The organism is Pseudomonas sp. 5Ae-yellow (assembly GCF_014077575.1).
Classification (GTDB): domain Bacteria; phylum Pseudomonadota; class Gammaproteobacteria; order Pseudomonadales; family Pseudomonadaceae; genus Halopseudomonas; species Halopseudomonas neustonica.
The window spans coordinates 1-190,385 of the sequence record NZ_JACGWE010000003.1 but is presented as its reverse complement, the minus strand read 5'-3'; the positions used below and the strand labels follow the sequence as shown (position 1 = coordinate 190,385).

Annotated in this window: 176 protein-coding genes, 1 tRNA gene and 1 pseudogene; 110 read left to right on the top strand and 68 right to left on the bottom strand. The window is 55.8% G+C overall.

Annotated features, from left to right (window positions below; all coding sequences use genetic code 11):
* The 3 genes from H4J77_RS03860 to H4J77_RS03850 form a co-directional block, all read left to right on the top strand.
* A partial coding sequence (locus H4J77_RS03860) for a transposase (protein WP_182247079.1) occupies positions 1–120 on the top strand: 120 nt, incomplete at its 5' end.
* A gap of 430 nt (positions 121–550) precedes the next feature.
* The gene (locus H4J77_RS03855) at positions 551–2,470 is read left to right on the top strand and encodes a DUF1302 domain-containing protein (RefSeq protein WP_182247077.1); all 1,920 of its coding nucleotides are present in this window, start codon (positions 551–553) and stop codon (positions 2,468–2,470) included.
* A 31-nt stretch (positions 2,471–2,501) separates the two neighbouring features.
* The gene (locus tag H4J77_RS03850; protein WP_123890254.1) at positions 2,502–3,866 is read left to right on the top strand and encodes a DUF1329 domain-containing protein; all 1,365 of its coding nucleotides are present in this window, start codon (positions 2,502–2,504) and stop codon (positions 3,864–3,866) included.
* A 197-nt stretch (positions 3,867–4,063) separates the two neighbouring features.
* Here H4J77_RS03850 and H4J77_RS03845 read toward each other — a convergent pair whose 3' ends face one another.
* Positions 4,064–5,107, bottom strand: a complete 1,044-nt coding sequence (locus tag H4J77_RS03845; protein WP_158611281.1) for an AraC family transcriptional regulator — start codon at positions 5,105–5,107, stop codon at positions 4,064–4,066.
* A 268-nt stretch (positions 5,108–5,375) separates the two neighbouring features.
* Between H4J77_RS03845 and H4J77_RS03840 the strand changes: the two genes are divergently transcribed.
* The 5 genes from H4J77_RS03840 to H4J77_RS03825 all read left to right on the top strand — a co-directional run bounded on the left by H4J77_RS03840 (position 5,376) and on the right by H4J77_RS03825 (position 11,618).
* Complete coding sequence (locus tag H4J77_RS03840) at positions 5,376–7,136, top strand: DUF1302 domain-containing protein (RefSeq protein ID WP_123890225.1); 1,761 nt, start codon at positions 5,376–5,378, stop codon at positions 7,134–7,136.
* Between the two features lie 33 nt (positions 7,137–7,169).
* The gene (locus H4J77_RS03835) at positions 7,170–8,534 is read left to right on the top strand and encodes a DUF1329 domain-containing protein (RefSeq protein WP_182247088.1); all 1,365 of its coding nucleotides are present in this window, start codon (positions 7,170–7,172) and stop codon (positions 8,532–8,534) included.
* 156 nt (positions 8,535–8,690) lie between these two features.
* Positions 8,691–10,022: a DEAD/DEAH box helicase gene (locus H4J77_RS03830; protein WP_182247075.1), complete on the top strand. Its 1,332-nt coding sequence runs from the start codon at positions 8,691–8,693 to the stop codon at positions 10,020–10,022.
* Between the two features lie 148 nt (positions 10,023–10,170).
* The gene (locus H4J77_RS19895; protein WP_256671180.1) at positions 10,171–10,302 is read left to right on the top strand and encodes a hypothetical protein; all 132 of its coding nucleotides are present in this window, start codon (positions 10,171–10,173) and stop codon (positions 10,300–10,302) included.
* Positions 10,303–10,559: 257 nt separating this feature from the next.
* Positions 10,560–11,618 (top strand): 3-deoxy-7-phosphoheptulonate synthase, encoded by a 1,059-nt coding sequence (locus tag H4J77_RS03825; protein WP_182247073.1) that lies wholly within the window; start codon positions 10,560–10,562, stop codon positions 11,616–11,618.
* Between the two features lie 62 nt (positions 11,619–11,680).
* Here the strand turns inward: H4J77_RS03825 and H4J77_RS03820 are convergent, their stop codons facing one another.
* A complete protein-coding gene (locus tag H4J77_RS03820; protein ID WP_182247071.1) occupies positions 11,681–12,913 on the bottom strand; it encodes a multidrug effflux MFS transporter in 1,233 nt (410 codons plus the stop codon).
* A complete protein-coding gene (locus H4J77_RS03815; RefSeq protein WP_182247070.1) occupies positions 12,910–13,743 on the bottom strand; it encodes an alpha/beta hydrolase in 834 nt (277 codons plus the stop codon). Before H4J77_RS03815 ends, H4J77_RS03820 begins: the two co-directional genes overlap by 4 nt.
* Before the next feature lie 788 nt (positions 13,744–14,531).
* Between H4J77_RS03815 and H4J77_RS03810 the strand changes: the two genes are divergently transcribed.
* The 5 genes from H4J77_RS03810 (at position 14,532) to H4J77_RS03790 (ending at position 19,950) form a co-directional block, all read left to right on the top strand.
* Positions 14,532–15,560, top strand: coding sequence for an amino acid ABC transporter substrate-binding protein (locus tag H4J77_RS03810; RefSeq protein ID WP_123890220.1), 1,029 nt, complete (start codon positions 14,532–14,534; stop codon positions 15,558–15,560).
* A gap of 101 nt (positions 15,561–15,661) precedes the next feature.
* Positions 15,662–16,846, top strand: a complete 1,185-nt coding sequence (locus tag H4J77_RS03805; protein WP_182247069.1) for an amino acid ABC transporter permease — start codon at positions 15,662–15,664, stop codon at positions 16,844–16,846.
* Positions 16,847–16,855: 9 nt separating this feature from the next.
* The gene (locus tag H4J77_RS03800) at positions 16,856–17,953 is read left to right on the top strand and encodes an amino acid ABC transporter permease (protein WP_123890219.1); all 1,098 of its coding nucleotides are present in this window, start codon (positions 16,856–16,858) and stop codon (positions 17,951–17,953) included.
* Positions 17,954–17,962: 9 nt separating this feature from the next.
* Positions 17,963–18,727 carry an amino acid ABC transporter ATP-binding protein gene (locus H4J77_RS03795; protein WP_123890218.1) on the top strand — a complete coding sequence of 255 codons (765 nt, stop codon included), beginning with the start codon at positions 17,963–17,965 and terminating at the stop codon, positions 18,725–18,727.
* A 236-nt stretch (positions 18,728–18,963) separates the two neighbouring features.
* Positions 18,964–19,950, top strand: coding sequence for a GGDEF domain-containing protein (locus tag H4J77_RS03790; protein WP_218565681.1), 987 nt, complete (start codon positions 18,964–18,966; stop codon positions 19,948–19,950).
* Between the two features lie 51 nt (positions 19,951–20,001).
* On the opposite strand, the gene H4J77_RS03785 is transcribed toward H4J77_RS03790, so the two are convergent.
* Positions 20,002–20,823 (bottom strand): inositol monophosphatase, encoded by an 822-nt coding sequence (locus H4J77_RS03785; protein WP_182247068.1) that lies wholly within the window; start codon positions 20,821–20,823, stop codon positions 20,002–20,004.
* Positions 20,824–20,965: 142 nt separating this feature from the next.
* A complete protein-coding gene (locus tag H4J77_RS03780; RefSeq protein WP_182247067.1) occupies positions 20,966–21,190 on the bottom strand; it encodes a DUF1127 domain-containing protein in 225 nt (74 codons plus the stop codon).
* Between the two features lie 162 nt (positions 21,191–21,352).
* Here H4J77_RS03780 and H4J77_RS03775 point away from each other — a divergent pair, with 162 nt between their 5' ends.
* Positions 21,353–22,780: a PLP-dependent aminotransferase family protein gene (locus tag H4J77_RS03775; protein ID WP_123890214.1), complete on the top strand. Its 1,428-nt coding sequence runs from the start codon at positions 21,353–21,355 to the stop codon at positions 22,778–22,780.
* Positions 22,781–22,805: 25 nt separating this feature from the next.
* On the opposite strand, the gene H4J77_RS03770 is transcribed toward H4J77_RS03775, so the two are convergent.
* From H4J77_RS03770 to moaB, 4 genes are all read right to left on the bottom strand, one after another.
* Positions 22,806–23,330: an ATP-dependent zinc protease gene (locus H4J77_RS03770; RefSeq protein ID WP_182247066.1), complete on the bottom strand. Its 525-nt coding sequence runs from the start codon at positions 23,328–23,330 to the stop codon at positions 22,806–22,808.
* A 151-nt stretch (positions 23,331–23,481) separates the two neighbouring features.
* Positions 23,482–25,098 carry a DUF6923 family protein gene (locus H4J77_RS03765; RefSeq protein WP_182247064.1) on the bottom strand — a complete coding sequence of 539 codons (1,617 nt, stop codon included), beginning with the start codon at positions 25,096–25,098 and terminating at the stop codon, positions 23,482–23,484.
* A gap of 129 nt (positions 25,099–25,227) precedes the next feature.
* Positions 25,228–26,436 (bottom strand): gephyrin-like molybdotransferase Glp, encoded by a 1,209-nt coding sequence (gene glp / locus H4J77_RS03760; RefSeq protein WP_259364707.1) that lies wholly within the window; start codon positions 26,434–26,436, stop codon positions 25,228–25,230.
* Complete coding sequence (moaB, locus tag H4J77_RS03755) at positions 26,433–26,969, bottom strand: molybdenum cofactor biosynthesis protein B (RefSeq protein ID WP_123890210.1); 537 nt, start codon at positions 26,967–26,969, stop codon at positions 26,433–26,435. The genes glp and moaB overlap by 4 nt, the downstream gene beginning before the upstream one ends.
* Before the next feature lie 121 nt (positions 26,970–27,090).
* Between moaB and mobA the strand changes: the two genes are divergently transcribed.
* Complete coding sequence (gene mobA / locus H4J77_RS03750) at positions 27,091–27,663, top strand: molybdenum cofactor guanylyltransferase MobA (RefSeq protein WP_182247060.1); 573 nt, start codon at positions 27,091–27,093, stop codon at positions 27,661–27,663.
* A gap of 82 nt (positions 27,664–27,745) precedes the next feature.
* Positions 27,746–27,822, top strand: a tRNA-Pro gene (locus H4J77_RS03745).
* An 84-nt stretch (positions 27,823–27,906) separates the two neighbouring features.
* Here the strand turns inward: H4J77_RS03745 and H4J77_RS03740 are convergent.
* The 4 genes from H4J77_RS03740 to H4J77_RS03725 form a co-directional block, all read right to left on the bottom strand.
* Positions 27,907–29,760 carry an ABC transporter ATP-binding protein gene (locus H4J77_RS03740; RefSeq protein WP_123890208.1) on the bottom strand — a complete coding sequence of 618 codons (1,854 nt, stop codon included), beginning with the start codon at positions 29,758–29,760 and terminating at the stop codon, positions 27,907–27,909.
* 128 nt (positions 29,761–29,888) lie between these two features.
* Positions 29,889–30,563, bottom strand: a complete 675-nt coding sequence (locus H4J77_RS03735) for an SGNH/GDSL hydrolase family protein (RefSeq protein WP_182247058.1) — start codon at positions 30,561–30,563, stop codon at positions 29,889–29,891.
* A gap of 241 nt (positions 30,564–30,804) precedes the next feature.
* Positions 30,805–32,028, bottom strand: a complete 1,224-nt coding sequence (locus H4J77_RS03730; protein ID WP_182247056.1) for an MFS transporter — start codon at positions 32,026–32,028, stop codon at positions 30,805–30,807.
* Entirely contained in the window at positions 32,025–32,468 is a 444-nt protein-coding gene (locus H4J77_RS03725; RefSeq protein ID WP_182247054.1) for a RidA family protein, read from the bottom strand. Before H4J77_RS03725 ends, H4J77_RS03730 begins: the two co-directional genes overlap by 4 nt.
* Before the next feature lie 102 nt (positions 32,469–32,570).
* On the opposite strand from H4J77_RS03725, the gene soxR reads away from it, so the two are divergent.
* The 4 genes and pseudogenes from soxR (at position 32,571) to H4J77_RS03710 (ending at position 34,846) form a co-directional block, all read left to right on the top strand.
* Positions 32,571–33,023: a redox-sensitive transcriptional activator SoxR gene (gene soxR, locus H4J77_RS03720; protein WP_182247086.1), complete on the top strand. Its 453-nt coding sequence runs from the start codon at positions 32,571–32,573 to the stop codon at positions 33,021–33,023.
* Positions 33,024–33,184: 161 nt separating this feature from the next.
* Positions 33,185–33,268, top strand: a pseudogene (locus H4J77_RS20290) (DUF6351 family protein); the annotation flags it as partial.
* 150 nt (positions 33,269–33,418) lie between these two features.
* Positions 33,419–34,018: a LysE family translocator gene (locus tag H4J77_RS03715; RefSeq protein ID WP_182247052.1), complete on the top strand. Its 600-nt coding sequence runs from the start codon at positions 33,419–33,421 to the stop codon at positions 34,016–34,018.
* Between the two features lie 15 nt (positions 34,019–34,033).
* Entirely contained in the window at positions 34,034–34,846 is an 813-nt protein-coding gene (locus tag H4J77_RS03710; protein WP_182247050.1) for an AraC family transcriptional regulator, read from the top strand.
* Positions 34,847–34,849: 3 nt separating this feature from the next.
* On the opposite strand, the gene H4J77_RS03705 is transcribed toward H4J77_RS03710, so the two are convergent.
* The 3 genes from H4J77_RS03705 to H4J77_RS03695 form a co-directional block, all read right to left on the bottom strand.
* Positions 34,850–35,686, bottom strand: a complete 837-nt coding sequence (locus tag H4J77_RS03705; protein WP_123890202.1) for a S1 RNA-binding domain-containing protein — start codon at positions 35,684–35,686, stop codon at positions 34,850–34,852.
* 65 nt (positions 35,687–35,751) lie between these two features.
* Positions 35,752–37,584 (bottom strand): monovalent cation:proton antiporter-2 (CPA2) family protein, encoded by a 1,833-nt coding sequence (locus H4J77_RS03700; RefSeq protein ID WP_123890201.1) that lies wholly within the window; start codon positions 37,582–37,584, stop codon positions 35,752–35,754.
* 121 nt (positions 37,585–37,705) lie between these two features.
* A complete protein-coding gene (locus H4J77_RS03695; protein WP_182247048.1) occupies positions 37,706–39,058 on the bottom strand; it encodes a class II 3-deoxy-7-phosphoheptulonate synthase in 1,353 nt (450 codons plus the stop codon).
* A gap of 40 nt (positions 39,059–39,098) precedes the next feature.
* Here H4J77_RS03695 and H4J77_RS03690 point away from each other — a divergent pair, with 40 nt between their 5' ends.
* Positions 39,099–39,956, top strand: a complete 858-nt coding sequence (locus H4J77_RS03690; RefSeq protein ID WP_182247046.1) for a spermidine synthase — start codon at positions 39,099–39,101, stop codon at positions 39,954–39,956.
* 51 nt (positions 39,957–40,007) lie between these two features.
* Here the strand turns inward: H4J77_RS03690 and H4J77_RS03685 are convergent, their stop codons facing one another.
* The 3 genes from H4J77_RS03685 to H4J77_RS03675 all read right to left on the bottom strand — a co-directional run bounded on the left by H4J77_RS03685 (position 40,008) and on the right by H4J77_RS03675 (position 41,344).
* Complete coding sequence (locus H4J77_RS03685; RefSeq protein ID WP_182247044.1) at positions 40,008–40,502, bottom strand: SprT family zinc-dependent metalloprotease; 495 nt, start codon at positions 40,500–40,502, stop codon at positions 40,008–40,010.
* Positions 40,503–40,565: 63 nt separating this feature from the next.
* Positions 40,566–41,033, bottom strand: a complete 468-nt coding sequence (locus H4J77_RS03680; protein ID WP_182247042.1) for a flavodoxin family protein — start codon at positions 41,031–41,033, stop codon at positions 40,566–40,568.
* Between the two features lie 17 nt (positions 41,034–41,050).
* Entirely contained in the window at positions 41,051–41,344 is a 294-nt protein-coding gene (locus H4J77_RS03675; RefSeq protein ID WP_123890196.1) for a hypothetical protein, read from the bottom strand.
* 240 nt (positions 41,345–41,584) lie between these two features.
* Between H4J77_RS03675 and H4J77_RS03670 the strand changes: the two genes are divergently transcribed.
* Positions 41,585–42,979, top strand: a complete 1,395-nt coding sequence (locus H4J77_RS03670; protein ID WP_123890195.1) for an MFS transporter — start codon at positions 41,585–41,587, stop codon at positions 42,977–42,979.
* 48 nt (positions 42,980–43,027) lie between these two features.
* Positions 43,028–45,295, top strand: coding sequence for a glucosylglycerol-phosphate synthase (gene ggpS / locus H4J77_RS03665; protein ID WP_182247040.1), 2,268 nt, complete (start codon positions 43,028–43,030; stop codon positions 45,293–45,295).
* Between the two features lie 55 nt (positions 45,296–45,350).
* Here ggpS and H4J77_RS03660 read toward each other — a convergent pair whose 3' ends face one another.
* Positions 45,351–47,210 carry a choice-of-anchor I family protein gene (locus tag H4J77_RS03660; protein ID WP_182247038.1) on the bottom strand — a complete coding sequence of 620 codons (1,860 nt, stop codon included), beginning with the start codon at positions 47,208–47,210 and terminating at the stop codon, positions 45,351–45,353.
* 143 nt (positions 47,211–47,353) lie between these two features.
* On the opposite strand from H4J77_RS03660, the gene H4J77_RS03655 reads away from it, so the two are divergent.
* From H4J77_RS03655 to H4J77_RS03625, 7 genes are all read left to right on the top strand, one after another.
* Complete coding sequence (locus H4J77_RS03655; RefSeq protein ID WP_182247036.1) at positions 47,354–47,968, top strand: DNA-J related domain-containing protein; 615 nt, start codon at positions 47,354–47,356, stop codon at positions 47,966–47,968.
* 134 nt (positions 47,969–48,102) lie between these two features.
* Positions 48,103–48,702, top strand: a complete 600-nt coding sequence (locus H4J77_RS03650; protein ID WP_182247034.1) for a Yip1 family protein — start codon at positions 48,103–48,105, stop codon at positions 48,700–48,702.
* Positions 48,703–48,815: 113 nt separating this feature from the next.
* Complete coding sequence (gene ttcA, locus H4J77_RS03645) at positions 48,816–49,640, top strand: tRNA 2-thiocytidine(32) synthetase TtcA (protein WP_123890190.1); 825 nt, start codon at positions 48,816–48,818, stop codon at positions 49,638–49,640.
* A gap of 25 nt (positions 49,641–49,665) precedes the next feature.
* Positions 49,666–50,337: a DNA-3-methyladenine glycosylase I gene (locus H4J77_RS03640; RefSeq protein ID WP_182247032.1), complete on the top strand. Its 672-nt coding sequence runs from the start codon at positions 49,666–49,668 to the stop codon at positions 50,335–50,337.
* Positions 50,338–50,428: 91 nt separating this feature from the next.
* The gene (locus H4J77_RS03635) at positions 50,429–50,965 is read left to right on the top strand and encodes a C40 family peptidase (RefSeq protein ID WP_123890188.1); all 537 of its coding nucleotides are present in this window, start codon (positions 50,429–50,431) and stop codon (positions 50,963–50,965) included.
* Positions 50,966–51,078: 113 nt separating this feature from the next.
* On the top strand, positions 51,079–51,324 hold the full coding sequence (locus H4J77_RS03630) for a hypothetical protein (protein WP_182247030.1): 246 nt from the start codon (positions 51,079–51,081) through the stop codon (positions 51,322–51,324).
* 49 nt (positions 51,325–51,373) lie between these two features.
* Positions 51,374–51,811: a hypothetical protein gene (locus H4J77_RS03625; protein WP_182247028.1), complete on the top strand. Its 438-nt coding sequence runs from the start codon at positions 51,374–51,376 to the stop codon at positions 51,809–51,811.
* Between the two features lie 144 nt (positions 51,812–51,955).
* Here H4J77_RS03625 and H4J77_RS03620 read toward each other — a convergent pair whose 3' ends face one another.
* On the bottom strand, positions 51,956–52,522 hold the full coding sequence (locus tag H4J77_RS03620; protein WP_182247026.1) for a class I SAM-dependent methyltransferase: 567 nt from the start codon (positions 52,520–52,522) through the stop codon (positions 51,956–51,958).
* Between the two features lie 101 nt (positions 52,523–52,623).
* Complete coding sequence (locus tag H4J77_RS03615) at positions 52,624–53,703, bottom strand: patatin-like phospholipase family protein (RefSeq protein WP_123890184.1); 1,080 nt, start codon at positions 53,701–53,703, stop codon at positions 52,624–52,626.
* Between the two features lie 111 nt (positions 53,704–53,814).
* Between H4J77_RS03615 and H4J77_RS03610 the strand changes: the two genes are divergently transcribed.
* The 4 genes from H4J77_RS03610 to H4J77_RS20155 are packed head-to-tail and all read left to right on the top strand — an operon-like array spanning position 53,815 to position 56,405.
* Positions 53,815–54,123, top strand: coding sequence for a PepSY domain-containing protein (locus tag H4J77_RS03610; protein ID WP_123890183.1), 309 nt, complete (start codon positions 53,815–53,817; stop codon positions 54,121–54,123).
* A gap of 28 nt (positions 54,124–54,151) precedes the next feature.
* Entirely contained in the window at positions 54,152–54,430 is a 279-nt protein-coding gene (locus tag H4J77_RS03605; protein WP_372237822.1) for a PepSY domain-containing protein, read from the top strand.
* Positions 54,430–55,095 carry a response regulator transcription factor gene (locus H4J77_RS03600; protein WP_182247022.1) on the top strand — a complete coding sequence of 222 codons (666 nt, stop codon included), beginning with the start codon at positions 54,430–54,432 and terminating at the stop codon, positions 55,093–55,095. The genes H4J77_RS03605 and H4J77_RS03600 overlap by 1 nt, the downstream gene beginning before the upstream one ends.
* Complete coding sequence (locus tag H4J77_RS20155; protein WP_182247020.1) at positions 55,092–56,405, top strand: sensor histidine kinase; 1,314 nt, start codon at positions 55,092–55,094, stop codon at positions 56,403–56,405. Before H4J77_RS03600 ends, H4J77_RS20155 begins: the two co-directional genes overlap by 4 nt.
* Positions 56,406–56,423: 18 nt before the next feature.
* On the opposite strand, the gene H4J77_RS03590 is transcribed toward H4J77_RS20155, so the two are convergent.
* The gene (locus H4J77_RS03590; protein WP_182247018.1) at positions 56,424–57,587 is read right to left on the bottom strand and encodes an EAL domain-containing protein; all 1,164 of its coding nucleotides are present in this window, start codon (positions 57,585–57,587) and stop codon (positions 56,424–56,426) included.
* A gap of 395 nt (positions 57,588–57,982) precedes the next feature.
* On the opposite strand from H4J77_RS03590, the gene H4J77_RS03585 reads away from it, so the two are divergent.
* Positions 57,983–59,191, top strand: coding sequence for an ammonium transporter (locus H4J77_RS03585; protein WP_123890178.1), 1,209 nt, complete (start codon positions 57,983–57,985; stop codon positions 59,189–59,191).
* A gap of 114 nt (positions 59,192–59,305) precedes the next feature.
* Positions 59,306–60,649, top strand: a complete 1,344-nt coding sequence (locus H4J77_RS03580) for an IS1182 family transposase (protein WP_182247016.1) — start codon at positions 59,306–59,308, stop codon at positions 60,647–60,649.
* Positions 60,650–60,853: 204 nt separating this feature from the next.
* Here H4J77_RS03580 and fabI read toward each other — a convergent pair whose 3' ends face one another.
* The 8 genes from fabI to gloB form a co-directional block, all read right to left on the bottom strand.
* Positions 60,854–61,648, bottom strand: coding sequence for an enoyl-ACP reductase FabI (gene fabI / locus H4J77_RS03575; protein ID WP_123890177.1), 795 nt, complete (start codon positions 61,646–61,648; stop codon positions 60,854–60,856).
* Between the two features lie 17 nt (positions 61,649–61,665).
* A complete protein-coding gene (locus H4J77_RS03570; protein ID WP_182247014.1) occupies positions 61,666–63,297 on the bottom strand; it encodes an ABC transporter ATP-binding protein in 1,632 nt (543 codons plus the stop codon).
* A gap of 1 nt (position 63,298) precedes the next feature.
* On the bottom strand, positions 63,299–64,321 hold the full coding sequence (locus H4J77_RS03565; protein ID WP_123890246.1) for an ABC transporter permease: 1,023 nt from the start codon (positions 64,319–64,321) through the stop codon (positions 63,299–63,301).
* An 11-nt stretch (positions 64,322–64,332) separates the two neighbouring features.
* Positions 64,333–65,406 (bottom strand): microcin C ABC transporter permease YejB, encoded by a 1,074-nt coding sequence (locus H4J77_RS03560; RefSeq protein ID WP_182247012.1) that lies wholly within the window; start codon positions 65,404–65,406, stop codon positions 64,333–64,335.
* Between the two features lie 2 nt (positions 65,407–65,408).
* Entirely contained in the window at positions 65,409–67,268 is a 1,860-nt protein-coding gene (locus H4J77_RS03555; RefSeq protein WP_182247010.1) for an extracellular solute-binding protein, read from the bottom strand.
* A gap of 17 nt (positions 67,269–67,285) precedes the next feature.
* Positions 67,286–69,127, bottom strand: a complete 1,842-nt coding sequence (locus H4J77_RS03550) for an extracellular solute-binding protein (RefSeq protein WP_182247008.1) — start codon at positions 69,125–69,127, stop codon at positions 67,286–67,288.
* A gap of 143 nt (positions 69,128–69,270) precedes the next feature.
* Positions 69,271–70,818: a LysM peptidoglycan-binding domain-containing protein gene (locus tag H4J77_RS03545; RefSeq protein WP_235869737.1), complete on the bottom strand. Its 1,548-nt coding sequence runs from the start codon at positions 70,816–70,818 to the stop codon at positions 69,271–69,273.
* Positions 70,819–70,883: 65 nt separating this feature from the next.
* Entirely contained in the window at positions 70,884–71,663 is a 780-nt protein-coding gene (gloB, locus tag H4J77_RS03540) for a hydroxyacylglutathione hydrolase (RefSeq protein WP_182247006.1), read from the bottom strand.
* A gap of 75 nt (positions 71,664–71,738) precedes the next feature.
* Here gloB and H4J77_RS03535 point away from each other — a divergent pair, with 75 nt between their 5' ends.
* Genes H4J77_RS03535 through dnaQ form a run of 3 tightly spaced genes read left to right on the top strand, consistent with a single transcriptional unit; the run spans position 71,739 to position 73,696 of the window.
* Positions 71,739–72,512 (top strand): class I SAM-dependent methyltransferase, encoded by a 774-nt coding sequence (locus tag H4J77_RS03535; protein WP_123890171.1) that lies wholly within the window; start codon positions 71,739–71,741, stop codon positions 72,510–72,512.
* Positions 72,509–72,961, top strand: coding sequence for a ribonuclease HI (gene rnhA / locus H4J77_RS03530; RefSeq protein WP_123890170.1), 453 nt, complete (start codon positions 72,509–72,511; stop codon positions 72,959–72,961). Before H4J77_RS03535 ends, rnhA begins: the two co-directional genes overlap by 4 nt.
* Positions 72,962–72,964: 3 nt before the next feature.
* Positions 72,965–73,696: a DNA polymerase III subunit epsilon gene (gene dnaQ, locus H4J77_RS03525; RefSeq protein WP_182247004.1), complete on the top strand. Its 732-nt coding sequence runs from the start codon at positions 72,965–72,967 to the stop codon at positions 73,694–73,696.
* 65 nt (positions 73,697–73,761) lie between these two features.
* On the opposite strand, the gene nhaB is transcribed toward dnaQ, so the two are convergent.
* A complete protein-coding gene (gene nhaB, locus H4J77_RS03520; protein ID WP_182247001.1) occupies positions 73,762–75,258 on the bottom strand; it encodes a sodium/proton antiporter NhaB in 1,497 nt (498 codons plus the stop codon).
* Positions 75,259–75,578: 320 nt separating this feature from the next.
* On the opposite strand from nhaB, the gene H4J77_RS03515 reads away from it, so the two are divergent.
* Genes H4J77_RS03515 through H4J77_RS03500 form a run of 4 tightly spaced genes read left to right on the top strand, consistent with a single transcriptional unit; the run spans position 75,579 to position 79,630 of the window.
* Complete coding sequence (locus H4J77_RS03515; RefSeq protein ID WP_123889894.1) at positions 75,579–76,391, top strand: crotonase/enoyl-CoA hydratase family protein; 813 nt, start codon at positions 75,579–75,581, stop codon at positions 76,389–76,391.
* 42 nt (positions 76,392–76,433) lie between these two features.
* The gene (locus H4J77_RS03510) at positions 76,434–78,110 is read left to right on the top strand and encodes a ferrous iron transporter B (RefSeq protein ID WP_124014360.1); all 1,677 of its coding nucleotides are present in this window, start codon (positions 76,434–76,436) and stop codon (positions 78,108–78,110) included.
* A complete protein-coding gene (nudC, locus tag H4J77_RS03505) occupies positions 78,107–78,946 on the top strand; it encodes an NAD(+) diphosphatase (protein ID WP_182247000.1) in 840 nt (279 codons plus the stop codon). The genes H4J77_RS03510 and nudC overlap by 4 nt, the downstream gene beginning before the upstream one ends.
* A gap of 18 nt (positions 78,947–78,964) precedes the next feature.
* Positions 78,965–79,630 carry a hypothetical protein gene (locus H4J77_RS03500; RefSeq protein WP_182246999.1) on the top strand — a complete coding sequence of 222 codons (666 nt, stop codon included), beginning with the start codon at positions 78,965–78,967 and terminating at the stop codon, positions 79,628–79,630.
* Positions 79,631–79,681: 51 nt separating this feature from the next.
* Here the strand turns inward: H4J77_RS03500 and H4J77_RS03495 are convergent, their stop codons facing one another.
* The 3 genes from H4J77_RS03495 to H4J77_RS03485 form a co-directional block, all read right to left on the bottom strand.
* Complete coding sequence (locus H4J77_RS03495) at positions 79,682–80,449, bottom strand: SDR family oxidoreductase (RefSeq protein ID WP_123889890.1); 768 nt, start codon at positions 80,447–80,449, stop codon at positions 79,682–79,684.
* A 237-nt stretch (positions 80,450–80,686) separates the two neighbouring features.
* Positions 80,687–81,001 carry an SCP2 sterol-binding domain-containing protein gene (locus H4J77_RS03490; RefSeq protein ID WP_123889889.1) on the bottom strand — a complete coding sequence of 105 codons (315 nt, stop codon included), beginning with the start codon at positions 80,999–81,001 and terminating at the stop codon, positions 80,687–80,689.
* Positions 81,002–81,062: 61 nt separating this feature from the next.
* Positions 81,063–81,767 (bottom strand): histidine phosphatase family protein, encoded by a 705-nt coding sequence (locus H4J77_RS03485; protein ID WP_182246998.1) that lies wholly within the window; start codon positions 81,765–81,767, stop codon positions 81,063–81,065.
* 172 nt (positions 81,768–81,939) lie between these two features.
* Between H4J77_RS03485 and sohB the strand changes: the two genes are divergently transcribed.
* Positions 81,940–82,965: a protease SohB gene (sohB, locus tag H4J77_RS03480; protein ID WP_123889887.1), complete on the top strand. Its 1,026-nt coding sequence runs from the start codon at positions 81,940–81,942 to the stop codon at positions 82,963–82,965.
* Between the two features lie 9 nt (positions 82,966–82,974).
* Positions 82,975–83,961 carry a YhdH/YhfP family quinone oxidoreductase gene (locus H4J77_RS03475; protein WP_123889886.1) on the top strand — a complete coding sequence of 329 codons (987 nt, stop codon included), beginning with the start codon at positions 82,975–82,977 and terminating at the stop codon, positions 83,959–83,961.
* Between the two features lie 127 nt (positions 83,962–84,088).
* On the opposite strand, the gene H4J77_RS03470 is transcribed toward H4J77_RS03475, so the two are convergent.
* From H4J77_RS03470 to metH, 8 genes are all read right to left on the bottom strand, one after another.
* The gene (locus H4J77_RS03470; protein WP_182246997.1) at positions 84,089–86,806 is read right to left on the bottom strand and encodes a protein kinase domain-containing protein; all 2,718 of its coding nucleotides are present in this window, start codon (positions 86,804–86,806) and stop codon (positions 84,089–84,091) included.
* Positions 86,796–87,527, bottom strand: a complete 732-nt coding sequence (locus H4J77_RS03465; RefSeq protein WP_123889883.1) for a PP2C family serine/threonine-protein phosphatase — start codon at positions 87,525–87,527, stop codon at positions 86,796–86,798. Before H4J77_RS03465 ends, H4J77_RS03470 begins: the two co-directional genes overlap by 11 nt.
* 2 nt (positions 87,528–87,529) lie before the next feature.
* Positions 87,530–88,204 (bottom strand): VWA domain-containing protein, encoded by a 675-nt coding sequence (locus tag H4J77_RS03460; RefSeq protein ID WP_123889882.1) that lies wholly within the window; start codon positions 88,202–88,204, stop codon positions 87,530–87,532.
* Between the two features lie 288 nt (positions 88,205–88,492).
* Positions 88,493–88,990, bottom strand: coding sequence for a DUF934 domain-containing protein (locus H4J77_RS03455; protein ID WP_123889881.1), 498 nt, complete (start codon positions 88,988–88,990; stop codon positions 88,493–88,495).
* Complete coding sequence (locus H4J77_RS03450) at positions 88,974–90,632, bottom strand: nitrite/sulfite reductase (protein ID WP_123889880.1); 1,659 nt, start codon at positions 90,630–90,632, stop codon at positions 88,974–88,976. Before H4J77_RS03450 ends, H4J77_RS03455 begins: the two co-directional genes overlap by 17 nt.
* A 366-nt stretch (positions 90,633–90,998) precedes the next feature.
* The gene (locus H4J77_RS03445) at positions 90,999–91,229 is read right to left on the bottom strand and encodes a DUF2970 domain-containing protein (protein ID WP_123889879.1); all 231 of its coding nucleotides are present in this window, start codon (positions 91,227–91,229) and stop codon (positions 90,999–91,001) included.
* Between the two features lie 87 nt (positions 91,230–91,316).
* Entirely contained in the window at positions 91,317–92,651 is a 1,335-nt protein-coding gene (locus tag H4J77_RS03440; RefSeq protein ID WP_182246996.1) for an MATE family efflux transporter, read from the bottom strand.
* A gap of 3 nt (positions 92,652–92,654) precedes the next feature.
* Positions 92,655–96,347 carry a methionine synthase gene (gene metH, locus H4J77_RS03435; RefSeq protein WP_182246995.1) on the bottom strand — a complete coding sequence of 1,231 codons (3,693 nt, stop codon included), beginning with the start codon at positions 96,345–96,347 and terminating at the stop codon, positions 92,655–92,657.
* 194 nt (positions 96,348–96,541) lie between these two features.
* Here metH and nfuA point away from each other — a divergent pair, with 194 nt between their 5' ends.
* Positions 96,542–97,126: a Fe-S biogenesis protein NfuA gene (nfuA, locus tag H4J77_RS03430; RefSeq protein WP_123889876.1), complete on the top strand. Its 585-nt coding sequence runs from the start codon at positions 96,542–96,544 to the stop codon at positions 97,124–97,126.
* Positions 97,127–97,222: 96 nt separating this feature from the next.
* A complete protein-coding gene (locus H4J77_RS03425) occupies positions 97,223–98,155 on the top strand; it encodes a chemotaxis protein CheV (RefSeq protein ID WP_123889875.1) in 933 nt (310 codons plus the stop codon).
* 4 nt (positions 98,156–98,159) lie between these two features.
* On the opposite strand, the gene H4J77_RS03420 is transcribed toward H4J77_RS03425, so the two are convergent.
* Positions 98,160–100,109, bottom strand: coding sequence for a transglycosylase SLT domain-containing protein (locus H4J77_RS03420; RefSeq protein WP_182246994.1), 1,950 nt, complete (start codon positions 100,107–100,109; stop codon positions 98,160–98,162).
* Positions 100,110–100,308: 199 nt separating this feature from the next.
* On the opposite strand from H4J77_RS03420, the gene H4J77_RS03415 reads away from it, so the two are divergent.
* The gene (locus tag H4J77_RS03415; RefSeq protein WP_123889873.1) at positions 100,309–102,234 is read left to right on the top strand and encodes an ATP-binding cassette domain-containing protein; all 1,926 of its coding nucleotides are present in this window, start codon (positions 100,309–100,311) and stop codon (positions 102,232–102,234) included.
* Positions 102,235–102,391: 157 nt separating this feature from the next.
* Here the strand turns inward: H4J77_RS03415 and H4J77_RS03410 are convergent, their stop codons facing one another.
* The gene (locus H4J77_RS03410; RefSeq protein WP_123889872.1) at positions 102,392–102,829 is read right to left on the bottom strand and encodes a universal stress protein; all 438 of its coding nucleotides are present in this window, start codon (positions 102,827–102,829) and stop codon (positions 102,392–102,394) included.
* Positions 102,830–103,342: 513 nt separating this feature from the next.
* Between H4J77_RS03410 and fadB the strand changes: the two genes are divergently transcribed.
* From fadB to H4J77_RS03380, 6 genes are all read left to right on the top strand, one after another.
* Complete coding sequence (fadB, locus tag H4J77_RS03405) at positions 103,343–105,490, top strand: fatty acid oxidation complex subunit alpha FadB (protein ID WP_123889871.1); 2,148 nt, start codon at positions 103,343–103,345, stop codon at positions 105,488–105,490.
* A 30-nt stretch (positions 105,491–105,520) separates the two neighbouring features.
* Positions 105,521–106,696: an acetyl-CoA C-acyltransferase FadA gene (gene fadA / locus H4J77_RS03400; protein ID WP_123889870.1), complete on the top strand. Its 1,176-nt coding sequence runs from the start codon at positions 105,521–105,523 to the stop codon at positions 106,694–106,696.
* Positions 106,697–106,795: 99 nt separating this feature from the next.
* Positions 106,796–107,008, top strand: a complete 213-nt coding sequence (locus tag H4J77_RS03395; RefSeq protein WP_182246992.1) for a DUF1653 domain-containing protein — start codon at positions 106,796–106,798, stop codon at positions 107,006–107,008.
* Positions 107,009–107,106: 98 nt separating this feature from the next.
* Positions 107,107–109,728 carry a type I DNA topoisomerase gene (gene topA / locus H4J77_RS03390; protein ID WP_182246990.1) on the top strand — a complete coding sequence of 874 codons (2,622 nt, stop codon included), beginning with the start codon at positions 107,107–107,109 and terminating at the stop codon, positions 109,726–109,728.
* Positions 109,729–109,739: 11 nt separating this feature from the next.
* Entirely contained in the window at positions 109,740–110,243 is a 504-nt protein-coding gene (locus H4J77_RS03385) for a DUF6586 family protein (protein WP_123889867.1), read from the top strand.
* 64 nt (positions 110,244–110,307) lie between these two features.
* A complete protein-coding gene (locus H4J77_RS03380) occupies positions 110,308–110,547 on the top strand; it encodes a hypothetical protein (protein WP_123889866.1) in 240 nt (79 codons plus the stop codon).
* A 148-nt stretch (positions 110,548–110,695) separates the two neighbouring features.
* Here H4J77_RS03380 and sulA read toward each other — a convergent pair whose 3' ends face one another.
* On the bottom strand, positions 110,696–111,196 hold the full coding sequence (sulA, locus tag H4J77_RS03375) for an SOS-induced cell division inhibitor SulA (RefSeq protein WP_123889865.1): 501 nt from the start codon (positions 111,194–111,196) through the stop codon (positions 110,696–110,698).
* A 10-nt stretch (positions 111,197–111,206) separates the two neighbouring features.
* The gene (gene lexA, locus H4J77_RS03370) at positions 111,207–111,815 is read right to left on the bottom strand and encodes a transcriptional repressor LexA (protein ID WP_123889864.1); all 609 of its coding nucleotides are present in this window, start codon (positions 111,813–111,815) and stop codon (positions 111,207–111,209) included.
* 199 nt (positions 111,816–112,014) lie between these two features.
* On the opposite strand from lexA, the gene H4J77_RS03365 reads away from it, so the two are divergent.
* From H4J77_RS03365 to H4J77_RS03345, 5 genes are all read left to right on the top strand, one after another.
* Entirely contained in the window at positions 112,015–112,689 is a 675-nt protein-coding gene (locus tag H4J77_RS03365) for a TetR/AcrR family transcriptional regulator (protein ID WP_123889863.1), read from the top strand.
* Between the two features lie 63 nt (positions 112,690–112,752).
* On the top strand, positions 112,753–113,241 hold the full coding sequence (locus H4J77_RS03360) for a L,D-transpeptidase (protein WP_220469243.1): 489 nt from the start codon (positions 112,753–112,755) through the stop codon (positions 113,239–113,241).
* A gap of 55 nt (positions 113,242–113,296) precedes the next feature.
* On the top strand, positions 113,297–114,283 hold the full coding sequence (nagZ, locus tag H4J77_RS03355) for a beta-N-acetylhexosaminidase (RefSeq protein WP_182247081.1): 987 nt from the start codon (positions 113,297–113,299) through the stop codon (positions 114,281–114,283).
* On the top strand, positions 114,283–115,446 hold the full coding sequence (locus tag H4J77_RS03350) for a mechanosensitive ion channel family protein (RefSeq protein WP_218565767.1): 1,164 nt from the start codon (positions 114,283–114,285) through the stop codon (positions 115,444–115,446). The genes nagZ and H4J77_RS03350 overlap by 1 nt, the downstream gene beginning before the upstream one ends.
* Positions 115,443–116,180 (top strand): S-methyl-5'-thioinosine phosphorylase, encoded by a 738-nt coding sequence (locus H4J77_RS03345; RefSeq protein ID WP_182246988.1) that lies wholly within the window; start codon positions 115,443–115,445, stop codon positions 116,178–116,180. The genes H4J77_RS03350 and H4J77_RS03345 overlap by 4 nt, the downstream gene beginning before the upstream one ends.
* Positions 116,181–116,222: 42 nt before the next feature.
* Here H4J77_RS03345 and H4J77_RS03340 read toward each other — a convergent pair whose 3' ends face one another.
* Positions 116,223–116,789 (bottom strand): CsiV family protein, encoded by a 567-nt coding sequence (locus tag H4J77_RS03340; RefSeq protein ID WP_182246986.1) that lies wholly within the window; start codon positions 116,787–116,789, stop codon positions 116,223–116,225.
* Complete coding sequence (gene mfd, locus H4J77_RS03335; protein ID WP_182246984.1) at positions 116,786–120,277, bottom strand: transcription-repair coupling factor; 3,492 nt, start codon at positions 120,275–120,277, stop codon at positions 116,786–116,788. Before mfd ends, H4J77_RS03340 begins: the two co-directional genes overlap by 4 nt.
* Positions 120,278–120,474: 197 nt before the next feature.
* Here mfd and H4J77_RS03330 point away from each other — a divergent pair, with 197 nt between their 5' ends.
* A complete protein-coding gene (locus H4J77_RS03330; RefSeq protein WP_123889859.1) occupies positions 120,475–121,914 on the top strand; it encodes a glyceraldehyde-3-phosphate dehydrogenase in 1,440 nt (479 codons plus the stop codon).
* Positions 121,915–121,976: 62 nt separating this feature from the next.
* On the opposite strand, the gene H4J77_RS03325 is transcribed toward H4J77_RS03330, so the two are convergent.
* The gene (locus tag H4J77_RS03325) at positions 121,977–122,537 is read right to left on the bottom strand and encodes a chalcone isomerase family protein (protein WP_158611274.1); all 561 of its coding nucleotides are present in this window, start codon (positions 122,535–122,537) and stop codon (positions 121,977–121,979) included.
* Positions 122,538–122,830: 293 nt separating this feature from the next.
* On the opposite strand from H4J77_RS03325, the gene H4J77_RS03320 reads away from it, so the two are divergent.
* From H4J77_RS03320 to sthA, 9 genes are all read left to right on the top strand, one after another.
* Positions 122,831–124,168, top strand: coding sequence for a Na(+)-translocating NADH-quinone reductase subunit A (locus H4J77_RS03320; RefSeq protein ID WP_123889857.1), 1,338 nt, complete (start codon positions 122,831–122,833; stop codon positions 124,166–124,168).
* Between the two features lie 3 nt (positions 124,169–124,171).
* Positions 124,172–125,386, top strand: coding sequence for an NADH:ubiquinone reductase (Na(+)-transporting) subunit B (locus H4J77_RS03315; protein WP_123889856.1), 1,215 nt, complete (start codon positions 124,172–124,174; stop codon positions 125,384–125,386).
* Positions 125,376–126,155, top strand: a complete 780-nt coding sequence (locus tag H4J77_RS03310) for a Na(+)-translocating NADH-quinone reductase subunit C (protein ID WP_123889855.1) — start codon at positions 125,376–125,378, stop codon at positions 126,153–126,155. The genes H4J77_RS03315 and H4J77_RS03310 overlap by 11 nt, the downstream gene beginning before the upstream one ends.
* A 2-nt stretch (positions 126,156–126,157) precedes the next feature.
* Positions 126,158–126,829 carry an NADH:ubiquinone reductase (Na(+)-transporting) subunit D gene (locus H4J77_RS03305; protein WP_092284471.1) on the top strand — a complete coding sequence of 224 codons (672 nt, stop codon included), beginning with the start codon at positions 126,158–126,160 and terminating at the stop codon, positions 126,827–126,829.
* Between the two features lie 6 nt (positions 126,830–126,835).
* Entirely contained in the window at positions 126,836–127,444 is a 609-nt protein-coding gene (gene nqrE, locus H4J77_RS03300) for an NADH:ubiquinone reductase (Na(+)-transporting) subunit E (RefSeq protein ID WP_123889904.1), read from the top strand.
* Between the two features lie 13 nt (positions 127,445–127,457).
* A complete protein-coding gene (nqrF, locus tag H4J77_RS03295; RefSeq protein ID WP_177412339.1) occupies positions 127,458–128,684 on the top strand; it encodes an NADH:ubiquinone reductase (Na(+)-transporting) subunit F in 1,227 nt (408 codons plus the stop codon).
* A 106-nt stretch (positions 128,685–128,790) separates the two neighbouring features.
* The gene (locus H4J77_RS03290) at positions 128,791–129,708 is read left to right on the top strand and encodes an FAD:protein FMN transferase (RefSeq protein WP_235869729.1); all 918 of its coding nucleotides are present in this window, start codon (positions 128,791–128,793) and stop codon (positions 129,706–129,708) included.
* A 3-nt stretch (positions 129,709–129,711) separates the two neighbouring features.
* A complete protein-coding gene (gene nqrM / locus H4J77_RS03285) occupies positions 129,712–129,954 on the top strand; it encodes a (Na+)-NQR maturation NqrM (RefSeq protein WP_123889852.1) in 243 nt (80 codons plus the stop codon).
* A gap of 55 nt (positions 129,955–130,009) precedes the next feature.
* On the top strand, positions 130,010–131,407 hold the full coding sequence (gene sthA / locus H4J77_RS03280) for a Si-specific NAD(P)(+) transhydrogenase (protein ID WP_123889851.1): 1,398 nt from the start codon (positions 130,010–130,012) through the stop codon (positions 131,405–131,407).
* A gap of 14 nt (positions 131,408–131,421) precedes the next feature.
* Here the strand turns inward: sthA and H4J77_RS03275 are convergent, their stop codons facing one another.
* Genes H4J77_RS03275 through H4J77_RS03265 form a run of 3 tightly spaced genes read right to left on the bottom strand, consistent with a single transcriptional unit; the run spans position 131,422 to position 133,023 of the window.
* Positions 131,422–132,153: a glycerophosphodiester phosphodiesterase gene (locus tag H4J77_RS03275; protein WP_235869728.1), complete on the bottom strand. Its 732-nt coding sequence runs from the start codon at positions 132,151–132,153 to the stop codon at positions 131,422–131,424.
* Position 132,154: 1 nt separating this feature from the next.
* Complete coding sequence (locus tag H4J77_RS03270) at positions 132,155–132,451, bottom strand: phosphodiesterase (protein ID WP_123889850.1); 297 nt, start codon at positions 132,449–132,451, stop codon at positions 132,155–132,157.
* Positions 132,448–133,023 (bottom strand): PilZ domain-containing protein, encoded by a 576-nt coding sequence (locus H4J77_RS03265; RefSeq protein ID WP_123889849.1) that lies wholly within the window; start codon positions 133,021–133,023, stop codon positions 132,448–132,450. Before H4J77_RS03265 ends, H4J77_RS03270 begins: the two co-directional genes overlap by 4 nt.
* Positions 133,024–133,133: 110 nt before the next feature.
* Between H4J77_RS03265 and H4J77_RS03260 the strand changes: the two genes are divergently transcribed.
* Positions 133,134–134,378, top strand: a complete 1,245-nt coding sequence (locus H4J77_RS03260) for a lipoprotein-releasing ABC transporter permease subunit (RefSeq protein WP_123889848.1) — start codon at positions 133,134–133,136, stop codon at positions 134,376–134,378.
* The gene (gene lolD / locus H4J77_RS03255; protein ID WP_123889847.1) at positions 134,371–135,054 is read left to right on the top strand and encodes a lipoprotein-releasing ABC transporter ATP-binding protein LolD; all 684 of its coding nucleotides are present in this window, start codon (positions 134,371–134,373) and stop codon (positions 135,052–135,054) included. The genes H4J77_RS03260 and lolD overlap by 8 nt, the downstream gene beginning before the upstream one ends.
* Here lolD and H4J77_RS03250 read toward each other — a convergent pair whose 3' ends face one another.
* Positions 135,055–135,579, bottom strand: a complete 525-nt coding sequence (locus H4J77_RS03250) for a DUF2062 domain-containing protein (RefSeq protein ID WP_123889846.1) — start codon at positions 135,577–135,579, stop codon at positions 135,055–135,057.
* 95 nt (positions 135,580–135,674) lie between these two features.
* Here H4J77_RS03250 and H4J77_RS03245 point away from each other — a divergent pair, with 95 nt between their 5' ends.
* The 8 genes from H4J77_RS03245 (at position 135,675) to murB (ending at position 142,728) form a co-directional block, all read left to right on the top strand.
* Positions 135,675–137,924: a DNA internalization-related competence protein ComEC/Rec2 gene (locus H4J77_RS03245; protein WP_158611273.1), complete on the top strand. Its 2,250-nt coding sequence runs from the start codon at positions 135,675–135,677 to the stop codon at positions 137,922–137,924.
* A gap of 81 nt (positions 137,925–138,005) precedes the next feature.
* Entirely contained in the window at positions 138,006–138,689 is a 684-nt protein-coding gene (locus H4J77_RS03240) for a MotA/TolQ/ExbB proton channel family protein (protein WP_123889844.1), read from the top strand.
* 2 nt (positions 138,690–138,691) lie between these two features.
* Positions 138,692–139,126 carry a biopolymer transporter ExbD gene (locus H4J77_RS03235; RefSeq protein ID WP_123889843.1) on the top strand — a complete coding sequence of 145 codons (435 nt, stop codon included), beginning with the start codon at positions 138,692–138,694 and terminating at the stop codon, positions 139,124–139,126.
* 124 nt (positions 139,127–139,250) lie between these two features.
* On the top strand, positions 139,251–140,282 hold the full coding sequence (gene lpxK, locus H4J77_RS03230; protein ID WP_123889842.1) for a tetraacyldisaccharide 4'-kinase: 1,032 nt from the start codon (positions 139,251–139,253) through the stop codon (positions 140,280–140,282).
* Positions 140,283–140,285: 3 nt separating this feature from the next.
* Positions 140,286–140,471, top strand: a complete 186-nt coding sequence (locus H4J77_RS03225) for a Trm112 family protein (protein ID WP_123889841.1) — start codon at positions 140,286–140,288, stop codon at positions 140,469–140,471.
* 3 nt (positions 140,472–140,474) lie between these two features.
* The gene (gene kdsB / locus H4J77_RS03220) at positions 140,475–141,233 is read left to right on the top strand and encodes a 3-deoxy-manno-octulosonate cytidylyltransferase (RefSeq protein WP_123889840.1); all 759 of its coding nucleotides are present in this window, start codon (positions 140,475–140,477) and stop codon (positions 141,231–141,233) included.
* 8 nt (positions 141,234–141,241) lie between these two features.
* The gene (locus tag H4J77_RS03215; RefSeq protein WP_123889839.1) at positions 141,242–141,706 is read left to right on the top strand and encodes a low molecular weight protein-tyrosine-phosphatase; all 465 of its coding nucleotides are present in this window, start codon (positions 141,242–141,244) and stop codon (positions 141,704–141,706) included.
* On the top strand, positions 141,703–142,728 hold the full coding sequence (gene murB, locus H4J77_RS03210) for a UDP-N-acetylmuramate dehydrogenase (RefSeq protein WP_123889838.1): 1,026 nt from the start codon (positions 141,703–141,705) through the stop codon (positions 142,726–142,728). The genes H4J77_RS03215 and murB overlap by 4 nt, the downstream gene beginning before the upstream one ends.
* An 89-nt stretch (positions 142,729–142,817) precedes the next feature.
* Here murB and rne read toward each other — a convergent pair whose 3' ends face one another.
* Positions 142,818–146,072: a ribonuclease E gene (rne, locus tag H4J77_RS03205; protein ID WP_182246982.1), complete on the bottom strand. Its 3,255-nt coding sequence runs from the start codon at positions 146,070–146,072 to the stop codon at positions 142,818–142,820.
* Positions 146,073–146,781: 709 nt separating this feature from the next.
* On the opposite strand from rne, the gene rluC reads away from it, so the two are divergent.
* The 3 genes from rluC to sppA are packed head-to-tail and all read left to right on the top strand — an operon-like array spanning position 146,782 to position 149,427.
* Positions 146,782–147,744, top strand: coding sequence for a 23S rRNA pseudouridine(955/2504/2580) synthase RluC (gene rluC, locus H4J77_RS03200; RefSeq protein WP_123889836.1), 963 nt, complete (start codon positions 146,782–146,784; stop codon positions 147,742–147,744).
* The gene (locus H4J77_RS03195; RefSeq protein WP_182246980.1) at positions 147,737–148,429 is read left to right on the top strand and encodes an HAD-IA family hydrolase; all 693 of its coding nucleotides are present in this window, start codon (positions 147,737–147,739) and stop codon (positions 148,427–148,429) included. The genes rluC and H4J77_RS03195 overlap by 8 nt, the downstream gene beginning before the upstream one ends.
* Before the next feature lie 29 nt (positions 148,430–148,458).
* Positions 148,459–149,427, top strand: coding sequence for a signal peptide peptidase SppA (sppA, locus tag H4J77_RS03190; protein WP_123889902.1), 969 nt, complete (start codon positions 148,459–148,461; stop codon positions 149,425–149,427).
* 13 nt (positions 149,428–149,440) lie between these two features.
* On the opposite strand, the gene H4J77_RS03185 is transcribed toward sppA, so the two are convergent.
* On the bottom strand, positions 149,441–150,019 hold the full coding sequence (locus tag H4J77_RS03185) for a nucleoside triphosphate pyrophosphatase (RefSeq protein WP_123889834.1): 579 nt from the start codon (positions 150,017–150,019) through the stop codon (positions 149,441–149,443).
* Between the two features lie 133 nt (positions 150,020–150,152).
* Between H4J77_RS03185 and H4J77_RS03180 the strand changes: the two genes are divergently transcribed.
* The 13 genes from H4J77_RS03180 (at position 150,153) to H4J77_RS03120 (ending at position 160,252) form a co-directional block, all read left to right on the top strand.
* Positions 150,153–150,674: a YceD family protein gene (locus H4J77_RS03180; RefSeq protein WP_123889833.1), complete on the top strand. Its 522-nt coding sequence runs from the start codon at positions 150,153–150,155 to the stop codon at positions 150,672–150,674.
* Positions 150,675–150,693: 19 nt separating this feature from the next.
* Positions 150,694–150,876, top strand: coding sequence for a 50S ribosomal protein L32 (gene rpmF, locus H4J77_RS03175; protein ID WP_065335934.1), 183 nt, complete (start codon positions 150,694–150,696; stop codon positions 150,874–150,876).
* Between the two features lie 3 nt (positions 150,877–150,879).
* Positions 150,880–151,890: a phosphate acyltransferase PlsX gene (plsX, locus tag H4J77_RS03170; RefSeq protein WP_123889832.1), complete on the top strand. Its 1,011-nt coding sequence runs from the start codon at positions 150,880–150,882 to the stop codon at positions 151,888–151,890.
* A gap of 96 nt (positions 151,891–151,986) precedes the next feature.
* Complete coding sequence (fabD, locus tag H4J77_RS03165; protein WP_123889831.1) at positions 151,987–152,925, top strand: ACP S-malonyltransferase; 939 nt, start codon at positions 151,987–151,989, stop codon at positions 152,923–152,925.
* A gap of 10 nt (positions 152,926–152,935) precedes the next feature.
* A complete protein-coding gene (gene fabG, locus H4J77_RS03160) occupies positions 152,936–153,679 on the top strand; it encodes a 3-oxoacyl-ACP reductase FabG (protein WP_123889830.1) in 744 nt (247 codons plus the stop codon).
* Positions 153,680–153,857: 178 nt separating this feature from the next.
* On the top strand, positions 153,858–154,094 hold the full coding sequence (acpP, locus tag H4J77_RS03155; RefSeq protein WP_092284417.1) for an acyl carrier protein: 237 nt from the start codon (positions 153,858–153,860) through the stop codon (positions 154,092–154,094).
* Positions 154,095–154,294: 200 nt separating this feature from the next.
* Positions 154,295–155,536, top strand: a complete 1,242-nt coding sequence (gene fabF, locus H4J77_RS03150; protein WP_123889829.1) for a beta-ketoacyl-ACP synthase II — start codon at positions 154,295–154,297, stop codon at positions 155,534–155,536.
* Positions 155,533–156,378: an aminodeoxychorismate lyase gene (pabC, locus tag H4J77_RS03145; RefSeq protein ID WP_235869727.1), complete on the top strand. Its 846-nt coding sequence runs from the start codon at positions 155,533–155,535 to the stop codon at positions 156,376–156,378. The genes fabF and pabC overlap by 4 nt, the downstream gene beginning before the upstream one ends.
* A 2-nt stretch (positions 156,379–156,380) precedes the next feature.
* Positions 156,381–157,457, top strand: a complete 1,077-nt coding sequence (gene mltG / locus H4J77_RS03140; protein ID WP_123889900.1) for an endolytic transglycosylase MltG — start codon at positions 156,381–156,383, stop codon at positions 157,455–157,457.
* Complete coding sequence (gene tmk / locus H4J77_RS03135; RefSeq protein WP_123889828.1) at positions 157,454–158,086, top strand: dTMP kinase; 633 nt, start codon at positions 157,454–157,456, stop codon at positions 158,084–158,086. The genes mltG and tmk overlap by 4 nt, the downstream gene beginning before the upstream one ends.
* Complete coding sequence (locus H4J77_RS03130) at positions 158,079–159,074, top strand: DNA polymerase III subunit delta' (protein WP_123889827.1); 996 nt, start codon at positions 158,079–158,081, stop codon at positions 159,072–159,074. Before tmk ends, H4J77_RS03130 begins: the two co-directional genes overlap by 8 nt.
* 38 nt (positions 159,075–159,112) lie before the next feature.
* A complete protein-coding gene (locus tag H4J77_RS03125) occupies positions 159,113–159,469 on the top strand; it encodes a PilZ domain-containing protein (RefSeq protein WP_123889826.1) in 357 nt (118 codons plus the stop codon).
* Between the two features lie 3 nt (positions 159,470–159,472).
* On the top strand, positions 159,473–160,252 hold the full coding sequence (locus tag H4J77_RS03120; protein ID WP_123889825.1) for a TatD family hydrolase: 780 nt from the start codon (positions 159,473–159,475) through the stop codon (positions 160,250–160,252).
* A 234-nt stretch (positions 160,253–160,486) separates the two neighbouring features.
* On the opposite strand, the gene H4J77_RS03115 is transcribed toward H4J77_RS03120, so the two are convergent.
* Positions 160,487–161,653, bottom strand: a complete 1,167-nt coding sequence (locus H4J77_RS03115; RefSeq protein WP_123889824.1) for an aminotransferase class V-fold PLP-dependent enzyme — start codon at positions 161,651–161,653, stop codon at positions 160,487–160,489.
* A 256-nt stretch (positions 161,654–161,909) separates the two neighbouring features.
* On the opposite strand from H4J77_RS03115, the gene H4J77_RS03110 reads away from it, so the two are divergent.
* Positions 161,910–162,572, top strand: a complete 663-nt coding sequence (locus H4J77_RS03110) for a TetR/AcrR family transcriptional regulator (protein WP_123889823.1) — start codon at positions 161,910–161,912, stop codon at positions 162,570–162,572.
* A gap of 118 nt (positions 162,573–162,690) precedes the next feature.
* Complete coding sequence (locus H4J77_RS03105) at positions 162,691–163,671, top strand: amidohydrolase family protein (protein WP_123889899.1); 981 nt, start codon at positions 162,691–162,693, stop codon at positions 163,669–163,671.
* Between the two features lie 31 nt (positions 163,672–163,702).
* Here H4J77_RS03105 and H4J77_RS03100 read toward each other — a convergent pair whose 3' ends face one another.
* On the bottom strand, positions 163,703–165,358 hold the full coding sequence (locus tag H4J77_RS03100) for a carboxylesterase/lipase family protein (protein WP_158611272.1): 1,656 nt from the start codon (positions 165,356–165,358) through the stop codon (positions 163,703–163,705).
* Positions 165,359–165,634: 276 nt separating this feature from the next.
* On the opposite strand from H4J77_RS03100, the gene H4J77_RS03095 reads away from it, so the two are divergent.
* From H4J77_RS03095 to H4J77_RS03075, 5 genes are all read left to right on the top strand, one after another.
* The gene (locus H4J77_RS03095; protein WP_182246978.1) at positions 165,635–166,534 is read left to right on the top strand and encodes a radical SAM protein; all 900 of its coding nucleotides are present in this window, start codon (positions 165,635–165,637) and stop codon (positions 166,532–166,534) included.
* Positions 166,535–166,566: 32 nt separating this feature from the next.
* Complete coding sequence (locus H4J77_RS03090; RefSeq protein WP_372237884.1) at positions 166,567–167,166, top strand: DUF4823 domain-containing protein; 600 nt, start codon at positions 166,567–166,569, stop codon at positions 167,164–167,166.
* A 74-nt stretch (positions 167,167–167,240) separates the two neighbouring features.
* Positions 167,241–167,822, top strand: coding sequence for a DUF1285 domain-containing protein (locus H4J77_RS03085; protein ID WP_123889523.1), 582 nt, complete (start codon positions 167,241–167,243; stop codon positions 167,820–167,822).
* A gap of 254 nt (positions 167,823–168,076) precedes the next feature.
* Entirely contained in the window at positions 168,077–170,230 is a 2,154-nt protein-coding gene (locus tag H4J77_RS03080; protein WP_123889522.1) for an adenosylcobalamin-dependent ribonucleoside-diphosphate reductase, read from the top strand.
* Between the two features lie 69 nt (positions 170,231–170,299).
* The gene (locus H4J77_RS03075) at positions 170,300–171,001 is read left to right on the top strand and encodes an NrdJb (RefSeq protein WP_123889521.1); all 702 of its coding nucleotides are present in this window, start codon (positions 170,300–170,302) and stop codon (positions 170,999–171,001) included.
* 678 nt (positions 171,002–171,679) lie between these two features.
* On the opposite strand, the gene H4J77_RS03070 is transcribed toward H4J77_RS03075, so the two are convergent.
* The 4 genes from H4J77_RS03070 to H4J77_RS03055 all read right to left on the bottom strand — a co-directional run bounded on the left by H4J77_RS03070 (position 171,680) and on the right by H4J77_RS03055 (position 175,416).
* A complete protein-coding gene (locus H4J77_RS03070) occupies positions 171,680–172,603 on the bottom strand; it encodes a LysR family transcriptional regulator (protein WP_123889520.1) in 924 nt (307 codons plus the stop codon).
* 132 nt (positions 172,604–172,735) lie between these two features.
* Complete coding sequence (locus H4J77_RS03065; RefSeq protein ID WP_123889519.1) at positions 172,736–173,245, bottom strand: flavin reductase family protein; 510 nt, start codon at positions 173,243–173,245, stop codon at positions 172,736–172,738.
* Positions 173,246–173,372: 127 nt separating this feature from the next.
* Complete coding sequence (locus tag H4J77_RS03060; protein ID WP_123889518.1) at positions 173,373–174,410, bottom strand: methionine synthase; 1,038 nt, start codon at positions 174,408–174,410, stop codon at positions 173,373–173,375.
* Between the two features lie 22 nt (positions 174,411–174,432).
* Positions 174,433–175,416, bottom strand: a complete 984-nt coding sequence (locus H4J77_RS03055) for a DUF1852 domain-containing protein (RefSeq protein ID WP_123889517.1) — start codon at positions 175,414–175,416, stop codon at positions 174,433–174,435.
* A 288-nt stretch (positions 175,417–175,704) separates the two neighbouring features.
* Here H4J77_RS03055 and rlmM point away from each other — a divergent pair, with 288 nt between their 5' ends.
* Complete coding sequence (rlmM, locus tag H4J77_RS03050; protein ID WP_123889516.1) at positions 175,705–176,769, top strand: 23S rRNA (cytidine(2498)-2'-O)-methyltransferase RlmM; 1,065 nt, start codon at positions 175,705–175,707, stop codon at positions 176,767–176,769.
* Between the two features lie 23 nt (positions 176,770–176,792).
* On the opposite strand, the gene H4J77_RS03045 is transcribed toward rlmM, so the two are convergent.
* Positions 176,793–177,077: an antibiotic biosynthesis monooxygenase gene (locus H4J77_RS03045; RefSeq protein ID WP_123889515.1), complete on the bottom strand. Its 285-nt coding sequence runs from the start codon at positions 177,075–177,077 to the stop codon at positions 176,793–176,795.
* A 120-nt stretch (positions 177,078–177,197) separates the two neighbouring features.
* Here H4J77_RS03045 and tusA point away from each other — a divergent pair, with 120 nt between their 5' ends.
* The 4 genes from tusA to H4J77_RS03025 all read left to right on the top strand — a co-directional run bounded on the left by tusA (position 177,198) and on the right by H4J77_RS03025 (position 181,918).
* Positions 177,198–177,437 (top strand): sulfurtransferase TusA, encoded by a 240-nt coding sequence (gene tusA, locus H4J77_RS03040; protein WP_123889514.1) that lies wholly within the window; start codon positions 177,198–177,200, stop codon positions 177,435–177,437.
* A 491-nt stretch (positions 177,438–177,928) separates the two neighbouring features.
* Positions 177,929–179,206 (top strand): exo-alpha-sialidase, encoded by a 1,278-nt coding sequence (locus tag H4J77_RS03035; protein WP_372237888.1) that lies wholly within the window; start codon positions 177,929–177,931, stop codon positions 179,204–179,206.
* Positions 179,203–179,823, top strand: a complete 621-nt coding sequence (locus H4J77_RS03030) for a hypothetical protein (RefSeq protein WP_220469239.1) — start codon at positions 179,203–179,205, stop codon at positions 179,821–179,823. The genes H4J77_RS03035 and H4J77_RS03030 overlap by 4 nt, the downstream gene beginning before the upstream one ends.
* Before the next feature lie 55 nt (positions 179,824–179,878).
* Positions 179,879–181,918 (top strand): LTA synthase family protein, encoded by a 2,040-nt coding sequence (locus tag H4J77_RS03025; RefSeq protein WP_123889512.1) that lies wholly within the window; start codon positions 179,879–179,881, stop codon positions 181,916–181,918.
* Between the two features lie 29 nt (positions 181,919–181,947).
* On the opposite strand, the gene H4J77_RS03020 is transcribed toward H4J77_RS03025, so the two are convergent.
* The gene (locus H4J77_RS03020) at positions 181,948–183,042 is read right to left on the bottom strand and encodes a DUF3080 family protein (protein WP_123889511.1); all 1,095 of its coding nucleotides are present in this window, start codon (positions 183,040–183,042) and stop codon (positions 181,948–181,950) included.
* Positions 183,043–183,074: 32 nt separating this feature from the next.
* The gene (locus H4J77_RS03015) at positions 183,075–184,490 is read right to left on the bottom strand and encodes an MATE family efflux transporter (protein ID WP_123889510.1); all 1,416 of its coding nucleotides are present in this window, start codon (positions 184,488–184,490) and stop codon (positions 183,075–183,077) included.
* 65 nt (positions 184,491–184,555) lie between these two features.
* Here H4J77_RS03015 and H4J77_RS03010 point away from each other — a divergent pair, with 65 nt between their 5' ends.
* Positions 184,556–185,086 (top strand): elongation factor P hydroxylase, encoded by a 531-nt coding sequence (locus H4J77_RS03010; protein WP_123889509.1) that lies wholly within the window; start codon positions 184,556–184,558, stop codon positions 185,084–185,086.
* A gap of 34 nt (positions 185,087–185,120) precedes the next feature.
* Here the strand turns inward: H4J77_RS03010 and H4J77_RS03005 are convergent, their stop codons facing one another.
* Positions 185,121–186,032, bottom strand: a complete 912-nt coding sequence (locus H4J77_RS03005; protein WP_123889508.1) for an alpha/beta fold hydrolase — start codon at positions 186,030–186,032, stop codon at positions 185,121–185,123.
* A 421-nt stretch (positions 186,033–186,453) separates the two neighbouring features.
* On the opposite strand from H4J77_RS03005, the gene pdxB reads away from it, so the two are divergent.
* Positions 186,454–187,593 carry a 4-phosphoerythronate dehydrogenase PdxB gene (gene pdxB / locus H4J77_RS03000; protein ID WP_123889507.1) on the top strand — a complete coding sequence of 380 codons (1,140 nt, stop codon included), beginning with the start codon at positions 186,454–186,456 and terminating at the stop codon, positions 187,591–187,593.
* Here the strand turns inward: pdxB and H4J77_RS02995 are convergent.
* Positions 187,583–187,771 (bottom strand): PA1571 family protein, encoded by a 189-nt coding sequence (locus H4J77_RS02995; RefSeq protein ID WP_123889506.1) that lies wholly within the window; start codon positions 187,769–187,771, stop codon positions 187,583–187,585. The two genes, pdxB and H4J77_RS02995, sit on opposite strands and share 11 nt — an antisense overlap.
* A 180-nt stretch (positions 187,772–187,951) precedes the next feature.
* On the opposite strand from H4J77_RS02995, the gene H4J77_RS02990 reads away from it, so the two are divergent.
* The gene (locus H4J77_RS02990; RefSeq protein ID WP_123889505.1) at positions 187,952–189,085 is read left to right on the top strand and encodes an ATP-NAD kinase family protein; all 1,134 of its coding nucleotides are present in this window, start codon (positions 187,952–187,954) and stop codon (positions 189,083–189,085) included.
* Positions 189,086–189,215: 130 nt separating this feature from the next.
* Here H4J77_RS02990 and H4J77_RS02985 read toward each other — a convergent pair whose 3' ends face one another.
* Positions 189,216–189,653, bottom strand: coding sequence for a DUF3010 family protein (locus H4J77_RS02985; RefSeq protein WP_123889504.1), 438 nt, complete (start codon positions 189,651–189,653; stop codon positions 189,216–189,218).
* Between the last annotated feature and the right edge of the window lie 732 nt (positions 189,654–190,385).

Sequence of the window (190,385 nt, the reverse complement as noted above, 5' to 3'; positions counted from 1 at the left end):
ACCGGCCAGCTTGAGGGGATCAACAATAAGATCAAAGTGATCAAGCGCATGGCCTATGGGTACCGCGACACCGATTACTTCTTCCTGAAGATCAAGGCCGCGTTCCCCGGACATACGTGATGAACCAAAAAAAATGGGTAAAAGCCTGAAATTTTGTTTCGCACAGCAGAATCTTGTTACAAGTAATGTGAGAAGCCCTCCTAGCCCTTGATGGCCGTCACCTGAGCTTGTATCAGCTGGGGCGGAAATCTTGATGATAATTATTTAATTTTTTGTAAACTCTGCATTATTTATCCGGGTCATGCTTTCCAGAGCCTCTGCAAGGCTAGCTGTCGTTGTTGATGAGCTTCTTCTTTTTCTGGCGATTGGAGGCTGATTCAGGTCTTTTTATTGCTAGCTATAGTGCTGATTCATTTCATGAATGTCCTGCTAGGACAAATATATTGGCCGGTATGGGCAGGTTATTTGTGTCGGCCTCGTGACAGACTGCGTTTGTCCTGAACGTGTCCTTTTCAAACACGGTTTCATGTCACCCAAACGGAGCAGCACAATGACAAAAAAAATGCATTGCTGGTCGTTGGCCTCATTGCCCTTGGCAATCGGCCTAGCCAGTTTTTCGGGTTCTGCTAACGCAGCTAATTTCTATCTCGGTGAAGTAGAGGGTCAATTCGACTCGCAGATCTCTATCGGGGCCAGCATGTCCACCCAAGGGGCCGACAAACGGTTTGTTTCCCTTTCCAATGGCGGTGAAGCCGCTGCTCGTACGTCGGACGATGGCCGTCTTAACTACGACGCTGGAGACGTTTTCTCCAAGATCTTCCGTGGTGTACATGACCTGGAATTGCGCTATGGCGATTCGGGCGCATTCTTCCGTGGCAAGTACTGGTACGATTTCGAAACTAAAGATGGTAGCCAACGCTTTTACAATATCGACGATTCCGGACGCTCACCTCTAGTGAAGGGCGCTGGCACCGCACTGTTGGATGCTTTTGTTTACCACAACTACTTTATCGGCAACAACCCGGGCAACATCCGTCTGGGCCGTCAGGTTGTGAGTTGGGGTGAGTCCACCTTTATTCAGAATTCGATCAACTCTATTAACCCGATTGACGTGGCTGCACTGCGTCGCCCGGGTGCCGAGATCAAAGAAGGTCTGTTGCCTGTTGAGATGCTTTATCTATCTCAGGGTTTAACGGAAAACCTCAGTATGGAAGCCTTCTACCAACTGAAATGGGCTCCCTACGCAGTTGATAACTGCGGAACCTTCTTTGGCTCTGATACCGTAGCTACAGGGTGTAATGATCGATTGGTTGCCGTCGGTGTGGACTATCCGCAGGGTGATCCACGTCTTACCACTACTGGGTTGTCTGCGCTTGGAGCTTCTAACTATATTACTCGCGCCTACAAGGACAAAGAAGCAAGGGATGATGGGCAGTTTGGCGTGGCATTCCGTTATTTTGCTCCGGAGCTCAACGATTCAGAGTTCGGCTTCTATGCGATGAACTATCACAGTCGTTCACCTTATTATTCCAGCGTAGCGGGGAGAGTAGCCGGGGTAAAAGCTTTGGTTGATTTGGGTGAATTAGACCCGTCTATCTACGGCTCTGCGCTCCAAACAGTACCGGGCCTGGATGGTGCGAACGGCCCAGCAGGCTACTTCTTTGAATACCCAGAAGATATCCGTTTGTACGGCGTCAGCTTCCAGACGATGGCTGGCAGCGCCTCAGTAGCTGGTGAGATTAGCTACCGTCCGAATATGCCGATGCAGATTAATACTGGAGACATGAGCCGTACCGCATTGGTTGCGGCGGGCGTTCCCGTTTCCGGTGTGGGTAACGTTACAGTACCTGGCAGTGACAACACGCACCGTGATCTTGCTGGCAATGTGCAGCCGGGTGACTACATCCAAGGCTATCAGCGTAAAGAGTTCTACCAAGCACAAGTCACCGTCATCAACTTTTTTGACCGTGTGATGGGCGCAAGCCGTCTGGCATTGGTTGGTGAGGCGGGTGTCAACTACATCGGTGGACTTGGCGATGTTAAATTTGGTCGCGACTCCTTGTTTGGTCAGAGCCCTTATTTAGACGGTGATGGTGCGACCACTGGTGCTGGAAGTTGCGCTTCCAATGAAGGCACAAAGGTGGATGAGCGCTCTCCAAATGCGGCGAGCTGGTGCGAAAACGACGGTTTCTACACTGACTGGTCCTATGGCTACCGTATGCGAGCCTCGCTGGATTACGACAACGTCATCGCGGGCATCAACCTGAGCCCGAACCTGGCGTGGACCCACGATGTTGAGGGTTACGGCCCTAACTTCACCGAAGATGCCAAGTCCATCAGTGTAGGCATCAATGCTGACTACGGTAACAAATACGCTGCCAGCTTGAGCTACACCGACTTCTTTGACGGTAAATACAACACCAACGTTGATCGCGACTTCTTGGCCGCCAGCTTCAGCGTAAGTTTCTAAGACCGATCACAGGAGAAATAATAAGATGCGTATGCAAAAAACTCTATTGGGTGCAGGCGGTTTGGCTTTGAGCCTTCTGGCCTCTGGTGTCATGGCACAAAGCCTGACCCAATCCGAAATCGACTCACTGGGCACTACACTGACGCCAATCGGCGCAGAGAAAGCCGGTAATGCTGCGGGTACTATTCCTGAGTGGACTGGTGGTCTGGGTACTGACGCTGGCAAACAGCTGGAAAACAACTTTCTGGAAAACCCGTTCAGGAACGAGCAGCCCGAGTTCGTGATTACGGCGCAGAATTATCAGCAATACAAGGACAACCTGACCCCGGGTCAGATTGCCTTGTTTGAGCGCTATCCAGAAACCTACAAGATGCCGGTTTACCAGACCCAGCGTACTGTGGGCTACCCACAGTCTGTGTATGACCAGGTCAAGCAGACTGCCGGTCAGGCCAGGCTGGTTAACGGTGGCGACGGTATTTCCAACTTCGCGCACGGCACCTTTGCCTTCCCGGTTCCCAAGTCGGGTGCAGAAGTGGTGTGGAACCACAACACGCGCTACCGCGTGAACATCAAGCGATGGTACATGCAGGCTATGCCGCAAACCAACGGTTCTTACACGCTGATCAAGATGGAAGAAGAGGCAGGTTATCCGCAGCTGATGGACGATATTGACGAGTCCACCATGCCCAATACCCTGCTGTTCTTCAAACAGCGCGTGAACGCGCCAGCTCGTTTGGCCGGTAACGTACTCTTGGTTCACGACACCCTGGATCAGTTGAAAGAGCCGCGCATGGCGTGGGTTTATAATGCTGGTCAGCGTCGCGTTCGTCGCGCTCCCCAGGTTGCCTACGACGGTCCAGGTACCGCGTCTGACGGTATGCGTACGTCTGACAACTTCGCCATGTACAACGGTGCTCCTGACCGTTACGACTGGGAGTTGGTTGGCAAGAAGGAAATCTACATTCCTTACAACAGCGGCAAGCTGAGCGAGCCGGGTGTCAAATACGAAGACGTTTTGCAGGCGGGCCACATCAACCCCGACTACACGCGTTTCGAGTTGCACCGCGTTTGGGAAGTACAGGGCAACGTGAAGGCAGGCCAGCGCCATATCTACGCGCAGCGTAACTTCTTTGTTGATGAAGACTCCTGGTTGATCACATTGGCCGATCACTACGATGGTCGCGGCACACTGTGGCGCGTAGGTGAAGGCCACGTCGGCTTTAACTACCAGCAGAAGATTCCAGGCTATGCGATCGAGACCCTGTATGACCTGTTGGCGGGTCGTTATATCGCGCTGGGTATGTACACCGAGGAGCAATCTGCGCCTCAGTATGATTTCCAGCCGAACTACAACTCCTTTACCCCGGCGGCCCTGCGCTCTTCAGGCATCCGTTAAGGTTTAGCTGAGTAGTAGTAAAGAAAAGGGAGCCGCAAGGCTCCCTTTTTTGTTGCTCTGCTAGCTCGGCTTTTTGGTGGTTTTGTAGCGGCTCAGGCTGTGGTCAAGTATGCAGGCCATGCTTTCAGGTAACTAAAGAGACAAAAACAAAGGGCGCATGTGCGCCCTTTGTTTTTGTCTTGAGTCTTATATAGATGTCAGGAAGGTAAGGCTGCCTGATTGAATTGGCTGCGGAAGGTAGTGGGGCTCATGCCGGTCCAGCGGCGAAAGGCACGTGTAAAGCTGCTCGGGTCAAGAAAGCCCAGTTCAAAGGCTATGCGTCCCAGGTTCAGTTTGCCTTCCTTTATCAGGCGCACGGCGAGTTCCATACGAACCTCGTCCAGCAGTTTTTCATAGGTAGTTTGGGTTTCACTGAGTTTGCGGCGCAAGTGCCGTGGACTCATGTTGAAGGGAGTCGAGACCAGCTCCTCTGATACGGTGCGTTCTGACACCAGCACGCGGATGCGCTGCTTTACCTGTTCAGCAAAATCCACGTTCGGCAGATCGCTCAACATGTCTTCCAGTGAGCTATCCAATCGCTTGCGCAGAAAAGCATCCGCATTAGGCAGGCGTGAACTCAGTAGTCGACGATGGATGCGCACCGACTGGCGCTTTGAACCTAAACGAACCGTGCCACCCAAAATAGCTTCGCAGAGCGAGCGGCTCTTGTCGTGCTCGCTGGTAAGACGGGTTTCCAGCATCAGTGATGCTTTGCCAATGCCCAAAGCTTCCCAAATACGATTGCACTGGCTCATAAGTGCTTCCATATGCATGGGGTGGGGCGCGCCCTTGGGCTGAAAGTAGAGTGTTAGATACTGATCGTCCTCGACCGAGTAGAGCTGAACCTGGGAGCTGAAGACCGGCATAAAGCGAATGATTCGCTGAATGGCGTCGCCCAGCGTCTCACTGGAGGCGGCGGCCAGGCACAATAAAGAAAGTGTATTGCAGTTGTGCTGTTGTCCCATACGCAAGCCGAAACAGTCGTCCTTGGATAGGCGCGCTGCGGCCGTCCAAAGACGGTTGATATCGGTCTGGCTGATGTGGGTAAGGCTTAAGTCTGCCTGCTTGCAATGCACGCGCAGGTCTGCGGGTAGATCTTTGATGCTCTTGTCGTAGTGCTCAAGGCTCTGAGCAATACCCTGAGCCCAAAGGGCGCGTTCGTGAACGCGCTCCGACGGTAGCGGATGGAGTTCCGGATTCATAAGCAGGAGACGTCTCAATTTTATTATTGTGATTAGGCACATCTAAATCCTGCTTTAAAGATAGAGGAACGAGGGGCATTATGCAAAATTATGCAACGGATAATTCCACGGCAAAACCAGTAGGTATTCATTGCATGAATGTCCCCACCGGCCAATAAACTCGTCCTAATCGGCCAATTCGGTTTTTTATCTCGTGACAGACTTGTCCTCGATGCTAGAGGCCTCCGGGTCGTCTGGTATCCATGATTCATTCTAACGGAGCAGCACAATGACAAAAAAAATGCATGCTTGGTCGCTCGCCGCGTTGCCACTGGCAATCGGGCTGGCCAGTTTCTCTGGGTCTGCTAGCGCAGTTACATTCTCGCTGGGTGAGGTTGAGGGGCAGTTGGACTCGCAGATTTCTGTGGGTGCGAGCTGGTCTACTCAGGACGCTGATAAGCGCTTTATATCACCGAAGAATGGGGGGGAAGCAGCCGCACGTACGTCTGATGATGGTCGCTTGAACTATAAGTCGGGCGACGCTTTTTCCAAGATTTTCCGCGGTGTGCATGATTTAGAGCTGCGTTATGGCGACTCTGGTGCTTTTATCCGTGGTAAGTATTGGTACGATTTTGAAACCAAAGACGGTAGCCAACGCTTTTATGATATTAGCGACTCTGGCCGTAATCCGCTGGTCCAGTCTTCAGGCGTAGCCTTGCTCGATGCGTTCGTGTACCACAATTATTTTATTGGCAATAATCCGGGCAATATTCGCCTTGGCCGCCAGGTTGTTAGTTGGGGTGAGTCTACCTTTATTCAGAACTCGATCAATTCCATTAACCCAATCGACGTCGCCGCGCTGCGCCGTCCAGGTGCTGAGTTAAAAGAAGGCCTGTTGCCAGTAGAGATGCTGTATCTCTCGCAAGGTCTGACTGAAAACCTGAGTATGGAAGCCTTCTATCAGCTCAAGTGGGCTCCTTATGCACTTGATAACTGCGGTACTTTCTTCGGTGCTGATACATTGGCTGAAGGTTGTGTAGACCGGCTGAATTTTGCCGGCCCTGCTGATGCTCCTCAGGGCGAGCAGATTCCTGGAACGTATATTGTTCGATCACAGCATAACAAAGAAGCGAAAGATGATGGCCAGTTTGGTATCGCATTCCGTTACTTCGCTCCCGAGCTGAATGACTCTGAATTCGGCTTTTATGCAATGAATTATCACAGTCGAGCGCCTATCTACTCCAACAGGGCCGGTACGTCGGTCGGCTTGGATGGCGCTACTGGCCCAGCAGGCTACTTTTTTGAGTACCCAGAAGACATTCGTTTGTATGGTGTTAGCTTCCAAACCAGTATCTCTGGTGTATCTCTAGGTGGTGAAGTCAGCTATAGACCAAATATGCCAATGCAGCTGAATACTGGTGATATGAGTCGTACTGCTTTGACTTTGGCGGGTGACAATATTCACCGTGGCGAAACTTACGGCGTTGGCGATTATATCCAAGGTTACGACCGTAAAGAGTTTTACCAAGCTCAGGTCACTGCAATTAAGTTTATTGATCGCGTCATGGGAGCCAGCCGTTTGGCTCTGGTTGGTGAGGCGGGCGTGAACTACATCGGCGGTATTGGTTCCAGTGCTGGGGATACAATGTACGGACGGGATTCTTTATTCGGTCAAAGCCCTTACGCCGACGGAACCTGTTCCTCTCAGGCTGCGCCTGATCCAGCCGACCAATCGCCTAACGCCAACAGCTGGTGTGAAAACGATGGCTTCTACACCGACTGGTCTTATGGTTACCGTGTACGTGCATCGCTGGACTACAGCAACGTCTTTGCCGGTGTGAACTTGAAGCCAACATTAGCTTGGTCGCATGATGTCGAGGGTTATGGCCCTAACTTCAACGAAGATGCTAAATCAATCAGCATTGGTCTGGACGCTGATTATGCGAACAAGTATAGCGCTGGTATCAGCTATACCAACTTCTTTGACGGCAAGTACAACACCAACGTTGACCGTGACTTCGCGTCGCTTAACTTCAGCGTCAGCTTCTAAGATTGGGCTTTAAGGAGAAACAATAATATGCGTATGCAAAAAACTCTGTTGGGTGCTGGCGGTTTGGCTCTGAGCCTATTGGCTTCAGGTGTCATGGCGCAGAGCCTGACCCAAGCCCAGATTGATCAGTTGGGCACTTCTCTGACGCCAGTTGGCGCAGAGAAGGCTGGCAATGCTGCCGGCACCATTCCTGAGTGGACTGGTGGTTTGCCAACTAATGCTGGTAAGCCTCTGGGCGATAACTTTTATGAAAATCCACTGGCCGGCCAGCAGGCCGAGTTCGTCATCAATGCTCAGAACTATCAGCAGTACAAAGACAACCTGACCCCCGGTCAAGTTGCGATGTTTGAGCGTTACCCGGAAACCTTCCGTATGCCCGTCTTCAAGACCGAGCGTACGGTAGGTTACCCGCAGGAGGTATATGACCAGGTCAAGCAAACGGCTGGTCAAGCCAAGCTGGTGAACGGTGGTGATGGTATCTCGAACTTCTCGCACGGCACCTTTGCCTTCCCGATTCCGCAATCGGGCGTAGAAGTGATCTGGAACCACAACACCCGCTATCGTCTGAACGTGCAGCGCCTTTACATGCAGGCAATTCCGCAGACCAACGGTTCTTACACGCTGATCAAGCTGGAAGAGGAAGTCGGTTATCCGAACCGCATGTCGGATGTCGATGCTTCGACCATGCCGAACACTCTGCTGTTCTTCAAGCAGCGCGTGAACGCGCCAGCCCGTCTGGCCGGTAACGTTCTGCTGGTGCACGATACCCTGGATCAGCTGAAAGAGCCGCGCATGGCGTGGGTTTACAACGCAGGTCAGCGTCGTGTTCGTCGTGCTCCCCAGGTTGCTTATGACGGCCCAGGTACCGCCTCTGACGGGATGCGTACTTCCGATAACTTCGCCATGTATAACGGTGCACCTGACCGTTACAACTGGAAGCTGGTCGGGAAAAAGGAAATCTACGTTCCTTACAACAGCGGCAAGCTGACCGAACGCGGCGTGCAGTATAGCGACGTTCTGCAGGCTGGCCATATCAATCCTGATTTCACGCGTTTCGAGCTGCACCGCGTGTGGGAAGTACAAGGCAACGTGAAGGAAGGCCAGCGTCATATTTATGCGCAGCGTAACTTCTTCGTTGACGAAGACTCCTGGATGATCAACCTGGCTGATCATTACGATGGCCGCGGCACTCTGTGGCGTGTAGGTGAAGGTCACATCGGCTTCAATTATGCCAACCAGATTCCGGGTTATTCGATCGAAACCCTGTATGACCTGTTGGCGGGTCGTTACATCGCACTGGGCATGTTCACCGAAGAGTCGTACGCGCCTAACTTTGATTACGAGCCTAATTACAATCAGTTCACACCGGCTGCCCTGCGTGCGTCGGGTATTCGTTAAGCTCTGATGCTGCTTAGATAGAAGTTTGGGTTTTAAGGGGTATCTTCGGATACCCCTTTTTTTGTGCGCTTTTTACCTTCCTTCCTGCTTTCGTCCGGCGTTCGACTGCACATCTGTTAGACTATCGGAATTGTTGATACCGACCTTTTCAGAGTGATGCCCTTGTCCAGCCAAACCGCGTTTAACCAACTCAACCTTCACGAACGTCTGCTTAAAGGGCTTGAAGAGCTGTCCTTTGATCAGCCTACTGAGGTGCAGAGCGCTGCCATCCCTGCATCCATCGCGGGCAGTGATCTTTATGTCATTGCGCAGACAGGCAGTGGCAAAACCGCTGCGTTCGTTTTGCCGTTGCTGCAGCGATTACTGCACGATGAGTCCAAACCTTTGGCGCCACGAGGCTTTATTCTGGTGCCGACTCGCGAGTTGGCTCGGCAGGTAGTCAAGGATATTGATATTCTGGGTAAATACACTTTCCTTAAGGCCGAGCTGGTGACTGGGGGCGAGGACTTCAAGGTTCAGGCGGCCCGCTTGCGCAAGAATCCGGATATCGTGGTAGCAACACCTGGCCGCGCACTCGAGCAGTTTTCTGCAGGTAACCTCGATCTTGGCAGTGTGCAAACCCTGGTTCTGGATGAAGCAGACCGCATGCTGGACATGGGCTTTAGTGAAGACGTAACCACACTAGCCAATGCCTGTCCGGAGGGGCGACAGACAGCTCTTTACTCTGCGACAAAAGGCAACCGTGGCCTGCAGCGCATGATCGACTCGGTGTTGCGTGAGCCCGAGATTCTTGAGCTAACCAGCGTGCGAGATGACACGCCATCGATTGCGCAGCAGGTGATGCCAGCGGACGACAGTGCCCACAAGGAGGCGATGCTCAAGTGGCTCCTGGTTAACGAAGGCGAGGGCAAGACCATCGTTTTCACCAACACCCGTGTGGCGGCGGATCGCTTGAATGGCGTGCTACGCGCTATGGACTTGCGAGTCTATGTGCTGCATGGCGAAAAGGATCAGAAAGATCGCAATATGGCGGTAGAGCGTTTCAAGCAGGGGCAAAGTGGTGTGCTGGTTGCCACTGATGTGGCCGCACGTGGCTTGGACATTACCGAGCTGGATCGCGTCATTAACTTTGATATGCCCCGCAGTGGCGATGATTATCTGCACCGTGTTGGGCGCACCGGGCGCGCTGGTGCTAGCGGTCTGGCTATCTCGTTGATCAGTCCACACGAGTGGAACCTGATGTCCAGTATCGAGCGTTATTTGCGTCGTCAGTTTGAGCGCCGAATTCTTAAAGAGGTGCCGGGTAGCTTTAAGGGGCCCAAGAAGGTTAAGTCTTCAGGCAAGCCGGTAGGGGCCAAGAAGAAAAAGGATGACAAGAAGAAGTCGTCCAGGCCGAAAAAGCCAAAGGCCGGTAAGCGTCCTTCCAGGCCTCCAGAGGGACAGGTTGTCACCAGCTCCGATGGTCTGGCGCCGCCAAAACGCAAGTGATACCGGGCGAGCAATGAAGTGGTCTGGCGGGGTAGTAGGCTAAGTAGCTGAGCGATAAAAACTGCCCCTGTCATTGGTTTTTTTGAGTGTCAGGTTGCCAAGGCCGTACTCAATCGACTACATTTATGCTCATCAAACGGAGATTTCTATGTCATCCCTGTCTTCCATCTGCATTGCTTCGATCGTCAGCGCTACTCGCGTTGCGGCGTCGCGTGCGTTGTTGGCGATGGCGATGGAAAACTTTTATTTTGGGTATTGGTTTAGCCATAGGCGCGCCTGATACCCCACAGGCGCCCTTTATAAACGGGTCGCCACCAGAGAAACAGTAAAACCCCGGTCGGCTTCCCGATCGGGGTTTTTTATTGGCTTTTTTCAGTTTTCAAGAGGATTTATAGATGAATAGCTACCGTACTTTTAATGGATTTTTCTGCAGTTACTGGTCACTCAGCTATGCAGCTGCGACGCAGCGAACATCAGATCATCGAACACTCAGATAGAATCGCAGCGGCCTGGCCGCGCGAATAAGGAATCCAGTATATGAATGCCATTGTTACCGCTCTTACCCCTGTTGCGCCCAACTCTGCCCCGCGCTCTGCTCAACCTCTGCCAACGCCCGCCCAATTACGTGCCCGTATGCCGGCCAGTGCCCAGTCCTCAGCGACGGTAAAATATGGCCGTGAAGCCATACGCGCCATCATGCGGGGCGATGACCCCAGGCTGCTGGTGATTGCCGGCCCGTGCTCGCTACACGATCCGGATGCCGCGCTCGAGTATGCTGAGCGTCTGGCCAATTTGGCATCCCGAGTTGGCGATCAGATGCTGCTGGTAATGCGGGCCTATGTTGAGAAGCCGCGTACCACCGTAGGGTGGAAGGGGCTGATGTACGACCCGCAACTCGATGGCAGTGGCGATATGGCTTCAGGTTTGGCGCTGTCACGCCGCTTGATGCTTGGCATTACCGAGCTGGGCTTGCCAGTAGCGACCGAGTTGTTGCAGCCATTAGCTGCCGGGTATCTGGATGACCTGCTGAGCTGGGCGGCAATTGGCGCGCGTACCAGTGAGTCCCAGGTTCACCGCGAACTGGTTAGCGGGCTTGATTTGCCGGTGGGTTTCAAGAACGGCACTGATGGTGGTTTCACTATTGCGTGTGATGCGATGCGCTCTGCCGCGCATGCACATCAGTACTTTGGTGTGGATGATCATGGGCATCCAGCGCTTATACAGGCTAACGGGAATCCGGATACGCACCTGGTGTTGCGTGGTGGACACGGTGGGCCGAATTATCAGCCGGAGTCGGTGCAGGCGGCCGTGACGACGCTGCGCAGCCAGGGTATTCAGTCAGGCTTGATTGTGGATTGCAGCCATGCAAACAGTGGCAAGAACCCGCTGCAACAGCCTGCGGTATTGGAGGCGGTCATTGGTCAGCGCCTGGCCGGGCAGGATAGTCTGCGAGGCATCATGTTGGAGAGCCATTTGTTTGATGGTTGCCAGCCGCTTTCGCCGGAACTGCGCTATGGCGTTTCCATTACCGATGGCTGCCTTGGCTGGAGTGCTACAGAAGATGCGCTGCTTAGTGCCGCGCAGCGGCTGCGCTGACATTGTGCACTGTTCATGCAGCCGGGACCTGAGGTCTCAGCTGCATGAGCGGCCATGATGGTTCAGCCGGTGCCGGTCTTTTTGCGGACAACAGCGAATATAAACAGCGCCAGCAGTGAAAAAACCGTCAATACCAGGCCCATCGCCGCTGCAGCGGTGAAGGGAAGCGCGCTGGCTGCCCAGGTGCCAAGCGCTGCGCAGCTCATCTGTAGAAAACCCAGTAGGGCCGATGCTGCGCCCGCCTGCTGGCCAAAGGGCTGCAGGGTAAGGGCTGTACTCAGTGGATTGACTACGCCCATGCCGGCGAGAAAAATCGTGAGTGCCAGAGTGAAGGTCACCAGGTTGTGTTGATCTTGCACCAGATAAATAGCTGTACCACCCAACAGTGCCAGCGCAATGCCACTGACTGCTACGCGCTCTGCTCCCCACCGGTGCGCCAGCCTGGGTGCCATCAGACCGGAAGCGAAGACCACGACAACAGTGCCCGCGAATAACAAGCCAAGCTCAACGGAACTCAGCCCCATATCGACCATGAGTACGGCAGGTGCCGCGCCAAAAAAGGCATAGAGCCCGCCAACAATAAGGCTTACCGCCAGTGCTGGTCGCGCAAAGCGGGGGTCAGCCATTAGCCGCAGGTACTGGCTGGTGATGGCTGCTGCGGTAACTAACTGGCGTCGCTCTGGCGCATGGGTTTCACCAAGGGTACGGGCGTAGCCGATAGCCACCAGTATTCCGACTAAACCAACGATGCCAAAGGTTGCTCGCCAACCTAGATAGCTGTCGGAGGCGCTGCCCAGCAGCGGTGAAAAACCGGGCGCGGCAGCCATTGCTACCATGATCAGGGCCAGGCTACGCGCCAGAGTTTCGCCCTCGAACAGATCGCGCGCTATGGCGCGAGACAGTACTGACGCCGCGCAGACTCCCAGCGCCTGAACCACGCGCCCCGCAAGTAAGGTCTCAAGGTTGCTCGCATAGGCGCAGAGCAAACTGCCGAGTGAAAAAATCAGTAAGCCACCAATGACCAGCCACTTGCGGCCGTAACGATCTGATAGCGGGCCAACCAGTAGTTGCCCGACGGCAAAGGCGACAAAGAAATAGGAAAGTGTCAGTCCCATCTCGCGTGAAGATATACCGAGCTCAGCGCCCATGGATGGGAAGGATGGCAGGATAATATTGGTTGAGAGTGTACCCAATGCAGCCAGGCTAGCGAGTAGCACTAAAACCGACAGGCCTGGCTGGTCTGCAGCCTGGCTACTCAACACATTAATCGGTTGACGCTGTGTAGGTGCGCTCATGCTGGTTGGTCCGTTGCAACGTTATGCGCAAGATGAGCGACTGTGCCGATGATCACATCATCGTCAGTGAGTATTCGGCGATGCCCCAAGGCGTGTGTCTCTATCAGCTGTGACCCTGACCAGGCCTGATTGAGAGCCATTGAAGCCGCGAAGGGGACTACTTTATCCTCAGGATCATGCATGATCAGCGCGGGGTGGCGCAGGCCATCAAGCAGGCTTTCAAGGTCTACTGACTGAGTAGACTGGCCGATGAATTGCTCTACCCATGCGTGAAAGGCCTGGGTTTGCTGGGGATTCAGGCCATAGCCACGAGCCTGCAGTTTCACCATGGTGGACAGTGAGCTCGGGCCGCAAAGGTGCACGCTGGCTTGTACCTGCAGTCCCTGGCAGAAGGCAATCAGGGCTGCCGCCGAGCCCATTGAGTGCGCAATTACCGCTTGTACGTCGGCTAGGGCAGTGGCTAGTGAGAGCAGGGCTCGGCTTGAATGCACTACGCTGCCATGCTCGCCAGCGGAATCACCGTGTGCTGGCATATCAAACAGGGTAACGGAGAAGCCGGCTTGCAATAGTGGCTGAATGAAGCCCGCCAGGTGCGAGCCACGGCTGTCCCACCCGTGTACCAAAAGAACGCGAGGGCCTTCGCCCCAAGTCCAGACGGCGATATCTTCACCTTCATGCGCGTGAGTTGTGCGTGTTGCTGTTGCCAGTGCCGCTGTCTCTGCCTCACTGGCGGCAATGCGACGTGGCCTGCTGAAAGCAATACAGGCTTGCGTAAAAGCATTTTCCGCTGAGTTTTGGCGCTGCGAGATGGGTGAGGTTTGTGGATTCATTTTGCAGGCTTCCTGATATTGGTTTTGATGTGATGGCGGGTCGGTAAGAGGCCACCTGTTAACTCGCTGTTGACTTGTATGATGCTTGTAATATTAAAATGTCGCCTATCATATAAACAAAGTCAAGTTGCTAAAGGCTTACGAATAAAGTTCTTCAGGCGGAGGGTGAGGGTGGTGGCGGGCGGGGTGCTTTCAGCCAGCGCGATTGTTAGGCAAGCGCTTTTGCAGTGCGGCGGCTGGCTGGTCGTCACTTTGAATCGTTCAGCTCAGTCTGCATTTGCTTTGCGCTATCAGTTTCTTCCGCCTGCTCTGATGAGCCACTCCACCTTTCACAATACCTAGGCAGGTTATTTGCTGTGCTTTTTTGTTCCTCTTGGTAGCACCCGTGCGCTTATTTGATGCGCTTAGCGGAACACTCTGTGTCGAATTTAGGAAGAAAATGTCGCACTAAGACAAATCAAGGATGAGCGGTTTTTGGCAAGCGCTCTAGAACGGGCTCTGGTACGACGCTTGCATTCTCCATCGGCACTGAGCGCGCCTCGCTTGATTCAGCTATGTGAATTTAGCTGCTGGTGCGCTTTGGAGAGACTCGTCTGATGGGCGAGGCAAAAGGGAACGTCGAACGCACTATGTTCGATCATAGGCAAATTGCTATCAGTCTCGTGTCCACTATAGTTAATGGGCAGGCTGGCTCCACTGAACGGCCGCAGGCTCTCACCCAGTGCTTCACAAGAGCATGAAGGGAAGCGCTCGAGACTCCAACAAAACAATAGCAACTGGAGATTCAAATGAAGATGGTGAAATCTACTCTGGCAGTATGTACCACCGCCGCGGTATTGGGTGTAAGCAGTTTTGCGCAGGCAGGTTCAACCCTTGATGCTGTCAAAGAGAAAGGGTTTGTTCAGTGCGGTATCAGTGATGGCTTACCCGGTTTCTCCTATGCCGATGATAAGGGGAACTATCTGGGGTTGGATGTTGATGTATGCCGCGCCGTGGCCGCAGCCATGTTCGGTGATGCGACCAAAGTCAGGTATAGCCCGTTGACTGCGAAGGAACGTTTCACCGCGCTGCAGTCAGGTGAAGTAGACGTGTTGTCGCGCAACACAACCTGGACCAGTTCGCGAGACGCTGGTTTGGGTCTGAACTTTACCGGTGTGAACTATTATGACGGTCAGGGCTTTCTGGTGAACAAGAAGCTGGGTGTGACCAGTGCCAAGCAATTGGATGGGGCTACCGTCTGCATTCAGGCCGGTACTACCACCGAGCTGAATTTGTCTGACTACTTCCGTGCCAATAATCTGCAATTTACTCCTATCACTTATGACACCTCGGATGAGAGCGCCAAGTCACTCGAGTCAGGTCGTTGCGATGTGCTGACCTCAGACCAGTCACAGTTGTATGCGCAGCGCATCAAGCTGGCTGCTCCAGAGGAGTATGTGGTTTTGCCCGAGGTGATTTCCAAGGAGCCATTGGGGCCTGTGGTACGTCAGGGTGATGACGAGTGGTTCAACATCGTGCGCTGGTCGCTGTTCGCCATGGTTAACGCAGAAGAGTTGGGTGTGACATCCAGCAACGTTGACGAGATGGCCAAGGCAACGGGTAAGCCTGATGTGGCGCGCCTGCTGGGTGCGGAAGGCGAGTACGGCAGAGATCTGAAGCTGCCTGCTGACTGGGCAGTGAACATCATTAAACAGGTAGGTAACTACGGCGAGAGCTTCGAGCGCAATGTCGGTGCCGGCAGCGAGCTGAAGATCGAACGTGGCCTCAATGCTTTGTGGAACCAAGGTGGGCTTCAGTACGCACCCCCTGTGCGCTGATTCCTAACCGGCACGTCAGCCCGGTCGCAAGATCGGGCTGATTTTGTTCTGACAAGTTGGATCTTCGCTCGCTGTTTGAGCCGAGGATGCGAGAGGCTTATATGCAAAATACTGCCAATGTGCCGCGACGCGGAGGCTCGGTTCTGACCGACCCAAAGCTGCGGGCATTGATTTTTCAGCTGCTTGCCATAGCCGCGGTGGTGGGGCTTGGCTGGTATCTATTCGACAATACACAGACCAACCTGGAACAGCGCGGTATCACCTCCGGGTTTGCATTTCTCAACAACACTGCGGGCTTTGGCATAGCTCAGCATCTGATTGATTACACTCAGACCGATAGCTATGGGCGCGTGTTTTTTGTGGGCCTGCTCAATACGCTGCTGGTCTCGGTGATTGGTATCGTACTGGCGACCATCATCGGTTTTCTGCTTGGCGTGGCGCGCTTGTCGCCCAACTGGCTAGTTCGCCAGCTAGCGACGCTCTATATCGAAACCTTCCGCAATATTCCGCCGCTACTGCAGATTTTGTTCTGGTACTTCGCGGTTATGCTCTCCTTGCCCGGGCCGCGGCAAAGCCTGGGTGTACTCGATAGTTTCTATCTCAACAGCCGTGGTCTGTACATGCCTTCGCCAGGGCTATCCGAGACTTTTGGGCTGTTCTTTGCCGCGTTGCTGCTGGCTGTTGTGGCGTCAGTGTTCTTGGGGCGCTGGGCGCGCAAGCGTCGTGAGACGACCGGGCAGCCCTTCCCGGTGCTGATCTCGGTGTTCGCGTTTTTGCTGATTATTCCGGGCGCCGCCGTCCTGATAGCCGGTAATCCGCTGGTCTGGACGGTACCGGAGCTATCGGGCTTCAACTTTGCCGGTGGTTGGGTGCTGATCCCCGAGCTGATCGCGTTAACGCTCGCGCTGAGTATCTATACCGCTGCCTTTATTGCTGAAATCGTGCGTGCGGGCATCCAGTCCGTAAGTCATGGCCAGACAGAGGCGGCCCACTCACTGGGGTTGCCGGCGGGTAAAACGCTGCGTTTGGTGATCATTCCGCAGGCCTTGCGGGTCATCATTCCGCCGTTGACCAGTCAATACCTGAACCTGGCAAAGAACTCGTCGCTGGCTGCCGGCATCGGTTATCCCGATATGGTGTCGCTGTTCGCCGGTACCGTGCTTAACCAGACGGGGCAGGCTATCGAAGTCATCGCGATTACCATGAGTGTTTACCTGGCGATCAGCATCAGCATCTCGCTGTTTATGAACTGGTACAACGGGCGCATAGCGCTGATTGAGCGCTGAGGAGCCGCTATGCAGACACATACTTTCAAACCTGACATGCCGCCGCCCAAACAGGCGATCGGGGTGCTCGCCTGGCTTCGTGAAAATCTGTTCTCCGGCTTGTTTAACAGCCTGCTCACGCTCTTTGCCTTGTATCTGCTGTGGCTGATAGTACCGCCGTTGATCAATTGGGCCATTATTAACGCCGACTGGGTTGGTACTACCAGAGCCGACTGCACCAGCGAGGGTGCCTGCTGGGTTTTCATTCAGCAGCGCTTTGGCCAGTTTATGTACGGCTTCTATCCGTCTGAGCTGCGTTGGCGCGTTGACCTCACGGTGATATTGGCAATTGTCGGCGCAGCGCCTTTGTTTATTGATGCCATGCCGCGTAAAGCCCGTTATGGCATCGCCTTCCTGGTCGTTTATCCGCTGCTGGCCTACTGGCTGCTGCACGGCGGCTTTCTGGGGCTGGATCTTGTGCCTACCAGTCAGTGGGGCGGCTTGACGCTGACGCTGGTGATCGCCGCAGTGGGCATCGCTGGCGCACTGCCTCTCGGCATTATGCTGGCGCTGGGGCGTCGTTCTGATATGCCGGCCATTCGCGTGATTTGCGTGACCTTCATCGAGTTCTGGCGGGGCGTCCCGCTGATCACGGTGCTGTTCATGTCATCGGTGATGTTACCGTTGTTCCTGCCGGAAGGAATGAATTTCGACAAGCTGGTGCGCGCGTTGATCGGCGTCATTCTGTTTCAATCTGCTTACGTCGCCGAGGTGGTACGTGGTGGTCTGCAGGCCATTCCCAAGGGGCAGTACGAGGCCGCAGCAGCGATGGGCTTGGGCTACTGGCGGATGATGGGTCTGGTGATATTGCCGCAGGCGCTGAAGATGGTCATCCCGGGTATCGTCAATACCTTTATTGCGCTGTTTAAAGACACCAGTCTGGTGATCATTATCGGCCTCTTCGACTTGCTCAATAGCATTAAACAAGCGACCACCGACCCGGCCTGGCTGGGGATGGCAACCGAAGGCTATGTCTTCGCCGCTCTGGTGTTCTGGATTTTCTGTTTCGGTATGTCCCGCTACTCCATGCATCTGGAGCGCAAGCTGGACACAGGCCACAAGCGTTAGGAGCAAGAGATGAGCGACGTAAACATGCAGCCAACCCAGCCTGAAGGCATTATCCAGATGGATGGGGTACACAAATGGTATGGCCAGTTCCACGTATTGAAAGACATCAACATGAATGTGCAGCAGGGCGAACGTATTGTGCTCTGCGGGCCGTCAGGGTCAGGTAAGTCGACTACTATTCGCTGCCTGAACCGGCTAGAAGAGCATCAGCAGGGACGCATTCTGGTCGACGGTACCGAGCTGACCCATGACCTCAAGCAAATTGAAGCGGTTCGCCGTGAAGTAGGCATGGTATTTCAGCACTTCAATCTGTTTCCCCATCTGACGGTGCTGCAGAACTGTACGCTATCGCCGATGTGGGTGCGCAAGACGCCGCGCCGTGAAGCGGAAGAAATGGCCATGCATTATCTGGAGCGGGTACGCATTCCGGAGCAGGCGCACAAGTTTCCGGGGCAGTTGTCTGGTGGTCAGCAGCAGCGAGTAGCGATAGCGCGTGCGCTATGTATGCAGCCCAAGATCATGTTGTTTGATGAGCCAACCTCTGCGCTGGACCCCGAGATGGTAAAAGAGGTGCTGGACACTATGATTGGCCTGGCCGAAGACGGTATGACTATGCTCTGCGTGACGCACGAAATGGGTTTTGCGCGAACGGTGGCCAACCGGGTGATCTTCATGGATCGTGGCGAGATAGTCGAAGAGGCTGAGCCAAACAAGTTCTTCAGCAACCCTGAAAACGAACGAACACAATTATTCTTGAGTCAGATACTGCATTAAATTGACCGAAGTCGGTTCGGCTGGAGTACGTCATAGACGACCTGCTCAAGCTGAATTGGCTTTATTAGTAGTAGCTGCGGCTGCCCCAATTAACTACACTTCAGGCACTCTTGCTGTCGGCTCTCTGGCAGTTGACCTTAATAATAATATGACTTTAGGTGATAGCCTTTATGCCAGGGTCGCACCCAGAAAATCCACACAAGCGCGACGCGCGGCCTGAGTTTTGGCAGCTTTCAATGCGTTGTTGCCAGTTGGCCGGCGGCGTTGATGTCGCTTTTTTCTTTATTTTTCTGATCCTGGGTTCTCCTGTTTTGGCGTGGGTCAACGTCATTAGTGTGGCGATGTACGTTTACGCCTATCGTGCGTTCAGCCAACGGCGTAATCGTTTGGCGATCATGTTGATTCGCACGGAAGTGCTGGTGCACGCAGGGTTGGGCACTGTGCTGGTAGGTTGGGAAAGTGGTTTTCACTATTTTCTGCTGATGTTTATACCTGCCTTGTTCGTCAGCATGCGGGCGCGCAGTGCCTGGATACTCGCGGTTTGCCTGTGGCTCTACTATGTCGGCCTGGATGTGCTTATGTGGTACATCGAGCCCCTGCAGCCAATATCCTCAGGCGCTCTACTGGGCGTGCATGTTTTCAATCTGACCATCGTATTTTGTATGTTCAGCTATCTGGCGCTGTTCTATGTGGTAACGGTCACGCGCGCGCACCGGCGGCTGGCGCGTATGGCGACAACTGATCCTCTGACCGGTTTATTCAATCGCCGACATATTATCGAGCTGACAGAAAAAGAATTGGCACGTCATCATCGTCGGCCGAGTAACCTGACATTCATGTTGATGGACATAGATCACTTTAAGCAGATCAATGATCAATTCGGTCATGATATGGGAGATCGTGCTCTGGTTGCGGTTAGTAAGGCACTGCAAGGCGCACTACGTGAGCAAGACTTTATTGGTCGTTGGGGTGGCGAAGAGTTTCTGGTGATACTGCCAGATACGGATCTTGAACAGGCGACCGCCAGTGCCGAGCGGTTACGTAGCGCGATTGAGTCGCTGGAGCTGGAGCAGGACGGGGAGCGAGTCAGCGTGACCTTGTCGATTGGGATTACGCAGTACCGTGCCGAAGAGTTGTTAAGCAGTGCGGTTGCCCGCGCGGACCACGCCTTGTATGCGGGCAAATCAGCTGGGCGCAACAGGGTAGAGATCGCGCTGGCCTGATTGCTTAATCGCTAAACCGGGCACTGCGGGATAATGTTTTTAATTCCGCTTTTAGTCGCTATTGAGCATTGGGCCTATCATTTCGGCAACCTGCTCGTATACGCCGGGGCAGGCGACCAGATAGGGATTGCCGTGCAGCAAGCCCTCGCCACGTAAAAAGTCATTACTTCGACCGCCTGCTTCAGCAACCAATACCAACCCGGCAGCGCAGTCCCAGCTCTTGAGCAGTGTTTCGTAATATCCCAGCAAACGTCCTGCGGCTACGTAGGCAGTCATCAGCGCGCCTGAACCGTTGCGCAAAAACATGCCACCTTCGCCGAGCAGACTGGTGAGAAAGGGTAAGAAATACTCTGTGCCGCGCGGATAAAACGTGCCCACGCCCATCAGGCCCTCGCGCACATGCGATGCCTTGCTGACGCGCAGTGGTCGTTCGTTGACGAACGCGCCCTGACCGCGCACCCCATGAAACAGCTCGTTGTGGTTGGGGTCCGCTATAGCACCAATGTGTGGGGTACCATCCAGCAGCATGCCAATAGACACGCACCAATTGTGCAGACCGTTGACAAAACAGGCCGTGCCATCGATCGGGTCTACCACCCAAAGACAGCGCGCACTCAGGTCGGCGGAGCCACTTTCTTCACCGAGAAAACCGTCTTCAGGAAAGGCAGCCAGCAATTCGGCGCGAATATAATCTTCCAGCGCGCGGTCAGCGATGCTCACCAGATCCTGGCGATCATCTCCCTTATGTTCAATATTGAGTTCTTCGCGCTTTTGGTAATAGGCCATACCGCGTCGGGCCGCCTCTTGCGCTACCTGTTTGGCGAGGACGTAACGTGCTTCAATATTCAGGTCGTGGGGCAGGGCACTGGACATTCGGTTTATCCGCATGAGGCTGTTAAGGATTCAAGGGTACTGAATATCAGCGCTAAAATTAAGTTAGTCGGTAAAGCGAGTCTCAGTCTGCGTTGCGCACAACGGGTCTAATCATGCTGCTGCCGAGGCGCCAATAGCCATTTCAGGCGCGCAAGCGCGGCTTCTGCGTGAGCATGCCGTTGCAGCGCAGGTTGAGCTTTAACCCGGCCCAGTAGGGGCGAGCCAGCTCGCGACGAATCTGTGCACGGGTCAGGCCGATATCGGCCAATAGATGTTCGTCGAGTTTCAACAAATGGTGGTAGTCGCGCCTTTGTTGGTGATGCTTCAGCGCCAGGCTGAAGATGGCAGTGAGTGACTTGCTGTTCATTACGGTTCTCCTGTTAGCGTGGAGCTAGATTAAGGTTTTCGTTATTCTTGATACAGATACAGTAAAAAAATAATAAATAGATACAGAGGCGGGTTTGATCGGGCTGTATGCTGTATTTTGGTTGAATCTGTACTGGTAAACGTGAGTCGGGTGACTTTTGTTATGAAACGCTATGAAGAGGTTGCGGCGACGATGCGCCAGCGCATCGAGCATGGTCTGTACCGCGCAGGTGATAGATTGCCGTCGATCCGCGAGCTGTGTGCCGAGTTTGCTGTGAGTATTTCAACGGTACAGACCGCCTACGCGGGGTTGGAAGCTCAGAGCTTGATAGAGGCGCGTCCGAAGTCCGGTTACTTTGTACTCGCGCGCACGGCTCCGGCGGTGCTGCCGGGCGTGACTCGTCCTGCTCAGCGGCCCCTCGATGTATCCCAGTGGGATCATGTGCTGAACCTGGTGGGTGAGCCCAGTGCCGATCACATTATTTCGTTGGGGCGGGGCATACCCGACGTCGAAGCCAAAACGTTGAAGCCCCTGTTTCAGGTGCTGGCTGGCCTGCACCGCAGTGCCCATGCCGCTGGTTTAAGGTACGACTCCCTGGCCGGGAGTCCGCAGCTGCGCAAGCAACTCGCGCGGCTAGCCTCAAGTTCAGGTTGCCTGCTGCATCCGGACGACATCCTGATTACCACTGGTTGCCAGGAAGCGCTGTCGATTGCCATTCGTACGCTCACCGTTCCAGGGGATGTGGTCGCGGTCGACTCGCCCAGCTTTTACGGCAGCATGCAGATTCTCAAGGCGCATCAGCTCAAGGCGATGGAGATCCCCACCGACCCGGAGACCGGAATCAGTCTGGAGGCGTTGGAATTGGCATTGGAGCAGTGGCCAATCAAAGCGATACAGATTACGCCCACGCACAATAACCCGCTGGGCTATACCATGCCTGAAGCGCGCAAGCGCGAGCTGGTGGCGCTGGCTCAGCGTTTTGATGTGGCGATCATTGAGGATGATATCTATGGCGATCTGGCCTATCGCGCACCGCGTCCAAGGACGCTCAAATCCTTTGATGACGATGGCCGCGTGCTGCTCTGCAGTTCTTTTTCCAAAACCCTGATTCCCTCGCTGAGGGTAGGGTGGATAGCGCCTGGTCGCTACCGTGATCAGGTTTTGCATCAGAAGTATGTATCTACCGGTGCGTCGGCGACCTTGCCGCAGCTGGCCGTTGCCGAGTTTGTCGAGCAGGGGCACTACGAGCGGCATTTGCGCCAAGTGGTCCGTCAGTATCAGCGCAACCTGGATGTGGTTCTGGGCTGGGTGCAGGCGTTGTTTCCAGTAGGTACCGGTGTGAGTTACCCGCAGGGCGGCTTTTTGCTCTGGGTGGAGGTCAAGGGGCTGGATTCGGTGCGCCTGAACGAGCGTCTACTTAGCTCGGGTATTCAGATCGCACCCGGTTCGCTGTTCTCGGCATCAGGCAAATACCGTGATTGCCTGCGCATCAATTACACGCAGGCCAGCGCGCAAATGTATGAGGCTTTGGTGGTGGTTAGTCGAGAGGTGACCTTGCTGTTGGCTGAGGCTGGCGCCGAGACGCTTTAGTCTCAGCGCACTCTATGCTCGCTTATCAAGCCTGGCTGGCAGAACAGGCAGGCTTGGTGGTAAAGGTGCGGGAGGTATCTACCATGCCCAGTTCATCCAGCGTGCGGCGACCAAGCAAAACCGGATAGTGCATGTTACTGCGGTCGCGCAGAGAGAACTCCTGATTGAGTACCTCTTCGCCCACGCAGACTTCCATTTTTACCACCGGGCGTTCTTCCGAACCGCCAGCGCCACGTACTTTCAGGTTGCGTTCAAGTGGACGCTCAAAAGTCGAGGCGACGGTTTGCTCTGTCTTGATATCTTCAAGCTCTACCTGAAAGCGCACCCAGTCCTCGCCATCCTTTTCAAAACGCTCGATGTTTTGTGCGTGCATCGAGGAGGTGAGGGCGCCTGAATCCAGTTTGAATTTCACCGTCACATCCTCAGGCATGATCACGCCTTCTTCCAGCCAGCCCAGCGAGTTTGGTGCGTCTGCATGAGACAGACCGGAACCGGCGATGGCGGCAAGGGCGACGGCAGGAATGAGGGCTTTTTTCAGCAGGTAATGCATGAACACGTCTCCTGTTATAGCTAATCAGTTCAATTCAGTCTGTTAAAATTGACTGGTTCGCTCTGAAAACGTTCATAAAAAAGCACAACCGCGTATTTGACTGGATGTTACGGTGACCGCCCCTGATACTCTTGGCACGGTCACCGTTAGCTTATTCGGGCTGCAACCTGTACAGGCCGTTGTCGATGTCCGAGCTGAAGAAAATAGTGCCGTCTGCAGCCACGGCTACGCCGGTCGGAATGCCGGTTGGCGGCATACCTGGGCCAGCGGGAAAGCCAATGGGTAGCTCGCTGGCGAGCACGCTTTTAGTGCCGGTTGCGGGATCAACCAGCAGTAGTCTGTGAGCGGCACTTTCGGCGACGACAAACTTGCCATCGGCTGTTTCGCTCAAGCCTTCTGGCAGTTGCAGATCACTGACCAGGCGTTCCAGTTTGCCTGTGGCAGGATCAACGCGGGTCAGGAATCCCGCGATCTCTGTCAGATAAATCATGCCGTCGTGGCCGAGGATCATCTGTACCGGACCCTGCAATCCCTCGCTCAGCACCTGCTGCTGGTCCAGGCTCTCGCCGCTCAGGCGCAACAGCTTGCCGCTTTCCATCTCACTGACCACTATGTCGCCATTGCTCAACTCTACGGCGCCAGAGGGGGCTTTAAGGCCGTGAATCATGTGCAGCGTCTTGTTGTCCTGGCGGTCAATGACGTGCAGCGTGCCGGTTGAAAAACTCGTTAGCAGTAACCGCTCTTTACCCAGACCAACGCTGATCGGGTACTCGGCATCCGAGCCGTGCGCGCGGCGCAGATCGGTAACCTCGCCGCTAGTGGTATCCACTTTGCGAAAGGCAAAAACGTCGGCAACGTAGAGGTCTGCGCCGTGCTCCGTCAGTACCAGCCCGGCCGGTACTGCCAGCTTGCCGCCGGTGATCAGGCGTACCTTGCCGGTCGCTGGATTGACTTCCTGAATGCTGTTATCAGCCATATTGGAGACAAAGATTCGATCCTGGCTGTCGATGGCCAGGTTATCCAGCGAGCTGCTGAGCTGGGCGATGTTAGTGGTTTCGCCGCTGCTTAGATTGATGCGCTTGAGCAGTCCACTGAGCGTGTCGATGGCGTACAGGTTGCCTTTGGAGTCGAAATTGGCGGCGGCCGGTGTGCCGAAGCCGGTCGCGACTGTCTCAATCTGGCCATCAGCCGGGTTGATGCGTACGACTTCCCCTTTGAACCAGAGTGGCCCATATAACCAGCCATCGCTGCCGACTTCAAAGCCGTTGAAGCCGCCCAAGTCCTTGGCGATCAACCGCGGAGCCTCGCTACCCGTGGGGTCGATTTCCCAGAGCGCATCGCCCAGAAATACCTGGCTGGCATACAGTTGGCCGGTTTCATCATTGAAATCGAGCGAGTTCATACCGGGTAGGTCGGTGGCGACAACGCGTATGGGCGCTTCGTCGTTGTCGCGTATCAGCAACTGACCGGCGTAGAACCCGGTCCAGGCCATCTCACCCTTGGGGCCGATTGCAATGTCATCCGCTTGCCCTTGATCGGGCCCAATGAAGACGCTGGTTTCACCGCTGTCGATATCGACCTGATAGATGCTGTTGCCCACCACGCTGCCTGCCAGCAGGCGGCCTTGCTTATCGACCGCAAGGCCATGCACCCCTTTGAAGGATGACGGCGCTACCAGCGCTTCGGGCGCGGAGTACTCGGTCGCGAACACTGCGCCGGAAAGACTGACCAGCGAGGCAAAGGCGGCGGCCTGGAAGGATGGCTTCATGCGAGATTCCTATTATTGTTGTTTGCAGGTATGTCTCGATTCTAGCCAGCTAATTGTCAGATGCTCGCGGCATAGGTGGGGTTGATGGCGTTGAATAAACGTGGCGGGGCCGCTTTACCCGGTGTGGGATCAGTCAAACAATCCGGTGAAGGGCAGAAAGCTCAGCGCTTGACCGCGTTCTACGCGTGTATTGGCTGGAATCAAAACCAGTCCGCTGGCTTGGCTGGCCGAACTGAGCACCCCTGAGCTTTGGTTGCCAGCAAGTTGAATGCAACCATCGACCAATGTGGCTCTCAGGTATTCATCGCGGTTGCCGGGCCGTTGCCATGCAAACCCGGCGGGCAAAGCAAAATGGGACGGCTCGACGGTGGTACAGCCAAGCCGCGTGAGCAGATAGGGCCGAACCAGCAGGAGGAAGGTTACCAGCGTGGCCGCCGGATTGCCGGGTAGGCCTAGCACCGGCGTGCCGGCGAAGCTACCCAGGGTAAAGGGTTTGCCCGGTTTGATCGCCAGCTTCCATAGCGTGATCTCACCGCTGTCACGCAGTACTTGGCCAAGGCAGTCGGCCTCACCGACAGAAACACCGCCGGAGCTGATGATTACGTCAGCCTGATCCGCTAGCGCGCTTAAACGGCTGCGCGTCTGCTCAGGATCATCCGGTAATATGCCGCCGTCGATAATAGGTTGGCCAAGCCGCTGTAGCGCGCCGATCAAGGTGAACCTGTTGCTGTTGAAAATCTGCCCAGGATGTAGCTGTTCACCGGGCTCAACCAGTTCGTCCCCTGTGGATACCACGGCCACCCGCAACGGACGATGCACGGCCACGCGCGCCAAACCTACCGAAGCGATCACGCCCAGATCCTGTGGGCGCAGGCGCAAACCGGCGCTCAGTACCTGACTCCCGGTCTGTACATCCTGACCTTGCGCACGCACGTTCTGACCTGCGTGTACTGGTTGCATTAGCCGCGCCAAGCCACTTTTGGTCAGCTCGACGTTCTCCTGCATTTCCACGCAATTGGCGCCAGCTGGCAGCGGTGCGCCAGTGAAGATACGCGCGCAGCTGCCAGCCAGTAGTGGAGCCGGGGCCATACCAGCGGTGATCCGCTGGCTGATGGGTAAACCTTCGGCTTGCGCTTTGGCCAGGTCGTTGGCGTTAAAGGCATAGCCGTCCATGGCGCTATTGTCCCAAGGCGGTACGTCATGCGCCGCGATGACGGGTGCCGCCAAAACCTGACCCAAAGCCTGCTCCAACGGTAGTTCGTCAACCGGCTGAGCCGGATGGCTACGGGCGCTGTCGAGCAGTTGCTGCAGGGCTTGGGCAACCGGCATCAGGCTCATGTGCGGCTGCCGCATTGCTCGGTATTATCCAGGTGCTGCACAAAGTTACAGGGCCGCGTGCGCGAATCCAGTTGCTCGTGCAGTATTTTCGTCCAGGCAGTGCGGCAGGCGTTGGTAGAGCCGGGCACGCAGACGATCAGCGTGCGGTTGGCCAAGCCCGCTAGTGCGCGTGACTGTAAGGTAGAGGTGCCGATTTCCTGCCAGGAAATATGCCGGAACAGCTCACCAAAACCGTCGACCATTTTGTCGAGTAGGGGCGTTATGGCCTCGGGAGTACTATCACGACCGGTAAAACCGGTACCGCCGGTGATGAGCACCACCTGCACGTCAGATCGGGCAATCCAGGCCGAAACAGTGGCGCGAATCTGGTAGATATCATCGGGTTGCAACTGGCGATCGGCGAGCTGATGTCCGGCTGCGTTCAGGCTGTCGCTCAGCAATTGGCCGGAGGTATCGCTGTCGAGTGTGCGGGTATCGCTGACGGTCAGAACCGCGATGGAGAGCGGGATGAAGGGCGCGTCTGGCTTGGCCATACTGGGTTCCTTAAAACGGCTGTGGTGACCGCCGCCAATGCGTGTATCAAGGCGGTCAGCTTTCTATTGAGATAGGTCGAGTGTTATAACACACAGCCATTGATTACCCGAGTTTTGCACTATGTTTGGCGCTTCGACCCACACCTCACTTTTGCTCGCCGGTGGCCGTGGCAGCAGGCTGGCCGGACGTGACAAAGGCTTGATGTCTTTTCAGGGCGAGCCGGTTGCGGCGCACTTGAGTAAGTTGCTGCGCAGTATGGGTGGCGAGCTTTTGATCAGCTGCAATCGTAATCAGGCGACTTACAGTGCTTGGTCCGATCGGCTGGTGGCTGATGATGAGCCTGATTTCCCTGGGCCGTTGGCAGGCATTCTGGCGGGTTTGCGTGCGTGCACCACGAGTCACTTGCTGGTGGTGCCCTGTGATATGCCGCGGGTTGATGAGGATTTGCTGCAGGGCTTGCTTAGCTGTGCTGCGCGTCATCCACGGGCGCCGTGTATGGTGCGTGTGGGTACGCGTTGGCAGCCGCTGCTCTGCGTTATTCCACGCACGCTACTGGCAGAGATGGAGGCAGCTTGGCAGCAAGGGGAGCGTAGCCCGTTGCGCTGGCAATTAGCGCAGAACCCCGGCTTTTATGATTTATCTGAAGACGATGTGCGATTGCATAACGCCAACCATGGCGCTGACTGGCGTTAGCGCTAACCCTCGGAAAACGGTCATGATTTCTCAGCCGACCTCTTGAACGATTCGATCATTGAGGTAAAATATTCGCCCATGACGGAGTGTAGCGCAGCCTGGTAGCGCGTCTCGTTCGGGACGAGAAGGTCGCTGGTTCGAGTCCAGCCTCTCCGACCATATCCGTGTTGATTGATTTGCTCAATCAGCCAAAAAAACAAAGCCCGCTTATGCGGGCTTTGTTGTGTCTGTCAGCTATAAAAATCAGACTTTTGCTGCGGGCTCGTCCAGTTCTTCACCCAAAAAACCGCCGGACTGGCGTGCCCACAGATTGGCATAGAGACCGCCGCGTGCGACCAGCTCAGCATGGCTGCCGTCTTCGATGATGCGGCCCTGGTCCATCACGATCAGCCGGTCCATCTCGGCGATGGTGGAGAGGCGATGGGCAATGGCTATCACGGTTTTGCCCTGCATCAGCTTGTTCAGGTTTTCCTGAATCGCCGCTTCGACTTCGGAATCCAGCGCCGAAGTAGCCTCATCCAGAATCAGGATAGGGGCATCCTTGAGCATGACGCGGGCGATGGCGATACGCTGGCGTTGACCGCCCGATAGTTTGACGCCGCGCTCACCCACATGCGCATCAAAGCCACGGCGGCCCTTGGCGTCCTCCAGTTCGGCGATGAAGGCATCTGCTTCGGCACTGTGCGTCGCCTCCCGCATCAACTGCTCGTCCGCATCCGGGCGACCATAGAGGATGTTGTCGCGCACTGAGCGGTGGAGCAGGGAGGTGTCCTGCGTGACCATGCCGATCTGTGCCCGCAAGCTGTCTTGCTCGACGTCGGCAATATTCTGACCGTCGATCATGACTCGGCCGGACTCCACGTCGTAGAAACGCAGCAGCAGATTGACCAGTGTTGATTTGCCCGCACCGGAGCGGCCGACCAGACCGATCTTTTCGCCAGGTTTGATATGCAGGTTCAGGTCAGCCATGACCCCGTGGCCTTTGCCGTAATGGAAGTGCACCTGATCAAAGTGAATCTCGCCCTGGGTCACCCGTAGCGGCTTGGCATCAGGTTGGTCGTCGACCTGCTGCGGGCGTGAAATCGAGTTGATGCCGTCCTGCACAGTGCCAATGTTTTCAAACAGGGCAGAGAGTTCCCACATAATCCACTGCGACATGCCGGACAGGCGCAGAACAATACCAACCGCCACGGCAACCGCGCCGACGCTGATGGAGCCTTGTGTCCAAAGCCAGATCGCCGTACCGGCAACGCCAAGCAATAGCAGTGCATTGAGCAGATAGAGCAGGCTATAGAGCGTGGTGACCAGACGCATCTGCTGGTGCACGGTGAGCATGAAGCCGTCCATGCCTTCACGGGCATAGCTCGACTCGCGCTTGGCGTGGGAAAACAGCTTTACCGTTTGAATATTGGTATAGCTGTCGACGATGCGACCGGTCATGACCGAGCGTGCGTCAGCCTGGACTTCTGCGACCTTGCCCAGCACCGGCACATAATGGCGCATGAGCAAAATGTAGCCGATCAGCCAGGCAAACATGGGCAGCGTTAGCCGCCAGTCAGCCATGCCGACCAGCAGCAGTGTGCCGATGAAATAGACGCATATGTAGTTGAGTACGTCGATCAGCTTGATGACGCATTCGCGTACCGCGAGGGCGGTCTGCATCAGTTTGGTGGCGATGCGTCCGGCGAACTCGTCCTGATAGAAGGCCATTGATTGTTTGAGCAGGTAACGGTGTACCAGCCAGCGGATGCGCATGGGGTAATTGCCCATGAGCGTTTGATGCGTCAGCAGGCTGCTGCTGAATACCAGCAGCGGTAGCACGACCAGTGCCATCAGAGCCATACCGACCAGTTTCCAGCCCTCGTTTTGCAGGAAGGTTTCCCGGCTTTGGCCTGATAGCCAATCGACGATATTGCCTAGAAAGGCAAACAGCCAAACTTCGGTCAGCGCAATACCGGCCGTGAGAATAGCGGCGAGGATGATGTAGGGCCACGCGCCACGGGTAAAGTGCATACAGAACGGCAGCAGCTTGCGCGGCGGCTCGCTCAACTCGGCAGCGGGGAAGGGATCAAGGCGGTTTTCAAACCAGCGAAACATGCAAAAGGGCCTGTGGCTAGGTGAGCAGGCCGAGCATTATGAGCGCCGCGATTGCAGCCCTCAAGGGAAGATTGGTAACAGTGAAAGCGCACAGACCACGGACTGGGTGCCGTGGCCTGTTCGCATCATTAATCCAGTGCTTGCAGCAGCAGGTCAGCCAGCACGCGCGAGCCCGCCGCTGTTGGATGAATGCCATCGGCTTTGATGTACAGCGCTTCCTTGCCGGCAAAGGCAGCGCGCACGTCAACAAACTTCACGTTCATGCCGGGATAGGCGGCACTCTTGTAGTCCATGCTGTAGTTGTTGATAGCGCGCAGCTCCTCAGCACCACCGGTGGCGTTGTAGTAACCGAGGAAGATGATTTCCTCAATACCGTCGTCACGCATGTCCTCAACCAATGCAGCAATTTTGTCTTCCAGCTCGTTGAGCAGCGGCATGCAAGCACTCAGTGATGGACGGCAGCTGTTTAGCTGGATGTCATTGCCGCCACCATTAAAGATCACGGTTTTGATACCTGTCTTGTTGGCACGTGCATATTGACGTTCCACCGAATAAAGACGCGAGCAGAGCACGTTACCGCCACTCAACTGACAGCCTGAGCGCGCATAGGTCTCGATGTTTTCATCCAGGTCGGATTCCAGATAATCGTGAATGTCGCCGGAAAGAGCAAATATCGAATCGCCCAGAATCATGGTGTCGGGCGTGCGGGAGCCAGGGTTCGTTGCTTGAGCCGTACCGCTTAATAGCAGCCCTACGGCCACGATGGCTAGGCTGCCTTTGATGAGTGTTTGCATCAGCTGCATGAGTATTCCTCTTATTGTTGTTAGCACGCAGTCTCACCTGAAACATAAGTCAGGCATCGATTGAAACTTAATGATGAGACAAAAGTGGTTAATGCCTCTGCTGATGGTAGGTATTTGTTCAGGATTGGGCAGCCACCCAAATAGGCGAGACGTTCGTGTTATGTGACGCACAGCCCAGTCAGCTGCGCATCAGAGGAAAAGCCTCCCAGCCTTGACGGCAAACACGCGGTGGGCTTTGTGGTTAGTGCCCTTTGACCTCGCGTTTGAGCAGCCGTTGATCATAAATCAGCACTAGCCATGCAAGTGCACCCAGCACCACCCCGGTAGCGCAGGTCGCACCCCAGCCGCCATGGCTCCAGGCAGCCGCGCCCAGGGCCGAGCCGCTGGCAGCACCGATAAAGTACACCGTCATGTACACCGCATTAACCCGTGCCTTGGCCTCTGGCGCCAGGCGGTAGATAACGCTCTGATTGCTGATGTGTATTGCGGGCAAGGCGATATCGAGTAGCAGTAGCGGCAGCAGAAACAGCCACAGGTTGCCCAGCCCCAAATACAGTCCCAGCCAGCCCAGCAGGAGCAGCACCAGTGCAAAGGTACTGACCACCTGGCCGCGTCCTCGGTCTGCCAGTCGGCCTGCCAGGTTGGCGGTAATGACGCCACCAATCCCGAGCAAGCCAACGAGGCCGATCTGGCTATCACTCAGGTGATACCCGGGGCCTGATAGCAGCAGTGCCATGGTTGAAAACAGGACGCTGACCGAACCAAATACCAGACCGCCAAGGATGGCCCGGCTACGCAGGCGAGGGTAGGTTATAGCTAGCGCCAGCAGTGACTTCAGGGTGGCGGCATAGCTTTTTGGATGCGGATTTCGTGCCTTTGGCAAAATCAACCAGAGTGTCGCCGCGAGTACCAGCATCAGCACCGCAGTAACGCGGTAGACGGTGGTCCAGCCGTCCACTTCGGACAACAGGCCGGCGGCAGTGCGCGCCAGTAGAATACCAGCCAACAAGCCGCTCATTACCAGTCCAACAGCTCTCCCGCTGCGCTGCGGGTCCGAGAGATTGGCCGCCATGGGAACCAGGGTTTGTGCCGCCACCGAAAACAGACCGGTGATCAAGGTCCCCAAGAGCAGCATGCTGAAATTGTACGCATAGCCACTGATCAGCAAGCCGGCTGCGGCGATCAGCATCAAGCCGACTGCCAAGCCCCGTTGCTCCAGTTTGTCGCCCAGAGGAACAAGAAACAGCAGGCCGACGGCATAGGCTACCTGCGACAGGGTAACCGTGGTGGCGGCCAGTCCTTCGCTGACGCCAAGCGACAGCGCTATTGAATTCAGCAGCGGCTGATTGAAATAGTTAGCCCCGGCACATAGACCAGTGGCGATGGCCATTAGTAGCAAGGTACCCGTGGTGAGGTAGCTGCTATGGCTAGAGTTGTCGATATTCAATCCTTGGTTTTCACTCATGCACCTGTCGCCTCAGTCGCGCCGATGCAAGCGGTTGCGTCTATTTCTATCAGCATGCCGTCGAGTGCCAGCCGGGGTACCGGAATTAGCGTGCACGCTGGTGTGGGGTGACCATCCCAGGCCTTGCGTAAGGCCTGGCTGATATGGTCAAGCCGCTGCTGGTTGTGGTCTACCACCAGCACCGTCAGGCGCACTACATGCTGCAGCGATGCCTGTGCTGCGGCCAGGGCTATACGTAGATTACTCAGGCAACGTTGTAGCTGCGAGGTAAACCCTTCAGCCAAAAGCCCGCTGGCATCTTCGCCACCTTGACCTGCTACGAAAACCCAGCGCGCGTTGGTTGGCGCGATCACTACATGTGAGTAGCCGTTGGGTAGGGGGTCGTAGAGTCCGGCAGGGTTGATTGCTAGGGCTTGCTGGTGACTGGAAAATGGTTGCATTACTGTTTCATCCTGGACATTGCGGGTAGGTGTCGCGCACTTTAAAATCTCAACCTAACTTGAGGTCAAGCAAAACTCTCACCAGGGGCGATGGCTGTGAAAATGCAACATAAGCAGGGCACAGAATACAGCAGTATTGGTGTCGGAGAGGCTGCTGAGCGCAGTGGGCTCGCTATTTCCACGTTGCATTTTTATGAGTCGAAAGGGTTGATCAAGGCTTATCGCACGGCGGGCAACCAGCGCCGTTACCCGCGCTCAGTGTTACGGCGGCTTGCCGTGATCAAGGTGGCGCAGCGGGTTGGCGTATCCTTGACTGAAATAGCTGAAGCCCTGCAGGCTCTGCCCGCCGAGCGCACGCCTGGGCTCCGTGATTGGCGCCGTTTATCGCGGCACTGGCAGCAGTCATTGGACGAGCGTATTCATGCCTTGACCCAGCTGCGTGATCAGCTAGACGGCTGCATCGGTTGCGGTTGTCTATCTCTCAAGGCCTGCCCGCTGCGTAACGCCGGTGATGAGTTGGCCGGTGATGGTCCAGGGCCGCATTTTCGCGAGTAATTGTTAATCGTCTTTATGCCGATTGCGCCAAGTCATTCGCACTGGTTTGGCGCTTTTGTCTGCGGCTCCTTGCCTGCTTATCGAACCAGTCCGTCTGTTGCTCTTTTCCCTATGCTGCTGGTTGATGTCTCCCTGAGCGAGGATGTCCTTCGTTTACCAGTGAGGAGGTCGGCCAGCTAAATACGATTTTCCCGCAGGGCGTCTGTGACTACAGTAAGCCGGACCTTGGCCGGCCAGCTGGCTGAGGCTGAACGGCGGTCGCAACCAAAAAAGGCGCCTTGTGCGCCTTTTTTTGCCGTTAAGTCTCGTGCAATTGCGTTCAATACAAGGCTGGGTGTTCTGGGCACTATGGCGTTAGCGGGGCAATGCGGCCTCGGTAATATGGGTGCCTGTAGATGTTGTCGGTCGTTATTTCCATGTTGGCTTTCTCGTTGGTCGGCTCTATTGCACCGGGTCCGGTGTGTGTGGTCGCAGTCAGTTCTGCGGCGCAGGCCGGATTTTTCCGTGCACTGGGTTTTGTGCTGGGCGCCACTATTGGTTATACGCTGATGGTGATATTGGTCGGGCTGGGCTTACTCGGTAGTCTGCAGCGCCAGCCAGCTATCATGCAGGCCCTGAGCTGGATTGGTGCCGCCTATTTGTTGTATCTGGCCTGGCGCATCGGGACCTCAGGGGCGGCGGTAATGGACTTAAATGAACAGCATAAGGTCCCGGGGTTTTGGGCGGGCGCCTGGGCTCAGTGGTTAAACCCCAAGGCCTGGTTGTTCTCGGTCTCAGGTATCGGCATGTTTGTCAGCAGCGCAGAGCCCGGTGCAGGTTATTTGGCGATTTTTACTCTGCTATCACTATTGATGTGCCTGCTTGGCGTGGGTAGCTGGGCACTGGTCGGTCATCTGCTGGGGCGGCGTTTGTCCGGCCATCCTGCGCTGCTGTGGTTCAATCCGTTGATGGGCTTGTTGCTGGCGGGCAGTGTGGGCCTTATTCTGACGCATTAGAGAACGGAGCGAGCAATGGCTGAATCGACATCACAGTTTCTGCAGCGCAGTCCGGCGTTGCCCTTTGTCGAGCTGCGTCAGGCTGATCGTTCCAGCGCCTGCTATCAGCAGCATACCCATGATGAGTTTTCCTTTGGGCTGATAGATCAGGGGCACACGCTGTACCGTAACCGTGGTCAGTCGCAGCCTATTGGCGCAGGCAGCATGGTAACGGTTAATCCGGGCGAGGTGCACTCCTGTAATCCGGCGGCGGGTCTGTGGTCCTATCGGATGATTTTTTTGAACGCCGCCTGGTTGGGCGAGTTGCAGCGCGAGTTATCGGGCGGTAGCGCTGACTACCAGTGTTTCCCTGAGGTGACGAATAGGCGCTCGGATGCAGGTAAGCGTTTTGATCAGTTGTTTGCCAGTTTGCTCCAGGCGGATACGCCTTTGGCGGCGCAAACTCAGTTAATAGAGCTCATGCAGCCGCTATTCGCTGCCGAGCCGCTCGCACCTGAAGCTAAACATGGTGGTGTGTTGCTGGCGCGGGACTTAATCATGGATCAGCTCGATGCCAACCTGCAGCTGGATACCCTGGCCGAGGTTGCCGGCCTCAATCGCTATCAACTGATTCGTGGCTTCAAGCGAGAATTTGGTCAGGCACCGCATGCCTATCAACTGGATGCAAGGATCAAGCAGGCGCGGGTTCAGTTACGTCGGGGAGCATGCAGTCTGAATGGGCTGGCGCTGGATCTGGGGTTTGCCGATCAAGCGCATTTTCAGCGTCATTTCAAACTGCGTACCGCGCTTACGCCCGGACAGTACCGAGCGTTTTATCGCGCAGCCTGAGGCTCAAAGCAGTTCGATATGATCGCTGTGAATGCTGATTTTTTCCTGTTTGAGCAAACCGCCGATGGCTTTCTTGAAGTTACCCTTGCTGACGCCAAACATGCGGCTGATCGCTTCTGGCGTGCTTTTGTCGCTGAGTGCCAGGGTACCGTCGTTGTCCAGCAGCTTCTGTAGGATCTGATCCTGCAGTTGATCGCCAGCGGCAGCGCCGACAGGCTGCAGGCTGAGGCTGATTTTGCCGTCAGCACGCATTTCGCGGATGTAGCCGGTTTCGTGCTGGCCGCCGCGCAGGTACTTGAAGGCCTCGTTCTTGTGAATCAGGCCCCAATGCAGACCGTTGATAATTGCCTTGTGGCCAAGATCAGTGCGCTCGACTACGAGTAGCTCGACTTGCTCGCCGGCTTTGTAGCGCGCTGGGGTCTTGTCCAGATATCGGTCGAGGCGGCTGGTCGCGATTACGCGGCTGGTGTGCTTGTCCAAGTAGAGATGCACCACCACGTAGCTGCCTTCTTCCAGCGGCTTCTTCTGCTCTGAGTAGGGCAGCAGCACATCTTTGGGCAGGCCCCAATCCAGAAATAATCCGACATTGTTCTTGGCGACCACCTTGAGACTGGCAAAGTCGCCGACCTGTGCCTTGGGCTGCTCGGTGGTGGCGATGATCTTGTCTTCGCTGTCGAAGTAAATGAATACGTTCAGCCAATCGCCGACTTCGGTCGGCTCATCCTTGGGGATGTAGCGATTGGGCAGCAGAATATCGCCGTCATTACCGCCATTGAGATACAGGCCGAAACCGGTGTGTTTGACGATTTGCAGTCTGTTGAAGCGTCCGATGTCGGCCATGCTGGTTTTCCTGAAAACGATAATTGGCCATTGTAGCAGGGCCGGGCGCAGCAACGCAGGGCGTATTACTCTTGCCTGGGTTGCAACAGCTCGTCAATGCTGCGTGCTTCAATCTCGTCGGAGTCAAACAGCCTCTCCAGATCGGCGCGGGCTTCGCGCGCTGTCTGTATCACCGCGGCAGCGTCGTCATAGACTTTATGCTGGGCTGCCAGCACCTGTTCATCGTGCTGTCGAAAACGCTTCAGCCGTGAGTCGGCTTGCGCTTCACTCAAACCCAGTCCGGTCAATATGTGTTTGCTCATTTCCAGGCTGGAGTGGAATGTCTCGCGCACCGGCAAAGCCCCCAGATCGATCAGCTTGTGCACATGTTGCCGGTTGCGGGCGCGCGCGATTATCGTCAGTTGCGGGTAAAGCCGGCTTACCAGCTCGGCGGTTTTCAGATTGGTTTCCGGGTCGTCGGTGGTGATGATGAAGTACTCAGCCTTATCGACCTGGGCGGCGCGCAGTATCTCCGGACGCAGGGAGTCGCCATAGAAAATCGGCATGTCGCTGCTCATGGCACGTGACATTTCGATGCTGTCTACCGATGTCTCCAGGCCGATGTAGGGTATGCGTTGCGCGCGCAACACACGGGCGATGATCTGCCCCATACGGCCCATACCCGAAATCACCACGCGCGGCGCAGCGGCATCAATCTGTTTGTATTGCTCGGGCACCTCGACGGTTACCGGCTTGGGCTTAATCAGCTGTGACAGCAACAGAATGATCAGGGGCGTCACGGCCATCGATAGGGTGATGGCCAGTACCAGCATGCTGTGCATGCGCTGGTCAAACAGCGCTTGATCGCGGGCCATCTGGAATACCACAAAGGCGAACTCACCGCCGGCGGCCAGCACCACGCCGAGCCGCAGGGCACTGAGACGGTTGAGCCCGCCAGCGGCGCGGCCAACCAGGTAGATCAACGGCAGCTTGCAGCCGATGATCATCGTGGTCAGTAGCAACACCGCGCCGGGGCTGCTCAGCAGCAGACCGATGTCGGCTGTCATGCCTACGCTGATAAAAAACAGCCCAAGTAGCAGCCCCTTGAAGGGTTCAATTTGTGATTCCAGCTCGTGACGGTACTCTGAGTCTGCCAGTAGCAGGCCGGCGAGGAAGGCGCCGAGCGCCATGGAGACGCCTACGCTTTGCATCAACCAGGCGGTCCCGATGACGACCAGCAGGGCGGTGGCCGTTGATACTTCCTGTAAGCCGGTTCTGGCCACTATGCGAAACACCGGCCGCAACAGATAACGTCCGCCGACCACGATAATGGCGATGCTGCCGACGATCTTGATGATCTGCTCAAGATTGCTACTGCCGCTCGTCTCGCTGGCAGCGTTGCCCAGCAGCGGAATCAGCGCAATCAGCGGGATGGCGGCGATGTCTTGAAACAGCAAAATAGCAAAGGCCAGGCGCCCGTGGGGGCTGGTCAGCTCCTTGCGTTCAGCGAGAATCTGCAGGCCGAAGGCGGTCGATGACAGCGCCAGTCCAAGGCCCAGTATCACCGCGGTGTTCAGCTGTTGGTGCATGCCAAAATAGGCTACTGAGCCAATCAGGCCGCCGCACACCAGTACTTGCGCCAGGCCCACGCCAAATACGGACTTGCGCATCACCCAGAGCCGACGCGGTGATAGCTCCAGGCCGATGATAAACAGCAGTAGCACGACCCCCAGCTCGGAGATATGGCGGATGTCTTCGGGGTGATCTATCAGATTCAGCACCGAGGGCCCGATGACTACGCCTGCCAAGAGGTAGCCGATCACTGCGCCCAGGCGCAAACCTTTGGCCAGCGGTACCGCCGCAACAGCGGCCAGCAGGAAGACAACGGCGACGAGAAGGAAGCTGCTTTGTTCGTGCATGAAGGGTTCCAGGACACAAACGGCAGCCAGACTGGAGTAAGTGAGGCTACCGCATAATACAGGCGAGAAAGAATGGGCTGATAATACGCCTTGAACCGCTCTGTGTGATCGCTTTTATCGGTTATCGACGGGCTTTTTTCAGTGTCTCGGCAATCATGAATGCCAGCTCCAGCGACTGGTCGGCATTCAGCCGCGGGTCGCAGTGGGTGTGGTAGCGATCAGACAAACCGTCTTCGGTCACCGGTGTGGCCCCGCCAATGCACTCGGTCACGTTTTGCCCGGTCATCTCGATATGAATCCCGCCAGCCCAGGTGCCCTCGGCGCGATGTACCGCGAAGAACTGTTCTACCTCGGCCAGAATGCGCGCGAAATCACGAGTTTTGTAGCCGCTTGAGGCCTTCATGGTATTACCGTGCATGGGGTCCGAGCTCCACAGCACGTGCTTTCCTTCACGCTCAACCGCACGCACCAGCGCCGGCATATGCTGCTCTACCTTGTCCGCCCCCATGCGCACTATCACGTTGATTCGATCGTCGCGGTTGCCCGGGTTGAGCCGGTCTATCAAACGCAGCAGATCGTCCGGGTCGGTGGTGGGGCCAGCCTTGATGCCAATCGGGTTGTGAATGCCGCGCATAAACTCAACATGAGCGCCGTCCAGCTGACGCGTGCGATCGCCAATCCAGAGCATGTGTGCAGAGCAGTCGTACCAGTCGCCGGTCGTGCTGTCGCGGCGGGTAAAGGCTTGCTCGTAGTTTAGTAGCAAGGCTTCATGCGCGGTAAAGAACGCGGTTTCACGCAATTGCGGGCTGTGATCATTATCAAAGCCGCAGGCGCGCATGAAGGCCAGGCTTTCGTCGATGCGGTCGGCCAGTTGCTGGAAGCGATCGGCCATCGAGGAGTTGGCAATGAAGTCCAGGTTCCATTGATGCACCTGATCCAGACTGGCAAAACCGCCCTGGGCGAAGGCGCGCAGCAGGTTCAAGGTGGCGGTTGCCTGGTGGTATGCGCTCAGCAGGCGCTGTGGGTCAGGCGTTCTGCCAGCCGCGTCGAACGCTATATTGTTGATGATGTCGCCGCGGTAAGCGGGTAAAGTCACGCCGCCCTGGGTTTCGTCATCGGCTGAGCGTGGTTTCGCAAACTGACCGGCCATGCGGCCAACCTTGACCACCGGACAGCCGGCGGCAAAGGTCATGACAACGGCCATCTGGAGCAGTACTTTGAAGGTATCGCGAATCTTGGGTGCAGAGAATTCGGCAAAGCTCTCCGCGCAATCGCCGCCTTGCAGCAGGAAGGCACGACCTTGAGTTACTTCCGCAAACTGACGGCGCAGCTCACGGGCCTCGCCAGCAAATACCAGGGGTGGGTAGCTTGCCAGGGTGTCCTCTACGCTCAACAAGGCCTGTTGGTCTGGGTAGGTGGGTTGTTGCAGAACGGGCTTGCTGCGCCAGCTGTCAGGTGTCCAGATTGCGGTCATGGGCTTCTTCTTGGGTGGGTATCAATGTGCGTGCCAGCGAATGGTAACGCGACTTTTGGGGGTTAAACAGCCTATGGGCTGGATCAGTACGCTTTATAAGTATCTAGGTAACCTGGGCCCGGCTAAACCTGAGAGGGAGCTGGAGCGCTGCGAAGATGATTTTGGCACGCTGCGAGTCAGCGAGCAGGGCGAGCTGCGTTATCTCTATTTTGGTAGCCAAACCGAGCAGAGTTGCGGTTTGGTCAATCATCCTGCGTGGCTGGAATATGACTATACACGTGCCATGTTGCTGGCTGGATTCTGGCAGCCACAGGCCTCGCGCGCAGTTGCTCTGGGGCTGGGTGGCGGCACTCTGGTAAACGCCGTGCTGGCGTATTTAACGCCACAACAATGCACCGCTGTTGAGCTGCGTGCCAAGGTCGTTGAATTGTCTCGCCGCTGGTTCGGGCTGAGCGCGGACCCGCGTCTTGAGGTGGTGGTCGCCAACGCCGAAAGCTACATTGCCAGCCAGCCAAACAGCTGTGACCTGCTGTTCGTCGATCTTTATCTGGAGGGAGGCATCGCGCGCCTGCAGTTGCAGGCTGATTTCTTTGCAGCCTGCAGGGCAGCGCTGCGCCCAGGTGGGCTATTGGTAGTGAATCAATGGCAGTTGGGGCAGAGCGGGCGTCCTTATGCTGCCAGCCCGCTGCAGCGTCTGTTCGGTACCCACTACCTGCAGGTTGAGGTGGAGGAGGGCAACATTATTCTGTTTATTCCGCAGTCCGGTGAGTTGATGCTGGACCGCACTGCCATGCTGCAGTGGGCGGATCAGCTTGAGCCACAGCTTGGCTACTCGCTAAGGCCGTATATCATGACCCTAAGGCGCGCTGGCGACGTACCCAGGCTACAAGAGGAATAAGGTGGCCAGAGCGTCATCAGGGTAGATCGACGAACCTAATACATGCGCCGGCTATACCACCAAGGCTTGCTGCTGGCCGGTAAAGTGCAGCAGATCGCCACAACGCTGGCATTGGTATTGGCGGCCTTTTCTGACCCAGGCGTGTCGCTGCGGCGTGAAGTGCATATGGTCGGGGCAGGCGCAGCGGTAGAGATAACGGGTGCTGCGGCGTTTAGCCACTGCATAGTTGTGGCAACGATTGGCTGGCAGCTGGAACAGTTGAGTCATGACGGCTTGCCACTCGCGGCCGTGCGGGCGAATCCGGGCGCCATAGACCTGGTGTGCGATCAGATGAGCCACTTCGTGTGGCACGGTTTGCAGTAGAAAGTCGTCTGCGTTGTCGCGGTAAAGCTGACCATTGAAGCGCAGCAGATTCTGGTTTAGATAAGCGACACCCGCACGCTGGCCGCGCAGATCCAGTTCTATATCCGGGCGGGGAAAGTGGCGGGAGAAGTGCTGCTCGGCGAGCTGATAGCAGCCTTCAAGGCGGGCAAGAATACGATCCATTGGCGCAGTATACCGTTGAACGTGCCTTGCCAGAAAGTGCGCTTGAACGCGCGAAAGGCAACGTCAGAAGACGCTGTTGTCGAGTCCTGCAGCCATGTACAGGCCCAGCTCTTCCGCTTGCTGCAAAAAGCTGTCCTGCCAGTCACCCTTGAACGTCAGGGGAGATTGCACCCAATTCCAACGCAACCCGGTCACAATGGATTCGACTGCGCGTCGAGTTCCGGTCCCATCCATCCCCGCGCGTATGTATAGCGCGCAGGGCAAGCCCTGTTTTTCTTCCAGAACGGGGTAGTAGCTGCGGTCAAAAAAGTCTTTCAGCGCGCCGCTCATATAGCCTAGATTTTCAGTGGTGCCGAGGATGATGGCATCGGCGCTCATGACGTCCTCCGGGCCCGCCTCCAGCGGCGGCTTGCAGTTGATTACTACGTCTTCGATATCGCCATGGCGAGCACCCCGTAGCACCGCTTCGCGCAGGGCGCGGGTGTTGTCCGATGGGGCGTGGGCAACGATCAATAGGGTCTTGCTGGACATACGCACTCCGGTTGGTGTCAGCCCTGTTTGCTGTTCCACAGCCGAGCAACTGCACGCTCGGAACCCAGCCAGGCAACCAATAGACCGAGCAAACCGATCAAACCGAATACCGTAACCGGAATCAGGAAGGTGCGCTCTATACCGGAGGGCAAAAACACGGCCAGTCCGGTGGCGAGGCTGAGAAACAGCAAGCTCATGATGACCAGAATACCGCGACTTTTGGGCGTGTAGTGGTAGGGCGCATCGCTATTTTCGAGTGGCTTGAGCAGAGGCGCGCAGAGTTTTCGGGCAAATTCTTTCAAGCTGGACATGGTGTGAGCCGGTTTGTTTGTGAGGGCTGGTAGGGCTCAGTTTAGCGCCTTAAAGCCGGTGAATAGAAGCGGGTGTTGCTATCTTTGGCGCAAGCGCTGCGGAAAAATTCAGGCTGGTCATGCAGCGTTCGCTGGGGTAGGGTGTTTACAGCTGAATATAAATTATAGATGCATAAGCACGTTATTTGACACCCGTCCTGCCTGGAATCTACCACACCTTTAAGGGGAGATTTCGGCTCCATGATTAGGCTTCTTGTGCCCATTGGGGCATTGCTTACCGGTATCGCCCTGTTGTTGCTGGGCACCGGCCTGCTCAATACCTTGCTGGCCTTGCGCGGCAGCGCTGAAGGTTTTGCTGATCAAACTCTGGGTCTGCTGGGGTCGGCCTATTTTGCTGGCTTCATTCTTGGTACCTGGCTATGCCCGCGGCTTATCCGTCGTATGGGGCACGTCCGTTCGTTTACCTTTCTTGCCGCCGCAGAGGCGGCCTGCGTGCTGATCCATGTGCTCTGGATCGAGCCCGGTATGTGGTTGTTGCTGCGGGTTATTACAGGCGTAGCCTTGGTCGGTATTTACACCATCATTGAAAGCTGGCTCAACACCACTGCGCCGTCCGAGCGGCGGGGTCAAGTCTTTGCCTGTTATATGGCGGTAAATCTGGGCTCGCTGGCTTTGGCGCAGCAGTTGTTGCGCTGGGATAGCCCTATGGCATTCACCCTGTTTGCGATTGCAGCCATCCTCATTGTGGTGGCCGTTATGCCGGTTGCCGCGACACGTTTGGCACAGCCCGTTATCACCGATACGCCACCGCTCTCTCTCAAACGGCTATGGCAGGCTGCACCAGTGGCCTGCGCTGGCGCTGTGCTATCCGGTCTGGGCATGGGTGGCTTCTGGGGCCTGGGTGCGGTCTATGCTGGACGTATGGGTATGGATACCGCCCAGATCGCTGGTTTCGTGTCGCTGGTGATTGTCGCTGGTGCGCTATCACAGTGGCCTATGGGGCGTCTTTCCGACCAGATTGATAGACGCAAGGCGTTGGTCGTTATCAGCGGTATGGCCGCCGTTGGTGGTGTATTGATGGCGCTGCTGGCACCTTTCGGTCAGTGGTTGCTGGTTGCCGCCGCCGTCTTTGGTGCGGGTTCGTTTGCAGTCTACCCAGCCGTGGTTGCGCATCTGATCGATCATTTACACCAGGAAGATATTTTGTCCGGCAATGGTTCGCTGCTGATGCTGCATGGTATTGGTGCGGCTGTTGGGCCGGCTTTGGCCGGTTGGTTAATGGGCATGACCAGTCCGGTAGCGTTGCCGTTGTTCTTTACCGCGATGTTTACGCTTTGTGCGCTCTACGCACTGTGGCAACTGCGCCAGGGCCGTGATCGCATTGTTGATGAGGCGGCGCATTATGTACCTATGGTGCGCACCTCCAACGCCGTACTGGAAATGATGCTGGAAGATGCCACCCATGAAGAACATGGTGAAGTGAAACCACAGGCAGCCAGCGGGGATGCAACTGACAAGCGCGCGGACGAGACTAACGAAATAGACAGTATTGAGGGAGCGCCAGAGCCATTATCGGTAGAACAGAACCGGCAAACTCTGGCGAAAGATGATGAAGAGCAACAAGGCCGCAACTGAGCCTCGGAGGCTATATATGTATTCAGTAGTGACAGGGAGAACAGGGCTATGATGTTGGCAACTGATTTGGACGGTACCTTTCTTGGAGGTGACCCCGATAATCGTCAGCGGCTGTATCAGCTGATTAATGCGCATCCCGGCATTAAGCTGGTGTTTGTTACCGGTCGCGGACTTGAAGTGGTAGTGCCGCTGCTTTCTGACCCGGCCATCCCGCGGCCTGATTACATTATTTGTGATGTTGGTGCGACCGTGGTTGATGGCGAAACGCTGCAGCCGGTGTACCCGGTACAAAGCGACATCGAAGCAGACTGGCCGGGTGAGCAGGTGGTCGCTCAGCGTCTGTCGGTCTTCCCCGGACTCGAGCGCCAGGATGTGCCGCAGCAGCGTCGGTGTTCGTATTTCTGTGAGCCAGGCGCGGTAACGGAAAAGGTCCGTGATGCGATGGAAGGCCTGGGTTGTGACCTGCTGTTCTCCGCCGGTATGTACCTTGACTGTCTGCCGCGTGGCGTGAACAAGGGCTCTACTCTGCGCCGGCTGGTAAAGCACCTGGGCAGTTCAATGGAAGAAGTGCTGGTCGCCGGCGATACCCTTAATGACCTGTCAATGTACGAACACGGTTTCAAGGGCGTGTGTGTGGGAGAGTCTGAGCCAGCATTGCTGGAGGCTACCGGCGATCGCGCCAAGGTACTGCATGCGCGGCTTAGTGGCTGTGGCGGCATCCTTGAAGCTATCTCGCACTTTGGTTTCCTGGGCCCACTGGGCGTAGATTCCGAGTTGCGTGACTTGCAGATCAAGGGCAAGGCAGATCTGGTGATGGTCTACCACCGGCTGCCCTACGAAGAGGTGATCGAAGATGGCAAGCTGGTCCGCCGCCCACCGACCTCGCCCAATGGTATTTTGCCTACCTTACTGAGTTTCTTTGGGGGTGATCAGCCTGGTTCCTGGGTTGCCTGGTCGATACACGACGCGCGCAAGCGTGAAGCCTTTGAAGTGCATACCAAGGTAGACGCCGAGAATTATCCCAACCTGGTGGCGGCGCGGGTAGCGCTAAGCAAGAATGATGTGGATGTCTTTTACAAACGATTTTCCAAGGAGGCGTTCTGGCCAACGCTGCACACCTTCTGGGAGCGAGCGGTGTTCCGTGAGGAAGATTGGGCCGTGTTCCTCAAGGTCAATCGCCTGTTTGCCGAGCGCACCGCAGCGGAAGCGGCAGAGGGCGCGGTAGTTTGGTTGCACGACTACAACCTGTGGATGGTGCCGGCCTTTCTGCGGCCGCTGCGACCGGACCTGAATATCGCCTTTTTTCACCACACTTATTTCCCCTCGGCGGATGTGTTTAATGTGCTGCCGTGGCGCCGCGAGATTATCGGCAGCCTGTTGCAGTGCGATTACATTGGCTTTCATATCCCGCGTCAGGCCGAGAACTTTGTCGATGTGGTGCGTGGTGTCGCGCCAGTCGAAGTGCTGGAAGAGAAGGGCTGCGCGCCGCGCTATCTTACCTATGGCTGTGCTGTCGGGCTGGATCGGATGACCACCATGATTTCGGTACATGGTCGTCCGATTGGTCTGGGTGCGCATCCGGTTGGTCTGGACGTAGGGCGGGTTAAAAAGATCACCGAAACGGCGGAGTGCCAGGAGCAAATTGATGAGCTGCGCGAACAGCTAAAAGGTGTGCGCGTTGTGCTCTCGGTAGAGCGTCTGGATTACACCAAGGGTACGCATGCCAAGCTGCTGGCGTTTGAGGCGCTGCTGGAGGCGCACCCGGAGTTGATCGGCAAGGTGACGCTGATCACCATCTGCGTGCCGGCAGCCCGCGAGATGACCATTTACGATGAGCTGTTGAGCCAGATTGAACAAGCGGTTGGGCGCATCAATGGACGTTTCTCCAAGGTCGGCTGGACGCCGGTACAGTTCTTCTACCGTGCAGTGCCATTCAACGAACTGATTGCCTATTACTTGATGGCTGATGTGATGTGGATTACGCCTTTGCGCGATGGTTTGAACCTGGTTGCGAAGGAGTACGTGGCTACTCAGGGTCTGCTCGGCGGTAGTGGCGCCCTGGTATTGTCGGAGTTTGCTGGCGCAGCAGCTGAGTTACATGGTGCGCTGCTAACCAATCCACATGATCCGCATGACCTGCGTGACACGCTTTATATCGGCCTTACCCTGGGGCGGAGCGAGCGTGAGGCACGGCTGAAAGAATTGTTTGGTGTGGTGCAGCACAACGATATCAAACGCTGGGGCGATGAGTTCCTGGAGGGCGTGCGGCATGCCCGGGCACTGGCATTGGAGCATCTGGCGGATAAGGTAGCCTGATCTGATACCGGATAACCAGCGGCTGGCTTTGGCCAGCCGCTGGTTTATCTGTGGCTTATTTTCCTAACACCTGGTTGATTTGATACACGGCGGTAGTGCCACTGACCTCGTTACCAATCACCAGCAGGGCTTCACCGTTCGGTGAGTCTTCAGCACTGATAAATACCAGTCCTTCCGGCCCCAGATCGCCAACACTGCTGAGCACTGTTTCCGGGTCTTCCGTGGTCCAGTCCTCGCGGGTATTGAGGTAGTCCACAAAGAAGGGGGCGGCAGGGTTAGTGATGTCGTAGGCCATCACGCCACCGATACGTTCCAGACCGATAAAGGCAAAGGCCTTTTTACCCAGATGACCGACAGTGATCCCCTCGGGCTCAGGGCCTTTGTTGTCACTGCGATTGTCGAAGGTATCGCCCTCATCGTGGGTCGAGTTGAAGTAGTCTGCGCAAAGGATGTCGCGGTTGCTGCCCAGCATGCAGTCGGCGCTGGCCAAGTGCTGCTCGATCTGATCTGCCGAGTCCCACACCAGCTTGCCATCAGCATCGCGGATCGAGAAGGAACGTGTGCCGTAGGCGTAGAGGTTGTCGTACATCAGGCGGTCGCCAGCAACGTTCTCGTTGCCCGTGCTATCAAACATCACTGGGTCGCCATTGGCGTCTTTGCGGTAGCCGTCAGTCCATGCAATGGTCAACCTTCCGAGCTTGTCGTCATCACCACAGGTACCGCGGTCTGCTATCGTTGCGCCGCAGTAGGCGAATACCGAAGGGTTAATGAGCGCGCCTTCAGCCAGTGCATGCAGCTGCGGGGCGAGATCATCGCCGACCCGGCGATCAAAGCCGCGGCTATCGGTCAGGCTTTTCATGCGGAACTCTTCAACAAAGCCCTTGCTGGCATCGCCATCCCAATAGGCCTGATCATCCTCACCCCAGGCACGCGAGTCACCTTCATTGGCCGTCACCAGATAGGTGCTACCCGCTACCTCGTAGGCATAGATTGCGTCAGGCTGATACATGCCCAGCAGTCCTGGCCAGGTAGCGATATTGATGGTGCCATCCTTGTCGCTGACGTCGATACCGTTGCCGCTGGCACCATGGTCCTTGTAACCCAGCGGCAGTATGTCAATAACGGCGGCGCGGGCAATGTCGATCTTGGCCAGGGCGTTGTTCTCCTGCAGGCTGACCCAAGCGGTGCTGCTATCGGCGGAGATAGCAATGTATTCGGGCTCCAGGTCCTGCGCGACGCTGGCATTAGGGCCGAAAATACGTATGCCAGCGCCTCTCAGCGCAGCGGCTTGACTATTGAATGCAGAAAAATCAGCGGTTTTTATCTCGGCCAGGCTATTGCCGTCCAGGCGCAGGACGCTCACAGAGCCTTCCGGATCTATGCTGTAATCGTTGTTTGGTTCGCCTTCGTTGGCGACCAGTATATGCAGGCCGTCTGGAGTAAAGGTCAGCATATCAGGCTGTGCGCCAACCTGCTTCGAGTCCAGCAGCGCGAGCGTAGCAGCATCAAATAGAGCGACGTAACCAGGGTCTGTTTTACTTGCGGCTTCTACGGCCACGGCTAGATAACCGTCCCGGTAGGCAAGGCTATTGACGACGGCGCCTGTAGCGACGCTTTCCACGGTCAGCGTAGTGATCAGTGTTGGGTTGCCAATATCGCTGGCATCCAGCACGTCTACTGCACCTTTTTGTGCGTTAACAATAAAAATCTGCTGATTAGCCGCATCGTAGGCTGGAATTTCTGCGGCGCTCTTGCCGAATACGCCAGAGCTGTAACGTCCGAGATAGCTAAGTGAAATACTCTGTGGCGTGATCTCATCTGAGACTTGCGGCGTGTCACTGTTGCTGCTGCTTTTACAGCCGACAACGGCTGCCATCATGGCAGCGCTGGTGGCGGTAATGATCCATTTGTTCATTTTATTGGCCCCTTCCCCTAGTTTGGTGAGGGTGACATTGATACGCAGCTTCCATGACAGTGCCTTTACTCTTTGATGGCACTTTGGTTGTGGTTGAAAAAGCATGGCTCGTTCCACCGCAGGCGGACTGATACACTTCGGTCATGGATGATGTGCAACCAGACGATTTAGTCCCCGACGGCTTCAGCGATGAACTGCTGGTAATATTGCGCGCCGCACCCTCAGGGCTGGGGGAGTACGCGCTGATTCGGCAGTTGGCTGAGCGTTACCCTGATTCGCTGTTCGCGGAGCCAGGCGCGTTACAGGATTCTCTGCGCCTTTTTCAGTTGCACTTTCTTCTTTTCCACCTGTTGTATCGTCTGGCAGATGAACTATCAGAAGCGGGGCAGATGCTAAGCATTCATGCCTTGAGTATTCGCCTGGCGCCTCGATCTGCAGCTCAGCCTGGGATCACACAAACGGATCCGCTACGCGCCTACTACCTGGATTGGCAGCAGTGGCGTGAAACCCACGCTGAGGATGTACAGCGTCTGCTTGACGGTTTCTGGCGGCGGGGGAGGGGCGTTGTAGGTGTAGACGAGCTGCAACAGGCATTAGCTGTGATGGAGCTGCAGGAGCCGACCGATGCGCGGGCAGTAAAGCAGCGTTATCGCGCGTTGGTGAGGGTGCATCATCCGGACAAGGGTGGCAGCACGGCGCGGGTCCAGGAAATAAATCAAGCCATGCTAATTCTTGAACGCTATTACGGCCGAAGTTGAAGTCGCTAATCTCTCTAAGCAAATCGGCTCTCCCTTTTTATTCTTCGCTATAGTCAATGCAGGGTGCTGAAGTTCAGGTACCTGTGCGCTGCCATTGATGCTAAAGCGCTGAATAATAATTAGGAGGTCAGACCATGATCCACCATGTAGTGGGGCTGTTCACCCATCCCGATGAGGAATGGAGAGAAATAAAAGGCGAGGACGAAAGCATTGGGCATATGTACTTGACCCATGTGCTTGTTCTGGCTGCGATTCCGGTAGTCTCTGCTTATATTGGTACCACTCAGGTAGGTTGGTACATTGGCACCGAAGAAGCGGTCAAGCTGACTCAAGCCAGTGCGCTATCGATGACGCTGCTGTCTTATCTCGCGATGCTTGCTGGCGTAGCCGTGATGGGCGCCTTTATCCACTGGATGGCTCGTACCTACGACTCAGCCCCCACCTTCAATGATTGCGTTGTGTTTGCCGCTTATACCGCAACGCCGCTGTTTATAGCCGGTCTGGCTGCGCTTTATCCCAGCCTCTGGTTGGGGATGTTGGTGGGTACTGCTGCGGTAGCCTATACCGTCTACCTGCTTTACCAGGGGATTCCCATTTTTATGGATATTCCTCGTGATGAAGGCTTCCTGTTTTCCAGTTCTATCCTGGCCGTAGGGTTAGTGGTACTGGTTGCCATGATGGCTACATCAGTTATTTTTTGGGGCTTTGGCGTAGGGCCCGTTTACCTTCGTTAGTATCTTGCAAGTTCACCGATCAACCCCTCTCGGCAATGCCAAGAGGGGTTGATGTTTTTATGTACAGCGGTTTCCAGTAAAATGCCGGTTTTACTCTACCGGTGTGCCTCTCCATGAGCCGTCTCAGCGTTAACCAAAACAAGCTGCAAAAACGTTTGCGTCGCCTGACCGCCGAAGCGGTGACCGATTACAACATGATTGAAGATGGTGACAAGATCATGGTCTGCCTATCCGGCGGCAAAGACAGCTACACGCTGCTTGATGTGCTACTGCACCTGCAAAAGGTTGCGCCGATCCAGTTTGAATTGGTTGCCGTCAATATGGATCAGAAGCAGCCAGGCTTTCCGGAAGACGTATTGCCCGCCTATTTGAGTGAGCTGGGCGTGCCGTATCACATCCTTGAGCGCGACACCTATTCCATCGTTAAAGAAAAAGTCCCCGAAGGTAAAACGACCTGTTCGCTTTGTTCGCGGCTGCGTCGTGGCAATCTTTATACTTTTGCCGATGAAATAGGTGCGACCAAGATGGCGCTGGGGCATCACCGCGACGACATTATTGAGACCTTTTTCCTCAACATGTTTTACGGCGGCAATCTCAAAGCCATGCCACCCAAGCTGCGGTCGGATGATGGCCGTAATGTGGTGATTCGGCCTTTGGCATACTGCAATGAGAAAGACATTGCTGCTTACTCTGAGCTTCAGGGCTTTCCGATTATTCCCTGTAACCTCTGCGGCTCGCAGGAGAATCTGCAACGCCAGGTGGTCAAGGATATGTTGCAAGGTTGGGAGCGTGCGACACCTGGCCGTCTCGACAATGTCTTTCGCTCGTTGCAGCATGTGCAGCCATCGCAGCTGGCCGATAGCAAACTGTTCGATTTTGCCAGTCTGAGCATCGATGAGTCCGTCGCGCCACGTTTCCTTAATGTGACGAATCTCTGATTCACCTCTGCTGTGGAGTTTGACTGTGCAGGACTATGCCTGGCTTGAGAGTTATTGCTTGAACCGGTTTGGCTCAAAGGCCCAGCTCGAGGCACATTTGCCCAAGCCAAGGTCGGCCGCCCAATTACGTACGATAACTGATGATCGTTACCTTTCCACCATGGCGCTGCGAGTTTTTCGTGCCGGATTGAAGCACAGCCTGGTAGACGCCAAATGGCCGGTATTCGAAGAGGTCTTTTTCGGCTTTGACCCGGACAAAGTGGTGCTGATGAGCGCCGAGCATTTAGAGCGGTTGATGGCCGACAAGCGCATCATTCGTCACTTGGGCAAGTTGCGCAGTGTTCCACGTAACGCCCAGTTGGTGCTCGACATACGCACTGAATACGGCAGCATGGGGCAACTTATAGCCGATTGGCCGGTAGATGATATCGTTGGCTTGTGGCGTATGTTGGCTAAACGGGGCAGTCAGCTTGGCGGCCAATCCATGCCGCGTTTTTTGCGCATGGTCGGTAAGGATACCTGGGTTGCTACAGAAGACGTGGTTGCGGGATTGAAGGCCCAAGGGGTTATAGACCGGACTCCGGCCAGTCAGCGTGATCAGAATGCGGCTCAGGCGGCGTTTAATCATTGGATGGAACAGAGCGGCAGACCGCTGTGCCAGTTATCGGCGATGTTGGCTTTTACGGTAAATCACTGAGACTTGGCGTACAAAGTTAAAGTAAAATCTTGACATGGTGTGCGCAATCGTACATTTTTTAATCAAAGTTCAATGATAGAAAGGTATGCGGATGCGGTTTAGTGCTCTATTGATGTTACTCGTCATAGCTCTGCTGGCAGGCTGTAGCAGTGCGCCAAGAGCGCCGTTAGACGTTACCGCTAAATCCAACGTACGCACCCCCGTCCCCTCTGTCCCCGCTGTTCGTTCCAATACCGCCGATGCTTTGGGTAATGATGTTGTCTTCCAGGCATTCAGCCTTATTGGTACCCCCTACCGCTGGGGCGGCACTTCGCCGGATACGGGGTTCGACTGCAGTGGTCTGATTCAGTATGTTTACCGCGAAGCGGCTGGGGTTACCTTGCCCCGCACCACCGCAGGCCTTACCTCGATGCAGACCGACAAGCCCAGCGAAAGCGCATTGGTGCCCGGTGATCTGCTGCTTTTTGCCATGAACGGCGGACGAGTCAATCACGCCGGTATCTACATTGGCGAAGGGCGTTTCCTGCATGCGCCCAGCACAGGTGGTGTGGTGCGGGTGGATGAGCTTGGGTCCAGCTTTTGGCAGCGTACCTTCAAGGGCGCGCGCCGGGTACTCAGCAGCAACTGAATTGGTCCACCAGGACGGCTTCACCCCCTCTTCTTCTCTCTACCCGGCTCAATCCGCGTCTTAATTACGTCAAGCTATTCGTTGTCGGGCTTACACATAGTAAGAAAAAACACATGACGCTGCTGGAATGGACTTTGCTTTATGTCATCACTTCGCTGTTCTGGAAGTGGATAATCAGCTGGGGCGGCGCTCAGTGGGTTGAGGGCTGGAAATCCTGGTTCTTTATTCACTTTCTCGCGCCTGCGTGGAGCGCAGAAGGCATTCGTCTGTTTGCTGTCGTGATGTGGTTTTTTACCAGTCTCTGGTTTGTCGGCGGCCTGTTCAGCGAAAACATACGTAACTCGGGCTTTCTGTTATGAGCGCTGCGCTTTTCAGCAGCGGTCTGGCTAGCGCGCGCAGTGTGCTCGGGTGAATACGCAAGAACGACTTCCGTTATGGTCTGCGCTGTCCTTTTTGTTTCTGGATACAGAGATTTCCGCTGATACCCACCGATATATCTCACGACAGGTAATAAGCTCCGGGCTCTCGCCAGAAGCGGTGCTGGAGGTGCTCTGGCTTGAGGTGTTTCCTGCGCAGTGCGACAACCTGCGCGATGTGGCGGGTGAATGGGCCGGGTTTGATGATGTCTGGCTGTGCGAGCGTATCTGCGCCGTTATTGGTAAACGGATTACTGCTTATCGACCTATGGGAATGCTGTCAGTCAATCAGGTAATAGACATCATCGAGACTGAATGGCGCTATTGCTGCCGTTATTTGCCTGCCGCCTACTCTGTAGCTGTGCGCCCGCCAAGCAAGCGAATCAAGCGACAAGGCGCTGCCAAGGGGCTTTGCTTCTGGTTTTTCTGAGCGCTTTTATCATTGTTATGGATACAGCACTAATAGCCTTGGGTTACATGCGCTCGATACAGGGCCTTGTGCTATCTGCGCAAGGGCAATAGCCGCTCGATAATACGGCGAGATAGAAAAGGGAGAAGGGAAATGAAGCCTGCATTATTGTTTATGCAGGTGGGCTCCTGTCTTCTGCAGCAAGACCACGTCGTTGCCAAGGATCTCTAGCCTGGCGTCCCAGCGCTGTGCTAGCCAGGTGAAGCTCTGTTCGCTGAAATAACTGATATGGGTGGGATCGCTTTTATAGTGCCAATGCTTGAAGGCTTCCTGGTTCTTGACCCTTTTGGTCATGATGCCGAGCCAGCCATTGGGCTTCAGGCAGGTCCACAATTGATCCAGGACCAACAAGGGTTGGGACAGGTGTTCGACTACTTCAGTCGCGGTGATGAAGTCCCAGCGTTGGCTCAGCGCCTGCGGGTTGGGGTGGTAGTACAGGTCGTGCAGACTAACCTGATGGCCGTGCTCACGCAGCATGGCCGCCAAGGCGGGGCCAGGGCCACAGCCAAAATCCAACCCGTTACTGCCGGGCCTTAGGCGCTCCAGCAAAGGCGTTGCAAGGCGTGAAAGAAACTGCCGATAGCCGGCATCGTTCGGGTGATTTTCATGTCTGTCATATTCGGCGCGCTCGGCGGCATGATCAAGGTGCCACTGGGTGGGAACATGGACCATCAGGCAGTCGTTACACTGAAAGTAGGGCCGCTTGACGTCACTATAAAACCAGGCTGCTGCCGCCTGGCAGAGTGGGCAGCGTGAATACGCTGGCGTCTCTATCACAGGGGCTGCACGCGGCTGATCAGATCATCGCTTTCGACCAGGCGCAGAAACTCGTCACCCAGTCGTTGGCTTTCACTCATGGCTGTGCGCCAATACTTTTCGCGGCCGTCGTTATCATAGACAAAGCGGTTGAAATCCTTACGGTCGGGGAGCTTGCGGTAGGGCAGACTGTCGAGATACTCGCGCGACGGAGCAACCAGCAGAACGTCACGCATCTGTTGCGGGTTGGCTTTACGCCACGGCAGACTTTTGTCAAACCAGCCGGGTACTACGCGGTCCAGAAAGTGCGGATAAAGCACCACGCCAGGAGCCGTATAGGGCAGGTCAAGATGATAGTCGAGCAGGCCACCATCTCGATATACCCCGGCTGTTGTGCCAGGAATATCGCGTACCGCTTCCATCACCATGGGGATGGAGCCGGAGGCGAGCAGGGCTGCACGCAAGTTGGCGGGCGTAAGGTTGACGTGACTGCTCTTGAAATCATGCAGGTCATCCAGTGCCGGTCGCTGGCGGGGATCGTGTAGTATTACCCGCTCAAAAAAACGCCCCAGGTGCCTGCGTCCCAGCAGGTTGGCACCAATGACACCGCTTAGGCCAAGCCCCAGACGGGTGCGTGAATCATGCTGTAGCAGGCCCAGGCTTTTTACTACTACGATGTTGAGGTAGTAGTTAGGATTGGTCAGGATAGTGTCGAACTCTCCGCCCAGCAGCTCGTCCAGCATCTCGCCACAGGCAGCACTGATACGCTGAATACTCACCCCTTTGGGGAAACGCATGTTGGTGTAGAGTTCACCCAGTTGACGCAGGGTGGTGACCGGATCTGGCATGCAGGCACTGGCAAAGCGCCAACTGCCAATAGAGGCGCCGATCAGGCTGCGCGGTTGCGGCGCGCGAGGTAGCCACTCGCCAAACAGGGCCAGGTCCAGGCCTTGAATACCCAGCGCCTTGGGGCCGCCGGCTGCACCGGGAATCATGTGCACATCCTGCGGCTGCAGGCCGTTATGGCGGATGTGCTCGATAGCACGATGGCCTGCGCGTAGCGTCAATGCAGGGGCGGCAACATGAATGGCGGGCATGTCTCGGCGGTTCCTTTACAGTCCGAAAAGCGAAAGCGAGTTATTTTAAGGTTGGTTTCAGCTGCTGACTATAGTCTGTGCTTACACCCTAAGACGACAGAGGTACTATTTATGAACAAGGCAATTGCACTTACCTGCGCAGCATTTTTGAGTTTGGGCAGCGGTGCGCTGCTGGCAGATGATGACGTCCGCCTGGATGAGGCTAACACCTTGATCGAGCAGGGTACCATCATGAACTTTGAAGAACTTAACCAAAAGGCACTGAGCGTTCAGCCCGGCACTATTACTGACACCGATCTCGAAAAGGTCTACGGTCGTTATGTTTACCAGGTAGAAATTCTGGATGGCCAGGGGCAGGAATGGGATGTTGATATGGACGCCAGCAATGGTGAAGTACTTGAACACAAGCAGGACAATTAATAATACGCTGCTAAGGTCCAGCCGTTTTGTGCTGGGCCTTTTGCTGTGCAGTGCCGCTATTCAGGCTGACGATATCGGTCAGGACGAGGTGCTGGAACTGGTGGAGCAGGGGCGAATAGCTCCGCTCCAGCAGTTTATTGATGATGCGCTGCTGCGCTACCCCGGACGCTTTCTGAGTGCCGAACTGGAGGCCGACGATGGCCGCTATGTTTATGAAATTGAAGTGATCACCCGTGAGCGGGTGGTAATGGAACTTGAGTATGATGCGCTGAGTGGCGAACTGCTTGAGGTAGAAGAGGATGATTGATGCGGATACTGCTGGTCGAAGATAACGTAGCACTGGCGGACTCCCTGACCCTTAAGCGTGCCGGTTATGCGGTGGACTGGCGCACGGATGGGCGCGATGCCCTGATTCTGGGGGAGCAGGAACCCTATGACCTGGCGATCGTTGATCTCGGCTTGCCTGGTATGGATGGGCTTGAGGTGGTGCGACGTTGGCGAAATGCGGGACAGGCGACGCCCGTATTGATGTTGACTGCACGCAGTCGCTGGACTGAGCGCGTGGCTGGCCTGCAGGCTGGTGCTGACGATTATCTGACCAAACCTTTTCATAATGAAGAGTTGCTGTTGCGTATCCAGGCGCTGTTGCGTCGCGCGCATGGTCGCGAGCCGAGCGCAACGCTCAATGTCGGCGGCTTGGCCCTGGATGAAGCAACGCAGCAGGTTAGCGGTGCGGGTCTGGCGTCGACCGGTCTATCTGCCACCGAGTTCAAACTACTCCGCTACATGATGCTCAATGCTGGCCAGGTACTGTCCAAAGCACGCTTGGCCGAGCATCTGTACGATTATGAAGACGAGCGCGACTCCAACGTTATTGAAGTACAGATTAATCATTTGCGCAGCAAGCTGGGGCGCGCTGCGATAGAAACGCGGCGTGGCCAGGGCTATGTGTTGGTAGGGCTGGCGCCGTGATCTCCATCGGGCGCCGTCTTGGCGTCGGCCTTTTGTTAATCATGCTGTTCAGCATAGTGTTGCTTGGTCAGGGCAGTGTCTGGTTGTACGACCGGGCACAACGCGCCTATCTGCTGACGTTATTGCAAAGTGAGACAGATAGTCTGCTGGCGGCCATGACGCCTGGTGTTGACGGGCTGTATCTTGACCTGAGTAAGGTTGACCCGGATTACCGTCGAGTTTACTCCGGTCGCTATTTTATCGTTCAGGGTCGGGAGCGCTGGCGCTCACGCTCACTCTGGGATCAACGCCTGCCAGTACCCAGCGACAGCGACGCTCAGTCTACCGGCCTGGTACCTGGACCCAAAGGCCAGCAGCTACTGGTTTGGTCTCAGCAGTACAGTAGTCATGGCGAACAATTGAGGGTGACGGTGGCGCTGGATTATCAGCCGCTGCTCGCGACTTTTCAGCGCGCGCGCTGGTGGCTCTGGGGGCTGGGAGCAGCTGTGATTGTGGTGGCTCTGCTGTTGCAGCAATGGCTATTGCAGCGTGCCTTGCGTCCTCTGCGTCGAGCGCAGGCTGAGTTATCCGAGTGGCGCACGGGTGCGCGCATGCAACTGAGTGAAACTGTGCCGCTGGAGTTACATCCGCTGGTAGTGGAAATCAATCACTTGGGTAGACAGGTAGAACGGGTTCTGGAGCGAGGGCGCAGTAGTGCTGGTGACTTGGGGCACGCGTTGAAAACGCCTTTGGCGGTGCTCGAGAGTCGCCTGGATAATCTGACCAGCACCTTGGCGCCCGAGCACGTGACGCCCCTGCGCGAGCAGCTCGATATCATTCACAGCCAGTTGGAGAGAACCCTCCAGCGCGCACGCCTGGCGCCCGAGCAGCAACGTGCAGAGCGTTTTCAGGCAGAGCGCGATATGCACGCCCTGATTGCCACCTTCAAGTCGCTGTATAACGAGATAGATATCAGCGTTGATGGGGTTGGTGAACTGAGTTGGCCCTACGACCGTGAAGATATGCAGGAGCTGTTGGGCAATCTGATCGACAATGCCTGCAAGTGGTCAAAGGGGCAGGTCCAGGTTGGCTGGAAATTGAACTCTGAGGGTTTGTATCTGCAGATAGCGGATGATGGGCCGGGTATCGCACCTCGCGAGCGTGAAGAGGTCTTGAATCGTGGTACCCGCCTTGATCGGCAGGTGCCTGGTCACGGGCTTGGGCTCGGTATTGTCACCGATCTGGTGAGTGCCTATGCAGGCAGTCTGCAGTTGTCTGAAGCGACGCTCGGTGGTCTGCTGGTTGAGGTATGGTTGCCGCTACGCACCTAGATGCGCAGCGGCTGGGCGTTAAAGAAAAGACGTATCTATGTCGACCAGCAACAAGTGACGGCTGTCATCAATGAATAGTCCTGAGGTCAGGCAGTACTGATTGGTGGTGGCATCGCGATACCGGTTGGATAGTATGACCCTGCTGTCTTCGCCGCCTTCCGCCAGAATCTGGTAAAAGTATGGCCGCCAGGACCAGTTGTGATCCAGGTAGCGCGGATCGGTATGCCAGGCGTCACCTTTCCATTCATAGTTGGGTGAAATCTGCGTGCCATGCGCATCGCAGAGAAAGCAGCGCAGTAGCCATGGGTAGGATTCCGGCGCAGGCAGGTGAGCGGGTTGGCCACCTTTGCTGAGCCACACCCGCAAGTCTGCAAACAGTTCGGCCAATGATTTGCGTAGGCTGGCAAGCTTCTCCCGCTCGGCCAGCTTGTCCAGGACATAGTGATCGCGCATGTCTGAAAACTTTTGCTTTACCGCTTCAGCCGGCAAAAAGTTCTCTTCAGGCCTACCGAACAGGTAACCCTGTACATAGCGGGCGCCGCACTCCAGTGCGAAGTGCAGTTCCTGCTCGGTCTCCACACCTTCTGCGATAATCCAGCAGCCGCTTTTCTCCGCCATCAATGCCAGAGCTCTGACGAAGTCGCCGCTGTTGCCATTGCCGCTGGCGGCTTTGCGAAACAGCTGGATATCAAGCTTGAGGATGTCTGGTTCCAGTGCCAGAACACGGTCAAGCATGGAATAACCGGCGCCAAAGTCATCGATTGCAATTCGAATACCGGCCTGGCGATAACGCTGAACCACATCACGTAGCTGATCAATACTGCCCTGCAATTCGGTAATTTCGAATACTACTTGGTCGGGTGGTAAGCCGATTTCCTCCAGCAACTGCAGGCTGGGTAACGGCTGCCCGGGCTTCAACTGGCTTACCCAGGATGGCGATATGTTCAAGCTGATAAAGCCGTCAGGGTTGTCGCGGAAACGCTCGAGTGCCATGCGACGTATACAGCGGTCCAATTCCAGCAGATCAGCGGGGTTTACCTCCGGATCGGTAAATAGCGGGCCGGCGCTGGTGATATTGCCTTCGTCGTCACGCAGGCGGGCAAGCGCTTCGTACCCCGCGATACGGCCTGTTGCGGTATCGATCAGAGGTTGGAAGTAAGGCAGAGGCTGACCATTAAACACATTATTCTCCGGGTCGGAATGGGCGGGTAGCGGTATGCAAGATTATAGCCAAGGCTGGTTGAGCCCGCATTGTGGCTGCGTTCGGCATCAACCTGATCGGGTTTTGGATAGTCCGGGGCTACATCGGTGCAATAACGCAGGATTTTGGTATGTGTCTTGCACTTTAAAGGTGATTTCACACCTGCTTGGCGCCCTAATTCGGTGCTTTTAGCTGGCTTGTGTTACGCAATTTTAAAAATAACTTATTGATAATAAAAAATAAAATTAACCGCTATCAGTTTGTATGCAAATCAAGACAGTTTTATTTCATTGGGAGTAAGGCACCACAATGGAACCAAAGCGGCTTGATTGCACAAGATTGGTGCGAACTGTCTGTTCATAAAGAGGCTGTCTGAATGGAAAACCTGAACAGCGCTGTGGAAACTCTGGTTCACGGCGCCAACACCCTGTTTATTCTGATGGGCGCTATCATGGTGCTGGCAATGCACGCGGGTTTCGCTTTTCTGGAGGTCGGTACTGTCCGCCAAAAGAATCAGGTCAACGCGCTATCTAAAATCATCAGTGATTTTGCCATTTCTTGCCTGGCATATTTCTTCGTTGGTTACTGGATTGCCTACGGCGCCAATTTCTTTGCTGATGCAGCGACCTTGTCCGAGAATAATGGCTATGCGCTGGTCAAGTTCTTCTTTCTGATGACCTTTGCTGCAGCCATCCCGGCTATTATCTCCGGCGGCATTGCCGAGCGCGCCAAGTTTGCTCCGCAGTTGTGCGCCTCGCTGTTGATTGTGGGTCTGATTTACCCCTTCTTCGAAGGTATCGTATGGAACGGCAATTATGGTTTTCAGGCGTGGCTGGAAGTCAGCTTTGGTGCGCCATTTCATGACTTTGCCGGCTCTGTGGTAGTGCATGCCGTCGGCGGCTGGCTGGCGCTGGGCGCCGTGTTGATGCTGGGCGCACGACGCGGGCGCTACCGTGCAGGGCATGTGGTTGCCATGCCGCCATCCAATATACCCTTCCTGGCGCTCGGTGCCTGGATTCTTTCGATTGGCTGGTTCGGCTTCAATGTGATGTCGGCGCAGACGCTGGAGGGTATCAGCGGGCTGGTTGCGGTCAACTCGTTGATGGCGATGGTGGGGGGCACCCTGGCTGCGTTACTGGTTGGTCGCGCGGACCCTGGCTTTATTCATAACGGTCCGCTGGCGGGGCTGGTGGCAGTATGTGCTGGTTCTGACCTGATGCACCCGCTAGGCGCGCTGGCGACTGGCGTAGTTGCTGGTGGTTTGTTCGTCTGGACCTTCATCCTCACGCAGAACCGTTTGAAAATCGATGATGTACTCGGCGTCTGGCCGCTGCACGGGTTGTGCGGTGTTTGGGGTGGGTTGGCTGCCGGTATTTTTGGCCTGCAGAGTCTGGGTGGTTTAGGCGGCGTCAGCTTTATCTCACAGCTGCTCGGTAGCCTGGCTGGCGTGGTAGTGGCGCTGTCGGGTGGCTTGCTGGTATATGGCGTGATTAAAGCCATCGTTGGCATACGTCTAAGCGAGGAAGACGAGTTTCAGGGCGCCGATCTCGCCATTCACAAGATTGGAGCCATCTCGGAAGATTGATTTTCGAGCATAAAAAAACCGGGCATAAGCCCGGTCAGACTGCTGACAAAGCCCTGGCTCTTTAGCCGGGGCTTTGTTTTTATATGGGCACTCCAGAATGTCAGGGTATTGCTCATGCTGCGCGATCGTCCCCCGGTTCAGTCCGCTCTCGAATTTGTCTGTATTGACGAGCTGGTGCCACAAGATCACCTGTTACGTAAAGTTGATAAGCACATCGACTTTTCTTTTATCCACGATCTGGTCAAGGATCTGTACTGCGCTGATAACGGCAGGCCCGCACTGGATCCCACTCTGCTGTTCAAACTGCTACTGCTCGGTTATTTGTTCGGGGTGCGTAGTGAACGGCAACTAATCCGCGAAGTGCAGGTGAATGTCGCCTACCGCTGGTTCCTGGGGCTGAGCCTGACGGACAAGGTGCCCGACGCCAGCACCCTGAGCCAGAATCGACGCCGCCGGTTCAATGAGTCCGATGTTCACCAGCAGATCTTTGATGAAATTGTGTTTCAGGCCATCAAACGCAAGCTGGTTTCCGGTCATGTTCTGTATACCGACTCCACCCATCTCAAGGCCAATGCCAACAAGGGCAAATGGGTCAAGGCCAAAGCGGTTTCGGAGCGTCAGGCTTATATGGACGAGCTCGATCGTGCCATTGAGGAGGATCGCTTCGCACATGGAAAAAAGCCCTTGCCCTCGCCATCCAGGGAGCCGGAGTCGAGGGAAATCAAACAGAGCACGACTGATCCGCAAAGCGGCTACATGACCCGTGACAACAAACCTCAGGGGTTTTTCTATCTGGATCACCGCACGGTGGACGGCAAGGCCAATATCATCACCGATGTGCATGTCACGGCGGGTAATGTTCATGATGCGGTGCCTTATCTTCAACGGCTGCAGCGCCAGAAGGATCGCTTTGGTTTCCAGGTGACACACGTGGGGCTCGATGCCGGCTATCACGTTACGCCGATCAGCAAGGGGCTGGAGGATCAGCACATCAAGGCGGTATTCGGCTATCGCCGACCCAGTCACCGCAAGGGGTACCTTTACAAGCACGAGTATCAATACGACGCGGACAAGGACCACTACATCTGTCCGCAAGGCCAGACTCTGCTCTACCGCACGACCAGCCGTGAAGGCTATCGGCATTATCAGTCTGATCCGGATCTATGTCGCAGTTGCCCCCTGCTGTCGCGCTGTACCAGCAATGCCAAGTGTCAGAAAACGATCACTCGGCATGCATGGGAAGACTGCAAAGAACGCCAGGATGCGCACCGGCTGACGGAGTGGGGCAAGGCGGTGTACAAGCGAAGAAAGGAAACGGTGGAAAGGAGCTTTGCCGATGCCAAGGAGCTGCATCAGTATCGCTATGCGCGTTACCGTGGCCGAGACAAGGTGCAAGCGCAGTGTCTGCTCACGGCGGCCGCACAGAACATCAAGAAAATTGCTCTGATGGCGGCATGAGGGCTGTTTTTGCCCCACACCTGCCGCTGTAAGGCGTGGAAATCCTCCAGTGGCCCGCTCACTCGCTTATATCGAGTTCATCTGGTTCCGGATGGATAACGCGGACGAGGCTGGCTGAACCTATAAAAAACAAAACCCCGTCCAAAATGGACGGGGTTTGTCAGCGATCTGACCGGGCATAAGCCCGGTTTTTTTATGGCAGATTTACTCTTCCAGATTACCCATCGCGGTGATGTTGAAGCCACCGTCGACGTAGGTGATCTCACCGGACATACCGGATGCCAGGTCGGAGCAAAGGAAGGCGCCGACGTTGCCGACTTCGTTGATGGTGACGTTGCGGCGCAGCGGGGTTTGTGCCGCGTTGTGCGACAGCATCTTGCGGAAACTCTTGATGCCAGAGGCCGCCAGAGTGCGAATCGGGCCAGCCGAGATTGCGTTGACGCGGGTGCCTTCCGGACCCAGGCTGGTGGCCAGATAACGTACGCCAGCTTCCAGGCTCGCCTTGGCCATACCCATGACGTTGTAGTTGGGCATGGTGCGCTCGGCGCCAAGATAGGACAGGGTCAAAAGGCTACCGTTGCGGCCTTTCATCATTTCGCGACCGGCCTTGGCCAGTGCGACAAAGCTGTAGGCACTGATGTCGTGGGCGATACGGAAGCCTTCACGAGTAGTGACTTCCGCAAAGTTGCCGTCCAACTGATCACCGGGAGCAAAGCCGACCGAGTGGACGATGCAGTCCAGTCCATCCCACTTCTTGCCCAGTTCGACGAATACCTGATCGATCTCGGCATCATCGGCAACATCGCACGGGAAGCACAGCTCAGGACCTGAGCCCCAGCCGGCGGCGAATTCTTCAACCCGTGCCTTCAGTTTTTCGTTCTGATAGGTGAACGCCAGTTCGGCGCCCTCGCGGTGCATCGCCGCGGCAATCCCTGAGGCAATGGAGAGTTTGCTGGCAACGCCAACGATGAGTACGCGCTTTCCGCTGAGAAATCCCATAGTGCTTTCCTGTTTTGTTACTGGGCCGTCGTGGCCTTGTTAAGGGTGTTGGGTATGGCAAAAGCCGCATCCAGCAACTGACGAGTATAGTCATGCTGCGGTGAAGCAAAGATATCGCCTGCCGGTCCCTGTTCGACTACCTGTCCCTGACGAATGACCATCAGCTGATGACTGAGGACCTTTACTACCGCCAGATCGTGGCTGATAAACAAATAACTCAAATTATACTTCTGCTGCAGATCGCGCAGCAGTTCTACTACTTGTCCCTGCACGGTACGGTCCAATGCGGATGTCGGCTCATCGAGCAGAATCAGCTTGGGTTTGAGTACCAGTGCCCGCGCGATGGATACCCGCTGGCGTTGGCCACCGGAAAACTCGTGCGGGTAGCGGTGCCGGGTATCGGGGTTGAGACCGACTTCCTGCAACGCCTGAATCACCATCTGCTCACGCTCGGCAGCCGTGCCTATACGATGAATCTCCAGTCCTTCGCTAATGATCTGGCTAATCGACATACGCGGGCTCAGACTGCCAAAGGGGTCTTGAAAAACCACCTGAAACTCGCGTCTTAGTGGCCGCACATCATTCTGACTGAGATTGTCCAGCCGATTGCCATTACATTCAATAAGGCCTTCGCTATCGATCAACCGCAGTAGTGCCATGCCCAGCGTTGTCTTGCCCGAACCGCTCTCACCAACGATGCCGAGGGTCTGGCCCTGCGGCAGGCTGAAGCTGATGTCGGTCACCGCCTTGACGTGATCAACGGTACGCTTGAGTACTCCCTTTTTAATAGGAAACCATACCTTGAGATGCTCGACGCGCAAGATTTCTTTAGCGCCTGCGTCCACCGGCACCGGCTCGCCGCTGGGGTCCGCCGCCAGCAATTGCTGGGTATACTCATGGCGCGGGTCACTAAAAAGAGTGGTGCAATCATTCTCTTCGACGACGCGACCCTGATACATGACACATACGCGATGGGCAATCTTGCGTACCAGGTTGAGATCATGGCTGATCAGCAGTAGCGCCATACCAAGCTTTTGCTGCAGCTCTTTGAGTAAATCCAGGATCTTCAGCTGCACTGTTACATCCAGTGCGGTAGTGGGCTCATCGGCGATCAACAGCTCTGGCTCGTTGGCCAGCGCCATGGCAATCATCACTCGCTGGCGTTGTCCGCCCGATAGCTCGTGGGGGTAGGAGGCAAGACGCTTTTCGGGATCGGGAATGCCGACCAGCGTCAGCAGCTCCAACGTGCGAGCGCGGGCATCCTTCTTGTTCAGCCCCTTGTGCAGGGCCAACACCTCGTTGATTTGTCGCTCGACCGTGTGTAGCGGATTAAGCGAACTCATGGGCTCCTGAAAAATCATGGAGATGCGATTACCACGCACCTTGCGCAGTTTTTTCTCGCTTGCCTTTAGCAGGTCCTCGCCGTCGTAATAGATCTCACCGCAAGGATGATGGGCGACAGGGTAGGGCAGCAGGCGCAGGATCGAGTGCGCCGTGACAGACTTGCCGGAGCCGCTCTCGCCGACTAATGCCAGGGTCTGGCCCGGCTGAATATCAAAGCTGACGTCGTGGACTGCCGTCACCTGACTGTCGCCTTGATTAAAGGCCACGCTCAGGTTGCGGATGCTGATCAGGGGCGTATTGGTCATCTCATTTCCTTGGGTCGAAGGCATCGCGCAGCGCCTCGCCGATAAACACCAGTAAGCTCAGCATGAGAGACAACACAACGAAAGCCGTAATGCCTAGCCAGGGAGCCTGGAGGTTGTCCTTGCCCTGGGCAATCAGTTCGCCCAGCGAAGGTGAGCCCGGCGGCAGACCGAAGCCAAGAAAGTCCAGAGAGGTCAGGGTGATGACGCCGCCGGTAAGGATAAACGGGAAGAAGGTCAGGGTGGCGACCATGGCGTTGGGCAGAATATGTCGGAACATGATCACCCCGTTGCTTGCCCCCAGCGCACGGGCTGCCCTGACATACTCGAGGTTGCGACCGCGCAAGAACTCGGCGCGTACTACGTCGACCAGCGACATCCAGGAAAACAGTAGCATGATGCCCAGCAGCCACCAGAAGTTCGGTTGCACGAAGCTGGCCAGAATGATCAGTAGGTAAAGGACGGGGAGGCCGGACCAGACCTCGATAAAGCGTTGCCCGATCAGATCCACGCGTCCACCGTAAAAGCCCTGAATCGCCCCCGCGATCACGCCAATTATGGAACTGAAGATGGTGAGCGTAAGAGCAAACAGTACTGAGATGCGGAAGCCGTAAATCACTCGTGACATGACATCGCGGGCCTGATCATCGGTTCCCAGCCAATTGTCCGCCGAAGGTGGCGCGGGCGCCGGCACATCCAGATCGTAATTGATGGTGCCATAGTGATAGGGGATGGGTGGCCAGAGCATCCAGCCGTCGCCATCGCCTTCAATCAGTTGCTGAATGTAGGGGCTGCGGTAGTCGGCCTCGATGGGGAACTCACCACCGAAGTCCGTCTCTGGGTAGCGTTTAAATACCGGGAAGAACAGCTCGCCCTGAAAACCAACGGCCAGTGGTTTGTCGTTGGCGATCAGTTCTGCGCCCAGGCTGAGTACAAATAACAGCATGAACAGGTGCAGCGACCACCAGCCGCGCTTGTTGGCGCGAAAACGGGCAAAGCGGCGTTGATTAAGCGGTGACAGCTTGATCAGGCTCATGTTCAACCCTCCCGGCTGTCGAAGTCGATCCGTGGATCAACCAGGGTGTAGGTAATGTCGCCGATCAGCTTTACCACCAGACCCAGCAGCGTAAAGATAAAGAGGGTGCCGAACATCACCGGATAGTCTCGATTGATCGCGGCTTCGAAGCCCAGCAAGCCGAGCCCGTCCAGAGAGAAAATAACCTCGATCAGCAGCGAGCCGGTAAAAAAGATGCTGATCAACGCTGATGGAAAGCCGGCGATAATCAGCAGCATGGAGTTACGAAACACATGGCCGTAGAGCACGCGGCTTTCGGATAGCCCCTTGGCTCGCGCAGTAGTCACATATTGTTTGCCGATCTCATCCAGGAAGCAGTTTTTGGTCAGCATGGTCAGGGTCGCGAAGCTGCCAACCACCATGGCGAAGATGGGGAGTACCAAATGCCAGAAGTAGTCACCAATCTGCTCCCAGGTACTCATCTGATCGAAGTTGTTGGAGGTCAGGCCGCGCAGTGGAAACCAGTCGAGATAACTGCCGCCGGCAAATACCACGATCAGCAGTATGGCGAGCAGAAAGCCCGGGATGGCGTAGCCCACAATGATCAGCGAGCTGGTCCAGATATCAAAGGCCGAGCCATGCCTGATGGCCTTGCGGATACCCAGGGGAATGGAAATGAGATAGGTCAGCAGAGTGGTCCATAGACCGAGGGAGATGGAGACCGGCATCTTCTCGAGTATGAGGTCAGTCACTTTGGCGTCACGGAAGAAGCTATCGCCAAAGTCAAACTGCAGGTAGCCCTTGATCATCAGCCAGAAGCGCTCGTGGGCCGGTTTGTCGAAACCGTACATCTTCTCGATTTCTTTGATGATGTCCGGGTCCAGCCCCTGGGCCCCGCGATAGTTGCCGCCGCTGGCGACTTCGCCACCGCCTCCGGATACGCGGCTGGTGGCGCTACCTTCAAAGCCTTCCAGGTTGGCAATCATTTGCTCAACCGGGCCGCCCGGTGCGGCTTGAATGATCAGAAAGTTGATCAGCAGAATACCGAACAGCGTAGGGATGATCAGTAGCAGGCGGCGAACGATATAAGCCAGCATGCTTAGTCTGCCTCGCTGACAGGCGTGGTGACGGCGGGCACGTCATCGCTTTGCATGGGCGTGTCTGCTTTATCTGGATCGACCCACCAGGTGAACAGCCCGATACCGTATTTTGGCGACGTTTGCGGGTGGGCAAATTTGTCCCAGTAAGCGACGCGATAGACCTTGGTGTACCAGTTGGGTACGAGCAGGTGTTGCGCGCGTAACGCGCGGTCCAGTGCGCGCGTATGGGTAACCAGTGACTCGCGCGTGTCGGCTTGCACCAGACCATCAACCAGCGCGTCGACGGCTGGATCTTTCAGCCCCATTAAATTGCGGCTGCCGGGATTATCTGCGCTGCTGGAGTGCCAGTATTCACGCTGTTCATTACCTGGTGAGTTGGATTGGCCAAAGCCGCTAACCACCATGTCGAAGTCGCGCGAGCGCAAACGATTGATGTACTGCGAGACGTCAACCCGGCGCAGTGTCATCTCGATACCCAGCGACGCGAGGTTGCGTTTGAAGGGCAGCAAGACGCGTTCAAATTCGGCTTGAACCAGCAAAAACTCGAAGCTCAGCGGCTCGCCTTCAGGATTGACCAGTTGATCATCAACAATCTGCCAGCCGGCCTCCTGCAGCAGCGCATAGGCTTTTCGTCTTTGCTCGCGCAGATTGCCACTGCCGTCAGTTGTTGGCGGGATATACGCAGGCCCAAAGGCCGCAGCTGGAAGTTGGTCGCGCAACGGCGTTAGTAGCTCAAGTTCAGCGGCATCGGGCTCACCTTGAGCAGCCAGCTCCGAATTGTCGAAATAACTGGCCGTTCGGGTGTAGGCACCGTGAAATAGTTTGGCATTGGCCCATTCAAAGTCGAACAGCAGGCTGATCGCCTCACGCACGCGTACATCCTGGAAGTAAGGTTTGCGCAGGTTGAAGACAAAGCCCTGCATGCCTTGGGTGTTGTTGTTGGGGAGCTCTTCCTTAATGATGCGACCTTCGCGCAATGCCGGGCTGTCGTAGCCTATGGCCCAGTTTTTTGCTGCCATTTCCTGGTTGAAATCGAACTGTCCGGCCTTGAAGGCTTCCAGCGTCACACCGCCGTCGCGGTAGTAATCGACCACCACACGGTCAAAGTTGTTGAAGCCGCGCTGAACCGGAAGATCCGCGGCCCAGTAGTCAGGATCGCGCTTGAAGCTGATGCTGCGACCGGGGCGGACATCGTCAATCTCGTAGGGGCCGCTACCCAAGGGTATATCCAGTGAGCCTTTGGTGAAATCACGTCCTTCCCAGTAATGCTTGGGAAGCACCGGTAGTTGTCCAAGCACCAGCGGCAGCTCGCGGTTATTACCGTGATGAAAGTGAAAGGTCACGGTTTGCGGATCGTCGGCAACCACTTCCTGAACATCACCATAGTAGGCGCGGTAAAAGGGCGCACCCTGTTCTACCAAGGTATTGAAGGTAAACACGACGTCCTCGGCGGTGATGGCTTCCCCGTCATGGAAACGAGCTTCGGGGCGCAGGTGAAAGCGCACCCAAGTGCCGTCTTGTGCCTTCTCCATACTCCCGGCGATAAGCCCGTACTCGGTGAAGGGCTCGTCAAGGGCATGGAAGGTAAGAGTGTCGTAAATCAGGTTAAGGTTGTCGGCTGAGGTGCCGCGGCTGATGTAGGGGTTGAGTGAGTCAAAACCACCGAAGCCAGCCAGCCGTAAGGTTCCGCCCTTGGGGGCGTCCGGGTTGGCGTAGTCAAAGTGTTGAAAGTCGACCGGGTACTTGGGCGCTTCATCGTAGAGGGTCAAGGCGTGCTGTGGCAGTGGCTGATTGGCGGTAGCGACGGCGGTGCAGCAGGTGAGCAGAGCCAGACAGGCAGATTTCAGCAAAAGATGCATTCAGAGACCTTATTGTTCTAGTGTGTTGCAGGCTCTTCCCACCAGCTGCGGATGACCAGCGAGTAGGGCGGTATATTCGGGGTCTGCAGCCAGGTGCGATAGGCGATGCGATGGTAGTTTATATACCAGTTCGGAATTGTATAGTGATTCCACAGCAGTACCCTGTCCAAAGCGCGCGTTGCAGCCACCTGCTGGCTGCGGCTGGTCGCGCCGCTTAATTTATCAATTAGGTCATCGACTACCTGATTATTCACCCCGGCGTAATTGCGACTGCCTTTGACGTTACGTTGGCTGGAGTGAAAATAACCGAATTGCTCAAGTCCCGGTGATAACCCCTGCGGCAAGGTGGCAAGAATCATGTCGTAGTCAAACTGGTCCAGGCGCGCCTTGTACTGGGCGCGATCCACGGTCCGAATGTGCATGTCTATACCCAGTCGCGCCAAGTTGGCTCGATAGGGCTGCAGGATGCGTTCCAGACTCGAGTTAACCAGCAGTACCTCGAACACCAGTGGCTTGCCGTCTTCATTTTCCAGGCGGCCGTTACGCAGTGTCCAGCCAGCCTGATCAAAGAGGTCAACGGCTTCACGCAGGGTTTCACGCGGAATACCGCGCCCATCTGTCACGGGTAGACTGAAGGGCTGTAGAAAGAGTTCCGGCGGTAGTTCTTCGCGGTGCGGTGACAGGTACAGAAATTCCTGGCCCGCCGGGAGGCCGGTAGCGCTGAACGGACTGTTCGGGTAGTAGCTCAACGACCGCTCATATGCCCCATAAAAGAGCACTCGGTTAGACCATTCGAAATCAAACAGCATGCCCATGGCCTTGCGCAGCGCGAGGCTATCGAAGGGGCGTCGGCGAGTATTAAAGAACAGCGCCTGGGTAGAGCTGGGGATTTCATGTGAAATGGCGCGCTTTACTACGTCGCCGTCAGCGATTGCCGGAAAGTCGTAAGCGTTAGCCCAGTTGCTGGCCTTGTGGTCAATATACAAGTCGAATTCGCCGGCCTTGAAAGCTTCGAAGGCTACGCTGTTATCGCGATAGAACTCGACTTCCATGCGGTCGACGTTGTATTTGCCGCGGTTGATCGGCAGGTCTGCGCCCCAATAGTCCTTTACGCGCTCGTACACCACGCTGCGTCCCGGATCGACCCGGGTGATGCGGTATGGCCCGCTGTTGAGTCCGGGCTGGAAGGTGGTCTCAGTAAACTCTCGATCTTTCCAGTAATGCTCAGGCAATACGGGTAGTTCGCCTAATCGCAGGATCAGCAGACGGTTATTGGGGCGTGAGAAAACGAAACGAATACGCCGCTCACCCAGAATGTCGACCCGCTCTACATCCTGCAGCATGGAGCGGTAGTTGGGGTGTCCGTTTTCCTTGAGTAAGCGATAGGAGAACGCGACGTCCTCGGCAGTAATGGGTGTGCCGTCGTGAAAGCGCGCTTGCGGGCGCAGGTTAAACACGACCCAGCTACGGTTATCGGCAAATTCCAGGGTTTCGGCAATCAGTCCGTAAGCGGAGTAGGGCTCATCTCCGGAGGGGTCGTAAATGCCGCTGCCGGCCATGAGCGGCTCGTTCAGCTCGCTTATACCAAACTGGGCAAAATCCCCGGTATTGATCGGACTGGTGCCTTTGAGGGTGTAGGGGTTGAGGGTATCAAAGGTACCAGAGCCCATAACCCTTAAGGTGCCACCCTTGGGCGCGTCGGGGTTGACGTAATCGAGGTGTTGAAAATTTTCCGGGTACTTGGGCAAGCCATAGAGGGCGTAGCCATGCTGCGTGTGCACCGCCGCGCCTGCAGTCAGCGATATCAGCCAGCAGAGCAGGAATGCGGTGATGGTGTAAGGACGGAACAGCAGCGACATGAATACCTACGCGGAATATAGCCAGAGAACGTCCGCGCGGCGCAGTGGATCTGACCTTTTAAGGTGACCCGACCGGCCGCACGTCGCCAATTGTTGCCAAAGCTAACATTCCCGCAGGTTAGACGGAAGGGGCTGCGTCGCAATCAGGGCACGAACAGGGTGAGTTGCTGCCCCGGTTGCAGATAGCGATCCAGTTTGTTCCAGCTGCGGATCTTTTCGATCTTTACATTGAAGCGAGCAGCAATAGTGGAAAGCGAGTCACCTGACTGCACGGTATAGGTGACGCTGCGATTATCTGAATTGCTGCTGTTGCTGCCACCCGGCAGCATCAGTGTTGAACCGACGCTAAGGACATTGTCGCTCAGCTCGTTATAGCGCTTGATGTAGTTAACCGTCGTACCGTGCGCCCGAGCAATGCTCCACAGGCTGTCACCAGGCTTGATACGGTAACTGAGGGCCGAATTGCTGGCTAATGCCTGGGCCGGCGTGGGTAATTCGACCGGGCCGTCGCTGAGCTGCGGTAGCATCAGCACTTGGCCGATATGCAGCAGGGTGCCGTTTATGTCATTGGTTTCGCGAATAACGCCGACGGTCAATTGATAGCGGTGTGCGATCTGGGACAGGGTGTCGCCACTGCGCACCTTATACGCTTGATAATTGAGTCGTTCGTCGTTGGGTAGCTGGGCTAGCGCCTCGGTGAACTGCTCTGCCTGGTCAATGGGGATCAGTAGTTGATACTCGCCCTGCGGTGCGGTCACACGCTGATTGAATGCGGGGTTGAGTTTGAGTAGTTCTTCAGTCGGTATGTCCGCCAGTTCGGCAACTTTATACAGGTCAATCTGCTGATCGACAGTTACCTCGGCAAAGTAAGGCTCATTTGCCAGCTCTGGCAAATGGGTTCCGTAGCTGGTGGGACTGTCAATGATTTGTGCCAGAGCCAGCAGCTTGGGGACGTAGTTCATGGTTTCGCGCGGTAGTTGCAGATTCCAGTAATCGGTCGGCAGGCCTAATGATTCATTGCGTTTGACCGCGCGTCCCACGCAACCTTCACCGCAGTTGTAGGCGGCTAGCGCCAACAGCCAGTCGCCGTCGAAGTAGTTGTGAAGGAGACTGAGGTAATCGAGTGCAGCTTGGGTTGAAGCGGTAACATCACGGCGCCCGTCATACCACCAGTCCTGCCTGAGAGAGAAGTTGCGGCCGGTAGACGGGATGAATTGCCAGAGGCCCGCAGCTTGTGCGCTGGATAGCGCCTTGGGGTTGTAGGCGCTCTCGATGAAGGGTAGTAGGGCTAGTTCCTGTGGCATGTCACGCGCTTCAAGCTGCTGCACAACGTAGTAGATGTAGCGTTGAGCGCGGGGGGTGGCGAGTTCGAAGTAGCGGCTTTGGCTGGCGAATACGAGGCGTTGCTGGTCTATGCGCGGGTTGTCGATCAGGGCGGGGTCTAACATGAATCCAGAACGGATTCGGCCCCAGAGCGTGGCAGGCGTCTGCGGCTCTACACTGACCACGGGGCTGGTGGGGCGAATCAGCTGTTGGCGTTTTTGCGCTTCTTGCGCCTTCTGCTGTTCAGACTGCCCCAAGAATCGATAATCGGAGCGTTCCGTAGTCTGACAACCTGAGAGTGCTAAGACACCCGCTAAAGTTCCGAATACCAGTGCTTTGGGCAAGATGGCAACTACCGGATAGCTCATTTTAGACCCCACAAAATGGTGGAGATTTTATTGAGTCATCCGGTTACGGTCAAGACGTGCTCGATTTAAAAGCTGTCCTTCCAGGCGCGAACTGCCGCGAAGGTCTCTACGCCGGGCGCCAGAGGCTTGCCTGTATGATTGCTGGCAGCGCTCACTACCGATGGGTTGTCAGCCCGTAAAAAGGGGTTGGTAAGGAGCTCAAGAGCCATCTCGCTGGGCAGTGTCATGCGTCCTGCCGCGCACAAATCCTGCACCACCTCCAGCCGCACTTTGATGTCCTTGTTGTCCGGCTCGACCGCGTGCGCGAACTGCAGATTGGCTTGGGTGTACTCGTGAGCGCAATAGATGCGAGTCGCTGCTGGTAGCGCAGCGAGAGTGCTGAGTGACGCATGCATTTGTGCGGGCGTGCCCTCAAACAGTCGGCCGCAGCCGCCAGCGAACAGGGTGTCGCCACTGAGTAGCCAAGGCTCGCCGTGGTTTTCGCAATAATAGGCGATATGCCCAAGGGTATGGCCGGGTACGGCAATAACCTGTAGCTCAAGGCCAAAGAGCTTCAGCGTGTCACCCTGCTCAAGCGCACGGTCGCGTGCCGGAATGTTTTCGGCGGCGGGGCCCCACACCTTGCAACCTGTCCCGGCCTTGAGCGCGGCAACGCCGCCGACATGATCGGGGTGGTGATGGGTAATGAGAATATCGCTGAGGCTGTACTCGGGATGCTTGCCTAACCAGTTGATGACGGGCTTGGCGTCACCGGGATCAACCACGGCAACACGCTCGCCGTCGTCAGCCAGTATTAACCAGATGTAGTTATCATTGAATGCAGGTAGCGCGATAAAAGTGGACATGGAAAGCCTATTCTTTAATCTGTAGATTCATCTTAACCAACTCTGCGCCTGCGCCAACCCCTATCTGGAGATTTCATGGCTCGTCAGCAATCCTCGCACTCCAACGGACAGGCCGATTTACTCCGCCTGTTGCACGAGGCGCGTGAGTGGCTGGCTTCCGCTCCGGGCCAAATGCTGCTTGCCGCGGAGAGGGCAGCGCAGCAGGAGTTGCTGCCTCAATGCTTTGGCCAGCATCTGGTTCAGTACGGACTGGCGCCCGGGATGCTGGATCCTGAAGAGGCAGTGATGCGGCATCATTGGCATCTGGATATGGAGGCCCGTGAGGGCACCCTGGCCGTTGAAGAGACGCGCTGGCCGTTTTCTCCGCAATCGTTGGATGCAGTGGTGTTGCACCATGGCTTGGACTTCAGCCTGTCTCCGCGACTGTTGTTGCGTGAGGCCAGTCAGGCGGTTCGGGCTGGAGGTCATCTGGTTGTTTTTGGCTTTAATCCGCTGAGCACTTGGGCGGCACCGCACTACCTGGGCCAGAGCTGGCTAGGGCAGGCCGGGTTTGTGCGCCCGGGTCGGCTGATTGATTGGCTTGAACTGCTGGGGTTTGCGGTGGAGAAACGTCTTGATGGGTGCTATCGTCCGCCGCTCATGTCGCCGGCCTGGCTGCAGCGTCTCACCTTTTTCGAACAGTTGGGACAGCAGCGGCTCCTGCCTGGCGGCGGTTTTTACTGTCTGCTGGCGCGCCGGCAGATGTTCGGGGCGCTGCCGCAACGTCAGCGCAGCAGGGCTTTTCCAACGCTGACGCTACCACCTATGGCAGCGGGTACTCGGCGCACGCATAAACGAGATAGGCAATGACTCAACCCATTGAGATTTTTACTGACGGGGCCTGCAAGGGCAATCCGGGGCCAGGCGGCTGGGGTGCGTTACTGCGCCTTGGTGAGAACGAAAAAAGCCTTTATGGCGGAGAGTTGAATACGACCAATAACCGCATGGAGTTGCTCGCAGCTATTCGCGGTCTGGAGGCGCTCAAGCGTTCCGCAGAGGTGGTGATTACTACCGACTCGCAGTATGTAATGAAGGGGATCTGTGAGTGGATGCCCAACTGGAAAAAACGCGGCTGGAAGACAGCCAGCAAGCAGCCGGTAAAGAATGCTGATCTTTGGCAGCAGCTGGATGAACTGGTCAGTCAGCATCAGGTTGAGTGGCGTTGGGTGCGTGGCCATACCGGTCACCGCGAAAACGAAATTGCCGACGAGCTGGCTAATCTTGGCGTGCAGCACGTATTGAATGAGCGTAAGGGGTAGGGCATGCGTGAAGTAGTGCTGGATACTGAAACAACGGGTATCGAACACAAAGAAGGTCACAGGATTATCGAGATCGGCTGCGTTGAGCTGATTGATCGACGCCTAACGGGCCGGCATTACCATGTCTATATCAACCCGCAGCGCGAGATTGATGAGGGTGCGCAGGCGGTTCACGGCATCTCCAGCGAGTTTCTCGCAGACAAACCCCTGTTTGGCGATATCGCAGATGATTTTATGAACTTCATCAGTGGCGCCCGATTGGTGATTCATAATGCCGCCTTTGACGTGGGGTTTATTGATAGCGAACTGGTTCGCCTGAGCAAAGGGCATGGTCTGGTAGCCGAGCATTGCAGTGTGCTGGATACGCTGTTGATGGCCCGGGAAAAGCATCCGGGACAGCGCAACAGTCTGGATGCGCTCTGTAAACGTTACGGGGTAGATAACTCGCAGCGTGACCTGCACGGCGCCTTGCTGGATGCGGAAATTCTGGCTGACGTTTATCTGCTGATGACCGGTGGCCAAACGGCGTTATCACTCGCCGCCAACGGCCAAGGCAATGACGACGGTAGTGATTCGGCGAGCAGTATCCGTCGACTGGACCCGGCAATGCGCGCTGGCTTGCAGGTGCTGCGTGCCAATGCCGATGAGTTGGCCGGACATGAGGAGCGGCTGGCCGCGATAGAAAAGGCAGCTGGGTTCGCACTGTGGAAAGGCGCCCCAGCCGCCGCCGAGTAATCGTCAAAGCTGTTAGCGTTAGAGCGAGAGGCCAGCGGTTCACACCGCTGGCCTTTTTTGTTGCCTTAGATCCAGAGCGTAACGGCCAGTAGGCCGACACCGCCGAGTACCACGGTGTAAGGCAGTGCCATCACTACCATGCGGCCATAGGACAGGCGTACCAAAGGTGCGATTGCCGAGGTGAGCAGGAATAGGAAAGCGGCCTGCCCATTGGGCGTGGCAACACTGGGCAGGTTGGTGCCGGTGTTGATGGCGATGGCCAGGCGCTCGAACTGCTCGCGGCTGATGGCGCCGCTGTCGAGGCTCTCCTTTACTTCCGATATATAGACAGTTGCAACAAAGACGTTATCGCTGATCATCGATAAAAAGCCGTTGGCCAGGAAGAACATACTTGGCTGGCTCTCTGCCGGTAGCGCGAGTACGGCGTGGATGATTGGGCTGAACAGGTGCTGTTCATGAATCACCGCAACAATGGCGAAGAAGACGATCAGGAGCGAGGTAAACGGCAGAGCCTCTTGAAAGGATTTGCCTATCTGGTGCTCATCGATGATGCCATTGAAGGAGGTGATAAGAATAATCACCATCAGGCCAATGAAACCGACCTCGGCCAAATGCAGTGCCAAACCTGCCACCAGTAATAGTGCTGCCAGTGCTTGAACCATCAGAGCGGCTTTTTGTGGCGCCTTGCGTTTGAGCTGCTCGGCAGTCGCAAACTCTTCCAGTACATGACGCACTGGCCTGGGCAGGCGAGCACCATAGCCAAACCAGCCCGTCTTCTCCAGTATCAGGCAGGTAAGCAGTCCAGCGGCCAGTACCGGCATGCTGACTGGGGCCATTAAGACGAAGAACTCAATGAAGTCCCAGCCAGCGACCCCGGCAATCAGCAGATTCTGTGGTTCGCCAACGAGTGTGCAGACACCACCCAGGGCGGTGCCGACAGCGCCATGCATCAGCAGGCTGCGCAGGAAAGCGCGAAACTCTTCAAGGTGCTCTCGGTGCAGTGGGTCCTCGACCGGAGTGCCGTCCTGACTATCGGTACCTGCCCCTGCGGAGGCGACCTTGTGATAAACACCATAAAAGCCCACGGCAACGCTGATAATGACCGCTGTTACCGTCAAGGCATCCAAAAAAGCTGACAGCACTGCTGCGACCAGGCTGAACATCAAGCCCAGCAGGGATTTGGAGCGTACGCCGAGAATCAACTTGGTGAAGGTCAGTAGAAGAAGATCCTTCATGAAGTAGATGCCGGCGACCATAAACATCAGTAGCAATATCACCGGGAAGTTGGTCAGCACTTCTTTGTAAAGCGCTTCAGGCGAGGTCATGCCGATCAACAGCGCTTCCATTGCCAGCAATCCGCCGGGCAGCAGCGGATAGCACTTGAGCGCCATGGCCAGAGTGAAAATAAATTCCAGTACCAGCACCCAACCGGTTATATAGGGGCCAAACAACCAGAGAAAGGCGGGGTTAAGTAGTAGGAAGGCGACTATGGTGCGCTTGTACCAGTTGGGAGCCTGGCCTAGAAAGTTTTGCCCTAATGCCGGCAGCATGGCGTCAGACATGGTGAGGTTCCTGTCATGTGTTAAGGAGAAAAAGCAGATTCAGGGTACGCTGCCTTATTCTTGGTCTTCCTTGCGTTCAGGGCAATGTGGCATGGCGCCACCCACCCATCAGGCTGGGCGATACTACCGGAATAGGTTTAGTAATAAAGTAGTTCAAGGAACAAGCTATACGAATTTTCAGTACCTTGGGCCATATTCTTCATTGATTGGTTATGGTGTTCTGCTTTTAGCTTGATATAGTCATACAAATGAAAAGGTCGGTAGTGCAGGGCATTAACCGACACAGTGACGATTCTGTTGACATAAAAAGAAGGTCAAGTATGCCTGAATTCAAGACATTGCTGGTGGAGCAGACCGGCAAAGTGGCCCATATCCGTATTAACCGTCCAGAAAAGATCAACGCGATGAATCGCGATTTTTGGGCTGAGATGATTGAGGTCTTCGGCTGGGTTGATGAAACCGACAGTATTCGTTGCGCCGTTATATCGGGTGAGGGTAAACACTTTTCCGCCGGTATTGATTTGACCATGCTGGGTGAAGCTGCGACGCAGATGGATAAGGATATCGCCCGCAAGGCAGAGGCTATACGCCGTCATGTTTTGCACCTGCAGCACTCCTTTAACGTCATTGATCAATGCCGCAAGCCGGTTCTGGCCGCTGTGCATGGTTATTGCATCGGTGGTGCAATCGACCTGATTACCGCCTGTGATATGCGCTATTCGACCGAGGATGCACACTTTTCGATCAAGGAAATCGACATGGGCATGGCTGCCGATGTGGGTACCTTGCAACGCTTGCCCCGTGTGATTGGTGATGGCATGGTTCGGGAAATGGCCTATACCGGTCGCCCTGTCTATGGTGTTGAAGCTGCCCGTATTGGTTTGGTGAACCGCACTTTTGCTGATCACCAAGCGCTGATTGCTGGTGTCATGGATGTGGCTCAGAGTATTGCCGCTAAGTCGCCTGTGGCCATTCGCGGCACAAAAGAAATGATTCGTTTCGGTCGAGACCACAGTGTTGAGGACGGTCTCAATTACATTGCAACATGGAACGCCGCAATGCTGCAGTCGGAAGACATGAAGATTGCGATGGCCGCACACATGAGCAAGCAAACGCCAGAGTTTGCTGACTAAGCGGCTTCGGGCCCACGCAGGGATGGTTGGAGACTGAATGCTATGTTAAGCGGTACCACGTCACTAGATCTTGTTAGGGATGAGCTCTTCACCAGTATGGGTGAGGTGGAAAATCTGCTTCAGCAGTTTCTGGATGATCGTCAGAACGGCAACCTCTTGCAGCAATCAATAGAAGGGCTGCAGCAACTGCGCGGCACCCTGGCGCTGATTGAGCTTAAAGGCGCAGCCGAGTTGCTTGACGAGATGGTCGCGCTGGCGACTGATATTCCAACGCATGATGGTGATGAGCGTAACGAGCCCTTATCGGCTCTCTGTGACGCTTTGTTCCTGCTCGAACGCTATCTTGATCAGGCGCGGCAAAGTGGCCGCGAACGGCCTGAGCTGCTGTTGCCAACGATCAATCAGTTGCGTGCGCACCGCCCCGGGGTTCCGGCGTTACCACAAAGCCACTTTTATCCCTTGCCGGTGGCAGGCCTGCCGGCAAATCTCCGTTCTGGAAGCAAAGGGTCTATCGAACCCAAGGCGTTTAATCGCTTGCGCCAAATGTACCAGATGGGCCTGCTGAGCCTTATCCGTGATGATGCGCCCGCTGCTGCGACGCCGCTGATGCAGAGAGCACTGCAACGCTTTGAAAGCTGCCTGAGTGCGCCCGTGGCAACGCTTTGCTGGGTTGCGGGTGCCGCTTTGGAGGCCATCGAGCAAACCCCGCTTGAGCTGTCTGCGCCGCGTAAGCGACTGTTTTCAATGCTGGACCGTGAGATTAAGCGCGATGCGCAGGGTGCGTCTGATGGCGTCAATGCGGCATTGCTGCACGAGCTTCTCTATCTGGTAGCTCTGGCGGACGGTAATTGCTCGCGCAGTCAGGAGGTCGCTGAAGCTTATCAATTGCCTGATCCGGGCTTTACCGAGCTGGAAATTCAAAACGCCTTCGGTCGTCTGCGCGGTCCAGGCGTTGACGTAATGCACTCGGTGGCAGAGGCGCTGCGTGAAGAAATAACCGCAATAAAAGATTTGCTGGATTTGCTCGCACGTAATGCAGGTGATGCAGATCATTCGCTCGAGATGCTTGCTACCGGGTTGGAGCGGCTCTGGAAAACCCTTGGAATGCTGGATTTGCAGGTGGAATCCAAAGCCATTCAAGTGGTCTGTGGGCAGATCGCAGGCTGGAATAGTGATAGTCCGCAGTCGTTGGATGCACTTGAACAGGTCGCTGATGCGGTATTGCGCGCAGAAACCGCCGTCAATTACCTGGATTCGCAGGGTGATGAGGGTGAGGCTCGAATGAACGCAACCGGTGGCGTAAGCGAGCCGCTGGAGCTTAAAGAAGCGCGTATTGTGCTGATTGAAGAGTCGCAGGCCGGGTTGGCATTGGCCAAGCGGTCTATCACGGCTTACATGGAATCCGGTAACGACGCGATGCATTTGCTTAATGTGCCACCCTCTTTGGAGACAGTGCGCGGCGGGTTGGTGTTTTTAGGTATGGGGCGCGCAGCCAGTATCATCCAGATGGCTGCCAGCTTTATTCGCGAAACCATGCTGGAGCGTAAGCAGGTGCCCCAGGATCAGCAGCTTGAAGTCCTGGCGGATGCGCTTACCAGCATCGAGTTTTATTTAGAGTCGGCTGAGCGCGCGGCGGTCGCCACGGGCGATGTACTGACGCTGGCGGAAGAGAGTCTGGCTGAATTGGGTTATGCAGTTTCGGGGTCAACAGTGGAATGAGATCTTTTCGTCAGTTTGAGCCTGCGGTCAGCTTTGAACACATTGGTGCTTCTGAAGCACTGGTAGTCGTGATTTATCAAAACCAGTTCGCCATGTACGACGGCAGTTTGCTGCACGAGATGGATCAGGCGATCTATTTTGGCGATAGCGCGCATCGTTTGAAGTTGGGTCTGATCGATGGTCGACGCTGTGAGTTGCTTTACCTGAGTGCAAGCATGGATATGCCGGGTTTGAGTTGGCATGGCCTGCGCACCCTGATTGGTCAGGTTGATGATCAGCTATTTCAGTTGTTGGGTTTTTCGCAGCAATTGAATGCCTGGTACCGTTCTCATCAATTCTGCGGTAGTTGTGGCCAAGCCATGCAGCTGCGCAGCGACGAGCGCGCAATGGAGTGCTTGTCCTGCGAGCGTCGTGAGTATCCTAAAATTGCGCCCTGTATTATCGTTTTGATCACTCAGGGTGATCAGGTTTTGTTGGCGCGTTCGCCGCACTTTCCTCCGGGCTTCTTCAGTACGCTGGCTGGCTTTATCGAGCCGGGCGAATCGGCTGAGCACTGTCTGCACCGTGAGGTGAAGGAGGAGGTCAATCTGGAAGTGACCAATCTTCGTTATCTTGGCAGTCAGAACTGGCCGTTCCCTAACTCCCTGATGTTGGGTTTTCATGCTGAATACCTCGGCGGCGAAATAGTGCCACAGCCGGGCGAAATTGAAGAGGCACATTGGTGGTCTGTGGACGATCTGCCGAGTATTCCGCCGCGTGGGACTATTTCGCGCTGGCTGATCGACTGTTATCTCGCGCAGCGGGAGGGCCGAGAAGCTCCTCCTGTTCCGGTCTGAGCAAACCATGGAGTGGGTATGCAATATCTTGGCTTGGCGATTCTTGTAGGATGTATTGCGGCGCTATTGGCCTTACTTGCGCTGCGTTTCGGCTGGCGTTTCGGCTGGCTGCTTGGTTGGCTCAAGGGTAACCTGTTGTTGGCTTTGCTGGCTGTATCAGTTGTTCTCGGGCTCGCTGCTTGGGACCTGCAAAGCTTTGCAGAAATAGAGCCTAAGGCTGCAACCGTTGGTACCTTGAGTTTCAGCAAGGTAGGTAATCAGCAATATGAAGCGGTGCTCGCCAGTGCCAAGGGTAACCAAACTCTGCGTATTGCCGGAGATTTGTGGGAGCTGGAAGTAGAGGTCTTGCGCTGGCATGGGTTGCCAGCGGCTCTGGGGCTGGTTGATGGTTATCGCCTGCATCGCTTGCTTGGGCGCTATCTTGCTTTGGAGCAGGAGCGTGACAGCAGTGATGCCATGGGCAGCGCTTTGCTTCCAAATTTACATGCTACGCCACCATGGCGTGACCTCTGGGCCTGGATTGACCGGATTGAGGCGCACAGCGCAATTGAAGCCGATGCCTTCGAGGTGCGTTTTATTCCGTTGGTAGATGGTGCGCGCTTCTCGCTGGAGATGGGGCCCACCGGTTTGACGCCGGTTCCGCTTAACCCGGCCGCCACGGCCGCCATGATGCGCTTCCAATAAAAAAAGCCGCCTGAGTAAGGCGGCTTTTTTCTTGCTGCTATTGCTGGCTGTTTACGCCAGCATGCCGCCATCGACATTGATTGCGGTGCCGGTGGTGTAACTGGATGCATCGCTCACCAGGTACAGTACGGTGCCCGCCATTTCTGAAGGGTCGGCAGCACGTCGCAGAGGGATACGCTGCAGCGCATTTTTCAGGATGGCGTCGTTGGTGGTAAGGGCCGAGGCAAACTTGGTATCAGTCAATCCTGGCAGCAAGGCGTTACAACGAATACCGAACTGCGCGCACTCCTTGGCAAAGACCTTGGTCTGGTTGATTACCGCCGCTTTGGTGATGGAGTAGATACCTTGCATCTCGCCAGGCACCAGACCATTTACCGAGGCTACGTTGAGGATAGCGCCGCCGCCATTTTCGCGCATCAGCTTGCCGGCTTCGACTGACATAAAGAAGTAGCCGCGAATGTTAACGTCTACTGTCTTCTGGAAAGCCGAGAGGTCGGTATCCAGTACATTGCCGAAATAGGGGTTTGTTGCGGCGTTGTTGACCAGGATGTCCAGCTTGCCGAACTGTTCGCGAATGGCTGCCACGGTAGCGATAATCTGTTCCATCTCACCAATATGGCAGGCCATTGCGCTTGCTTTACCGCCAGCGGCGGTGATGGCGTCTGCGACTGCCTGGCAGCCGTCGATTTTGCGGCTGGAGACAATCACGTGAGCGCCCTGTTGAGCGAGTAGCTTGGCAATGGCCTCGCCGATGCCGCGGCTGGCGCCGGTTACCAGAGCAACCTTGCCGTCGAGGTCAAATAATTGGGTCTTTTGCATGGAGTGATCCTTGTTGTGTGTTGGCAATTGCAGCCTTTCAATCGAATTCCTGCCATTAGTTCAACGATGCAGGTGTTGATGCAATGGCCTAATCTAATTCAGCCAACAGTGCATGAACAAGGCTGGCGAGCTTTAATCAGAATGCGTGTTGCAATCCCATGGGTGCGGTCTATGAGGGTAATTATGTGGCCATAAAAAAACCGGAGACCAGGCTCCGGTTTTTTTATGAGCCTCGGCTCAAGCTGGGAAGAGTTCACCCAGTTTGAGTGCCAGCATCATGTCGCCTTCGGCGCGCAGCTTGCCAGACATGAACGCCTGCATGCCGTCGGTCTCACCGGACATCACGCCGATCAGGGTTTCTTTGTCCATGATCAGTGTCACGTTCGGGTCACCGGCATTGCCTTGGGCAACGGCGCAGGTGCCGTCTTTTACCGTGACGTTGAAATTTTCGTCGTCTGTAATGTCAAATTGAAAAACCAGATCCAGACCGGCAGCAGCGTCTGAATTGAACTTGGTTTCCATCTTGTTGGTAATTTCTGCAACGCTAGTCATCTGTCGTTCCTTTACTGGGTGGTTAGGTTGGTACATATAACATGTAAATATGCTTGCCGGGTTATCGGTAGCTAACCCAGTCGGCCCTCTGGTGGACATCAAGGTGTGCCTGGCTATTAAACGCAGCCAGGCTCAATTTGTCCTTACGGTATTGTAGTCGGCTTACAGAGGTATTCACTATTTGCCAGTTCAGCTCAAAAGCACTGGTAGCCGGCATCTGCGTGATCAGTTGCAGGGCGGCTGTGATAGTGCCGCCCGAGGTAAAGATGGCGATGTTCTGACCGCTGGTCGTGTGGGCGGCCATGACTCTTTGCAGCCCGCTGCGCACCTGCGCGACAAATTCCGACCAAGGCGGGCAGTCTGTGCTGCCACTTTCATCGGTAATCCATAGGGTGATGGCACTACTGAAGACCCGTTGAAATTCCTTGCGGTACTGCCCAGCGTTCTTGATATAGAACTCGGCTTCAGGAAACTGAGCAATGACCTTGGGCAGATAGGTTGCCACGACCTGGTCGGAGTGATATTCGTTGAAAGCTGCATCAATAGATATTGGGCTATCGCTCTGCTGCATTGCTGCCAGAGCATGGCGGCCGGTGTCTATCTGGCGCTGCATCTCACCCGCGTAGCAATGGTCAAAGTTGAGGCCTTGCTGCTGGTAGAACTCACCACACAGACGCGACTGCTGAACGCCCAATGGAGAGAGCACGTCGTAGTTGGCCGCACCGAGCGATGCCTGGCCGTGCCGAATAAGGTAGATACTGCCCACAAAGTTACGCCTTTTTGCGAATCTGCACTGAGGTTAGGATGAGAGTGATAAGGCTGTCAACCAGAAATCATACAAGCGTTTGAATTTGCCGTGATCCGGCATATTCTCAGCCTGTTTGCATCCTGTATGCTAGAGCGCGAAAGCCAATGGCGCACTGACCCTGGAGATAATTGTGGAATGGTTTGATCAGTATTTTTTCTTTCTTGCCAAAGCCCTCACGGTGCTGGTTGTAGTGGTGTTCATCGTGCTGGTAATTGCTGCCAGCAAAGGTCGCTCCAAGCGCAGTGAAGGCACCCTGAGTGTGGTCCGGGTAAATGATAGATTCAGCCGAATGGCTGAGCGCCTGGAAGAAGTGGTCCTGAGCAAGGGCGCACTCAAGGCACAGGCAAAGCAGCGCAAGCAGCAAGCGAAAAAAAAGGCGAAGGCAACTGACGATGATGCCAAGGGTCGCTTGTATGTGCTTAACTTTGATGGCGACATCAAAGCCAGTGCGCTTGAGCATTTGCGTCACGAGGTGACTGCGGTGCTGGGGCTGGCGCGGCCACAGGATGAAATCCTGGTGCGCCTGGAAAGCGGCGGCGGCATGGTTCACGCGTATGGTCTTGCCGCCTCACAGTTGGTGCGTATTCGGGACGCGGGTATCCCGCTGACGATCGCGGTAGACAAGGTTGCAGCCAGTGGTGGTTACATGATGGCCTGTATTGCCGACCGGATACTGGTAGCGCCGTTTGCGATGTTGGGGTCGATTGGGGTCGTAGCGCAATTGCCCAACTTTAATCGACTGTTGAAAAAGCACGATGTTGATTTCGAGATGCTTACCGCTGGCGAATACAAGCGCACATTGACTGTGTTTGGTGAGAACAACGACAAGGCAAGGGAAAAGTTTCAGGAGGATCTGGAAAATATCCATCAACTGTTCAAACGCTTTGTTTCTCGCTATCGCCCATCTCTGGATATTGAGGCGGTAGCCACGGGTGAGGTTTGGTTTGGTACCGAGGCGTTGGACCATAAGCTGGCAGATGAAGTTAAAACCAGCGATCAGTACTTAAGCGAGCGCGTTAGTGAAGCCGATGTATTCGAGCTCAATTACGAGCAGCGTAAGCGTCTGCAAGATCGGCTGTCCGGCGGTATGGCGAAGGCGGCTGACAAGCTACTGCTGACCTGGGTTTCGCGTTTAAACAATCAACGATTCTGGTAGGAGCCGATTATGTCCGAATTCAAAGCCCTGGTCGTCAGCGAAGAGGCTGGCAACTATGTTTCTTCGGTGACGGATCGCCACATTGATGATTTGCCCGAAGGCGAGGTGCTGATCCGAGTGCATTACTCGTCACTTAATTACAAAGATGCACTTTCAGCGTCGGGCAATAAGGGCGTTTCACGCAACTTCCCGCATACCCCCGGTATTGACGCGGCAGGTGTCGTAGAGGCCAGTTCAGTCGCGGAGCTGAGCGCCGGTGACGAGGTCATCCTGACCGGTTACGACCTGGGTATGAATACGGCGGGCGGTTTTGGGCAATATATTCGTGTGCCCGCTGCCTGGGTATTGAAGCGGCCCGAGGGGCTATCGCTGCGCGAAAGCATGATACTCGGTACAGCAGGCCTCACAGCCGCACTCTGTGTCGATAAATTGGAGCAGGCGGGGCTTAGCCCCGATCAGGGCCCTGTGCTGGTCACAGGCGCTACTGGAGGCGTTGGTAGTATCGCGGTCGCATTGCTTGCCAGCCTTGGCTATGAGGTGGCAGCTGCGACCGGTAAATCGCTGAAAGCCGACTTTCTGACCCAGCTTGGCGCCAAGCACATTGTTGATCGCACTACATTGGAAGCCGGCAAGGAAAAGCCGATGCTGAAGGAGCAATGGGCTGGTGCGGTAGACACCGTCGGCGGTGAGATTCTGTTTAACGTGGTCAAGTCGCTCCGCTACGGTGGCAGTGTCGCTTGCTGTGGGTTGACTGCCGGTGGCCAGTTTCAGGGCAGCGTCTTTCCTTTCATCTTGCGCAACGTAAACCTGCTGGGGATCGACTCGGTCGAGCAGCCGTTGGTGGTTAAAGCGTCCATGTGGGATCGACTTTCGGTACAGTGGAAGCTGGATTTGAGCCAGCTGGTCAGCGAGATTACGCTGGCTGAGTTGCCAGCCGAGATTGAACGCATTCTGGGCGGCAAAATGGTTGGCAGGACGCTGGTCAATCTGACTTGACTGTTACTCTGTCGCTGGCACATAAAAAACCCGCTTAGGCGGGTTTTTTAGGTTTGCTCGGCTCATCTTATCAGTCAGTCGCGCTTTGCTATCCTGCGCAAGTCTGCGCGCTGCTTTGGTCAGATACTCAAGGCGTCGTTGTGAAAGGTTGCGATGCGGCGTTGTCAGTCTCTATCGCAGATTCTGCCTGGAGGATTGCAAAAACCCGTATGTCCACGGATTGCTCCAGCATTTTGGCGTTGTCGTAGTATTTAAACCATCCCATGACCGCGTATTTGCCGTTGGTCGACATGCGAATACTCGGATAGGCTGCTTTCAGGCTTGTCCTAAAGGTCTGAGTGGCCGAGGTCAGGCGCGTCAGCACTTCGGGAGAGTCTCCGGTAATATCGAAGAGATAACTGCTGCTGTATAACCAGCCCTGGTACTCGTATGCTTCCAGACCAGTGAGCAACCGGGTGCCGTCAGGACTCAACTGCAGTTCCTGGTGAACCTGACCTTCGGCCCTGATTTTTCTGCCGATCAGCGCCATACCCAAGCCGTTGAGTAACTCCATCTGTTTAGGGCGCCTGATCTTTATCTTGCGGCTGCCTTTGCGTCCTTGCCACTCAATGCGTTGTCTTAGTTGCCACTGTCCTTGGTCGTCACGCTTCCAGACGCTGATGGCTGGGTATCCGAGGGCAACCGTGACTTTTTGGTTCAGCCAGCTGTAATCGGTACTGTTATTTTCAGGTTGCTGATATTCACTGACCGCTAAGGTTTGCCCATCGAGGCTAAGTGTCTGATAGGAGCCTAGTAATTCGGTACCGGCTGCCCGCGCCCTTTCCGCGAAGCTTTCATCCAGATCAAATTCGCTGCCGTTGCGGGTAAGCTCCAGTAGCACGGCTTCAAAGTCGACGCCAAAGCGTTTTTGTTTGGATAGGCCGACCATTATTGTGCCGGCCTCTGCACCCACGGACAAAGAGTCGATGACGAATTCGGCGTAGGTGTCAGGCAAGTCGAGGAGGGCGATCGGGCTACTCGGTTGATCGACCCCATACACAGCAATCTGACTGGCGCTGGCGAGGACCATGAAGTCACCCTTTGGGCTCAATTGGTAACGCCAGGGAGGGAAACCCTCAAATGCACTCATGCTTTGCCATTCAGGCAGTTCATAGTTAACCGAGGCGTCTGTGGGTGAAAGACGCTGTAGCAGATCACAGTTTCTAGGCCCGCACTGCGGTAAATAAATACCCTCGCGGCCCTTGCGTGGATCCGCCTGCCAGAAGCTCAGGCCATAAGCTGCAGAAAGTGATGTATAGGTTGCGTGTTGGGCTAGCCTGGAGTCAGTGGCGTCAAAACTTGCCAAGTTTACCTGAGTCTCAGCCAGACCTAAAAAATCCGAATTGCGCGGGTTGCCGGTAAGCACCGCAACTGATTCAGGCTGTTCGAAAGCACCAAAGTGGTAAAAGGGAATTGGCTCAAGCTCTATTTCAGGCCCGCTTCTGGCATATCGGGCGCCCGGGCCCTCGGCGTACGGTGCGGAAACGCGGGCGATATGGATAGGGTTTGATTCTGGTGCAAGGGCTTTCCATGCCAGGGATCGAGGATCAACGGGTGCGGGTTCGGGAGGCGCGGTAAAGGCTGGGGAGTAACTGGATTTACTTGAGCTATTGTCGTGCGCCAAGAGGGCGATCAACAGAGCGCCTACTATGGTGATAAATATCCAGGTTCCGGCGCCAGCAAAGCCGGGAGTTGCAGCCGGTCTGGGTGGCCGCTGCGTTATGGCAGGTGTGACTGGCGGCGCGACGGGGCGGGGCCTGGCTCGATTTGAGCGCGTTCTTTTACGTGGTGGTGTAGCGACTTTTACCCGAGTTTTGCCCCTTGCGCAGTGTGGGCATTGGGAGCCCCAATAGCTGTGCTGTTCGTCTTGCGTGCAGCGTTTCAGCCTTGTTTTAGCCTCCTGCAAAAGCGCTGCCCAGTCGTGAGCCGAAGGGCGCTTGCCCTCGCTGAAGCTGCGATCAAAGGTTTCGCGCAGAATGCGCGGCAGGTCCTGATGGATGCTCCAAGGCGAAGGTGCCAGATCCGTGTGAGATTTCAGGCCATAGGGATAAAAACCGCCGGCGATTCGATTCTGATTGTCACTGGGGATATCGCGGTTGCGCTTAGGCACGCCCTGGTAGGGGTGCAAACCGCCGTTGAGCAGGCTGAACACTATGACCGCCAGCGCAAAAGCATCCTGGGGTTCGCGCAGCTCTTGCGGCGTCTTGCGGGAGCGAAAGGCTTCGGGGGCGATAAAGCCCGCGGTAAATTGGTTGGCTGGAAAGTAGTGGGTATCCCCTTTAATCGCGAAACCATCGCAATCGACTACTGCGACATCTGCGCTGCGCCGGTGCACCAGTAGATTGGCCGGTTTGAGATCGATGATGCAATGCCCCCTGGCATGCAGCTCGGCAACCCGTTTGGCTAGATTGATCGCGACGTCCAGCCGCCAGGCGCTGGCTTCGGGCAGCGACTGCATTTTGCGGCCGCGCGCGCTGAGCACCAGGTCCAGTGATACGTAGCTGGCGATCGGCAAGAGCGGCATGGCAAGGCCGGCGAATGTGCCGCGTGAGTTCAATATCAGCGCCGTGGGCCAGGCAAAATGCTCGCTGTGGGCATCCTCTGGCGGGTGCTGAATCATCTGCCAGACCTTGTTCCGGCGAGTCTGGTCTTTTTTCTGCTCGTGATAAAACTTGAGGGCGGTCTTGCCGTCCGGCGCGCGGTAGATGACGCCCGCAGCGCCGCGATTAAGCGCTTTGCCGGAGAGGTTTAGCGATTGTGTTCGGCCATCGACAAATTCGAGGGTGAAGCGTCCCTTATGGGGCACGGTGCAACCACACCAGGGTCTTGTCGTCAGTGGTGATGCGATGGCTGCGCGGATCGTTCAAAGTGCCTAGCAGGGCTTCTTCAGCCTGAGTCTGATAGGTGGTGCGCAGATAGTTGTGTATTGGCTGCAGAAAATTGAGTTCGGGCCGCCAAGGACTATTCTTGGCGGCAAAGCTGGCCGCGCCGTCGCTCATCAGAAACCAGGAACGATACTGTGCAGGGGCACAGAAAACGCGCAGGTGCTGGCGCCAGCCGGGCAGAGTAAAGAAATAGGTGGTTTCTACGAAGGCGCCGTTTTCAGGCTCGCTTACCAGATAATCGCTCCAGTCATCGGGATTGATACCAAAGATAAGTCCGTCCCCCAGATGAAAAACCAGAGTGCCATGTGCTGTCAGGACAACACCGCATAAGGTGGCATGGTAGTCAGCCAACTCACCCTCACTGCTGAGTTTGTTTCTGGCTATTTGAATGGCGTCTTCAACCTGCGCCTGGGCAGTTGGATCGCTTACCAGACCCTCAATGTTACGAGACAGTTGCTGCGCTACCTGGCGGGCGAGGGTGCGCGCACCTATCTCGGATTTCGCTGCAGAGCCGGCACCGTCGCAAACGCAGGCTACAGAGCCATGAACCCGGTCTACTATCTCAAACGCGTCCTGGCAGGGTTGCTCGCGTTCAGTGTGCGAGGTGCCGGTAGCGCATGCACCGACCGATTGAAATCGCATGATCAGATCTCTACAGCTGCCCAGGAGTCAGTGTCGGGTAAGCGCACTTTATCGCCCGGAACGCTAGCAGAAACGGTCGACATGCTGCGGCTCAGCCAGATGAATAGCTCGCGAAATTGCAGGCCCTTGAGTTTCTTCGGGGTCTTGTTGGAAAACTGTCCGAGGGCATCAAAATTCGCGCCCTCTGTTCCAATCGGGAAAACGACCACGCGTTTGTCTGCTTCTTCCTGGCGGCAGCGGGACGCAGCTTCTTCCCAGCCAAAATCGTTAGGGGAGCCATCGGATATCATGATCACCCAAGGGCGGGTGCTTGATATGCCGTTCGCGTCGTACACGGCTTTTTGGCTGCGTACTTCGTCCAATGCGACATCCATGCCCTGGCCAAGTGGGGTCATGCCGCTGGCCTGGATGCTAGGTGGCTGAAAATCGATAGCATCAGTCCAGGGCTGCAGAATCAGCACGTCTTCATGGCCGCCGACGGCAATCACCATTACCTGGACGCGCAGCGCTGCTAGCTCGTCATTTTTCAATTCATCGGCAAAGACTTCCAGGCCCGCGTTGAGCTGTGCGAGGGGCTCACCAGCCATCGAACCTGAAGCATCGAGGACAAGAACACAGGGCGTGCGTTGGTTGGTGTTGTCGATGAACTCGACGCCAGGAATCGTGGAGTGGGACATGCTCTTTGTCCTTTGCGGTAAACGAAATGCAGAGTGAGTAAGTTAGTGCGTGGGGATACTAGCCAATCGGTTGAGGCATTGTAAGCCTATGGAGTAGTTGGCTACAGGGAATGCCAAATCGATCATGCTTCAAGTCTTGTGGAATAGACGCAGGGCTGCCGGGAAGGGGATGACATCGGGCGCGAGAGGCAAGTGGACGTCAGCAAGCCAGTTAGTCAGGAATCAGGGGGGCAGTGTGGGTTGGCTAAACTGAAAAGACCGGGCCGGGAAGGATCCCGGCCCGGCAGATCAGGCGCGGCGTCGAAACAGCGGTAGCGGCTGATCGGTGGCGCTCTGGTAGGTATTGGAAAAGTCGTTGAAGCTTTCCAGTGCTTCTTCCGGGTTACGGTCGGCGCGCAATGCAAAGGCGTCGAAACCGCAGCGCCGCATGAAGAAGAGCTGGTCACGCAGTACATCACCGATGGCTCGAACTTCGCCTGGGTACTGGTAGCGATCTCGCAACAGACGCGCGTTGGAGTAGCTGCGGCCATCACTGAAGACGGGGAAGTTGAGGGCCACGACCTGGAAATACTGCAAATCCTCGGCAATTGCTTCGACCTGTTCATCGCTATCCAGCCAGACCCCCAGTCCGCCATCACGAGCCTTGAGGGCGTGCGCGTGTTCGAGCCACAAACCCAATGGCACTATAAGGTCGTCACTATTAGACAAGCCGTCAAGGGTGGCGTCTTTGTCCAGTAGGTGCCAGGTCTCGTCGATGATCTCGCCGTTCTTAATTAGCCGCTGCATAAACGCGCTCCTTGAAAGGTGCCATGCCGATACGTTGGAAGGTATCGAGGAACAGTTCTTCGGGGGTACGGTTTTCGACGTAAACGTCGATCACCTTGCTGACGACCTTCGGCATTTCATCTGCGGCGAAAGATGGCCCGAGAATCTGTCCGATGGACGCATCGCGGCCGCTGTTGCCGCCCAGCGATACCTGATAAAACTCCTGACCTTTTTTATCTACACCCAGCACACCAATGTGGCCGACGTGGTGGTGGCCGCAGGCGTTCATGCAGCCAGAGATGTTCAGGTCGAGGTCGCCGATGTCGTGCAGGTAGTCAAGATCATCGAAGGTGCGCTGTATGGCTTCGGCAATGGGGATCGACTTGGCGTTGGCCAAGGCGCAGAAGTCACCACCGGGGCAGCAGATGATATCCGTCAACAGGCCAACGTTTGGCGTCGCAAAGCCCATTTCCTTGCACTCTTGCCACAAGGCATACAGGTCACTTTGACGCACATCGGCGAGTACCAGATTCTGCTGGTGGGTTACGCGCAGTTCGGCAAAGCTGTAACGCTCCGCCAGGTCTGCTGCGGCTTCCATCTGCTTGTCTGTTGCATCACCTGGCGCCACGGCGGTTGGCTTCAAGGACAATGTGACGGCAGCGTAACCAGGCACTTTATGTGCCTGCAGGTTGCGCATGGCCCAGTTGTTGAAGCCTTTCTCGCTATCACGCTTGGCCAGGTAGTCCGCGTCGTCGCCGCTAAACTGCTGGTAGTCCGGTGCCGTAAAGTGCTTGGCAACGCGCTGAACTTCCTGCTCGGTCAAGGTGGTTTCATTGTCTTTCGTATGCGCCCACTCGGCATTCACCTTTTCCGCAAATACCGCAGGCGTCAGCGCTTTGACCAGAATCTTGATACGCGCCTTGTACTTGTTGTCTCGACGGCCATAGCGGTTATACACACGCAGGATGGCATCAAGATAGGTCAATAGGTGCTGCCAGGGCAGAAAGTCGCAAATCTGCGAGCCGACGATGGGCGTGCGGCCCAAGCCACCGCCAACCAGTACGCGGAAACCGATATCGCCGGCTTCGTTCTTGATCACGTTCAAGCCGATGTCATGCACGCCGATGGCTGCACGATCATGCTCTGCGCCATTGACGGCGATCTTGAACTTGCGTGGCAGGAAGGCGAACTCGGGATGAAAGGTAGACCACTGGCGAATGATCTCGCACCACGGGCGCGGATCTACCAGTTCGTCGGCAGCAACGCCGGCAAACTGATCAGTCGTAGTGTTGCGAATGCAGTTGCCGCTGGTTTGAATGGCGTGCATCTGGACTTCAGCCAGGTGCGCCAGAATGTCGGGCACATCTTCGAGTGCAGGCCAGTTGAACTGAACGTTCTGGCGCGTGCTGAAGTGGGCGTAGCCTTTGTCATACTGGCGGGCAATAAAGGCCAGTTTGCGCATCTGCTTGGCAGAGATGTGGCCATAGGGAATGGCAACGCGCAGCATAGGCGCGTAGCGCTGTACATATAAGCCGTTCTGCAAGCGCAGTGGCAGAAATTCGTTTTCGCTTAACTCGCCAGCCAAATAGCGTTGCGTCTGGCCGCGGAACTGCTTTACGCGGTCCTCAACGAGTTGCTGATCATATTCGTCGTAGATATACATGCAGAAACCTGTGCTTGGAGCGCTGTTGGCCCCTTAACTAGTTGTGTCCCATCAGGCTAGGGCGGGCAGACAATAGCAGTTTTTGAATATGCACAAAAGGAATGTTTATCTATATCTTTAGATTGTTTTTGCACATGCAACGCACTGCTTGTGGCGCCTGCGGTAATGGTCTTAACTGAGGTTACCCGCTATGTTGGGGTAGACAAAATAATAATAGAGGATATCAATTCCATGACCGAGCATGACGTGCAAAGTGAGACTCAGCAGGACAGTCGACTGGACGCTTTTGCGGCCATCACGCTGATTTTTCTGGCTGTTGCGGTAGCGGTATTTTGGGTGAGTGGTCAGTAGCATTCCTTGTGGCGATCAGTTTACTCCTGATAGCTTCAAAACCAGCTTAACCACGCCGAGCACAATCAGTACAAAGAGTGCGGTAAAGCCTAGGCCCAGCATGATGAAGTGGCTGGGCTTGCCTTGGCTGAAATCGCGCTCGCGAGCTTTATTGCTCTGTACGCCCAATGCTGCGGCTAATACGCTCATCAAGGTGTCACGAAAGCGCATCGGGCTGGGGCTTTGCTGTTCTTGTTTTTCGCTCATTATTGTCTGCCCTTGTTATCAGTTGCTTGTGACTTGCAGCGTAGTTGCTAAGCAGCGGTTGGTCCAAGGGTAAGGGAGGTGTTGGCGCTAGACTCTAATGTTTACCCAGCCACGTCGGCGCCACATGATGGCAAAGATGATTGAGGTCATGCAGCGATATAACGTCTGCAGCAACCAGGCAGCCAGCAGGCCACCGCCCAGCAGCGGGCCAATAACGTAGGCGCAAGGCAAGAACAGCAGCCACTGACTGCCCAGGTTAACGCTCATCACCGTACGACTTGCGCCAGCGCCGAGTAGAGCCTGAGTTAATACAAGGGCTGTGGCATCCAGGCTCATGCCAATGCCGGTGATGCGCAGTGGCCACTCGCCCAGTGCAATCAGTTGCGGATCCTGAGTGAAAATACTCAGGACCAGATGCGGCGCGAGCCAGAAGGGTATGCCCATCAGGAACAGTGACACTATGGCGACCCGCACCACATCCCAGCCCCAGCGGTAGGCGTCGTCTGGTTTGCGTGCGCCGAGGCTATGGCTGACCAATGTGGTGGCGGCCATGCCCAGACCGACGCCGGGCAGTATCAGAAACAGTGCCAGGTTAATCAATACATGAGCTACTGCGAGCTCGTCGGTGCCAATCTGCGCAATAATCCAGAACAGCATGGTGATGCCTGAGGCAAAGAAGAACTGCTGTAAGGAGTTTGGTGTGGCCAATCTCAGCATGGCGCTGATGCCCTTCCAGCGGGGGCGGGCACGGAGAAAACCGTGCTCTCGACCTGCGTGCCAGGTCACCAGGAAATAGAGCGCTGCGCCGAATAGCATGGCGATTGCAGTGCCTAGTCCTGAGCCCTCTGCACCCAATTCAGGCATGCCGAAGCGACCAAAGATTAGCCCGTAGCTAATGAATACGTTTGCCAGGTGCATGACGATCAAAATCTGCAGGTACATGCCGGAGCGATGTATGCCGTTCCAGTAACCGCGAAAGGCAAAATTGAATCCGACGGCAACGATGGCGAGGGTGCGCCATTGGAAGTAGCTGGCGCCAATGCCAATAACGGCGGGATCATCCGCCAGGAGGTGGATGATGTTACCAGCTTGGGTCCAGCACAGCAGGGTGAGCGGCAGGGCAATGAGCAACGCGATCAACAGGCCTTCGTTCAGCGGACCGGCGATCAGGTCGGTACTGCCTTCGCCTTTGCGCCTGGCGACCATCGCTTGCACCCCGGCACCCAGGCCCATGACCAAAGCGACGGCCATAAAGTTGGCATAGCTGCCAAGCCCGACACCGGCGAGCGCCTGACTGCCCAGACTGCCCACCATGGCGGCGTCAACCAGATTTAAAACACTTTGGCTGAGCATCCCGCCCATAATGGGCAAGCCGAGGATGCCGATACTTTTTAGGCGGCTCGCATCTGGAAGCAGTGCCATTGATTAGGTGTCGTAGCTGAGATTGGGTGCCAGCCAGCGTTCAACTGTTTCTTGACTATCGCCCTTGCGAGCGGCGTATGACTCAACCTGGTCGCGCGTAATTTTGCCCACAGCGAAGTACTGGCTTTGCGGGTGTGCGAAGTACCAGCCGCTGACTGCCGCTGCTGGGAACATGGCAAAGTGCTCGGTAAGCGTCACGCCGGACTCGCCCTGCGGGTCGAGCAGCTTGAATAGCGTCGCTTTTTCGGTGTGGTCGGGACAGGCTGGGTAGCCGGGAGCAGGGCGTATGCCTTGATATTTCTCACGGATCAGGTCGTTATTTTGCAGCGCCTCGTCAGGGGCATAGCCCCAGTGTTTGCGGCGTACTTCCTGATGCAACCATTCAGCACAAGCTTCCGCCAGACGGTCAGCCAGTGCTTTGACCATAATCGAGTTGTAGTCGTCACCCTTGTCCTGATAAGCCTTGGCGACTTCTTCTGCGCCGATCCCGGCGGTGGTAATAAAGCCGCCCACGTAGTCGGTTTTGCCACTGTCTTTAGGGGCGACAAAATCAGCTAGTGAAAAGTTGGGCTTAGCGTCTGGCTTGATAGTTTGCTGACGCAAATGATGCAGTGTTGCCATTGGCTCGCCAGCGTCATCGTAGAGCTCAATGTCATCATGATTGACCTGATTGGCTGGCCAGAAGCCAAACACTGCGCGGGCGGTGATGGATTGGTTGTCGATAAGTTGCTTGAGCATGGCCTGGGCGTCGGCGAACAGGGATCGCGCAGCTTCGCCGACAATCTCGTCGTCAAGAATGCGCGGGTATTTGCCAGCCAGATCCCAGGATATGAAGAAGGGCGTCCAGTCGATGTACTCTGCCAATACGTTGAGATCGATCTTGTCGAGTACCTGCACTCCTTTTACCTGCGGCGCAGGCGGCTGGTAGCTTTGCCAGTCCAGTTTTGGAGCCTGCTCGACTGCCTGCGCATAGCTCAGATAGTTGGTGCGTGCGCTGCGGTTGGCTGTGCGCTCGCGCACCACGGCGTAGTCTTCACGAATCTGCTTGATGTAGTTCGGCTTGAGTTCTTTGGACAGCAATGTGGTCGCAACGCCGACTGCGCGTGAGGCGTCTGTGACATAAATCACGGCATCATTCTGGTATTTCGGCTCAATCTTGACCGCAGTGTGGGCTTTGGAGGTGGTGGCGCCGCCAATCATCAGCGGTAGATAAAAGTCTCGCCGTTGCATTTCGCGGGCGACATGTACCATCTCGTCCAATGATGGGGTGATCAGGCCGGACAGGCCGATGATGTCGCATTTCTCGTCGATGGCCGTTTGCAGGATCTTGTCCGCCGGTACCATCACGCCCAGGTCAACAATGTCGTAGCCGTTACAGCCCAGCACTACGCCGACAATGTTTTTGCCGATGTCATGGACGTCGCCCTTGACCGTGGCCATCAGGATTTTACCTTTGGCTTCCGGCGTATCGCCCTTTTCCTTTTCAATGAAGGGGATCAGGTGAGCAACCGCCTGTTTCATGACGCGGGCAGACTTGACCACTTGTGGCAGGAACATCTTGCCGGAGCCAAACAGGTCGCCGACCACGTTCATGCCAGCCATCAGCGGGCCTTCGATTACCTCGATCGGGCGCTTGCTTTGTTGGCGGGCTTCTTCGGTATCCTCAACGATCCATGCGGTAATGCCCTTGACCAGCGAGTGCGAAAGGCGAGCGTTGACTTCCCAGTTACGCCATTCCTCGGTTTCCGCTTCTTTAACGCTGCCGTCGCCTTTGTACTTATCGGCGATCTCCAGCAGGGCTTCGGTGCCGTTGTCGGTCCGGTTGAGTACTACATCCTCAACGCAGTCGCGCAGTTCGGCTGGAATCTGATCATAGATTTCCAGCTGACCGGCATTGACGATGCCCATCGACAGCCCGTTCTTGATTGCGTGGAACAAAAAGACCGAGTGTATGGCTTCACGCACCGGGTTGTTGCCACGGAAGGAAAAGGAGACGTTGGAAACGCCGCCGGACGTCAGTGCATGGGGCAGGTTGTCCCGGATATAGGCACAGGCATTGATGAAATCAACGGCATAGTTGTTGTGCTCTTCAATACCGGTAGCAATCGCGAAGATGTTGGGGTCAAAGATGATGTCTTCTGGCGGAAAGCCGACTTCGTTGACCAGAATGTCATAGGAGCGCTGACAAATTTCCTTCTTGCGCGCTTCGGTATCGGCTTGGCCCTTTTCATCAAAGGCCATCACTACCACAGCAGCACCATAGCGCTTGCACAGATGAGCCTGTGCCTTGAACGCATCAACGCCTTCCTTCATGGAAATCGAGTTGACGATGCCTTTACCCTGGATGCACTTCAGGCCTGCTTCGATGACCTCCCACTTTGACGAGTCAATCATGATGGGTACGCGAGAGATGTCAGGCTCGCCAGCGATCAGATTGAGGAAAGTGACCATGGCCAACTTGGAGTCGAGCATGCCCTCGTCCATGTTGATGTCGATGATCTGGGCGCCGGCTTCGACTTGCTGCAGCGCGACCTCCAGTGCCTCGGTGTAGTTATCTTCGCGGATTAACCGGGCGAAACGTGCAGAGCCAGTAATATTGGTGCGCTCGCCGACATTGACGAAGAGTGAGCTGCGGTCAATGGTGAATGGCTCTAGACCAGACAGGCGGCATGCTTTGGGAATGTCGGGAATGGCGCGTGGCGGGTATTTGGCGACGGCTTCGGCGATTGCCTGAATGTGCCCAGGCGTGGTGCCGCAGCAGCCACCAACGATGTTTAGAAAACCGGCGGCGGCAAACTCCTCGACCACTACGGCCATTTCTTCTGGCGTCTCATCGTACTCGCCAAATTCATTTGGCAAGCCGGCATTGGGGTGAGCCGAGGTATAAGTGCCGGCCTTGTTGGATAGCTCTTCCAGGTAGGGACGCAAGTCCTTCGCGCCGAGTGCGCAGTTGAGACCGACAGAGATAGGCTTGGCGTGACTGACTGAGTTCCAGAAGGCCTCGGTGGTCTGGCCAGAGAGCGTCCGGCCGGAGGCGTCAGTGATGGTGCCGGAAATCATGATTGGCAGTTCTACGCCGACGTCTTCAAATACCTGTTGCACGGCAAAGATAGCGGCCTTGGCATTGAGCGTATCGAAGATAGTTTCGATCAAGATCAGATCTGCGCCGCCTTCGATCAGGCCACGAGTTGACTCAACATAGTTTTCAACCAGTTGATCAAAGCTGATATTGCGATAGCCCGGGTTGTTTACGTCCGGTGAGATCGAGCAGGTACGGCTGGTCGGGCCGAGTACGCCGGCGACGAAGCGCGGGCGGTCAGGGGTTTCCAGTGTCTTTTCATCGCACACACGGCGAGCGAGGCGGGCGCCTTCAAGGTTCAACTCGTAGGATAGTTCCTGCATGCCGTAGTCGGCCTGAGAAACGCGAGTGGAGTTAAAGGTATTGGTCTCGATAATGTCGGCGCCAGCATCCAGATACGCCTTTTCCATGGCGCCAATGGCATCAGGGCGAGTGAGCACCAGGAGATCGTTATTACCTTTGAGGTCGCTGGGCCAGTCGGCAAAACGCTCGCCGCGAAAATCGCTTTCCTCAAGCTGGTAGGCCTGAATCATGGTACCCATACCGCCGTCGAGGATCAAAATGCGCTGTTGCAGAGCCTGATGAAGAGCGGTCAAGCGAGCGGTACGGTCAGACATGGGTACTCCAAAGTTACACGCCGAAAAGCCGGCTATGATAGCACGCGCGTCAAAAACTCTGAATTGTCTCGATTGCATAGTAAAAGTGAGGGTGCTGAGGGTGCCGATAATAACCAAGTAAAAAGGTGGGACTTTATTCGTGGGCGGGCTTGCCTTACAATGGCTGTCCAAGTCATATGAGTAAGAGGCATTTCATGGCAGGCATTATTCTCACCCAATCCGCGCAGGACTATCTGGCTGACCTGTTGTCAAAGCAGGATACGGACGGTGTCGGTATTCGGGTGTTCATTACCCAGCCGGGAACGCCCTATGCCGAAACCTGCATCGCATACTGCAAGCCCGGTGAAGAAAAGCCGGAAGACCGCGTTATCCCTCTTGAGCCTTTTAACGTATGGGTTGATGCGGTCAGCGAGCCCTTTCTTGAAGAGGCGCTGGTAGATTTTGCGACCGATCGCATGGGTGGGCAGCTGACGATCAAGGCACCTAACGCCAAGGTACCTATGGTTAACGAAGACAGTCCGCTGAATGAACGTATCAATTACCTGCTGCAGACCGAGATCAACCCCGGTTTGGCGAGTCATGGTGGGGATGTGAAATTGCTCGACGTGGTCGAGGGTGGCATAGCTGTTTTGCAGTTCGGTGGCGGTTGTCAGGGGTGTGGCATGGTTGATGTCACCCTCAAAGAAGGTATTGAGAAGACCCTGGTAGCGCGTATTCCTGAATTGACCGGTGTGCGTGACTCTACGGATCACACCGTTACGGAACATGCCTACTATTAAGTGATAGCCTTGTCTCGTAACGGGTAACTGCGGCTATACTGCAGGGAAAGAGATGGCGGCTTGCTATCTGCTGATGAATGTTGCGAGGCAAAAGTTATGGCTGGGGTTCTTGATACCGTCGATTCGCGTACCCGCTTGGTTGGCGAAAACCGGCTTGAAATCTTGTTGTTTCAACTATCGGGCCCCCAACTGTTTGCGCTGAACGTTTTTAAAATTCGTGAAGTGTTGACCCTGCCGGCGTTAACACAGATGCCGCAGCGGCATCCCCATGTTGTTGGGGTTATCCATTTACGCGGACAAACCATCCCGGTTATTGATCTGGCTGGGGCCATTGGCCTGCAACCCATTCCCGCGAAGTCCGACAGCACTATTATCGTCACCGAGTACAACCTGTCCGTGCAGGCCTTTTTGGTTGGCAGCGTTGATCGCATCATGAATCTGAACTGGGACACTGTTCAGCCGCCGCCAAAGGGTGCCGGTCGCGCGCATTACCTGACGGCGATCACGCGGCTGGAGAATATGCGTCTGGTTGAAATTATCGACGTAGAAAAAGTACTGGCGGAGATTGTGCCGTTTAATACCCGCGTCAGTGAGGAGTTGCTGGAAGACCCGCTGCTCACCAAGGCGCATGGTCGTGAGGTGTTGCTGGTTGACGACTCACCTACAGGTATCAATCAGTTGCGAGCCACTTTGGCTCAGCTTCATCTCAATATGCATGTTGCCACCGACGGCCTCAAAGCACTGCGTATGCTGCAGGCTTGGGCTGATGCTGGTGATGATATGACTGAGCGCTTACTGATGGTTATTACCGATGCGGAAATGCCGGAGATGGACGGTTATCGTCTCACCGCCGAAATCCGCAAGGACCCGCGTCTCAAGGATCTTCATGTGGTGCTGCATACTTCTCTATCGGGTAACTTCAATAAGGCAATGGTTGAAAAGGTGGGTTGCGACGGCTTCCTGTCCAAATTCCAGCCTGATCAACTGGTAGAAACCGTGCGCGCCCGTTTGCAGATGCTGGAGCCTTAAGGGCTTAAAACTCCAGATAGCGCTCGTGCTGGTCCATCACGCTTTGCTTGATGCCTAGCTTCTCACCGTAAATAACGGCGTAGCTCAGCACGCTCTGCACATATTTGCGTGTTTCGTCGAACGGGATAGCCTCTACCCATACGTCAGCTGGTAAGTTGCCCATACCGCGGGTCCATTGGCGTACTCGGCCGGGGCCGGCGTTGTAGGCGGCCGAGGCGAGCACACGGTTGCCATTGAACTGACCGCTCAGGCGAGAAAGGTACGCAGCCCCGATGGCAATGTTGCGCTCAGGTATCAATGCGTCGGTTGATCTGCCGTAGGGTATGTCGTATTGCCGAGCTGTTTCGCGCGCTGTTGCTGGCATGAGCTGCATCAGGCCCATGGCGCCTGCGTGCGAGCGGGCATCGGCCATAAAGGCGCTCTCCTGACGAGTAATCGCATAGACCCAGCTTGAGTTGATCTGGCGGGCCTGAGCTTGCTGCACAATGGGCTCGCGATAAGCCATCGGGAAGCGGATATCCAGGTCATCCCAATATTCGGCAATGCTGATGCCACGGATCGCAGGGAAATACCAACCCATCTCACGTGCCAGTTTTGCCTGAGCCATCAGCTCTTCGCGACTGAAGTTGTCACCAGCGTGATACCACTCGCGGCGGGCCTCGGTGAGTTCGTCGCGGGCGAGAAACTCGTAGGCGCGCTGCGTGGCTGGCAGCGCTTTGACCCGTTCCAGAAGCTGGTCTGAAACCGGTGCGCTGACGTGGTTAAGGGCGTAGGGCTGGTTGCTTCGCTCGGCTGCAAGGAAGCCATAAAAGTCGCGTTGCTCGGCCAGGTCCTTGTATTCGTTGGTCAGCTCGCCAGCATTGCTGGAGGCCAGTTGGGCGCTACGCAGCTTCCAATACCGCCAGCGGTTCTGGCTGCCCATGGATTCGGGCATCTGCTGAGTCAGTGCGTGCGCTGTCTCCCAGTTGCTGGTGCGTAATGCCAGGCGAATGCGCCACTCACTGATGTCGTCGTCTTTCATTTGCGGGTCGTTGGCCGCCATGAAGGCGAGCGCCGCAGGTTGAACTCTGCGCGCCAGGCGCACGCCGATGTCACGGGTGATGGCGAGTCGGTCTTCTTCGCTATAGGGCAGGTCTTTGTATAGCGGCCAGATGTCAAAGGCAGCACTGCTGTTGTCGCGACCGAGGCGGCGTAAGGCGACCGTTGCTATGTCGGCCAACTTGTCTGCGGGTTGGCTTGCACTGATCCGATAATTGCTACTGTCGCGCAATGCTGTGGGTTTGGCGGCGGTTTCAACGAAGCGTTCTGCCAGCTGCTTATTGCTGGACATAAGCTTGGTCAGGTAGCGCGCCAGCCCGTCCTGGCGATAGAGCAAGGCAAGGCGAATGCGCTGCCATACAACATCGTCGGTGCGTCCTCCCGCTTGCTGCCAGCGAGCGAATAGCGGATCGCATGCATTGGGTTGTGAGCGGCCGACTGTCCACAGAGCTTGTGCTTCTTGCATCGCCGCCGCACTTTGGCCTTGATCCCAGCGACGCATGGTGGCTTTACACTCAAGTCCCGCGCTTTGATCCGCTGTGGTGTAGTTCTGCTCAAAGGTCGACCACTTCCCCTGGTCCGCCAGCCGGTATAGCCAGCGTGCTTTTAGGCGGTTGGCGAATGGCAGGTCGCCATAGGTGCGCAAAAATACGGTGATTTGCTCGTCTGACGCACTAGAGAAGTCTTGGTTGAGCTTGGCCAGGACCAGGTAGCCGTAAAGTGGGTAGTCACGCAGGCCGGATTCGAGCTGTCGGTAGCGGCTGGTATCGCCTTTCTCTATGGCGTCCATGGCTTGGTCATACAGCAGTCGCTGAGTATCCAGCTTGTCAGCTTCGGCGAAAAAGCTGATGAATAACAGACTGGTAGCCAGGAGGCTACGCAATACAGCGGTGCGAAAACGGATGGTGCGGTACATAGTGATCCTGCCAGGAGGGCAACAATAGCCGGGTGAGTTTTAGGTGCTCGCAGGCGGTCGCTGCGTACGGCGAACCTGGGTCCACAGCTTAGCTTTTTGCCCCGTGTTGAAAAAGGGGCAGCTGCGAATTAATGGGCATTTGTTACAGAGTGGCGCCGCTACAGGTAGAATGCCCGTCTGATTCAATCACAGGTGTGCTATGGCTCTTCTTTCCTTTACCGATGTCTCCTTGGCCTTCGGCCTCAATCCGCTACTCGACAAGGTCAGCTTTCAGCTCGATCGAGGTGAACGGGTGTGCCTGATTGGCCGCAATGGTGCGGGCAAGTCGAGCCTGTTCAGGCTGATCGACGGTGATCAGCCAGCTGATGAAGGTGAAATCTGGGCTGCTCCGGGTCTGAAAATTGGGCAGTTGCCGCAGGAACTACCCAAGGCTGACGATAAAACGGTCTATGACGTGGTCGCGGCCGGTCTGGCTGGTGTCGGAGATTTGCTCGCTGAGTATCATCATCTGATTACGGGCGATATGGGTGATGCCGAGCTTGCGCGCCTAGAGAAGGTGCAAGAGCGCCTGGAAGCCAAGGACGGCTGGCGTCTTGACCAGTTGGTGGAGACCACCCTGACGCGCCTGGGCTTGCCAGCGGACAAGGTCATGTCGGAGCTCTCTGGGGGCTGGCGTCGTCGCGTATTGCTGGCGCAGGCGCTGGTGGCAGAACCTGACGTGCTGCTGTTGGATGAGCCTACCAACCACCTGGATATTCATACTATCGCCTGGTTGGAGCAAGTGTTGTTGGATTTTCGCGGCGCGGTACTCTTTATTACTCACGACCGTCAATTTCTGCAGGCGCTGGCTACGCGTATTCTTGAGCTGGATCGTGGGCAGCTGATTGACTGGGTTGGCGACTACCGTAGTTTCCTTGAGCACAAGGAGCAGCAGCTGGCCGCTGAAGCTACCGCCAATGCGTTGTTTGATAAGAAGCTCGCGCAGGAGGAAGTATGGATTCGCCAGGGTATCAAGGCGCGGCGGACCCGTAACGAGGGTCGTGTGCGAGCGCTCAAGGCCATGCGCGATGAGCGCGCTCAGCGAATTGAGCGGCAGGGTAAGGCGAGTTTCCAACTGGAAACCGCAGACTCCTCCGGTAAGCGGGTTATTGAGGTTGAGCACATCAATTTTGCGTGGCCAGGTCGCACGCCTCTGGTGCGCGATTTGTCCGTCAACGTTATTCGTGGCGACCGTATCGGTTTGATTGGTAATAACGGTTGCGGCAAAAGTACCCTGCTCAAGCTGCTGCTCGGCAAGCTGCAGCCTGATAGCGGCAAGATCCACAGTGGCACCAAGCTGGAAGTGGCCTATTTCGATCAGCTGCGCGATCAGTTGGAGCCGGAAAAGACGGTGATCGATAATATTTCTGAAGGTCGCGACTTTATTGAAATTAATGGCGATCGTCGGCATGTCATTAGCTACCTGGGCGACTTCCTGTTCTCGCCGGAGCGCGCACGTACGCCGGTGAAGGCCTTGTCCGGTGGTGAGCGCGCACGCTTGCTGCTCGCGCGCCTGTTCAGTAAACCGGCCAATATGCTGGTGCTGGATGAGCCGACTAACGACTTGGATGTCGAGACTCTGGAGCTGTTGGAAGAGGTTCTGGCCGGTTTCGACGGTACTGTGTTGATCGTAAGCCACGACCGGGTGTTCCTTGATAACGTAGTTACCAGCAGCCTGGTATTTGAAGGTGGCGGTAAGGTACGCGAGTACGTCGGCGGTTATGCCGATTGGCTACGTCAGGGCGGGCGCATCGAAACATTGGCAGAGTGGGGCGAGGACGCCAATGCTCAGACGGAGGCCGCTGCAGAAGTCCCTGAGCCGCCAGTAGCTGCTGCGCCAGTGTCAGTGCAACCCAAAGTGAAGTTGAGCTACAAGTTGCAGCGTGAGCTGGATGCACTGCCTGAAGTTATGGAAACGCTGGAAAGCAAGCTTGAGGCCCTGCAGCAGCAGATTAGCGATCCGGCTTTCTATCAGCAGTCGCATGACGCTACTGCCAAGGTGTTGGCAGAGGTCGAGCAGAAACAGCAGGAGCTCGATCTGGCTATGGAGCGTTGGGCGGAATTGGAAGAGCAAGCTGGCGGCTAAGTCGTCAGGGTTAAGCGGCAAGCAGTGGGTGTTGGCTTGGGGTTTCAGCTTTAAATTGGCTGGTTGCGCGACACTTTCAGGTGTAAGTGTCGCGCAGGCTGACTTAGGCTGTGGCTTGAAGCTTGAAGCTTGAAGCTTGAAGCTTCTGGCTCGTGCTTTAGCTTTTTTTGCCCAGGCGTACGGCTATGACATCGCAGGGTGCGCCGTGCAATACATCGTTGGCTGTCGAGCCCAGTAACAGGGCCAGGCCGTGGCGTCCGTGACTACCCACTACTATCAGGTCGCAGGACTGCTCTTCCGTCACGCGATGGATCTCTTGGCGCGGATGGCCGAAGGCTATCTGTAGGCGATCATCTGGTAATCCATAATCGGCAGCGAACATCTGCATCCGTTCCTTGGCTTGCTCAAATTGCTGTTGCTGGAGCATGGACAGGTCCATCGGCACGTCTCCGCCATAGGCCATTGCCAGTGGTTCTACCACGTGCAGCAGAGACAGCTTGGCATCCAGTGCCTTCGCAAGCTTCATTGCGTGATCGGCCACTTCGCGACATTCTTCTATCAGATCCACGGCCACCAGCACGTGTGAGTACAGCATCGGCATCTCTCCTTTTTTCTTCGGATACTAGCAGTGTTGCCGCCTTGCGTGCAGCCTGTTTTGCTTAACATCATGACTGAGCATAGCGCTGTTGCAGGGCTGGGCATAGTGCTTCGAAGTCCCGTCTTTTTTTCATTCGTTATAGTGCGCCTTGGTGGTTTGTGGTGTGCATGGCGCCTGCTACAGTAGGGGTTTGCGGTACCTGATTTGATCTTTTTGGTGATTCTTGGTTGCTTGCCGGTGTCGTCAATTAACTTATTGTTTTATAGGTATAAAATACTCCTCGGTTACTGGTTTCGCGGCTTTTTCGCGATACGGCCTATTGGCAGGCAGATTGACAAGAGCGGGCTTTTGACAGAAGGTGTGCGCACCCGAATCAAACGGCCGTATGAATTTTTTATTCATCGTTTCCCCGATTATCGGGATCGTTCATGACATCAGTTGTTCGCTGGCGCCAAGCTGGCGAAGGCGACTGGTGTTTCTCATGTGCTTTCATAGCGTGGAGATCAGTTGATGATTTACGAAGGTAAAGCCATCACGGTTCAAGGTCTTGAAGACGGCATCGTCGAGCTCAGATTTGATCTGCAGGGCGAGTCAGTCAACAAGTTCAACAGCGCCACACTGTCCGAGTTGCAAGCGGCAGTCGAGGCCATTCAAAACAACAGTGATGTGAAGGGCGTTATCGTCACCAGTGGCAAGGGCGTGTTCATCGTCGGCGCCGACATCACCGAGTTCGTTAACACCTTCAAGTTGCCAGAAGAAGATCTGGTCGCCGGTAACCTGGAGGCCAACAAGATTTTCAACGCGTTTGAAGACTTGAATGTGCCAACGGTTGCTGCGATCAATGGCATGGCGCTGGGTGGTGGTCTGGAAATGTGTCTGGCTGCGGATTTCCGCGTTATGGCCGCCAGCGCCAAAATCGGCTTGCCAGAAGTCAAATTGGGTATCTACCCCGGCTTCGGCGGCACCGTCCGTCTGCCACGCTTGATCGGCGTAGACAACGCGATTGAGTGGATTTGCGGTGGTGCTGAACAGCGCGCTGACAAAGCATTGAAAATGGGTGCTGTGGATGCGGTTGTTGCCGATGACAAGCTGATGGAGGGCGCGCTGGACATCATCAAGCGTGCTTTGTCCGGCGAGCTTGACTATAAGGCCAAACGTCAGCCCAAACTGGAAAAGATCAAGCTCAACACCATCGAGCAGATGATGGCGTTCGAAACCTCCAAGGGTTTCGTTGCTGGTCAGGCGGGTCCTAACTATCCGGCGCCCGTTGAAGCGATCAAGACCATTCAGAAAGCGGCCAACCACGGCCGTGAGAAAGCGCTGGAAATCGAAGCTGCCGGTTTTGCCAAGCTGGCCAAGACTGATGTCGCTGCAAGCCTGGTGGGTCTGTTCTTGAATGATCAGGCGCTGAAGCACAAAGCCAAACAGTACGACAAGCAAGCTGATGACGTGAAGCTGGGCGCCGTTTTGGGTGCTGGTATCATGGGTGGCGGTATTGCTTACCAGTCAGCTGTTAAGGGCACGCCCATCCTGATGAAGGATATCCGCGAAGAGGGTATTCAGCTGGGTCTGGACGAAGCCTCGAAGTTGCTCGGCAAGCGTGTGGCCAAGGGCCGTATGAAGCCTGAGCAAATGGCCAAGGCGCTTAACGCGATTCGTCCAACCATGTCTTATGGCGACTTCAAGGAAGTCGACATCGTGGTTGAAGCGGTTGTTGAGAACCCAAAGGTCAAGCATGCAGTGCTGGCTGAGGTAGAAGAGTATGTTCGCGAAGACGCGATCATCGCATCCAATACCTCTACCATCTCCATCACTTATCTCGCGCAGGCGCTCAAGCGTCCTGAAAACTTCTGCGGCATGCATTTCTTCAATCCGGTACACATGATGCCGCTGGTTGAGGTTATTCGTGGCGAGAAGTCCAGTGATAAGGCGATCGCTACTACCGTTGCCTATGCCAAGAAAATGGGCAAGACGCCGGTTGTGGTCAATGACTGCCCAGGCTTCCTGGTCAACCGCATTCTGTTCCCTTATTTCGGCGGCTTCGCGCGTCTGATCAATATGGGTGCCGATTTCCAGCGCGTTGACAAGATCATGGAAAAATTCGGCTGGCCCATGGGTCCCGCGTACCTGATGGACGTAGTTGGCATGGATACCGGTCACCACGGCCGTGATGTCATGGCTGAGGGTTATCCCGATCGTATGGCTGACACCACCAAGACTGCGGTCGACGTGATGTATGAAGCCAACCGTCTGGGTCAGAAGACCGGCAAGGGCTTCTATGCCTACGAGCTCGACAAGAAAGGCAAGACCAAGAAGGTTGTTGATCCGCAAGCCTACGAGCTGCTCAAGCCGGTGGTGCTGGAACAGCGCGAGTTCACCGATCAGGAAATTCTCGAGATCATGATGGTTCCGCTGTGCCTGGAGACTGTACGTTGCCTGGAAGACGGCATCGTCGAGTCGGCAGCAGATGCGGACATGGGTCTGATCTACGGTATTGGCTTCCCGCCCTTCCGCGGTGGCGCTCTGCGCTATATCGATACCATTGGTGTGGCCGAGTTTGTGGCCATAGCGGATAAATACGCCGAGTTCGGCGCCATGTATGCCCCAACTGAAAAGTTGCGTGAAATGGCGAAGACCGGTCAGAAATTCTTCGGTTAACCGCGGAACGTACAGAGCGAGAGTAAATCTATGAGCCTGAATCCGAGAGACGTCGTTATTGTCGACTTCGGCCGCACCCCGATGGGCCGTTCCAAGGGTGGTATGTACCGCAACGTGCGTGCCGAAACCCTGTCAGCTAACCTGATTACCGGTGTGCTGGCGCGGAATCCGAAGATCGATCCGGCAGAAGTTGAAGATGTAATCTGGGGCTGTGTAAACCAGACCCTGGAGCAGGGCTGGAACATTGCCCGCATGGCATCACTGATGACCCCGATCCCGCACACCAGTGCAGCGCAGACGGTCAGCCGTCTGTGCGGCTCATCCATGAGCGCACTGCACACTGCGGCGCAGGCAATCATGACCGGTAACGGTGATGTGTTCGTCGTAGGTGGTGTTGAGCACATGGGGCACGTCAGCATGATGCACGGGGTTGATCCAAATCCTGAGCTATCGCTGTATGCTGCCAAGGCCTCCGGCATGATGGGCCTGACAGCTGAAATGCTGGGCAAGATGCACGGCATCACCCGCGAGCAGCAGGATGCCTTCGGTGAGCGTTCGCACCGTCTGGCACACAAGGCAACGGTTGAAGGTAACTTCAAGGACGAGATCATTCCGATGGAAGGCCATGATGAAAATGGCTTCCTGAAGGTGTTCACGACTGACGAAACCATTCGCCCGGAAACCACCCTGGAAAGCCTGGCTGCACTGCGCCCGGCGTTTAATCCCAAGGGCGGAACCGTCACTGCAGGTACGTCGTCGCAGATTACTGACGGCGCCTCCTGCATGATCGTGATGTCGGCTGAGCGGGCACAGGCCCTGGGCCTGGAGCCTCTGGCAGTTATTCGCTCCATGGCGGTTGCTGGTGTTGATCCGGCGATCATGGGTTACGGTCCAGTACCTGCGACCAAGAAAGCCCTTAAGCGTGCGGGCATGAGCATTGGCGACGTTGACTTCGTTGAACTTAACGAAGCGTTCGCTGCTCAGGCGCTGCCGGTCCTGAAGGATCTGAAGTTGCTTGACCAGATGGAGCAGAAGGTAAACCTGCACGGCGGCGCTATTGCCCTGGGTCACCCCTTCGGCTGTTCCGGTGCGCGTATTTCCGGCACCCTGCTGAATGTTATGAAGCAGAATAACGGCACTATTGGTATCTCGACCATGTGTATTGGTCTGGGCCAAGGTATCACCACTGTCTTTGAGCGTGTCTAACAAGATCAGGGTGTGACCATAGCCGAGGCCATGTGCCTCGGCTTTTTTATGGCTGAGCGGCTGTGTAGACACCCGCTAAACTGAATTGAGGACTTGTTTATGCGCCCCGGACGTTATCGGCACTATAAAGGAAAGGATTACGAGGTTATTGGTCTCGCGACACATTCTGAAACCGAAGAGTCGTTGGTTGTATATCGCACGCTTTACGGCAATTTTGACCTATGGGTTCGGCCGCAGGCGATGTTTGAAGAAAGGGTAGAGGTTGACGGCAAAGTATATCCGCGCTTTACCTTTATCAGCGAAGACGTGTAGGCTCTGGCCCCTCCGAGTGGCTACCACAGCCTTTCTTTGATGGTGCTGCGCAGTTTAGTGGGCCATTCAATCAGCTTGAGTCAGGAAAACGATTACCTATGGGAAAAGCACTGGTCATTGTGGAATCACCGGCCAAAGCCAAGACAATCAACAAGTATCTTGGTAATGATTTCATTGTGAAGTCTAGCATCGGTCATATTCGCGATCTGCCCACTAGCGGCAGCGCCAAGACCGACAGCAAACCCAAGGGTGGCCGTAAGGCCGCACCCGCCAGCGAGCAGGAAAAACAGGCCAAAGCGCGCGCGCAACTAGTCAAACGTATGGGTGTTGACCCGGACAATGGTTGGGCGGCGCATTACGAGATTTTGCCTGGCAAGGAAAAAGTCGTCGACGAATTGCGCCGGTTGGCCAAAGACGCCGACACGGTTTATCTCGCAACGGATTTGGACCGCGAGGGGGAGGCGATTGCCTGGCACCTGCGGGAAAGTATCGGTGGTGATGAAAGTCGCTATAAGCGAGTAGTGTTTAATGAGATCACCAAGAAAGCGATTCAGGAGGCATTTGCCAAGCCAGGTCAGCTGGATCTGAACCGTGTTAATGCCCAGCAGGCGCGTCGTTTTCTCGATCGCGTGGTCGGCTATATGGTTTCGCCGTTGCTATGGCAGAAGATTGCCCGCGGCTTGTCAGCAGGCCGGGTGCAGTCGGTTGCCGTAAAGCTCATCTCGGATCGGGAGCGTGAGATTCGCGCCTTCATTCCGGAAGAGTTCTGGGAGATTCACGCTCAGCTACACACGCCCAAGGCTGAAGCAGTGCGTTTCGAGGTGGTTAAGCAGGCTGGAGAGGCCTTCAGGCCGACTGCAAAGGCGCAGGCTGATGCTGCCTTGGCTTTGCTTGAAAAAGCCGACTACCGCGTTCTCAAGCGTGAGGATAAGCCAACCAGCTCTCGCCCCAACGCACCTTTTATTACCTCCACGCTGCAACAGGCTGCCAGTACCCGCCTGAGCTTCAGCGTGAAGAAAACCATGATGATGGCCCAGCGGCTCTATGAAGCGGGTTACATCACCTACATGCGTACCGATTCGACCAATCTTTCAGCTGATGCGGTCACCATGGCGCGCGGCTATATTGAAAAGACCTTCGGCAAGGATTACCTGCCAGAGAAGCCGAATTCCTATAGCAGCAAGGAAGGTGCGCAGGAAGCCCACGAGGCTATCCGCCCCTCCGACGTAAAGCTGAAGCAGGCTGACCTCAAGGGCATGGAACGTGATGCCGAGCGTCTGTATGAGCTGATCTGGCGCCAGTTTGTCGCCTGCCAGATGACGCCTGCCAAATATCTTTCCACCAGCATTCAGGTTGGTGCAGGTGATTTTGAGTTGCGCGCCAAGGGCCGTATTCTCAAGTTTGACGGTTACACCAAGGTACTGCCACCGCAAGGTAAGGGTGGCGAGGATGAGGTGCTGCCTGATATCAAGGTTGACGACGTATTGGCTCTGCAGGCGTTGGAGCCCAAGCAGCATTTTACCAAGCCGCCAGCGCGCTACGCTGAAGCCAGTCTGGTAAAAGAGCTGGAAAAGCGCGGTATTGGTCGCCCATCTACTTATGCATCAATCATCTCGACTATTCAGGATCGCGGTTATGTAACGCTGAATAATCGACGTTTTTACGCCGAAAAAATGGGCGATATTGTCACTGAGCGTTTGGGTGAGAGTTTCCCGAACCTGATGGACTATGGCTTTACTGCGCGCATGGAAGAGTCGCTGGATGACGTCGCTCAGGGTGAGGTTGTCTGGAAGCAGGTGTTGGATGATTTTTATGCGGACTTCAGTGCCAAGCTGAAAGTAGCCTCGTCCACGGATGACGAGCGGGGTATGCGGGCCAATCAGCCCACGCAGACCGATATCGCCTGTCAGGCATGCGGTCGGCCAATGATGATTCGCACTGCGTCTACCGGTGTTTTCCTGGGTTGCTCAGGCTATGCGCTGCCGCCCAAGGAGCGTTGCAAGGAAACCATTAATCTGGTGCCTGGTAACGAAGTCGCTGCCGATGATGATGAGGGCGAGTCTCGGGTTTTGCGCGCCAAGCGTAGATGCCCTATCTGCAGTACGGCCATGGACAGTTACCTGGTTGATGAGAAGCGCAAGCTACACGTATGCGGTAATAATCCCGACTGTAGTGGCTTTGAAATCGAACAAGGTCAGTTCAAGATCAAGGGCTATGACGGTCCGGTTCTGGAGTGTGACAAGTGCGGCAGCGAAATGCAGCTGAAGACAGGACGCTTCGGTAAGTATTTTGGTTGCACTAACAGCGAGTGCAAGAATACGCGCAAGCTGCTCAAGAGCGGTGAAGCGGCTCCTCCCAAGATGGATCCGGTCAAAATGCCTGAGCTGCAGTGCGAGAAGGTCGATGACGTCTATATCTTGCGCGATGGTGCTTCTGGTTTGTTTCTCGCTGCCAGCCAGTTCCCCAAAAATCGGGAAACGCGCGCGCCCCTGGTCAAAGAGTTGCTGCCGCACAAAGACGAGATTGACCCCAAGTATCACTTCCTGATGGACGCGCCAGTCGCTGATCCGGACGGTAATCCTACTGTTGTGCGTTATAGTCGCAAGACCAAAGAGCAATATGTGCAAAGTGAAATTGAGGGCAAGCCAAGTGGCTGGCGAGCTTTTCATGACGGTAAAAAATGGTCGATAGATGATGGCCGCAAGAAACCCAAGCGCTGAGGTGGCTCTTCATGGCTAATGAAGTTTATACCCGTACCAATCAGGCCCTGTTCTTTGCACGCAGGGCTATTGATGCTTGGGCTGAAGCGGCCAACTCCGGTGCCATCGATGCGTCAAGCCAGACTCAGTACCACCGTGAGCACGCCATATTTCACCTGTATCGAGGTGTGTTAGCGGTGGTGCATGAGGTGGCTGACCGCTATCGCTGGCCGTTGGTTGAACTGCGTCAAGTGGAGGCTGCCTTGTCTCCAGCGGTGGTGGCGCGCTTCCCTGGGCCGGAGCTGGCCGAGTTAACTGAAATGGCTGATAGCCGCGATACTTGGCTAGCCAAGCTTATTGCGGCCTGGCAGCAGCTTCAGGCGCCTCCTGTTCCTGAGGCCTCTGCGCCTGCCGAGACGCTGATTGCGAGCACCGCGGTAAAGCGAGCGGAGTGGTCTTTGGAGGATGCTAACGAAGCTTGCATTGCTCTCAACGAGCGTGTGCGCAGCTACCGGGAAGGCATGCTTGAGTGGTAGTCGGGCTGCGGTAGATGGTGCGCTATGGTATACTGCGCGCCTGCACTACAGGAGACCAGATTAGATGCCTTCACCCTTTCTTGAAATCGTTGAGCTGGATAATGGCAAGGTCGCTCTGCGTCGCTCCGACGAAGAGGGCGAGCCATTGCTGGTGATCGAGTTCTCGGTTGACGCCAAAGATTACCTTCAGGGCAACTACATTGAAGTAGCCAAGGCCATGATCAGTGCTGGTATGCAAGCAGCCGGGCAGATTATGGATGAGGAAGAGGACGAGCATATCCCTGAGGATCGTGTTCTCCACTGAGCGGATTTCAGCTGGCACGGAGTTGGCGCAACTAATGCGTTGCTAGTTAGGCCGCTCCGCAGTGTGTTGGCTGGAGACTTGAATCGTGTTTCTGCCAGTCGCAGCTGAATAAAAAGGCCAGAGATAATGTCTCTGGCCTTTTTGTTTGTCACGCGGCTTGAAGTCGGATGTTGAGGCTGCGGCAGTGGCCGGCTTGCGCTGCACGCCCGAGGCGTGGGGCAGTGCTGCTGTCGGGTAGTAGCCAGCTGACGACAGTATGGCTTCCACCTAGTTTGAGCAGGTCGCAGCATAGTTTGGTGACGTCCATGCCTGGCTTGGAGCGAACGATCATGATTCGCTCGGGGTCTAGGTCGGCATTGCGCAGCCACTGATTACTCAGGCTGGCGGGTGGGTCGATCAGGGTAAGCCACAACGGGGCTGCATTGTTGCTGAGATCACGCAGTACGGGAGCAAGCCATTGCAGGCACTGGCGGGCAGCACCCTGCAAGCTGATTTCGCTGTAGCCGTACTCCTGTTCTTCTGTTGAAGACAGCGGTTTGGGCTGCTGCAAACGGGCAAACTGGTTGTGCTCCATACGTGTTGCCATCAAGGCGTTATGAAACAGATCAGCTTGGGTCAATGTCTGTTGGTCAGGGCGGGCGTACTGCATTCTCAGCTCCTCAGCGACGGATTACACCGACGCTCAAACCTTCAATGGTAAGTTCCTGTTCTGCCAGATTGACTACAATCGGCTTGAATTCGGGGTTCTCTGCATGCAAGGACACCTTGCGTCCTTGCTTCTGAAAGCGCTTAACCGTGACCTCATCACCGATACGCGCTACGACTATCTGGCCATTACGCGCCTCTGTGGTGCGATGAACGGCCAGCAAGTCACCATCCATGATGCCAATGTCCTTCATGCTTTCACCTTGTACGCGCAACAGAAAGTCCGCGCGTGGGTGGAAGAAACCAGGGTCAATGCGACAATGATCTTCGATGTTCTCGAGTGCCAGTACTGGTGCCCCGGCAGCTACTCGACCGATAACCGGTAGGCGGTCTTCACTGGCTTCCGGCTCGCCTTCAGGCAGTCGGATGCCTCGTGAGGCGCCAGGAATCATCTCGATTGCGCCTTTACGCGCCAGGGCGCGCAAGTGATCCTCTGCAGCGTTGGGCGATTTGAAGCCCAATGTCTTGGCAATATCTACTCGAGTGGGCGGATAGCCGTTGCTATCCATATATTCCTTGATAAAGGCCAGTACCTGCTGTTGTCTTGCGGTTAGCTTCTGCATTGGGTAGAGCCTGTTTTTTTATCCAGTAGCTGTGATTATATACAGTTGTTCTGCTTCGGCAACCCCTGTTTAGGATATTCAGCCTTCGTATTCTTTGCTGTGCCGATTAAGGTTGCGCCGAGTGGTCCCAAACAGGGTTGACAATTAAATCGTTTTAAACGTATGTTTGAATCAAATATCAACACCTTGGAGAGCCCTGATGGCGCAGTCTGATACCGTTAAGCGCATATTGGATGCAGCTGAGCAGCTGTTCGCAGAGAAAGGCTTTGCTGAAACGTCTTTGCGCCTGATTACGAGCAAGGCAGGCGTCAATCTCGCTGCAGTCAATTATCACTTCGGGTCGAAAAAATCGCTCATCCAAGCTGTTTTTGTGCGTTTCCTGGATCCCTTTGTGAGTAGTCTCGAGCGCGAGCTGGATGAACACGAACAGCGTGGTGATCTGCGGCAACTTAGCCTGGAAGGCTTGCTGGAAATGCTGGTAGACCAGGCGCTGACGGTCAAGCCGCGTAGCGGCAATGATCTCTCTACCTTTATGCGTCTTTTGGGGTTGGCGTTCAGTCAGAGCCAGGGGCATCTGCGTAAGTATCTGGCCGAAGTGTATGGCAAGGTCTTTCAGCGCTATATGTCACTGGTTGGCGGCACTGTGCCGAATGTTCCAGCGCCTGAGCTTTTCTGGCGCGTGCATTTCATGTTGGGAACTGCCGCATTCACCATGTCCAGCATGAAGGCGCTCCGCGCTATAGCCGAGGCTGAGTTCGCGGAGCATCGTGCGGTCGATCAGGTGCTGCGTTTGATGGTGCCTTTCCTCGCTGCTGGCATGCGCGCAGATACGCTGCCTGCAAAGCGCGAGACGATCGAAAGCGCGGTGGTTTAGCTTTTACGCTCTTACCTATAGGTGGCTGATCCGTTATCGTGTGCGCTGGTAACGGAGTTGATCATGCAGTTGGACCATATTCATATCTCTATCGCAGCACAGCAGCTCACGGGTTTTCAGGCCGGTAAGGTTGTCTGTTGCTATCCTGTCTCTTCGGCGCTCAATGGCTTGGGCGAGCGCTCCGGCTCCGGATGCACTCCGCGTGGTGAGCACCGCGTTCGCGCCCGCATCGGTGCTGGTCAGCCACTGGGTAGTGTTTATATCGGCCGTCGTCCGACCGGCGAGGTATGGACGCCGGAGCTGGCTGCTGCTAATCCCCAGCGTGACTGGATACTCACGCGTATTCTCTGGTTGTGCGGCAATCGGCCTGGTTTCAACCGAGGCGGGCAGGTCGATTCGCAGCGCCGCTACATATACCTGCATGGCACCGGAGATGATCAGCCGATGGGTGAGCCGCTTTCGCATGGCTGCATTCGGCTGCGCAACGAAGATATGCTGGAACTGTTCGACAGCACACCGGTCGGTTGTACTGTTCAGATTGACGCCGCCTGAGCAGGCGCTGCGTTTCCCTTTGTCAGGAGGTGGTTGCTTGAAACAAGGTTCTTTGATGCTGGATCTGCCAGGCCTATGGCTTGAGCCTGAGGATCGGCAATTGCTGCGCCAGCCAGAAGTGGGCGGCATGATTCTATTTGCACGTAACACGGAGTCGCCCGCTCAAGTACGCGAGTTGGTTGCTTCCATTCGCGCGGTGCGCCCCGACATGTTGATTGCTATCGACCAGGAGGGGGGGCGCGTGCAGCGCCTGCGTCGAGGTGTGCAGCGTCTTCCGGCGTTGGCAGACATTGCGCTCAAGGGCGGCGATCAAGCCGCAGCGGCGGCGCGCAGTGCCGCCTGGTTGATGGCAACCGAGATGCTGGCGTGCGGCATTGATATCAGCTTTGCGCCGGTACTGGATCTGGATCACGGCCGCAGTCAGGTCATTGGCAGTCGCTCTCTGGGCGGCAATCCGGAACAAGTGAGTTTTCTTGCCAGCGCCTACATCGATGGCCTTGCGCAGGCTGGAATGGCGGCTACCGGTAAGCACTTTCCCGGGCATGGCTGGGCTGAAGCCGACTCGCATTTTGCGCTGCCTGTAGATGAGCGAAGCGAAGCGCAGATCCGCGAGCTGGATCTCAAGCCTTTTGCTCTGCTGGCCAGCCAATTGGGCGGTATTATGCCTGCCCATGTTGTGTACTCTCAGGTGGATTCGTTGCCGGCGGGATTTTCCCGTTACTGGCTGCAAAACGTTTTGCGTGAGGAGCTTGGTTTCGCCGGTGTGATATTCAGTGACGACCTCTCTATGGCCGGTGCCCACGCGGTTGGCGGGATTCCGCAGCGTATTGATGCTGCGGTCGCCTCGGGTTGTGACATGTTGCTGATTTGCAATGATAGAGCGGCAGCGGAAGAGGGGCTTTTGCATGCGCAGCGATTAGGTCTGCAGGCACCGGCTAATATTGCAGCCATGTTGGCTCGCCGCACTGTGCCTATCGATTACAAGGCAAGTCCTGAGTGGGGCATGCATTATTCATTACTGAGAGGATTGGGCCTGGTTTGATGGACAGCATCGATGAACTGACCGCAAAACTTAATATGGAGCAACTGCCGCTTATTGGCGAAGCCTGGATGTATCAGGTTTTTGCCGTGGTGTTATGTGCTTTGGTGGCCGCTTACGTGGTGAAGCTCATTCTTGATCGCCTGGAACGCCGGGCCGAGCTCACTACTAATATGTGGGACGATGCCCTGGTATATGCGGCGCGTCGTCCTGCCTGGGTCCTGATCTGGTCTATGGGGTTGATGTGGGCAGCAAGAATTACTGCCAATGAAATGGACGAGGGTTTAGCCGATGTGCTGGATCAATGTCAGCGCATCCTGCTCATAGTGCTGTTGTGTTGGTTTATTTTGCGCTTGATGAAGGAAGTCGAAAAGCGTCTGGTTGACACTCGTTACCGACAGAAACCAGTCGATAAGACTACCGTCAATGCGGTCGGTAAGTTGCTACGTGCTTCGGTGATCATCACCGCTACCCTGGTTGTTCTGCAATCGCTGGGTTATAGCGTTTCCGGCGTGATGGCATTTGGTGGTATCGGTGGTATTGCTGTTGGTTTTGCTGCCAAGGATCTGCTGGCCAACTTTTTTGGCGGTCTTATGGTCTTCCTGGATCGACCTTTTGCGGTGGGCGACTGGGTGCGCTCCCCTGATCGCGACATCGAAGGGACGGTAGAACATATCGGCTGGCGTCTGTCGCGCATCCGTACCTTTGATAAGCGTCCGCTCTACGTACCGAACTCCATTTTCAATAATATTGTGGTGGAGAATCCATCACGGATGAGCCATAGGCGTATCTACGAGCATCTGGGTATCCGCTATGCTGACGTTGGTCAAATGGAGCCCATCGTGCAAAAAGTGCGCGATATGCTGAAGGAACACGAGGATATTGATCAGGAACAGACGCAGATGGTGTTCTTTGATCGCTGTGCGCCGTCATCTGTCGACTTCTTTATCTATTGTTTTACTACGCCGGTCTGGGCTGAGTACCACCGCGTAAAAGAGGACATACTGCTGAAGATATTGGCGATCATTAATGATCACCAGGCTCAGGTGGCGTTTCCTACCTCTACCTTGCATCTGCCGGACCCTTTGGCTCTGCATACTGAGAGGCAGAGTGCCGAAGGCGCTAGCCAAGGCTCCGCTGAATCCTCTGGTCGGAGCAGTTCATGAGTATCTGGGGTGTTATTGGCGGGACCGGGTTAACCGAGTTGGAAGGTGTCGAACTCTTGGGAGAGGACTGGCCGGAAACACCGTTCGGTAAGCCTTCAGCGCCTTTGGTTCATGGTCGTATTGGCGCGCAGGACGTGGTGTTTCTCGCGCGTCACGGCAAGCCCCATCGTATCCCGCCGCACAGGGTGAATTATCGCGCCAATCTATGGGCGTTGCAGGCTGCCGGGGTAGAACAGGTAGTTGCTGTGAACGCCGTCGGTGGTATTCATCCAGAGCTCAAGGCGGGCACTTTTTGTGTACCTGATCAGGTGATTGATTACACCTGGGGTAGGGCGCCCAGTTTCTTTGAAGATGATCTGGAGCATGTGGTACATATTGATTTTTCGTGGCCTTATGATGCTGATCTGACTCAGCGCCTGGTGCGCATTCTGCGCGAGCAGGGGTTAGCTCATATGCCGAAAGGGGTTTATGCGGCTACGCAGGGGCCTCGCTTGGAGACGGCAGCGGAAATAATCCGGCTTGAGCGCGATGGTGCTGATCTGGTCGGCATGACCGGTATGCCTGAAGCGGCACTGGCTCGGGAGCTTGATCTACCTTACGCCTGTCTGGCGTTGGTCGTTAACCCTGCTGCCGGCAAGTCGAGCGAGGTGATCACCATGGCAGCAATTGAAGCGGTGATTGAGCGAGGAATGGGACAGGTCAAACAAGTACTCGCGAGACTTATTTCAGGCTAAATCTGCTGCCGGCCTGGCAGGCTGGCAGCAGTAGGCTTCGCTTCAGCGGCTGACGCGCACCAGCATGCCCAGGCTTTGATGATCAAGATAGTGCGTTTCGTTCAGCCGCAGCGGGCGGCGTTGGTGCAGATTCTCCGACACAATTGAAGCGCCGCTCATCTGCAGGTCACTGGCTTTGCGGTTGTGCCAGAATGAAACGGCAATTTCCATCAGGTTATCCTTGCTCAGGTTAACCAGTCCCTGTATCGGATAGATCCCGTTGTCTGCCTCGCCCTTGCTCAGCGCAACGTCCAGATCGTTGTCCAGTGGTTGCGTCCACGCCTGATGCAGATAAATCTGATAGCCGTTTTGCTCTAGTTTGCGTGCTTCCTGGCTTAACCGAAAGCGTGTTGGGTCTATGCTCTGAACGTCGCTGCGGGCTGTCTCATCCAGTTTGACGGCATTGTCGGCCCAGTCGAGATCAGGTGGCGTACCCATCACCAGCGATGCAGAGGGCTGGCCAAAAAAGACCACTTCTACCAGATACTCACCAGCTGATTGAGCCATCGTCATGGTGCTGACGAGTGTGGCCAGCACGAGCAGGCTCAGCTTTTTGTAAAGATGCTTCATGGTCTCTTTCCTTTGCCCTTAGCAGGGGTATCTTGTGGCGCTTGCGCCAGTCGGTCGATTAATGCTTCTACGGTATTGAGTCGCAGTTCAACGCCGGCCATGGGCGCATTAAAGCGAAACATCGTTGCGCCTTCGAGGCGATAGCGCTGCGGATTATCCTGAATCATGCGCACAAGTACCATGGGGTCTATCTCGGTTTGTGCACCAAATTCAATACGGCCATGCTCAGCGCCCACGTCTACCTTGGTAATGCCGAGTGGTTCACAGCGCAATTTTAGGGCTGTTACGCGGAATAACGTCTTGACCTGCTCCGGCAAGAGGCCGAAACGGTCGATCATTTCCACTTGCAAATCCCGCAGCGATTCGTCGTCGTTCGCATTGGCAATGCGCTTGTACAAAATCAGGCGTGCGTGCACGTCCGGTAGATAGTCATCAGGGATCAAGGCCGCCAGACGCAGGTTGATATCGGTGCCGCCGCCCAGGGGTTGATCAAGCTCGGGCTGCTTGCCCTGCTTGATGGCTTTCACCGCGCGCTCAAGCATTTCCATGTAGAGCGTGAAGCCGACGGCCTGGATCTGGCCGCTCTGCCCGTCGCCCAGTAGCTCCCCAGCGCCGCGAATCTCCAGGTCGTGAGTGGCCAGGGTAAAGCCTGCGCCCAGGTCCTGTGCGGCAGCAAGGGCTTCCAGGCGCTTCTCTGCATCGCGGGTGACTTTTTTGCCATCTGGCGTGAGCAGGTAGGCGTAGGCCTGGTGGTGGCTGCGCCCGACGCGTCCACGCAGCTGGTGCAGCTGCGCCAGGCCAAACTTGTCGGCGCGTTCGATGATGATGGTATTGGCACTGGGGACGTCGATACCGGTTTCAATAATCGTGGTGGTCACCAGGATGTTGAAGCGGCGGTGATAGAAGTCGCGCATCACCTGTTCGAGTGCGCGCTCGGGCATTTGCCCATGACTTACGCCGATGCGCGCCTCAGGAATCAGCTCGGCCAGATCGGCGGCGCATTTCTCGATAGTCTGCACTTCATTGTGCAGGAAGTAGACCTGTCCGCCGCGCAGCAGCTCGCGCAGTATGGCTTCTTTCAACACCGGTTTCTGTTGGGTCATGACGAAGGTCTTGACCGACAGGCGGCGCGCTGGCGGTGTAGCGATGATCGACAGGTCGCGCATGCCGGAGAATGACATGTTGAGCGTGCGGGGAATCGGCGTCGCGGTCAGGGTTAACACGTCTACTTCACTGCGCAAAGTTTTCAGCTGCTCTTTCTGTCTCACGCCAAAGCGGTGTTCTTCATCGATGATTACCAGGCCGAGGTCCTGAAACTTGACGTCTTCCTGCAGCAGCTTGTGGGTGCCTATCATGATGTCCACCTTGCCGTCGGCGAGCTCGCCGACGGCCGCCTTGACCTCCTTGGCGGACTTGAAGCGTGACATTACTTCGACTTTTACCGGCCAGTTGGCAAAGCGATCCTTGAAGCTATTGTAGTGCTGCTGTGCCAACAGGGTGGTGGGCACCAGGACCGCGACCTGTTTGCCGCCGTGCACCGCCAAAAAAGCCGCACGCATGGCTACTTCGGTCTTGCCGAAACCCACGTCACCACAGATCAGGCGGTCCATAGGCTGTGGATTGGTCATGTCTTGCAGTACGGCATCGATTGCGGCTTCCTGGTCCGCTGTTTCTTCAAACGGAAAGTCGTCTGCAAAGCTCTGATAGTCGCGCTCGGGTGCGCTGAAGCTGAATCCGGCTCGGGCCGCGCGGCGGGCGTAAACGTCCAGCAGTTCGGCGGCGACATCGCGTACTTTTTCAGCGGCTTTGCGTTTGGCCTTTTGCCATTGCTCAGAGCCAAGGCGATGCAGCGGTGCGCTTTCATCTTCAGAGCCGGAGTAGCGGGCGATCAGGTGCAAGTTGGCAACCGGCACGTAGAGCTTGGCTTCTTCCGCGTAGGCCAGCACCAGAAACTCGGTTTCCTGATCTTCTACGGTCAGGTTGGTCAAACCCAGATAACGCCCCACGCCGTGGTCTATGTGTACTACCGGCGCTCCCTCACGCAGTTCGGTGAGATTGCGAATGATGGCGTCGCCCATATCCGTCGCTTTGCCGCGACGCCTGCGCTGCATCACGCGCTGGCCAAATAACTGGCTTTCGGCAATCAGGGCGACGGCCGGGCTCTGGGTCAAAAGGCCCTGGTCCAGTGGTGCTATGGTCAGCGCGAGCGGATGGTCAGACGTGACGAAGTCGAGCCAGCTATCAACCTGCTGAGGGCGCTGGTCAATACGTGCCAGGAGTTCTATCAGTGCTTCCCGTCGGCCAGCTGTTTCGGCAACGAACAGGGTGCGCCCGGAATGCGCCTGCAAGAACTGCTGCAGAGCCTGCAGCGGGTTGTCGAGCTTGTTATCGATTGGCAGCTCGGGGACTGGCAGGCATCCCAGGTCCTTGCTCTGGCTGCTGTCGCTCAGTTGCTCCTGGTGGCAGATTGTCCGGGCGAAGCTCTTGATGCGCGCAAAACACTCTTCCACGGGCAAGAAAAGTTCGCCTGGCGGCAGCAGAGGGCGCGTCGGATCAACGCCCTGCTCGGCATGCCGGTTACGCACATCGGTCCAGAAGTGCTCAGCGCTGCCTTCAATGCCGGGCAGGGTAAACAGGCGGGTACTGTCCGGCAGGTAGTCAAAGAGGGTGCTCAGCTCTTCAAAAAACAAGGGCAGATAGTATTCGATGCCAGGAGGTACCAGGCCTTCGCTAAGGTCCTGGTAAAGCGGGCAGCGTCGGTGATCTACTTCGAAGCGCTCACGGAAGCGCGCACGAAAGCCTGTGAGTGCCGACTTGTCGAGCGGGAACTCCTTTGCCGGCAAGAGGTGGATGCGCTCCACTTTATCGATGGAGCGCTGGCTCTCAGGGTCAAAGGTGCGCAGGGTTTCAATTTCATCGTCAAACAGGTCGATACGGTAGGGAAGCTTGCTGCCCATTGGGAACAGATCAAGCAGCGCGCCCCGCACCGCGTAGTCGCCGTGTTCGTAGACGGTATCGACGCAGCGATAGCCAGCTGCGTCGAGATCCAGCCGCATGCGCTCGATATCCAGCCGCTGACCAAGTTCCAGCATCAATACCGAGCCGCCAAGGAAGCTGCGTGGCGGCAGGCGATGCAACAAAGTGGTCATGGGCACAACCAGAATGCCCTGGGTCACCTGCGGCAGCTGGAAGAGTGTGCGCAAGCGCTGCGATATGATGTCCTGGTGCGGCGAAAAGCGATCGTACGGCAGGGTTTCCCAGTCGGGGAAGCTCAGTACCGGCAGGGTCGGCGAAAAGAAGCGAAGTTCTTGCTCCAGACTATCGCTGGCCGAGGTGTCGGTGGTGATGACCAGGCTGAGTCCCTGATGTTGGAAGGCGGCCTCGGCGATTGCCAGCGCGCGTGCGGCACCGTGCAACCCGGCCCAGTGCATCTTGTCTCCGGGGCCTTTGGCGAGCGGAAGAGACAGTAGGGTGGTATCAACAGGCATGCAATAAGCTCATGGTGGTCATGTTGCAGGTGCTGCTTCGATACATCGAGACAGACCGGTTTAAGAGGTGGGTAAGTGTACCGCTGTCAGGCACGCTGTGCTCATTCTCTGGTTGTTTTTGGGCTGGTGATTGCCTCAAGGCGTCATGGAAAGCATAATATGCGCCCTTTAGTTATCAAGACTTGGAAGGTAAAGCCGTGACTCAAGCCCAATTCGAGCAGTGTCTGGAAAGCTGGACGGATCGCGAAGCGACCGCTGAAGCCATGATTCCCCTGATCGGTCGCCTGTACCGTGAACATAACGTGGTGACGTCCATCTATGGTCGTGGCCTGGTTAATCGCTCGGTTATCAGTTTGCTGAAGTCGCATCGCTTCGCTCGCCAGATCGACGACACCGAGCTGTCAGTGCACGACACCTTTCCGGTGGTTAGCGCGTTGCTGGATCTCGAGCTGGGGCCTGCCTCAATTGACCTGGCGCGCCTGGTAAACAAGTTCCGCGAGAGTGGTGGTGAGGATCTGGATGCCTTCCTGCGTGCCGAGTTGAGCAGTGTTATCGGTCATACCGGCGAGCGTCGCCAGGGTCGTGATGTCGTGCTTTACGGTTTCGGCCGGATTGGTCGTCTGTTGGCGCGTATTCTGATCGAAAAAGCGGGTGTAGGTGATGGTCTGCGGCTGCGCGCCATTGTTGTGCGTAAGGGTGCCGAAAACGATCTTGCAAAGCGTGCTAGTCTGCTGCGTCGTGACTCCGTGCATGGTTCTTTCCAGGGCACTATCACCATTGACGAAGAGAATAATACGCTGACGGCCAACGGCAATCAGATTCAGGTTATTTACGCTAGCGACCCGGCCAGCATCGACTACACCAGCTATGGTATTGAAGATGCGCTCATCGTTGATAACACCGGTGTGTGGCGCGATGAAGCTGGTCTGTCACAGCACCTTCAGTGCAAGGGCGCGAGCCAGGTTGTGCTGACGGCGCCAGGTAAGGGTGATCTGAAGAATATCGTTCACGGTATCAATCACGCGGCCATCACGCCCGAAGATAAAATTGTGTCTGCTGCGTCCTGTACAACCAATGCCATTGTGCCGGTACTCAAGGCAATCAATGACAAGTACGGTATCGTTAATGGCCACGTAGAGACTGTTCACTCTTACACCAATGACCAGAACCTGATCGATAACTTCCACAAGGGTAACCGTCGTGGCCGTAGTGCTGCGTTGAACATGGTTATCACTGAAACCGGTGCAGCCAAGGCCGTTGCCAAGGCGCTGCCTGAGCTTGAAGGCAAATTGAGCGGTAACGCGATTCGCGTGCCTACCCCCAACGTCTCTATGGCCATTCTTAACCTGAATCTGGAAAAGTCGACCAATCGTGACGAGGTGAATGAATACTTGCGCGATATGGCGCTGCACTCTGACTTGCACAAGCAAATCGATTTCACCAACTCGGTAGAGGTGGTGTCATCCGACTTTGTTGGTTCGCGTCATGCTGGCGTGGTCGATGCTGAAGCCACTATCTGTAATGACAATCGCGTCATTCTTTACGTGTGGTATGACAACGAGTTTGGCTATAGCTGTCAGGTCGTTCGCATTCTGGAAGATATGGCTCACGTTAATCCGCCGGCTTTCCCGGCCTGATTGACTGGGTAATGCAAAAAAGGCGCTGCGGCGCCTTTTTTGTTGCCTGCTGCTCGCTGACTTCAGTTCAGTAGTGCGGTGCGAAGCTCATCAGACAGGCCGTTTGGGTTTAGCCATATCCCCAGATAGGCTTCGGCCAGTTGTCGGTCGTCGGACTCGAACGTTGCCTTTCCGTTGTGACGAAGTATCAGCTTGCCTGTGGTTGTTCTGGTCAAGCTGTAACGGTCGCCGTCGCTGATATCGCTTAAGGTTGAATGTAACTCGTCAATATTGGGTTTTAGTTGTGCCAACGCGTTTTCATCGTATTGTCTTTTCAGTGCTGTCCAGGCGGCTTTTATCACGTCTTGGCGTTTAATGGACCGGTAATAGGAGAGCTCCAGGCGCAGTGGCGCATCGCCAGGCAATAGCCGGTTGAGCTCGGCGTCGTCTGGCGCGTAGAGCGCAGCGCTGTATACATCCACAAACAGGTATTCAAGCAGATGTTGATTGCGCAACGGTAATACCTGGTTACTGTTTTCCAATGCCACGCTCTCAGTGAATTCGCTCTGGCTGTTAGGGGCGCTGTCAGCATAGGCTGTGGCTGGTAGCAGAAGGGCGGCAAGCAGCAGGGCTTGTGGTCGCATGCGGTTTCTCCATTTTGTATTGGGATACGCTAGTCTAGAGCAGAGTAGGGTGGTCGCGGTGTGCTTGGTCATAGATTTCATCAATGCAGGCTATTAAAAACCCGAAAAAACCAAGGGGCCGAGTAGCAATGGTGGGGCAGGAACTTTATACTTAGCGGGATTTTTGATGGGGGTTTGCTGCTACCTCGCCCTGATTTAGTGTCTGTTGCCAAGAGCCATTCCGCCAGAGCTTGTTGTGCTCCGCACGGGCAGCCCGCCCTTAAAGATTCCAAACTAGTGATTAGGCTATTCGTATGATAAAAATCAAACGGGGCTTGGATCTGCCAATCACCGGCTCTCCCGAGCAGCGCATCGATGACGCTCGTCAGGTACGCAGCGTCGCAGTAGTAGGCTTCGATTACCAAGGTATGAAGCCCACTATGGAAGTGCGCGAGGGAGATCGGGTCAAGCTGGGTCAGATCCTGTTCAGTGATAAAAAAACGCCTGGTGTCATCTTTACTGCACCCGCAGCGGGTGTGGTTAGTGCTATCAATCGTGGCGATAAGCGTGTGTTGCAGTCGGTTGTCATTGATGTTGAGGGTGACGAAGCCGTTACTTTCGATTCCTATGATGCCGATAAACTGGCTTCACTTGATCAGCAAGTGGTGCGTGATCAACTGATCAGCTCGGGCCTGTGGACTGCTCTGCGTACCCGGCCTTATAGCAAAACCCCTGCAGTGGACAGTAAGCCAAGTTCGATTTTTGTCACTGCGATGGACACCAATCCACTTGCCGCCGATCCGGCTGTCATTATCAAGCAACATGCCGCCGATTTTGAGACTGGCCTGAAAGTGCTTTCTCGCTTGGGTAAGGTGTGGCTATGCAAAGCTGAAGGCGCAAGCATACCTGGCGAATCTGTCTCCGGTGTCAGCACTGAGAGCTTTGCCGGTCCGCACCCCGCCGGTTTGCCTGGTACGCATATCCACAACCTGGATCCGGTCAACGAAGTTAAAACGGTTTGGCAGATTAACTACCAGGACGTAATAGCCTTTGGTGTGCTCTTTTCCCAAGGCAAGATCTGGACTGACCGCTACGTCGCGCTTGCTGGCCCTCAGGTCGAGAAACCCCGTTTGCTGAAAACCCGTCTTGGCGCCAATCTGGACGAGTTGACCGCAGGTGAGCTGACTCCGGCCAATAATCGGGTGATTTCCGGTTCCGTCTTTGGCGGTCGCATGGCTCGTGGTCCGGTCTGCTATCTGGGTCGCTTCCACTCTCAGGTATCGGTGTTGAAAGAAGGCGATGAACGTCAGCTTCTTCACTACCTGCGAGCGGGCAAGAACAAGCACTCAGTGCTCAACATCTTTGTCTCCAAGCTGTCACCTTCGCGCCTGTTCAACTTTGATACCAGCACCAACGGCAGTCCGCGCGCCATGGTGCCAGTGGGTAACTATGAGATGATCATGCCGCTGGACATCCTGCCGACTCAGCTGCTTCGTTATCTGATCGTAGGTGATACCGAGATGGCGCAAAAACTCGGCTGCCTGGAGTTGGATGAAGAGGATCTGGCTTTGTGTAGTTACGTTTGTGCCGGTAAGTACGAATACGGCCCGATTCTGCGGGATAACCTGACTCGCATTGAGAAGGAGGGTTAAGTCATGGGTGTACGTGCATTCCTCGACAAAATAGAACACAACTTCGAAAAGGGCGGCAAGCACGAAAAGTGGTATGCCCTGTACGAAGCCGTTGATACCTTCTTCTATCGTCCAGGCAGCGTCACCAAGACGACTGCTCACGTGCGAGATGGTCTCGACCTCAAGCGCATGATGATTACCGTATGGCTTTGTACCTTTCCGGTCATTTTCTTCGGTATGTACAACATTGGTTATCAGGCCAACAGCATCTATGCAGGCAATGCAGATTTGCTGGCGGCACAGGATAACTGGCGTATTGCGCTGATCTCGCTGTTTGCCGGCTTTAGCCCCGACAGCCTGTGGGACAACCTGATCCACGGCGCGGCTTACTTTCTGCCAGTGTATGCAGTGACCTTTCTGGTCGGCGGCTTCTGGGAAGTTGTCTTTGCATCCGTGCGTAAGCACGAAGTCAATGAAGGCTTTTTCGTTACCTCCATCCTGTTCGCCCTGATCGTACCGCCCAGCATTCCGCTGTGGCAGGTGGCGCTCGGCATCAGTTTTGGTGTGGTTATCGGTAAGGAAGTCTTCGGCGGTACGGGTAAGAACTTCCTTAACCCGGCGCTGACTGGCCGAGCGTTCCTGTTCTTCGCCTACCCGGCGCAGATGTCGGGTGACGCAGTATGGACGTCAGTCGATGGTTTTGCTGGCGCGACCGCGCTGAGCATGGCGGCGTCAGGCGGTATCGATCAGGTCGTTGCGCAGGGCATTACCTGGTGGGATGCCTTCTACGGCAACATTCAGGGTTCAATGGGTGAGGTCTCCACGCTGGCCATTTTCATTGGCGGCGCAGTGCTGCTGATGACCAAAATCGCCAACTGGCGGATCGTTGCTGGTGTGATGATTGGTATGGTTGCTACCAGCCTGCTGTTCAACGCTATCGGTTCGGATACCAATCCGATGTTCTCGGTGCCCTGGTATTGGCATCTTGTGGTGGGCGGTTTTGCCTTCGGTATGATTTTCATGGCGACTGATCCGGTGTCTGCGTCGATGACCAATACCGGCAAGTGGATGTTTGGCGCGTTGATAGGTTTGATGGTTATCCTCATTCGGGTGGTCAACCCGGCCTTCCCTGAAGGGATGATGCTGGCAATCCTGTTTGCCAACCTGTTCGCTCCGCTCATCGACCACTTTGTGGTCCAGGCCAATATCAAACGGAGGCTTGCACGCAATGTCCAGTAAGAAAGAATCCGTTCTCCGCACTCTTACGGTTGCGCTTCTGGTCTGCCTGGTTTGCTCTGTCGTGGTGTCTGCCGCTGCGGTAGCACTTAAGCCAGTTCAGGTAACCAACCAGTTGCAGGATAAGCAGCGCAACATTTTGCAGATCGCCGGCCTATATAAGGAAGGTGTCAGTGTTCAGGATCAGTTCAAGCAGATCACTCCGCGTCTGGTTGATCTGCGTACTGGCGAATTTAGCGATGCCAGGGATCCGCTGACCTTCGATCAGCAGAAAGCATCCAAGGACCCGGCGACCTCTGAGCGTCTGGATCCTGAAGCTGATATCGCCAGTATTCGTCGTCAGTCGTACTATTCCACGGTATATGTGGTTGAAGACGAGCAGGGCGAGATCGAAACGCTGATCCTGCCGATTCACGGTTATGGTCTCTGGTCTACCCTGTACGGTTTCATGGCGCTGGAAAGCGATCTGAAGACCGTCGTTGGTCTGGGCTTTTACCAACACGCCGAGACCCCCGGTCTGGGCGGTGAGGTAGACAACCCGAACTGGAAGAAACAGTGGACTGGCAAAGTGGTTTATGACGAGTCTGGCGACGTTGATATCAGCGTCATCAAGGGCGGCGTAGACAGCAATAGTCCGAATGCCGAGCATCAGGTTGATGCATTGGCCGGTGCGACCCTGACCAGTCGGGGCGTAGAAAACCTGGTGCGCTTCTGGCTGGGTCAAGACGGCTTTGGCGAGTTCCTCGATCATCTTCGCGCAGGGGAGGCATAATCATGGCTAAGGCAAGCGCCAAACAGGTGCTCTTTGATCCCATTTTCAGTAATAACCCGATTGCGCTGCAGATACTGGGTATCTGCTCTGCGCTGGCGGTCACCACCAGTCTTAACGTTACCCTGGTTATGTGTATCGCTTTGACCTCGGTAACCGCGCTGTCAAACCTGTTTATCTCTGTGGTCCGCAACCAAATCCCCAGCTCGATTCGCATGATCGTGCAGATGGTGATTATTGCATCACTGGTAATCGTGGTAGATCAGGTGCTGAAGGCCTATGCCTACAGCATCAGCAAGCAGCTGTCGGTTTTCGTTGGCTTGATCATTACCAACTGTATTGTGATGGGCCGCGCTGAAGCCTTCGCCATGCAGAATCCACCGCACATGAGTTTCCTTGACGGTATTGGTAATGGCCTGGGTTACAGCTTCATCCTGATCTGCGTTGCAACCGTGCGTGAATTGCTGGGTGCGGGTAGCCTGTTTGGTATCGAAATCCTGCCGGTTGTTAACGCGGGCGGCTGGTATCAGCCCAATGGTTTGTTGCTGCTGCCACCCTCGGCGTTCTTTATCATCGGTTTGATTATCTGGGGACTGCGTTCCTGGAAGACCGATCAGGTTGAAGCGCCGGAATTCAAAATGGCGCCGCAGACTCGTGCCATGAAGGAGGCTATGTAAGCCATGATTGAACATTACATAAGCCTGCTGGTTCGGGCGATCTTCGTTGAAAACATGGCGTTGGCCTTCTTTCTGGGGATGTGTACCTTCATCGCCATCTCAAAGAAGGTGCAGACGGCCATTGGTCTGGGTGTAGCGGTGGTTGTTGTACTGGCTATTACTACCCCGGCCAACAACCTGATTTACACCTACCTGCTGAAAGATGGCGCGCTTGCCTGGGCAGGCCTGCCGAATGTGGATCTGAGCTTCCTTGGCTTGCTTAGTTACATTGGTGTGATCGCTGCGATCGTGCAGATTCTTGAAATGCTGCTCGATAAATTCGTACCTGCGCTATACAACGCACTGGGCGTGTTTTTGCCGCTGATCACCGTAAACTGCGCCATCATGGGGGCATCGCTGTTCATGGTAGAGCGTGATTACGCATTCGGTGAGAGTGTGGTCTATGGCGCTGGTGCCGGTATCGGCTGGGCGCTGGCCATCATCGCCTTGGCGGGTATCCGGGAAAAGCTCAAGTACAGCGATGTACCTGATGGGCTTCGTGGCCTGGGCATCACCTTCATCACTGTTGGCTTGATGTCACTGGGTTTCATGTCCTTTTCCGGCGTGCAACTGTAAAGAGGAGCTGTAACTGATGAACATGGAAATTTTTCTGGGCGTCGGGATGTTTACAGCCATCGTGTTGTCGCTGGTTGCCGTCATTCTGATTGCTCGTTCCAAGCTGGTAAGCAGTGGCGACGTCACCATTGAGGTTAATGGTGAGCGTACAGTGACTGTGGCGGCTGGCTCGAAACTGCTGAACACCCTGTCTGCCAATGGTATTTTCCTGTCGTCCGCCTGTGGCGGCGGCGGTACATGTGCCCAGTGCAAATGTATCGTCGAAAGCGGCGGCGGTGAGATGTTGCCTACTGAGGAGTCGCACTTTACCAAGCGCGAAGCCAAGGAAGGGTGGCGCCTGTCCTGCCAGACTCCGGTCAAGCAGGATATGAAGATCGAAGTGCCTGAAGAGGTATTTGGCGTTAAGAAATGGGAGTGTACGGTCGAGTCAAATCCCAACGTCGCGACTTTCATCAAAGAGCTAACGCTGAAGCTGCCCGAGGGTGAAAACGTCGACTTCCGCGCCGGTGGCTATGTACAGCTGGAGTGCCCACCGCACACCGTGAACTACAAGGATTTCGATATTCAGCCGGAATTCCGCGGTGACTGGGACAAGTTTGATCTTTGGCGCTATGTTTCAAAGGTTGATGAAACGGTTATTCGTGCCTACTCGATGGCTAACTATCCGGAAGAGCGCGGTCTGGTTAAATTCAACATCCGTGTGGCGTCACCGCCCCCTGGTCGTGACGATTTGCCACCGGGTCAGATGTCTTCCTGGGTCTTTAGCCTTAAGCCTGGCGATAAGGTCACTGTGTATGGACCCTTCGGTGAGTTTTTTGCCAAGGATACCGATGCAGAGATGGTCTTCATCGGTGGTGGCGCGGGTATGGCGCCTATGCGCTCGCACATTTTTGATCAGCTCAAACGTCTGCATTCCACCCGCAAGATCTCATTCTGGTACGGCGCGCGCTCCTTGCGTGAGGCTTTCTACGTTGATGAGTATGACCAGCTGGCTGAAGCCAACCCGAATTTCGAGTGGCATTTGGCGCTGTCTGATCCCTTGCCGGAAGACAACTGGGACGGTCCTACGGGCTTCATTCACAATGTATTGCTTGAGAACTATCTGAAGGAGCACCCCGCTCCGGAAGACTGCGAGTTCTATATGTGTGGGCCGCCTATGATGAACGCATCCGTGGTCAAAATGCTGCAGGATCTGGGTGTTGAACCTGAGAATATTCTGCTTGATGACTTTGGCGGTTAATATGCCCCGTTGCGTTACCTGGCCCGTTATAGCTGTTGCTCTGGCAACAGCCCTAACGGGCTGTTTCAATTCTGTTGACCCGGTTTCCGAGATGTACGGCGCTACCATGGGTAGCACCTATTCGATCAAGTGGGTTCCGTCAGAACAGTCGCCCGAACCCGAAGTGCTTCAGGAAGAGATCGAAGCTATGTTTGCTCGCTTTGATAGCGAGGCATCAAACTGGCGCCACGATTCGGACCTGGCTCGGTTCAATGCGGCTGCAGCTAATACCTGCATGCCAATGCCAGAGTCGGTATTGGATATGGTCCGCTTGTCCGATCATCTCTACAGCGACAGTGAGGGCTCCTTCGATATTACGGTGGCACCATTGCTTAAGCTCTGGGGATTCCATGGTGGCGAACAACACCAGGTTCCTGATCCCGAGCATTTGCAGCAAGTAATGGCGGAGGTCGGTCAGCAGCACCTGCACATAGACGCAAACAATCAACTCTGTAAGGACGTCGCGCTTACGCTAGACATTAGCAGCGTCGGCGCCGGTTACATGGTTGATCGTGTCGTGGAACGTCTGGCGACCTACGATGTCACCAATTATATGGTGGAAATAACGGGTGAGCTAAAGGCCGCAGGCCATAAGCCTGGTAATCGCCCTTGGCGCATTGCCATCGAAGAGCCGCGAGATGATGAGCGTGTCGCGCAGATGATTCTGGCGCTGGATGGCGAAGGCGTTTCCACCTCGGGTGATTATCGCAACTATTATGAAGTGAATGGTCAGCGGTTTTCACATACTTTTGATGCCCGTTCCGGGCACCCGGTTATGCATAAACTCGCTGCGGTCACGGTCCTTGATGAATCGGCGGCTGAGGCAGATGGTCTGTCGACGCTACTGATGATCATGGGCGAGGATACTGGCTGGGATTATGCTGTTGCGCATGAAATTCCGGCGTTTTTCGTCATTCGCAAAGGGGAGGCTTTTGTGTCCAAAGGCACTCCTCAATTTAATGCTCTTGCAAAGAGCGAGGAGTAAACCATGGTTTGGCTTCTGGTGTTTCCCTTGATGCTGCTGATTGTTGCCGGTATGGCCGTTGGCGTGATGATGGGTCGAAAGCCGATCGCTGGTTCCTGCGGTGGTATAGGTGCTACTGGCTTGGATAAGTCCTGTGGTATTTGTGGTGGTGATGTCACCAAGTGCGAAGAGTCGACCGTCAATGCCGGTGTAGAACCGCGCAGCCAGGAGTTTGACCTTGCCCGAGATGCCACCAAGGTCGACTAGGGTCGGTTTGCTGTCTGTGGCATCCTCTTTACGCGTGATACAAGGAACTGAATGAATGGCTGTATATAACTACGATGTAGTGGTGCTGGGCTCAGGCCCTGCGGGTGAAGGGGCTGCGATGAATGCAGCCAAGCACGGTCGTAAAGTGGCCGTTGTGGAAGAGCGCAAGGAAGTTGGTGGTAATTGCACTCACCTGGGCACTATCCCGTCAAAAGCGTTGCGTTATTCGGTCAAGCAGATCATTCAGTTCAACACCAATCCCATGTTTCGCGCGATTGGCGATCCCCGCTGGTTCCCCTTTCCGGATGTGTTGAAAAGTGCGGAAAAAGTCATGGCCAAGCAGGTTGCATCGCGCACCAGCTATTACGCGCGCAACCGAGTGGACGTATTCTTCGGTAAGGGTAGCTTTGCCGATGAGCATACAATCGAACTGGTCAACAACACCGGTGTAGTAGAAAAGCTGATCGCCAAAGAGGTTATTGTCGCCACTGGCTCACGCCCTTATCGTCCCGCCGACGTAAACTTTGGTCATCCACGTATCTATGATAGCGATACCATTCTGCGCTTGAACCACACTCCTCGTACCCTGATCATCTATGGGGCAGGGGTTATTGGCTGCGAATACGCGTCGATTTTTTGCGGTTTGGGTGTAAAGGTGGATTTGATCGACAACCGTGAGCGGCTACTTAGCTTTCTGGATGACGAGATATCCGATGCATTGAGTTATCACCTGCGTAACAGCAGCGTGCTGATTAGGCATAACGAAGAATACGAAAAAATAGAAGGCACCGATAACCGGGGTGTGGTGTTACACCTCAAGTCTGGCAAAAAGCTCAAAGCTGATGCGTTGCTCTGGTGTAACGGTCGTACCGGCAACACCGACAGCCTGGGTCTTGAGAATATCGGTCTACATCCAAATGGTCGTGGCCAGCTTAGTGTTGACGAGAACTACCGTACGGCAGTACCTAATATTTACGCGGTTGGTGATGTTATCGGCTGGCCCAGCTTGGCGAGTGCGGCTTTTGACCAGGGTCGCTCTGCTGCCGGCAATATTGTCAGCAACGATGCATGGCGTTTTGTTGATGATGTGCCTACTGGGATTTATACCATCCCGGAAATCAGCTCTTTGGGCAAAACTGAACAAGAGTTAACGGCGGAGAAAGTACCCTACGAAATTGGTCAGGCCTTTTTCAAGAGTATGGCGCGCGCCCAGATCAGTGGTGAGCCAGTAGGTATGCTGAAGATTCTCTTCAATAGAGACACGCTGGAGGTGTTAGGTATTCACTGTTTTGGCGACCAGGCATCAGAGATTGTGCACATTGGTCAGGCAATCATGAGCCAGAAGGGCGAAGCCAACAGCATCAACTACTTTGTTAATACCACCTTCAACTACCCGACCATGGCTGAAGCCTATCGGGTAGCTGCCTTGGACGGCCTCAATCGGCTGTTCTGATCTAGCGCCTGGCCTCAGGCGCTACGTTCAAACAACCTGGTCGCCCGGGCTGGGTAGTCGGTAATAATGCTGTCGACTCCCATGTCGGCGAGTTTCAGCATTTTCGCTTCTTCATTTACCGTCCACACTGACACATGCAGTCCAGCCTGCTGTGCTCGCTCGACGCGTTCGGCTGTGCATAATTTCCAGTTCAGAATAAGGTGGCTGCAGCCATAACGCTTGGCGGCTTTTACGGGATTGAGTAATGCGTACTCTTCTACCAGGCCGGTAGGCAGGTTAAAGCCCGATGCTTTGGCGTATTTCAATAGTGTTCGGCTGCTGGAGGTGATGACCACCTTATCCTGCAACTGATAGCGCTCGACCAGTTCCTTTACCGCTGCCAGAACAATACGTGACTGCCGCACGGAACCGCTCTTAACTTCCAGTTGATAATGCTGCATCTGCGGAAAGCGACTGAATAGCTGATCAAGACTGGGTATAGGGCAGCTTTCTGCCCAACCGGGGATGGCCCGTCGCGCATCCATCTGCATCAGGTCTGCTGCATTGTGCTGAGCTACTTTGCCCCGTCGGCCGGTGGTGCGTTTCAGGGTCGGGTCATGAATCACCATTAGTTGCTGGTCTGCGGACAGGTGCAGATCAAGCTCTACGCGGGTCACGCCGGTGTCGAGTGCTTTCTGAAAGCTGGGCAGGGTATTTTCCGGAGCTTCGCCGCGTGCACCGCGATGCCCATATATCAGTGGTTTCAAATCAGGGCGCCTTTGCTGAATGCTGACGTACGCTATCAATAACCTTGCTGTATTCGAAATAGACGCTAAAGCCGTTGTAGTCCCAGCGGGTAATTGGCGGCTGGCCGACGGCTGCGTGGCGGGTTACAGGTTCACCCCAGCCGCGTCTGACAGCGTCAAAGGTGGCTCCACGCTGCGGTAGGGGGCTGGCCTGAGTGCTGTTCTGTTCGCCTACCGGAATGCGCAGGGTGTCTGCGTGTAGCGTTGTGATGGTCAGGGTGCTGCTAAGCAATAGCAGGGTATAAGCGAGGCTTTTCATTCTGAATTCCTTTCGGTCGATTTGGCTGCGCGTATTTCCTGCGCCTGTTTTTGCAATATGTGCCTTGCCAGCAACTGTCGTTGTGCGTCGGTGAGTACATCGAAGTTGACTGCCAGGGTCCAACCTTCGTTCCTGTCGTTACGGTCACAGCGCAAGACGCGGACCGGCAGGGCAAGCCCTAAAGGCGCGGGCAGCAGAATCATACGCAAGGCAAGCCAGGAGTCGACGGGGTATGCTTCGCTCGACTCGAATGACAGGCCTCCCTCGCTGATAGTGACGTCCATTGGCTCACCGAAGTCGCCAGAGAGCTCTATAGCAAGGGTTTTGCCAAGTAGATCCATGCGTTTGTTGATGATCTTGAGATACTGGGCCAGTGCCCGGTCACGCTCAGAAATCTGCCGCAACAGATGTTGCGATTCGTAGTCGAGCAAGTGCATCTCAGTGAGTAGATCAAAGAGCACGCCATGTTGACTGCCCAAGTCCGCATCAGGCCCATCGATTGGTTTGAAATCCAGTACCATCTGATCTTGGATGCGAAAGAACTCACGCTTATCTTCATTGTCTGTTTGCATGGCTTATCTCGTTTGGCGCCGCACCAGCGCTGACCAATGGCTGCAGTTCAGTGTAACATGTCGCTCAAAATTCACCGGCTGAGCCCGGCTTATAAGGTAACCTGCTTTTCATGTTCAGACCCTTACCCTTTTTTATTGGATTGCGCTACACGCGGGCCAAGCGCCGTAACCACTTTATCTCCTTCATATCACTGATTTCCATGCTGGGTCTTACCCTCGGCGTAATGGTCATGATTTTGGTTCTGTCGGTGATGAACGGCTTTGATCGAGAACTGCGGACGCGCATTCTCGGCATGGTGCCGCACGCAACCATCAACGGCTACCAGCCGATCAGTGATTGGCAGTCGTTGTCGGACAAGTTGATTGCTAACCCAAAGGTAGTCGCGACCGCGCCCTTTATTCAGCTGCAGGGCATGCTGACGCACGATGGCAGTGTAGCCCCTGTGCTGGTCACCGGGGTCGAGCCGGAGGCGGAGAAAACGGTTTCCATTATCGAAAACCATATGCAGAGCGGCTCACTGGATAACCTGACTGCCGGGGATTTTGGCATCGTGATCGGCGAGCTGATTGCCAAGCGATTCAATGTCGAGGTCGGGGATAAGCTGACGTTCGTACTTCCCGAAGCCTCGGTCACGCCAGCCGGTGTTTTCCCGCGTTTGAAGCGCTTCACCGTGGCCGGTGTATTCAAGGTCGGCGCCGAGCTGGATAGCTCGCTGGCGATGATCAACCTGGATGATGCAGCCAAGCTGAATCGTTGGCAGCCGGGACAAGTACAGGGTGTACGTATCAAACTGGATAACCTGTTTGAGGCCCCCAGGGTTGCCTGGGATCTGGTCTCTCAGCTACCGGGCGACTATTACGCGCAGGACTGGACTCGTACGCACGGCAACCTGTTTGCAGCGATCAAGATGGAGAAGACCATGATTGGTCTGTTACTCATGCTGATTGTTGCGGTAGCGGCATTCAATATTATCTCCACCCTGGTGATGGTGGTAACCGACAAGAAGGCAGATATCGCTATTCTGCGCACCCTGGGTGCTACGCGCCTGTCGATCATGGGTATTTTCATGGTTCAGGGCTCGGTAATCGGGGTGGTTGGCACGCTGAGTGGTTGTGTACTGGGGGTACTTGCTGCCTTGAATGTATCGCAGGGCGTTGCCTGGCTTGAGCATACCCTGGGCATTCAGTTCCTCAGCTCCGATGTTTACTTCATCAGTTACCTGCCTTCGGAGCTAATCTGGAGTGATGTTTTGATTATCTGTGGTGCGGCACTCAGCCTGAGCTTCCTGGCCACCCTTTATCCCGCCTGGCGGGCATCGCGAACCGAGCCAGCGGAGGCCCTGCGTTATGACTGATGTCGTTCTTGAGTGTCGTAACCTGAGTAAGGAATACGCCGTTGGCCCGCAGCGTCTGCGGGTGCTGGATCAGGTGCATTTTTCTTTGCATCGTGGCGAGCGTATTGCCATCGTCGGCAGTTCTGGCTCGGGTAAAACGACCCTGCTAAATATGTTGGGTGGTCTGGATACGCCAAGCGAAGGCGAGGTGTGGTTGGCTGGGCAGCAGCTGTCTGCCATGCAGGAAACCCAGCGTGGTCGACTGCGAAATGCAGATCTTGGCTTTGTTTACCAATTCCATCATCTGTTGGCCGAGTTCAGCGCTCTGGAAAACGTGTGTATGCCCTTGCTGATTGGCAAGACACCCATTGCGCAAGCTCGCAAGCGGGCGCAGGCGATGCTGGAGCGTGTTGGTTTGGCTGAAAGGGTCACGCACAAGCCAGCGGAATTATCCGGTGGTGAGCGTCAGCGGGTCGCTATTGCGCGAGCTCTGATCAACGAGCCCGCCTGTGTCCTGTTGGACGAGCCGACCGGTAACCTGGATCAGCATACCGCGGAAAGTATTCAGCAGCTCATGCTGGAACTCAGTCAAACACTGCGCACCGCCTTCCTGGTGGTTACCCACGATTTGGCCCTGGCAGGTCAGATGGATCGTATTTTTACGCTGAAGAAAGGGCAGCTCTGCGAGCAGCCTTGATCAAGACTGGTGACGGCGTCGCATTTTGCGCCGTTGCCAGTTGCGTGACACCCACCATCGCCAATACAACATGGTCAGGCAATAGCCCAGTGCGGCTACGATGCTGGCCACCAGCAATGATCCCAGCAGTAGCGGCTGCCAGATATGGTGTAACTCAGCCATTAACCAGTTGACCGATAACTCCATCGGCATGATGCGCTCCGGTGCGCCCAGAAGCAGCGTGCCGACTTTGTATTGCGCGTAGAAAATGGGGGGCATGGTGACCGGGTTAGTCAGCCAAACCAGGCTGATGGAGATGGGCAGGTTGGAACGCGCTAGAACGGCTATAGCGGCCGCCAGGAGCATTTGCAGTGGAATCGGTATTAGCGCCACAAAGAGGCCGACTGCCATTGCCCGCGCGACGCTATGGCGGTTGAGGTGCCAGAGATTCGGATCGTGCAGCAGGTTGCCCATGAATCGCAGGGACTTGCTGCCCTTGATCCTATCTGGATGGGGCATCAGGCGTTTGAATAGACGGCGAGGCATCTCAGGGTTTCGGCTACTGTGGCGTGCGCCAATTATGCATGGAATGTCGGACGGGGACTACTGTCTGGCAGCATAGTCGATTACAGGATGTTTGCTTGACTGATCTGCGCCTTCTGCTGGCAAGCTTGTTTGTCGGCTTGTTACTACCGCTAGGTTTTGCCCAGCTGCCGCCTTGGTGGTTGGCGCCACTACTAATCCTTTGTGCCTTTTGTGTATGGCGCGTCAGCCTGGTTGGGCGTTATTGCGCATTGCTTCTTTTAGGTTTTTGCTGGGCTCTACTCTTTCACCATCAGGCGCTTGCGCAACGGCTTGCACCCTCGTATGACGGCGAGACCCTGGTTGTGGAGGGGCGTATTGCGTCGTTGCCGGAACAAACCGCAACCGGCTGGCGCTTCCGGCTGGAAGGCGTTAGGGCGATTGATACTGCAGACGCTTTGCCCGATCTACGTATGCACTGGTGGGCGGGTCAGCCGTTGGCCGCTGGAGAGTTGTGGCGCTTTGAAGTTCGCCTGCGACGTCCTCGCGGGATGAGCAACCCCGGTACCTTTGATTACGAAGCCTGGCTTTACGCCTCTGGCACCGGTGGCTTGGGCAGTGTGCGGGGCGGTGAGCGATTGTCAGCGCCGTCTACCGCACCTTGGCGTGATCACTTGCGCTCGCGTTTTGCTCAGGCGCTGGAGCCTGTCCCTCAAGGTCAGCGTCTGCTTGCGTTGCTACTGGGAGATAAAGGCAGTCTGGCGAAGGCCGACTGGGAGGTGTTGCAGGCGACAGGTACCAGCCATCTGATGGTCATCTCCGGCTTGCATGTCGGCATTCTGGCCTTGACCGTGTTCTGGCTTACAAGGCAGCTACTGAGTTGGGGGCACTTTAACTGGCCATGGCCCCAGCTTTGGCTGTCGGTACCGTTAGCCCTGATGGCGGCTGGCGTCTATGCTTGGCTTGCCGGTTTTGCCGTTCCGGTTCAGCGTGCGCTATTGATGTGCGCCCTGGTGTCGCTGACGCAACTGTCTCAGCGCCGACCCAGCGCAGTTCTGATTTGGCTCGCGGCGCTGGTAACGGTGGTTATGCTTAATCCGGCGGCCCCCTTGCGTGCGGGCTTCTGGTTGTCCTTTGTTGCGGTAGGCTTGCTGATATTCGGCCTGGGTGGCAGGTTGGCGCAGCGTGGCATATGGGCTCGCTGGGGCCGCGCGCAGTGGTTGGTCTATTTAGGCTTGTGGCCGTGGTTACTGCTGTGGGGTATGCCCAGCAGCGCCTCTGCCTTTATCGTCAACCTGGTCGCAATCCCCTGTATCAGCCTGCTGGTGTTGCCAGCAGCATTGTTGGGGGCATTGTTTGAGGTGGCTTTCCATTGGCCGCTGTTATTGCAGTGGTCCGCGATTGCACTGGGGTGGCTGTTTTCAGTATTGCAGTGGATCTCCGGGTACAGCCCGTTGCTGCATTTTGCCAATCCGGGTTGGCTGGCCTGGGTGACTACCCTGCTTGGCGTGCTGCTACTTCTGAGTCCTCTGGTACGTTTGCTTTGGCTCCCCGCCTTAGTCTGCTTTCTGCCTTTACTCTGCCCGTTGTTTGAGCGGCCGCCCAGGGGCGAGGTCTGGGTTACTGTGCTGGATGTTGGTCAGGGGCTTGCAGTGCATGTGCAAACTGCGCAGCACGACTTGCTTTACGACGCCGGCGCGCGCCTGTCCAGCGGCTTTGACTTGGGTGAGGCAGTGGTGGCTCCTGCACTTCAGGCCAGTGGTGTAAAGCGCCTGGATATGTTGCTGCTCAGCCATGCCGACAACGATCATGCTGGCGGTGCGCTGGCCGTCGCCCGCCGCATTCCGGTTGATCGTGTGGTGAGCGGTGAGCCGGAACGTCTGCCGGATCAACTCAATGCAGAGCTTTGCGCCGTGCAGCATTGGCAGTGGGATGGTATCGATTTCACGTTGACGCCGCTGGGGGCTGATGGATCGCAGGCTAATGATCGATCCTGTGTTCTGCAGCTAGCGGCCGGCTCAAATGGCGCCTTGTTGCCCGGTGATATAGGTCAGTCGGTAGAGTATTCGCTGCTTGAAAAGCTGGCCCCTGCAAGCCTCCTTCTGGCTCCGCATCACGGTAGTATCAGCTCCTCCTCCTATGCTTTTATTCGACGGGTAGCGCCGCAGTGGGTGGTGTTCAGTGCAGGTGCAAATAACCGTTATGGTCACCCGCACGCAAAGGTTGTGGCACGATACCGGGAACTGTCAGTCGAACCGGTTTATACTGCCGCCTCCGGAGCCATTCGTTTTACGCTGAAGGCGAATGCCGAGCCTGGTTTGAGCTGGCGCTGGCGTCAGCAAGAACGGCGTTTCTGGCATGAACAATAAGGTGCAGAGAGCACTGGAACAGGGCGTTTCAGCGGATTGTCTGTGCTAGAGTAAACAACCATTTTAGGGGAGGGATCGCTTGTGTGGGAATTGATCAGTTCCGGTGGCTGGCTGATGCTGCCGATCATTCTGTCTTCGGTAATTGCTGTGGCTATTGTTATTGAGCGTCTGTGGGCACTGCGCAGTAGTCGTGTTGCTCCGGTAAATCTGCTCGGGCAGGTGTGGCGCTGGGTCAAGGATGGTCAGTTGGATGCGGTCAAGTTGAAAACCCTGAGAGCTGACTCACCCTTGGGCGAAATACTTGCTGCCGGTCTGGCTAACTCACGGCATGGGCGTGAAATCATGAAGGAGTGTATCCAGGAAGCGGCCGGCAAGGTCGTGCACGAACTGGAACGCTATCTTAATACCCTAGGCACCATTGCTGCGATTACGCCGCTCCTTGGGCTTTTGGGTACGGTGATCGGCATGATCGACGTGTTCAGTGCGATCATGGTGCAAGGCACCGGCAATACCGGCGTACTAGCCGGCGGTATTTCCAAGGCACTGATCACCACTGCCGCGGGTTTGACTGTCGCTATCCCCGCTGTATTTTTCCATCGCTTTTTTGTGCGCCGGGTGGATGAGCTGGTTATCGCCATGGAGCAGGAAGCGACCAAGCTGGTAGAGGTGGTGCAGGGTAATCGCGATGTTGAGTTCAACGGTGGCAAGGATAGCGCTTCTGCCAAGCCGAAGCCCAAGCCTGCCGCGGCTGGCAAGGGGGCCTGATCGTGAACTTTCGCCGCCAGAGAACGGAAGAGGTCAGTGTTAACCTGACGCCGTTGATTGACGTGGTCTTTCTGCTGCTTATTTTCTTCATGGTGTCGACTACCTTCACCCGTGAAACGCAGCTGAAGCTGGATCTGCCGCAGGCGGCATCCGGCGAGCGAGTAGAAAATCGCAATATTCAGCAGCTCGAACTCACTATCTCTGCCACCGGAGAAATGGCGCTGAATGAGAAGGCGTTGCTTAATTCCAACCTGAGCAACCTGAAGGCGGCCCTGCAGAAGGAGTCAGGTGGTGACAATATGTTGCCCGTGGTGATTACTGCTGATGCACAAACACCTCACCAGTACGTTATTACCGCAATGGATGCAGCAGGTCAGCTTGGTTTCAGCCGCTTGCGTCTGACCACCAGCGAAATCGGAGCGGGCGAGCAGCAGTGAATGGCTTCTTCTTCGCAGCTGCAGCTACTGCTTCATGGTGCATTGCGCTGTTAGCCGAGTGCGGACCGGTTGAGATGCGATCCACCTTGCTGCTCTCGCGGTTTCAGTCATTGGCGCAGCGGTAATGAGCTGGCAGCAAAGTCTGGAACAGGGCCTTTTGCGCGCCTGGTACGGCAAGCAATCTTGGTTGGTTTTGCTGCGTCCGCTCTCCGCGCTCTACACCTACTTGGTCCGTCGTCGTCGAGAGCGCTATCTTTACGGCGAGCGCAGTCAGTGGTCACCTCCGGTGCCGCTGATCGTAGTGGGCAATATTACCCTGGGTGGTACTGGCAAGACGCCAATGGTGCTCTGGATTGTCAGCTTTTTACTCAGCCGTGGGTATCGAGTGGGTGTGGTAAGTCGCGGCTATGGCGGACAACCACCGCACTATCCTTGGCAAGTCGACCCGGCAGGTGAGGCTGCTCACTCTGGCGACGAGCCACTCTTGATTGCCCAGCGTGTTCACGTTCCCGTGTTTATCGATCCTGACCGGTCTGCTGCGGCCCGCGCTTTACTCGCACACGAGCCTGTAGATGTGATCATCAGCGATGATGGCCTGCAGCATTATGCGCTGGGGCGAAGCGTTGAGCTGGTTATGTTGGACGCAGAGCGCGGACTCGGGAATGGCCGTTGCCTGCCGGAGGGCCCCTTACGCGAGCCTCCAGAGCGCCTGGATAGCGTGGACCTGATTGTGAGTAACGGCGCGCCCGCAGATCAGGGCGGCCGGTACGCGATGCATCTGCGACCCACTACCCTGGTTAACCTGCTCAGTGGTGACGCTGTACCGCTGAAGTTATGGCAGGGTGATCGAGAGGTAGTTGCCTTGGCGGGTATTGGTAACCCGCAACGTTTTTTTCGTACGCTGGATAACTGTGGGTTTGCTTATGAGACTCGCGTCTTTGCTGACCACGCCAGCTATTCAGTTGAGTTGCTGGGCGATCTACCGCCCGGTAAAACGGTCATAATGACCGAGAAGGATGCAGTTAAATGCCGCAACCTGGCGCAAGGCAACTGGTGGTATCTGAGTGTCGATGCCGATATGAGCGACGCTTTCGCAGACGCCTTGATCGCCTTGTTGCCCCCTGTGTCTCTTTCGCCCACGTCACCTCAGGAGTAATTCATGGATCCCAAACTATTAGATGTACTAGCTTGCCCTATTTGCAAAGGCCCGCTGGTGCTTAATGCTGAAAAAACGGAGCTATGGTGCCGCGCCGATGGTTTGGCTTATCCGATCCGTGAGGGGATTCCAGTGATGCTGGAGACAGAAGCGCGCGCGCTTGATGCCGACGAAAAACTGGATCGCTGATACATGTTCCACGTCATTATTCCTGCCCGATACGCTTCGACCCGGTTGCCTGGTAAGCCGCTGCAGCTGATCGCCGGTAAACCTATGGTGCAACATGTATGGGAGCAGGCGCGTAAAAGTGCTGCCGTCTCGGTTACCGTTGCTACCGACGATCCGCGGATTGTTGAGGCTTGCAAAGCCTTTGGCGCAGAGGTCGTGCTCACGCGCGAAGATCATCCCTCGGGCACAGATCGCTTGCAGGAGGTAGTCAGCCTGCTGGGATTGCCGTCGGACGCCTGTGTCGTCAATGTGCAGGGAGATGAGCCGATGATCCCCCCAGCGGTGATTGATCAGGTTGCCGCTAACCTGATTGCCTCAGCCGAGGCGGGTATTGCGACGCTGTGCGAGCCGATCGAAGACAGCGAGTCGTTATTCAATCCAAATGCGGTGAAGGTTGTCTGCGATCAACGCGGATTTGCACTGTACTTCAGTCGTGCCCCAATGCCCTGGTGCCGTGATGCCTTTGCTGACGGGCCCGCGTCGCTTCCCGCTGATATTCCCTTTCGTCGCCATATCGGTATTTATGCCTACAAGGTCGGCTTTCTGCATGATTACGTGACCTGGCCTGCCAGTCCGCTGGAAAAGGCGGAGTCGTTGGAGCAGCTTCGTGCACTTTGGTTCGGTACTCGAATTCATGTTGCCGATGCCTGTGAGCCATTGCCGGCCGGGGTGGATACCCAGGCTGATCTGGAGCGGGTTAGGGCCTTGTTGGGGCAATCATGAAAAGCCAGATGACTCGAGTTCTCTTTGTTTGTCTGGGCAATATCTGTCGCTCGCCCAGCGCGCAAGCCGTATTTGAAGCTCGCCTGAAAGAGCGTGGGTTACAGCAGCAGTTTGTAGTGGATTCTGCGGGTACGGGTGGCTACCACGAAGGCGAGCCGCCAGACAGGCGGGCTAGCGCTGCTGCGCGAAAGCGTGGCTATGATCTCTCCAGTCAGCGCGCGCGGGCCGTACGTGATAGCGATTTCAACGAATTTGATCTCGTGCTGGCGATGGATAACAGCAATCTGCAGAATTTGCTGGCTAGGGCTCCTGTGACGGCACATGACAAAATACGTTTGTTCATGAGTTATGCCCCGGAGTTGGCGCAGGAAGTACCTGATCCCTATTTTGGTGGTGATGATGGTTTTGAGCAGGTGCTGGATATGCTGGAAGCCGCAGCCGACGCACTGTTGGATCAGCAGGTACGCCGTTGATTGCGCTTGAGTCCAATGTTGACTTGCGTGCCTACAATACGCTGGCTGTGAGCGAACGCGCAGAGCGCTTGCTCGTAGTCGAAGATGATCGCCAGTTGCAGGAGGCTTTGGCGCTGGCAGGCGAACACGACTGGCCGGTTACCTTACTGGGTGGCGGCAGCAACCTGGTGTTGGCGGGCCCGGTCGCAGGCTTAGTGCTACTCATGCGCAGCCGTGGACGGCGTGTGCTGTCGCGTTCTTCGCAGGCGGTGGTGATAGAGGCTGCTGCTGGCGAAAACTGGCATGACTTTGTATCCTGGTCGCTCGATTTGGGGTTAAGCGGTTTGGAAAATCTCTCCTTGATCCCTGGCACTGTGGGTGCGGCGCCGGTGCAAAATATTGGCGCTTATGGGGTTGAGGTAAAAGATGTCTTTCACAGTCTCGATGCACTTGATCGCCAGACTGGAGAGGTTAAATACTTTTCGCTCGAAGACAGTGAGTTCTCCTATCGTGACAGTCATTTTAAGCGCTCTCCCGGGCGTTACATCATCTTGCGAGTACGCTTCCGTCTATTTTCCCGGCCGCAGATAAATATCGCCTACGCGCCCCTGGCGGCCGCCTGGCAGGCAACCGGGTTACGCTTTCCCGATCCGCGGGTAGTGAGTGAGTTGGTTTGTACGATTCGGCGCAGCAAGTTGCCGGACCCCAAGGTACTGCCTAATGCGGGTAGTTTTTTCAAGAACCCGTTGGTCCCGCAGGCGGCCGCTGATGCGCTGCTGTTGCGTTTTCCGGGCATGCCGCACTTTCCGCAAGCTGACGGGCTATGCAAGCTAGCGGCTGGCTGGTTGATAGAGCAGGCGGGGTGGAAGGGTTTTCGGCAGGGTGATGTCGGCGTGCATGCGGCGCAGGCACTGGTTTTGGTCAACTATGGTATGGCGAGAGGGGCCGACATTCTGGCGCTTGCGGCCGATGTGGCTGGCGATGTTCAGCAACGGTTTGGCGTTAGCCTGGAGCAAGAGCCGCCGTTACTGGGCCAACCGTAGGTTTAGTCTTTAGCTTCGAGTGTCAAATTAACCCACCATTTGGATAAAAAAAGGGATGCCGAAGCATCCCTTTTTTATTGCTGCCGGATTTACGACTTGTGGCTGTCGTCTTCCTGCTCGGCTTTCACTGCGCTTTCAGCTTCGACTTCACTGGCACTTTCAGTTTCAGTTTCAGTCTTGGTTTCAGGCTGTGAGGATTCAAGCATGTCGGCCTGCTTCAGCTGCGGTTTTGCTGCGGCTTCAGCTTTCTCGGTCTCTGCTGCGGGCGTTGGCTCGGCCTCAGTGGATTGCGCGCTTGGTTCTGGCGCTGCCGCTGGGGTGGCTACCTCTTCGCTCTTGGCTTCAACAGCGGGTGCTTCCGGTTTGGCTTCGGCCTGCTCTGCAGGTGCTGGCTCGCTCGGCGCTTGTGGTTGCTGAGCGGCTTCTTCAGCTAGACGCTTGGCTTCCAGTTGACGGCGACGAATCTCACGTGGATCGTTATAAGCGCGTCCGCTTTCGGTCAGAGCAGGAATGTTGTCTTGCACCTTGGGAGTGCTTTCAACGGCAACCGGTTCTGCTTCGACTGGTTTGGCGACGGGCGCGGGCTCTTCTACAGCGACGGTCTCTTCCACTTCCACCTTTGGTTCTGCCTTGGCTTCTACCGGTGGCTCGCTGACGGGTTCGTCTTGCTGCGTTGCAGACTCGACGTTTTCGGCTTGAGCTTCGGTGTTAGCCGGCTTTTTCCGTTCCTGGCGCTGACGGCGTGGACGAGGACTTGGAGCTGGCTCGCTGGCTTCGGCGTTGCTGTCATCAGAGGTGTCATCGCTGGCTTTCTCGGTCGGCTGTGCCTGGCTAAAGGCTTCGACCGCGGTTTCCATAGAGGCTTCTACCTTGCTTGCAGCTTCGCTCAAGCCTGCTTCTACTGGCGTTTTGACGTCAGTAATCGCATCGCTTTCAGTGTCGGCTTCAATCGCAGGCGCGGTGGGTGCAGCCGCTGCTTCAGTGACGACTGCAGTCGCGGTGCTGCTAACCGATGCGGCCACGGCGGTCTTTTCTGCGTCTTGAGTATCAGTATTAGAAGCGTCTGCGTTAGCAGCGTTTTCGCTGGCGTCGTCAGCAGTGGCGTCCTGCTGTGGGCGGCGGCGGTTGTTGCGACGACGCTGACTGCTGCGTGAACGACGCTTTGGACGCTCGGAATCATTACCCTCGCTACCTTGCTCCTGATTTTCGTTCTCTGTTGCAGTAGCGTTCAGGCTAGTCTCTTCGGCCTGCTGCTGATCGTCCTGGTGTTGTGCTGGACGACGTTCGCGGGTCTGCTGGCGTGCCTGGTTTTCGTCATCACGTGGCGCACGCTGTTCAGCGTCGGCTGGGCGACGGCGGCGACGTGAACCGCTAGAAGCTTGTGCTGGGCGGCTCTCGGCGGGCTTTTCAGCGGGCTTTTCGACTGGCGCTTCTGTTACTGGCTCATTTCGTGGCGCCTGCTTACGCTCGCCTTCGGCACGCTCAGGACGGTTGCCACGCTCATTGCGGTCGCCACGCTGACGGCGATTGCGGCTGTTGCGGCGCTCATCGCTATTGCGCTTGCTGTTGTCGCGGCTAGGGCGTTTGGGCGTCTCTTCCTGTTCGGTTTCTTTAACTGGTGCGCTGTTGCTCTCTTCGTTAGCGAACAGGCCAACCAGTGATTTGATCAAACCTTTGAACAGGTTGGGTTGTGCAGCCTGTACCGCTTCCACTGGCGCTGGTGTTGCCGCAGGAGTAGGTGCCGGACGGGTGGGGGAGAGGGCTTTGACAGCTGCTTCCTGACGAACGATGGCACGTGTCTGGCTAACAGGCGTCGGCTCCTCAACTTCCACTTCACTGCTCATGGTGAAGCTGCTTTCCTGGTTCAGCACTGACTCGTGGTCGTCGCGCAGGCGCTGAACTTCAAAGTGCGGCGTATCCATGTGCGGAGTGGGCAGAATCAGGATGCGTATCTTGGTGCGTGCTTCAGTCTTGGCCAGGGCTTCGCGCTTTTCATTCAGCAGGAAGGTGGCGACAGCGACAGGTACATGCGCTCGTACTTCGGCGGTACGTTCTTTCAGTGCCTCTTCTTCGATCAGGCGTAGCACGGAGAGGGATAGTGACTCAACGTCACGGATGGTGCCGCGACCATTACAGCGCGGGCAGACAATACCGCTGGTTTCGCCTAGTGAGGGGCGTAGGCGCTGACGAGACATTTCCAGCAGACCGAAGCGGGAAATACGACCGACCTGTACGCGGGCGCGATCAGCTTCAAGACTTTCGCGTACGCGCTCTTCGACAGCGCGCTGGTTTTTCGCAGGGCTCATGTCGATGAAGTCGATAACGATCAGGCCGCCGATGTCGCGCAGACGCAACTGACGGGCAACTTCTTCTGCAGCTTCAAGGTTGGTCTGCAGTGCAGTTTCTTCAATATCGCCGCCCTTGGTTGCACGGGCAGAGTTGATGTCGACGGAAACCAGTGCTTCAGTGTGGTCAATAACAATTGAACCGCCGGACGGCAGTTTAACTTCACGCTCAAATGCAGTCTCAATCTGGCTCTCGATCTGAAAGCGATTGAACAGCGGTACGGTATCTTCGTAGAGTTTGACCTTGCTCGCGTACTGCGGCATCACCTGGCTGATGAAGTTGAGTGCCTCTTCCTTCACGCTTTCGCTGTCGATCAGTACTTCGCCGATATCCTGGCGCAGGTAATCACGAATGGCGCGGATGATGACGTTGCTTTCTTGATAGATCAGGAAGGGGGCGCTGCGCTCTGAGGAGGCGCCTTTAACGGCTTCCCAGAGTTGCAGCAGATAGTCCAGATCCCACTGCAATTCTTCTGCGCTGCGGCCCAGGCCAGCGGTACGTACGATCATGCCCATGTCGGCCGGTACGTTCAGGCTGTTGAGGGCTTCACGCAGTTCATTGCGTTCTTCGCCTTCAATGCGACGTGAGATACCGCCAGCACGAGGGTTGTTTGGCATCAATACCAGATAGCGACCAGCCAGACTGATAAAGGTAGTCAGTGCTGCACCTTTATTGCCACGCTCTTCTTTATCGACCTGGACAATAACTTCCTGGCCTTCTTTGAGAACGTCCTTGATGTTGACGCGACCTTCAACCTGCTTGGAGAAGTATTCGCGGGAGATCTCTTTGAGGGGGAGGAAGCCGTGGCGATCTGAGCCGAAGTCGACGAAAGCGGCTTCCAGGCTAGGTTCAACGCGGGTGATGCGGCCTTTGTAAATATTGGCTTTTTTCTGCTCTCGTGCACCCGATTCGATGTCGAGGTCATACAGGCGCTGGCCGTCTACCAGGGCGACACGCAACTCTTCGGGTTGAGTTGCGTTAATTAGCATTCTTTTCATGAAGTACCGTTGTGATTCCAGGGCTATACGGATATCACGTTGTGCGGCACCCACGATCCATGCGTTCGGTGTCAGGTGTGTTTCTGGCCTGGGTAACATCTACCCGGGTGCAGAGTTCACATCGCATTGCTGCTGGTTGGCAACGTCAACGACAGTTCAATCTGTTACTTCTACACAGAGAAACTGCTTTGGGGCAGGCTTGCGACAACAAGGGATTGGCTACGGCGGCAGGCTTTTTTATGCTGCCGGATGGCGACCGTGGGCTGTCAACGCAGGTTATGCGGATCAGCGCAATGGCCGGCTTCGCGTACTGACCGGATGTTGCTACAAGGCGCCCTTAGGGAGGAATCAGCTGGACTGGTAACGGGGACACATTGAATGGCAAGTGTCAGCGCTCGTTACATTATCCTGATGCTGTGCATCTCCACCTAAACACTTACCCATTTGAATCGGGTGCCGCTCAGCGTGTTGTCCGCGAGCGGGTTAATTTTCTGCATGCCTAAATTAGCAGGCAGTGTTGCAATCATAAGTCGCGCCGATCATTCGTTTTCGTTGGTTGGCGGAGACCGTATGGCTTTGTTTCTGGGGCTCGGCAGCTTTGATATGGGCTGGACTCCCCGGCTGCAAACGCGGCAGCTCGCTGGACTATAGCAGCATTTTTTAAGTGCTTCAATTGAATGAAAAAATGTATCATGCGGGGATGAAAAACATGCCTTCCGAACTTCCTGTCCAGGTCCAGTTTGATCAGATTAGCGCTGACCAAGCCGGGCAGCGTATTGATAACTATCTGATCACGCGCCTCAAGGGTGCGCCCAAAACCCTGATCTACCGTATTTTGCGTAAGGGTGAGGTGCGCGTTAACAAGGGCCGGATCAAGCCTGACTACCGCTTGCAGGCGGGCGACACCCTGCGTATCCCTCCGGTGCGTTTGCCTGCACCAAACGAGCCAGTGTTGGTTGGCCAGGGCATTCTTAATGCGCTGGAGGCGAGCGTTTTGTTTGAGGATAAGGGTTTGATTATTGTAAACAAGCCCGCTGGTTTGGCTGTGCATGGCGGGAGTGGTCTTAATTTCGGTGTGATCGAGGCTATGCGGCAGTTGCGCCCTGATTGTCCGCAAATCGAGTTAGTGCATCGGTTGGATCGTGATACCTCGGGCTGCTTGATGATCGCCAAAAAGCGCAGTGTGTTGCGCCACTTGCACGCAGAATTGCGCGGTGAGGGAAAGGGTAAGGGTGTGATCAAGCGTTACGAGGCCTTGGTGCGTGGGCGCTGGCCTGCTTCAACCAGGAAGGTGCATGCGCCATTGCAGAAGAGCAATCTGCGTTCGGGTGAGCGCATGGTTGAGGTCAATGTCGAGGGCAAGGAGAGCCTGACAGAGTTTCGTGTACTGGAGCGCTTTGGTGACTATGCGACGCTGGTGGAGGCTCAGCCTATCACCGGGCGTACCCACCAGATTCGGGTCCATGCCAAGCATGCCGGGCATCCTATTGCCGGCGACCCCAAGTACGGCGACGATGACTTTTCCCGTGAATTGCGTGATCTCGGCGGCAAACGATTGTTTTTGCATGCGCGGTCGCTGCAGGTAGTGATGGCTGATGGGCAAGAGCTAAGCGTGGAGGCGCTACCTGGCAAGATGTGGGATGACGCGTTGGGGCGTTTGCGTAATGCCTGATATCGATACCCTTATTTTTGACTGGGATGGCACGCTCTCCGACTCCGTTGGGCATATTGTTGCGGCAATGCGCGCAGCGGCAAGAGAGGTGGCGTTGCCGGTGCCTGACGTTGCTGCGGTTCGCAATATTATTGGTCTGGGGTTGCCTGAGGCTGCAGCGGCCTTGTACCCGCAAGAGCCTGATGTGCGGCGCCTGCATGCCTTGGTTGATAGTTATCGTACGCAGTATCGGAGTCTGGACGCGCTGCCGGTAGAGTTGTTTCCTGGTGTTTTGGCTGCACTTGATCGCTGGCGCGCTGATGGCTATCGCCTCGCTGTGGCGACGGGTAAGGGACGTAGCGGCTTGGATCGCATGCTAAAGCAGCATGATTTACTCGGCTACTTCGATGCTACCCGTTGTGCTGATGAAGCGGCGAGCAAGCCTCATCCTTTGATGTTGCAGCAGATTTTGCAGGAGCTTGGCGGTTCTGCTGCAACGGCCATTATGGTGGGTGATAGCTCTTTTGATCTTGATATGGCGACGAACGCAGGTATGCGCGCTGTGGCGGTAACTTATGGTGCGCAGTCGCGTGAGCAATTGCAGTGCTGCGCTCCTGCGCACTGTATAGATGAATTTACCGAGCTGGCTAGCTGGTTGGGTGAGCCTGGCCGCGACGGCCGAACAATCGCGATGGGGAAAGCTTGATGAGCAATGACCAATGGACCGAGGGTGATATGGTTTCCAAAGAAACGCGGGCGCAGGCAGCCGAAGACAAAAAAGCCTGGCAGTTGCTGGACAAAACGCTGCAAGCCTCATTGCAGGAGCAGCGTCGTTCGCGCCGCTGGGGGATCTTCTTCAAAGTGCTCACATTCACCTATCTGTTCGGCGCTATCATGCTGTTTTCGCCGTTGGCCAAGATGGAGTCATCCAGCGTGGGTGGTCCGCATACTGCCGTTGTGGAATTACGCGGTGTGATTGCTGATCAGGAGGAGGCCAGTGCCGACAATCTGATTAGTGCGCTGCGTGACGCGTTTGAAGACGCCAATACCAAGGGTGTTGTGTTGCGCATTAACAGTCCGGGCGGTAGTCCGGTGCAGTCGGGCTATGTCTACGACGAAATCAAGCGCCTGCGTGCGCTGCATCCGGATATCAAGCTCTACGCGGTGATTACCGATTTGGGCGCTTCGGGTGCCTATTATATTGCCGCGGCGGCAGATGAGATTTATGCCGACAAGGCCAGTCTGGTTGGCTCTATTGGTGTGACCGCAGCCAGCTTCGGCTTTGTGGGTACTATGGAGAAGCTGGGTGTCGAGCGACGCACCTACACGTCAGGTGAGCACAAGGCGTTCCTTGATCCCTTTCAGCCGGAAAAGCCGGAGGAGCGTCAATTCTGGCAGACGGTACTGGATACTACTCACCAGCAGTTCATTGATCAGGTTAAAGCAGGGCGCGGCGATCGCTTGAAAGAGACGCCGGATATGTTCAGTGGCTTGGTCTGGTCTGGCGAGCAGGCGCTCGATCTGGGCTTGATTGACGGCCTTTCCAGTACCTCCGCAGTGGCGCGCGATGTGATTGGGGTTGAGGAGTTGGTTGATTTTACTCACCAGGAATCGCCCTTTACCCGGTTTACGCGTCAACTGGGTGCCAGTATGGGTGCAGCGTTTGCAACCGAGCTGGGTTTCTCTGGTCCCGCTCTACGCTAGTGGTCAGGTTGGCTCAGGGTAGGTGAATGCCTTCCTGGGCTAGCATCTGGCAAAGACGAATTAATGGTAGTCCGATAAGGCTGTTAGGGTCATCGCCTTGCATGCGCTCGATCAGGCTGATGCCATACCCTTCTGACTTGAAGCTGCCAGCGCAATCGTATGGTTTCTCGGTTTGCAGGTAGCGCTCAATCTGTTCGTCGGTTAGTTCGCGAAAGGTGACTGAGTAGGGCTCTACAGTTAGCTGGTGTTGGTCGTTCGCGCTATTGAGTAGGCAAAGTGCGGTCGAGAATGTCAGGGTTTTGCCGCTGCTGCGCTGGAGTTGTTGCTGCGCTTCGGCATGGTTGCCGGGTTTGCTTACCGGTTTTCCGTCCAGCAAGACAACCTGGTCGGACCCGATTATCAGATGCTGCGGGAATCGCGTTTGCAGGGCTTTGGCTTTTGTTAGTGCCAGGCGTTGCGTTAGTTGCTCTGGTTGCTCGCCTGAAAGTGGGCTTTCATCTATCTCGGGTGATGCGCTCTGGAAGGCCAGATTAAGCCGCTCCAGCAGCGCTTTGCGGTAGATTGAGCTAGAGGCCAGGATCAAAGGCAGCATGGGTTATTCTCCGGTTTTGCGTTCGGCGCATCTTACCTATGGTCGGATATGGCTGGCGAGTCCGACGAACTGTTATGCTTTGCCTGTAAATAGTTTTGACAGATGCTGCTCTGGTCCCTAGAATTGCGCGCTTATGTCTGGAACCATACCCTCATACGTCGAGCCAGCACGGCTTGCTGATCGCCAAATCACCCTTGAAGGCGTGGTGAAAGCGGACAGCATGCAGCGTTTGGCGGCATTGCTGGCTGCTCCCGCAGACGATGTGCAGGTTAAACTGCAGTTCGCACGCGATGAGCAGGGGATCGGCACCATGCATGGTCACTACCAGACCAATGCACCGTTGATCTGTCAGCGTTGTCTCGAGCAGGTTGTAATACCGCTCGATAGTGAGTGTGATGTAGGTTTTGTCGAAACGGATGAGGCTGCCAAACAGCTGCCCCGTCTTTATGAACCGGTTATTGTGGGTGAAGAACCGCTCGATCTGATTTCTTTGATCGAAGACGAACTGCTTCTGGCTTTGCCTGCAGTTCCGATGCACCCGCAGGACACATGTCAGCATCCGCCAGGGTATCGCCCTGAGACGGCGGAGCCGGAGGAAAAGTCTGAGAAGCCTAATCCTTTCAGCGTGCTGGCCAAGTTAAAACGCGATACCTGAGCTTAGGAGCTTATTAGTCATGGCTGTTCAGCAGAACAAAAAGTCCCGTTCCGCACGCGGCATGCGTCGTTCACACGATGCGTTGTCCTCCGCTGCCTTGTCTGTAGACAAGACCACTGGCGAAACCCATCTTCGTCACCACGTTTCTCCTGACGGTTTCTACCGTGGTCGTCAGGTTGTAAACAAGGACAACGACGAATAAGTTTTGTCCACGTCAATCCGTCTCGCGATTGATGTGATGGGCGGGGACTTCGGTCCCCGTTGCATTATCCCCGCTGCAATCCGTAGTCTCGCGCTATTTCCCTCGCTGCATCTTATTCTTGTCGGTTCTGCGGATATTATTACGCCGCTGCTTGCTGCTGCCCGCTATTCGGCTGACCGAGTTACTGTGGTTCCGGCCTCTGAGCAGGTGCTGGCGGATGATCTGCCTGCGCAGTTATTGCGAGGCAAGCCTGATGCCTCAATGCGCGTCGCGCTGGAGCTGGTGCGTGACGGGCAGGCTGATGGTTGTCTCAGTGCCGGCAATACCGGTGCGCTGATGGTGTTGGCTCGCTCTGTGCTCGGTATGCTCGAAGGCGTGCAGCGGCCGGCGATTATGGCTGCCTTGCCGGTAGCAGGGCATGATTGCCATGTGCTCGACCTGGGGGCCAATGTGGATTGCTCAGCAGAGCAGTTGTTTGAATTTGCATTGATGGGATCGGCGGCGGCGGCCGAGTTGACCGGCAATCCTAATCCGCGGGTTGGGTTATTGAATATCGGCCAGGAGGTCAACAAAGGTGCGCGTGAAGTGCGCGCTGTTGCAGTCTTGTTGGCAGCCAGTGAGCAGCTCAATTATGTTGGGCATGTCGAAGGCGATGGTTTGTTTCGTGGTGAAGCGGACGTAGTGGTTTGCGATGGGTTTGTGGGCAATGTCTTGCTCAAGGCTAGCGAAGGCGTAGCAGGCTACCTGCAGGCGGAAATGCGCGATGCCATTGAGGCTAGCCGGTTGTTGCGCTGGGTTTCGCCGTGGGTGAGACGGTCGCTCAGTGCTATGCGTCAGCGCAACGATCCTAGTCGGCATAACGGCGCCAGTTTGCTGGGTCTGCGTGGCGTGGTAATCAAAAGTCATGGTGGTGCGGGTGAGCAGGCCATGCTGGCCGCTATCGGTAGGGCGGTCAAAGCCTGTGAGGCCGATTTGCCCGCGCGTATCGCCCAGCGGCTGCAGGGGGCGCGTTGAGTGCCTGTGACCTGGTCGCCCCTTGGTGCATCCAAACTGCATTGTCACACTCATGTGTATAGACTCTCCTCATTCATTGGATAACAGGAAAACGGTATGACTAACTCCCTTGGCTTTGTCTTTCCCGGGCAGGGTTCGCAAGCGGTCGGCATGCTCGGCGAGCTAGCCGAGCAGCACGCAGTCATCAAGGAAACCTTCGCTGAGGCGTCTGATGCCCTTGGTTATGATCTTTGGGCGCTAAGTCAGAATGGTCCGGAAGCTGACTTGAATCGTACTGATCGTACCCAGCCCGCCATCCTGACTGCCTCGGTGGCGCTATGGCGTCTGTGGTGTCAAAGCAGCTCTGTACGTCCCGCCTTCGTTGCCGGGCACAGCCTGGGTGAATACTCGGCGCTGGTTGCGGCAGAGGTGCTTTCCTTCGCGGATGCGGTTCGTCTGGTAGAGCGTCGTGGTCAGTTGATGCAGCAGGCTGTGCCTGAAGGTCAGGGCGCGATGGCTGCTATCTTGGGGCTTGGGGATGAGCAGATCATCGAGCTTTGTGCTGCGGCTTCCCAGGGGCAGGTGGTGAGTGCGGTTAATTTTAACGCGCCTGGTCAGGTCGTTATTGCCGGTGAGACTGACGCCGTGGCGCGTGCAATTGACGCCTGTAAAGATGCTGGTGCCAAGCGCGCTATCGCGTTACCGGTCAGTGTTCCCTCGCATTGCGCCCTGATGCAGCCTGCTGCAGAACAGTTGTCGGTCGATTTTGCTGCGCTGCAGTGGCAGAAGCCAGGTATTACCCTGGTGCAGAATGTGACTGCGCGTCCGGCTGCTGATGTTGCGGACTTGCGCCAGCTGTTGGTTGAGCAGCTTTACAGTCCAGTGCGCTGGGTCGAGTCCGTAATTTACATGGCCGAGCAGGGTGTCACCGACTTGGTTGAGTGCGGCCCGGGTAAAGTGCTTGGTGGATTGAACAAACGCTGCAGCAAGGCGGTCAATAATCACAGTTTGGATAGCGTCGCGAGCTTCGCTGCGTTTAGCGAACAATTCGCATAAGGAATTCAATATGAGTCTTGAAGGAAAAGTTGCGCTGGTTACCGGTGCAAGTCGTGGTATTGGTCAGGCGATCGCCCATGCTCTCGCCGCCCAGGGCGCGATTGTCGTTGGCACTGCTACCAGTGATCAGGGCGCGCAGGCGATTGCCGACAAGCTCGCCGAGGCGGGCTACAAGGGTACCGGTATGAAGCTTGATGTGCGCGATGCCGACTCAGTAGCAGCTGTGCTTTCAGCCATTACCGAGACCTACGGTGCGCCGGCGATTCTGGTCAATAATGCTGGCATCACCGCCGATAATCTGTTGATGCGCATGAAAGAGAACGAATGGGATGATGTGCTCAACACCAACCTCGGGTCGGTTTACCGTTTGTCCAAGGCAGTGCTGCGAGGCATGACCAAGGGCCGTTGGGGGCGTATCATCAACATCAGTTCTGTGGTGGGTGGTATGGGTAATGCTGGTCAATCCAACTATGCTGCAGCCAAGGCTGGCATGGAAGGTTTCACCCGTGCGCTGGCACGAGAAGTGGGCTCGCGTGCCATTACTGTGAACGCGGTAGCACCGGGTTTTATTGACACAGACATGACGCGTGCGCTTAATGACACCCAGCGTGACGTGATGCTGGAGCAGATTCCGCTAGGCCGTTTGGGTCAGGCCGAGGAAATTGCTGCTGCTGTAGGGTTTCTTGCCAGTGAGTCTGCTGGCTACATTACCGGGGCAACTTTGCCGGTCAATGGCGGTATGTACATGAGCTGAGGTGTTTTTTTACCTGAGCTACAATGATGTTTTTGCATGATTTTTTGCTGGGTACAGGCTCCAAAGGCTTGGCACCCGTTACGATAGAAGCGATTGACGCTTGAAACCAAGCGATTTGTTTCTATAAACTACCCGCAGTCCGGCTTCTCGGAACTGCACATAGGAGTGAGAACAAGGTATGAGTACCATTGAAGAACGCGTCAAGAAAATCGTAGCCGAACAGCTCGGCGTCAAAGAAGAAGAAGTGACCAACAGCGCTTCTTTTGTTGAAGATCTTGGCGCTGATTCCCTGGACACCGTGGAGCTGGTTATGGCTCTCGAAGAAGAATTCGAGACTGAGATTCCGGATGAAGAAGCCGAGAAGATCACCACCGTCCAGGAAGCAATCAACTACGTGAACTCGAACCAGAAGTAATCACGAAGTCTGCCGAAAGGTCGAAAAAAGCCGCAGTGCTCTCAAGTATCTGCGGCTTTTTTGTATGTCCGAATTATGGTGATACGCAGCCTTTAGCTTAGCTTCTTGCTGCTCGGCGCGTTTGCACCGACAATATGGCAGGTTCGCGGCAGGGGGTTGCCCTTGCTCGTTGCTATAGAGAGTTGAATAAGGAGTTCGCTGTGTCGCGCAGACGCGTCGTGGTAACCGGTCTGGGTATGTTGTCGCCGTTGGGCAATACGGTTGAAAGCAGCTGGCAGGCCGCCTTGGCAGGCAAGAGTGGGATTGCCACTATTGAGCATATGGATGTCAGTGCTTTTAATACGCGCATTGGCGGATCCATACGTGATTTTGACGTCGAGCTTTATATGGCGGCGAAAGAAGCGCGCAAGCTTGACCTGTTCATTCAGTACGGCTTGGCAGCCTGTGCGCAATCGATCAAGGACTCCGGTATAGAGATTACCGATGAGAACCGGGATCGTATTGGTGTGGTCATGGGCTCTGGTATCGGTGGTCTCACCAATATCGAGAAGAACTGTGAGCAATTGCTCAATAGTGGTCCTCGCCGCATATCTCCTTTCTTTGTGCCGGGGTCGATCATCAATATGGTTGCCGGCTATCTGTCCATCCAATATGGTCTGCAAGGGCCCAACTATGCGATGACGACCGCCTGCACCACTGGCACACACAGCATCGGCATGGCGGCGCGTAACATTGCCTATGGCGAGGCCGATATGATGGTGGCGGGTGGTTCGGAAATGGCCACCAGTGGACTTGGCTTGGGCGGCTTTAGTGCTGCGCGCGCCATGACGACCCGTAATGATGATCCGCAAGCGGCCAGCCGCCCCTGGGATCGCGAGCGTGACGGCTTTGTCCTGTCTGATGGTGCCGGTGCCATGGTGCTCGAAGAGTACGAGCACGCGAAGGCGCGTGGCGCCAATATCTATGCCGAGCTGGTTGGGTTTGGCATGAGTGGCGACGCGTACCATATGACGGCACCGCCAGAAGACGGTCGCGGTGGCGCCAAGTGCATGGCTAATGCGTTGAAGGATGCCGGCATCAATCCCGATGAGGTTGACTACATCAATGCGCATGGCACCTCTACCTCTGCGGGCGACTTAGCTGAGACACGTGCAGTAAAAAGCGTGTTTGGCGAACACGCCTACAAGCTGGCTATCAGTTCGACCAAGTCGATGACGGGCCACCTGTTAGGCGCAGCCGGCGCGGTTGAGGCGGTTTTCAGCGTGCTGGCGTTGCGTGATCAGGTTGCTCCTCCGACGATTAACCTTGATAACCCGGATGAGGGCTGTGATCTCGACTACGTTGCGCATAGTGCGCAACAGCGGCCTCTCAATGTCACGCTATCCAATTCGTTTGGCTTTGGTGGTACCAACGGAAGTCTGGTCTTTCGCCGCTGCGAATGAGCACAGACGCCGCCATGTCCGGGCCTGTCACGCTCACTCTGTTAAACGGTCAGGAGACTGATTGTTTGCCGCTGAGTGATCGTGGCCTGGCCTATGGCGATGGTCTGTTTGAGACTATTCGGGTGGTAGGTGGTAGCGCACCTTTGTGGTCGCGCCACCTGCAACGTCTGGAGCGTGGCTGCCGTACTCTGCGTCTGACCTTGCCCGCTGAGCAACTGGCTATCGACGTTGAGAGGCTGGCCCGGCGTCTAGGTGAAGGGCTGATCAAGCTGATTCTTACCCGAGGCAGCGGTAAGCGCGGTTATGCGATACCCGCAAACGCTGAAACGACTCGTATTCTCTTTGGCTCTAATGCTGCTGTATACCCGGCTGAGCATGCTGAACAGGGTGTTCGGCTGTTTGCCTGCGAAACGCGCTTGGGGCACCAGCCCTTATTGGCCGGTTTGAAGCACTTGAACCGCCTGGAGCAGGTGCTTGCGCGCAGTGAGTGGCAGTCCAGTGATTACGCAGAAGGCCTGGTGTGCGACCTGACGGGGCAGCCGATAGAGTGCACCATGAGCAATCTGTTTATGCGTATTGCTGGCGCTTGGGTGACGCCTGATCTTAGCCAGTGTGGTGTGCAGGGCGTGATGCGTGATCTGCTTATCGAGCGGGTGCAGCAAGAGGGTGGCTTTGTGCAGGTCCGGACAGTCGGTTATGACGAGTTGCTGAGTGCCGACGAAGTGATGTGCTGTAACAGTTTATTCGGAGTCTGGCCGGTGATTCAGTTGGGCGATCGGCATTGGCCGGTCGGTCCGTTCACCCGCCAGATGCAATCCTTGGCAAAACAGGTTTATTTGTGAAAATTTTTGGCAAAATCATCGCATTTCTTTTGGTTGTATCTACCTTGTTGGTCCTGGGTGGTGGTCTCTGGGGGTTCTTGACGCTGCAAACTGCCTTGCATCAGCCACTACAGCTGCAAGAACCAACTACGTTGGAAGTGCCTCCAGGTAGTACGCCCGCAGGTATATTTGCCAAGCTCGAGCGCGACCATGTGCTCGAAGACAGCGCCTGGTTGCGTCGTTACTGGCAATGGCAGATGGAAGGGGCTGTGCTGCATGTGGGTGAGTACGCACTGCAGCCGGAGATGACCGCTGCCGAGCTGCTGCACTTGCTGGAGCGAGGCGACGTGCTGCAGCGCCACCTGACGCTGGTCGAGGGTTGGAACTTTGCCCAGGTACGCAGTGCCCTGCGCCAGGCCGAGCGGCTGAAGCAGACGTTGCCGGAAGAGTGGAGCGATGCTCAGGTGATGGATGCGCTCGACCTGTCCGGTATTCATCCTGAGGGCCGTTTTTTCCCTGATACCTATCAGTACACCTTCGGTATGAGTGACCGTGATCTGCTATTGCGTGCTTACCAGCTTATGGAGCAGCAGCTGGCAGAAGCATGGGCAGAGCGGGCCAGTGATTTGCCCTTTGATACGCCCTACGAGGCGCTGATCATGGCGTCCATTGTCGAACGCGAAACCGGTGTGCCGAGTGAGCGTCCTGAAATCGCCGGCGTATTCACCCGTCGGATGAATATCGGCATGAAGCTGCAGACCGACCCTACTGTCATTTACGGCCTCGGCGCCGACTACAAGGGTAATATCAGGCGTCGGCATCTCACTCAGCCAACGCCCTACAACACTTATGTGATTGATGGTTTACCGCCAACCCCTATTGCCATGCCTGGTCGTGAAGCACTGCAGGCAGCGGTTAATCCCAAGCCAGGCAAGAGCCTCTACTTTGTTGCCAAAGGCGACGGCTCCCATGTGTTCTCTAACAGTCTGGTCGAACACAACCGGGCGGTTCGCCAGTATCAGCTTAGCCGTCGCTCGGATTATCGGTCGTCGCCGGCTTCTACTCCGGCTGCAGCCGCAGGGCAGGACATAGCCCAATGAGCGGACTGTTCATCACGTTCGAAGGCCCCGAGGGCGCAGGCAAATCGACCAACTTGCGCTATCTGGCCGATTGTTTGCGAGCTGCTGGTTGCGACCCACTGCTGACGCGCGAGCCGGGCGGTACGCCGATCGCTGAGCAGATTCGTACCCTGTTGCTGGCCAATCACAGCGAGCAGATGAACAGTGACGCCGAGTTATTATTGATGTTTGCAGCGCGCGCGCAGCATCTCAACCAGGTTATCCGTCCGGCTCTAGCGCAAGGGCGGGTTGTTATTAGCGACCGTTTTACTGATGCAACCTACGCTTATCAGGGCGGCGGACGAGGTATCGATATGCAGCGCATTGCTGCACTGGAGACCTGGGTTCAGGGCGACTTGCGCCCCGATCTTACGCTGCTGTTCGATGTGCCGGTTGAGGTAGGCTTGGCCAGAGCAAAAGCGCGTAGCGCGCTGGATCGATTTGAGCAGGAGGAGCGCGCCTTCTTTGACGCTGTGCGAACGACCTACCTGGCCCGAGCTGCTGATGCGCCCGGGCGCTACCGGGTAATCGATGGCAGTGCTTCAATTGAGGGCGTTCAGGCCGAGCTGCAGCCGGCTATCAATTGGATACTGGAGCGCTGGCATGCTTGAGCCAGTCCGCAAGCCAGCGCCTTGGCACCAGCCTGGTTGGCAGCGTTTAACTGCGCAGCAGGACTTTGCCCATGCGTATCTTTTTACTGGACAGCCCGGTTGCGGTAAGCGACGTTTTGCCAGTGCCTTCGCAGCCTTTCTGATGTGTGATACGCCGGACGCGGGTGTTGCCTGTGACGCATGTCGCAGCTGCCAGTTGCGCTTGGCGGGTAGTCATCCCGACTTGTTGATGCTGGAACCAGAGGAAGAGGGTAAGGCAATCCGGGTGGATGCCGTACGCCAGTTGGTCGACTTCATCTCCCAGACGTCACAACAGGGCGGGCGAAAAGTGGTCGTGCTACAACCTGCTGAAGCGATGAATGTGAACGCGGCCAACGCATTGCTCAAGTCGCTGGAAGAACCATCGGCAGAAACCTATCTGCTATTGGTGAGCGATCAGCCCAGTCGGTTGTTACCCACTATTCGCAGTCGCTGTCGAGTGCAGCCGCTTAATCTGCCAGGTGCCGACGAAGCCGCGGCATGGTTAACCGAGCAATTGCCGGATCGCTCCACAGACGACTGCGCGTTGCTGCTGCAGATGGCGGGCGGAGCGCCCTTGCGTGCACTCTCGCTGGCGCAGGTAGATGCCCTCGCGCAGCGCGAGAAAGTGGTGGAGGGGATCAAAGCGCTGCTGAAAGGCCAGGCCGCTCCGTCCAAGCTTGCCGAGCAGTGGAACCCGGTGCCGATTGAGCTATTGCTCGACTGGTTTTGTGCCTGGACCCTGGACCTGCTTAAATTGCAGCAGCAGGCCAGCGATGCAGCTGTCAGCGCTGATATGGACAAGGTGCTGGGCTACATGGCGAAGAAGCTGGATGTGGCAAAGTTATTGGCTTGGCAGGACTGGCTCTTGGAGCATCGCCGACTCTTTGCCAGCAAAGCCAACCTGAATCGCGTACTCTTTCTGGAAAAGGCGTTGGTTCAGTGGAAAAACCTGCTGGAAAGACGTTAACCTGATAGTGGTAATACGCTTTTAACAAGGAAAGAGCGATGAACAATCCCAAGGCACCAGGCCCGCGCAACGGCATATTGTCTTTGACCATCAAGGACAAGTCGGTGCTGTATGCGGCTTACATGCCATTTGTAAAGCATGGCGGTCTGTTCATTCCGACCAACAAGAACTATCGCCTGGGTGATGAGGTCTTCATGCTGCTTAACCTGATGGAAGAACCGGAGAAGATTCCGGTCGCCGGCAAGGTTATCTGGGTCACCCCCAAGGGCGCGCAGGGCAACCGTGCTGCCGGTATTGGCGTGCAGTTCAGTGACCAGGACAACACCGCGCGCAGCAAGATCGAAACCTATCTTGCCGGCGCACTCAAATCCGACCGACCTACCCACACTATGTAATCCATGCTCATTGACTCGCATTGCCATCTAGACCGACTCGATCTCACACCCTATAACGGCTCGCTCGAAGCTGCGCTGGACGCCGCCCGCACGCGTGGCGTACGCAAGTTCCTGTGCATTGGCGTGGATGCAACCAACGCGCCTGTAGTCCAGGCGCTGGCAGATCAGCATGCGGATGTGTTCTGCAGTGTGGGTGTGCACCCGCTGGATCTAAAAGACAGCACCCAAACCGATCTTGACTGGTTGCTGACCGCGCTGGACCATCCGCGTACCGTGGCCATTGGTGAGACTGGGTTGGACTACCACTATGAGCCTGAGTTGGCCGAGCAACAGCAGGCGTCGTTTGCCGTCCATCTGCAGGCGGCGAAGGTTACGGGTAAGCCCGTTGTCATTCATACCCGCGCTGCCCGTGCGGATACGCTGACCCTCTTGCGTGAAGCCGATCTGCCGAATGCCGGCGTATTGCACTGTTTTACTGAAGATTGGGACATGGCCCGTGCGGCCCTGGATATGGGTTACTACATTTCGTTGTCGGGCATTGTGACCTTCCGTAATGCGGAAGCCTTGCGCGACGTGGCTCGACAGGTGCCAGCCGACCGTCTGCTGGTCGAAACCGACTCGCCTTATCTGGCGCCGATTCCGCATCGTGGCAAGCCAAATGAGCCTCAGTTCGTTTGTGAAGTGGCTGCTTTTTTGGCTGAGCTGCGCGGGGTGTCTGTCGATACGCTGTGGCAGCAAACGGGCGATAACTTTCATCGTCTGTTTCCGCTCACTACTGTCTAAAAGTACTCCTCTCAGGGACTTGTTGCTTCCAAAGCATAAAAAAAACCCGAATTCTGGGGGAAGAATTCGGGTTAAGACCATTAGGAGTGATACTGAGACAGGAGCTAACCTGTCAGCTCAGACAGGCACTTGGGGGAATGCCGTATCTGATAGTTTGAGTATTGTTTAAATCCCCCGGCTTTCCAGTATCCCCTCGTTTTTTTATAAACTGATTTGGAATACGTACGCCCCGCTTTATCGTGAACCGCTGTTATCCCCTTGTTGGCTGATTAGCAATTGCAGTTGGCTCACGGCTTGATCCAGGGTGTCTTCGGTCGTGTAAAAGTGGGGTGACCAGCGAATCCCGCCGCCACGCTGGGCGCAAATGATCCCCGATTGCATCAGTTCGCGGTGCAAGCGCGGGTGATCAACACCCTCAATGGCAAAGGTCACTATCCCTGCACGCCGCTCGGGTGCTTCTGGACTGAGCAGGCGAACGCCGGGAGTCTGCTGAAGGGCCGTTATCAGATAGGCCACGCGCTGCTGGAGCAGTGCGCCGACCCTGTCCATTCCTGTGTCCAGCAGCAGTTCAAGGCTTGCTGACAGCGCGTGCTGAGCGAGGGTGTTTGGACTACCCGCCTCAAAACGCCGCGCCGAGCTGGCGGGCTGCCATTGCTTTAGATCGTAGTTACCCATGGCCTCGACCATATGCCAACCGTGCTGGGTCAGCTGCAACTGGTCGCGAACGGATTCTCGGCAATAAAAAACGCCCAGGCCTTCAGGGCCCAGCAGCCACTTGTGGCCGTCTGCCATGGCAAAGTCACAGTCTATGCTTTGCACATCAAAGGGCAGGGCGCCGATGGTTTGAATAGCATCCACGCAAAACAGTATTTTTCGGGTGCGGCAGGCGGCGCCCAGCCGCTTCAGGTCCATCCGCAAGCCGCTGGCGTATTGCACCGAGCTGATCGTCAGCAGTCGCGTATTCTCATTCATAGCATCGATGAGCGCCTGCTCGGGATCGTCACCCTGCAGTGATATCTGACGCACGTTAACGCCGCGTGAACTCAAAGCCTCCCAGGGAATGCGGTTGGAAGGAAACTCCTGATCACTGGTGATTATCTCGTCGCCGGCTTGCCAGTTAATGCCTTGCGCAACGAAGGAAAGCGCCTCCGAGGTGTTCTTGACCAGCGCTATGTCATCCACAGAGGGCGCATTGACCAGCTGCTTTAGCTGTTGGCGCAGGTGTGTTTCCTGTTTGGCCCAGCGCGGATAGTCGCGTGCGCCCTGACGCGCGTTTTCCTGAGCGAAGCGGCTGACGGCGTCGGCTGCGCGCTTTGGCCAGGGAGCGACTGCGGCATGGTTCAGGTAGCAGATGTCAGGATCAAGCGGGAATTCGTGTTGCCAGTCATAGGGTGTTGTCATGCTGTCCTCCTTTGGCAGTCAGCATAGTGCTTGTGTTTTAAGCAGGCCACGGTGACTTGCCTATCTGGCGGAAAAAATAGTGACGTCTACATTTTCCCTAGTGATACCGGTACAACGCAGGCATGCAATATCTGCCTATCTTCAGACAAATTGCGACGCCTGCGAACCCATTAGTCAGCTTTTAATCAAATATGGGCATCTGGTCATCGGCTTGGCATAATGGGCAACACTTTTAGTTTTACTGTCAGGTGCCTCAATGCAGAAAGAATCACGTAAAGTCCGCGAGTTTCGTCGTCGGGAGCAGGAAATCCTGGATAGCGCCTTGCGTCTGTTTCTGGAGCAGGGGGAAGACAGTGTCACGGTTGAGATGATCGCTGACGAGGTGGGGATCGGTAAGGGGACCATCTACAAGCACTTTAAATCCAAAGCGGAAATCTATCTGCGGCTGATGCTTGATTATGAGCGTGATCTGGCAGAGTTGCTGCATTCCAAGGATATCGAACGTAATCAGGAAGCCTTGTCGCGCGAATATTTTGCGTTCCGTATGAGTGATCCGGAGCGTTATCGCCTGTTTGACCGGCTCGAAGAGAAAGTGGTCAAGGCCAATCAATTGCCTGTCATGGTCGAAGAGCTGCATGCCATTCGTGGTTCTAACTTTAATCACCTGACGGGTGTTATTCAGACCCGCATCGACGATGGCAAGCTGGAAGATGTGCCGGCCTACTTTCATTACTCCGCCGCGTGGGCGCTGGTACACGGTGCCATGGCCATGTATCACTCACCCTTCTGGAAAGACGTGATCAAGGACCAGGAAGCCTACATGCAGTTCTTGATGGATATCGGTGTGCGCATGGGTAATCGCTCCAAGCGCAAAAAGGAGTCAGAGATCGCTGATTCAGCATCCCAATCGGAAATTTGAGTTAACTGAACTCATGCAGAGGTGGGGTGGTCTATGAGGCAGGCCATAAAGGAGCTGACCTTTGATCTTATCGATCCCTTCACGTATTACCTGCGGTTTGCTGGCATGCTGTCTTTCCATGCCGCTGCTCGCGCGCGATTACGTTTACTCTGACGCGCACCTGCATTACGTCGATTTCTTCCAGGAAACCGAAGGTATGCAGGCGTTGCTGGACAAAATGGATGAAAGCGGCGTGGAGCACGTGATGCTCTCTGGTATTCCGGTTGCTAAAAAGTGGAGTGAGAACGAGCCCAAGCGTCCGCGCTATTATGCTGGCGATGATGGCAGCGCCTACTGGTTTAGCGCCACTGACCTGTTGGTGGCCGACGCCTACCAAAACTTGCCAACCGAGCAAAAAAGTCGGTTCCATCCGTTTCTGTCAGGTTTCAATCCAAACGATAAAAACTCCGACGCCCACATTCGGCGTATGTTGGCGCTTTATCCGGGGCTCTGGCAGGGCATTGGTGAAGTCTTCACCCGACACGATGATCTGACGGCACTGATTCATGGCGAACCACCGCGGGCCAATAGCGACGCTATGGATCGGGTCTATACGCTGGCTGCGGAATACGATCTGCCGGTGATGGTGCACAGCAATATTACCTCCCAGCGTGAGCGCAACCCGCTCTATCTGCAGGAAATAGAAGAACCACTGCGCAATCACCCGCGAGTGCGCTTTATTTGGGCGCATGCCGGGACCAGTATGGAAGTCCATCGCCACCAGACCAAGTTGGAGTTCCTGCTGCCTACGCTGCAGCGCATGCTCAAGGCTTATCCCAACCTGTATATCGATTTATCCTGGACCGTGCGCGAGCCCTACCTGGTTGATAGCGAGGGTAATCCCAATCCGGAGTGGGTGCAGTTGGTCGAGGATTATCCCGATCGCTTTATGTTGGGGTCCGACGTAGTAGGGCACTTTGATAGTGTCAGCAAGTACATGCATGGCTTTGATGTGTTTCTTGATGCCTTGCCGGAGGATGTTGCCCATAAGGTAGCGCGGGATAACTTTCTAGCGGTGCTGCCGCAGGAGCAGGAAGACCTGCCACAGCCCGTCGAGTAGCCGAGCTGTGGCAGGTGATCAGACTTCGTGTTTAGTTATCCAGCGGTGGGCTGGCCCAGTAGCTGCAGCGATGATAGCCGAGGAAGTTTAGTACCGAGCCGTCAGCGGTGGTCGGAGTATCCAGCGTGTTCACTATCCCTCCTGATGCCTGTGCCCAATTAGGGTCAACACCGTCGGTACTGTTGGGGTCTCCGTCTTTGGCAAACTGGCTCCAATAGCCAACCATCTGGCTAGCCAGTCTGTCCACATCTACTTCCGTGCCGGTGTAACGCGATCTCATCAGGCTCTCTGGGTAGAGCACATAAGGGATCTCACTCGCATGCGTAGCCCCCAACGGAAAGCTGGCGGAAGGCACCAGTGTCCAGGGCGCGTCTTCATCACGAAACCAATACTGATAGGTATTCATGTTGGCGGTAGAAAAGGTGCCAGCTTGTGCGTAGGCGTTGCAGGCAAAGTTGGAGTCAGTCCAGATGGCTGATAGTGCCAAAGACAGCTGGTTGGCACCAACTGGGGTATAGCCTAGGTAGTCTGTCGCTATTTGATCGGCATCCAGGCCTGAGCCAGCGAATAGGTCGGCTACGCGAGAACGGTATTCAGCCTCTCCCAGGGCGTCGAGCGAGCTTCCCTCGGTCAGCTCATCCAGGGCGACAAACAGGGTGCCTTCGTCCTGATTGCTGCCAATCATGATGTCCAGATCAGTATTGAAGTCGCCATCGTTCAGCGCTGTCTGGATGGTCCTGGGCAGCAAGTCTGTTGCCGCATCTGAATTCGGAATGACCTGCGAGCCCTGGACTGTCAGGAACTGGGTGGCAGGTAAGTCGCGAAGACAGTTTTCCGCTGTTTGACTGTTACCGCAGCCCAGCGAGGTTGCAACGTTCTGGCCGGCTGCTTGAGCGACTGCTTTGCTGGATTGAAAGGGAGCATAGGAACCGCTTTGCACAATGGCACGCTGGAACAGATTTTCAGCTTTGGCGCGCGGGGAGACGATATGGCTCATTACGCTGTGGCCGCCGGCAGACTCACCAAACACCGTAACATTGTCAGGATCGCCGCCAAACGCAGCAATGTTTGCTTTGATCCAGCGTAGTGCCTGTTGCTGGTCCATCAAACCAAAGTTGCCGCCGTCCGATGCGAGGCTGGGGTGCGCAAGAAAGCCCAGCAAGCCAAGACGGTAATTCAGGGTTACCACTATCACATCCTGTGCTACCAGCCTGGTTGGATCGTACTCGCCGCCGCCGTTACCAAATACAAAAGCGCCGCCATGAATCCAGACCATCACCGGCAAGTCTTCGCCTGATTCAGGTGTGTAGACGTTAAGGTAAAGGCAGTCCTCATTGCCCGCTACGCTGCTGGTAGCAAGGTCTACTTGCACACAGCTGCTACCGAACTCGGCGCTTAGCTGCAGTGTTTCATCGCGCTGCGCTAATGGTTCTGGAGGCGCAAAGCGCAATTCACCCACCGGTGGTTGGGCGTAGGGGATGCCACGGAATACGCGCATACCATTCATGGATATGCCTTTGAGGTCACCCTCAGTGGTGCTGACAGCGCTGACAGCGGCTTGTGCCGGGGCGTCATCGCTACCGCCACCACCGCCACTTAAGCAGCCCGCCAGGCTGATGGCGAGGAGGGCAGAGACAAGGGGTTTGAGCAGAAATCCGCGTCTGTGCGGGAGCGTGATATTTTTCATTATTGTTATTTCCGTTGCGCAGTGACTGTTATTTTTATTGAGCTTGTTTCCAAGTGGTGAGACATAATTCATATGTGTTCAGCCGCTGCGAGGACTATATGTGATGCGGTCGACAGATTCCAAACCCGTACAGGGGATTGGTTTTCTGATGTTATTTGCTTAAGCTTTCCGGTTTGATTGAGATTATGATCAAGCTGATGTCTTGGGTTTAACCCCCCTGCCTAGCAATCATTCAATGTCGGGCCCAGGCCCGCTAGTAACCAGTGGAGTGTCGCCATGCCCCCTGAACAGGATTTTCCTGTCAGCTATATCGAGCCCGTCTTTCGGCCGCCCAGTGAGGCGCATTCGCTAATTCTACCGGTAACCAATGGCTGTTCCTGGAACAAGTGCACCTTCTGCGAGATGTACACCGCACCACAAAAGAAATTCCGTGCCCGTGATGAAGCCGAGGTGCTGGATGAGATTCGCCGGGTGGGCGACAGCTATATAGTGCAGCGCATCTTCCTTGCTGATGGCGATGCCATGGTGCTGCCCACTCGCCGACTGTTGCGCATCCTCGAAGCTATTCGCGAAAACATCCCCAGTGTTGAACGAGTAACCTCTTACTGCTTGCCACGCAATATCAAACGCAAGAGTGTTGAAGAGCTATCTGAGCTCAGGGAAGCAGGTTTGCAGATGCTCTATGTTGGCGCCGAATCGGGCGATGACGAGGTGCTGGCGCGAGTAAATAAGGGGGAAACCTTTGCCTCTACCGCCGATGCATTGAACAAGGCGCGTGAGGCGGGCCTGCAACGCTCGGTGATGATCCTCAACGGGCTGGGTGGCAAGGCGTTGAGCGCTCAGCATGCTGCCAACTCGGCGAAGCTGATGAACCTGACGCAGCCAGAGTTTGTGTCTACGCTGGTAGTGAACTTTCCGCAGGGTCTGGAGCGCTTCAAGGCACAATACCCGGATTTTGAGGAGCTGGACCAAGCGGCCTTGTTCAATGAGCTGCAGCAGTTTGTCAGTGCCTTGACGCTGGACAATAGCGTCTTTCGCAGCGACCATGCCTCCAACGCGCTGGTGCTCAAAGGCGTGCTCGGTGAAGACAAGGCGCGCCTGCTGGCGCAGATAGAAGAGGCGATAGTCCGTCCTGAGCGCGCGCAGCTTCGTCCCGAGTGGATGCGCGGGTTATAACCCATCTGGTCATGGTATTGAGGAGAAGGTGCATGATGCGTTTGGGCTTGGCTCTAATGCTGGTATTGCTTACAGGCTGCATGAAACCTTCCGAGATGACCCGGCAAGCAGGTTATTACCTGGGTGATGTGGGGGTGATTGATCACTATGAGATCAAGCGCAGCAGCACCTGGACGTTGCAGTCCGATTCCAAATTGTACATTGCCCAGGGGCACTTCCTGCCGATTGGTGATCCCTACGCCAGACCCAACGTGGTCGCTGAAGAAGCGTTTGCCGCCGCGGTTGAAGTATTTCCTATTGTGCGCCGAGCCGAACAGCCGCTTGGTTTGGAAGAAGCCCTGGCGGAAGCGCGCAGCTATCAATATGACTATTTGCTCTACACACGTTTTGCATCCGCTGAAGACGCTATTGGCAGTCCTGAGCAATGGGAAGAATCGGGGCGTTGGGAGGACCTGGGCGTCGACCGCGGTGTGTTGCATTTGATCCTTATGGAAGTGGGCACTCGTCATCTGGTTGATTTTGCCAGCATCAAAACCCGCGGCGGGTTTGTCCAGTTCTATAAAGCCAGCCCGCAAGATTTGCTGCGTCCGCCCCTGCGCGATTACACATTGCAGCTCTTGGGGCGGCATTGAGTTTCACCTGATCTGGTGAACTGGCAGCGCTTTTGCGCTGTCTATCCGTTTTACTTTCTCAAGGAGTGATTGATATGGCTAATCGTCCTTTGCCGGCGCAATCCCTGCTCGACAGTATTCCCCAGCGCGGCGCCTTGCAGCGCCGTGAGCCCTCACCGGTGCACCTTTGGAATCCAGAGCTCAGCGGTGAGATGGATATGCACATCACCCGCGATGGAACCTGGTACCACGAAGGTGACCCGATTGAGCGCAAGGCCCTGGCACAGCTGTTTGCCAGCATTCTTCGCTTTGATGAGGACGGCCGTTATTACCTGGTTACGCCGGTCGAGCGCTGGGCGATCAAAGTAGATGATGTGCCCTTTGTGGCGACTCGACTGCAAGTGGAGGGTGAGGGCGAAAACCAGTCTCTTGTCTTTACCACCAACCTTGAAGATGAGGTGACGGTAGACTCCGAGCACCCCATTCGCGTTGAAGTCGACAAGCAAACCCAGGAACCCTCGCCCTACGTGCTGCTGCGCGATAATCTGGAAGCGCTGATCAGCCGTAATTTGTTCTACGAATTGGCTGAGCGTGCGGTTGAACACAGCATGGATGGTCAGGCGCGTTTGGGCGTCTGGAGTAACGGAGAATTTTTCCCGATAGACGGTGCTAAGTAGCGGTTTAACCCAGCGCCCCGCGTCATTGCTGGGCGCGCTCTTAGTTGTCTCTGGTAACTGCTTTAATCTGCTTTAAAGTCAATCAAAAAATGCTGAAATCAGCCGGTTTTTACGGTTGATGTTTACCATATGTAGGTCTAGCATTCCCCAAATGCACAATAGCTAGTGTTTCTTTCGTGAGGTCGCGCTTAAAGGTCAATAGCCTTAAAGTCAATGCCTTTAGCGTGTTCGGTCGAGTGTTTCAGGAGAAGTTAATGAGTCAGACAGCCAAGGTACAGCAGCTGCGCAATGTGGTTACCAGCATCCCGATGCAGCCCGCTTCAGAGGATATCTGGGATACCAAGTACCGACTCAAAACTAAAGATGGCGTTGCTATCGATGGTGTGGTCGACGATACCTATCAGCGCGTTGCCCGTGCCTTATCTGATGTGGAATCCCCCGAATTACGCGAAGAGTGGAATGAAAAGTTTCTCTGGGCCCTGCGTCACGGCGCCATCCCGGCGGGCCGCATCACATCCAATGCGGGCGCGCTCGAGCACAAGCCCGCAACCTCGACCATTAACTGCACGGTATCGGCCACCATCGGCGATTCAATGGACGACATCCTGTCCAAATTGCACGAAGCGGGTCTGACGCTTAAAGCCGGCTGTGGTATTGGTTATGAGTTCTCTACGCTGCGGCCTAAAGGTGCCTACGTATCCGGTGCTGGCGCTTACACCTCCGGGCCACTGTCCTTTATGGATATCTACGACAAGATGTGTTTCACCGTATCCTCTGCCGGTGGCCGTCGTGGCGCCCAGATGGCGACCTTTGATGTGGGCCACCCTGATGTCATGGACTTTATCCGTGCCAAGCGCGAGGGTGGTCGTCTGCGTCAGTTCAACCTGTCGCTGCTGATTACCGAAGAGTTCATGAAAGCGGTCGAGACCGACAGCGACTGGAAACTGGCTTTCCCGCTGAATGCGGCAGAAGTGTTGGCCGATGGCATCAATGTTGATGATCCTGAGCAGGTTATCTGGCGCGAATGGCCGGAAAGCGAGCGTTACGTCACCCGTGCCGATGGCCTGGTGGCCTGCCGTATCTTCCGTGTCATCAAGGCGCGGCGGATCTGGGACATGATCATGGCGTCCACCTATGACTTTGCTGAGCCGGGTTTTATCCTTATCGACCGCGTGAACCAGATGAACAACAACTGGTTCTGTGAAGAGATTCGCGCAACCAACCCCTGTGGTGAGCAACCTTTGCCGCCTTACGGTGCCTGTCTGCTCGGTTCTATCAACCTGACCCTGTTCGTGCGCGATCCTTTCACTGAGAAAGCACGTTTTGACTGGGATGAGTATCGCCGCGTGGTCGCCATTTTCACCCGTATGCTGGATAACGTGGTGGAGATCAATGGCCTGCCACTGGAAGAGCAGCGTAACGAGATTTATCGCAAGCGCCGCCATGGCATGGGCTTCCTGGGTTTAGGGTCAGCCATGACCATGCTGTGCATGAAGTACGGTGAAGAAAAGTCGCTGGTATTCACCGAAGAGGTCTCCAAGGAAATGGCCATGCAGGGCTGGCGCACCGCGCTGGAGCTGGCTGAAGAGAAGGGCGCAGCGCCGATCATGGACGAAGAGTTCACCGTGACCGAGGCCATGCTGGCCAAGCGTCCAGAGATGCGCAAGGACGGTATCAAGGCGGGTGACGTAGTGCTGGGTAAGGTACTGTGGGCCAAATACAGCCGTTACATGCAGCAGGTCGGTGCCGAAGATGCCAAGCTGGCCGCAGCCTTGGCTGAGAAAGGTGGTCGTTTTACGCATCACAGCTCAATCGCACCTACGGGCACTATTTCATTGTCGTTGGCCAATAATGCGTCCAACGGTATTGAACCCAGCTTTGCGCACCACTACTTCCGTAATGTGATTCGCGCCGGGAAGAAATCGAAAGAGAAGGTCGATGTATTCAGCTTCGAGTTGCTGGCTTACCGTCACTTTATCAATCAGGACGCGCTGCCAAGTATGGAAGCGGGTACACGTAACCTACCCGAGTATTTCATCGCTGCGGACGATGTTAGTCCGACCGAGCATGTGGATGTGCAGGCAGCGGCGCAGAAATGGATCGACTCATCGATCTCAAAAACCGCCAACGTGCCGACTGACTACGCCTATGAAGACTTCAAAGACATTTATCTGTACGCCTTCCACAAGGGCTTGAAGGGCTGCACTACCTTCCGCTTCAACCCCGAGGCGTTCCAGGGCGTGCTCGTCAAGGAGCAGGATCTGGCTAACACTACCTACCGCTTCAAGCTGGAAGATGGCAGCTTTATCGAAGCCAAGGGCGGCGATGAAATCGAGTACGATGGCGAGTTGCACTCGGCGGCTAACCTGTACGATGCCTTGAAAGAAGGCTACTACGGTAAGTTTTGATAGGCTGCGCGTACGCACCGAACACCAAGAATTGATAGCTGCGCCTTTGCGCAGCGAGGAAAGCGTTACATGGCACTGAAGATCAACAGTAAGATTGTCGACTACTCTGTAGTGAAAGCCGACGAACCGGCGAAGGCGCCTGAAGCTCAAAGCGTCGCTCCAGCGATCGAAGAAATGCACGAAAAGCTCAAGCGTCCCGAGTTTCTTGAAGGCTCCACCTACAAGATCAAGACGCCTACATCCGAACATGCGATCTACGTCACCATCAACGACGTAGTGCTCAATCACGGCAGCGATCATGAGACCCGCCGTCCGTTTGAGATCTTCATCAACTCGAAGAACATGGAGCACTACCAGTGGATTTCAGCTCTCACGCTGATTATTTCCGCCGTATTCCGTAAGGGGGGTGACTGCACTTTCCTGGTAGAAGAGCTACGCAGCGTCTTCGACCCGAAGGGCGGTTACATGAAGCGCGGTGGTCGCTGGATGCCATCACTGGTCGCCGAGATTGGCGACGTACTGGATCAGCATCTCAAGCGCATCGGTATGCTCAAAGACGAGATGGATGAGCACCAGCTTGCCTACCTTGAGCAGAAACGCGCCGAGTTCAACAGCTTGAAACCGCAAAGCTCGGATGAGGCGGAATGTGATGACAGCGCCTCTGCCTACCCAGCGGGTGCGCAGATGTGTGGTAAGTGTCATACCAAGGCTGCAGTGCAGATGGATGGCTGTTTGACCTGTTTGAGTTGTGGTGATAGCAAGTGCGGCTAAGTGTTTGATTTAACTGCGCGTTATCTATAAAAAAACCGCCAAGTTTGGCGGTTTTTTTTGGTTTGACCTTTTAGAGGTGAGCTTCAGTACTTCGAGAATGGGTATTCAAAGCTACTTTCTGAGCTTTCGTCTCGGTTGCCTTTCGCCTTTGCCGGCGAGTTATTTTTGTTTGCTTGGCCAAACAAAAGTAACCAAAAAAAATCCACGCGACCAGCTTGGGCCACCAAGCTGGCCTGCGGCTTCTCTGCGTTACTCGACAGCTTGGGAGGGGATTGATGGCTGCAGAGCGGCGTGTTTTTCGGGTTTAGTTACTTGGACAGGTAACGCAGAGACAAGTAACGACACGGACTCAAGCCCCATCTGCGCGGGTGAGTAGCGCAGAGCTGTCGGGAAAAAGGCGCTTGCGGTGTCTGAGGTGCGCAGCGCCGAGTTTGCAAGCGCCCCCGGCAGCTTGAGCAACGCAGCGAACCCGAAGGGCCGCACAGCTGGGTGCCCGAGGGGGTTGTTAGGGGGAGATGGGCAAGCATCTCCCCCTGACTCGCCTAGAGGCGAAAGCGATAGTGAGCTACACACCAAGCTTGAAGACCGCTAAAACTGTAGGGCGGATGGCCGAAGCCATCCACCCTGGTGGTAAGTCTCTGGCGTTACCCGCCCAACGAACGTTCGCGCACGAAGCGCTCAATCGCTCCGCTTGGCACTCACCCCCTCAAGCGTCGCAAAGGACGTATCCTTCGCCGTCAGCAAGAAATCCTGCAGGTAAGACATCTCCAGCATATCCTCCCGCACTGCCGCGTATAGCGTACCAAATAATCCATCCGGGCCTAGCTTACGGGCACTGACGTACCCCTTGTGCAGATACTCGGCCATTGCCCAGTTGGGCAGGCAGCAGACGCCGCGGCCGGACGCGACCAACTGCATCATCATCACGGTCATCTCGGCGGTGCGTAGCGTCGCCGGCTCTATGCCGGCGGGGTCGAGAAACTGCTTGAAGATATCCAGCCGTTCACGATCGACCGGATAGCTGATCAGGGTTTCGCGGGCTAGATCCTCCGGGCGAACATGACTTTGCGCCGCCAGCGGATGCTGATTGCTGACTGCCAGTAATGCTTCGTAGGTGAACAGCGGTACGTAGCTGATGCCGGGGATGTCCAGCGGGTCTGAGGTGACCACCAGGTCCAGATCGCCGCGCGCCAATGCGGGTAGCGGGGCGAAGAAAAAGCCGGAGGCAAAGTCCACCTCCACGTCAGGCCAGGCGTTGCGGAATTGATCGATGGTCGGCATTAACCACTGAAAGCAGCTATGGCACTCAATCGCCATATGCAGGCGTCCGGCTTGTCCGCCGGCGAGGCGCTGGATATCACGTTCCGCCTGGCGCATCTGCGGCAGTACGCTTTCCGCGAGACGCAGCAGACGCAGGCCAGCGCTGGTAAAGCGTACCGGCTTGCTTTTGCGCACAAATAGGCTCAGACGGAGCTTCTCTTCCAGGTCCTTCAGCTGATGTGACAGGGCCGACTGGGTCAGGTGCAAACGCTCAGCAGCCTCGACCAGGCTTTCGGCGTCACGCAGGGTAATGAGGGTGCGCAGATGGCGGAGTTCGAGCATGGCGAGACCGAGTGTATGAATGAAAGCGAACTATAACATGGCACATGTGAGCGTTATTCAATCACAAATCCGACATCCTCATCGCAAATCGCTCGACCGATTGAAAGGATATAGAGCTGCGCCTCTCGATGCTCAAACAGCAGCAGGCTCAGTAAGGCTGCAGTATCGTCCCTTGAAATACAGCAAGGGTTGCGCGGCCGCAGTGTGCTGCAGTTTGCAGGCTTTGACTTCGCCGATCACGATCAGATGATCACCGGCGGTGTATTCAGCGTGAACCTCGCAATCAAGCCAGTGCAGGCTGCCCTCAATGATCGGGTTGCCCAGCGGTGATGACTGCCACTTGACGCCGCGCCACTTGTCCGAGCCCTGTTTGGCAAACTGATTGGAAATCCCGGCTTGCTTACCTGACAGTATGTTCACCGCAAATCGGCCTGCCTGACGAATGTGCGGGTAGCTTCGCGAATTGGCCATGACGCTGAATGACACCAACGGCGGGTTCATCGAAACGCTATAGAACGATTGGCAGGTAAAACCAAGCGGCTCGTGATCCGCTTCTGATGTGATCACCGTGATACCGGACGCATAGTGCCCAAGCGCTTCGCGAAAGCTTATAGGTTCGATAGCGGTAGTGGGTAATGACATAGCCAGTTCCTCAATGCTCGGCTCGGTTCAAATGTGTCGGGGGCTGACACAGTGCGCTTATATCGACCACTTCAGCCTGGTCAGGCACACTAGTCTCAGACAGCCCCCCAATTCATCACTTGCGATGCTAACTGGGCTGGTTCACGAGTTCCTTTCGTATGATCTCGGCGCCTGCACTTAGCGCATTCAGCTTGCCCCTTGCGACTGAGCGAGATAAAGGTGCCATGCCGCAATTAGTGCAGGGGTAGAGCTTGTCTGCATCTACAAATTGAAGTGCTTTTCGCAGCGTACTGGCGACTTGCTCTGGTGTCTCGATAATGTCCGTTGCCACATCAATGGCACCTACCATCACTTTTTTACCTCGAATGAGCTCGAGGAGATCCATCGGCACTTGGGAGTTATGACATTCCAGTGAGATCAGGTCGATATTGGACTTTTGCAGTTTAGGGAAGGCTTCTTCGTATTGGCGCCACTCGGAGCCCAGCGTCTTTTTCCAGTCAGTATTGGCTTTGATACCGTAGCCGTAACAGATATGTACGGCGGTTTCGCACTTGAGGCCTTCGATGGCTCTTTCCAGGGTGGCGATGCCCCAATCGTTTACCTCATCAAAGAACACGTTAAAGGCGGGTTCATCAAACTGGATGATATCCACACCAGCAGCTTCCAGTTCTCTGGCTTCCTGATTGAGGATCTTGGCAAACTCCCAGGCCAGTTTCTCGCGGCTTTTATAGTGGGCGTCGAACAGCGTGTCGATCATCGTCATGGGGCCTGGCAGAGCCCACTTGATGGGCTGACTGGTTTGCGCACGCAGAAACCTGGCGTCCTCCACAAAAACGGGCTTTTGCCGAGCGACAGCACCCACCACCGTGGGTACGCTGGCATCATAGCGATCACGAATTCTGACCGTCTCACGCTTCTCGAAATCAACACCGTCGAGATGTTCAATAAAGGTCGTGACAAAGTGCTGTCGCGTTTGCTCGCCATCGCTGACGATGTCGATGCCGGCCTGTAGCTGTTCCTGCAACGAGATGCGCAATGCATCCTGTTTACCCTCGATCAATTCCTGATCTTGTAATTTCCAGGGTGACCAAAGTGTCTCGGGTTGTGCCAGCCAGGCCGGTTTGGGCAAGCTGCCAGCGGTCGAGGTAGGGAGTAATTTTTTCATAAGAAATGGGCTCTTATCTGAGTTAGTTAACGTGGCTGGCAGACCATTGCTCAAGAACGCGTTGGTATGGCTTGATAAAATGCTCTTGCGCAAAACGACCCTGCTCAATTGCCAGTTGGCCGCGTTCCTGACGGTCATAAACGATTTGAGTGAGCGAGTGATCCTGATTCTTCAGGTTGGGTTGGTAGTGTTGTCCCGCCGCCGCGTTCGCGTTGTAAATTTCGGGGCGATAGATCTTTTGGAAGGTCTCCATCGTGCTGATAGTGCTGATTAGTTCGAGGCCGGTATAATCGTTGAGCAGGTCGCCGACGTAATAAAATGCCAACGGGGCAGCGCTATTTGGCGGCATGAAGTAGCGAACCTGCAGGCCCATTTTCTGGAAGTACAGCTCCGTCAGCGACGATTCATTGGGCTGGTATTCGAAGCCCAGAATCGGATGCTGGTTTTCCGTGCGTTGGTATATCTTGTTGTCCGAGACGCTGAGACAGATAACCGGCGGCTTGCTGAAGTGCTGCTTGTAGGCGCTTGAATTGACGAAATGCTTGAAAAGCTTGCCGTGCAGGTCCCCAAAGTTTTCGGGCACGCTGAACGCGGTTTGCTCTTTGTTGTGCTCAAGTAGCAGTACACTGAAATCGTAGTCCCGCACGTAAGAGGAAAAGTTGTTGCCGACGATGCCTTCAAAGCGTTTGTCGGTTTTTCTGTCAATAATGTGGGTTTTCAGTATCTCTATTGCAGGAAAGTTAACGCCCTCGTCTTGCGCATTGATAGCCATTTCGACAGAAATAATCTCAAGTTCCACCGCGTAACGATCGCCCTTGGGGTTATCCCACTGCGCCAATGCATTAAAACGGTTGTTGATCATGGCGAGCGTGTTGCGCAGATTCTGCTGGCGGCTTGCCCCTCTGGCCAGGTTGGCGAAGTTGGTAGTGATGCGCGTATCGTCGGCGGGCTGGTAACTCTCGTCGAATAAAGTGCTTTTAATGGTAAATGTAAATTCTGTATTCATCGCGATCTGTTGTCCTGATACCTGAGGTGATCCCTGACTCTGCTTTGCAGCTTCACGGGCAATAAAGCTCAGAGGTCTTGTCTGTGGCTAAGAAAGATGGGCATTTTAGGCATCTGTGGTGATTGAGAAAAAGTGAACTTTTTTACATGTGATCATTAGTAGCGCTCATAATCATGATGAGCCTACGGGCGAGCAGTACCACAAAATCGACAGGATCTGCCTTGGGATGCTTCAACCCTTCCCGCGCACCCTGTAGAGTAGCGGCCGGTCATCGAGCGGGAGCGGGTCATGCAGGAATTGTTGCTACATTGTCGTCCAGGTTTTGAAGGGGAAGCCGCTGCAGAAATGCAGGAGCTGGCAGCCGAGCAGGGTATTGCCGGTTATCCCATAGCGCAGAATGGTGCCGCCCTGGTGCGCTTCGTCTGCCCGGAGGCGGGGGATGCCGAGCAACTGATGCGCGCCATTCGCTTCAGTCATCTTATTTTCGCCCGTCAGTGGGCAGTGGGCAGCTGGCTGGATGTCGATCCCGAGGATCGCATCACCCCGATCATTACCGCCTGCGCGCAGGGCCCGATTGCCTCAGAGTTGTGGCTGGAGACCGCCGACACCAACGACGGCAAGGCGCTTGCGGCTTTGACTAAAAAGTTGCGCGCGCCACTTGAGCGCTCGCTAACCAAGACTCGCTTTGTGCGTCCCAACAAGACTGACCTGCCGCGCCTGCACCTGTGCTTTGAGAGCGGGCAGCGCATTTTTGTGGGTTGGTCTTGGGCGGATAATGCGGCGCCTTGGCCAATGGGGATTCCCCGTTTTCGCGTACCCAAGGATGCCCCCAGTCGCTCGACGCTCAAGCTGGAAGAGGCCTGGCATCACTTCATTCCGCGTGACGATTGGGATAGCCGCCTGAAGGCCGGCATGACAGCGGTTGACCTGGGCGCTGCGCCCGGTGGTTGGACCTGGCAGTTGGTCAACCGTTTGATGAACGTGATCGCCGTTGATAACGGCCCCATGGATCGCAAGCTGATGGATAGCGGACAGGTTGAGCACATTCAAGCCGACGGCTATATGTACAAGCCCAAGTATATGGTCGACTGGATGGTCTGCGATATTGTCGACAAGCCCGCCCGCAGCAGCGCGCTGGTATCCAAGTGGATTGGCCAACGCCTGTGCCGCGAAGTCATCATCAACTTCAAACTGCCGATGAAACGCCGCTATCAGGAAACCATGCAATGCTTGGAGCACATCCAGGATGCGCTGGATGAGGCGGGCATCAAGGCAGAAATATCCTGCAAGCAGCTGTATTCCGACCGTGAAGAGGTCACCTGCCACGTGCGTGCTGCACCACGTGGCTACTGACGCTGGTTGGGGCTAAATAGTTGCTAGAGCGGTTCGAGTAGCGTGATCCGCTCTTCTTCCAGCAGGATGGGAGCGAACGCGCCGATACTGTCGCGGCGCGCTTCGGAGTTTTCCCAACGTTCCCATGAGTGGCGGTTCTGCCAGGTCACGGTAATGATGCGATGGTTGGGTTGCTCCAGGTCACGAAACGATTCGCCGGAGATAAAGCCGGGTGACTGGATCGCCGCTGCCAATACCTTGCGGGCAACCTCTTCATAGGGTTTTTCCAGTCCTTCTGCAATGACACGTTCAATCAACACTTTGATCATTCATCATCCCTTACTGTGGCGGGTGTTGGTTTATCATCTCTAAGTGTTGGCTTTGCGCGCGCGTCTGGCAAGCGCCAACTGAATTCTGGATAATCGTTTTTTCTCAACCGGGCCTTGATCATGACTGAACAGACCACCCCAGCCGTACTGGATACCCAAGGGCTAATGTGCCCGGAGCCGGTGATGATGCTGCACAATGCCATTCGCGATATAGCCGTGGGCGAGTTGTTGCAGGTGCTGGCGACGGACCCGTCAACCCAGCGTGATATTCCCAAATTTTGTGCCTTTCTTGGGCATGAGCTGATCGAGCAGAGTGAGATAGCCGGGGTGTATCACTACCAGATTCGCAAAGCGGGCTAGCGGGACGCCATTGCCCCCTTTGCAGGATTCTATAGTTATCATTCCCGTCAGCCAGGCTATCCTCTGACGCCGGTCCTTAGGCCTGTGCTCGCTCCCTAACAGGTATCAGTACGCAGCGAACTGTTGACTAAATGTTGCGTGGATGTTTACCGCTGAAAGCTCTTGTTTGGTCTGTATATGCTATTCTAGAGGCGTCGCAGGTGAATTATCCGGCGTGAGTGAGCGCTGTGGCCAGCTTCAGGCTGTAACCTGCTCAGTTGCACGCGTGATGTTGTTCGAACATGATCCTGATGTCGGCCGTACCTGTTCTCTGGCGCTATCCGCCGGTCTTATAGAGCCGAGTTGGACGCTAATAACAATCCAGCTACCCACGACTGTTGACCCAGCCTCTCGTTATTGAGGGTTGTTTCTGGTGCGTCTTGTATCACAGGGATGTACGGAATTCTTCTTCGAACATGGCTTCTTCAATGCGTGCGCATACGTTTAGTTTGTTGAGCAAGTGCTTGACTGTACTTGTGGTCTTTGCCATTTTTGGCTCCGCTTGGTGGCTTCATCCCAGTCGGTCTGTCCCTGGTTTTGCGATGGCCTTACCGTCAGAAAAGGGGACTGCTGTTGATGTACAGGCACCCTTTTATCGTAGCCGTTTCGCTTCGTCGGATCTTGACGAGTTTGTGCACGCGTCGTCGGTGACGTCGTTACCTTCAGGCGCGTTGATGTCTGTCTGGTTTGCTGGCTCGCGAGAAGGCGCAGCCGATGTCCAAATCAGAGCGTCGCGTTACGACGCAATCGCGGGTGAGTGGGGGCCGGAGCTGATACTCGCCACACGGGAGTCGACTAGCACTGCTATTCAAAGGCACATACGCAAGTTGGGTAATCCGGTTATTGCGCTGGCACCTGATGATCGACTGTGGCTTTTTTATGTGTCAGTTTCCATCGGGGGCTGGGCGGGCAGTGCGATTAACGCCATGTACTCTGATGACTTTGGTGAAAATTGGTCCCCACCCAAGCAGCTGGTTACCACCCCTTTCCTTAATATCAGTACGCTCGTGCGTAACGCCCCCGTGTTTCACCGCGACGGTACTATAGGGCTGCCGGTTTACCACGAGTTCCTTGGCAAGTTTGCCGAGTATCTGTACATCAGCCCGGACGGTGAGGTGCTTGATAAAAGTCGCATCAGCAAAGGCAAGCACTCGCTGCAACCGACAGTAGTGCCAACCAGCGAGTATGGGGCACTAGCGCTGTTACGTTATGCCGGTGAGACTCACCATAAGGTACTCGCCAGCCGTACTGAGGATGCTGGCCAGAGTTGGAGTGAGCCCTATCCGATTGAACCTGCCAACCCCAACTCGTCACTGGCTGCGATAGCTACACCGAACGACGGCCTGCTGGTTGCCTTGAACGATCTGGAGGATGGTCGCTTCCGACTCCGGCTGATGGGAAGCGACGAGGGTTTGAGCTTCTGGAAGCCGGTTATTGATCTGGATGAGTCGCCCGACCCACTGGGCAATCCGTTCAGCCGGGAGGTGTATAGCGACATCATCGGCGACAAATTTCAATCGTCCAGTGGGCCGCGGCGTATAGGACTGCTCAGTGATTTTTTAGCCAATCTCGATCAACGCGTCTGTTCTATGCATGGCTGCGACTTCGAGTATGAATACCCATACTTCATCAAGAGCTCGGATGGGCTTTATCATCTGGTCTACTCCTGGAATAACACCTTCATCAAGCACGTCAGCTTCAATGATTCATGGTTGGAGGCGCAGCTATGATCGCTGACCTTTGGCAGGCGCAACTGACCTTCGGCTTATTCGTGTTCCTGCTTACGCCTGGCTTTGGTCTCAGCCCAGGGTTGCAGCGCGTTCGTCTGTTGGTGTTTCTGGCTATCGGTTATATACCCATAGCAGGGCTGTCGTTGGCTGACTATATGCGTAGTTTTACCGGAGACCTGGCGATCACCTCATTGGTGGCTTTGGCCTACTGGACTGCCGTACGCACAGGGTTTGCCCCACGCCAGCCAAGGGCGAAGACCCTGCAGATTGTGGCGGTCATGGCCTGCCTCGCACTCTTTCTGTATCCGGCGACCATGGGACTTTCCTACCTGGATCCCTATCGTCTGGGCTACCAGCCGCGGCCGCTGATTTTGTTTGTCGGTCTGCTTACCCTTGCGCTGCTGGCGCTACAAAACCGACTCGGCGCCTGCATGCTCGCGCTGGCTACCCTGGCTTTCAGCGTGGGACTCAAATCGGCTACCAACTATTGGGATTACCTGATCGATCCCTTTATTGCGCTGTATAGCTGCTTTGCATTGATCGGCTATGCAATTAGCAGGCTTTGGCGTAACGGGTCGGCTAAGCGCCGTGACGCGCTGTCATCGCAACCGGGATGACGCGGTGTAACACGTTTAACAATTTTCACTCTTTGAGAGTTTGGGGTTAGGAATCATGGGTTGGCTTCACTCGCGGCGTTTGCACTATTGGCTTGGTGCAGTAGCGCTTCTGTTTTGTGTCTTGGCAGTGTTGCGCGCTGCTTTCTTTGTGGGGTTCTCGGGGTTTGACTTTGGTGCACTTGGCGAGATTGAGGCCGTACCTGAAACCCTGGGTATAGGCTTACGCTTCGACCTTCGGTTGGCGATTCTGCTTATGTTGCCGGTTGCCTTGCTCGCCTGGCTGCCAAAGTGGAATCTCACGCGTTCGCGCGCCATGCGCTGGCTGGCGCGGATCTATCTAGTGTTGGCGCTGGGCGCTGTACTTCTGGTTTACATCTTTGATTTTGGTCACTACGCCTATCTGGGTGTACGCATCAATGCGACGGTGCTGCGTTTTTTTGAGGACGCGCAGATTTCGACCGATATGGTCTGGCAAACTTATCCGGTGATCTGGATTACCCTTGGATGGCTGCTGGCGACAGCCCTGATTTGGTGGTTGCTGCTGCGCCTTGAGCGGGTAACGCTGGACCGCACTGCCAAACCTATCAATCGCTTCTCCCTGGTCTGGGGAAGCTCGCTGATGGTGGTGCTGGTGTTCCTGGCAATACTGGGCCGTTTCGACAGCATCAACCTGGAAAATCCGGTGCCACTGCGCTGGAGCGACGCTTTTTTCTCGGGTGATAACCGTGTTTCAGCCCTGGGCCTGAACCCCGTTATCTTCCTCTACGATACTCTGCAGGTACCGCATGAGCCGTTCGACCGAGCGCAGGTGGCAGCGCATTATGAGGTGGTCAGTCGGTATCTTGGCGTGAGCCAGCCTGATGCGCAGAGCCTGAATTTTGTTCGTCATCAAAGTCCCCAGCCCTATGCCGTTGCCGCTAGTCAGCCGCCGAACGTGGTGTTTATCATGCTCGAATCGCTGGGCACCAGCGCCGTGGGAGCCTATGGCAATCCGCTGAACCCGACGCCTAATATTGATCGACTGGCCAAGCAAAGCTGGTTCTTCCAGAACTTCTACGTTCCGGTGACGGGTACAGCAAAAACAGTTTGGGCGAGTATCTCCGGCGTGCCTGACGTTTCGCGCGATGAAACCGCAACACGTAATCCCCTGATTACCCGACAGCACAGCCTGATCAATGCGTTACCGGGCTACGACAAGTACTACATGATTGGCGGTAACTCCGGCTGGGCGAATATGAACGCGCTGGTTCGCCAGAGTATTGATGATGTTCGCCTGTTCGAGGAGCGCGATTGGCGCTCGCCCATGGTCGACGTCTGGGGTATTTCTGACCTTGATCTGTTCAAGGAAAGCGACCGCATCCTGCGTAATCAAGCGCAAGGCAAACCGTTCTTCGCTTATATCCAGACGGCGGGCAATCATCGGCCCTTTACCATTCCGGCGCAGAACGACGGGTTTGAAGTGCTTGATCTACCGCTGGAAACGGTTCAGAACGCGGGTTCGCGCAGCGTGGCACAGTACAACGCTGCGCGCTTGCTGGATTTCAATATTGGACGTTTGATGGAGATCGCTCAGCAGGGCGGCTGGTACGACAACACCATTTTTGTGATGTTTGGCGACCACAATACCCGTATCAGTCAGATCCCGCATATGCCGCCTGCCTTTGAGAAGCTGGGGTTGGAGAGCAATAACGTACCCATGTTGATTCACGCACCCAAACTGCTTGAGCCAAAAGTGATAGAGCAAGCTGTGGGGCTGGCCGATTTGCTGCCTACAGTGCTTGGTATGGTGGGCGTAGAGTTTCGTAACGGCGCCATGGGGCGTGATATTCAGCAGCCAGCGCCGGAAGGTGAGCGAGTGGTGCCGCTGGTGCTGCGTGAGGGCACCTTTCCGCTGATTGGTGGGGTGACCAAGGACTTTCTGTTGCAGATGCAGCATGATGGTAGTCAGCCTACTCTGCACGATCTTGCCTCGCAGACGCCACTGACGGATGTAGCTGATCAGCATCCTGAGGAGTTTCAGCGCCTCGAGCAACTGACGCGCGGGCTGCATGAAACCTCTCGGCTGATGCTGTACCAGAACGTCAGAGCGGACTAACGCTATTGTTAGTTTGAAGCATGGCGCATTCAGCTCTCAGCCGGTACCTGCCAACCGCTTTGTCCCGGCTGCGACTGACAGGCGCCGAGCAGGTCTTGCCAGGCTTGCGTGTGCTCTGCCAGTGCCTGCTGATACTGCTCCCAAAGACTGTTTGAGCTCCCGGCAAGCCGGTCCAGCGCGCTCGCTGTTGCTGGCGGTATGCCCGCTACCGCACGCAGGGCAATAACGGCATTAGCCCAGGGCTGTCCTACGCGTTGTATTTGCGCCAGGTAGGGCTGAATCTCACCAGCATAAAACAGCACAAAGACATTCAGCAGTATTTTTGATTTGGCCGAAGGTGCCTGCATGGGGCAGAGCAGGCGCGGTTCGGTCGCCTGCAGCATCTGTGTGGCCTGGCGCAGGCCGTGCGTGGTTTGTGCCAGGCTGGTGATCAGTTGGCCGCTGCGCTGACTTAGCTGCAGCGCCTGCAGCAGGCTATCAAGGTGCGCTCTATCGGGTGGTAAGCGTTGCGGCAGTGCAACGCCTATTTTTGCCAGCTCATTCAGCGCCGCAACCGCTGCTTGATCGCTTAACGGACTACTGCTCACCGGGAGTGGTTGATCAGCAAAGCGCAGATAGTGTTCAAACTCTTCGCTGGCATTCAACGCATTCCAGTAGGTCGCTGGCAGGTTGGCACCTTTGTTTTCTGCGATCGCGATCAGTTGTTCGCGCAGCTCCGGCTGTTCGTCCCGTTGTGCGAGCAGGGCAGTACACTGGTCCAGCGCGCGCAACAATTCGCCGTCGTAGGCGAGCCGATGGCTCCAGGGCATGACCTTGCCGAGCACGCTATTGCGCTCGCTGATGCGTTGCTGCAGCAGCCGACAGTCATTGGTATCCACAATCAGGTCGAGCAGGCCAATACGCAGTGGTGCGATGGTTATCATCCGTTCGCGGCGAGCTGGAAAACGGTATAGGGCGAGCTGGTCGGGGACAAAAGGCTGCCAGTCCTGCTGCAACACTCGCGCCACACGATCAAGATAATTGCTCATCTGCTGCTGCGCCTCGGGCGCACGCTGACAGCCCGCCAGCGTCAATAGCAGGGATAGCAATAGGGCAAGGGTGGCGCGGGTTGGTAGGGCAGACATGGGCTCAGTATGCCATGCCTGCTGTGACCGGGTCAGTGGGTCGGGTGGCTTGGCGAATAGGGTGGGCGCGGTGGGCGCAGTTTCTCGCGCTTGCCGACGACAGCCAGCCGTAGGCCCAGGAAGAGCGCGGCGCTGCTCAAACCAATAATCAGCCCCATCCAGAAGCCCGCCGGACCGCGTGGCGGGCCGAGCAGATCACTGATGCCCAGTAGATAACCGGCAGGTAGGCCAATCAGCCAGTAAGCAATCATGGTTAGCAACATCGGTAGGCGTGTGTCCTGAAAGCCGCGTAAGGCACCCGCACAGGCGACCTGAACCGCATCGGAGAACTGATAGAGCGCGGCCAGCACAAAAAGGCTGGCGGCCAGCGCGATGACTTCCGCGTCCTGGGTATACAGCAGCGGAATCTGCTCGGCAAAAAGATACATACCGCCAGCAGCTATGGTCGCAAAGCCGAGCGCCACCACAGTGCCGACCTTGGCGGCAAACAATGCCGCCCGCGCCCCGTTGCGGCCCAGGTTGTGGCCAACCCGCACGGTAATCGCCAGCCCCAGACTGAAGGGCACCATAAAGGCCAGCGAAGAAAAATTGATAGCGACCTGATGGCTGGCCACCACGATAGCGCCCATGCCGCCAATCAGCAGGGCGATCACGCAAAACATGCTGGTTTCGGCAAAGAGCGCTATGCCGATAGGAAAGCCCAGGCCGAACAGCTGGCCCAGCGTGCGTCCCTTGGGCCAGTCAAAGCGCTCGAAAAGGCCGCATTCGCGGTAGGTGGGTGATCGCTTGATGTGGATCAGCAGGCATATCAGCATCGCCCACATCACCAAGGCCGTAGCCACGCCACAACCCACCGCGCCCATGGCCGGCATGCCGAGTTTGCCGTACACCAGGATATAGTTGGCGGGCACGTTGATGGCCAGGCCGATAAAGCCAACCAGCATGGCCGGTTTGGTATTGGACAGCCCATCGGTCAGCCCGCGTAACGCCAGCATCATGCCAACGGCAGGAAACCCCAGGGAGATCGCCAACAGGTAGTCCAGGGTGACCGGAATAAGCTGCTCACCAATATCCATGGCAACCAGAATTGGTCGCGTCAGATTCAGAAATACCGCGCAGGCCAAGCCAATGAACAAGCCCAGCCAGGCTCCCTGGCGCACCATGGGGCCGGTATCGGCCAGGCGGCCAGAGCCGTTGCTGGCCGCCACTTTGGAGGTGATGATCATCATCACGCCGGTGAGAAACAGCAGAGTAGGGATCCAGAAGGAGTTGCCCAAGGCGACAGCAGCCAAGGCCTCGGGACTGACGCGCCCCGCCATGGCGGTGTCGATAAAGCCCAGCAGGGTGTTGGCAAGCTGAGCGGCGACAATCGGCAGCACGAGCACAATCAGCGCCCGCAGTTCTGCTACAATGCGCGGCCCGTTAAAGCGAGGTGGTCTGCTGATCATTACCAAGATTGCCTTCAGAAAAAGCGGTTCATCCTATCAACTTGCCAGATATTGTCTACCAGCCAATGCAGTACCATTGCGACGATCTTGTAACCCTGTTTGACCGCTGCTTTGCGGTTGATTTCAACACCCGACTGGTGGGCGGTTATCCTGAGCCCGAATATCTGCCGGCAGATGATGAGTCTGGTTTTCACCGCATACGTTTTACCCACGATTATTTTCGCAGCGCGCTACATGAAGTAGCGCATTGGTGCGTGGCTGGGCCGCAGCGACGGCTGTTGGCCGACTTTGGCTATTGGTATGCGCCCGATGGCCGCAGCGCAGATCAGCAAGGTGCATTCGAGCAGGTAGAAGTGAAGCCGCAGGCCTTGGAATGGTTGTTCTGCGCGGCAGCCGGGCACCGCTTTGATGTGAGTACCGATAACCTCAGCGGTGAGGCGACCGACCCAACGCCGTTCCGCACCAGGGTGCATGCGCAGGCAGTGAGCTATCTTGAGAGTGGTTTGCATGAGCGGCCAGCCCGTTTCGTCGATGCGCTATTGGCGTTTTATCGTCCTGGTGCCGTGCTGACCGTCGATAGCCTTGGCCGCGCCTGACTGGCTGATACCGCCAGGCAGGCATCATAGGTGTTTATACCAAACCCAACTTGTGGCGGTTCGCGCCCGTCAGCCGCAAGGGTGCTAGCACCTCGTTGTCTGTGTGCTCTGCACGCCATTCCCTGTCGGTCATGAAGTCGAGCACCGCGTCACGGGTTTGCGTCCAGGCGTCCTTGTTTTCCATGTCCAGGAAGTGTCCGGCGCCGGTGACCGTCGCATACTCGCAGTGACGCACATGGCGGCTGAAATGCCGCGCGTCCTCCGGGCAGGTATAACGATCCAGATCACCATTAACGAACAGCAGCGGCACTTTGATGTCGGCACTGCCGGTCAGATAGCAACGGGTATCCTGCGTCAGTATCTGGCTAACATGAAAAGCCATCTGCTGATACTCATGCTCGTGCAGACTAATGATGTGGCGAAAGTTGTAGCGCTTGACCAGTGAGGGCAGGTGTTCGCCGATGGTCTCGTTCAGCAGCATGCCCAGCTTGCGGCGCTCGCAGTTGAGTAACAGGTTGATGCCGGTTTCAAGGTAGCTACGCATAGCTCGGTTGATCAACGGCGAAAAGGCCATTACCACCGCCTTGCGCATGGTTGGCGGACGCTTTGCCAGAGCGAGCAGAGCCGATGCACCACCCCAGGAAAACGATAGCATGTGGTCGGCGCCAAAGTGCGCGATCAGCTCCAGCAATATACCTGCTTCCTGTTCCTTGGTGATCGGCCGCTGATTGGCGTTGTAATGCTTGGACTCGCCGGAATAAGGCTCGTCAAAGAGCACAACGTTGAAGTGTGGCTGCAGAAAGCGAACGGTCTGGGCGAACGCGGCCATGGTCGCCAGCGAGCCATTCACCAGAATGACAGTGCCCCGCGGTGCAGGGCTGGCATAGTAGTGAGTCTGTATAAGGAACTGGCCTAGCGCTTCAACTACTTGATGTTCTGGTTTCATATTCCCTGTCTCCGCTATTGGCTGGACGCGCTCACTGCGGCGCGTCATACAGGGCAGTTATTGGCAAAACGCCGAAAGAAACGAAAGGCGCCAAGGCATCGTCCGGTGCAGACAAATTTGCTTGTGGTTATGGCGACAGGGTGGTGAGGACAGTCTCGGGGCGAGCACAATGGGCGGTGTGCGGGGTGTCCGTTGACTCAGGCAGGTCCTGCAAAGGAAGGGCTATTACCCTTCGGGTAACGCTTTTAATAATGGGTCTGGCTGCAAGCCTCAGTTGGGCCTGTTGTTGCCAGTAAAGCAGCGTCACCGAATCAGTGCAAGCCTATTCAGCTACTTTGTTGATCGGCTAAGGCAGCCCGGCTGGACAGCCCGTCGAGCACCGCTGACAATGCTCCTACACTCTTAATCTCGGAAGCCCTGCATGCGTATTGTTGCCGACGAAAATATCCCTCTGCTGGGCGCGTTCTTTGCCAAGCAAGCGGAGATAACGACCCACCCAGGGCGCGAGATTTGCCGCGCACATCTGATGCAGGCCGATGCCTTGCTGGTGCGCTCGGTTACCCGCGTGGATCCCGCGCTGCTAGCGGGCACACCGGTGCGCTTTGTTGGAACCTGTACCATCGGCACCGATCACCTTGATCTGCCCGGTCTGCAGGCGGCGGGTATCGCTGTATCCAGCGCACCCGGTTGCAATGCGCGCGGCGTAGTCGAGTACGTTCTCAGCTGTCTGTTGACCTTCTCTGAACGCACCGGCAAAGCCTGGCGCTCGCAGCGCGTCGGCATCATTGGCGTGGGGCAGGTGGGTAGCCGCCTGGCAAACACCCTGACAGCACTCGGCGTGGACTGCCTGCTGTGTGATCCGCCGCGCGCCGAGCGTGGTGAGAGTGGCTTTGTGAGTCTGGATGAGCTGCTGGCGCAAGCGGATGTGATCAGTTGTCATGTGCCGCTAGAGCATCAAGGTCCGCACGCGACCAAGCATCTGTTGAACGCCGAGCGTCTGGCCAGGCTGGCGCAGGGTACCTGGCTAATCAACAGTAGCCGTGGTCCGGTGATTGATAATCAGGCGCTGGCGGCCCTCTTGCTGCAGCGCCCTGATCTGCAGGTGGCGTTGGATGTCTGGGAGCACGAGCCGCAGGTAGATCTGGCGCTGGCCGCCCAATGCGCGCTGGCCACGCCCCATGTTGCGGGCTACAGCCTGGACGGCAAACTGCGCGGTACCGAGCAGATATATCAGGCGTTTTGCGCGCATTTTCAGTTGCCAGCCACTCTGGCCTTGAGCGAGCTGGCGCCCACAGCGGGCTTGGCGACTATTGTTGTGAATGAGCAGACGCCAACAGACTGGTCGCTGGACCGGGCACTGCGCTGGGTTTATGACGTTCGCGATGATGACGCGCGCTTTCGCGCCGCCATGGCAGGGTTACCGGTTGACCAGATAGCCAAGGTGTTTGATCAGCTGCGCAAGCACTACCCGCTGCGGCGGGAGTGCTCACATCTGCAATTGGCTTGGCAGGGCGCGGGCGACCTGCCGGCGCATTGGTTAGCGGCGGGCTTCAGTGGCTAGCTTGGCGGGGCGCTGGTACCCACTGGCGCTCAAGTTCGTTACAGGCGTGTTGAATCATTTGCTCGGTAATGGCAATTTCACGGCCCTGTTCATCAAGCAGAAAGCCACCCGTGCAGGACGACGGATGGATCATAATTTCGGCACTTTCACGGCATGTCTGCAAGGCATGTACACTCATGGTTTTCTCCCATTGTGGTGTCGCTGAGTACGCTGATCCCCCTCCCGGCGACCAGCTCAGGGCAGGATATGGCAATGCCATGACGACTTTGTGACAGCGCGTTGGTCTCCAGGGTAACAACGGGAGACAAGCGCCAACCAGCAACAACATATTCACTGGATACAAGAACGGGCACAGGGCATGCAATCAGGTTTCAGGTTAGGGCTCATCATCAATCCACTGGCCGGTGTGGGTGGGCAAGCCGCGCTCAAAGGGTCTGATGGCGTGGCAGAACAGGCGCTGGCTCAAGGTGTGCTACCGCAGGCGCAGCGTCGGGTGGCGCAAGCGCTAGAGCTGTTGCTGCCGCTGCGCGATCAACTGCAGCTATTTGCCGCCCCGGGCGCCATGGGGAGCAATTTGCTTGCCGAGCTGGGTTTTACGCATCAGGTGGTTGGTGAGTTGAGCGAGCCTAACCAGACCTGTGCCGAAGACACCGAACGCTGCGCAGCTGCCCTGCAAAAAACCGGCATAGATTTGCTGCTGTTTGCGGGCGGTGACGGTACCGCGCGTAATATCTGTAATCAGATCAGCAGCAGTCAGCTGGTGCTGGGCATTCCGGCTGGGGTCAAGATTCACTCCGGCGTGTACGCTGTAAACCCGCGAGCCGCAGGTGAGCTGGTCGCGCTGCTAATCAAGGGCGATCTGGTACGTCTGCGTGAAGCCGACGTGCGCGATATTGATGAAAATGCCTTTCGCCAAGGCCAAGTTAAAACCCGCCATTACGGCGAGCTGTCAGTGCCTGAAGAAGGGCGCTTTGTGCAGCAGGTGAAGCAGGGCGGGCGTGAAGTCGAAACCATGGTGCTGGACGACATCGCTGCGTGGCTGCAGGAAGAGCAGGACGACGACACCGGCTGGATTTTAGGGCCCGGTTCAACCAACCTTGGCCTGCTGGAAGCCATGGGGCTGCAGGGCACCTTGCTTGGAATAGACGTGCTGCGTAACGGCGAGCTGGTGCTGCAAGACGCGACCGAGCAGCAATTATGGGCCTTGCTGGAGCAGGGCGGCGACTGGCGTATTCTGGTTACCGCTATTGGCGGTCAGGGCCATATTCTTGGGCGTGGTAATCAGCAGTTGTCGCCGCGTGTAGTCCGTGCCGTCGGCATCGACAATCTGCTGGTCGTCGCGACCAAAACCAAACTCAAAACCCTGGATGGTCGACCCTTTCTGGTCGACAGCGGCGATGCAGAACTGGACCAGCAACTCACTGGCCTGCGCCGTGTGCTGAGTGGTTATCGGGAAGAGATGTTATACCCGGTCAGCTGGAAAGCAGAGTAGGGTAGCCTGCTGGCTATAACTCCGCCTTTTCGTACCTCCGTGCTTAATGCGATGCCTGCGTTTCAGGCAACAAAAAAGGCGCAGTGCGCCTTTTTGCAAAACTGATGGTGGCAACCTGGCGATCTTTGCCTCAGGCGGCGAACTTGTCTTTCATCAAAAAGGAATAAGCCGTATTGAAGGCGACTTCCTGGTAAGCCTTGAGCCCCGTGTCGGCGTAAGTGACCTGCACCGGATTGCGCTTCAAGGAGTCCTTGATATCAGTCGTTGACATGATCACTACATCAAGGTCCTCAATCAGCTCGATGGCCGCTTCCAGCTTGAAGCCTACCGCACCACCCGCAAATTTACCTTTCATGGGGCGTTGGCGTATCACCACTTTGTCCACCTGATAATCGTGCATCAACTTGGCAAAAGTCTGCTGGAAATAGCGCAGCTCGCTGGTGCTATTGATATTCGACAAGGTCAAACGCCGTGAACGAAAATCCGGCAGTTCAAAAATCTCGTCCGACAGGGACAACAAGCACACATTCACATCGTTACTGTTTATATCAACACCGCACACTTTCATAGAACACCCAACCTGGCTAGATCGGCGCAGTATAGCGCAAAGCAAGCGCATAAATCGCACCGTGCACACAGACCGTATTACAGCTTTGGTAGTTTGCTCTCCGGTATGCAGGGTTGAGAGGGCAAGTTGATGACGGCGAGCGTGCTTCAATCCACAGCGATGGCGAATGATTCGAGGCGAGCCGACCTGATAGAAAATTGTGCCCCATAAATAAGTGCACTATTTTTACGCGGCATCGTCTTGGCGTTAACTTCGAAACAGATGGCAACAAGACAGTTCGCAGCAGTCAAAGGCTTTAACAAAATCTAGCACGCGGATGGAGGATCTGAATTACCTTGAATCCAGGTCGGCGTGTATAGTGAAAAAAAGAATTTATTGGCTTGGGCAGTCAATATTAACCTAGCTGAAGGAATAGGCTTTGTTTAACTCGGACGCGGGCAGCTCCAAAGGTATCAGCGACTCCGTCCTGCAATCGGTAAGCATTTACGATGCAGCCCGGCAGGCTGATATACAGCCTTGGGCTAACATGGAGTGTTTTCAGCTGGGGCGCGGCTTACAGCTATCGACGGTTGACTGCCTTGACCTTGGCGATCAGCAGATCGTGCGCGGGGGGTGTCATAAATTTTGTGTTTGGGCATAACATGTTGCAGCAGAGGACGCATGTATGCCGACCAAGAAGAAGCCGGGGCGTGAAGCCCCGCGAGACCTACCCGCAATTCCCAACGAACTGAT

Excerpts from the sequence above, each read along its gene's own strand:
- acpP (WP_092284417.1), top strand. The coding sequence starts at position 153,858 with ATGAGTACCATTGAAGAACGCGTCAAGAAAATCGTAGCCGAACAGCTC.
- H4J77_RS03655 (WP_182247036.1), top strand. The coding sequence starts at position 47,354 with ATGGATGATGTGCAACCAGACGATTTAGTCCCCGACGGCTTCAGCGAT.
- rnhA (WP_123890170.1), top strand. The coding sequence starts at position 72,509 with ATGACTCAACCCATTGAGATTTTTACTGACGGGGCCTGCAAGGGCAAT.
- soxR (WP_182247086.1), top strand. The coding sequence starts at position 32,571 with ATGCAACATAAGCAGGGCACAGAATACAGCAGTATTGGTGTCGGAGAG.
- H4J77_RS03830 (WP_182247075.1), top strand. The coding sequence starts at position 8,691 with ATGCCCTTGTCCAGCCAAACCGCGTTTAACCAACTCAACCTTCACGAA.
- H4J77_RS03650 (WP_182247034.1), top strand. The coding sequence starts at position 48,103 with ATGATCCACCATGTAGTGGGGCTGTTCACCCATCCCGATGAGGAATGG.
- mobA (WP_182247060.1), top strand. The coding sequence starts at position 27,091 with ATGTTTGGCGCTTCGACCCACACCTCACTTTTGCTCGCCGGTGGCCGT.
- H4J77_RS02990 (WP_123889505.1), top strand. The coding sequence starts at position 187,952 with ATGCAATCAGGTTTCAGGTTAGGGCTCATCATCAATCCACTGGCCGGT.
- H4J77_RS03410 (WP_123889872.1), bottom strand. The coding sequence starts at position 102,829 with ATGCTGTACTCACACGTGCTGGTGGCCGTGGATCTGATAGAAGAATGT.
- H4J77_RS03570 (WP_182247014.1), bottom strand. The coding sequence starts at position 63,297 with ATGACCAATACGCCCCTGATCAGCATCCGCAACCTGAGCGTGGCCTTT.
- metH (WP_182246995.1), bottom strand. The coding sequence starts at position 96,347 with ATGTCTGACCGTACCGCTCGCTTGACCGCTCTTCATCAGGCTCTGCAA.
- H4J77_RS03705 (WP_123890202.1), bottom strand. The coding sequence starts at position 35,686 with ATGGCCGACATCGGACGCTTCAACAGACTGCAAATCGTCAAACACACC.
- H4J77_RS03130 (WP_123889827.1), top strand. The coding sequence starts at position 158,079 with ATGCTTGAGCCAGTCCGCAAGCCAGCGCCTTGGCACCAGCCTGGTTGG.
- H4J77_RS03125 (WP_123889826.1), top strand. The coding sequence starts at position 159,113 with ATGAACAATCCCAAGGCACCAGGCCCGCGCAACGGCATATTGTCTTTG.
- H4J77_RS03610 (WP_123890183.1), top strand. The coding sequence starts at position 53,815 with ATGAACAAGGCAATTGCACTTACCTGCGCAGCATTTTTGAGTTTGGGC.
- H4J77_RS03265 (WP_123889849.1), bottom strand. The coding sequence starts at position 133,023 with ATGCAAACAGACAATGAAGATAAGCGTGAGTTCTTTCGCATCCAAGAT.
- H4J77_RS03635 (WP_123890188.1), top strand. The coding sequence starts at position 50,429 with ATGCGGTTTAGTGCTCTATTGATGTTACTCGTCATAGCTCTGCTGGCA.
- H4J77_RS03855 (WP_182247077.1), top strand. The coding sequence starts at position 551 with ATGACAAAAAAAATGCATTGCTGGTCGTTGGCCTCATTGCCCTTGGCA.
- H4J77_RS03345 (WP_182246988.1), top strand. The coding sequence starts at position 115,443 with ATGAGTATCTGGGGTGTTATTGGCGGGACCGGGTTAACCGAGTTGGAA.
- tmk (WP_123889828.1), top strand. The coding sequence starts at position 157,454 with ATGAGCGGACTGTTCATCACGTTCGAAGGCCCCGAGGGCGCAGGCAAA.
- fabG (WP_123889830.1), top strand. The coding sequence starts at position 152,936 with ATGAGTCTTGAAGGAAAAGTTGCGCTGGTTACCGGTGCAAGTCGTGGT.
- H4J77_RS03465 (WP_123889883.1), bottom strand. The coding sequence starts at position 87,527 with ATGCGATTTCAATCGGTCGGTGCATGCGCTACCGGCACCTCGCACACT.
- dnaQ (WP_182247004.1), top strand. The coding sequence starts at position 72,965 with ATGCGTGAAGTAGTGCTGGATACTGAAACAACGGGTATCGAACACAAA.
- H4J77_RS03580 (WP_182247016.1), top strand. The coding sequence starts at position 59,306 with ATGCTGCGCGATCGTCCCCCGGTTCAGTCCGCTCTCGAATTTGTCTGT.
- H4J77_RS03685 (WP_182247044.1), bottom strand. The coding sequence starts at position 40,502 with ATGGATCGTATTCTTGCCCGCCTTGAAGGCTGCTATCAGCTCGCCGAG.
- H4J77_RS03340 (WP_182246986.1), bottom strand. The coding sequence starts at position 116,789 with ATGAAGCATCTTTACAAAAAGCTGAGCCTGCTCGTGCTGGCCACACTC.
- H4J77_RS03500 (WP_182246999.1), top strand. The coding sequence starts at position 78,965 with ATGCAATATCTTGGCTTGGCGATTCTTGTAGGATGTATTGCGGCGCTA.
- H4J77_RS03250 (WP_123889846.1), bottom strand. The coding sequence starts at position 135,579 with ATGCCTCGCCGTCTATTCAAACGCCTGATGCCCCATCCAGATAGGATC.
- H4J77_RS03490 (WP_123889889.1), bottom strand. The coding sequence starts at position 81,001 with ATGACTAGCGTTGCAGAAATTACCAACAAGATGGAAACCAAGTTCAAT.
- H4J77_RS03055 (WP_123889517.1), bottom strand. The coding sequence starts at position 175,416 with ATGAATACAGAATTTACATTTACCATTAAAAGCACTTTATTCGACGAG.
- H4J77_RS03320 (WP_123889857.1), top strand. The coding sequence starts at position 122,831 with ATGATAAAAATCAAACGGGGCTTGGATCTGCCAATCACCGGCTCTCCC.
- H4J77_RS03010 (WP_123889509.1), top strand. The coding sequence starts at position 184,556 with ATGCAGTACCATTGCGACGATCTTGTAACCCTGTTTGACCGCTGCTTT.
- sppA (WP_123889902.1), top strand. The coding sequence starts at position 148,459 with ATGGTTTCCAAAGAAACGCGGGCGCAGGCAGCCGAAGACAAAAAAGCC.
- H4J77_RS03290 (WP_235869729.1), top strand. The coding sequence starts at position 128,791 with ATGGGTAGCACCTATTCGATCAAGTGGGTTCCGTCAGAACAGTCGCCC.
- H4J77_RS03780 (WP_182247067.1), bottom strand. The coding sequence starts at position 21,190 with ATGAACAGCAAGTCACTCACTGCCATCTTCAGCCTGGCGCTGAAGCAT.
- H4J77_RS03270 (WP_123889850.1), bottom strand. The coding sequence starts at position 132,451 with ATGAAAAGCCTCGCTTATACCCTGCTATTGCTTAGCAGCACCCTGACC.
- H4J77_RS03030 (WP_220469239.1), top strand. The coding sequence starts at position 179,203 with ATGATCGCTGACCTTTGGCAGGCGCAACTGACCTTCGGCTTATTCGTG.
- pabC (WP_235869727.1), top strand. The coding sequence starts at position 155,533 with ATGAGCACAGACGCCGCCATGTCCGGGCCTGTCACGCTCACTCTGTTA.
- H4J77_RS02995 (WP_123889506.1), bottom strand. The coding sequence starts at position 187,771 with ATGAGTGTACATGCCTTGCAGACATGCCGTGAAAGTGCCGAAATTATG.
- H4J77_RS03060 (WP_123889518.1), bottom strand. The coding sequence starts at position 174,410 with ATGAAAAAATTACTCCCTACCTCGACCGCTGGCAGCTTGCCCAAACCG.
- H4J77_RS03550 (WP_182247008.1), bottom strand. The coding sequence starts at position 69,127 with ATGTCGCTGCTGTTCCGTCCTTACACCATCACCGCATTCCTGCTCTGC.
- H4J77_RS03715 (WP_182247052.1), top strand. The coding sequence starts at position 33,419 with ATGTTGTCGGTCGTTATTTCCATGTTGGCTTTCTCGTTGGTCGGCTCT.
- H4J77_RS19895 (WP_256671180.1), top strand. The coding sequence starts at position 10,171 with ATGTCATCCCTGTCTTCCATCTGCATTGCTTCGATCGTCAGCGCTACT.
- H4J77_RS02985 (WP_123889504.1), bottom strand. The coding sequence starts at position 189,653 with ATGAAAGTGTGCGGTGTTGATATAAACAGTAACGATGTGAATGTGTGC.
- H4J77_RS03215 (WP_123889839.1), top strand. The coding sequence starts at position 141,242 with ATGACTCGAGTTCTCTTTGTTTGTCTGGGCAATATCTGTCGCTCGCCC.
- H4J77_RS03670 (WP_123890195.1), top strand. The coding sequence starts at position 41,585 with ATGATTAGGCTTCTTGTGCCCATTGGGGCATTGCTTACCGGTATCGCC.
- H4J77_RS03815 (WP_182247070.1), bottom strand. The coding sequence starts at position 13,743 with ATGAATCCACAAACCTCACCCATCTCGCAGCGCCAAAACTCAGCGGAA.
- H4J77_RS03730 (WP_182247056.1), bottom strand. The coding sequence starts at position 32,028 with ATGAGTGAAAACCAAGGATTGAATATCGACAACTCTAGCCATAGCAGC.
- H4J77_RS03385 (WP_123889867.1), top strand. The coding sequence starts at position 109,740 with ATGGCTAATGAAGTTTATACCCGTACCAATCAGGCCCTGTTCTTTGCA.
- rluC (WP_123889836.1), top strand. The coding sequence starts at position 146,782 with ATGCCTTCCGAACTTCCTGTCCAGGTCCAGTTTGATCAGATTAGCGCT.
- ggpS (WP_182247040.1), top strand. The coding sequence starts at position 43,028 with ATGATGTTGGCAACTGATTTGGACGGTACCTTTCTTGGAGGTGACCCC.
- H4J77_RS03785 (WP_182247068.1), bottom strand. The coding sequence starts at position 20,823 with ATGTCCAGTGCCCTGCCCCACGACCTGAATATTGAAGCACGTTACGTC.
- H4J77_RS03415 (WP_123889873.1), top strand. The coding sequence starts at position 100,309 with ATGGCTCTTCTTTCCTTTACCGATGTCTCCTTGGCCTTCGGCCTCAAT.
- fabD (WP_123889831.1), top strand. The coding sequence starts at position 151,987 with ATGACTAACTCCCTTGGCTTTGTCTTTCCCGGGCAGGGTTCGCAAGCG.
- H4J77_RS03820 (WP_182247071.1), bottom strand. The coding sequence starts at position 12,913 with ATGAGCGCACCTACACAGCGTCAACCGATTAATGTGTTGAGTAGCCAG.
- H4J77_RS03630 (WP_182247030.1), top strand. The coding sequence starts at position 51,079 with ATGACGCTGCTGGAATGGACTTTGCTTTATGTCATCACTTCGCTGTTC.
- H4J77_RS03260 (WP_123889848.1), top strand. The coding sequence starts at position 133,134 with ATGTTCAGACCCTTACCCTTTTTTATTGGATTGCGCTACACGCGGGCC.
- H4J77_RS03545 (WP_235869737.1), bottom strand. The coding sequence starts at position 70,818 with ATGAGCTATCCGGTAGTTGCCATCTTGCCCAAAGCACTGGTATTCGGA.
- nhaB (WP_182247001.1), bottom strand. The coding sequence starts at position 75,258 with ATGTCTGACGCCATGCTGCCGGCATTAGGGCAAAACTTTCTAGGCCAG.
- H4J77_RS03515 (WP_123889894.1), top strand. The coding sequence starts at position 75,579 with ATGCCTGAATTCAAGACATTGCTGGTGGAGCAGACCGGCAAAGTGGCC.
- H4J77_RS03600 (WP_182247022.1), top strand. The coding sequence starts at position 54,430 with ATGCGGATACTGCTGGTCGAAGATAACGTAGCACTGGCGGACTCCCTG.
- rne (WP_182246982.1), bottom strand. The coding sequence starts at position 146,072 with ATGAAAAGAATGCTAATTAACGCAACTCAACCCGAAGAGTTGCGTGTC.
- H4J77_RS03095 (WP_182246978.1), top strand. The coding sequence starts at position 165,635 with ATGCCCCCTGAACAGGATTTTCCTGTCAGCTATATCGAGCCCGTCTTT.
- nqrM (WP_123889852.1), top strand. The coding sequence starts at position 129,712 with ATGGTTTGGCTTCTGGTGTTTCCCTTGATGCTGCTGATTGTTGCCGGT.
- H4J77_RS03620 (WP_182247026.1), bottom strand. The coding sequence starts at position 52,522 with ATGGTCCATGTTCCCACCCAGTGGCACCTTGATCATGCCGCCGAGCGC.
- gloB (WP_182247006.1), bottom strand. The coding sequence starts at position 71,663 with ATGTCCACTTTTATCGCGCTACCTGCATTCAATGATAACTACATCTGG.
- H4J77_RS03775 (WP_123890214.1), top strand. The coding sequence starts at position 21,353 with ATGAAACGCTATGAAGAGGTTGCGGCGACGATGCGCCAGCGCATCGAG.
- pdxB (WP_123889507.1), top strand. The coding sequence starts at position 186,454 with ATGCGTATTGTTGCCGACGAAAATATCCCTCTGCTGGGCGCGTTCTTT.
- lexA (WP_123889864.1), bottom strand. The coding sequence starts at position 111,815 with ATGCAGAAGCTAACCGCAAGACAACAGCAGGTACTGGCCTTTATCAAG.
- H4J77_RS03450 (WP_123889880.1), bottom strand. The coding sequence starts at position 90,632 with ATGTATATCTACGACGAATATGATCAGCAACTCGTTGAGGACCGCGTA.
- H4J77_RS03075 (WP_123889521.1), top strand. The coding sequence starts at position 170,300 with ATGGCACTGAAGATCAACAGTAAGATTGTCGACTACTCTGTAGTGAAA.
- mfd (WP_182246984.1), bottom strand. The coding sequence starts at position 120,277 with ATGCCTGTTGATACCACCCTACTGTCTCTTCCGCTCGCCAAAGGCCCC.
- H4J77_RS03700 (WP_123890201.1), bottom strand. The coding sequence starts at position 37,584 with ATGCACGAACAAAGCAGCTTCCTTCTCGTCGCCGTTGTCTTCCTGCTG.
- H4J77_RS03085 (WP_123889523.1), top strand. The coding sequence starts at position 167,241 with ATGGCTAATCGTCCTTTGCCGGCGCAATCCCTGCTCGACAGTATTCCC.
- H4J77_RS03395 (WP_182246992.1), top strand. The coding sequence starts at position 106,796 with ATGCGCCCCGGACGTTATCGGCACTATAAAGGAAAGGATTACGAGGTT.
- H4J77_RS03225 (WP_123889841.1), top strand. The coding sequence starts at position 140,286 with ATGGATCCCAAACTATTAGATGTACTAGCTTGCCCTATTTGCAAAGGC.
- H4J77_RS03460 (WP_123889882.1), bottom strand. The coding sequence starts at position 88,204 with ATGTCCCACTCCACGATTCCTGGCGTCGAGTTCATCGACAACACCAAC.
- H4J77_RS03070 (WP_123889520.1), bottom strand. The coding sequence starts at position 172,603 with ATGCTCGAACTCCGCCATCTGCGCACCCTCATTACCCTGCGTGACGCC.
- H4J77_RS03380 (WP_123889866.1), top strand. The coding sequence starts at position 110,308 with ATGCCTTCACCCTTTCTTGAAATCGTTGAGCTGGATAATGGCAAGGTC.
- H4J77_RS03065 (WP_123889519.1), bottom strand. The coding sequence starts at position 173,245 with ATGTCATTACCCACTACCGCTATCGAACCTATAAGCTTTCGCGAAGCG.
- H4J77_RS03800 (WP_123890219.1), top strand. The coding sequence starts at position 16,856 with ATGCAGACACATACTTTCAAACCTGACATGCCGCCGCCCAAACAGGCG.
- H4J77_RS03005 (WP_123889508.1), bottom strand. The coding sequence starts at position 186,032 with ATGAAACCAGAACATCAAGTAGTTGAAGCGCTAGGCCAGTTCCTTATA.
- H4J77_RS03695 (WP_182247048.1), bottom strand. The coding sequence starts at position 39,058 with ATGACCGCAATCTGGACACCTGACAGCTGGCGCAGCAAGCCCGTTCTG.
- fadA (WP_123889870.1), top strand. The coding sequence starts at position 105,521 with ATGAGCCTGAATCCGAGAGACGTCGTTATTGTCGACTTCGGCCGCACC.
- H4J77_RS03015 (WP_123889510.1), bottom strand. The coding sequence starts at position 184,490 with ATGATCAGCAGACCACCTCGCTTTAACGGGCCGCGCATTGTAGCAGAA.
- H4J77_RS03765 (WP_182247064.1), bottom strand. The coding sequence starts at position 25,098 with ATGAAGCCATCCTTCCAGGCCGCCGCCTTTGCCTCGCTGGTCAGTCTT.
- H4J77_RS03195 (WP_182246980.1), top strand. The coding sequence starts at position 147,737 with ATGCCTGATATCGATACCCTTATTTTTGACTGGGATGGCACGCTCTCC.
- H4J77_RS03810 (WP_123890220.1), top strand. The coding sequence starts at position 14,532 with ATGAAGATGGTGAAATCTACTCTGGCAGTATGTACCACCGCCGCGGTA.
- H4J77_RS03710 (WP_182247050.1), top strand. The coding sequence starts at position 34,034 with ATGGCTGAATCGACATCACAGTTTCTGCAGCGCAGTCCGGCGTTGCCC.
- H4J77_RS03725 (WP_182247054.1), bottom strand. The coding sequence starts at position 32,468 with ATGCAACCATTTTCCAGTCACCAGCAAGCCCTAGCAATCAACCCTGCC.
- moaB (WP_123890210.1), bottom strand. The coding sequence starts at position 26,969 with ATGGCCAAGCCAGACGCGCCCTTCATCCCGCTCTCCATCGCGGTTCTG.
- H4J77_RS03740 (WP_123890208.1), bottom strand. The coding sequence starts at position 29,760 with ATGTTTCGCTGGTTTGAAAACCGCCTTGATCCCTTCCCCGCTGCCGAG.
- glp (WP_259364707.1), bottom strand. The coding sequence starts at position 26,436 with ATGAGCCTGATGCCGGTTGCCCAAGCCCTGCAGCAACTGCTCGACAGC.
- kdsB (WP_123889840.1), top strand. The coding sequence starts at position 140,475 with ATGTTCCACGTCATTATTCCTGCCCGATACGCTTCGACCCGGTTGCCT.
- fadB (WP_123889871.1), top strand. The coding sequence starts at position 103,343 with ATGATTTACGAAGGTAAAGCCATCACGGTTCAAGGTCTTGAAGACGGC.
- H4J77_RS03100 (WP_158611272.1), bottom strand. The coding sequence starts at position 165,358 with ATGAAAAATATCACGCTCCCGCACAGACGCGGATTTCTGCTCAAACCC.
- H4J77_RS03850 (WP_123890254.1), top strand. The coding sequence starts at position 2,502 with ATGCAAAAAACTCTATTGGGTGCAGGCGGTTTGGCTTTGAGCCTTCTG.
- H4J77_RS03425 (WP_123889875.1), top strand. The coding sequence starts at position 97,223 with ATGGCTGGGGTTCTTGATACCGTCGATTCGCGTACCCGCTTGGTTGGC.
- H4J77_RS03440 (WP_182246996.1), bottom strand. The coding sequence starts at position 92,651 with ATGGCACTGCTTCCAGATGCGAGCCGCCTAAAAAGTATCGGCATCCTC.
- H4J77_RS03080 (WP_123889522.1), top strand. The coding sequence starts at position 168,077 with ATGAGTCAGACAGCCAAGGTACAGCAGCTGCGCAATGTGGTTACCAGC.
- H4J77_RS03115 (WP_123889824.1), bottom strand. The coding sequence starts at position 161,653 with ATGACAACACCCTATGACTGGCAACACGAATTCCCGCTTGATCCTGAC.
- rpmF (WP_065335934.1), top strand. The coding sequence starts at position 150,694 with ATGGCTGTTCAGCAGAACAAAAAGTCCCGTTCCGCACGCGGCATGCGT.
- H4J77_RS03735 (WP_182247058.1), bottom strand. The coding sequence starts at position 30,563 with ATGCAGCTGATGCAAACACTCATCAAAGGCAGCCTAGCCATCGTGGCC.
- H4J77_RS03795 (WP_123890218.1), top strand. The coding sequence starts at position 17,963 with ATGAGCGACGTAAACATGCAGCCAACCCAGCCTGAAGGCATTATCCAG.
- H4J77_RS03305 (WP_092284471.1), top strand. The coding sequence starts at position 126,158 with ATGGCTAAGGCAAGCGCCAAACAGGTGCTCTTTGATCCCATTTTCAGT.
- H4J77_RS03555 (WP_182247010.1), bottom strand. The coding sequence starts at position 67,268 with ATGCATCTTTTGCTGAAATCTGCCTGTCTGGCTCTGCTCACCTGCTGC.
- H4J77_RS03675 (WP_123890196.1), bottom strand. The coding sequence starts at position 41,344 with ATGTCCAGCTTGAAAGAATTTGCCCGAAAACTCTGCGCGCCTCTGCTC.
- H4J77_RS03790 (WP_218565681.1), top strand. The coding sequence starts at position 18,964 with ATGCGTTGTTGCCAGTTGGCCGGCGGCGTTGATGTCGCTTTTTTCTTT.
- H4J77_RS03805 (WP_182247069.1), top strand. The coding sequence starts at position 15,662 with ATGCAAAATACTGCCAATGTGCCGCGACGCGGAGGCTCGGTTCTGACC.
- H4J77_RS03420 (WP_182246994.1), bottom strand. The coding sequence starts at position 100,109 with ATGTACCGCACCATCCGTTTTCGCACCGCTGTATTGCGTAGCCTCCTG.
- H4J77_RS03680 (WP_182247042.1), bottom strand. The coding sequence starts at position 41,033 with ATGTCCAGCAAGACCCTATTGATCGTTGCCCACGCCCCATCGGACAAC.
- topA (WP_182246990.1), top strand. The coding sequence starts at position 107,107 with ATGGGAAAAGCACTGGTCATTGTGGAATCACCGGCCAAAGCCAAGACA.
- ttcA (WP_123890190.1), top strand. The coding sequence starts at position 48,816 with ATGAGCCGTCTCAGCGTTAACCAAAACAAGCTGCAAAAACGTTTGCGT.
- H4J77_RS03185 (WP_123889834.1), bottom strand. The coding sequence starts at position 150,019 with ATGCTGCCTTTGATCCTGGCCTCTAGCTCAATCTACCGCAAAGCGCTG.
- H4J77_RS03180 (WP_123889833.1), top strand. The coding sequence starts at position 150,153 with ATGTCTGGAACCATACCCTCATACGTCGAGCCAGCACGGCTTGCTGAT.
- H4J77_RS03835 (WP_182247088.1), top strand. The coding sequence starts at position 7,170 with ATGCAAAAAACTCTGTTGGGTGCTGGCGGTTTGGCTCTGAGCCTATTG.
- sulA (WP_123889865.1), bottom strand. The coding sequence starts at position 111,196 with ATGCAGTACGCCCGCCCTGACCAACAGACATTGACCCAAGCTGATCTG.
- lpxK (WP_123889842.1), top strand. The coding sequence starts at position 139,251 with ATGAGCTGGCAGCAAAGTCTGGAACAGGGCCTTTTGCGCGCCTGGTAC.
- H4J77_RS03585 (WP_123890178.1), top strand. The coding sequence starts at position 57,983 with ATGGAAAACCTGAACAGCGCTGTGGAAACTCTGGTTCACGGCGCCAAC.
- H4J77_RS03310 (WP_123889855.1), top strand. The coding sequence starts at position 125,376 with ATGTCCAGTAAGAAAGAATCCGTTCTCCGCACTCTTACGGTTGCGCTT.
- H4J77_RS03510 (WP_124014360.1), top strand. The coding sequence starts at position 76,434 with ATGTTAAGCGGTACCACGTCACTAGATCTTGTTAGGGATGAGCTCTTC.
- H4J77_RS03845 (WP_158611281.1), bottom strand. The coding sequence starts at position 5,107 with ATGAATCCGGAACTCCATCCGCTACCGTCGGAGCGCGTTCACGAACGC.
- H4J77_RS03105 (WP_123889899.1), top strand. The coding sequence starts at position 162,691 with ATGCCGCTGCTCGCGCGCGATTACGTTTACTCTGACGCGCACCTGCAT.
- sthA (WP_123889851.1), top strand. The coding sequence starts at position 130,010 with ATGGCTGTATATAACTACGATGTAGTGGTGCTGGGCTCAGGCCCTGCG.
- H4J77_RS03535 (WP_123890171.1), top strand. The coding sequence starts at position 71,739 with ATGGCTCGTCAGCAATCCTCGCACTCCAACGGACAGGCCGATTTACTC.
- fabI (WP_123890177.1), bottom strand. The coding sequence starts at position 61,648 with ATGGGATTTCTCAGCGGAAAGCGCGTACTCATCGTTGGCGTTGCCAGC.
- lolD (WP_123889847.1), top strand. The coding sequence starts at position 134,371 with ATGACTGATGTCGTTCTTGAGTGTCGTAACCTGAGTAAGGAATACGCC.
- nudC (WP_182247000.1), top strand. The coding sequence starts at position 78,107 with ATGAGATCTTTTCGTCAGTTTGAGCCTGCGGTCAGCTTTGAACACATT.
- H4J77_RS03770 (WP_182247066.1), bottom strand. The coding sequence starts at position 23,330 with ATGCATTACCTGCTGAAAAAAGCCCTCATTCCTGCCGTCGCCCTTGCC.
- H4J77_RS03560 (WP_182247012.1), bottom strand. The coding sequence starts at position 65,406 with ATGCTGGCTTATATCGTTCGCCGCCTGCTACTGATCATCCCTACGCTG.
- H4J77_RS03475 (WP_123889886.1), top strand. The coding sequence starts at position 82,975 with ATGTCCGAATTCAAAGCCCTGGTCGTCAGCGAAGAGGCTGGCAACTAT.
- tusA (WP_123889514.1), top strand. The coding sequence starts at position 177,198 with ATGACTGAACAGACCACCCCAGCCGTACTGGATACCCAAGGGCTAATG.
- H4J77_RS03445 (WP_123889879.1), bottom strand. The coding sequence starts at position 91,229 with ATGAGCGAAAAACAAGAACAGCAAAGCCCCAGCCCGATGCGCTTTCGT.
- H4J77_RS03455 (WP_123889881.1), bottom strand. The coding sequence starts at position 88,990 with ATGCAGCGGCTAATTAAGAACGGCGAGATCATCGACGAGACCTGGCAC.
- H4J77_RS03495 (WP_123889890.1), bottom strand. The coding sequence starts at position 80,449 with ATGCAAAAGACCCAATTATTTGACCTCGACGGCAAGGTTGCTCTGGTA.
- H4J77_RS03615 (WP_123890184.1), bottom strand. The coding sequence starts at position 53,703 with ATGCCCGCCATTCATGTTGCCGCCCCTGCATTGACGCTACGCGCAGGC.
- H4J77_RS03315 (WP_123889856.1), top strand. The coding sequence starts at position 124,172 with ATGGGTGTACGTGCATTCCTCGACAAAATAGAACACAACTTCGAAAAG.
- H4J77_RS03825 (WP_182247073.1), top strand. The coding sequence starts at position 10,560 with ATGAATGCCATTGTTACCGCTCTTACCCCTGTTGCGCCCAACTCTGCC.
- nagZ (WP_182247081.1), top strand. The coding sequence starts at position 113,297 with ATGCTGGATCTGCCAGGCCTATGGCTTGAGCCTGAGGATCGGCAATTG.
- H4J77_RS03025 (WP_123889512.1), top strand. The coding sequence starts at position 179,879 with ATGGGTTGGCTTCACTCGCGGCGTTTGCACTATTGGCTTGGTGCAGTA.
- rlmM (WP_123889516.1), top strand. The coding sequence starts at position 175,705 with ATGCAGGAATTGTTGCTACATTGTCGTCCAGGTTTTGAAGGGGAAGCC.
- H4J77_RS03350 (WP_218565767.1), top strand. The coding sequence starts at position 114,283 with ATGGACAGCATCGATGAACTGACCGCAAAACTTAATATGGAGCAACTG.
- H4J77_RS03365 (WP_123889863.1), top strand. The coding sequence starts at position 112,015 with ATGGCGCAGTCTGATACCGTTAAGCGCATATTGGATGCAGCTGAGCAG.
- H4J77_RS03360 (WP_220469243.1), top strand. The coding sequence starts at position 112,753 with ATGCAGTTGGACCATATTCATATCTCTATCGCAGCACAGCAGCTCACG.
- H4J77_RS03045 (WP_123889515.1), bottom strand. The coding sequence starts at position 177,077 with ATGATCAAAGTGTTGATTGAACGTGTCATTGCAGAAGGACTGGAAAAA.
- nfuA (WP_123889876.1), top strand. The coding sequence starts at position 96,542 with ATGGCAGGCATTATTCTCACCCAATCCGCGCAGGACTATCTGGCTGAC.
- H4J77_RS03840 (WP_123890225.1), top strand. The coding sequence starts at position 5,376 with ATGACAAAAAAAATGCATGCTTGGTCGCTCGCCGCGTTGCCACTGGCA.
- H4J77_RS03110 (WP_123889823.1), top strand. The coding sequence starts at position 161,910 with ATGCAGAAAGAATCACGTAAAGTCCGCGAGTTTCGTCGTCGGGAGCAG.
- H4J77_RS03690 (WP_182247046.1), top strand. The coding sequence starts at position 39,099 with ATGGTAACGCGACTTTTGGGGGTTAAACAGCCTATGGGCTGGATCAGT.
- H4J77_RS03090 (WP_372237884.1), top strand. The coding sequence starts at position 166,567 with ATGATGCGTTTGGGCTTGGCTCTAATGCTGGTATTGCTTACAGGCTGC.
- H4J77_RS03120 (WP_123889825.1), top strand. The coding sequence starts at position 159,473 with ATGCTCATTGACTCGCATTGCCATCTAGACCGACTCGATCTCACACCC.
- H4J77_RS03660 (WP_182247038.1), bottom strand. The coding sequence starts at position 47,210 with ATGAACAAATGGATCATTACCGCCACCAGCGCTGCCATGATGGCAGCC.
- H4J77_RS03020 (WP_123889511.1), bottom strand. The coding sequence starts at position 183,042 with ATGTCTGCCCTACCAACCCGCGCCACCCTTGCCCTATTGCTATCCCTG.
- H4J77_RS03325 (WP_158611274.1), bottom strand. The coding sequence starts at position 122,537 with ATGCGACCACAAGCCCTGCTGCTTGCCGCCCTTCTGCTACCAGCCACA.